The organism is Rhodoferax sp., from assembly GCF_034520025.1.
Classification (GTDB): Bacteria; Pseudomonadota; Gammaproteobacteria; order Burkholderiales; family Burkholderiaceae_C; genus Allorhodoferax.
Window position 1 is genome coordinate 115,075 of record NZ_JAXHNZ010000001.1, and the last position, 225,548, is coordinate 340,622.

A 225,548-nucleotide genomic window follows, 5' to 3' on the forward strand; every position below is an offset into this window, starting at 1 on the left:
GCATGAAAAGCCAATGCTTGAACCGCTCCACGCAAGTGAGGCGGGACAGCATCCATAGCAGCACTACCGGATTGACCGTTGGATACCTGCAGGAGGACATCTACAGTCGCCTTCAATTGGCGCCACAACTCGGGCGACCTTTGTATCTCACTCATTTGATCCCTATTAATGCACTAACCTTGAATCCGAAAAAATGTGCAACCCAACAGGCAGGCGGCTCACTGACGCCCTCGTTGTAGTCTTTCAATATCGCGTTCAAGGCATCTGAAATTACGATAGCTTTCGCTGTACTGGCCTCCCACTCGAGGCGAAATGAATCGGGAACACAAGGCCCGGCCAAATCAGGAGGGGCAGAAACCCAAGCGCTCCATGCTGTCATCAACTTCACCCAGCTCTCTGTTCGCTGCTGCTGGGCATCCATATCCAGACGATCTTTTCGGGGAGCAGCCCAGACGTCTTCCATAAGTCGCAGTCCTCGTAGCCATTCCACGCGATATTCGTCTGATGCGTTGTTAGGCGTATCCGCAGGACTTGCAACCAAGCGATGTTGTAAGGGCAGTATCCCTGACAAGACTTGCTTCTCGAGTGCGCTCAATATCGCGAGTGCTCGCGCACGGAGCCGCATCAAGCGATTGTGCACGCCCATTAGCCAAAACAGCAGGCAGGCACAAAACATCCACACATAAAGCGTCTGTCCCATTTCGAGCCTCGTTCTTCATTTACCACTCAGCAAAAAAACGCCCCAAGTTGCGTGCAACTAGGGGCGTTTTCATTCAAAGGCGCAGATTACTCAGCCGAGGTATCGTCCGCACCAGCCACGTCTTCTGTCAAGTCAGCGGTACCAGCCAGTTCAGCGGCCTCCGCTTCGGCAATAGCACGACGCTCGGCGTCATCCATGGACTCACGGACTTTACGTGCTTCGTGATAAGCCAAGCCAGTACCAGCAGGAATCAAGCGACCAACGATCACGTTTTCCTTCAGTCCGCGCAGCTCGTCGCGCTTGCCCATGATGGCAGCCTCGGTCAACACACGGGTAGTTTCCTGGAACGAAGCCGCAGAAATGAAACTGTCTGTCGACAACGATGCCTTGGTAATACCCAAAAGCAAGTTGGTGAAGGTCGCAGGGATTTTGCCCTCGCCACGCAAAGCGTCGTTGGTGTTGAGCATTTCAGAGCGCTCCACCTGCTCGCCATTGATGTAGCCGGAATCGCCAGCGTTTTCCACGACGACACGACGCAACATCTGACGAACAATCACTTCGATGTGCTTGTCGTTGATCTTCACGCCTTGCAAACGGTAAACGTCTTGCACTTCGTCCACAATGTAACGCGCCAACTCTTCTGAGCCCAACAAGCGCAGAATGTCTTGCGGATCGGCTGGGCCGTCCACCACCGACTCACCCTTGTTGACCACCTGGCCTTCGTGCACCAAGATGTTCTTTTCCTTGGGTACGAGCTCTTCCCAGACCTTGCCTTCTGGATCGGTGATTTGCAAGCGGACCTTGCCTTTGGTTTCTTTACCGAAGGACACGGTACCGGTCACTTCAGCCAAGACACCCTTGTCTTTGGGTGAACGTGCTTCAAACAGTTCGGCCACGCGTGGCAGACCACCGGTAATGTCGCGGGTCTTTTGACCTTCGATAGGAATACGGGCTAGCACTTCGCCGGGGCCCACGTCCTGACCGTCACGCACCTGAACCAACGATCCCACGGGGAAACCGATAGTCACGGAGTGGTCGGTTCCGGGAATCTTCACTTCGTGACCCGATGCATCGATCAGCTTCACTTGTGGACGCACTACCTTGGCAGCGCCGCGGCGCTTGGGGTCAATAACCACCAAAGTCGACAAGCCTGTTACCTCATCCACCTGCTTCGCAACGGTCAGGCCTTCTTCGACGTTTTCGAAATGAGCCTTACCCGCGAATTCGGTAATGATGGGACGTGTCAAAGGATCCCAGTTCGCCAAAATTGCGCCTGCCTTGATGGATTGATCCACCTTGACAGTCAACACGGCACCATATGGAACCTTGTGGCGTTCGCGCTCACGGCCATGCTCATCGTGAATGATGATTTCGCCGGAACGAGCAATCACCACCAACTCGCCCTTGCTGTTGGTCACATAGCGCATCGTGGCATTGAAGCCGATGTTGCCGTTGGATTTGGCTTCCACACTAGAAGCGATCGCCGCACGGGATGCAGCACCACCGATGTGGAAGGTACGCATGGTCAGCTGAGTACCGGGTTCACCGATAGACTGAGCAGCGATCACGCCGACCGCTTCGCCGCCGTTGATCAAACCACCGCGACCCAAGTCACGTCCATAGCACTTAGCACAGATACCAAAGCGGGTTTCACATGTCAGAGCGGTGCGGACCTTGACTTCGTCGACGCCAGCAGCCTCCAGCATTTCGATTTCGTCTTCGTCCAGCATGGAGCCCGCGGGCAACAGCACGCCACGTGTTTCAGGGTGCAAGACATCATCCGCTGCGGTACGACCGAGAATACGGTCCCGCAGGGATTCAATCACTTCACCGCCTTCAACAATAGCGCGCATCAGGTAACCACCATGTGTGCCGCAGTCTTGCTCGGTCACAACCAGATCCTGGGTCACATCGACCAAACGACGTGTCAGGTAACCGGAGTTCGCTGTCTTCAACGCGGTATCGGCCAGACCCTTACGGGCACCGTGGGTGGAGATGAAGTACTCCAACACGTTCAGACCTTCGCGGAAGTTCGCGGTAATAGGCGTTTCAATGATGGAGCCATCAGGCTTGGCCATCAGACCCCGCATACCGGCCACCTGACGGATCTGGGCAGCAGAGCCACGGGCACCGGAGTCGGCCATCATGTAGATGGAGTTGAAGGATTCCTGTTGTACCTGGTTGCCATGGCGATCGGTCACCATTTCCTTGGACAACTTGGCCATCATCACCTTGGACACTTCGTCACCCGACTTGCCCCAGATATCCACCACCTTGTTGTAGCGCTCACCGGAAGTCACCAGACCGGACACATACTGCTGTTCGATCTCTTTGACTTCCTTCTGGGCGCGGCCGATGATGTCGTGCTTTTCCTGTGGCACCAACATGTCGTCGATACAGATGGAAATACCTGCCCTCGTTGCCAAACGGAAACCGCTTTGCAGTAGCTTGTCGGCGAACACCACGGTTTCCTTCAGTCCGCACTTGCGGAAGGACACGTTGATAAGCTTGGAAATTTCCTTCTTCTTCAACGCTTTGTTGATGTTGGCGAAAGGCAGGCCCTTTGGCAGAATTTCAGACAACAAGGCGCGACCCGCGGTGGTTTCCCACAGCTTGGTTTCAGGCACGAATTCGCTAGTCTCCTTGTTCTTGGTCCACTCAGTCAAACGAACGTTGATACGTGCGTTCAGTTCCACTTGGCCCGCGTCGAAAGCACGCTGGACTTCACCGGTATCCGCAAACACCAGACCCTCACCCTTGCCGTTGATACGGTCACGGGTCGTGTAGTACAAGCCCAACACAACGTCTTGCGAAGGGACGATGGAAGGCTCGCCGTTGGCGGGGAACAGCACGTTGTTGGAGGCCAGCATCAAAGTGCGGGCTTCCATTTGCGCTTCCACCGACAGTGGTACGTGCACAGCCATTTGGTCACCGTCGAAGTCGGCGTTGAAGGCCGCGCAAACGAGAGGGTGTAACTGGATAGCCTTGCCTTCAATCAAGATGGGCTCAAACGCCTGGATACCTAGACGGTGCAGCGTTGGCGCACGGTTCAGCATCACGGGGTGCTCTTTGATAACCTCTTCCAGAATGTCCCACACCACGGGGGTGCCGGATTCAACTTCTTTCTTGGCAGCCTTGATGGTGGTCGCAATGCCCATGGCTTCCAGGCGTGCGAAGATGAATGGCTTGAACAATTCCAAGGCCATCAGCTTAGGCAGACCGCACTGGTGCAGTTTGAGCGTTGGGCCCACGGTAATCACGGAACGACCGGAGTAATCCACGCGCTTGCCCAGCAAGTTCTGGCGGAAACGGCCGCTCTTACCCTTGATCATGTCGGCCAAGGACTTCAAGGCGCGCTTGTTGGCGCCAGTCATGGCCTTGCCGCGACGGCCGTTGTCCAGCAAGCTGTCCACGGCTTCTTGCAGCATCCGCTTTTCGTTGCGGGCAATGATTTCAGGGGCCTTCAACTCCAGCAAACGGCGCAGACGGCTGTTGCGGTTGATCACGCGGCGATACAGATCGTTCAAGTCGGAGGTCGCAAAGCGGCCGCCGTCCAAGGGAACCAAGGGACGCAAGTCCGGTGGTAGCACTGGCAACACGTCCAACACCATCCACTCAGGCTTGATGCCGGACTTCTTAAAGGCTTCTAGCACTTTGAGGCGCTTGGCGTTTTTCTTGATCTTCAGCTCAGAGCCGGTCAGGTCGTTGCGCAGCTTCTCGATGGAACCATCGATGTCGATGCTTTCCAGCAAGTCTTTGATGCCCTCGGCGCCCATTTTGGCAATGAATTCATCGCCATATTCTTGGAATTTGGCGTCGAAATCGTCCTCAGACATGATGCTGTATTTCTTCAGCGGAGTCATGCCAGGGTCGGTCACCACGTATGCTTCGAAGTACAACACGCGCTCGATGTCACGCAAAGTCATGTCCAGCACCAAGCCCAAACGGCTCGGCAAAGACTTCAAGAACCAAATGTGTGCGCAAGGAGCGGCCAAGTCAATGTGACCCATGCGCTCACGACGCACTTTGGTCTGTGTGACTTCAACGCCGCACTTTTCGCAGATCACACCGCGATGCTTCAGGCGCTTGTACTTACCGCACAAGCACTCGTAGTCCTTGATGGGCCCGAAAATCTTGGCGCAAAACAGACCGTCACGCTCAGGCTTAAAAGTGCGGTAGTTGATAGTTTCAGGTTTTTTAACTTCGCCGAAAGACCAGGAACGGATCTTTTCAGGCGACGCCATGCCGATCTTGATGGCATCAAAATGCTCGTCGGGCGTGAACTGCTTGAACAGGTCGAGTAAAGATTTCATGTGACTCTTTCCCTTGTCTTTAAGAACGATCCAGCTCAATGTCGATGCCCAAGGAACGGATTTCCTTGACCAGCACATTGAACGATTCCGGCATGCCGGCTTCAATAGAGTGTTCGCCCTTGACGATGTTTTCGTACACCTTGGTACGACCTTGCACGTCATCGGACTTGACCGTCAGCATTTCCTGCAGCACGTAAGAAGCACCGTAGGCTTCCAGTGCCCACACTTCCATTTCACCGAAGCGCTGGCCACCGAACTGGGCCTTACCGCCCAGTGGCTGTTGGGTCACCAAGCTGTATGGGCCGGTAGAACGGGCGTGCATCTTGTCGTCCACCAAGTGGTGCAGCTTCAGGTAGTGCATGTAGCCTACGGTGGTGGTGCGCTCGAAGGCATCACCACTGCGTCCGTCATAGAGCTGGGCTTGTGTGCGGGTAGCGGTCAAGCCCTTGGCCTTGGCCACATCATCCGGATACGCCAACTGCAGCATGTCACCGATTTCTTTTTCGGTAGCGCCATCGAACACGGGTGACGCGAACGGCACACCGGTAATCAGCTCTTTGGCCATGTCTTGAACTTCGCTGTCCGTCAACTGAGCGAGGTCTTCCTTGCGGCCGGTGCTGTTGTAAACCTGCTCGAGGAAACCACGGATCTCGGTAGAGGCCGCTTCGCGTTGCAGCATGTCGCCAATGCGCTGACCCAAGCCCTTGCCGGCCCAACCCAAGTGCACTTCCAACACCTGACCAATGTTCATACGTGATGGAACGCCCAGAGGGTTCAGCACGATGTCCACCGGCGTACCGTCTGCGAGGTAAGGCATGTCTTCAACAGGAGTGATCTTGGAGACCACACCCTTGTTACCGTGACGGCCGGCCATCTTATCACCGGGCTGCAAGCGACGCTTGACCGCGATGTAGACCTTGACCATCTTCAATACGCCCGCAGGCAGCTCGTCGCCTTGCGTCAACTTCTTGCGCTTTTCTTCAAAAGCAAGGTCGAAACTGTGGCGAGTTTGCTCGAGGGAGTTTTTGATGCTTTCGAGCTGGCTTGCCACCTCTTCGTCCGCTGGGCGGATGTCAAACCAGTGGAACTTCTCCACAGAAGTCAGGTAAGCCTTGTCGAGCTTGGTGCCCTTGGCCAGCTTTTGCGGGCCGCCATTAGCGACTTTGCCGGTCAACAACTTCTCGATACGGTCAAACGCATCCGCTTCCACGATACGCAACTGATCGTTCAGGTCCAAACGGAACCGCTTGAGTTCGTCGTCAATGATCTGCTGCGCACGGCGGTCACGCTGAATGCCTTCGCGGGTGAATACTTGCACGTCGATGACGGTGCCGGAGCTGCCCTGGTCCACGCGCAGAGAAGTGTCCTTCACGTCGCTGGCCTTCTCACCGAAGATCGCACGCAAGAGCTTTTCTTCAGGGGTGAGCGTGGTTTCGCCCTTGGGCGTGACCTTGCCAACCAAGGTGTCGCCCGGAAGGACTTCAGCACCCACATAGATGATGCCGGATTCGTCCAGACGGTTGAGCTGTTGTTCGCTCAAGTTGGGAATATCACGCGTAATTTCTTCCGCACCCAACTTGGTGTCACGCGCCATCACCACGAGTTCTTCGATGTGGATAGAGGTGTAGCGGTCTTCGGCCACTACGCGCTCGCTGATCAAGATAGAGTCTTCGAAGTTGTAGCCGTTCCATGGCATGAACGCAACCAACATGTTCTGACCAATGGCGATTTCGCCCAGGTCAGTCGATGCACCGTCAGCAATCACGTCGCCCTTGGCAAGCTTGTCGCCCTTCTTCACGATGGGACGCTGATGAATGTTGGTGTTTTGGTTGGAACGCTGATATTTGATCAGATTGTAGATATCCACACCGACTTCACCGGCCTGCGCTTCTGCATCGTTGACACGGATCACGACTCGAGTCGCATCGATGTAATCGACGATACCGCCACGGGTCGCTGTCACTACAGTGCCGGAGTCGACCGCGGCAACGCGCTCGATACCGGTACCCACCATCGGTTTTTCAGGACGCAACACGGGCACGGCTTGACGTGACATGTTGGCACCCATCAGAGCACGGTTGGCGTCATCGTGTTCCAGGAATGGAACCAGAGAAGCAGCCACCGACACGATCTGGGCAGGCGACACATCCATGTACTGAACGCGGTCAGCGCTCACCAGAATGGATTCACCCTTTTCACGTGCAGACACCAAGTCGCCGGTCAGCGTGCCTTCCTTGTCCAGTGCCGCATTGGCCTGGGCAATAACGTACTTGCCTTCTTCAATCGCAGACAGGTAGTCGATGTCATTGGTGACCTTGCTGTCCACCACACGTCGATACGGGGTTTCGATGAAGCCATACTCGTTCAGACGTGCGTACAGCGCCAAAGAGTTGATCAGACCGATGTTTGGACCTTCGGGAGTTTCGATAGGGCACACACGACCGTAGTGGGTCACGTGCACGTCTCGCACTTCGAAGCCAGCGCGTTCCCGGGTCAAACCGCCGGGGCCGAGGGCCGAAACACGGCGCTTGTGGGTGATTTCTGCCAACGGGTTGGTCTGGTCCATGAACTGGGACAACTGCGAAGCACCGAAGAATTCCTTCAAGGCTGCCGAAATCGGCTTGCTGTTGATCAGGTCATGCGGCATCAGGGGCTCTTGCTCTGCTTGGCCCAAGCGCTCTTTCACTGCTTTTTCGATACGCGCCAACCCAGTACGGTATTGGTTTTCGGCCAATTCGCCCACGCAACGTACGCGGCGGTTACCCAAGTGGTCGATGTCGTCGACGTCACCACGGCCATTGCGCAGATCCACCAATATCTTGACGACAGCTAGGATATCTTCATTGGTCAGCACCATGGGACCGGTAGATTCCGAGCGGCCCATCTTGGCGTTGAACTTCATACGACCGACACGAGACAGATCGTAGGTATCTGGGTTGTAGAACAAGCGTTGGAACAACGCCTGAACTGCGTCCTCTGTAGGCGGCTCGCCGGGACGCATCATGCGGTAGATTGCCACCCGCGCTGCGAACTCGTCCACCGTTTCGTCGGTGCGCAGGGTTTGCGAAATGTAAGCGCCCTGGTCCAACTCGTTGGTGTAGATGCAAGCCAAGTCCTGGATACCTGCAGTACGCAGTTTCTTCAGGAGTGCTTCTGTCAGCTCTTCGTTGGCCTTGGCCACGATTTCGCCGGTATCGCCGTCGACCACATTGCGCGCGACGACGCGGCCAATCAAGAAGTCTTCAGGAACGCTGATGTGTGTAGTGCCGGACTGTTCCAGTTCACGGGTGTGACGTGCTGTAACGCGCTTGTCCTTGGCAACAACGACCTTGCCCGACTTGTCTGTGATGTCAAAGCGTGCGACTTCGCCACGCAAACGCTCAGCCACGAACTCCATTTGCGCGCCACTGTCCATCAAGCGGAAGTTGTCGTTCACAAAGAAGTTGGCGAGGATCGACTCATTATTCAGACCGATGGCCTTGAGCAAGATCGTGACCGGCATTTTGCGACGACGGTCCACACGGAAATACAGCAAGTCTTTGGGATCAAATTCAAAGTCGAGCCAAGAACCGCGGTAAGGAATGATGCGCGCAGAGAACAGCAATTTGCCCGAGCTGTGGGTCTTACCCTTGTCATGTTCGAAGAACACGCCAGGGGAGCGATGCAACTGGGACACGATCACGCGCTCAGTGCCGTTGATGATGAAAGAGCCCTTGCCAGTCATCAGGGGCACTTCGCCCATATAGACCTCTTGCTCTTTGACTTCCTTGACCACTTTGTTCTGGCCGGTCGAAGACTCACGGTCATAAATGATCAATTGGACTTTGGCACGAACCGCAGAAGCATAGGTCAAGCCACGGGTCTGGCATTCACGAACGTCAAAAGCTGGCTTGGCCAAGTTGTACTCGAGGTACTTCATTTCCACGAAACCGTTGTGCGAAACGATCGGGAAGGCAGCTTCGAAAGCAGCTTGCAAGCCCTCGGCGGTACGCTTCTTCGGTGTGATGTCTGCTTGCAAAAACGCTGTGTAGGCGTCTTTTTGCATTTGCAGCAGATAAGGGATCTCTAGCACGCTATCGCGACTACCGAAGTTTTTGCGAATTCGCTTGCGTTCTGTGTATGTGTAAGCCATTAGATCTCCGGGCAAAGGCTGAGGAATCCTGGGGGTCCTAGGCGACTGTCGCGTTGAGCATTCTCAACAGACTTGGCGATTGGCCACTACCAATCATTGGCGGACGGTCACGCGTTGCACGCGACCCGTACCAAGGCATCTTCTGCAGTCGGATCAGAAGACACAGGAAAGAAGTTGCCCACTACTTTCCTGTGCACACTAATGCGGAGCCTACAAGCGGCAAAGGCTGGAGGCCCTTTTGGAACCTCCAGCCCATGCGAATCGGTCGATTACTTGAGTTCGACCTTAGCGCCAGCTTCTTCCAGCTTCTTCTTAGCAGCATCAGCGTCAGCCTTGGAAACGCCTTCCTTGACTGCCTTAGGTGCGCCGTCAACCAGGTCCTTGGCTTCTTTCAAGCCCAGACCAGTGATTTCGCGCACTGCCTTGATGACGGACACTTTGTTTGCGCCAGCTTCAGTCAAGACAACGTTGAATTCAGTCTTCTCTTCTGCAGCGGCAGCGGCACCGCCACCAGCAGCAGCAGGAGCAGCCATAGCGGCAGCGCTCACACCAAATTTTTCTTCGATGGCTTTCACCAGGTCGTTGAGTTCCATGACCGTCATGCTGTCCAGCGCGGTCAAAAATGCGTCTTTATCGAATGCCATTTTGATTTCCTAACAATATTGGTTACTACAGACAGGCAGCGATTACGCTGCAGCTGCCTCTGCGGGGGCAGCTTCTGCTGCGCCAGCGCCACGCTGTTCCGCCAATGCCGACAACACACGTGCTGTACGGGAAATGGGGGACTGCATCAAGCCCAACAACTGAGCCAACAACACTTCCTTCGAAGGGATGCTTGCCAATTGCTTCACGCCGTTCACGTCCAGAGCCTTACCGCCGTACGCACCAGCACGGATCACCAACTTGTCGTTGGTTTTCGCGAACTCGGCAGCTACCTTAGCGGCAGCCACTGCGTCTTCGGAAAAGCCGTAGATCAGAGGACCGGTCATCTGGTCGGACACAACTTCAAACGCGCTACCAGCAACGGCGCGGCGGGCCAAGGTGTTTTTTAACACGCTCAGGCTCACACCAGCGCTGCGTGCTGTGTTACGCAGTTTGGTCATGTCAGCGACCGTGATGCCACGGTATTCCGCGATCACGAGCGTTTGAGCTTTAGCGGCGAGGCCGGTCACATCACTGATGACCGCTTCTTTCTCACTGCGATTCAGACTCAAGGTCTACTCCTTTAAATGCACTTTGCAACTTACGCTGCTCATGCTCCACATTGCAGCGACCAACTGTTAACAGAACTCTCATTCCATCCGCAGCGGGATCGCCATCTGCGTTGGCAAAAATTAAGTGTCTAGGACACACCAACGGTCTTGGATGGCCCAGTTGCACTTTGACAGCACCCCCGGCCCACCACATCGGATTGGCCCGAGAGCCAACCCAAATTCACGATTACGCCGCGATGGACTGGATGTCGACGCGAACGCCAACGCCCATCGTGGAAGACACCGCCACTTTACGCAGGTACAGACCCTTACTCGATGCGGGCTTAGCTTTGTTCAAAGCTTCGACCAAAGCGGCCAAGTTACCTTGCAACTGACCAGCTTCGAACGAACGACGGCCGATGGTGCTGTGCACGATACCGGCCTTGTCAACGCGAAACTGCACTTGACCAGCCTTGGCATTCTTCACTGCCGTAGCAACGTCTGGAGTGACTGTACCGACCTTGGGGTTAGGCATCAAGCCACGTGGTCCGAGGATCTGACCCAATGTACCCACGATACGCATTGCATCAGGAGCAGCAATCACGATGTCGAAAGGCATGTCACCAGCCTTCACCATGGCGGCGAGGTCGTCCATACCAACCACATCTGCACCGGCGGCTTTAGCTTCTTCAGCCTTAGCACCTTGAGCAAACACAGCAACGCGCTTTGTCTTGCCGGTGCCGTTAGGCAACACGACAGCACCGCGAACCACTTGGTCAGACTTCTTAGCATCAATGCCCAGTTGCACTGCAACGTCGATGGACTCATCGAACTTTGCGTTCGCAAATTCCTTGACCAACGCCAAAGCATCAGTCAGTGCATACAGCTTGAGGCTGTCGATTTTGCCCACTTGGGTCTTTTGTTTTTTAGTCAGCTTGGACATTTACACGCCCTCCACATTCACGCCCATGGAACGGGCAGAGCCAGCGATAGTACGAACAGCAGCGTCGAGGTCGGCGGCAGTCATGTCCTTCATCTTGGTCTTTGCGATTTCTTCCAGCTGAGCGCGGGTGATCTTGCCAACCTTATCTACGTGGGGACGGGCAGAACCCTTGTCCAGCTTGATAGCCTTTTTGATCAGGACTGTAGCAGGTGGAGTCTTGATAACAAAAGTGAAGCTTTTGTCAGCAAACGCGGTGATCACCACAGGCAGTGGCAGACCTGGCTCAACACCTTGGGTCTGGGCATTGAATGCCTTGCAGAATTCCATGATGTTCAGACCACGTTGACCCAATGCGGGACCGATGGGTGGGGATGGGTTGGCCTTACCGGCCGGTACTTGCAGCTTGATAAAGCCGACAATCTTCTTTGCCATGATTTCTCCTGACGGGTCAAACGCCTCAAACCAGCAGCTGGTCTCGGCTCCCCGGGGCTAGCGACTCAAAAATTACCCAAAGTGCCGAGTCGAAAAACACTTTAAGCCGCGGCGCAATGCGCCAAAAATTGTCAGGTCTTCTCGATTTGAGAAAACTCCAGTTCGACCGGAGTGGAGCGACCAAAGATAGTGACCGAAACACGCACCTTGCTCTTTTCGTAGTTCACATCTTCCACCGAGCCGTTGAAGTCGGTAAAAGGACCTTCCTTCACCCGAACAAACTCGCCCACCACAAACTCAATCTTGTGACGGGGCTTGTCAGTCCCCTCTTGCATCTGATTGACGATTTTCATCACCTCAGACTCAGAAATAGGCGCTGGACGGTTTTTAGCACCACCCACAAATCCTGTAACTTTGTTCGTGTGCTTGACCAAGTGCCATGTATCGTCATCCATGACCATCTCAACCAAGACATAGCCAGGAAAGAACTTGCGCTCAGTGGTTTTCTTTTGGCCGTTTTTGACTTCGACGACCTCTTCCATGGGAACCAGGATGCGACCGAACTTGGATTGCATGCCAGCGCGCTGGATACGCTCCAAAATGTTGCGCTCCACGGCCTTCTCCATGCCGGAGTACGCATGAACCACGTACCAACGCAAATCTGGATTGGCAGCAGACGCAGCCGCTTCCGCAGCGGGAACTAGCACATCGTCAGTCATCATTTCTTCCATCCCAGGATCAAGTCGTAAAAGAGCCACTCCAGCGTCTTGTCAGTCAGCCACAAGAACACTGCCATGATCAACACAAATCCAAAAACGTAAGCCGTGATCTGAATGGCTTCTTTGCGCTCAGGCCAGACCACTTTTTTCACTTCACGCCATGCATCGCGCCCAAATGCAATCAACTGGCGCCCGGATTCCGAAGAAAAGAAGGCAGCAGCAGACAACGCGAGTCCAACCAACAAAGCACCCCATTGCGCAACCTGACCTTGCTTGCCCAACAGATAAAAGGCAGCCAAAGCCGCCAACAGCAATACCACAGCCGCGGCAAGCTTGAACTTGTCTGCGCCCGTGTTGACGGTTTCAATTTGAGTCGATGCCATGTTATTTTTTCGCGTTTGCTTGCATTCGGTTTCAGCGACCTTAAGACGCTGAAGCCCGCTACACGGTAGCGGGCTCTTGGTTATCCACCGAATTCTGTTTCGGTGGCAGGGGCAGTAGGAATCGAACCTACAACCTTCGGTTTTGGAGACCGACGCTCTGCCAATTGAGCTATACCCCTACAGACTTTCCTTTACGCGATGATTTTGGCAACCACGCCGGCGCCCACGGTACGACCGCCCTCGCGAATAGCGAAACGCAGGCCTTCTTCCATGGCGATGGGGTTAATCAACTTCACAGTGATGGACACGTTGTCACCAGGCATCACCATTTCTTTGCCTTCTGGCAACTCGATCGCACCGGTCACGTCCGTTGTACGGAAGTAGAACTGGGGGCGGTAGTTGTTGAAGAAAGGAGTGTGACGTCCACCTTCGTCCTTGGACAAAACGTAGATTTCGCCAGTGAAGTGGGTGTGTGGCTTGATCGAGCCGGGCTTGCACAGCACTTGGCCGCGCTGCACGTCTTCGCGCTTGGTACCGCGCAACAAGATACCGACGTTGTCGCCTGCTTGACCTTGGTCGAGCAGCTTGCGGAACATTTCAACGCCTGTGCAGGTGGTCTTTTGTGTGTCGGCGATACCAACGATTTCGATTTCTTCGCCGACCTTGACGATACCGCGCTCAACGCGACCTGTCACCACGGTGCCGCGGCCGGAGATCGAGAACACGTCTTCCACGGGCATCAGGAACGCGCCGTCCACTGCGCGCTCTGGCAGGGGGATGTAGGAATCGAGTGCGTCAGCCAACTTCATGATCGCGCCTTCGCCCAGGTCACCCTTGTCGCCTTCCATGGCGAGCTTGGCAGAACCGTGGATGATGGGGGTGTCGTCGCCAGGGAAGTCGTACTTGGACAGGAGTTCGCGAACTTCCATTTCGACCAGTTCCAACAACTCAGCGTCGTCAACCATGTCGCACTTGTTCAGGAACACGATGATGTAAGGCACGCCCACTTGGCGAGCCAACAAGATGTGCTCGCGTGTCTGAGGCATTGGGCCGTCAGCTGCGGAGCAAACCAGAATAGCGCCGTCCATTTGAGCCGCGCCAGTGATCATGTTCTTCACATAGTCAGCGTGTCCGGGGCAATCCACGTGTGCGTAGTGGCGGTTGGCGGTTTCGTACTCAACGTGTGCAGTGTTGATGGTAATGCCGCGTGCTTTTTCTTCAGGCGCTGCGTCGATCTGGTCGTACGCTTTGGCGGATCCGCCAAACTTGGCCGCCAACACAGTGGTGATAGCCGCTGTCAGTGTGGTCTTGCCGTGGTCCACGTGACCAATGGTGCCAACGTTGACGTGTGGCTTGGTACGTGTGAATTTTTCTTTACCCATGCTTAGCTCCGAAAAGTAATAGGTTCAAACAAATAACTATCGCCGTACTACCGCCATCACAAGCATGCCAGCGGCAACGCCAAAATTGGTGCCCTTTGCGGGAATCGGACCCGCGACCTCTCCCTTACCAAGGGAGTGCTCTACCACTGAGCCAAAAGGGCAAAAGTTTGTTTACACAAATCTTGATATCTCAACACAACAAACACAGCAACTTGCGACTTTGGAGCGGGGTAGGAGAATCGAACTCCTCGCTTTAGCTTGGAAGGCTAAGGTATTACCACTATACGAACCCCGCACAGGCCCGCCAATCTAACAGTCTTTCAGGTCACTGGTGGAGAGGGCTGGATTCGAACCAGCGTACTCGTAAGAGGGCAGATTTACAGTCTGCTGCCATTAACCACTCGGCCACCTCTCCTTCGGTGAACCCCGGATTATGCCAGCTTTATTGCACTGCGTCACCTTCGCGCTGTTTTTTTTGCAAATTGCACTGAAATAGTTTTTGGACGCCCAGCCTCCGGAACGGATCACTCTGCAGTCAAGATCCGATTTGCCTCGGAGAAATGGCCACACCCAATGAAGGGAGTCGGTGGACGCAAGGCAGAAAGTGGCGAGGGATGGTTCGCGCACAACACGGTATGGCGGGCCTCGTCTATCAGCACGCGCTTGCTTTGGGCATGCGCCCCCCAAAGCATAAAAATCACGTGGCCCGGGGTAGACGACACCACGCTGATGACCGCATCCGTCAGGGTTTCCCAGCCGCGGCATGCATGGCTCGCGGGCTTCCCCTCTTCCACCGTCAAGCAGGTGTTGAGCAGCAAGACACCCCGACTTGCCCACGACAACAGGCTGCCCTGCGTGATGGGGAAGCAGCCATCGAGCGCGAGAGGCTCGCGCGCCAGTTCTTTGAAAATATTGCGCAAAGAAGGCGGCACAGCGACTCCGGGCGCCACCGAAAAAGCAAGGCCCTCCGCTTGGCCGCGGCCATGGTAGGGGTCTTGCCCGAGGATGACCACTCTGACGGAGTTCAACGGCGTGAGCTCCAAGGCACGCATCGGCTGCGGAGGAAAAATGACCGCGCACGCCGCCAAGCGCTGCTGCAAGAATCCGAGAAGCCCTTGGCCCACCGCGCCAGAGAAAAATGGATCGGTGACGGCCTGCCAACTCGGATGAACCGGCCACCGCCCAGGATCCGCAGACTGCAATTGCGAGCTCGCAAAGGCTGATCCACCGCCGTCATCCTGCAGCAGCGAAAACTGCATGCGGATCAGCCGAACAGAGCTTCCAGCGCCTCGCCGGGCTCTGGCGCTCGCATGAACGCCTCGCCCACCAGAAATGTGTTCACACCGGCGGCGCCCATGCGCAAAACATCGTCCCGGGTGTGAATGCCGCTCTCGGTTACCAAGAGCTTGTCCGCCGGCACCATGGCCCGCAAGGCGAGCGTGGTGTCCAGCGTCACTTCGAACGTTTTCAAATCGCGGTTGTTGATGCCCAGCAGCGGCGTTTTGAGCTTCAAGGCGCGCTCCAACTCAGTTTGGTCATGGATCTCCACCAGCACCGCCATATCGAGGCTTAGAGCGATTGCTTCCAGGTCTTTCATTTGCGCATCGTCCAGGCACGCAGCAATCAGCAGGATGGCGTCAGCGCCCATGGCGCGCGATTCATAAATTTGGTAAGGATCGACCATGAAATCTTTGCGCAATACCGGCAACTGGCAGCTGGCGCGCGCTTGCTTGAGGTAGTCCACCTCGCCCTGAAAAAACTGCACATCGGTCAGCACCGACAAACACGCCGCGCCATACTCGGCATAGCTCTGCGCAATGTCCGCAGGAATGAAGTCTTCCCGGATCACGCCCTTGGAGGGACTGGCCTTTTTCACCTCGGCAATCACCGCCGGTTTGCCTGCCGAAATCTTGCTGCGCAGCGCGCCCACGAAGTCGCGTGTCAGCACCCGCGATTCCGCGTCGGCTCGCACAATGTCCAATGATTTACGGCGGATAGCGGCCGCTACTTCTTGATGTTTTACGGCTACGATTTTGTCGAGAATGTCACTCATGATGTTTCCTGTTGTTTAGTTCGCCAGCCGGGCACTCAGGGCCACCAGTGCATCCAGCTTGGCCTTCGCCGCTCCTGATTCAATAGCAGCTTGCGCAAGCTTGATGCCGGCTTCCATTGATTCCGCCACATTGGCCGCATAAAGGGCGACACCGGCGTTCAAAACCACAATATCTTTGGCCGGCCCGCCTTGGTTGTTCAGCACGCCCATCAACATGGCTTTGGAGTCGTCTGCGGTTTCCACCTTCAGGGCCCGGTTGCTGGCCATGACCATGCCGAAGTCTTCGGGGTGGATCTCGTACTCGCGTATTTCGCCATCCTTGAGCTCGCCCACCAGTGTGCCGGCGCCCAGGCTCACCTCGTCCATGCCATCACGGCCGTAAACCACGATAGCGTGTTCCGCGCCCAAGCGCTGTAAAGCACGCACCTGAATACCCACCAAATCGGCGTGGAACACGCCCATGAGGATGTTGGGGGCGCCAGCCGGGTTGGTCAGCGGTCCCAGGATGTTGAAGATGGTGCGCACACCCATTTCCTTGCGCACTGGGGCCACATTTTTCATGGCGGGGTGGTGGTTGGGCGCGAACATGAAACCGATGCCCTGCTCTGCCACGCACTGGGCGATCTGCTCGGGTTTGAGATTGATGTTCAGGCCCAATGCCTCCAACACATCGGCACTGCCGCTCTTGCTGCTGACGCTGCGCCCGCCATGCTTGCTGACCTTGGCACCTGCCGCCGCGGCCACAAACATACTGCAGGTGGAAATGTTGAAGGTGTGGCTGCCGTCGCCACCCGTGCCCACGATGTCCACCAGATTGGTTTTGTCCGCGACCTCCACCTTGGTCGAAAACTCGCGCATCACCTGCGCGGCGGCGGTAATTTCGCCAATGGTTTCCTTTTTGACGCGCAGGCCGGTAATGATGGCGGCCATCATCACGGGAGACATCTCGCCGGACATGATCTGGCGCATCAGGTGCAGCATCTCGTCGTGAAAGATTTCACGGTGTTCGATGGTGCGCTGCAAGGCCTCTTGGGGGGTAATTTTGACGGTGTGCGGCATGACAGACTCCTTAGACTTTGGGCGCTGCACTCAGCGCCAATTTGATTCCGAAACCGACAAACAAGGCGCCGGCCAGCCGGTCCAGCCAATGCATGCCCCGCTGGATCGCAGCGGTTCGCTGCGCAGCCCAAGCCGCCAGGACGGCATAACCGATATTGATCGGGATGGCGTTGAGATTGAACAGCACCCCCAGCAACAGAAAAGCCACCGTGGGATGGGCTGCGCCCGGCGCAATGAACTGCGGCACAAAAGCCAGAAAGAACAGCGCCACTTTGGGGTTGAGTGCGTTCGTCCAAAAGCCTCTGAAAAACAAAGATTTTAGGCCTCCAGCTGTCACAGAATCTGCGCTGCCCGCTTCTATTTTGATAGCATCCGGCGCCTTGGACAGGAGCAGCCGCACACCCACGTATAGCAAGTAGGCTGCCCCCACCCACTTGAGCACACTGAACGCCATGGCCGAGGTCGCCATCAGCGCGCTCACGCCCAAGCCGGCCGCCACAATGTGCACAAAGCAACCGGCCGTGATCCCCAACGCGGCCACGATACCTGCCCGCACCCCGCTGCGCAGGGCGCTACTCACGATGTAGAGCACATCGGGCCCCGGGGTCAGGTTCAGCAACCAGCCCGACATCACAAACAGGCCGAGGTGCTCGATTCCCAGCTCTGCGAGCATCCCGCGCGCCTCCGCTTAGTAGACCGCGGCGCCGGGCAGCGCAGCAGCCGGTGCGGACGGCACGGCCTGGGCAAAGAAACTGCGCACCGCTTCGATGGCGCGGTCGATACCCGCAGCGTCCACGTCCAGGTGGGTCACAAAGCGCAAACCAATCAGCCCGGTGGCCAACACGCCGCGCTCCTTCAAGTGCGCCAGCAAGGCCGGGCCACGGCCCTGCTCCACGTCCACAAACACAATGTTGGTGTTGCCCGAGCGCACCTGCAAGCCGTCGATCCCGTGCAGACCGGCGGCTAGGCGCTGTGCCAGCGCATGATCGTCCGCCAAACGCTCCACATGGTGGTCCAGCGCAAAGCTGGCCGCCGCCGCCAGAAAACCCGCTTGGCGCATGCCGCCACCCGCCATCTTGCGGATGCGGTGGGCACGGGCGATCAGCTCGCGGCTGCCACACAAGGCCGAGCCTACCGGTGCGCCCAAGCCCTTGCTGAAGCACACCGACACGCTGTCAAAGTAACCCGCTATCCGGCGGGCAGACGCCAAGGCGGTTTCACCTTCCTGGCGGGTAGCTACCGCCGCATTGAAAAGGCGCGCGCCATCCAAGTGCACCGCGAGACCGCGCTCCCGGGCCAGTGCGGTCGCCTGCGCAACGTAAGTCGCAGGCATAGGGTTACCGTTCCAGGTATTTTCCAGGCACAGCAGGCGGGTACGTGCGAAGTGGCAGTCATCGGGTTTGATGGCGGCCGCAATGTCGGCTAACGCCATTTGCCCGCCCGTGTCTTGCGCGAGCGGCTGGGGTTGAATGCTGCCGAGCACCGCAGCACCACCGCCCTCGTAACGGTAGGTATGGGCCATTTGACCGACAATGTACTCGTCCCCCCGGCCGCAGTGCGCCATCAGGCCGCACAGGTTGCTTTGGGTGCCGGTGGGCATAAATAACGCCGCCTCGAAACCGAGCAAGGCCGCGACCTTGTCCTGCAGTGCATTGACACTGGGGTCATCGCCAAACACATCGTCGCCCACCGGCGCGGCCCGCATGGCATCGCGCATGGCGGCGGTCGGGCGGGTCACGGTGTCGCTACGCAAGTCAACAATAGGAGTCATTTGGGCCTTCAGCGCTTATGGAATGTGCGCAGATAGCTATCAAAACAATAGCTATCTGCCCACCGGTTTATTGCAAAAAGTTTTTCAGCATGGCGTGACCATGCTCGGTGAGGATGCTCTCGGGGTGGAACTGCACCCCCTCCATGCGCACCGCGTGCGGCAGGTTCTTGTGGCGCACGCCCATGATCTCGCCATCATCCGTCCACGCGGTAACCACCAGCTCTTGCGGGCAGCTCGCACGCTCAATCGCCAGCGAGTGGTAGCGGTTGACGGTGAACTTTTCCGGCAGACCTGCGAAAACGCCCTCTTGCGTGGTAGTGATCACACTGGTCTTGCCGTGCATCAACTCCTGCGCGCGGATGATCTTGCCACCCAGAGCTGCGCCAATGCTCTGGTGGCCAAGGCACACCCCCAGAATAGGCAGCTTACCCATGAAGTGGCGGATCGCGGGCACCGAAATCCCTGCCTCGTTGGGTGAGCAGGGGCCGGGCGAGATCACCAGGCGGTCGGCGCCGCGTGCGGCAATGCCTTCGAGGGTGATCTCGTCGTTGCGGAACACCTCGACCTCGGCACCGAGTTCACCGAAGTACTGCACGATGTTGAAAGTGAACGAGTCGTAGTTGTCGATCATCACGAGTTTCATACGGTTTCTCCTTGGCGCAAACGGGCAAACTCCCGGTGCTCAAATGCAATGGATGCGTCCATCAGGGCGCGGTAGGCGGCCTCCAACACATCAGGCTGTCCACCTAGCTCGGTAGCGATGCGGCGCACCCGGGCGGCAATGAATTCAATCCGCTCCTGGTCATGCACTTTGGTCACATCCTGCTTGATACGGGCCGCTTGGCTCATGTAGTGGGTCCTCTCGACCAGCAAGGCGGTGATCCGTTCATCGAGGGCGTCGATATGGCTGCGCACCTCGGTCATAGTCTCGCAGTGCAGGGCCTGGGGCAGGTCTTTATGGGAGGTGCTCATTGCAGTCCCTCCTCCACCAGTTCGGCTGCGCGTAGCAGTGCACGGGCCTTCGCCTCGGTTTCCTTCCACTCCAACTCGGGCACGCTGTCGGCCACCACGCCGGCTGCGGCCTGCACATACAGCATCTGGTCTTTGATGATGCCGGTGCGGATGGCAATCGCCACATCCATGTCGCCCGCGTAGCTCAGGTAACCGCAGGCGCCGCCATAAATGCCGCGCTTGATCGGCTCCAACTGGTCGATCAGCTCCATGGCGTGCACCTTGGGCGCGCCGGTGAGTGTGCCGGCCGGGAAAGTGGCCTTGAGCACGTCCATGCTGGTCATGCCGGCGTTCAGGGTGCCCTCGACGTTACTCACGATGTGCATCACATGGCTGTAGCGCTCGACGATGAAAGCATCGGTCACCTTCACAGAGCCGATTTCAGCAATGCGGCCGATGTCGTTGCGGGCCAAGTCGATCAGCATCACATGCTCGGCGCGCTCCTTGGGGTCGTTGATAAGCTCCACCTCGGCCGCCTTGTCCAGCTCAGGGGTCGCACCACGCGGGCGGGTGCCAGCCAGAGGGCGGATGGTGACTTTGGTACCGGGCTTATCGCCAAGGGTGATTTGCTCTTGGCGGACCAAAATCTCCGGCGAAGCGCCCACCACTTGAAAGTCCCCGAAGTTGTAGAAATACATGTACGGGCTGGGATTCAGGGTACGCAGTGCGCGGTATAGGCTCAGGGGCGATGCGGTGTAGCGCTTCTTGATACGCTGCCCCACCTGCACCTGCATGAAGTCGCCACCAGCGATCAGCTCTTTGGCGCGCTCCACCGCGGCAATGTAGTCCGCTTTGGCGAAGTCGCGCTGGGCTTCAAAGCTTTGTGAGGGCTTGATATCCGGCGCGCTCACGGCCTGCGCCAGCTTGGCACGTAGCTCGGCCAAGCGCGCTTGGCCCGCGGCATAGGCACCGGGCAACGCCGGGTCCACGTAGACCATCAGGTGCAACTTGCCCGACAGGTTGTCAATCACCGCCAGCTCTTCGCATTGCAAAAGCAGGATGTCGGGCGTGCCCAGTTCATCCGGCGGGCAACTGTCTTGCAGCTTTTTCTCGATGTAGCGGACGGCGTCGTACCCGAAGTAGCCGGCCAGGCCACCGCAAAAGCGCGGCATTCCGGGCTGCAGCGCCGCCTTGAACCGCTGCTGGTACTGCGCAATGAAGTCGAGCGGATTGAGCGCCGAGACTTCCACCACCACGCCATCGGTAACCACTTCGGTCCGGGCATCAGCGCCAAAGTGACTCGCTCGCACCAAGGTGCGCGCAGGCAGACCAATGAAGCTGTAGCGACCAAAGCGCTCACCACCCACCACCGACTCCAGCAAAAAGCTGTGGGCAGCAGGTTCGGCTTCGCCGGCGTTACGGGCGAGCTTGAGGTACACGGAGAGCGGGGTTTCCAAGTCCGCAAAGGCCTGGATGCTCAAAGGGATGCGGTTGTAGCCTTGCGCCTGCAGGGCCAGAAATTCGGATTCAGTCATCGGGGGCGGTGCCTCTCAAACAATCTATTCACGGGGAGCTGGCACGCAAAGCCACCAACTCGAAAAAGGTGCGCGCAATAGATCGGAGGGGAATCCGTGCCACTTGATCGCGCAAAGCCCAAAAACCGTGCGCAATGGCCGAAAGGATCGGCCGGCAGGTATCAGAGCCCAGGCACAACAGACGAGGTACGCCAGGGCCAGGCCCCCCGGTCGCTCAAACCTGTTCTGCTGATGTGGTGGATAAACATAGGCGCTCAGTGTAGCAAACACGCCGAGGGGCCGGACCACAAAGAAACGAGGCTACCCGCAAAAACCCTGATGCGCGTTCGGCTCCACAACTGCACAATCCAAAGCAGAAAAAAGAACGACCGTTCTATTTAAGGCCTCCATGACATTGAAACAGTTTTTTTCCTCCTGGCTGCTGGCGACTTGTGCCGCGACGAGTGCTATTGCAGCACCGGATATCCATGGCGTCAAAATTGAAGACAGCATCACACTGGCCGGCAGCAAACTGCAACTCAACGGCGCAGGCACCCGCTTTAAGGCCGTGTTCAAGGTCTATGTCGGCGAGCTTTTCACCAGCCAGAAGGTCAGCTCCCTCGATGAGCTGATTGCAGCGCCCGGGCCCAAGCGCCTGAGCATGACGTTTGTGCGCGAAATCGAAGCCGGCCCCTTCGGCAAGTTGCTGACGCGCGGGGTGGAAGACAACGTACCGAAGAACGAAATGTCCAAGCTAGTGCCGGGTTTGATCCGCATGGGCGACATCTTCACGGTGAACAAAGTGCTGGTCCCGGGCGATGTGATTCACCTCGACTGGATACCCGGCACCGGTATGGTCGTGACCGCCAAAGGCAAAGTCCAGGGCGAGCCCTTCAAGGAGCCCGAGTTCTACAAAGCCATCATGTCCATCTGGTTCGGCCCCTCACCAGCCGACTTCAAACTCAAAGAGGCCTTGCTCGGCCAGAAATAAGTTTCGTTTTACTCCAAGCCTCATAGGCCGGTATGGAAACGTACCGGCCTTTTTTCTTGTGCCGCCCATCAAACACAACGGATCAAGGTGACAAAGTCGCTGCGGCGCGTTAGATTGGGTGACGCCACCTCCATCACCTCTTGTAGCCCGGGGAGACACACGTGAAACTCAGTTTGAAACTGCCACTGGCATTTGCACTGGCTTTGGTATTGCTGTTCATGGGGGGCGTGTTTGGCATACGAACACTCAACCATGCGGTGGACACCTACCGGATCGACGTATTGCGCCACGTCGAGGCCAATAAAAAGGCGGCCGACATCGCAGGACAATTTTCCGTAGCCATCCAGGAATGGAAAAACGTGTTGCTGCGCGGAAAGAACCCGAAAGACCTCGACCTCTATTGGGCCGCACACCAAAAAGAAATGGCAAAGGTCATGGAAGGTGTGGACGCCCTGAGCCGCGAAATGGACGATAGCACCAGCCGCGACCTGACCACACGGCTATCGACCGCCATGGCCAGCACCGCCAAGGCCTATGAGAGTGCGTTCATCGCGTTCAAGGAAAGTGGTTTCGATGCCACCGTGGGTGACAAAGCCGCCCGGGGCAAAGACCGGGAGTCCGCCGGCCTGTTGATCACCCTGCGCAAACACCTGTCTGAAGAAGAGGCCCTGGCCTCTGAGAGCGCAAGCGCACTGGCCTCGCGCGGAAGCGCTTTGGCCTATGGGGTTATGACCCTGGTCACCCTGATCGGTTTTGCCGGCAGCATTTGGATGAGCCGGCAAATTGTGCGCCCCTTGAACGAGGCTGTGAGTGCCGCAGACAAGGTATCCCGCGGCGATTTGACGGCAACCCTTTACCCCGAGGGACAGGACGAAATCGCCCATTTGCTGCGCTCCCTGCAAACCATGCAGACCAACCTGTCCACACTGGTCACCAAAGTCCGGCAAGGCGCGGAAAACGTGTCCCATGCGAGCGCGGAGATCGCCCATGGCAATCACGACCTGTCGATCCGCACCGAACAGCAGGCCAGCGCCTTACAAGAAACCGCTGCGTCCATGGACGAATTGGGTGCGACTGTGAGCCGCAGCTCCGAGGGTGCAGCTCAAGCGAATGAGCGCGCAGTGAGTGCCTCGGAGGTCGCCTCGCGCGGTGGAGACGCGGTGGGCAAAGTGGTCGAGACAATGAAAGGCATTCACACCGCCTCGAGCCGGATTTCAGAAATCATCGGGGTCATCGACGGCATCGCGTTCCAGACCAATATTCTGGCCCTGAATGCGGCCGTTGAGGCAGCCCGGGCCGGCGAGCAAGGCCGTGGTTTTGCAGTGGTGGCCGCAGAGGTCCGCAGCCTGGCCGGCAGGAGCGCCGAGGCCGCCAAAGAAATTAAAAGCCTGATCAACGCCAGTGTGGAGCAAGTGGCCCTCGGGAGCAGCCAAGCCGCCCAAGCGGGCCACACCATGGCGGAGGTGGTGAACGCCATCCGGGAGGTCAGCACCATGGCGAGCGATATCAGCAATGCCAGCCACGAGCAACGCATTGGCGTCAGCCAAGCGGGGCACGCGGTCACCCTGATCGATGAGGCGACCCAACAAAACGCTGCCTTGGTCGAGCAAATGGCCGCCGCTGCGTCGGGGCTGAAAGAGCAGGCCAAGGAATTGGTGGGCGTTGTCACCGTCTTCAGGCTCGCTACCTGACCCAGGGCCCGGCTTGTTCCGGCCGGGCCTTTGCTAGATCCAGCGCAGCTGCGTCAGGCGGTCGACCACTGCATCCGCGTCGACCTGATCCACCGGTTCCCCGTGGTTGTAGCCGTAACTGACCAGCAACACGGGGCAGCCTGCGGCCCGTGCCGCTTGCGCATCGTTGCTCGAATCTCCCACCATAAGGGTGCGCCCCGGCACGGTGCCGAGTCGCTCGCAGGCGTGTAACAAAGGCATGGGGTCCGGCTTCTTCCGGGCTACCGTGTCGCCGCCAATCACGAGTGGGAAAAAAGGCGCAAGCTCTTTCTCTTGCAGCAAGTCGCGCGCAAACGCAGCCGGCTTGTTGGTCACGCACACCAAGGGCAGGCCCGCCTGCTGCCAGCCGGCCAGCGCATCGCGAACGCCGGGGTAAACCTCGGAATAGCGTCCATTAACCGCCCGGTAGTGGTGCTGGTAAAACGCCCATGCCTGCTCGAAAAGTGCTACGTTATCAGGAGCAGCAAACCCCGGATCAATGTGGGCTAGCAGGCCTTTTATCAAGTTTTCTGAGCCTTTGCCCACCAGCCGCTCGACCAAGGCTTGCTCCACTGCAAAATCGCGGTACGGCAGTGGCAGATCGGCCACCATGCGCTGCAGCGCCTGCACAAAATCACCCAGCGTGTCGACCATGGTTCCGTCCAGGTCCACGATCACGGCATCTACATTTGACCGGGGCCAATCCAACATCTCACTCACGAATTCCACTCCTGATGGCGCGCGCCTGAATCCAGGACACGAGTTCATTCACGGGCAAAGGCTTGGCAATCCAATACCCTTGGGCTTTCTGGCAACCCATAGCCGCCATTTGCAAGGCTTGCGCCTCGGTTTCAATGCCTTCGGCCACAGTGCCGAGTTTCAGCGTTGCAGCAACCCGCAAGGTCGCTTCGATCAGCACCCGGTGGTATTCGCTCTTGTCGAGCAAGTTCACAAATGACCGGTCAATCTTCACCGAGTGAACCGGCAGCTCGTGCAAGCACGCGAGGGACGAGTAGCCGGTCCCGAAATCGTCCAGCGACAGCGCAATACCCATCGCCCGCAGGTCTTGCAAGGTGCTTTGCACCAGCGCATCTTGCGCGGCCAAGCTCTCGGTGACTTCCAGCACCAGCTGGAAGGGCTCCATATGGGCCAGACGCAGGGCGTCCCGCACCGCCTCCGCCAGCCCCGGCTCCCGGAGTTGCGCCCGGGACAGGTTGACCGACACACTGGGGGGCGCATCCGGCCCCAGCACACGCTGCATTTTTTCAAAAGCCTGGCAGGCCTCTTGCAACACGAACTGGCCCAAAACCGCGATCAAGCCGCAGGACTCCGCCAGCGGAATAAAGTCCACCGGCGACACTGCGCCGCGCACCGGATGGTGCCAACGCACCAAGGCTTCCATTCCCGCCAGCCCGTATCCGGGCAGATCCACAAGCGGCTGGTACACCACCGACATTTCACGCTGGGCCAACGCATCGCGCAGGTCGTTTTCGAGCGCCACGGAATGGCTTACCTGCGAACGCATGGCAGGGTCGAACACCACATAGCGGGCGCGGCCCGTGCGTTTGGCCTCATACATGGCGATGTCAGCGTCGCGCAGTACGCTATCCGCATCGGGCTCGGCGTGGGCGCTGGTCACGATACCGATACTCACCGTCGAAATCACCCTGTGCCCTTCCACGGTGTAGGGCACGGCCAAAGTGTCCAACAAGCGGCTCGCGACATGGATTGCGTCGAGATCGCCCCGGATGTCATCCAGCAGCACTACGAACTCGTCTCCGCCGATACGGGCCGCCACTTTTTCGAAGTCGTCGCCCAAGGTGAAGGTATCACCCGGCCGGAGGCTGTCTTCAAGGCGGCGTGCGATCTGGCGCAACAGACCGTCCCCTACCGTATGCCCCAGGGTGTCGTTGACCTGCTTGAAACGGTCAAAATCCATGAACAAGACGGCAAAGTGATAGCCCGGCTCGGTGCGGTGCCGTTCAATCGCCGTGCGGATCAACTCCAGCATCACCGTCCGGTTGGGCAAGGCCGTCAAGTCGTCGGTGCGCGCTGCTGAGCGGAGCTGCTGCTCCAAGGCCTTTTGGGCATTGACGTCCATTGCCACGCCGGCAATCCGCAGGACCCGGCCTTGCACCGTGCGATCCGCCGCGCGGCCTGCAAACAAAATCCAGATCCAACGACCGGACTGATGCCGCAAGCGCACCGAGAGCCGGTGCTCGTGAGTCTCATCCAGCAGGTGTTGGCGAATCGACTCTTTCCAGGGCAACCAATCATCCGGGTGAATCAAAGTTTTCCAGCTCGCTGCGTGGGGGGACAAAACCCCGTCGGGATAGCTCAGAAACTGCTGCATGCGGCGGTTCCAGCCCACGCTGTTGTCCACGAGGTCCCAATGCCAAATTCCCAAGCCTGCCCCGGATACGGCCAGCGACAAAATCTCTTGCTGGGAGCGCACTTCACTCAAATCGGTCGCCACCAGCACCCAACCGGCGTCGCCACCCGCAGGGTCTGCAATCGGCTGCATGTCCACGAGGACCCAGCCCCGCAAGCCTTGCTTGGTCAGGATGCGGACCTCACGCTTGAGGCCACGGCCTTGGGCAAGGGCCTCGGTGAACTCTGAAAAATGCGTCGGGTCCGCACTGCGCCCCCGCAACAACGTGCCGATCCGGCGGCCTTGGGCCGCTTCGCTGGTGTAGCCGGTGAGCTCGGTAAATGCCTGATTGATCCAGGTCACCCGGTGGGAGGCATCGGTAACGGCAATCGCATTGGAGCTGATTTCGGCGACAGTCGCCATGCGCTTCAGCCGTTCGGCTTGGCGCGTTAACTCTTCGTATTGGCGGCGCACTGCCCGGGCAGTGGGCTCCACCAGAAACACCGCCAGCGCAAGGATCAGGAGCACGATCCCACCGACGATGACCCATATCGTGCTGATCACGCGGTGGCTGCGCTGCGAGGTGTCTGCGGCCAGTTGCTGCGCCAAGGTGTACAGCGTCATCTCCGCACGGGAGATGACCAGCATGGTGCTGCGGACCTCCGTATCCTGCAGCGTCCGGGGCGTCTCGCCGGACAGATTAGCCCGGTCGAGTGACGCCCACAGAGCCTCGCGGACTACCAGCCAATCCTTCAAGGCAGCAATGGTCTCCCGGGAAGAAAGCGGAGCACTCTCAGCCTGGCGGCGCTGCATTTGATCCAGCACATCCGCCTCTTTGCGTAGTCGCAGCGTGGTGGACGCCAGCGCCTGCCAACGATCCGGGTCCAGCGCTTGCGCCTTCGGGTCAGGTACCAACAGGCTGAGCCGCTGCAGCAACACCCGCTGCTCGGACACACTGTGCAAGATGCGCAGATCCAACTGCCGGTCTTCCTGCCATTGCAAAGACAAAACGGCACGGTATATCCCAAGCACCAACAGCAGCAGCAACACCCCGTACATGGCGCAGCGCACCAGTACATGGGTGTACAGCCAGCCCGAAGGGGGTACGCGGAGTCGCTGCATCAGCACGCGGGGGGTAGCCACAAATAGCGGAGTGTGATGCAACGCAAGGTCAGCGAGCGATGCGTCAAGCCGCCAGCGCCAGGCGCATGGCGTCGACGACCGACTTGTAGTCCGGCTTGCCGAAAATGGCACTGCCTGCCACAAAAGTGTCTGCACCGGCATCGGCTACGCGGCGGATGTTGTCGGTCTTGATACCACCGTCCACCTCAAGGCGTATATCTTTACCGCTTGCATCGATCCGCTTGCGCACGGCCCCGATCTTGCGCAAGGCCGAGTCAATAAAGCTCTGCCCGCCAAAGCCGGGGTTCACGCTCATGATGAGAATCAAGTCAATGTCGTCGATCACCCAGTCCAGCACATCCAAAGGCTCGGCGGGGTTGAACACCAAACCGGCTTTTACGCCCTTGCTCTTGATCGCCTGCACGCTGCGGTGCACATGACCGGAGGCATCGGGGTGAAAGCTGACGTAGTCCGCACCGGCCTCGGCAAAGCTTGCCGCCAACGCATCCACTGGGGAAATCATCAAATGCACATCAATCGGCACTGCCACGCCGGCCGCTGTTTTGGCATGGGGCTTGAGTGCACTGCAGATCATGGGGCCGAAGGTCAGGTTGGGCACATAGTGGTTGTCCATCACATCGAAGTGGATCCAATCCGCACCAGCAGCGATCACGTTGGTCACTTCCTCGCCCAATCGGGCAAAGTCAGCAGAAAGGATGGAAGGGGCAATGCGAAAGGTCATAACAACGACGTCCGGGTAGGGGTGAGCGGGTTTATAGGGGTATTTCGGATTGCTTATTTTCGCAGGTAGCATTGCCCGATGGCCAAATATGCATTCATGGTGGAAGTCCACCCCCAATACCTAGCGGACCAATCCGCAGCGAACGAAGACCTCTACGTCTTCGCCTATACCGTCACGATCACCAATGTCGGCGAGGTGACCGCCCAATTGATCTCGCGTACCTGGAACGTCAACGATGCTACCGGCCATACCGAGCGCGTGAAAGGGCTGGGGGTTGTGGGGCAGCAACCGCTGCTCAAGCCTGGCCAAGCCTTCGAATACACCAGCGGCACCCGTTTGCGCACCCCCACCGGCACCATGCACGGCAGTTTTTTCTGCGTGGCTGAAGACGGTGAAAAATTTGATACCGACATCCCGATGTTCGTTCTGGATGCCCTGAGCGACGCGGGTGGCCCGCGCACACTGCATTGAGTCCCGCTATGGCCCAAGACGACCTCTCGACCCTGCTGGAGCAACTGGAGCACCCCACCACCGGAGTGGAGCGCCACATTTGGCTGATCCGTCTGGTCACTTGGGTGCGCGGAGCCGAGGATGCGCCGGAAGCACCCGTTGCACGCGTGACGCTGCTGCTCGATGTGCTGGCTGCCCGACCCCACACCACCAGCTTACTGCGCAGCTGGTGGGCCGAATTGTTGGGCACCGTCGACGGCAGCACCTTGCTTTCGGATTACGGCTTCGGATCCCGGAACGCCTTCATGAGCGAGCTCGTGGAGCGCCTGAACCGCAAGCTCCTGCCGGCCACGCCGGAAACTCAAGATGCATCTGAACTGTTTGCACTGGTGCTCAACGACCCGCGGGATGCGCGCTGGATTGCAGCACTCCCCGCAGACGCACTGATACGCCTGGCAAACTTACTCTCTCTATCGGTTCCGGCACCAGGGCCTGTAGGCGCATTGCGCCCGGTCAGTGTTTGGCAGCACACCTTGCTCAATGCACTGACGTTTTGTGTCAGCCAGATCCGGGCCACAGGCTTCTCCCAAGAAATGCGGCTGCGCATGAGCAGCCCGGTGCGGGATGGCAGCCCGTTCCACTCACTTGCCGCCGACCTCGACAAGGTCATCGACACCTGGCTGGGCGGCGCCAACACCGGCGCTGCCGCGCAGCACTTCCGCACCCAGCTGGATGCCTGTCGCCAAGCCGCCGCCACGGTGTACTCCCACCTGGATGCGCATGGCATTTCGGTGGATCTGGTGTTCCGCCTTCGCCAGCTCCGCGAGCGGGTCTTGCGGGTGCGCGCCTTGCTGGACTGCCTGCTCGACGACACCGACCACACCAGCACCGCCAGGCTGCTCTCGCACCTGGCCAGCGTCGGACAGGAGCAACGCAGCGTGGGCGCCCTGATTACCTCCAACTCCTCGCTGCTGGCGGCCAAAGTAGCAGAGCGCAGCTCTGAGACCGGTGAACACTACATCACCCGCAACCGCGCAGAATACCGGGCCATGCTCGGCAACGCAGCGGGCGGTGGCGCCCTGACAGCCCTGACCACCGCCATGAAATTCGGCATCATGGCGCTCGGGCTGTCAGCGTTTTGGTACGGATTCTGGTCAGGCGTGATGTATGCCGCCAGCTTCGTGCTGATCCAGATGCTGCATTTCACCCTGGCCACCAAACAGCCTGCCATGACCGCACCAGCCATGGCTGCCAAGTTGAAAGACATTTCAGACTCCCAGGCGCTGCAGGCCTTTGTGGACGAGGTCACCCATCTGGTGCGCTCGCAGATGGCGGCCATATTGGGTAACGTGGTCTTGGTGTTTCCGGTCACGGTGCTTCTATCCGCGGCCATGGTGCTGACCACCGGCGCGCCAATGCTCACCCCCGAAAAGGCAGATTACGTGCTGCACTCGCTCACGCTGCTCGGGCCCTCGCTGCTGTTTGCAGCGTTCACCGGCGTGTTGCTTTTTTCGAGCAGCATTGTGGCGGGCTGGGTCGAAAACTGGTTTGTGCTGCACCGGCTGGATTCCGCCATCCGCTACAACCCCCGCATCACCGCTTGGCTGGGTGCGCTGCGGGCCGACCGCTGGGCCCAGTTCATGCGGCACAACATCTCGGGCCTGGCGGCCAACATCTCACTGGGCATGATGCTCGGCTTGGTCCCCGCCATCCTGGCATTCCTGGGCCCTGCCCTCGATGTGCGCCACGTCACGTTGTCCGCCGGTCAATTGGGCGCGGCCTGCGCGGCGCTGGGTTGGGAGGTGGTGCGCAGCCCGGCCCTGTGGTGGGCGGCAGCCAGCATCCCGCTGATCGGCCTGCTGAATGTGGGTGTGAGCTTTTACCTCGCATTCAGGGTGGCTCTGCAGGCTCACAACATCTCGGGGGTAGACCGCTCCCGTATCCGATCGGCCATCTGGCAACGTCTGCGCGCAGCCCCGATGAGCTTTTTGTGGCCCGCTAAAGAATGAGCTCCCTGGGTGAGTTTGAGCTGATCGCGCAGTACTTTGCGCGCGCTCACCGGCCGCTGCCTACCCAGGTGGTGCTGGGCATTGGCGACGACTGCGCCTTGCTGCAACCCACACCCGGTATGCAATGGGCCATCAGCAGCGACATGCTGGTCAGCGGGCGCCACTTTTTTGCCGATGTGGACCCGCGCACCTTGGGCCACAAGGCACTGGCCGTGAACCTAAGCGATCTAGCCGCCTGCGGCGCACAGCCCGTGGGCTTCACCCTAGCGCTCAGCCTGCCAGAGGCCAATGCCTCTTGGCTGCACGACTTTTCACAAGGACTGTTTGCATTGGCCGATGCCCATGGCTGCCCCTTGGTGGGTGGCGACACCACCCAAGGCCCGCTCAACATCTGTATCACCGTGTTTGGAGAAATCCCGTCCGGCCAAGCGCTGCTACGTAGCGGGGCGCAAGCGGGCGACGACATCTGGGTCAGCGGCACGCTGGGCGATGCGGCCCTGGCCTTGCATTGCCTCTGGGGCCGCGATGCACTGCCGGCGCCCGACTTGGCACTTGCCCGCCAGCGCCTGGAGCAACCCAGTCCGCGGGTCGCCTTGGGCCAAGCCTTGCGCGGTGTTGCCCACGCGGCGGCCGACATCAGCGACGGCTTGTTGGGCGACCTAGGCCACATTCTCAAAGCCAGCAAGGTCGGCGCTGACTTGATGGCCGCTGATGCTATGACTTTGATAGCTAGCCGCGCCTATTGCACGAGCGCTAGCGGCCTATTTGGCCCTCAGTCGGATCGTACTGCAGCAGTACTTGAATATGTGCTGAGCGGCGGGGATGACTACGAACTCGTATTCACCGCAGCCCCGGCTGAGCGCGAGGCGATTGCCGCTGCAGGCACGAAGAGCAACACCCGGGTCACCCGTGTTGGCACAGTGACCTCAGCGCCTGGCGTGCGGGTACTGTGGCCGGACGGCAGCCAGGCGCTTGGCAAGTGGGCCAGCTTTGACCATTTCAAAGCGGTAGCCACGCCGGGGCCCTGAAGGGTAATCAAGGAGCAGCGAAAGACCAGTGAGCGCTCCTGCGGCCCCGCCCCCTAATTCAGCAGCGAGTAGCGTTGCGCCAGCTCCGGGGGAATATCCTCCGCCGACGTCATCGGCATGGCAGAGGTAGTTGGCGGGCTGAGGTTTTCTCCGGAGCCGAGCGCGTCCCGCGCGCGCAGGTTCAAGCTGCGGGCAGGCTCGAGAGAAGGACTGCCCAAGAAAAAGCCCTGGGCAATATCCACCTCCAAGGCCTTCATGGTCAGCAGCTCCACCCCGGTTTCCACCGACTTGGCAACCAGCAAGGCGTTTTGCGTGCGGGCAATCCGCACCAGACTGCGCACCATCCGGCTGTGCTCTGATTCGGTGGCGATGTTGTGGGTCCAGCGGGGCGCCATCTTCACCATGTCCGGGAGCAAAACACTCCAGGCATTCATGCTCTTTTCAGAGGCACTGAAGTTATCGAGCGCCACCGTGACACCGGCTGCCCGCAAAGGGGACAAGGCGTCGAGCAAGGCATCCATTTTGTATACACGGGTGTAGCCGGACACATCCAAACCGACATGCTTGGGGTTGATACGGTGCTTGTGCATCAGCTGCAACAAATTCGCGGTGCCTTGCGACTGCTGGAGCTGCACCAATGACTGGGCACTGAAGTTCACAAACAGCTTGCCTTTGCCGATCTGTGAGGACCATTGCTCCATCACCGCCTCTAGGCAGGCAAGCTCCAATTCTTGGAGACAGTTCTCTTTCTCAGCCGTCTTCCAGAGGTCTTCCAAACTCGTATCAGCAAGGGTGCGGGGTGGGCGAACCAAAGCCTCTTGCCCGAGCACGATGCCGTTGCGCAAGTCCACCATGGACTGAAACACCGGTGCCAGGCCTTCGCTGCCCAGCAACTGCATCACATTGCGACCCCGGGCTCGCGGTGCCCGGCGCAACCAGTTTCCCATTTTCGATAACCACTCAGACATTCCTACCCTTTCAAAAATCCGCAAGGCTCCCCGCTACGGCGAGGTCATAGCCCCTCGCAGAAGAGACCGATTCTTTCAAGACCGGTTGCAGGTGACAGTCCGCTACCGATCTTGTGGATTCGCCGACAACACTGCCCGCGAACCCCGCATGCCCACCATGTCCGGCAATTACACGCCGCTTGCCGGTCGAACGCAAGCCGAAGCCTTAGACGTGCCCGAATTGCCCCGAAAATCAGGGCATGAGCCGCCTCTCTCTCACCCGGACCAAGATCTACAACACCGTCGCCCGGCAGCTGCATGGGCAAGTGCCCTGCTGGGTCTGCGGTCAACATGTCACGCCTGAAGACGCCACGCTGGAGCACATCCGCCCGCAAAGCGAGGGCGGCAGCAGCCATCTGGAGAACTTGGCCATCAGCCATGGCACCTGCAACCGGGGACGCCACATTCCACAACAGGTCGCCTGAGAGGTCTAGGCGCTGGAGGTAAAACTTTGTAAACCGCGCTGTCTTGCATCAGCCGGGCGGGCCCGCCTTGGTACCGAAAGACCACCGCGACTTTGGGTAAGCTGTATCCATGAAAAAACACCTCGCGGCCTATGCGGCCACCGCCCTTGTGCTCTTGACGCTCGATGTGTTGTGGATCGGCGGGCTGGCCCAGTCCCTTTACCAAGAGGGCATCGGCCACCTGATGGCGGAGCAACCCCGGCTTGGCGTAGCTGCAGTGTTTTACGCGCTGTACCCTATGGGCTTACTGGTGTTTGTCGTAGCTCCCCGGGGGGTGACTGACGACTGGCCCTCCACTTTGTTGCGCGGCGCGCTGTTTGGGCTCGTGGCCTATGCCACCTACGACCTCACCAACCTCGCCACACTCAAAGGCTGGCCGGCAGAGCTAGCGATGCTGGACATGGCATGGGGATGTGTGGCGAGCTGCGGTGCTTCTTCTGCGGGCAGACTGACGTTTCAGCGCTTTGCATAACCGGGGTCCTTGGCGCTCATGGGCCTTGTGCCTCCCAGGCTCCAGCGAAGTGAATGAAGGTGCTGCTGACATAGTAGTGTCAGCAGGCTGCAAAAGTTCCGTCATCAAAACGTCGTCATATTCCTGCAACGCGCCTGGCGCAGGATGCTTGCTGTTGCATTTTTAGAAGAGGTTTTGCCATGGCAGTGTCTGAACAACGCGTGCACACCCGCGCCACTTATTTCCGCCTCGGTACCGGGACCCAGACCGCGTCTTTCTTCGTGTTCCGCGACGCGGATAAGCCCGACGCGATTGCCGCGCTGATACTGGACATCAGCGAAGGCGGGGTGCAAATCCTGTCGCAAGCGGGCTCCTACCTCACTGGTAAATCATTCCGCCTCGACCTGCATGTGGCCAGTGCGGATGGGTTCGAAGTGGTGGACGGCGGCGAAGTCCAGTGGGTCTGGTCGCAGCCCGAAGGCATTTACACCCGCAGCGGCTTTGTGTCCCGCGCCGAGGGGCACAGCCTGGCCACCTTGCTGCAAGGCCTACCGGTGCAGAACGAGCAGGTGATCCGCTGCGCGCTCTATCCCGTAGGTCACATGGCGATGGCCTGAGTGGCAGACGTTTTCGCCGATGCGCGGGCGGCTTGTGTCTGCCCGCCGTACCCCCAATCGCCGGCCGGCACTTCCCTCACGATCACATAGCTGGCAGGTTCCAGCCCCTGCCCGTGGCCGAGTTGGGCCTCCAGATCGGCAAATGCGCGGGCGATGAATGCCGCCTTCTGCGCCGCCGTGTTGGTGCCTTGGGTGATGCTGATCTCCAGCATTGCGGTGGGCCGCTGCACATCGGCACCCCCCACGTGCCACCGCGCGGCGGGCACATCGTCGATAACCACCGCATTGACTTCCGCGCGTTTGCCTAATTCCTCTGCGGTGATGCGCGTCAAGGCGTCGGCCAGCGCGCGATAGCGGGACGGGTTTTGGAGAGGTGAGACTTTGAGTTGCAGAGTAGGCATGGTCAGGCTTTCTGGGTGGTGGTTGGGATGGAATGGGCAAGGCGGAGGACCAGGTGCGCCATCAGGCGGGCAGCGTTGCACCAGAACTCATTTACCGCTTCGCGGCGCAGGCGACGGGCTTCCCGACGGGCGTAGTCATGGAGTTGAGCAATTGCAGTGCTGTCAGGGGCGGCTGGGTACATGGTGGACTCCGGTAGGTTCAGGTCTTGCTGCGATGGTTTGAACTTTATGGAGAACACCAGCCGTCGGAAACCTCACCAAATCCATATTGGTTTTGCACTATTTGCAAAACCAAAGCTCCCGCCGGCACAATCGCGCCATGCAACTCCAACTCGATGACGTCGCCCTGTTCACCCGTATTGCCAAGCTGGGCACCCTGTCGGCTGCAGCCCGCGAGCGCAATGTGCCGGTCAGCCAGATCACCCGTGCGCTGACCCGGCTGGAGGCGGCCTGCGGCGTGCGCCTGCTGCATCGCACCACCCACGGCCTGAGCCTGACCGACGAAGGCGACACCCTGCTCTCGTATGGTCAGCGCCTGCTGGAGACCACCGCCGAGCTGGACAGTGAACTCAGCGGCAAGCTCAGCGGGCCCGGTGGCTGGGTGCGTGTCAGCGTGAGCCCCTTGCTGGCCGAATGTGTCATTGCACCGAGCCTGCAGGGCTTGTATGACCGTCACCCGGCCTTGCACCTCGACATCAATGCCGACGACCGCGTTGCCGACATGGCCCGCGACGGCATTGACATTGCCATCCGCACCGGCAGCCCGAACAGCGACACACTGGTGGCGCGAAAAATCGGAGAACACGGCCGCAGCCTCTATGCCGCCCCCGCTTATCTGGCGCGCTGTGGCACACCGCAGCACCCTGACGACCTCGCCTGCCATCACCTGATCGCCAATAGCGCCAGCCCTAACCTGAACCGTTGGAGTCGCGCTGGAGGCAGCACCACCGCAGCGCTGACCGTGCCCGGACACACCCGCACCGACAACACCGCTGTAGTGCTCAGCCTGGTGCGCCATGGGGTAGGTATCGCCCGCCTGAATGACTTGATGGCAGCACCCTTGGTGCGCTCTGGCGAACTGGTGCCCTTGCTGCAAACGCATTTCGACGGTGGCCGCGTCCCCATCTTCGCGGTGATGCTGCAGGAGCGGCACCGCTTGCCGAAAATCCGCGCCTGTATCGATTACTGGGCGGAGTGGATTGCCTGCGCCGTTGAATAATCGGGGCATGAGCGAACCTGTCACCCTGATTCCCCTGGATACCCAAACCGGCGAACCCCTGTACCCGCCCCGCCCGCGCAAGCCAGCCGGGCCCACTGCCCGATTCATGTTTTCCCATCCAGCGCATTTGATTGCGCTGGGTTTGGGCTCCGGCCTGTCGCGGATTGCGCCGGGCACCTCGGGCACCTTGTGGGCTTGGGTGGCGTTTATTGCGCTGTCGCAGTGGCTGGGCGAATTCGGCTGGGGCGTGTTGATTGCCCTCAGCATTCCGGTGGGCTGGTGGGCCAGCACCGTCACAGCGCGCAACATGGGCGTGCTGGACCCGGGCAATATCGTGATCGACGAGATCGTGGCGTTTTGGCTGGTGCTCTGGTTGGTCACGCCCACTTCGCTGGTGGGGCAGGCACTGGCCTTCGGCCTGTTCCGGTACTTTGACGCGGCCAAACCCGGCCCGGTGGGCTGGGCCGACCGGCTCTTTCACGGCCTGCAGGCCGACACCGACCGTCTTGCCTGGACCAAGGCGGGCTGGGGCATCATGCTCGACGACTTGGTGGCGGCCGGTTGCACATTACTGGTGATTGCTATCTGGAGATTTGCATGAACACCACCCCGGGTAAATTGCTATCAAATCAGGAGCTTCTCGCACATATTCCATGTGCGCTACTGGCCGATTTGATGCTCAAACGCCAATGGATGCTGGCCACCGCCGAGAGCTGCACCGGCGGCATGATTGCCGCCGCCTGCACCGACCTCGCGGGGTCGAGCGCCTGGTTTGAACGCGGCTTCGTAACCTATTCCAACGAAGCCAAGTCCGACATACTGGGAGTGCCGGCTGAACTGATCGCCACCCACGGCGCGGTGAGCGAGCCGGTGGCAAGGGCCATGGCCAGCGGTGCCTTGCAACACTCCAGGGCCCAAGTGGCCCTCTCAGTCACCGGCATTGCCGGCCCCAGCGGCGGCAGCCCGGACAAGCCGGTGGGCACGGTCTGGTTCGGCTGGGCCACGCCCGATGGTGTGTGGAGTGAGATGCAGCGCTTTGACGGCGACCGCGCCGCAGTCCGCGTTGCGACCCTGCACCACAGCCTCACGCGGCTGGTGGCACTGCTCACACCTGCGGCCTGAAGATCCGCGTCAACGCTTGGGCTTGGCTGGCGTGCGCTCAAGCGCTGGGGCCATGGCATTCAAGCGGCAGCCCGGCCAATTGAGCTTTTCTGTGTAAGCGGGCGTGCGCTTCAGCGCCCGCAAGCCGCGGTTGAAGGCCTGCAAGCGGGCCGCACTGTCGGGCAGCTTGTCGCTGAACATCACATGGGTAGTAAAGTTCGGGGCAAAGAGCCGGGGGTGCGCCCGCAGGTCTTGCACATCGCTGTCCATGAAATGGTGCTGCATCAGGTAGCACGCTACGTTGCGCTCCATGGGCACTACATCCAAACGCCCGCCAATCAGCAAGCGCAGGCTCGCCAGGTCGTCTGGCGCAGTGACCGTGGTCAAAGTGCCCGCTTTCAGCAGAGCCAAGAACCCCGGGGTGTAGGTGTAAGACTGCACCACTCCAATGCGCAGGCCCTTCAGGTCAGTGAGCCCCCTCCAGTCGAACGGAGCTTCTTTGAACGCGCTTTGGCGATACACCAGCACCCACTGCTCGGTCAGCACGTTGTCACTGATCAGGAAACCTTTGTCCCGCTCAGGGTTGCGGCCCCAATAGGCGGTGGCATCCCACAAACCGGCACGCGACTCTTCGAGCGTGCGGGTCCAGGGCTTGAAGGTGTACTCCACCTCAAACCCCTCGAGGGCGAAAGCGCGCCGGACAATGTCCAGTGCAATACCCTGGTCAGGCCGCTCCTGGGTGGCATAGGGCGCAAACTGGCCGGTCGCAAGCCGGAGCACCTCGGCGGCAGCCGGCGCGCACGCACACGCCAGCGACAGCAGCGCGGCCCCGATGCTGGAGCGAAAAGCTTGCAGTCGAAAACTGGTGAAGCCCATCGATGTCATGCCTGTGTGAATTCCTTGATCATCATAGTGCGGCCTGTGGCTATTGCACGCGGGACAAGCCCTGCTTTACAAATCACTTAGCCTTGGCCTTGATTTTGCACATGCATGGAGACACACATGTCCTGGTTTGATGGTTTCGAGCAACGCGATTTCGAGGTCCATGGAGTGCGCATCCACGCCCGGGTACCCCGGGACGCGCCGGGTGACAGGCCCGCGCTTTTGCTCTTACACGGTTTCCCACAAACCCATGTGCTGTGGCACCGGGTGGCACAGCAGTTGGCGCAGGACTTCTACCTGGTCATGCCGGATTTGCGCGGCTATGGCGACTCCAGCAAACCCGCCGGCCTGCCGGACCACAGCAACTACAGCAAACGCGCACTGGCAGCCGACATGGTGGCGGTCATGGACGCGCTGGGCATCGCCCGCTTCGGCGTCTGCGGGCATGACCGGGGCGGGCGCGTTGCCCACCGGCTCGCAGTGGACCACCCGGAACGGGTGCAAGGCCTGTGCGTGATCGACATCGCCCCCACCCTGGACATGTACGCCGCCACCGACTTTGGCTATGCCAGTGCGTATTACCACTGGTTCCACCTGATTCAGCCCACGCCTTTGCCAGAGACCATGATCCTGGGCGCGCCCTTGCCCTATCTGCACACCAAGCTGGGCGGCTGGGGCGGCACGGGCACTACCTTCATTGAACCGCAGGCTATGGCAGAGTACGAGCGCTGTTTTTTGCTGCCGGGCACGGTGCACAGCATGTGCGAAGACTACCGGGCCAGCGCAGGCAAAGACCTCGACCACGACCGCGCCAGCCGTGCATTGCCGAACGGGGCCGGGCGCATTGCCTGCAACACCCTGGTGTTGTGGGGCGAGCGGGGCGTGGTGAACCGCCTGTTTGATCCGCTGACACTGTGGCAGGCCCAATGTGCTGCGACGGTTTCCGGGGAAGTATTGCCCGCAGGCCACTTTATTCCCGAGGAGCTTCCTGAGCTCACTGCGCGCCATTTGAAGGAGTTTTTCCATGGATGAGGGCACCGGAATCACCCATTTGCCCCATGGCGGCAGCGCCATTGTCATTGGCGCCGGCGGCGGCATAGGCGCTGCGCTGGTGCGCAGCCTGGAGGCTTCTGGCCAGTTTGAAACAGTCTGGAGCTTGGGGCGCCACACAACGCCAGCGTTGGATCTGCTGGATGAGAACAGCATCAAAGCATCGGCACAGGCTATTCAAGCCGCCGGCCTGCCCGTCCGGCTGGTGCTGGATGCGACCGGTTTTCTGCACAACGACACCTGGAGCCCGGAGAAAAGCTGGCAACAGCTCGACCCCGCGCATATGGCGCACAGCTTCGCTATCAATGCCATCGGGCCCGCGCTGCTGATGAAGCACTTTTTGCCGCTATTGACCCGCGAAGGGAAAACAGCCTTCGTCACCTTATCAGCCAAGGTGGGCAGCATCGGCGATAACCGGCTGGGCGGGTGGTACAGCTACCGCGCCAGCAAAGCGGCACTCAACCAACTCGTGCACACCGCAGCCATTGAGTTAAAGCGCCGCCACCCGCATGCGGTGTGTGTCGCCCTGCACCCAGGCACCGTAGACACCGGCCTGTCCACCCCGTTTGCAAAAACCGGGTTGGATGTGCGAACACCAGATGCCGCTGCCGAACGCCTGCTGACCGTGATCCACCACCTGCAGCCGGAGCAGAGCGGCGGATTCATCAATCACGATGGCACGGAGTTGCCGTGGTGACCCGGCAGTTTTAAGCGCCGTGGCACTTCTTGTACTTCTTGCCGCTGCCGCAATGGCAAGGGTCGTTGCGGCCCGGTTCGGCTTCTTTACGCACGGTCTCGACACGGGGGCCGAAATTGCGCCAGAGTTCGCGCAGGTCGTACACCGCCCACACGGCATCTGAAAAGTCATTGATGCGGCGCTGGCTCACGCTGGCCGGGCCGTTGTCGTCAAACACCGAGATGGTGGGTTCGTCGGTGTCGTCTTCGGTCAGCGCGACGATGGCTTGCAAGGAGGCGTCCAGCCACTTTTCCGCCTCTTTGTCGCGCGGGGCGGCCCACTCTTCCGGCCAGGACTCCACGGCGAACATAAAGCCCAAGGCCCAGACCTGTCCAAACGAAGGCAAGTCTTCGCCTTCCATCTTCGCGCGGTCTTCCTCCGGCAAAGAGGCTACCGCACCGCGGACATCCATCACCTCCGGGTGGTAGGCGTTCTCGTCATCCAAGCCGTTGATTTCCACACCGAGACCGCGCACCACATCGTCCCAGCGGCGGGTCCAGAGGGCCATGAAACGCGCGGCTTGCGCGGCATCTGTAAATCCACCGGCCTCGCCGGGGGCCGGGACCTCCATATCGAGGAGCACCGGGAAATATTCTTCAGCCGCAATCGGGCGACGGCAAACCACGAGCGCGGCCATAAAGCCTTCACAGAATTCCCATTGGGGAATTTCGTCATGGCGGGTCCGCAGATCGTCCAGGATGGTGTCAATTTCATCAAATTCCTCGGGGCTCAGGCTGTAGCCCGGGGACATTTCCAGATCAGTTACGGATTCGGTCGGTGTATTGGTGGTCATAAGCTGTGCAAAGAGAGTGCAGGCTGGTATTGTCTCTCCGAAGGAGTTCCCTGCCATGCTCAATACCCTGAATGCCGTTTTCCCGATTCGCTATACCGTGCTGGGGCTCAGTGTTTTCGCATTGCTGCTGAGCGTCTTCAGCGTGTTGGTGTTCGGTGTGGGCTTCGGCTCATTGCTGATCACCGGCTTGCTGGTCGGCGTGGGGGTGTACGACCTGCGCCAGACCAAACGATCTATTCTGCGTAACTACCCCATCATCGGGCATCTGCGCTTCATTCTCGAGTTTGTGCGGCCCGAGATACGCCAGTATTTTATCGAGAGCGACAACGAAGCTACGCCGTTCTCAAGGTCTCAGCGTTCACTGGTGTACCAGCGGGCCAAGGGGGACCCGGACAAGCGGCCCTTTGGCACCCAGTTGGATGTCCATGCCGATGGCTACGAGTGGGTCAACCACTCGGTGTCGCCCACCAAAATTGCATCGCACGATTTCCGCATCACGATTGGCGAGCACAGCGCCCAGCCCTATTCAGCCAGTGTGTTCAACATCTCGGCGATGAGCTTCGGGTCGCTGAGTGCCAATGCCATCCTCGCGCTCAACAAAGGTGCCAAGCGGGGCAATTTTGCCCACGACACGGGCGAAGGCTCGATATCAACCCACCACCGGGTGCATGGTGGCGACTTGATCTGGGAGGTCGCATCGGGCTACTTCGGCTGCCGCAATGACGACGGCAGTTTCAACGCCGACAAATTCGCCGATAACGCCCGCGACCCGCAGGTCAAAATGATTGAGCTCAAACTCAGTCAGGGGGCCAAGCCGGGCCATGGCGGCATGTTGCCGGGTCCCAAAGTCACCCCTGAGATTGCACAGGCGCGCGGCGTACCGGTCGGGGTGGACTGTATTTCGTCGGCCTCGCACAGCGCGTTCTCGACACCGATCGAGATGATGCAATTCATTGCCCGCTTGCGCGACCTCTCGGGCGGTAAGCCGACAGGCATGAAGCTGTGTATCGGCCATCCGTGGGAGTGGTTTGCCATGGTCAAAGCCATGCTGGAAACCGGTATCACCCCGGACTTTATTGTGGTGGATGGTGCCGAGGGCGGCACCGGAGCCGCGCCGCTCGAATTCACTGACCACGTGGGCGCTCCGGTGCAAGAGGGTCTGCTCCTAGTACACAACACATTGCGGGGAGTGGGCCTGCGGGATCGCGTAAAAATTGGGGTGGCGGGCAAAGTGGTCAGCGCATTTGATGTGGCCCGCTACATGGCGCTGGGCGCCGACTGGTGCAACAGCGCGCGGGGCTTCATGTTTGCCTTGGGCTGCATCCAGGCCCAACACTGCCACACAGGCCACTGCCCTACAGGCGTGACCACCCAAGACCCGCTGCGGCAACAAAGCTTGGTCGTGCCCGACAAAGCAGATCGGGTCTACAACTTCCACCAGCAGACCTTGTTTGCACTCAAGGAAATGGTGCAAGCCGTGGGGGTGTACCACCCGAACGAAATCACCGCCCACCACATCGTGCGCCGGAGCGACAACAAGGTTCGCTCGCTGGCACAGTTCATCCTGACGCAGTTGCCCAACGGCGCCTTGCTGGGCGAATCGGTAGCCAGCTTGCCCTTGATCTACCGCCAAACCTGGCCCCGGGCACAGGCCCACAGCTTCGCGCTTCGCGCCGAATAATGCAGTTCAAGCAGACAGTGTTTTACAGGCGGCTTCTTTGGCTGATGGCGTGGCTCTGGTGCCTTGCGCCCCCGGCGCTGGCCGGAGACGGCACACGGGTGCTGACGTTGGTGTCGTACCACCCGGGCATGGCTTGGAGCGATGCGCAACTTGCCGGTGTACGAGCGGCCCTTGAAGGGGTCGCGCCACCGATTGACCTGCAAATCGAGTACCTCGACACGAAACGCGTCGCGCCGAGTGACAAGCATTTCCGCCTGGTAGAAGCGGTCCTGATGAGCAAGATCGGGGCCTCTGATCCTGCCTTGATTCTGGCCTCGGACGATGATGCCCTAGACCTCGCTTTGCAACTCCGCAAACGCCACTATCCGCAAGTGCCGGTGTTGTTCTCTGGCGTGGCGATCAGCCGCTCGGAAGCACTGGCTCGCGAGACCAACATAGGCGGAGTGTTTGACGACGTGAACGTAGGCAACAGCCTCACCGTAGTGCTCCGAATGCTCCCCGCCACTCGGCGCATCGTGGTGGTACACGACCAAAGCCGCACCAGCCTGGCTCAAGTCGAGACTCTGCGCGAAGGCTTGGCCGCCCAACCGCGGTTGGAGGTGGAATACCTGACCGACATGCCTGCCGCCGAGGTGCAAACGCGCTTGGCACAACTCGGGCCGCAGGACCTGGTGTTTGCGCTGCCATTCAACCGGGATGCCAACGGCGCCCTCTTCAGCCACGAGGAGGCCGCAGACCTCTGGGCCAGCGCCTCGCGAGCGCCGGTCGCGGTAACCCGCGATGTCGCGATGCGGCCCGGGATTCTGGGTGGTTTTCTGGTGTCGGGGCTCGCCCAAGGGCAGGCCATGGGGGAACTGGCAAAGCAGCTCATCAGCGGCAGCGCCCCCCACCCCCTGCCGCTGAAAGCAGCCCCGGTGCAGGCCACGTTTGACTACCCGCAACTCCAGCGCTGGGGCATAGACCCGGACCTGCTGCCGCCTGATGCGGTGGTGCTCAACCCACCGCCCAACCCACTCGAAGACTTGCGCCCTTACTTGGTGTGGCTGGCCGCATTGTTCGGGAGTCTGCTGATCATCATTGGCTTGCTGCTGTACGGCATTCGCAGCCGCCAGATCGCAGCGCGCGCACTGCAGCAAAGCGAGAAAAACTACCGCGACTTGTTTGACCACAGCCCGGACGGGATCCTGATCCAAGCGCTTCCCGGTGGGCACACGGTAGAGGTCAACCCGCGCTTTCTGGGCATGTTCGGCTACACCGCCATCGAGGCACGGCAACTGCAGTTCAAAGATTTGCGCGTGGAGGCGGGGGCCGCCCCTTTGACCACGACGCAAGCGACTGCGGCTCAGCTCCGCCGCAAAGACGGCAGCGTGTTCTGGGCCGAGGTCTCTGCGATCGAACTGCAGGTGGGTACCTCCAACCGTGCGGTCATCAACCTGCGTGATATCACCGACCGCAAGCGGGCCGAGTCGCTGGCGCAAGAGATGGAACACCGCATCCGGCAGATTTACGAGAACCTCCCGGTGGCGGTGTTTGCCATCGACGCCCAGCACCGCGTGACTTTCTGGAACCCGCAAATGACGCGCATGACCGGGGTCAAGGCGCAAGACGTAGTAGGAACTACCGACAGCTGGCGCGGCATCTACCCCTCCAAACGCCCTTGCCTGCTGGATGTGCTGTTCGATGGTACCAAGACCGATGACATCACCCATTTCTATGGCGACAACCTGCGAGCCAGCACGCATGTGTCCGGCGCGCTGGAAGGCGAAGGCTATTTCACGAATGCAGATCAAACACAAGGCATGTGGGGCCGCTTCTGCGCCTCACCGCTGCGAGACGCAGACGGCACTATCACCGGCGCAATTGAAACCCTGATCGACATCACACCGCTCAAGCGCATCCAGACCGATCTGGAGACTCTGAACCGCGAGCTTGAAGCCCGGGTAGAGACCCGCAACGCAGAGCTACAGCGCGCCATGGGTCAGCTGCTGCAAAGTGAAAAGCTCGCAGCACTCGGCAGCCTGGTGGCCGGCATGGCCCATGAGCTCAACACGCCCATCGGCAATGTCTTGGCGGTCGCAAGCACCTTGACCGAAGATGCGGCCTCGTTTTCCCAAAAGCTGCTCTCCGGCAGTGCACGACGGGGCGACGTTGAAAAAGGCGCACTCCGCCTGCAAGAAGCCAGCGTGTTGATCGAGCGCAACGCCACCCGTGCGGCCAAGCTGATCAGCGACTTCAAAGAGGTGGCCGTGGACCAGACCAGCTCACGCAGGCGCCATTTCTTGCTGCTGGAGGTCATGCAGGAAATTTTGCACACCACCCAACCGCTGCTCAAAGGAAAGGGCCACACCGTCACACTCGATATCCCCCCTGACTTGGAGCTCGACAGCTACCCCGGCCCGCTGGAGCAGATCATGACCAATCTGTTGGCCAACTCGGTCCACCACGCGTTTGCAGCCGATGTGACCGGAGAAATGGTGATTTGGGCTGAGTCGCAGGGTGAGCAGATCCTGCTGCACTACCGGGACAACGGCTGCGGCATTCCGGCCGCCAACTTGGCACACATATTTGAGCCGTTTTACACCACCAAACTTGGCAAGGGCGGCAGCGGGCTCGGGATGTACCTGGTCTACAACTTGGTGAGCAATGTTCTTGGAGGACGCATCCAAGTTCAAAGCCCGCCTGGCGAGGGCACCTGGGTAGACATCACGATCCCGCGTACCGTGCAGGATGTTGCCACCCACCCTTTGGCCGAAGGTGTCAGCCCGCCCAAATTTTGAGTTGCTATGCTTTAAATAGGAGAACGCGCATTCGCGCCGAGGGCTCGCAGCCTTTTTGCCATACAAAGCACTGCATGATCCTTGCTGAGTACCGTGCATTGGTGCGCGACCGCCAGGTCAATAAAACGCTGGTCATCCGGGTCCTTGCAAGTCACCGGGGCCTTGTCTGCCACCGCCACGGTGTGTACCAGCGCATCGCGCGCGGCCAGCACCGCCTCGGGCAGCAGGGCATAAAACGCCAGCCGTTTGGCGATTTGCGGGTACGCCAAAACCCGCTCAAGCTCATCCCGCATGGGCGGAGTGGCGATCCACCGCAGCGCGCCTGTGCTCAAAGCGGTTTGCAAGGGCTGGGTAAGCGGGTCTTTAAACACCAACAAATCGAGGACGATGTTGGTGTCGAGCACAATGCCCGGCGCCATCTCAGGCATCAGCAGGCGGAGTCGCAGGCTTGGCAAGCCGGCCCTTGACCATGTCGAACTTGAACAGACGGCACTCCAGCGGGCCGTTCCACATCGGCACCCGGCGCGACTCTTTAAGACGCATTTTGCTGGGCAGCTTGAGATCGGGGGTGAGCATCCAAGCGGTCCAGCCGCTGTAATTTTTCTTCCAGTGGCTAGCCAGCTGGTTGAAAAAGTCGACACCATCGTCAGCCTCAGCGAGTTCGCGAGCGCCGAAACGGGCACCTTCGCCTTCGCCGGCCACGCCGCCAATGCCGATACGTTCACCATAGGGCGGATTGATCAACATCACGCCGCCACCGGTGTCGCTTACCTCAATAGGGGGCATGCGCTGCAAGGCATCACCGCCACGGAACTCGATCACATCAGCCACGCCCGCGCGCTGCGCATTGCGCTCGGCAAAGTCGACCATGCGGAAGGACACATCGCTGCCATAAATCAGGGCTTTTTGGCCCGGCTCCGGCTTCATTACTGCCTCTGCCGCTTCTTTTTTCATAGCAGCCCACTCCTCCGAGCGGAAGGGCTTGTACTTCTCGAACGCAAAACGGCGCAGCGAGCCAGCTGCAATGTTGCAGGCAATCTGGGCCGCTTCAATGACCACCGTGCCGCTACCGCAGCAGGGGTCGTAGAGGGGTAACAAATCGGCGTCGCCCGAGGCCCAGCCGCTGGCCGCGATCATGGCGGCCGCGAGGGTTTCTTTGAGCGGCGCATCGCCCTTGTCTTCGCGCCAGCCGCGCTTGAACAGGGGCTCACCCGAGGTGTCGATATAGAGCGAACAGCTGTCGGTGGTCAGGTGGGCGAAGATCCGCACATCAGGCCACTGGGTGTTCACATCCGGGCGCACGCCGCCCGCCACTTCGCGGAAGCGGTCGCAGACTGCGTCTTTCACCTTCAAGGCAGCAAAGTTCAACGAGGTCAAGGGGCTGTGCTGCGCTGTAACCTCGACCTTGATGCTTTCGCGCGGCGTGAACCAGCGCTCCCAGGCCACTTGCATGGCGGCGCGGTACAAGTCCTGCTCGCTGCGGTACTCGGTGTACGACACCAAAACCAGCACCCGTTGGGCCAAGCGGCTATACAGGTTAAGCAGCATCGCATGCTCAAATCCGGTGCGCACGGCTACGCCGCCGCGCTGCTTGGTGATGCAGCCCGGGGGCAGACCGGTGATCTGCAAAATTTCGGGGGCAAGGTAGTCCTCCACGCCGGCAGCGCAGGGGAGAAAAAGAGTCAATTGGTTCATAGCGCTTTGCGGAGTGAGGCGGGAGCAATCTTCAGCCCCTCGCGGTATTTGGCCACGGTGCGCCGGGCGCATTCAATGCCCTGCTCTTTGAGCATGTCGGAAATCTGGTTATCGCTCAAGGGCTTTTTGGGGCTCTCGGAGGCAATAAATTGCTTGATCAGCGCCCGCACTGCGGTGCTGGACGCATTGCCACCGCTTTCGGTGCCCAGACCGGAGCCGAAAAAGTATTTCAGCTCAAAGGTGCCGAACGGCGTGGCCATGTACTTGGCGGTCGTGACACGGCTGATGGTGGACTCATGCAGGCCCAGCTCATCAGCGATTTCACGGAGCACCAGAGGGCGCATGGCCAGCTCACCGTGGGTGAAGAAATTCTTTTGTCGCTCGACGATGGCGGTGCTGACCCGCAAAATCGTGTCGAAACGCTGCTGGATGTTTTTGATGAACCAACGCGCCTCTTGGAGCCGCTGCTGCAGACCGGCGTGGCTGGAGCTGGCTTTATGGTTGCGCAGCACATTGGCGTAGATGTCGTGCACCTTGAGGCGCGGCATCACATCGGGGTTAAGCTGCACGCGGAACTTGGCAGCACCACCGACCCTGCCAATGGATACGACCAGTACATCGGGCACCACGATGTTGCGCTCAACATCTACAAAACGGCGACCGGGCTTGGGCTCCAGGCGGGCAATCAGGGCAATGGCTTCGCGCACCAGTGCGTCGCTCCCCACGCCGGCCTGCACAAGGCGCTTGATGTCCCGGCGGGCCAACAACTCCATGGGCTGTTGGCAAATCGCCAACGCCACCTGCAGCACCTCGATACGGGCCCATTCGCCATCGTCATCCGCGGTTTGCAACAGGGCTTGGATCTGCAAGCGCAAGCACTCACCTAGGTCACGCGCGCCCACCCCGACCGGCTCCAGGCTGTGCAACAAGCCCCGTGCGACGGTGAAGTGGTGCACCAGTTCGTGGAGCTGCTCTTCATCACCGGGGTGCAGGCTTTGGGCCAATTCAGCCAGCGACTCCTCCAGGTAACCGTCGTCGTTCAGGGACTCGATCAAAAACCGCAGGGCCGCTGCATCCTCAGGGCTCAGGCGCAAACCTGCCGCCTGCCGGTGCAAAAAATTTTGCAAAGACTCACCCGAACGCGCCAGTTCGGTGGCGTCTTTCTGCTCGTCGTCGTCGAGGTTGTTAGCTTTGGCCTTCGCGTCAACGCCCCATTCGCCATCGTCCGGGGTCATTTCGGTCGTGCCGTCGCCCTCCCAGCTAGGCTCGTCGCTGCCAGACAAGGGCGAAGATTCTTCCTCATTGGAGCTGCTAGCGCTCGTACTGCTTGCGTATTCAGCTACTGAATTGATAGCAAAATCAGGCTCTTGCTCGCTCAGGCGATCGCCCTCGCTCACGGTGGTATCGACCGTATCGAGCCCGAAGTCCTCGCGTTCGGCACGCTCTTCGGTCAGCTCCAGAAACGGGTTTTCATCCAGCATTTGCTCCACTTCCTGGCTGAGCTCCAGGGTGGAGAGCTGCAACAGGCGAATGGATTGTTGCAGCTGGGGCGTGAGTGCCAGGTGCTGCGAAACTCGGAGCGAGAGACCTTGTTTCATCTACATCTTGAAATGTTCACCGAGGTACACCCGGCGCACATCGGCGTTATTCACGATCTCTGAGGGCGTGCCCTCTGCCAGCACATGCCCGTCGCTGATGATGTACGCGTGGTCGCAAATACCGAGAGTCTCACGCACGTTGTGGTCGGTAATCAGCACACCGATACCGCGGGCCTTCAGAAAGTTGATGATGCGTTGGATCTCGATCACCGCAATGGGATCGATACCCGCAAAGGGCTCATCCAACAAAATGAAGCGGGGCCGGGTCGCCAACGCCCGAGCGATCTCCACACGGCGTCGCTCCCCTCCGGACAAAGCCAGCGAGGGCGATTCCCGCAAATGCTCCACCCGGAGCTCCTGCAGCAAATCAGTCAGCCGGCGTTCGATTTCATCGGACTTCAAAGGCGCTCCGGCATCGTCGCGTTGCAGCTCCAGTACAGCGCGCACGTTGTCTTCCACATTGAGCTTGCGGAAGATGGAGGCTTCTTGCGGCAAGTAACCCAAGCCGAGGCGGGCACGGCGGTGAATCGGCATGTGCTCAATGCTTTGGCCGTCGATGGTGATATCTCCGGCACTAGCCCGTAGCAAACCCACGATCATGTAAAACGAGGTGGTTTTACCCGCGCCATTGGGGCCCAGCAAACCCACGACCTCGCCCGTGCGAACCGCCAGCGACACATCTTTCACGACCTGGCGTTTGCCATAGTACTTTTGCAGATGGCGGGCTTCGAGCCGCCCGGCACCGCTGTCCGGGGTGTCTTTGACGAGGTCGTTCACTGGCCGACCTTCTCGATTTGGGGCGTTACTTTGAGTTCGGCACCACTGGCAGCCGGCGCCGCAGTGCCCCGCTCGGGCTTAGGTGTCAACATGGCACGCACTCGCCCTGCAGGGGCTGCGGCGGTCTTCGGCGCCCCATCAACCGTGAAACGATCCGTCAGGTTTTCATAGAGGATGACCGCACCGGTCACTTCGTCCGCCAAGGTGGTACCACGCAAGCGGCGCATCTGGGCTTTTTTGACAAAGCGCACAGTGTCGGCTTTGCCGTCGTATTCGATCGTATCGCCCTCGCCCTCGATGTACTCATCGATGCCGTCGCGCTTCTGGCGAAAAAAGGCCTGCTTGTCCGGTGAGCCTGTCACCAAGCCGAACTGGTAGCCCTCGGGGTCCTGGCGAACCTCGATCTGGCTCCCCCGGATCAGGATGCTCCCCTTGGTGAGAATCACATTGCCCGTGAAGATGCTGACTTGTTTAAGGTCGTCGTAGCGCAAAGCGTCGGACTCCACATTCATGGGCTTGTTGCGGTCCGCTTTTTCGGCGCGAACGCTGCCCACAAGGCCCGACAAGACCAGCAGAACCGACAGGGACAACACAGTTTTTTTCATAGGGGCACGAAACTTGCTCGAAAAGCGCTCGGCTCATTGTACCGAGCACTTCACACCCCCTGACCCCGCAGCACTCAGCCGTCTGCGTTAATTTTGTGGATCAGTGCTTGCAGCACGTCGGCGGCCTGGGCGTTATCCACTTGGCAGGTGCCGGCATTGGCATGGCCGCCGCCGCCGTAGCTCAGCATCAATTCGCCAACATGGGTTTTGGAGCTGCGGTTGGTGATCGATTTACCGGTCGCAAACACCGTGTTTTGCTTTTGCAGACCCCACAGCACGTGGATGGAAATATTGGTGTCCGGGAACAAGGCATACACCATGAACCGGTTGACTGCGTAAATGGTGTCCTCGTTGCGCAAGTCCAGCACCAGCAGATTGCCGTGCACGGTAGAGCAGCGCAAGAGCTGCTCCTTGGCTTTGGCCGCATGCTCAAAATAGAGCTCGACCCGCTCGACCACGTCCGGCAGCTGCAGGATCTGCTCGATACCGTGGTGACGGCAATACTGGATCAAATCCATCATCAGCTGGTAATTGCTGACCCGGAACTCGCGGAATCGGCCGAGGCCGGTACGCGAATCCATCAGGTAATTCAGCAGCACCCAGCCTGTGGGATTCATGATTTCATCGTGGCTGAAGCGGGCAGAGTCGCCTTTGTCCACCGCCTCCATCATGTCGTGGAAGCGTGCCGGGAAGCGGCTGGCACCACCATAGTGGTCATAGACCACGCGAGCCGCAGAATCGGCATGCGGCAGGATGATGTGATTGGGCCGCTCGCCGGTGTTGCGCAGCGTCTCGGACTCGTGGTGATCAAACGCCAAGTACACGCCCGGCACGTAGGGCAGGTTGGTCGTGATGTCGCGGTCGGAGACCTCGATCTTGCCGTCCTGCATGTCCTTGGGGTGGACGAACTTGATGTCGTCGATCAAGTCCAATTCGTTGAGGAGAACGGCGCACACCAAGCCATCGAAATCGCTACGGGTGACCAAACGGAACTTCTGGCTAGACATACGACAGACTCCTCGACGGTGAATAAAAAAGTCATTCTAGCCCCGCACCTGAGGCCAAGGGCCACAGGTTCGCCCAGTGCAGGGCTGGGGTATTAGCCGCGTCCTGCGCGCTGGTCGGCGATCAATGCATCGACCACTTGCAAGGCCCGCTGCATGTTGCCGGCCATGGAGCCGTCGGTATAAAAACGCCCCGCCACACCGAGGGCCGGCACGCCTTCCACCTTGTAGGCGTTTTGTAATTGCAGTGCCTTGCCGGCCTTGGTTGCGACGGTGAATGAGTTGTACTGCGCGACAAACTGCTCGCGGTTCACGCCCTGTTGGCTGATCCACTCCACGATGGCCTCAGGCCGCGCCAGGTTTTGCTTTTCCACATGGATGGCGGCAAACACTTTGGCGTGGAGTTTGGGCACCAGGCCCATGGCCTCGAGTGTGTAAAACAAGCGCTGCTGGGGAACAAAGCTTTCCTGGAAAGCAATCGGCGCACGACGGAACGACACGTCTTTGGGAAGATTTTTGGTCCAGGCCTGCAACGCCGGCTCAAACGCGTTGCAGTGCGGGCAGTTGTACCAAAAGAACTCCACAACCTCGATCTTTCCAGCGGGCGCTTCGACCGGCGCGCGGGGATCTACCACCTGATAGTCGGTACCGGCCTCTGGCTTTTTCGCCTGGGCTTGGGCCAAAGAAGACCAAGTGCCGGCGGCGCTCAAAGCGGCGCTAGCGGCGACATGGGTAAATGCACGACGTTTCATATCAAAAAGACTCCATAGAGGCGCTGTGTGAGCAAGCACTGCGCTCAAAGTTCCCGCTCGGGCTCAGCGCTGTACGCGCACCAGCGCTGTTTCCAAACCGGCTTTGTCCATCTTTTCCTTGGCCTTGTCCGCATCCTCTTTCTTCTCGAAAGGACCGACCCGGACCCGGAACACCGGTTTGCCCGATAGCTCGCGCTCAGAAATTTTGGTTTCAATGCCGCTCAAGGAAAGCTTGGCACGCTGGCTTTCTGCATCCTCGGCCGTACGAAACGAGCCCACCTGCACCCAGAAAGAAAACACCTCCGACTCCGAAGCCGCGACCTTGGCCTTTGCCAGATCACCCAAAGGATCGGCAGAGGCTTTGGGGTCTGCTTTGGCATCCGGCTTAGCGGCTGTTTTGGCGTCCGCTTTCGTGTCCGCCTTGGTATCCGTCTTCGCCTCTGACTTTGCATCGGATTTGGTATCCGTTTTAGCGTCGGCAGCCGGCGACTTCGCCTCCGTAACTTTGCTCGGTGCACTTGGGCTCGATGCAGACAGTCCGGGCACGCTGGTAGCAGGCACAGCCCCAGCCGGGTTTTTGCCATACATCGGCGCATTCGGGTCCCAGTTTTTGTTCTTCTGGGTCTCGGCAGCATCCTGGTCGGCGCTGCGGCTGTTGCTCTTGTTCATGAAAGGCACGGGCACCTTGGTGACGTAAACCGCCACCGCCAGCGCTGCGCCCAAGCCCACCACCACGCCTACGATGAACCCGACCAGGGTTCCGCCACGCTCGTTCTTCATGCCTTGCTTTCTCAGAGAAATTACATCTTCTGCGGAGCGCTCACGCCCAGCACCGCCAAGCCATTGTGCAGCACCTGCGCGGTCGCAGCGACCAACGCCAAGCGCGCGAGTTTGACCGTCTCGTCATCCACCAGAATGCGTTCGGCATCGTAGTAGCTGTGGTAGCTGGCTGCCAATTCGCGCAGGTAGAAAGTCACATCATGCGGCGCCTCACCCTCGGTAGCGGCGGTCAGCATTTCAGGGAATTTGGCCAACAGCAGCATCAGGGCCTGGGCTTGCGGGCTCTCTAGGGCTGACAGGTCAACCCCCTTGAGCAAGGCCACATCGCCGCCCCAGCTCGCCAGCACCGAGCAGATGCGCGCATGGGCGTACTGCACGTAGTAGACGGGGTTGTCGTTGTTTTTGGCCACTGCCAAATCCACATCGAAGGTGTATTCGGTGTCCGGCTTGCGGCTCAGCAGGAAGAAGCGCACTGCGTCTTTGCTGGTCCACTCAATCAGGTCGCGCAGCGTCACATAGCTGCCTGCGCGCTTGCTGATCTTGACCTCTTCACCGCCCTTGACCACGCGCACCATGGTGTGCAACACGTAGTCGGGGTAGCCTTGGGGAATGCCCACATCGGCCGCTTGCAGGCCGGCGCGCACCCGGGCAATCGTACCGTGATGGTCGGTACCCTGGATGTTCACTACTTTGCTGAAACCACGCTCCCACTTGGCAATGTGGTACGCCACATCGGGCACGAAGTAGGTGTAAGTGCCATCCTTCTTGCGCATGACGCGGTCTTTGTCGTCACCGTAGTCAGTGCTCCGGAGCCACAGCGCGCCGTCCTGCTCATAAGTTTTGCCGTTGGCCACCAGCTTGTTCACCGCCGCTTCGACACGGCCGCTGGTGTAGAGGCTGGACTCGAGGTAGTACTGGTCAAAGTGAAGGTTGAAGGCCTGCAAATCTTTATCTTGCTCATTGCGCAAGTAGGCCACTGCAAACTGGCGGATGTTGTCGTAATCGTCCACATCACCATTGGCGGTGAACTCGCGGTCATCCGCTTTCACGGTCGCACAGGCCAAGAAGTCGTTGGCAATCTCCTGGATGTAATCGCCGTTGTAGAAAGCCTTGCTCTCGGGGTTGTCGGGGTCGGTGGGCCAGCAGGCGTCGCCGGGCTTGAAGCCCTTGGCGCGCAATTGGGTGCTCTTGGTGAGCGTCTCGATCTGCACACCGGCGTCGTTGTAATAAAACTCGCGGTGCACCTTGTAGCCTTGGGTGGCAAACAGATTGCAAATGGCGTCGCCCAGCGCCGCCTGGCGACCGTGGCCCACGTGCAGCGGACCGGTCGGGTTCGCCGACACAAACTCGACCAGCACCGGCTTGCCGCTGTCCGCCTGGTAGCCAAAGCGCAAGCCTTGGCCCAGTACCTCGCGCACCGCTTCCTGCTTGGCAGCAGGCTTCAGGCGAATGTTGATAAAGCCGGGGCCGGCAATTTCAACGTCTTGCACCCACTGTTGGTACACCGGCGTGGCCAGCAGCTCGGTGCGGAGGATCTCGGCGAGCTGGCGTGGGTTCATCTTGAGCGGCTTGGCCAATTGCATCGCCGCCGTGGTGGCGAAATCGCCATGGGCCGCCACCTTGGGCGACTCGAAGGCGGCCTTGGGGCCGGCTCCGGGAGAGAGTTTTTCCAGGCAGGCGGCCAGCGCCTGCAGAAGTTCGTGTTTGACAGTAAGCATGCCCAGATTTTACGGGCCCCGAAAAACTGTGATTTCTGTGACTTTGTCCGCCCCTCTGGTCACGGGCAGGCTGTATGCTGGGGGCTCCCATTGAGGGATTTCTGCAACGGCAGCCGCGCTGCCTTTTTAAGGGACACCATATGAAGCAACTGATTTCTTATATCGCTTTGGGTTTGGCTCTGGCCGTAGGCGGCGCGCATGCTGCGGACGAAAAAGCTCCAACAGCCCAGCAAGGCAAGATGAAGACCTGCAATGCCGATGCCAAGACCAAAGACCTCAAGGGCGATGAGCGCAAAGCCTTCATGAAGGACTGCTTAAGCGCCAAACCAGCCATGGCTGAAGGTGGCAAATCCGCGCAGCAAAACAAAATGAAGACCTGCAATGCAGACGCCAAGACCAAAGACCTGAAGGGCGATGACCGCAAGAAGTTCATGAGCGAGTGCCTGAGCGCCAAGTAAGCCACCCCGCATCGCTGCACCCAAGGCCCGGCGGCATCACTGCCCGGGCCTTTTTTACAGCCCGACGCTGAGCAAAACGCCCACAAACACTGAAAAGCCTACCCAGTGGTTCAAACGGAAGGCTTTGAAACAGCCTTCCCGTGATCGGTCGCGGATCAGCGTGCCATGCCAAACCACTTGCACCGCGGCCCCGGCAACACCCAGCCACCACCCCCACTCAGCGCCCAGCTCAGGCAACACCAACCACGACCAGAGGGCCAGGTAGGCCACGTAAAACGCCATGACGGCGGGCACATCCCAGTGCCCCAGCGTGATGGCAGAGGTTTTCATACCAATATGCAGGTCATCGTCCCGGTCCACCATGGCGTATTCGGTGTCATAGGCCAGCACCCAAAACAGATTCCCCACCAACAGCGCCCAAGCCTGCCATGGAATGTCGCCCCTTACGGCCGCATACGCCATGGGTATGCCAAAGCTAAACGCCACGCCCAGCACCGCCTGCGGCATCGAGACATAACGCTTGGCATAGGGGTAGACCAAGGCCACCGCCAGCGCGGCGAAGGACCACGCAATCGTGACGGAATTGGTCGTCAGCACCAAGCCGAAAGCGGCGAGAGCCAGCACGCCACCGACGGCCAAAGCCTCGCGGCTCGAAATACGGCCACTGGTCACCGGGCGCTGGGCGGTGCGCTTGACGTGCTTGTCAAACTCCCGGTCTGCCACGTCGTTCACGCAGCAGCCGGCGCTGCGCATCAAGATCGTGCCCAAGGTGAACACCACCACTAAATGCCAGCCCGGAAACCCGCCTTGGGCCAACCACAGGGCAGACAAGGTGGGCCACAAGAGAAGCAGCCATCCGGCAGGCCGGTTCCAACGGATCAGGTCGAGATAAAGAGAGAGTTTTGCGCGCACTTATTTACTATTAAATTTATAGCTACTCGCGCACATCATGCGCGGGCTAGCGTTGATTTTTATTAAAAATTATGACAACCGAGTCACACCCGGCAGCTCACAACTGTAGATGGCATTGCGCAGAGCGGCGATAGCCTCGTACCGGGTAAAGCTGCGCCGCCAGGCCAACACCACGCGGCGCATGGGGGGCGGCAACGGGCTGCCATCGGGCTTGGCATCGAGGACCGGCAGGTATTTAACGAACCCGGGCTCTGCACCGCGCTTTTTGGGCTCCAGCGCCTCTTTGGGCACACTCAGGCGGGGCACCAGTGTCATCCCCATGCCGGCAGCCACCATGTGCTTGATGGTCTCCAGCGACGAGCCTTCAAAACTCTTGCGGATACCCTCCGCATCGCTCGAGAACCTGGCGAATTCAGGGCACACCTCCAGCACGTGGTCGCGAAAGCAATGGCCATTGCCCAGCAGCAGCATGGTTTCGCTTTTGAGTTGCTCCGCCGTGACCGAGCTTTGCTTCGCCAGTGCATGCCCAGCCGGTACCGCCGCATAGAAAGGCTCGTCATACAGCGGCGCCAACGCCAAGCCGGTGTCAGGAAAAGGCTCGGCCAGAATGGCGCAGTCGATCTCTCCGGTGCGTAGCATCTCGAGCAGCTTCACCGTGAAGTTCTCCTGTAGCACCAGCGGCATTTGGGGGCTCTTGGTGATGACTTGCCGCACCAAAGCCGGCAGCAGGTAAGGCGCAATCGTGTAAATCACCCCCAATTTGAGGGGGCCAGCCAAGGGGTCTTTGCCACGTTTGGCGATGTCTTTGATGTTGGCGGCCTGCTCCAGCACACTCTGGGCCTGCCGGACAATTTCTTCGCCCAGCGGGGTCACCGTCACCTCATTGGCACTGCGCTCAAACAGCTTGCAGTCCAGCTCCTCTTCGAGCTTTTTGACCGCTACGGAGAGCGTTGGCTGGGAGACAAAGCAGGCGTCCGCTGCCTTGCCGAAATGGCGCTCACGGGCCACCGCCACAATGTATTTCAGTTCTGTCAGCGTCATACCGTCGGCTCCTAATCGTCAACCATGATGCCACGGTCGATAGTCTGAATCAATGCCGCCCCTCAATGCGCATGGCCCTTGGGTTCGATGATGACCAACGCAATACCGCAGACCAAGAGACCCGCGCCGCTCCAAAACGCGGCGTCCGGCGTCTCTGCAAAAAACATCGCGCCCAGCGCCGGGCTGAACAACAGCAAAGAAAAACTACCCGCCTCCACCGCCGACGCATCGCCCGCCCGGTAGGCGAAAAAATAGCCGAGGTAAATCCCCGCCGCAGCCATGCCCACCACCGGCAACAAGGGCCACAAATTTGCAGGCACTATGGGGAGTGCAAAGCCGGTAAAGAGCCCAAAGGTGAGCCAACACGCCACCTGGCTCCAAGTCAGCACCGCGATCGGGTGCTCGGTGCCCGAGTATTTTTTCAAGACGATGCCCAGCATCGACTCCATCAGCGCCCCCAGCAAAGCCACCAATGCCGCCGGATGAAAGGCACCCCCACCCGGCTGCAAAATCACCAGCACCCCGCCGAAGCCCACCGCCACGCCAGTCCAGCGCAGCCAATGCGGCTTCTCCCCCAAAAAGAACACCCCCAAAGGCAACATAAAGAGAGAGCCGGTCATTAAAAAGGCACTCGCCTCCGCCAGCGGCAAATGCGAGACCGCGTAGGCCGCGCACCAAGCCGACGTGACGATGAAGCCCGCCCGCAGCACATGAATCAGGGGTTTGCTGGTGCGCACGACTCGCCCCTTTGTCGCCACCCACACCGGCATCAGCATGCACAAGACGATGGACGCTTGCAAAAACAACACCTGCTTGGGCACCAGCCCTTGGGCCATGAGTTGCTTGTTGCAGGCGTCCAGGACAGACCAGCACAACATCGCCATGATGACCAGCAACACCCCACGGGTATTGCCCTGCAGCGCTTGCCAGCGCCTAACCATTGTTTGAACCATAGTGTGCGATCAGCCCACCGACATCAGGTCGTGGCGGGCACCATTTTTTTGAGGCTGTCGCGCAGAATTTCCATCCGCTCTTTCCAGGCGCGGCGTACATCGGGCGGCGTGTTTTTGAGCACCCGGAAGGAATGGGGATCGGGATGCCCCTCGACGTCCAGCACATTGATTTCAAGCTCACCGCCCAAAGAGGTTACGGTGGCACCCCGCAGCGTCGTGTGCGCCGTCTGCTTACCCGAGTGCAAGGTGATGCGGCCTGTCGCGTCGAGGTCAATAAACCACTCGATCCCGCCCTTGCCGTCCAGACCCACTTCACTGGTGGTCCCGGTAAAGCCCGCCACACGCCGCCATTGGGCAATTTGCTCGTCGGGGGTCATGGCATTGACCTTGCCCTTGGCCTTGAGTGCTGCCTTGGCCGCAGCCGCCTCCTCGGCCTCGCGCTTGGCGGCCTCTTCCGCATCCAGTCGCGCTTGGCGCTGATGCTCGAGGCGCTCTACCCAGAGCTGGATTTGCTTGGCAAAGGTGACGAATTCGTCCGCAACCTTGCTCGGCAAGGGCGCCAGGCGCAGCTCAGCATCCTCTTCGGTTGCCAGAAATGCCAGGCTGTGCCAGCCGGAGGGCTCGGTCGCTTCCTGACCCGACTTGGGGTTGCTAAGGGTGCGCACCATACGGGAGAGTTCGATGCGCAGGCCCAGCGCATCAAAGGTCACATCCAGCGCGCCCTGTTTTTCCATCTCAGCCTGGCCTTCGCGTGCCTTCTGGTGGTAGGTGGCTTTGCGCGCCTTGACCCGTATCTTGCCCGCCCGACGCAGCATGTCGACGCTGAACTCATGGGCCTCGAAGCGCTGGCCTCCGGGGATTTTGGTGACCGCGGTGCGCATCCAAAAGGCCTGTAACTCGGCATAGAGGTAAGCCGCGATCGACAGCACGAAGATCGCCCCCACACTCCACAAGATCCAATCCATTTGTCCACTCATGCAGCGATGTTAACGGGCCACGATGACGCAAAGCCCGATCAGGCCTTGAGAAACTCAGCCTTGCCACCCAACCAGCGGGCCACGTGCTTGGCCGCAAGATGGGGATAGGTGTCGAGCAGCATGGGCGCCTCGGCCTTGGCCCACTCCAACAAATCCACATCGACCGAGAGATCAGCAAACCGCAGCATGGCCTCGCCGCTCTGCCGGGCGCCCAAAAACTCACCGGGGCCGCGGATCTCCAGGTCGCGGCGGGCGATCTCAAACCCGTCGTTGGTCTCGGCCATGGCCTTCAACCGCTCCCTGGCTGCCTCGCCCAGCCGCGGCGCATCGCCGGTGGAGTACAGCAGCACACAAGCCGATGCCGCAGCGCCCCGTCCGACGCGCCCGCGCAACTGGTGCAACTGGCTGAGGCCGAAACGCTCGGCATGTTCAATCACCATCAGCGAGGCATTGGGTACATCCACACCCACTTCAATGACCGTCGTGCTCACCAGCAGCGACATCAGCCCCGCGGTGAAGGCACCCATGACGGCCTTTTTGTCATCCACATGCATGCGCGAGTGCAGCAGCCCTATCAGCACCGGTTGGCCATCGGCACGGGTGGCACCCTGAAGAGCCTCGGCCAGATCGGCGTGGGTCTGGGTGGCATTGGTCAGGTCCAGCGCCTCGCTCTCCTCGATCAGCGGGCACACCCAGTAGACCTGCCGGCCCTGGCTGATCTGGGCGCGGATGCGCTCAATCACCTCGTCGCGCCGCGCATCGTTCACCACCTTGGTCACGATCGGGGTACGCCCCGGCGGCAGTTCGTCCAGGGTGGAGACATCGAGGTCCGCGTAGTAGCTCATCGCCAGCGTGCGCGGGATGGGCGTCGCCGTCATCATCAGCAAGTGAGGTTCAACCCCCGTTGCTTGCTCACTGCGTGTAGCCGCCTCCCCCCTCAAGGGGGCGGCACCCTGCGGCCCGGCAGAGCCGGTTCCGTGGTGCCCTTGGCTGGCATCCAATTCCGCCTCGCTCACCGTCATCTTTTTGCGCAGGGCCAGGCGTTGCGCCACGCCGAAGCGGTGCTGCTCATCGATGATGGCCAGGGCTAGGTTCTTGAACTTCACCTTGTCCTGGATGATGGCGTGGGTGCCCACCACCAGCTGGGCTTCACCACTTTCGATCAAGGCCAGCATGGCCCTGCGCTCTTTGGCCTTTTGGGTGCCGGTGAGCCAGGCGGTAGTGATGCCCAAGGGCTCCAGCCAGCCCAGCAGTTTGCGGAAGTGCTGCTCCGCCAAGATTTCTGTAGGAGCCATCAGTGCGCACTGCCAGCCCGCGTCCATACAAATAGCTGCGGCCAAGGCGGCGACCACCGTTTTGCCGGCACCCACATCGCCTTGCAGCAAACGGTGCATGGGGATGCGGCGTGCCATGTCCTTGGCAATTTCTTCGCCCACGCGTTGTTGCGCATTCGTCAGGCCAAAGGGCAATGCCGCCAGCAGGCGGGCGTGCAGCGTACCGCCCTCCACCGCCTGCAGCTGCGGGGCCTTGAGCGCCGCCCGCTCGCGCCGGCTTTGCAGCTGGCTGAGTTGCTGGGCCAACAGCTCCTCGGCCTTGAGGCGTTGCCAAGCGGGGTGGCTGTGGTCCATCAGGGTGTCAATGGACACATCCGGCGTGGGGTGATGCAAAAACTGTAGCGCGTCGCGCAGTGTCCACAAGGGCTGCTGGTGGTTTTGATGCTGGCGATGCTGCAGCCACTCCAAGTCCCCGGGGGCAAAGGTGTCGCTCAAATCCGCGCGCGCCAAGCCGGAGAGCACGGCTTTGCGCAGGTAGGCCTGGGGCAAACCCGCCACCGTGGGGTACACCGGTGTGAGCGCGGTCGGCAAATCCCCCCCGGCGGCCTTGAAGCTGGGGTGCAACATGGTGCGCCCCAGAAAGCCGCCCTTCACTTCGCCGCGCACCCGCACCTTGTTGCCCACCGCGAGCGCCTTTTGCTGCGAGCCGTAGAAACTGAAGAAACGCAGGGTGCAGGTGTCGGTGCCGTCATCCACCGTCACGATGAGCTGGCGGCGCGGCCGGTACGTCACCTCTTGGTGCGTGACCGTGGCCTCAATCTGGACCGGGTAGCTGTCGCGAACATCGCTGAGTTTGACGATGCGGGTTTCGTCCTCGTAACGCAGGGGCAGGTGCAAGGCGAGGTCGATATCCCGGCGCAAGCCCAGCTTTTCGAGGGCTTTTTGCGACTCGGTTTTGGGCTTGGCTTCAGGCATGGGCGCATTGTGCCGCACTACACTGGGGTGTTTGCCTGCCAGCGCAGGCTCATCGTCCGAGGAGTACACATGAAACAATGGATTGCACCACTGGCCGTCGTGGCCACCCTGCTGGGCAGCGCTGTCAGCGCCCCCACTTACGCCCAAACCGCGGCCTACCCGTCCAAGCCCATCCGCTTGGTTATTCCCTTCCCGCCTGGAGGCGGCACCGACATCCTGTCCCGCCTGGTCGCCAATAAACTGACCGAAAACTTCCAGTGGACCGTGGTGCCTGACAACAAGGCCGGCGCCGGCGGCACCATCGGCATTGCTGAGGCCATCAAGGCGGCACCCACAGGGTATGACATGGTTATGGGCCAGAAAGACAACCTGGTCGTGGCCCCCTGGCTCTACGGCAATCTGCCCTGGGACCCGACCAAAGACCTGGTGCCCGTGGCCCACGTGGCCTATACGCCGGTGGTGATTGCCACCGCCGCCAACTCCAAGTTCAAGACGTTGGCGGACGTGGTCGCCGCTGCCAAAGCAGCGCCCGACACCATTACCTACGGCTCGCCCGGTAACGGCACCACTATTCACCTCGCTGGCAACTTGTTCGAAAAGGCTGCCAAGGTCGATATCCGCCACATTCCCTACAAAGGCTCCAATCCCGCGCTAATGGACGCACTGGCCGGGAATGTGGACTTGTTGGTGTCATCCGTGCCCTCGGCCATTGCCCAGATCAAGGCCGGCAAACTGCGCGCACTGGCAGTCACCTCCGCCGCCCGCAGCACTTCATTGCCCGATGTGCCCACCCTGGCCAAGTCCGGCTACAAGGACTTTGATGTGAGCACTTGGTACGGCCTCTTCATGCCCGCCGGCACGCCCGCCAATGTGGTGACGCTGATGAACAGCAAAGTGAACGAGTTGCTCGCCAACCCGGACATCAAGGCGGCCATACACGCACAAGGCGCAGAGCCCCAAGCCATGAAGCAAGAGCAGTTCAGCAACCTGCTCAAATCCGACTACGCCAAATGGAAGGGCATCGTGCAAGCCTCCGGCGCCAAGATCGAATAGACCGGTAGCGACTGCCTGCGCTTTGGCTAGAGCTTGGCCTTTTCTTGCCAATATCAAGGCATGGAAATGGCCACTCCAGACTTTCAAGACGGCTCCACTGCGGGATCGAGTCCGATAAGGAGGGGCTGCTGTGAGGGCATCTCCATATGCACGCCGCTCGCTATTCTGCGGGCGAGGTTTGGCATGGTGGCTGTGGGAAAATAATGGGCTCTCAACCTTGGAACGGGCCTGTCCGGCCCTCAAGCACCATGTCTCTGCTAACTTCTGACGCACAACGCATCTTCGCCCTTAGCGACTTCGACTTTGAACTCCCCGAAGCGCTGATTGCCCAACACCCCGCTACAGAACGCAGTGGCTCCCGATTGCTGGACGGCACGGGTGACACCTCGGTAGACCGCATCTTCAAGGACCTGCCCGGCCTGCTGCGTGCAGGTGACTTGCTGGTGTTCAACGACACCAAGGTCATCAACGCCCGCCTCTTCGGCGAAAAAACGACCGGCGGCAAAGTGGAACTGCTGATTGAACGCGTGCTGGGCGGCAACCAGGTGGCAGCCCACATGCGGGTCAGCAAAAAGCCCGAGGTGGGCGCTACCATCAAGATGATCTGTGCCCCCGGCCAGGAAGACGGCCTCTGCGCCACCCTGCTGGGCCGCTGGCCGAATGTGGACGGGCCGATTTACCGCTTTGTGCTGAGCAACGACAAAGGTGATGACCCCTACACCCTGATGGAGCGACACGGCCATGTGCCCCTGCCGCCCTACATCACCCACAGCGACTCACCGGAGGATGTGCAGCGCTACCAGACGGTGTTTGCCAAAAACCCCGGCGCGGTCGCCGCACCGACAGCCGCCTTGCATTTTGACGAAGGTGTATTTGCACAGCTCGATGCCATGGGCGTACACCGCGCGCATGTAACGCTGCACGTAGGCGCAGGCACCTTCCAGCCAGTCAAAACCGAGAACATTGCCGAACACCAGATGCACAGCGAGTGGTACAACGTGCCCACTGAAACACAAGAAGCCATAGCCGCCGGCAAGGCACGTGGCGGGCGCATCGTGGCAGTGGGCACCACCAGCGTACGCACGCTGGAGAGCTGGGCCAAGACAGGCATCGCCAGTGGCGACACCAACATCTTCATCACCCCCGGCTTTGAGTTCAAGCTGGTCGATGTGCTGGTCACCAACTTCCACCTACCCAAGAGCAGCCTGATGATGCTGGTCAGCGCCTTCACCGGCTACGACCATGTGATGAGCCTGTACCGCGACGCGATTGCGCGCGGCTACCGCTTCTTCAGCTACGGCGACTCCATGCTGCTGAAGCGGAGGTAAGCACCCACGCGCCAATTGGGCGCGGGTGGCCGATCAGCGCAGGCTTGGTAATACACCGAGGCGCATAAACTGCGTCTCGCCGTTGGAGCCATCCACACCGTCGTTGTCGGTAATCGCAAAGGCTTGGCCCGCGCTGTCCACCGCAAAACTCTCCACCTTGTCCAAGACATAGCCGTGGGGCTTTTGCAGGTCGGGCACTAGGTTGCGCAGCAGGCGCTTGGTCACGACCGGCACTTTCGCATCTCCGGGAGCTGCTGCAGTCAGGCCAGCCACCGAGAAAGTGTGCAGTGTTTTTAGAGCGGAATCACCAAACTGGTTGTCTCGCTCGATCACGACAAAGGTGTCAGGGCCGACCGCCGTGATTTCTGACAGGCCGACCCAGCCGCCTTCGGCCTTGGTGGCTTCCAATGGGTAATGCAGTACGCCCCAGGTTTTGGTGGCAGGGGTGTAGCGCAAGATTTTGGTGAAGCCCTTGGGGTCGTCCTTCCACTCGCGCTGCACAGCCAGCCACACCACTTCCTGGTCGCCGGCGCCGGTAACCGTCACGCCTTCGAAACCAAAACGGGTGGCATGGCGGGCCAGTGCCTCGGGCAACTCGATTTCTTCTTGCACTTCGGCCTTGGCGTTCAGGCGCAATAGCAGGTTGCGCAAGGGCGCAGGCTTCTTGTCAGGGTCACCTTCCGAGGCTACCCAGAAGCCGCCATCCGCGCGCTGGGCAATACCCTCGCCGTCGTAGCCCACGGGCTTGCCGTCTTTGGTGATGGTCATCGCGTTCGTGATCAGTGCGGACGTGAAATTCGTGTCGATTTCCAGAATGCGGGTGGTGGCGTAGACGCTGTCGGTCACGGCGAACAGGCGCCCTGGTTGCTTGCGGTCTGCGGTGGTGCCGGAGATCGCACCCCAAGGAATGGGCGGGCCAGCGGGCGAGTCGCTGGACATGAGCGTAGGGTACGCAGGCACATCCACGCCTTGCTGGTAAATCATCACACTGGAACGGGCGGCACCATCGTTTTCACTGGCGACCACCAACAAGCCGCGCTGCGGGATCGCAGTCAGCCCTTCAGGGCCACTGCCGGCGGGCAAAGCCTGCAGGTATTCAGGCGCTTTGCCTGCACCCCGGTCCCGCCACACGGTGACCAGCGAAGAGCGTTCGGAGCCTACAAAGATCAAGGTGTCTTTGCCAAACACGCCGACCTCGACGCCCTCAGGCTCGTTGCCTTTGGCAGCGGAGCGGCTCTCGGGGTAATGGCCCAGGCGCATCGCCTCATGGTCCAGGAAGTTGCCGCTGTCCCACTCCACTTTGCCATCGGTGTTGAAGATAGAGATGCTGCGTGAGCCGCCTTTGTAGTCGCCCTCGTTGGCGGTCACAAAGCGTGTGTTGTCCAGCCAGGCTACGGCATCGGGCTCACGCAGCAAGCCCTTGGCGGACTCGCTGGGGTTGATGATGCCGTCGCGGGTGCGATCAATCTCTTTCAAGTCCACCGCACCGGCGGAGAAATGCTTGATGACCTGGCGTTTGGCCACGTCGACCAACACGATATGGTTGTTTTCTTGCAGGGTCACCACCGCGATGCCTTGGGCGTTGACCTTGACCAACTCGGGCTCAGCGTCGCCCGGGGCAATCTCGGCCAAGCCGTTCAAGGCCACGGGGTGCGCGCGGGTGCAATCGGGCATGCCTGTCGCGCTTAAAGGGATGATGGTGAGGTTGCCACCCGGTAGCTGGGGGATCGCGCCTTTGTTGAGCTTTTCGTCGCGCTCGTTTTCCATCACGATGACCGCGTGGCGCCCGCCCTTGTCCAGGGCAATCGAATCGGGCTGGCCAAACAAGGGGCAGGTCCCTTGAGCCTTGCGGCTGGCCAGGTCAAACACTGCCAGATGGCCGGTGGGTTGGGTGAAGTCTTTGGTGGAGTTGACGGCTACCAACACTTTGCCTTGGGCAATCACCACCGAGGTGGGCTCGCCCTCTACGGCCAAGAAACCTGCTGGCTTGGGCTGCGCCGGATTGCGAATGTCGATCAGGCCAATACCCATTTGCTCGCCATCGGTGTAGGCGAGCGTCATGCCATCTGCGCTGACTGCGACGATCTCCGCCACCGACTTTTTGCTGACGTTGCGCCCAACAGGCACATTGCGGTGCGCCTCAAAAGTAGCAACGCGGTTGAAGTAAGGGCCACTGGCCGTAGCCTTGGGTGGCTGCTGGGGTTGTGCAGCGTGCGCGGCAGCGACGCACAAGAAACTGAGCGCCAATGACGCATACAGGGAATGCAAACGCATGGATTTTCCTAACGGTGGCGAGGGAGCGCACAGCCACACCTTGCGGAGGCTTTCGCGCCAAGACCGCTGATTGGAAGCCGCGGATATGACGAAACGGTGACACATCCGTGTCCTATGGGTCACCCCCAAGTCACCGCTTGCGACGTCCGACCACTCCGCGCTTCGCGCCGCTGCGGGCGCTTCGCGGACAATAGAGGCATGCTGAAATTTGAACTTTTGAACAACGACCCCGCCACCGACGATGGCGCCTACTTGGGCAGCCACGCTCGCCGCGGGCGCCTCACACTGAACCATGGCGTGGTCGAAACCCCTATCTTTATGCCTGTGGGCACCTACGGCACTGTCAAAGGCGTGATGCCGCGCAGCCTGCACGACATGAACGCCCAGATCATCTTGGGCAACACCTTCCACCTGTGGATGCGCCCGGGCTTGGACGTGGTCGAAAAGTTCGGTGGCTTGCACCAGTTCGAAAAGTGGGACAAGCCCATCCTCACCGACTCGGGCGGCTTTCAGGTCTGGAGCCTGGGCGAAATGCGCAAGATTTCGGAAGAAGGCGTGAAATTCGCCAGCCCTGTCAACGGCGACAAGCTGTTCTTGACACCCGAAATCAGCATGCAGATCCAGACCACGCTGAACTCTGACATCGTGATGCAGTTCGACGAGTGCACCCCTTATCTGTCGGTAGAGACCAAGACTAAAGGCCAGATCACCACTGAGCGCGAAGCCCGTAGCTCTATGGAACTGAGCCTGCGCTGGGCCAAACGCTGCCGGGACGAGTTCGCCCGCCTGAACAACCCCAATGCACTCTTCGGCATCGTGCAAGGTGGCATGTTTGAGCACCTGCGTGACGAGTCGCTGGCCGGGCTTGAAGCCCTGGACTTCCCCGGCATCGCGGTCGGCGGTTTGTCGGTGGGCGAGCCCAAAGAGGACATGATGCGCATCCTGAAGCACATCGGCCCCAAGCTGCCCAAGCACAAGCCGCACTACCTGATGGGCGTGGGCACACCGGAAGACCTGATTGCCGGCGTGCAAAACGGCATTGACATGTTCGACTGCGTGATGCCCACCCGCAATGCGCGCAACGGCACGCTGTTCAGCCGCTACGGCGACTTAAAGATCCGCAATGCGCGCCACAAGAGCGACGAGCAGCCGCTCGACGTGACCTGCACCTGCTACGCCTGTGCCGGCTCGAGTGGTGTGAGCTCGGCGGACGGCGGACGCGAAGGCTTCAGCCGCGCCTACCTGCACCACCTCGACCGCTGCGGTGAGATGCTCGGCCCGATGCTGGCCAGCGTGCACAACCTGCATTACTACCTGAATCTGATGCAAGAAGTGCGCGACGCGCTAGACGCCGGCCGCTTTGGCGCTTATGTGCAGCAGTTCCATGCAGACCGCGCACGTGGGGTGTAGGCCTAAACCCCAGCCTACACAACAAAGGAGCCCTTTGGCCCCGTTTTATTTGCTATTGAATTTATAGCTAGTCGCACAATATCCAAAGGGGCCAGGTCCGCTTTTTGTTCACAGCTTGAACACAGCCACCGTTTGCACCAAGTCGCCTGCCTGGCTCTTGAGGCTGCTAGCCGCTGCTGCAATCTCTTCCACCAGTGCAGCGTTTTGCTGTGTCACTTGATCCATCTGCGTGATGGCTTCGCCCACTTGGTTGACGCCTGCACTTTGTTCGCCGCTGGCCGCGCTGATCTCGCCCATGATGTCGGTCGCCCGCCGGATGCTGCTGACTACTTCGGTCATGGTCTCCCCCGCTTTGTCTACCAGTGCGGTGCCTTGCTCTACCCGCTCTACGCTGGCGTTGATAAGGGTTTTGATTTCTTTGGCGGCTTCTGCACTGCGTCCGGCCAAGCTGCGTACTTCGCTAGCAACTACGGCAAAGCCCCGGCCTTGTTCGCCTGCGCGGGCGGCTTCCACTGCGGCGTTCAGCGCCAGGATGTTGGTCTGGAATGCGATGCCGTCGATGACGCTGATGATGTCGCTGATCTTGCGGGACGCCTCGTTGATACCCTTCATGGTTTCAACAACTTGGCCCACCACCTCACCACCATGCGCCGCAAAAGTAGAGGCGCTCATGGCCAGTTGGTTCGCCTGGCGCGCGTTCTCGGCGTTTTGCTGCACGGTCGAATTGAGTTCTTCCATGCTGGCGGCGGTTTGCTCTAGAGCGCTGGCTTGGCTCTCGGTACGGGCAGAGAGGTCGTGGTTGCCTTGCGCGATTTCGGCGCTGGCGTTGGAAACCGCTTCAGAGCCACTGCGAACGGAGCTCACCACCTGGGCTAAGCCCTCTTGCATGCTGCGTAGGGCGCGCAATAACTGCCCAATCTCGTCTTGGCTGCGAACTTCAATCCGCGAACTCAGGTCCCCCGAGGCCACAGACTGCGCAACGCGCACCGCACCGGCAATTGGCTTAATAATTTTACGAACCATCAAGACTGAAAGCCCCACCGCAAGCAGCACCGCTACCGCACTGACGACCAAAAGCTCCAATTGCTGGGCGTACCCGAGTGCGGTTGCAGCCTTCACCTCGTTGGCTCCCACGGCGCGAACTGTGGCAATGGCATTCTCAGATGCTGCAACGAGCGCGATCAGCAAAGGCCGGCAATCAACCACGATCTGGCGAGACGCGCTTTCGCGATCACCCGCCATAGCTTTGTTCACAATGTCAGTGGCTACCACCGCATACTTGGCTTCAATTTGCTTGATCTCGTCCACCTGTTTGCGCAGGGCCGGGGTTGCGTAGCCGTCGTTAGCCAGCAGCGCATCGAGGCCCGCAAAACCTCTTTTGATACGCTCAAAAGAAGTGTCTACCTTCTTTTTTTCTACCACCAAAGCATCAGGGGCGTCCAACAACACCATGTTGCGAGCCGCAACCGCTCGGGCGTTCACGGCATCAAGCACACTGACCAGTAACGAATCTTGTTCAGCGATCACCAACACCTGGCGCTCGAACTTTTGGCTGCCGGCTTGCAGTTCATAGGCGGCCAGGCCCGCCACAACCAGAACCGCGCTTGCAAGCACCGCATAGCTCAGAATCAATTTTGCCTTGATACTCTCAAATAGGCGGGGTGCTGTAGTTACTTCATGCATTGGCTGCTCCTGGTTTGAGATTGGTTTTTTACCTTCTATCCTTTTGGGGATCTGTACACCGCGAACGCTCGCACACACTAGCGCTCGCCCGCTGTTGCACTCTTTGTCCGCTGCAGGGTGCCCTGGCAGCGCTGGCCATGGTCGCTCCCACAAACATAGATAGCCGCGCATCCCGCATAGCAGCGTGCGAAACATTCTTCTTAGAAAGTCTCCCAATCGTCATCCCCACCGGCCGGCGTGACTTTGGTCCTGGTCTTGGGCGCTGCCACCGCTAACACAGTGGGCGCCGCTACTGGCTTGGGAGATGGTTTGCTTGATGCGATGGCGAGTTTAGCAGCAGGTCGTGCGGAGGCGGGTTTGTAGCCCAAGACGCTAGCGCTCTTAATTTCGGCGGCCTTTGGCTTGGGGGCATGGCTTGCACCCTGGTCGGCCGCCGGAAGCTTGAACACGGACACGACCTGCACCAAGTCACTAGCCTGGCTCTTGAGGCTGCTGGCCGCCGCCGCCATTTCCTCCACTAAAGCGGCATTTTGCTGGGTCGCTTGGTCCATCTGAATGACCGCTTCTCCGATCTGATTGACTCCTGCGCTTTGCTCGCGACTGGCTGCGCTAATTTCGCCCATGATGTCTGTCACTCGCCGGATGCTGCTCACCACTTCTGTCATGGTGCTTCCAGCTCTGTCCACCAGGGCGGTGCCTTGCTCCACCCGCTCTACGTTGGCATTGATGAGCATTTTGATTTCTTTGGCTGCTTCGGCCGAGCGGCCCGCGAGTGAGCGCACTTCGGAGGCCACCACGGCAAAGCCTCGGCCTTGCTCGCCGGCACGGGCGGCTTCCACCGCGGCGTTGAGGGCAAGAATGTTGGTCTGGAAGGCGATGCCGTCGATGACGCTGATGATGTCAGCGATCTTGCGGCTGGCCTCGTTGATGCCTTTCATGGTGTCCACCACCTGGCCCACCGCTTCACCGCCCTGCACTGCCACGCTGGAAGCGGTCATGGCCAACTGATTGGCTTGACGAGCGTTGTCAGCGTTTTGTTTGACGGTGGAACCCAACTCCTCCATGCTGGCTGCGGTTTCTTCGAGGGCGCTGGCTTGGCTTTCGGTGCGGGCGCTCAGGTCGTGGTTGCCCTGCGCGATCTCGGAACTCGCGGTGGACACCGCTTCGGAGCCTCGCCGCACATTCGTGACGACTTTCACCAAGCTGTCACGCATGTGCATTAGCTGCGCCATTATGCTGCTGGTGTCCCCCGGTTTAAGATCAATGTGCACACTCAGGTCGCCCTTGGCTACACTTTTTGCGAGTTGGGCAGCTACTGCAGGCTCAGTCCCCAATTGCGAAGTGATCGAGCGGGTAACGCGCCAACCCAAGAAAATTGCCAGCAGTACGCACGCGCCGTTCACGGCAATGAGCGTGTTGCGCGAGGACTCGTAGTAGGCCTGCGCGTTCTCAAACTGGCTTTGGTTATTGGCGTATTGCAAGGCTATATTCTCTTCCAGGGCAACTTGCCATTGCGTGGTCGCGGGATTGGCGGATCTGAACAGCAGATCGATGGCCTCAGCCGTTTTCCCTCGGTCGGCGAGTTCCAGAGTCTCGGTGTTCAGGCGCCTCGCCTTTTGCCTGGCATCGGCTATGGCGTCGCGCAGGCGTCGGCCCTCATCTGAGGTCGGCATTTTTTGCAGCGTGTCCCACGCTTTGTCGTATTTTTCGCGTGCAGCATTGATTTTTGCAAGCTCCGCTGTTTTGGCTGCCGGGTCGGTCAGCAAAATCACGCTGCGCATCAAACGCGACACCACATGCACGGACTCCGACATCTCCGTTGCCAGCCGGATCTTCACATTGTTGTCCAGCTGCATCTCCTCCAACTCGCCATGAATGTTGGACAGATTGTTGAGTGTGAACACCGTGGATAGCAGCATAGCCACCAAAACGATCCCGAACGCCCACGCAAGGCGCACTGCTACTGGCATTTGACTGAACTTCATAGGCCTCTTTCGAATTAAAACAAGCACGCGATTTGTCAGGATTCATGTTAGTACAACCACCGGGCTTCAGGGTGACTAAATACCGATCGTTTACCCACCTACAAACTCGATCACCAGGAGCCCATCGTGCGATGCTGGGGGCTGTCAGGGCAGGCGCGCTGCACTTTATGGCAGCTTGAACACGGCCACGACCTGCACCAAGTCGTTGGCCTGGCTCTTGAGGCTGCTGGCCGCCGCCGCCATTTGCTCCACCAAAGCAGCGTTTTGCTGCGTGGCCTGGTCCATCTGGGTGACCGCCTCACCGACCTGGTTCACCCCGGCGCTTTGCTCGTTACTGGCCGCGCTGATCTCGCCCATGATGTCCGTCACCCGGCGGATGCTGCTGACCACTTCGGTCATGGTCTCTCCAGCTTTGTCCACCAAGATGGTGCCTTGCTCTAACCGCTCCACGCTGGCGTTGATGAGCATCTTGATCTCTTTGGCCGCTTCGGCAGAGCGCCCCGCCAAAGACCGGACTTCCGACGCCACCACCGCAAAGCCCCGGCCTTGCTCACCCGCGCGGGCCGCTTCTACGGCCGCATTCAGGGCCAAGATGTTGGTCTGGAAGGCGATGCCGTCAATGACGCTGATGATGTCGCTGATCTTGCGGCTGGCCTCGTTGATGCCCTTCATGGTGTCCACCACTTGGCCCACCACTTCACCGCCTTGTACTGCCACGCTGGAGGCGGTCATGGCCAACTGATTGGCCTGACGGGCGTTGTCAGCGTTTTGTTTGACGGCCGAGTTCAGCTCCTCCATGCTGGCTGCGGTTTCTTCTAGGGCGCTGGCTTGGCTTTCGGTGCGGGCGCTCAGGTCGTGGTTACCCTGCGCGATCTCGGAGCTGGCGGTCGCCACCCCCTCTGACGCTTGGCGCACCTGCGCCACGACGTGAACCAGGCTGTCCTGCATGCGATGCATGGCGTGCAACAGCTGGCCCACTTCGTCGTGGCTGCGACTGTCGATACGTTCGCTCAAATTCCCACTCGCAACACTCTCAGCGGTCACGAGCGCCTGTCCCAGGGGAAGGGCAATGGAACGGGTAATGCCCGCTGCAATCAACAGCCCGAAAACCAAGGCGGCCAACAAAACGGCGCCCAAGGTGTTGCGCGCCGCGGTGTAGGTCGCCTCAGCGCCCCTGACTTGTGCGTTCGATGCCTCTCGGTTGAGGTCGATCATTTGTTGGAGTGTCGCTTTCGAGCGTTCAAACATGGTTCTCGACTCAGCTTCGAGCAGCATGGCTGCCCCGATGGCATCATTGCGGCGGGAGTACTCTTTGACGTCTTTGTGAAGTTCGAGATAATTCGCGCGAAATTTGACAAACTGCTCATACAAGCGCTTTTCCTCGTCGGAGACGATGAGCGGCTCGTAGCGCTCGCGACCTGCTTTGATATTGGCCTGTGTTGTCTCCAGGAGTTTTTCAATATCTTGCTTGGCACCGTCTTCAGTACTGAGCGCGTGCTGCATTTCAAGAACCCGGAAGTCCGAAATAAGGGTGTTGAGATGATTGGCCTCTTGCACGCTGGGCAAGGCGTTGTCGGCAATGACTTTGGCAGCCGCCTCCAAGGCAGCCAAGCGATTGAGCGCCAGGCCAACCACTAGCATCATCAAGAGCAGCAAAACGCCGAAGCCTGCATAGAGCTGGGCACCAATCTTCCAATTCCCCATCGCAACCTCCTGTTATCTCATTCTGGATTCGTAAATACCGTCAAAACCCCGGTATATCCGTACAGCTGATCAGACGCGATCTCGCCGCCCGCAAAAAAACCCACCAGAGGAACATCACCCAATGCACGCCGCACGATCTGCATCTCAGCGCTAGGGGCACCAAAATGGGGACCACCGCGGCCGGAGCAGCTGACATACACCGCGCCCGCAATGCGGCGTGCCGGGTGAGGAGCCGACAGCGCCTCTTCCGCGTGCAGTGCATTCGCCACAGCAACACTCCACTCATGCGGCTCCAGCTCCTCTCGGATTTCAGCGCCGACGCGCATCAGGTCTGCGCGGGCCGCCTCGCGGTTGCGGCGACAGAATGCCAACTGTGCTCCTGCGCTGATCTGCTCTGCCACCGCGAATCCACTGCGACCGGGATCCAGCCCGATGATGTGGCGCACCATGACCTCGCTTCCGAAGTTGCCGGTACTGCGCACCATGCCGGGCGCGTGGTCTGCAGCACTGTCAGCCAAGGCCACTAGGGTCGCCCGCAAGGTGGGCAGCGCCGCTTCAGGCTGCTCCAATGTGATCCCCAAATCCTCCAAAAGCACGTCCAGCGCCGGCTTGCCGTCCAAGGAAATCACCACATTGCGATCTGCCTCAGTGATCGTGCGCGTTTTGGACACTGGACTGCACCCTTGCGTAACCCGGGAAACCAGCGCAACTTCGCGGGAAAAAGCGACCCCACTCAGGCCCCCGGAGAAAACGCCACTCGCCGTCCCGTAACCCTTCAAATTGCCATCGGCTGCCACAGCAAACTGCACACTCCGCCCCCGACTGCTACTAAGGCCGCCAAACAGGTAGCCGGTGCTGGTACGGCGGGCCATTTCCTCCAGCAAATCCCCCAAATCAACGGTACTGCCATCAGCATGCACCAACGCCGTATGGGCCTCAAAGCCAAGCCCCAGGGGCGCAACCCCTGAGAACACCCGGTATTGGTCGCCAGGTATCTCCATCAGCATCACAGCCAGAGCGGGCTCATCAAAATACTCGACGTTGTTGCTAGCGATCCCGACCCCTACCGTCCCTGACCAATCACTGACCAACGGAAGCTCACCACTCAAGTGCTCCAGAATGTCTTGCGCATGGGGTGCGTAATGGTCGGTGATGTAGAGCAAGGCCAGCGTGGGCTGGGACGCGTAATCGGGCAGCGCCATTTGCCCACGCAACTGGGCCACCACCAGCGCGGCAGCCACAGGCCACTGCGGATGGGTGGCGTGGGCATAGGGAAACAATCGCATCACAGGTGTACCGACTCCATGAATGAACCGCAGGCCTAACGGCCGCTGGCTTTGCGGGCCGGCGCTTTGCGCGGCGCCGCTTTTTTGGCAACCGCCTTCTTAGTCGCTGCTTTGGCTGTTTTCAGCGCGTCTTTGGCTAAGCCGGCGGCCATGTTTTTGGTGATGTCGACCGCGGTTTTGCTCGTGGCTTCTTTGAGCGCGTTGGCAGCAATCTGCTGGAACTGCTGGGTCAATGCGCCCCACAGCTGCAGGGGGTCGCCCAGCGGGTTGGCGGCCGGCGTATCGGCAGACTTGCTCTCGAATTTTCTGTCGAGTTTGCCGGTGGCAGCCTCGGCAATGGATTTTGCGGTTTCGGTGGCTTTCTCGGTCGCTTTCTGGACACCGCTGTAGACCGAATCAGCCGCCTTGAGCTTGAGTGCATTGGCCATGTCGCCAATGTTGAAATTCATGCCCTTGAGCGTGGCCAGCGTCATCTTCTGAACCTCCAGCGCCTGGATGGTGGCGGCCAGAGCCCGCGAGTTTTGCTCCAGCCAGAAGTGCACATTTTTCAGCTCATCGATGCGCTTGTCGAGCTCCTCCACATTCAAGGTCGGGGCCACCCAGTTGCCCAAGTTGGGCATCTGGGGAATGTTGCTGCCGGCACCTTTGGCCAGGTTTTGCAGAAAATCAAAACCGGGCACGAATTTGCCGAAACCGGTGGTGTCTGAATCGCTCATGAATGCTCCTATTGGACATGCAGCCCTGCGTACAGCTTACTCCAAGCTGCACCGGGTGAGGTGCAAAAAAGCGGCGGTTTCAGGCCAACGCGACTGGGACCAACACCTTGCGCCCGGATTGGGTGGTCAGCACCTCCATCTGCACACCAAAAACACGACGCATGGTGTCCGGTGTCAGTACCTCCTCGGGCGTGCCGCAAGCCACCACCGCACCATCTGAGAGTAGGACCACATCGTCCGCATAGTGCGCAGTGGCCTGCAAATCATGCAGCACCATAACCGTGCAAAGTTGCCGCTCACGAGTCATCGTTGCGACGAGCTCCAAAACCTCCAATTGGTGGTTAATGTCCAGCGCGCTGATAGGCTCATCCAGAAGCAGCACCTCTGGGTCCGATACCAAGGCTTGCGCCAGGTAGACCAACTGACGCTGCCCCCCGCTGAGCTCGCCAACGTCACGCCCTGCCAAGTGCTCAATCCCAAGGCGCCGCAGCACACCACGGACCGCGTCGAGATCCTGCTCCATGACTCGCAAATGCAGACGATCCAGCCGCCCTAGCAGCACGACCTCCACCACCGAGAGCGCCATAGGTCCTTGCTGATCCTGCGGCATGTAGCCCAGTGCCTTTGGTCGGCCAGCAACGCCAGCAAACGCGATACGCCCGCTGTAAGGGACTAGCCCCGCGACCGCCTTAATAAGACTGGTTTTACCGCTACCGTTAGGACCTACCAGCGCTAGTATTCGGCCGGGCTGCGCGCATGTATCCACGCTCCGCACGACCATCCGGCGACCGTATTGCACACCTACACCATCAAGAGTCAAGCTCACCAGTACACCCGCCTGGTGCGTAGCACCAATCCGATAAAGAAAGGGACTCCAATCAGGGAGGTCACGATGCCGATAGGAAATATGGCACCGGGTGAGATGGTCTTGCTAGCCACTGATGCCAGTGACAGAAGAGCGGCCCCGCACAATGCAGACAACGGCAAAAAACCGCGCTGGTCCTCCCCCGCCAACATGCGTGCCACATGCGGTGCTACCAGTCCGACAAAGCCGATGGTGCCTACAAACGCCACCGCCACACTCGTCAATGCCGAAATCAAGACGAATGAACGCAATCGCAACGCGCGCACATTCACCCCCAGTGCACTGGCACGAGCATCCCCCAGCTTGAGCGCTGTGAGCCGCCAGACATCTGCCATCAGCCAGGGAATGCACGCTGCAAGCACGGTGAGCATGATCCACAACTTGGTCCAACCGGCCTTCTGCAAGCTCCCAAATAACCAAAACACGATCTGCTGCAGAGACTCAGGGGAGGCCACCATTTGCAGCAGCGAAGTCATGGCCTGGAACAAAAACAGCAGCGCAATGCCCGCCAACACCAAACCCTCGGCACTCGCCCGGCGTGCGCCTCCGATGAAGTAAACACCACCACATGCGAGCCCGGCAAAGAGCATGGCGTTCAGCGGTATGGCATACGCTTCGGGCACAGGCAGAGAGGCACCAAGCACAATAACCAACGCCGCACCGAAGCCCGCACCGGCCGAAATACCCAGGGTGTAGCTGGAGGCCAATGGGTTGTTCAAGATCGTTTGCATGATGGCACCCGACAACCCTAACGACGCACCGACCACCAATGCCGTCAGAGCCACCGGCAGACGGATAGACCACACAATGGCCTGCACAGAGTCATCCACCGGCGCCCCAAGCACCGCCTTCGCCACCAGCCCCACGGGAAGCATGGCCGGCCCCGTGGCCGTATCCAGCAGGACCCCGATCACCATAACAATTAGCGCGCAAAAGAGTGCCCACCAACGCCGCCGGGTCGCAGCCTGATAGGCCGTGACAACCGCATCGCCACGGGATGTCATCAGGGCTTGAGGGGCAGCATCCATACGCCGGCGTACTTCACGGGGAGGTACTTTTCGTGATAGCTACGAAACGAGGCGTCCGGATCAACATCCTTGAATGCCTCGGGATACAGACGCTTGGCGATGTACTGCATGGCTACGAAATCAAACAGGGTGCGGCACAGACCGTGCTCAATGGCATGAACCTCGCCAGATTTCACGGCCTTCATGCTGCTGTATCCCGGACGCTGAACATAGGCTTCCAAGCTCTTGCGGGTAATGTCCGCAGTGGCCTCGTAGCCAGTTCGGACTGCCTTGGGGCGATTCACCCAGGATGACCCGGCAAAGAAGACCAGATCTGGATCCGCAGCGATCACCGCCTCTTGGTTCAAAGGCCCCCAAGGTCCGGGCAACTTGCCATCGGCCAGATTCTCCGCACCCAGTGTGGTGATGATCTTGCCCCACATGGTGCCGCTGTAACTGTTACCCACAGTTTCAGCTCCAGCCTGACCCAGCTCAACGTAGACCTTTTTGCGTGTCGCGTTTTTAGGGATGCGCGCGATGATGTTGGTGTACTCCCGCTCGTACAGCTTGGCCAGCTCTTCGGCTCGGGCCTCTGTACCCATTACCTTGCCCAAGGCACGCGTAGAGGCGAGGTGTCGATCTAGCAGTTGGGCGTTGTAATCCACCACCACAATAGGAATGCCCGCCGCCTCAATCTGGCCACGCGCAGTCTCCAGGGCTTTGTAAGTCCACTCGGCAATGAGTAGCACATCCGGCTTCAGGGCGATGACCTTTTCAGCGCTGAAGGTACCGTCATCTGAGTGGCCGATATCAGGCATTGCCTGCAGGTTGGGGATGACCTCCGAATAGCGCTTAAATATGACTGGACGCCAGCCCTCCCAAGGTGTGCGCGAAATACCCACTACTTTGGACCATCCCTCTTTACCGGCAACCGCCGTAAATTCTTCAAAATTAAAGTTGAGCGCCACACGCTGTACCGGCGAGGTCAGTTTGACTTTGCGACCCAACGCGTCGGTCACCTCGATGGTTGCTGCAGAGGCCAGCCCCATCACAGACCAAGCGAGCCATGCCACGGAGAGTCGCGCCAGCAGCATCCAAATATTCTTTATCAACATACTCATTCCTTTTTAAATTGATTGCATGGCATGCGGTTGCAGACGAACCGCGCTGGAGGTCATACCCTCCCCGAACCGTGCATCCCTCAACAAATCCATGTCCAAAGCACCTCTGCCACGCCGGCGGTCTACCAGCAGCTGAAGCTGCTTCAGGTGACTGAGCACCCGGGACACAGTCTCTGGTGAAGAGCCCACCAGCTCGGCGGTCTCCTTGATACTTGGCAACGCTTTGTCCGGCAGATTGCTGATGGCATCGGCCAGCAGCAACAACAGGGAGCGAACTCGTTCCGCCACTGGGCCCGAACGCACCGCTACGATTTCCATGCTGCGCCGGCGCGCCGTGAGTAGCGCCTCACGCAGCACAAGCTCCAGTGACATTCGGCCCATGTCTACCGGCACCAGTCGGGTGGGTAGTACGGCACTTGCATGCAGGGCGATCTGCTCACCCGCCCAGTACTCCACCCCCACCAGGTCACCCGGAAGAGCCATGCAGACAAGCTCGACCTCACCATCGACTCGCAGATTGCCCACGCGCATGGCGCCGCTGTCCAAACGCCAGATGTTCTGCATTTGACAGACCGTCAAGGCTGCACCCACGCCAAGCTCTAGGGCAGCAAGCTCATCGCCGGATGTTTGTAATCGGGTTTCCATACTTTGGCTCCATCAGGACAAGGCGTTCTTGAGCGCCGAAATCCGGGAAATGAGCAGCCAGTCCAAAACGACGACTGCCAGCAAGACCCCGCCCGCCAATGGAAATGCCAGCCCGGTGATCACCATCACCAGTGCGCCAGTTTTCCACAAAGGCGCCTGCGCAGGCACCGCTGGCGCAACCAAGCGACCGCTCCCCTGCGGGCGGCGGACCCACCACATCACCGCACCGCTCACGCAGAGCAACACAATGGCCAGGCAAAACAGCACGTTGGCCCATGCACTCCATAGGCCCACATCGCCTGTGTGCAGCGCAATGCCGATGGCCATCGCTTTCGCAACCAACGAGTAGTCGGCAAACCCCACATCCGCCAAAACGCGACCGGTGTAGCGGTCTACATGGACCGTGCGGTCCTTGAACGGGTTGGCGAGATCACCGCTCATGGTGTCCGCAGAGATGGTGTAGACCCCTTTGGCGTCCTGCGGCACGTTGATATGGAACTGGCCCGCAAAACCGAGGCGATAGGCCAGCGCAGAAACACCGTCCAAATTGACAGGCTCGCCAGCAGCAACGCCCAGAGAACCAGCGTCAGAACCCGATACAGGCAGAGGCGTTTGCTCCAGCCCCCAAGGAACTTCATGCCCACCCGCCGTATTCAGGCTGGCATGGGTGAGATCCGACGTGGGCACCGCATCCCATTTGGCTGCCGGAAAGGTGGCCCACGGTTGCACCAGCTTGCCGCCCCAGATGCCGGTCCACGACATGCCGGTCAACAAGAAGGCCAACAAAACGGTGCTGACCCAAAAGCCGACGCTGGAGTGCACCGACTTCCACCACCGGCGTCCACTGGCTCGCCAGTCAGGCACCAACACCTGGGACCAACGACCTCCATTGCGAGGCCAAAATAGATAGAGCCCAGTCACGATCATCACGATACCGAGGCCAGCGGCCACCTCCAAAATCCGGTCACCAGCATCCCCAACCAACAAGGTGCCGTGGATTTTTTCAGCCCATGCATAAATGGTGCTCTCCTTGTCCACCGTCTTGAGCACTCGAGCGGTGTAAGGGTCCACGGCAACCGCCTCGGTCGCGCCGTTGCGCATCACCACAAACCATGCGCTCAGGCCTCTTTCTTTGGGAGCGATGTATTCCTTGAGGGTCGCGCCAGGGAGTCCGTCCAGGACCGCCTTAGCCTGAGCGGTAACGGCCTGCGTGCTGTTTTGCGGCTCGACGTACACCAGGTTACCGAGCCGGCTCTGGAAGCCGGTGAAATAGACCATCACCAGTCCGGTGATCGCCAACATGCTAAGGAAGGGAACGACAAACAAGCCCGAGTAGAAGTGCCATCGCCAAGCGGCGGCATAGAAACGGGACGACGAGGGCGCGCGCGCAGGCGCAGCAGAAGACGACATGTGGGAAACATCCAAAAAGCGGGAACATTAGGGAGCAGACATACAACGCATGCTGCCCTTGAAGAAGCGCGCCCCGGCAGGGCAATCATGTTCAGGCTTGCGCAGGTGGGCCGCGCGCGGGAGGTGTCCGCTGGATGTTGCTGAAGAGGAAAAACGCCTGCCGGTGCGGGCGCGCCGTCGTTCCGCCAAGCGCCAAGAAGAGGTAAGGCTGATGGGGCAGCGGGGCTGCGCTGCGCTCCGCGGCTTGCAGGCACAACAAGCAATGGTCTAGGGAGGGAAGTGGGGACTGCCCATCTGAGGCTCCGCCCTCAGTGGCATCCGGTAAGGCACTTACCCAGATCGCACCGCCACCCGCGGTGCAAATTTCCTGCAAAGGTTCCGATGTGCTCCAGACCAGCGCACGCGACACCGTGGGCGCGAGCGCCCCCAACACCAGCACGCACAGCACCAGCCACATCGCCCAGGGGCGACCGGCTTGATGAGGTCCTTTAGAACTCTGGTAGTGCATGAGGCATTGGGTCTCGGTGAACGACCATGGTCGTGCCGTGAATCGTTACTTAAAAGGTGTAGTTCACAGACACAGAGGCATTGCGGCCTTCCGCGGGTGTGACCCAACGCGCTACGTGCAAGTGGCTAGACACGAAGTAACTCGCATCTGTCACGTTGCGAATCGCCAGTTGCAGCTCTGCGGACTTGCCTTTCCCGGTGCGTTTGCGCCATGTTTGGGTAATATCCAAGCGGGCGTAACCCGGCAGCTCCGTCGTGTTGGCCCGGTCTGCATAGCGCTTGGTTTGGGCATAAACTCCCGCCCCGGTGAGTGACTGGATATCAGAGTCGAGTTGCCACATGTACTGGCCCCAGAGCGTCAGACTGTGAGCCGCTACATTCGGTGTCAATTTGCCCTTGTGCAATGGATGCTCTGACATTTGCGAATCGGTATAAGCGTAAGCCACTTTCACCGAGAATCTACGCGCGAGTTCGCCAGAGAGCGAGGCTTCGAAACCGCGTGATCGTGCACTACCGTCGACGGTAAAGTCGCCGTTGGCGACCGTTGTCTGGTCATCAGCAATCATGTTGGTTTGGTCGAGCTGATACACGGCAATGTCGGATGCCAAAGCACCACCATTCCACAGCGACTTCCAACCCACCTCCAGCTGCTTGCTATCTCGCGACGGTAGCGACTGATTGCTTGAGGATGACACCTGGTTGGGTGACATGCCCATAGCGGCGTTGGCATACACACTGTCGACCTCCGAGAGCTTGCGCAGTACACCCAACTTCGGCAGCCACCGGCTCTCCACCACTGACTTCGTACCCGTGGTTCCGAACATAAAGTCCTGTTGTACGAACCGCAACCCCGCGATGGCCGCCCAGTCACCCCAAACGACTTGATCTTGAACGGACAGCGCCACGCTTTCCAAATTTTGACGGGTGGTTGCGCCCGCCGCTAGCACGGTGCTTGGCGCCTTCACCAAACCGAACACGGGATCAAAAACGTTGATGTCCGGGCTGTTGGCGGCAGGGATCGTCAGTGAGGGCTGGTGCAGCGTTTCCCGGTAGTAATCGGCACCGAGCATGAACGTGTGCTGGAACTTGCCCCCGTTGTATTTGCCTTCCACGGTGGTGGCCACCGAATCAATAAGCCGGTCTGTTCCGGGCTCATAGGCGGCGAACCGCCCCCAAAGACCGCTGGCATTCTTCATGTTGCCGATGAGCCCGCTCTTGATTGAGGTTGAGCGCGCCTCCAAGTGCGTCAAATCCACCTTCAACCGGGTGTCAGCGATCCATGCGAAGTCCGCATGGATATCCACGATACGGTTTTGGGTCATGGAGTTGTCCCATGGTTCACCATACTGCCGGTCGCGCGGCACATCGATGGGGCTGCCATTGAGCGAGGGGATACCGTAATCAGGTTGGTAGGTCTGATTTGTGGCCTCCGCATTGACGCGCAGGCGGTAGCGGCTTCCATCCGATTGCGCAACGCCCAGTTTGACGCCATCGAGCTTGTCAGGGGTGTGGCGCCACTCGCTGGCCGCAGAACGGGTAAGGACCAATCGGGCAGCCAGCTCATGTTCTTCCGACAGCACCCGGTTGATATCTGCCGATAGCCCCATGGCCCCAGAGCCCCCCACCGAGGCACGGACCGAGCCAAAATTTGCCAGCTCTGGCTGTTTACTCATCAGGTTCACGGTGCCACCCGGCTCACTCCGCAATCCAAGCGCCGCTCCGGGGCCACGCAATACATCCACACTCACAACGAACGCACTCACAAACGGGTAATTGGACAAACGTACACCGTCTCGCAATACCCGGTTGGAGCCTGTCCCGCTATCGGCAATAGACCCCCGCATCACAAAAAACTGCGTGTGAACGCCGTTGAAGCCGGAATCCGCTTGCGCGCCCGGCACGTTGCGCAAGGCGTCTTGTAGTGTTCGACCGCCTTGGCTGTTCACGAGCTCCTGAGGCACGTTTGACACAGCAAATGGAACGTCGATGTTGGCAGCATCTGTTCCTGTGGCAACGTTTCTCGCAGGCAGGCGGACTGGAAACTCCACCGAGTCACGCACTTCCACCGTCGCCAACGACTTCACAGGGGCTGCCTCTTGGGCACTTACCCATGCCCCCCCCCGCTAGCAACGGCGACCAAGGCGCCCCATTTCTTCCAATTCTTCATTTAGTGAGCTCCGTGTTTGTGTCCGGCGGGCATGGGGTACTTGCTGTGGGCGCCCTGCTCATCAGCTCCAACTTTGACCATTCCCTCAAAACTTGCAAACAAAGCCAATTGGTCTTTGCTCAGTTTTGCTTCGGCAGCTTTCACGGCGGCGGCAAGCTTAATCGCCTGATCGGCGTTCATGCCAGAGGTTTGCAATACCTTGGCATCCTTCAGTCCATCACCAGCACAAACCGAAATAAACCAGCCCTTGGCACCCTTTTGCATCAATGCACGGCCACCTTTGCTGGCCTGGATCCACCCGGCTACGGCGTAGTTGCCCAACACAGTGACCGGAGCCACCGCCAAAGGCGCGTCCGGGCGGTCAAACTGCTTCTTCATGACCGCAGCAATTTGCTCGGCATCAGTGCCTTTGGGTGCCGAGGTCGCCCCGTGCCCCATGGCACCGTGGTCACCGTGCATACCTCCAGCTGCCGCTCCAGCGGGGGCAGTTTGCGAGACCGGCAGCTTGAGCTCTTTCTTGGTTTCCACGCCCTTCGCGTCTTTGAACACGAGGGTGATGGGAATGGTAGTGTCTTTTTGCAAAGGCAGTTTTAGATCCATCAGCATCAAGTGGTAACCGCCGGGCTTGAGCTCCACGGCTTTACCAGCTGGCAAATCCAAAACTGGGATGGCACGCATTTTCATGACATCGCCGTCCATCTTCATCTCATGCACCTCGGCGACACCAGCCACGGGGGAACTCACGCCCACCAGCTTGGATGCCGAGGGCGCGGTCAGGGTCATGAAGGCACCAGTGGCCTTCTGGCCTTGTACGATTGCACGCACCCACGCGTTTTGCACCTCCGCGCCTTGTGCCATGGCACCTGTGGCCATCAGGGTGAATCCGGCAGTCAACGCTGCAGTCAGGGTCCAACGGGAAAACGTCATAAACACTCCTGGTAAAAATTAGTGGGCGTGACCGCCACCGGCCTGTACATCCAGCACATCCAAACGGGCTGCGGGGGATTTCAATTGGTGTGCATCCTTACCGGCAGCAGGAATCTCGACCCAGGCGTTGCTGCCTTTGTCGCAGGCTTGCACAACCTTGAACCACAGAGTGCCCGGCTTTTTCGGGGTAGTGCCACGGAATACGAACTCATCGGCAAACGCATCGGGAAGCGCGTTTTCAGCGCCTTTAGCGGTCCAGGTGATTTCCTGCACGCCCTCGATGTAGGTTTTGCCATGGGCTTCATAAGACTGCTCGAGCTTGCCGATTTTGGTGCTCACCACCCAACCCGGCTTGACCAAGGGCTGCGCGCTGGTGAACCCGGAAGGGATTGTCACGGTGATCGCCGTGGTGGCCGCACCGGCGCAGCCATGCCCAACCCGCAAAACCGCCCGGTAGCCCGCGCCGGCCGCTGCAGCCTTGTCGGCCAAAGTTAAATGAGAAAAAACAGCACTAGCGCCCGTCATCATTGCGCAAGCAGCTACCAATTTAATAGCAAAACGAACCATACCACACCTCAACAAGATCGGCGTAGCCCGGTGCTAACACGCACGGCAAGGCACACCTGACTCACAAAAAACGAATGAAAAGCGAGAGCCGCCAGCCGGGCAGCCATAAGCTGCCGACGGACTTAGACCAAAGCGGGGGGCCGCGGGCCGACGCGGGGTCGGCATCTTGAGGGGTGAAGTGCCGGAAGGCGGCCATCGGCCGGACGGCAGGAGGGGTTTCGGGCGATACCGCCCCAGGGAAGACAGACGGCGGCGCACCTGCAGACAAGCACAGCACGCAGTCCAGCGCATGGACCATGGGCTGGGTGCCGGTGTCATCGCTGCCGGACACCAGCTTGACGGCGCCGGCCGTGGTGCACACCAAGGTGAGCGCCTGCGGGTTCACCACGGGTGAAGCGACCGCCAACCACACCAACATCCAACGGATGACGGAGCGTGCCTGGCGCAAGGATTGGAGGGAGGACATGGATGGCAATTATGTACGAGCCCACAAAAGTGGGTCGGCAGCATCGCCCCAAGCTTGATCAATATCTACGCTTTTCCAGGCAAATCGCGCCCCACCGAGCCGGCGGCGCTGGCTGTTATTCTCTGGCGCTATTTCGAACACGCGGGCACTCCCGACGGTACACGCCATGATGAACTACACCTTCGCCTCTGCGACCATTCTGCTGATCCTGATCACGGATCCGATTGGCAACATTCCCATCTTTGCCAACGCGCTCAAACACGTCGCGCCAGAGCGGCGGCACAAGGTGATCCTGCGGGAAATCCTGATCGCTTTCACCCTGCTACTGACCTTCATGTTTGTGGGCGAGAGCTTTTTGCGGGTGATGAATTTGAGCGAGCTGTCCTTGCAGATCGGCGGCGGCGTGATTCTTTTCCTGATTGCGCTGCGCATGGTGTTTCCTCCACCGAGCACAACGGAGAGCGAAATCAAGACCGAGCCCTTGATCGTGCCGCTAGCTATTCCCGCGGTGGCCGGCCCCTCGGCCCTGGCCACGGTGCTACTGCTCGTGTCCCAACAGCCCGACCGCCGCATGGAGTGGATCGGCGCGCTCTGCGTGACCATGCTGGTCAGCGCCGTTGTGCTGGTATCGGCCGAGCGGATTCAGCGCATCATCGGCGACCGACTGGTCGTGGCGGCAGAGCGCCTGATGGGTCTGGTGCTAGTGTCCGTGGCGATTGAAATGATGCTGCGCGGCATCAAAACCTTTGTGCAGCAGGTCGCCGCAGCCAGCTGATCCACGTTTTGCTTAGCCCGCCAGCCCCGCGGCGTGGTGCCGCACATGGTCTTCAATAAAGGTACTGATGAAGTAGTACCCGTGGTCGTAGCCCGCATGACGGCGCAAGGTAAGCGGCTGCCCGACGAGGGCACACGCGGCCTCGAGGGCCTGCGGGTACAGCTGCTCGTCCAAAAACTTGTCTGCCAGCCCCTGGTCCACCAGAATGCCGCCGGGGTACGGCGCAGCGGTTTGTGCGGCCATCAGGGCGCTGGCGTCGTGCGCGGCCCACAGGCTCTCGTCCGGCCCCAAATACCCGCTCAACGCCTTTTTGCCCCAGAGGCACTGGGTGGGGGCGCAAATCGGAGCCAGCGCCGACAGGGTTTTGAACATGCCGGGGTGGCGTTGCGCCAGAGTCAGGGCGCCATGGCCGCCCATGGAGTGCCCGCTCAAGCCGACACGGGCGGCATCGACCGGCAACTCCCGGGCAATCTGCGGCAACAGCTCGCCGATCAAATAGCTCTCCATGCGCCAGTGGCCACTCCAAGGGGCTTGGGTGGCATCGAGGTAAAAGCCTGCGCCCACGCCAAAGTCCCAATGCTCAGCCTCGCCCGCCAGCCCCGCACCACGCGGGCTGGTGTCCGGGGTGATCAGTGCGAGGCCCAACTCGGCAGCCACCCGCTGGGCACCGGCCTTGAAAGCAAAGGTTTCCTCAGAACAGGTCAGCCCCGCCAGAAACACCAGCGCAGGCACCGGCCCTGCCGATACCTGGGGCGGCAGAAACACGCCGAAGCGCATCGATAGCCCGATTTCTGCCGAGGCGTGCTTGTAAAAGCGCTGCACGCCGCCGAAGCACGCGTGCTCGCTCAGCAGTTCAAAGTGGAGGTTTTGCATTATTTGCTATCAAAGGAGTAGCTACCAGCGCAAGCATTACCTGCGCCAGCAGCACTTTTCATCAATAAATCACGACGCCGCGGATCGACTCGCCGCGCTTCATCAAATCGAAGCCCTTGTTGATGTCTTCCAGCGGCATGGTGTGGGTGATCAGGCTGTCGATGTTGATCTTGCCTTCCATGTACCAGTCCACGATCTTGGGCACATCGGTGCGGCCGCGCGCGCCACCAAAGGCAGAGCCCTTCCATTCGCGGCCGGTGACCAGCTGGAAAGGGCGTGTAGAGATTTCGGCACCGGCTTCCGCCACGCCGATGATGATGCTCTGGCCCCAGCCTTTATGGGTGCACTCCAGCGCCTGGCGCATAACCTTGGTGTTGCCGATGCACTCGAAGCTGTAGTCGGCCCCGCCATCGGTCAATTGAACGATAGCGTCCACGGTGTTGCCGCCTGCGGCTTCGATGTCTTTCGGGTTCAGGAAGTGGGTCATGCCGAAGCTGCGTGCCATGGCCTCGCGCTCAGGGTTTAGGTCTACACCGATGATCTTGTCCGCGCCCACCATCTTCAGGCCCTGGATGACGTTCAGGCCGATGCCGCCCAAGCCAAAGACCACGGCGTTGGCGCCGGCTTCCACCTTGGCGGTGAAGATCACTGCACCGATGCCAGTGGTCACGCCGCAGCCGATGTAGCAAACCTTGTCAAAGGGAGCGTCGTCACGGATTTTGGCGAGACTGATTTCAGGCGCCACGGTGTAGTTGCTGAAGGTGCTGGTGCCCATGTAGTGAAAAATGGGGTCGCCATTCAGGCTGAAGCGGCTGGTGGCGTCGGGCATCAGGCCCTTGCCCTGGGTGCCGCGAATCAGCTGGCACAAATTGGTTTTGCGGGACAGGCAGAACTTGCACTGGCGGCACTCGGGGGTGTAGAGCGGAATGACATGATCGCCCTTTTTGAGGCTGGTCACGCCCGGGCCCACGTCCACCACAATGCCCGCGCCTTCGTGGCCCAGGATGGCGGGGAAGATGCCTTCAGGGTCGGCACCGCTCAGTGTGTAATAGTCGGTGTGGCAGATGCCGGTAGCCTTGATTTCGACGAGCACTTCGCCGAACTTGGGGCCTTGCAGGTCCACGGTTTCGATGGTGAGGGGTTGGCCTGCTTTCCAGGCAACGGCGGCACGTGTTTTCATTCGGAGTTCTCTAGGGTGGTTTCTGGAGATGCATCTGGAGACGCATCGGTAATGGTGGATTCTGGGGTGACAGCGCTGGTCTGAGCCGCAGCCCGCGGCCGGCCTTCCGCCGGTACGAGTTCTTGCAGGATGGCGCCGAACACACTGGCGCCATCGCGGCCTTTGACCTCGATGCGGATGGTGTCGCCGAACTTCATGTACTCCGTGGTGGGCTTGCCGTCTTGCAGGATTTCCATGGCGCGCTTTTCGGCGATACAGCTGTAGCCATTGGGCCAGTCTGTGCGGTTCTTGCGCGCCACCCCTTTGTTGCTGATGGTGCCCGAGCCGATGATGCTGCCGGCCCGCAGGCGCCGGGTTTTGGCCGCGTGCGCAATGAGCTGACCGAAGTGGAAATGCATGTCGGACCCGGCCTCGCAGAGCCCGACTTTGCGGCCGTTCCATATGCACTGCACCGGCAGGTGCACCCGGCCGCGGGCCCAGGCATCGCCCAGTTCGTCCGGGGTGACCATGACAGGCGCAAATGCGGTCGCGGGTTTGCTCTGTACAAATCCGAAGCCCTTAGCCAGCTCATCGGGTACGAGGTTGCGCAGGGTCACATCGTTGACCAGCGCGATCAGGCGGACTGCATCCAAGGCACGGTCTGAGGCGCAGCCCATGGGCACATCGCCAGTCACCACGGCGAGCTCCGCCTCGAAGTCCGCGCCCCAGGCCTCGCTGGCGCAAACGATATCGGCATGCGGGCCCGCCAAGTCGTCGCTTCCGCCTTGGTACATCAAGGGGTCGGTCTGTGCGCTCTCGGGCATCTCCGCGCCCCGGGCTTTGCGCACCAACTCCACATGGTTCAGATAAGCAGAGCCATCAAGCCACTGATATGCCCGTGGCAAGGGCGCCATGCACTGGGCCGGGTCAAAGGTGAACGCGTGACGCGCCCGCCCCTGGTTGAGCTGGGTGTAGACCTCCTCCAAAGCCGGGGCAAGGTAATTCCAGTCATCCAGCACCTGCTGCAATCGGTTGGCAATATGGGTGGCGTAATGGGCCTGACTCAGGTCCCGCGAGACCACGACCAATTGGCCGTCACGGGTACCGTCCTGGTAGGTGGCGAGTTTCATGCGCGCATTTTCGCTGGGTTTGCAAAGCCCGCGCACACTTGTGTCTACCGTACACTGCCGCGCAACGTTCTACACACCATGATGGCCACCGATTACGCCACCTCAGCGCCTCTGCGCCGACGCCCTTGGCACCTCGTAGCCCTGGGGGTCTTGGTGCTGGTGTTGCACTGGAGTTTGCTAGGCGGCTTTGCGTCCACCATGCCGTGGCTGGCTGAAAGCAGCGCAGTGGATGCGCCCCCTATGCTCCTGCCATCATTGTCAACCCGGGTGATTGCAAGCCAGGTCGAACCGGACACCCCGCCGCCCGCGGCAGCCCCTGTCGTGGCACGCACGCGGCCTGCAGCCGCAGCCCCCCGTCACACCGACATTGGCGTGGCCGTCAATAGCGATACCGCCAGCGGTGCCGGCGCAACGCCTGCAAGCGACAGCGCGGCCACTGCGCCGCCCGAAGACTCGCCAGGTGAACAGGTCGACACCGCAGCCCCCTCCAGTGAGCCGGCAAGTCTGGACAAAGCCACAGACAGCGCCGCTGAGGCCCCTGATCCTGCGGCACTGCCCACCGCGCCCGCCAAGAGCACCGAGCGGCCTTTGCGCTTTGCATTTCCACCGCCAATGCAACTCCACTACGACGTGAGCGGACTGACTGACGGCCAACAAAACGTGGTGAGCGCAACGATTGCGTGGCGACACGACGGCGCCGCCTACCAAGCCAGCCTGAATGTCACCAAATTCATGCTGAGTTTGCGGCAATGGAACAGCAAAGGCGCGTTAACCGTGGCCGGCCTGGCACCTGCGCGATTCGGCGAAAAAGGCTTTCGTCGCGCAGAAGTCGCGTCGCACTTTGTGCGTGAAGAAGGCCGCGTGATTTTTAGCGCCAACTCAGCGCCCGCCCCGCTGCTACCAGGGGCGCAAGACCATATGAGTGTGTTCATGCAACTGGCGAGCATGTGGGCCGGTGAGCCCAACCGGTTCGGCGCTGGCGATTCGCTGTCGTTCCAGACTATCGGCCCGAGGCAAGCGGAAACCTGGACTTTTGTGGTGTCAGCAGAAGATCGCATCAGCGTTCCGGGCGGCAATATGCAAGCCATCAAACTCACTCGCGAACCCACGGGGGAATACAGCACCAAAGCAGAAATCTGGCTAGCACCCCAACTGGCCTACATGCCCGCCCACATCCGACTGTCCGAACCCAACGGCAACGTGCTCGACATGGTCTGGACCGGCAGCCAACCCCTTTAAGAAGCGACGCACCTGTGCCACTTACCCCATCTACTCCCCTTACCCGACGCGCCATTCTGGCGCTCGCAGCCGTGTGGACGAGCACTTCATGGTCCCAGACCAGCCCCACAGAGACCTCGCCGCCGGTCACCGTAGTCTACGAACCGCCACCCTCTGTGCGAATGTCCTATGACGTCATCGGGCGTTTGGGGACCACTGCTTACAGCGCCACTGCGGAGCTGGTCTGGACGCGCGATGGCAAGAATTACCAGACACAGTTGCTGGTTCGCAAGTTCGGACTGACGCTGCAGGCCTGGACCAGCACCGGCAAGCTCACCCCCAGCGGACTAGAGCCGGAAAAGTTTGGCAGCCAAAAAATAGGCCAGGCCGAGATATTTGCCTACCTCGAGCGGGATACCAGTCGCGTCCGCTTTAGCGCGGGCACTCCGAATGCCCCTTTGCAGCGCGGTGCCCAAGACCAACTCAGTGTGTTCATGCAACTCGCCAGTCTGTTGGGCGGAGCCGGTACAACTGCCACCTCGGGAAAAGCCATCAGCATGCAAGCGATCGGTGACCGGTATGCCGAGCAATGGAGCTTTCACCCTTCCGCACCGGAGACTGTCAAGCTGCCAAGCGGGATGCTTCAGGCCATCAAGCTCACCCATGAACCCACGGCAGAGCGCAAGCAGCGCCTGGAGCTCTGGTACGCGCCCACCCCGCACTACGTACCGGTGCGGATACGCATTACCGAGGCCAACGGGGATTACCTTGATTTAGTGGGGGCAAATACCCAATTCCGCTGAGGTTCCCACGCGGGCGCGTTTTTGCTGCTACTCTTGACACGGTGCAGATGGCATCCATTTACGGTTCATCTCTCAGGTAACACCTATGCAAACGCTCTACGACTCCGATTCTTTCTCCGTCACCCACATGCTCGCCAATGGCGAGGCCGAGGGTCAGGCACCGGAAAAAAACGAGCGCTACCCCTTGGGCGTACCGAGCCTGGCGCGCCACGGCTTCGAAATTGTGGACAAACGCTCCAACAAGGAGGTGTACCTGGACGGCTCTTGGGCCGAACTCTTCCAGCAGCACATCATGGCTTGGCAAGTCAACACGCCCACCCAAGAGGAAGTGGAAGACACCCTGGAGCAATATGCCGAGCTGGCGCAAACGCCGGTGCAGATTCACTGACTCGGGACATTGCCGGCGGCTCTGCCCCGGTTGCGCGGAACTGCGACAATCGGGAGATGAGCCAGACCTATATTCTTACGTTTTCCTGCCCCGACCGCCTGGGGCTTGTCCATGCTGTTTCGGGTTTTTTGCTGGAACGCGGTGGCAACATTGAAGAAGCAGCCCAGTACAACGACCACGACACTGGATTGTTTTTTATGCGGGTGCAGTTCAGTTGCGACTCGCTCAGTGCGGATGAGTTGAAAGCCCAGATCGGCACCTTGGGACAAACCTTGCAGCTGCAATGGAGCCTGCATACCCAGGCACAGCCGGTGCGCACCGTCATCATGGTCAGCAAGGAAGGGCATTGCCTGAACGACTTGCTGTTCCGCTGGAAAAGCGGTTTGCTGCCACTAGACATCCGGGCCATAGTGTCCAACCACCGCGAGTTTTACCAACTCGCTGCCAGCTACAACGTGCCCTTCCACCACATCCCGGTGACTGCCGCGACCAAAGAGCAGGCCGAGGCAAAGCAGCTCGAGATCGTTGAGGCAGAAGGCGCTGAACTGGTGGTGTTGGCCCGTTACATGCAGATCCTGAGCGACAACATGTGCCAACAACTCAATGGCCGTGCCATCAATATCCATCACAGCTTTTTGCCCAGCTTCAAGGGTGCCAAGCCGTACTACCAAGCCCATGACCGCGGCGTGAAACTGATCGGCGCAACCGCCCACTATGTCACCGCGGACCTGGACGAAGGCCCGATCATTGAGCAAGATGTGGCCCGTGTGGACCACAGCCGCACCGTAGAAGACCTGACCACGCTAGGCCGCGACACCGAAAGCCAAGTGTTGGCACGCGCGGTCAAGTGGCACAGCGAACACCGCGTGCTGCTCAACGGCCACAAGACGGTGATCTTCCGCTAACGACACCGGAAATAGAAAACGGCGGCCATGGCCGCCGTTTTTGTTGGTGCCAACCAGAGCTTAATTTCGTAAGTGGAAGCGCCCGACCAACTGATCCAACGACTGCGCTTGCTCATCCAGCGATTGCGCTGCAGCGGCGGCTTCTTCCACCAGCGCGGCGTTTTGCTGGGTGCTGTCATCCAACTGCGCAACCGCACGGTTGATCTCTTCAATACCGTGGTTCTGCTGAGCCGAAGCGCCTGAGATCTCGTCCATCACAGCACTGGTTTGCTGGACAGTTTCTGCCATTTCGCTGATGGTTTGGCCCGCCTTGCTGGCGAGTTCTGCACCTTCGGTGACTTGGCGGGTGGACTCCTCGATCAGCGCATTGATTTCGCGGGCTGCTTTGGCACTGCGTTCGGCCAGTGAGCGCACCTCCTGCGCAACCACAGCAAATCCACGCCCCTGCTCGCCGGCGTGCGCGGCCTCAACCGCCGCATTAAGCGCCAGGATGTTGGTCTGAAAGGCGATTCCCTCAATCACACTGATATTGCCGTGGATAGCCTGGGTGCTCTTGCTGATCTTCTCCATGGTACGAATCACATCGGCCACCACTTCTCCACCCAAGCGGGCGGAGCGGCTGGCATTGCCCGAGAGCTGTGCAGCTTCCGCAGCGCTCTCGGCATAACGCCGGGTCAGCGATGCCATCTGCTCCACGTTGGTGCTGGTTTTCTCCAAAGAGGCGCTTTGCTGCTCGGTGCGCTGGGACAAATCGAGGTTGCCCATGGAGATCTCGCGCGAGGCATTGGCCACTTGCTTGGAGCTGTCGGCGATGTCGCGCATGGTGTCGGAGAGCTTCGTCTGCATGTCGCGCAGCGAATACAGCAGACTGTCGTTGTCTTTGGGGGCCAGCCGGATTTGCATGGTCAGATCACCATCTGCGATACGGCTGGCGATGGACTTGGCATAGGCAGGCTCCCCACCCAACTGGCGGGACAAGCGTCCGGTAACCCAAGCGCTGATCACGAGCGACAACACGAGTAGCAGCAGCATGATGCCGACGACCCACATTTGCGAGGACTGGTAAATCTGGCCTGCCATTTCAATCGTGGCCTTGGCCGACTGTGCGCGTTGCTCTACCAAAGAGTCGACCAGCTTTTCCAACTTGCGGGTGTCGTTGAGTAAGCGGGCATCCTCGGTGGGCACATCGGTACTCATCTGCACGAGATCAAGGGGCTGCTCTTTCACCAGCGCAATGTAAGCACGTTGGCGTTTGGTCCAGCTGCCCATGGCATCCATCAGCTGTTGGCTGGTAGCCGTGGCTTCCTCAGAGTCAGACAGGCCTTTGATGATGTCCAAGCGCTTGGCAGTATCCGCCAGGCTGGTTTCAATCGCAGCGCCCAAGGTGCCCCGCTCGGCTGCCGTGGTAGCCGTCAGCAGCTGCGTCTGGGCGCGGCTGGCGCGGAGAATCAGGCTACGAGCCTCTTCGGCAGCCTGGCCAGCGGCGTATTCCTGCTCGTAAATCACCTTGGTGGAGGCGTTCAAGCGTCCCATCTGGAAAAGAGAGAACACCCCGATCACCACCGCGCCCAACAGCATGCTGGCAAACGCCATCCACAAGGTCGCGCGGACCGTCAAGCGGTCCAGCGCAGCGATGCGCGTGCGGCGGTAAGGAACCGACTCAGGGGGCTCACCGCTTCCAACGACAGAAGCAGAAGATTCGGGTACGACGTCAGCGTTACTCATGGCAAGCCCTCTGTGGGGTTTCAAAAAACTCAGGATACTGAATTTCAGCCCCGTCCGCTCGATTAAATACCCATGCTTTCACCCAGCTGTACGGGTTTGGCGGGCGACCATTCGGGGTTGAAGTTCAGCGCATCTTTGCGAAACAGCAAAACAACGGTAGAACCAAGCAAGAAACGGCCCATCTCATCGCCTTGCTTGAGAACTACGTTGCCCGGCTCGTAGTGCCACTCCGTCACCTGTGGCAAACGGGGGGGATTCACCACACCATGCCAGGTGGTCGCCATGCTGCCGACCACGGTGGCTCCCACCAAGGTCAACACAAACTCCCCATGGGGCGAATCGAACACGCAGACCACCCGCTCGTTGCGTGCAAACAGGCCAGGCACACCGCGGGCTGTCGTGGGGTTTACTGAAAACAGATCGCCCGGCACATAGATCATGCGGCGCAATTCACCGTCACAGGGCATGTGGATGCGGTGGTAGTCGCGCGGGCTGAGGTAGATGGTGGCGAAGGTGCCGTGGTCGAACTGAGCGGCCAACCCGGCATCACCACCCACCAGGGCCGTGCTGCTGTAGTGGTGACCCTTGGCCTGGAATATCTGGTCCTTGTCGATCGCACCGAACTGGCTGATCGCACCATCCACAGGGCACACAAAGGGTGCGTGTGCCAGAGGGCGGACACCGGGCTTCAAAGCGCGGGTAAAAAACTCGTTGAAGGTCGGGTACGCAGCGGGGTCCGGATTGGCGGCTTCCGCCATGTTGACTTTGTATTTGCCGATGAACCAGCGAATCAGCGCCGTTGTAGCCTTACCCCCGCGCGCGCCAGCCACCAGACCGGCAAACGCCGTAAGGGCTTTTTTGGGGAGTAGGTACTGCGGGAGTACGGCGAGGGCATCAGACACAGGACAACTCCCGAAAGAAAAAGAGGGCCATTCTACTGACGCCTCTTCTTCTCGATAGAGCGTTTCCCCCTACTTTCCCGGATCTCAGGAATCGGCGGTGAATCCAATTTTCTTGATCAAGGGCCCCCAGGTATCGAACTCTGATTTTTGCCAGCGGGCTTGCTCTTCAGGCGTGGAGCCGCGGGGAATCAAGCCGACCAGCGCCAAGCTATCGATGACCGATTTTTCTTTCAAGGCTGCGTTGATCGCCGTATTGGCAGCCATCACCACTGACTTCGGAGTATTTGCAGGCGCATAGAAACCGAACCACTCTTCGGTCGTCAGCTCCGGGAAGCCCTGCTCTGCAAAAGTGGGGACCTCGGGTGCGTAGGGCGAGCGGTTGGGACCGGAGGTCGCCAGAATGCGCAACTTGCCCGCCTTGTAATTGGCCAGGTAGTCGCCGTGCGGCGTCACCATGGCGGCCACTTGACCACCCACCAGATCGGTCACGCCGGGCACCGAGCCGCGATAGGGCACATGCCGGAGGTCCACGCCGCTGTTGATGCCCAGCAAAGCGCCAATGAAATGCGGTGTGGAGCCCGCACCGGGCGAACCGTAACTCGCGTCTTTGGGGTTGGCCTTGGCCCACGCCAGGAAATCCTTCACTGTCCGGACATTGGCAGGCACCATGGGGCCCACGGCCAGGCCGTGGTGCATGATGGCTGCGATGGAGACAGGGGCAAAGTCTTTGTCGGTATAGGGCATCTTGTTGAAGATGTGCGGATAGTTCGCAAGCGCTGACACCTGCGAGAGCGCCAGCACAGAGCCATCGGCCGGCGCGCTTTTGAGGGCCTCGAGGGCGATACGACCGCCAGCGCCGGGCTTGTTTTCAACAATGCCTGCGTTTTTACTGAAGGGCGTACCCGCCCACTTTTCCGCGACCCGCCGCGCGACGGTGTCGCCGGAACTGCCCGGCGGGAAACCGAAGTACACCTTGACTTGGTCTACCTGCGCTTGCGCAGTGAGTGGAACCAGCGCGCCCAAAGCAGCGCTGCTGCCCAAGACCTGAATGAGTTGCCTGCGAGTGAACATGGTTGTCTCCTATTTTTAATTGGCAGGTTGCACAGGGAAAGAAATGATGGGGAGTTAGCGCGGCGCCATGCGCAGCGCGCCATCGAGCCGGATCACCTCGCCATTGAGGTGTCCATTGGTCACGATGTGGCAGGCCAGTTCAGCGAACTCTTGCGGCTTACCCAAACGGGGCGGAAAGGGGATGCTGGCGGCCAGGGACTGCTGCACGGCCTCCGGCAACTCATTCATCAAAGGCGTAGCAAATAAGCCGGGGGCTACCGTGCACACCCGAATCGCATGCTGCGCAAGGTCTCGGGCCATGGGCAGCGTCATGCCGACCAGACCGCCTTTGGATGCGCTGTAGGCCTGCTGGCCCACTTGGCCATCAAACGCGGCGACCGATGCCGTGAACATCATCACGCCACGCTCGCCGTTCTCCAAAGGGGCCAACTTGCTGCACGCTGCTGCGAACAAACGGCTTATGTTGTACGCGCCTATGAGGTTGATAGACACCACACGCGCAAAGTCCTCCAAGGGCGCTGCTGTTCCATCCCGCTGCACCACGCGCTTGGCGCTGCCGATGCCGGCTACGTTCATCAGGATGCGCGCGGCACCCAAGGCGCGTTCGGATGCATCTAAAGCAGCTTGCACGCTGCCGGTCTGCGTGATGTCGCAACGCAGCGCGATGGCACGGTCCTCACCGAACTCTGCCCGGATCGCGGACGCCACGGTTTCTGCTTGTGCTTCATTGATGTCCAGCACAGCGACTTTCGCGCCCAGTTTGGCCAGCTCGCGGGCAGTCGCCTCACCTAAACCCGATGCTGCACCGGTCACCAGTGCGGTTTGTCCTTGAATATGCATGTCTTTTTCCTGGGCTGAGGCGCACTCAGGCTTTGGGTTTGATGATGAAAGGCAGGGCGTCGTCGTGCAGCCCCTCAACCAAGGTGTGGCGGTGTTTCAAGACAGCCCGTTGGTTCAGCGAGCCCTTGTCTGTGATCTCGCCTTTTTCGGCGGACGGTGGTTCCACCATCAGCAATGCGCGGGCAATGCGGCTGGCACTGCCTGTGGCTTCGCGGGCCAGCTGGTCGATAACGGCCTCTATGCGCTGGCGCACTGGCGCACTCTGGACCACATCCGCCCAAGGCGCATCCGCCGGAAGGCTCGCGACATCACGGCAAGCGGCAGACAAGAACAGCAGCGCCCCGACTTCGTGGCGGTTCAGTCCGGTAATCACCGCGTCTTGGATGTAGGGCGCGCCCGACACCACGATCTTGGCGCGCATGGGGCCCACGCTGACAAAGGTACCCGTAGAAAGCTTGAAGTCCTCCGCGATTCGGCCATCAAAGCGCAGACCACGGTGGATATCAGACTCGCTGATCCACTTCACCGCATCGCCAGTGCACAGATAGCCTTCCTCATCAAACGCATCCCGCGTGGCCGCTTCGGTGCGCCAATAGCCGGGGGTCACGTTGGGCCCGCGGTAGCGCACCTCGGTTTTGCCATCCACGTCGACCAACTTGAGCGTCATGCCCGGCACTGGGACGCCAATATCGCCAGAGGCCACATCCGGGCTGTTGACAAACATCGCGGAGGGCGATGACTCAGTCATGCCCAAGCCAGTGGCCATCACAATGCGCTCGCCGATGGCGGACTCCTGGATAGCGTGGAGCTTGTCCCAGACGGCCTGAGACAACCCTGCACCGGAATAGAAGAACACCTTCAAGCGCGACAGCAGGGTCGTGCGCAACTGCGCATCAGACTCCATGGCAGATGCAATCATCTCGAAGCCGGTGGGCACGTTGAAATACACCGTTGGTGCGATCTCGCGCAGGTTACGAAGTGTCTCCCCGATCAGGGCCGGCGTAGGCTTGCCGTCGTCGATGTAGAGCGTGCCGCCGTGTTGCAGCGTAAGCCCGAAGTTGTGGTTGCCACCAAACGTGTGATTCCAAGGCAGCCAGTCCACCAACACCGGCGGCGCTTCGGCAAACACGGGCAGCGACAGGGATATCTGCTGCAGGTTGGCACACCACATGCGCTGGGTATTAATGACCGGCTTGGGCAGCTTGGTGGAACCGCTGGTGAACAAGAACTTCACGATGGTGCCCGGGCCGGTGGCGTGCATGGCTGCGTCTACCGCAGGCGTAGCCGTCGTGGCCAACAGGGACGCATAAGAAGTTGCCACCCGGTCTTGCATCTGCCCAGATGCAGCCACCACCTCTACATCAGGCCCGACCGTGGCGGCAACGCCTGCGCCATAGCGGCTTGCATCTGCCACGAAGACCAGCCCCGGGGTCAGGGTATCCATCACATGGCGCAGCTTCTCGTAATCCTGGCTTACGGTGGCATAGGCAGGTGACACCGGACAATAGGGCACGCCGGCATACAGGCAACCCAGCGCCATCATGGCGTGCTCGAGGCTGTTCTCGCTCAGGATGACGACTGGCCGTTCCGAGCTCAAACCCCGCTCCAACAGCGCCTGCCCGATGCTGCGGGCGCTTTCCAGCGCTTGCGCATAAGTGATGTGCTGCCACTCTCCAGTCGAGCCATCCGGCATCTGCTGGCGCCGGGCCAGAAAGGTTTGCTCCGGCGTGATCTCCGCCCAATGCACGAGGTAGTCCGCAATCCGGCGGGCGTAGGCGCCCAATGCCAGATCGGCTTGCAAATAGCGAACGCCAGGCGCGCCGTCGGTGACGGTGATGCGGGTGACGCCGAATTTGGTTTCCCGGAAACGCGGGGTGGAGAGTTGCATGTCGCTCATGGCCTCAGTCCTGCTTGCGCACCTTGGCGGCACGGCCTTCCAAAAAGTCGTTCAGACGGGTCTTGGCTTCCGGTGCGCTCTGGGCGATGGCCGCCATCATGGCCTCGGTGAAGAAACCTTGGTCGGCCGGCTGCTCTGCAATCCGCGGCAAGGCGTGCATCAAGGCGTAGTTCGTCAGCGGTGCGTTCTGCGCAACCCGCACGGCCAGTTCCACCGCTTTGTCAAATGCAGTGCCCTCTGGCACCAGATACTGCGCAAGACCGATTCGCTCGCCATCCTGCGCGTTGTACACACGGCCGGTGAGCATCATGTCGGTCATGCGGGCTGCACCGATCAATTTGGGAATGCGCACCGCACCGCCGCCACCCACAAAAATCCCGCGGGAGCCCTCCGGCAAGGCATAGAACGCAGAAGCATCCGCCACACGAATGTGGCAAGCGCTTGCCAACTCCAAGCCGCCGCCGACCACAGCGCCTTGCAGAGCTGCAATCACCGGAACGGGGCCGTATTGCACACGCTCCAACGCGGCATGCCACATGCGGGAATGGTGCAAGCCCTGTCCGGCATCACGCTCTTTGAGCTCACTCAAGTCCAGACCGGCGCAGAAATGGGGCCCCTCACCGGCGATCACAGCGGATCGCACGCCATCGGGCATGTTTTCGAACAGATTGCGCAGCGCGAGGATGAGTCCGTCATTCAAGGCATTGCGCTTGGCGCCACGGGTCAGGCGGATCACCGCCACTTCCTGTTCCTCGCCGAGGCGTTCGAAATGGAGTTCGGGGTGTTGCGTAAAAGTTTTCATCATGACCTGATTTTGGTTATAGTTAATAACCAAATCAAGTCACTTGAACGTACTTTTTCTAAGTAGTTTCCCTTGGCTCTCTTCCCCGGAAGCCCGCAGTCAGGGAGGCTGCCACCGTGCGTCCAAAGACAACTAACAGGAGACAACCATGGACTACAAAAACCTGCGCGCTATCGATATCCACACCCACGCAGAAGTGAGTTGCTGGAACCCGTTTGACAACTACGGCGAGGAGTACGACCGCGCCGCCGACAAGTACTTCAAAAACGGGCGACGCCCCACAATTGCAGAAACCGTGGCGTATTACCGCGAACAGAAAATCGGCTTGGTCATGTTCACCGTGGACGCGGAGTCCAAAATGGGCCGTCGCCGCATTCCCAATGAAGAGATCGCCGAAGCCGCCAAAGCCAATAGCGACATGATGACGGCCTTTGCCAGCATCGACCCGCACAAAGGCAAGATGGGCGCGCGCGAGGCGCGCAAGCTGATCGAGGAGCACGGCATCAAGGGCTTCAAGTTCCACCCCACGGTGCAGGCTTACCACCCCTACGACAAGATGGCCTGGCCCATCTACGAGGTAATTGCCGAATACGGCATGCCCGCCATTTTTCATACCGGCCACAGTGGCATCGGCAGCGGTATGCGCTGCGGCGGCGGGCTACGGCTGGAGTACAGCAACCCGATGCACCTGGACGATGTGGCCATCGACTTCCCGGACATGCAAATCGTCATGGCCCACCCCAGCTTCCCCTGGCAAGACGAGGCCTTGAGCGTGGCCACCCACAAGCCCAATGTGTGGATCGACCTCTCCGGCTGGAGCCCCAAATACTTTCCCAAGCAACTGGTGCAATACGCCAACACCTTGCTCAAAGACCGTGTCTTGTTCGGCTCGGATTACCCGCTCATCACCCCGGAGCGCTGGATGAAAGACTTCCAAGAAGCAGGCTTCAAGCCCGAGGTAATGCCCGGCATCCTGAAAGACAACGCGGTGCGTCTGCTGCGCTTGGACCCCACGGCGGTAGCTGGCGAGTAAAGCAGCGCTCAGCCGGCCGGGGTGTAGACCTTTTGCAGCAGGCGGATCAGGGTTTTGCGCTCTGCGTCCGTCAGGCGGGAGGTGGCATCCATCTCCAGATCGAATGCCGTTTGCTCGGCCTGCATCATCAGCTCAACGCCTTGGGGCGTGAGGTGCACCCCCATGGCCCGGCCGTCACTCGGGTGGGGCAGGCGTTCGATCAGGCCACGCCGCTCCAGGGTGGCAATCAGGCCTACCAAGTTGGGCGGCAGCACGTTGAGCGCCGCGCACAACTGGCGGGACGTAATGCCCGGGTTGTGGGCCACCAGGGAGAGCACCGAGAAGTCCACCACCTTCAGGTCATAGGGCGCCATACGCACCATGAAAGACTCAATGATCGCAAGGGACGCGCGGCGGGCGTTGTAGCCCACCAAGGTGCGCAAGTAGCTGGTATCTACAGGCTCTACCGGTGTCAGCTCAGGCACAGGCAGCTTACGCAGGCGCGCAGCCGCTGGCTTGGATTTCACAGCAGGTGGCCGGGTCGATGAGTCGGTTTTCTTCAAAGTCTTTAATACCAAATCAAGCATTAGCGCCCGCGGAATATGCGCAAACAGCTACTAAAAATATAGCAAACAAGCCATCAAAGCGGGGACCGTGCATGGCAGGGGATACGGAATCCTAACGGGTGAACCTTGCCGCAAGCTGGCTGTGCGGGGGTGCGACTCTTTGAAGGGGTGGAATGGCGCAAGGGTTCAGTGGCATCATCCCCGCCATGAGCGCCTCCCGCATCCCCCCGATTCAGTGCCTGTTGACCTTTGAAGCCCTGGCGCGCCTGCGCTCGGTCACCCTGGCGGCAGAAGAGTTGTTTGTCACCCCCAGCGCCGTGAGCCACCGGGTGCGGCAGCTGGAGCAAATCATCGGCACCAAGCTGTTCGGCCGGGCAGACTTTTCGCTGACCACCGAGGGCAGCGAATACCTGGCCCATGTGCGCGAAGGCCTTGCCATCCTGCAAAAGTTCCCCAGCGCGGCTGCGGCACCGGGCAAGCGCAAACTCCGCTTGGCGGTCACACCCACGTTTTCGCGCTCCATCCTGATCCCGCGGCTGCGCCAGTTCACCGACGCCTACCCCGAAATCGACCTGACGCTGCAGGTGTCCATCCCCTTGCTGGATGTGGTGGCTGAAGATGCCGACCTGATGGTGCGCTTCGGCGCCGGCCGCTATGCCGACATGGAGCATGTGTGCCTCATGAAGGACGAGATCACGCCCTTGGCCTCACCCGCTTTTGTGCGGGAGCACGGCCCGTTTGAGACGCCGCAAGACCTGGCCAACCTGCCCCTGTTGCGCAGCCCGCTGGAGCCCTGGCGCACCTGGTTTGCCGCTAACGGGCTGGACTGGCCGGAGCCGGTGGAGGGCTCGCAGTTCAACGACATCGGCCTCATGTGCGATGGAGCCGCCGCCGGCATGGGCGTGGGCCTGATCCGCCTCAAGCTGGGTGCACCCTGGCTGGACAACGGCTCGCTGGTGCGGTTGTATGCCCACAATGCACCCAGCCCCCACGCGCACTACCTGTGCTGGCGCACCGGCGCCATGGACCGCTGGGAAGTGGCGGCCTTTGCCGAGTGGCTCAAAAAAGCGGTGGGTTAGTCGCCCCGGAGGTCCCTACGGGGACCTTTTTCACACAGCGCTGCAAGTTTCTTCACACCACGGGGCTCCGCTTTCTTTTAGAGTGAGGTTCCACGACACCGCCCTTTCAGCACCGGATAGCCCCCATGAACGCCCCACTAGATCCAACCGCCCGGAAAATGCTACAAAAAAGAGAGCTACTCACGCAGATATTGCCTGCGCTGGAGGCTCATTTACCCAAGCACGCCCTGCTCTACCAAACGGAAGACACCACGCCCTATGAGTGCGACGGCCTGACCGCCTACCGCCAGCGCCCCTTGCTGGTGGCCCTGCCGGAAACCGAAGACCAAGTGGCGGCAGTGCTGCGGGTGTGCCACGGCTTGAATGTGCCAGTGGTGGCGCGCGGCGCGGGCACCGGCTTGTCCGGTGGTGCCATGCCCCATGCCATGGGCGTGACGCTCTCGCTGGCCAAGTTCAACAAGATTCTGAAAGTGGACAAGCGCAGCCGCACGGCGGTGGTGCAGTGCGGCGTGCGCAACCTGGCCATCAGCGAAGCGGCCGCCCCTTACGGTTTGTATTACGCGCCGGACCCCAGCAGCCAGATTGCCTGCACGATTGGCGGCAACGTAGCCGAGAACTCCGGCGGCGTGCACTGCCTGAAATACGGCCTGACGCTGCACAACGTGCTCAAGGTGCGCGGCTTCACCATGGAAGGTGAACCCATCGAATTTGGTGGCGATGCGCTCGATGCGCCCGGCTACGACCTGATGAGCGTGGTGGTCGGCAGCGAGGGCATGCTGGCCGTGACCACCGAGGTCACCGTCAAGCTGGTGCCCAAGCCCCAACTGGCCCGCTGCATCATGGCCAGTTTTGACGACCTGCGCAAAGCGGGCGATGCGGTGGCTGCGGTGATTGCCGCCGGCATCATCCCCGCCGGGCTGGAAATGATGGACAAGCCCATGACCGCCGCGGTGGAAGACTTTGTGCACGCGGGCTATGACCTGAGCGCCGAAGCGATTCTGCTCTGTGAGAGCGACGGCACACCCGAAGAGGTGGAAGAAGAAATCGGCCGCATGAGCGAGGTGCTGCGCGCCGCCGGCGCCACCGGCATTGCAGTGAGCAACAGCGAGGCCGAACGCCTGCGCTTCTGGAGCGGGCGCAAAAACGCCTTCCCCGCCAGCGGCCGCATCAGCCCCGACTACATGTGCATGGACAGCACGATTCCTCGCGCGCGACTGGCCGACATCCTGCTGGCGATTGCCGAGATGGAGAAGAAATACCAACTGCGCTGCGCCAACGTGTTCCATGCCGGCGACGGCAACCTGCACCCGCTGATCTTGTTTGATGCGAACGACCCTGACCAGCTACGCCGTTGCGAGCTGTTTGGCGCCGAAATTCTGGAGGCCAGCGTGGCCATGGGCGGCACGGTAACTGGCGAGCATGGCGTGGGGATCGAGAAGCTCAACAGCATGTGCGTGCAGTTCAGCGCCGAAGAAAACGCCCAGATGTTTGCACTGAAGGCCGCCTTCGACCCGCAGGGGCTACTCAACCCGGGCAAGGTCATTCCCACGTTGCAGCGCTGCGCCGAATACGGCAAAGAGCTGGTGCGCGGCGGCAAGCTCAAACACCCCGACCTGCCACGTTTTTAGCGAGGGAATCAGAACTTCGAACTGACAACGAAGTTGATCGCCCCGGACTCGCCCACAAACGCTTGGTACTGAAAAGACTGACCGGCCGCCGTGGTGTAGACCGAGCGCCATTGGGCGATCAGGCTTTTGCCCGTGGGGTCGTAGGCCAGCTCCAAGGGGCTGTTGCTGAACGAGGTCAAGGCCACCCCTATCTTTTTGTGAGTACCGTCATACCGGGTATCAAAGGCCACCACGGTGTTGTGCAGTAGCAGGCCGATCGACTTGCGCTCCGCCACCGCCTCGTCGAGCAAACTGCGGTCCGATTGATTGAGCGAAGGGGCCGCACCCGAGGGCAGGCGAGTCAGGGAGATGGCCTCCTGGCCAAAGGCCTGGCTCGTCAAGCTGGCGCACAGGGCAACTGCAAAGACTGGGTGGTTCATCGGGCCCTCCTGACACACGCAAGAGCCAAATGTCGCACAGCCGCCGCGGCTTGAAAAGCGCTAATTGGCGGTGTTTTGCAACATGGTGTTGCGCTTACCGCCCGGCTCGCGGAGCGCTGCGGCTCTAAAAACAAGCCAAACAGGCAGCTAGCCCTTGTAAATAATGCGCCAGCAGCTATGAATTACATAGCATTCAAACCACAAAACCCCGCACCGGGTCCGCTGCGCTGCGCTGCAGCCAGTTACTCGCGGCATAGGTGGTGCTCGCGTCGGTCACATGCAGGGTGTAGGCATGGCGGGAGACAGCAGAGCGGTTCGGTGCACTGTAGTGCGGCAGCAAGCCATGGAACACCACCAAAGCGCCGGCCTGAACCTCGAGGGGCACCGCATTGACATTGCTGGCTGGCCACGGCGTGGCATCGAGCTTGTTCATAGTGACCACATCCCCGTGGCGCTCAAAGCGCTCCCGTAACACGCCCCGGGGGCCCCGGTGGCCTCCGGGCTCGGTCCACAGGCAACCGTTGCTCAAAGTGGCGTCTTCGAGGGCGAACCAGAAGGTGGTCACGCTGATCGGAGTGGTGTCAAAAAAGGTGGCGTCCTGGTGCCAGCCCACTTCGCCACCGATGCCGGGTTGCTTGAAGATGTACATCGACTGCCAGACTTGCGGCTGGGTCAGCCCGAGATCGGCCGCCAACTCTGCCAACGCAGGTCCGTGCGAAAAGGCTTCGAACACCGGGTCCTTGTCGTGCATGGCATGGCCGATTTTGTTGATCGAGAGCGCCTTGGCCTGCCGCAAAGCACCGGCTGCATCGAACGCCTCTTCTTCGAAAAAGCAGCTGATGCGATCGGCCGAGTTCAAAAAGTAATGGTCCACCTTGCGCGCCTGCTCATTGGTGGTGAAGATGGTGCGGCTCTCCGCCGGGTCAAAGGCGTCCACGATGGCTTCTGCCCGCGCGCGCAGGGCTGCAATCTCGGCCTTGGATTTGAAGTCGCGGAGGATCAGGTAGCCGTCTTCCGCGTAGCGGATTTTCTGTTCGGAGGTAAGCATGGGCTATGCAGAGGTTGGCAATGTAGATAGCGTTTCAGTATAGACAGCCCGAGCAAGGGAATGCGCAAATTCGGATACGCTCGTGTGCAGGAGAGACACGCACTTGAACCTCACACCCCTGATCCAACTTACCCGCGGCGGCACCCCCGAGTGCCTGCATTTCGGCGCGGTCGCTGTGACCAACCGCCTCGGCCAACTGACGGCCTTTGCCGGTGACCCGCACTTGGTGACCTTTACCCGGTCCACCCTGAAGGCGCTGCAAGCCCTGCCTTTTGTCGAAGCGGGTGGCCCCGCGACTTTCGGCTTCACCCAGTCTGAAAACGCCCTGCTCTGCGCCAGCCACAACGGCGAAACCATGCATGTGGATGCAGCCGTAAGCATGTTGGGCAAATCGGGCAACACCTACCAAACCCTACGCTGCGGCTGCCATGTGCCACTGCTGTTCACCTACTTTGACAAAGGCGCCCCCGAGGGCGCCACCTACACCGAGGCCCACAACAACTGCAGCGGCAAGCACGCCGGCTTTGTAGCCTATTGCGTGCAGCATGACTTGCCATTGGACGACTACACCGCCCCCGACCATCCGCTGCAGCAAGCCATTGCCCGCGATGTGGCCCGCGCCGTCGGCATGGACGTGCAAGACATGCCGCGCGGCATTGACGGATGCTCTGCGCCCAACTTTGCGATGCCCCTTTCTAAACTGGCGACCGGCTATGCGCGCTTGGCTAGTGGCGCGCAGGATGCCGAGTTTGGTGACAGCTTTGCACTCTTGAGCGAAGCCATGACCGCCTACCCCGAGATGGTGAGCGGCACAGGGCGTAACGACCTGGACTTCATGCGCGTGGGCAGAGGCGACTGGGTGAGCAAGGTCGGTGCAGATGGTGTGCAGGTGGTGGGCAGCAAAAGTCGGGGCGAGGCTTTTGCCCTCAAGATCATCGATGGCAACAAGCCCGCCCTGTTTGCGGCCAGTGTGGAGGTGCTCGACCAACTCGGCTGGCTCGACGACGCGCAGCGCGCCGCTTTGAAGCCGTGGCGTGCCGCCGAAATTCGCAACGCTCGCGGCCTGCTGGTCGGCGAGCGGCTCCCTGTTTTCCAACTGCAAACACCATGAACCGACTCATCAGCCTGATTGGCGCTCCAACCGACATCGGCGCCGGCAGCCGCGGCGCCAGCATGGGGCCTGAGGCCTTGCGGGTGGCGGGCATTCACCACGTTTTGCAGAGTCACGGACTCGAGGTCCGTGACACCGGCAACCTCAGCGGGCCCAACAACCCGTGGCAGCCCCCTGTCAACGGTTATCGCCATTTGCCTGAAGTGACTGCGTGGAACCGCAGCCTGCATGACGCGGTATACGCGGAGTTGCAAGACGGGCGCATGCCCATCGTGCTGGGCGGAGACCACTGCCTGGGTATCGGCTCGATCAGCGCCGTGGCTCGCCACTGCCGCGACACCGGCAAAAAGCTGCGGGTACTGTGGCTGGACGCCCATGCCGACTTCAATACCAACACGCTCACCCCGAGCGGCAACATCCATGGCATGCCGGTGGCCTGCCTGTGCGGTTTTGGCCCGCAAGAGCTGATCGAGATCGGCGGACAAGTGCCGGCCATCTCGCCCAAGTGGGTGCGGCAAATCGGTATCCGTCGCGTGGATGAAGGTGAAAAGCGCTTCGTGCACGAGCAGAACATTGAAGTGTTCGACATGCGCTACATCGACGAGATGGGCATGCGCTCCGCCATAGAGCTGGCCCTCGCGCTGATGGACAGCTACACCCATCTGCATGTGAGCTTTGATGTCGACTTTCTGGACCCCGACATCGCACCCGGCGTAGGCACCACCGTGCGGGGTGGCCCCACCTACCGCGAAGCGCAGCTCTGCATGGAAATGATTGCAGACACCGGGCGCATGGCAAGCTTGGACGTATTCGAACTGAACCCCGCGCTCGATGAGCGCAATCGCACCGCCGAAGTGGCGGTGGATTTGATCGAGTCTCTGTTCGGAAAAAGTACCTTAATGCGAAAGTAAGCGGGTGGACGCGTGACCGGCATCGTTGCCGGTCCGGAACACGGCCACGGTGTTGACCAACTCGCCAGCCTGATTGCGCAAGCTGCTTGCTGCAGCGGCCATTTGCTCGACCAGTGCGGCGTTCTGTTGGGTGGTCTGGTCCATCTGGTTCACCGCGTCGCTCACTTGGTGCACACCGGCGCTCTGCTCGGAGCTCGCCGCCGTAATCTCGCCCATGATGTCGTTCACCCGCCGGATGGACGCCACTACCTCGGTCATCGTCTCACCCGCCTGGTTCACGAGCTTGGTGCCCTGCTCCACACGTCCGACGCTGTCATCAATCAGGCCCTTGATCTCTTTGGCCGCCTCGGCGCTTCGGCCTGCCAGTGAGCGAACCTCGCTGGCCACCACCGCAAAGCCACGGCCCTGCTCACCAGCGCGCGCAGCTTCAACGGCAGCATTCAAAGCCAAGATGTTGGTTTGGAAGGCGATGCCATCGATCACACCGATGATGTCGGCAATCCGCGCCGAAGACTGGTTGATGCCCTTCATGGTCTCCACCACTTGGTCCATCACCTGGCCACCGCGCAAGGCCACGTCGGAGGCGTTTACTGCCAACTGGTTAGCGTGGCGGGCGTTGTCCACGTTGTGATTCACGGTACTGCTTAGGGTGGCCATGCTGCTGGCCGTCTGCTGCAGCGCGCTGGCTTGCTGCTCGGTGCGCATCGACAAATCGTGGTTCCCTTGAGCAATTTCGGAGCTGGCATTGGCCACACTCTCAGACCCCTCTCGCACCGATGACACGACGCCAGCCAAGCCTGAGCCGATTTGGTTGATTGCTTCGACTAGGCGCCCGATTTCATCCTGGCTCTGGGCCTTGATCTGCACTGTCAAGTCACCGCTGGCGATCTGGCTGGCGGCGAGCTGCACCTGCTGCAAGGGCGTCGTTACCAAACGCTTCACCATCACAAACAACACAACGGCCGTTAACAGCACCATGCCCACGCCCGCCGCACCAAAGATGTTTCGAATTTGACGCACCTCTGCAGTGAACTCATCCACATAGGCACCGCCAGCGATCACCCAGTTGAGAGACTTCAAGTGGCTGAAGGCCACTACCTTCTCGCGCGCTGAGGCGTCGCCGAGCTCCGCATTTCTCCAGGGGTAACGGATAGTCCCGTTCTTTTGCTCAAGGATTTCTTTGATGAACTCACGGCCACTGGAGTCTTTGGAATCCAGAATGTTTTTGCCCTCTTGGGCCGGGTGAACAATCAGGTTGCCCAAATTAGGGCCTGTGCGGGCGTCCAGCACATAAAAATAGCCGGTTTCACCGACTTTCATCGCACGGATGGTGTCTTTAAGTTGCTTCAGAAAGTTGCTGAAGTCCATACCCACAAAAGCCAAACCAACCACTTTGCCGGCAGCATCTTTGATCGGCTCATAGTGGGTCATGTACTGGCGTCCGAAAAGCGTCGCCGGGCCGGCATAGGTCCCGCCCTCAATGACCGCTTTGTAGCCAGGGTGCGCCCGGTCCAACAAGGTACCGACTACACGTTCACCCTTGTCGTTTTTGAGGGAGGTGCTCACCCGGACAAAGTCCGGGCCCGATGCCGCAAAGATGGTCGCGACCGCCCCGGTGGCCTCGGTGAACTGATCCACCACACTGAAATCCATGTTGACAACTTTGCCGCCCAAGGCCAGTGCTGGCGTCGGTTTGCCCGCAATGTCGATACTTTGTCCGGTCAGCTCAAAGCCGCCTCCCAGGCGGGCATCCAAGGTTTTGGCAAGCGCCACGGTGCGGCTCCGCAAATCGCTATCCGACGCCTCTACCAACGACACAATGAGTTTGGTTTTCTCAGACACCTCGTCGCTGGCACGGGACTCCACCACCCGGACCAAGGTCACACCGATGCTTATCACGAGCAGGGCAACAAACGCACTCACCATTGCCATCAAGCTCAGAGAGAGCTTGCTACCCACGCCTAAGCGAGAAAACCAGGAACTTTGCTGCATAGGGACTCCAATTCAGCGACCGACATCAGACGCAACTTAAATGTATTCAAATTTAATGGATTTAATGAAAAAAGCATAAAACCCGCGCATTCCCATGAGCGCATAAGGGTTTTTGGTTTCAAAATCCAGTCCTCCACCGAACCTGCCCTGTTCACACCGACAATCGCACCCTAACCATCTTTACCCCCTCTTGACCATGACCACACTCGGAACGCCTCTCTCCCCCCATGCGACCAAAGTAATGCTGCTCGGCAGCGGTGAATTGGGCAAAGAAGTGTTGATTGCACTGCAACGCTTGGGGGTCGAGACCATCGCCGTGGATCGCTATGACAACGCGCCGGGCCAGCAAGTGGCCCACCACGCGCGCACGATCACCATGAGCGATCCCGCGCAACTCAAGGCACTGATCGAAGCCGAGCGCCCCATGCTGGTTGTGCCGGAAATTGAAGCGATTGCCACCCCCATGCTCGAAGAGCTTGAGGCCGCAGGCACGGTGCGGGTCATACCCACCGCCCGGGCTGCCCGTTTGACGATGGACCGCGAAGGCATCCGCCGCTTGGCAGCAGAAACTTTGGGTCTGCCCACCAGCCCTTACCAGTTTTGTGACTCGCTGGCCGAATTGCAAGCGGCAATCGATGGTGAAAACGGGCAAGGCATCGGCTACCCCTGCATCGTCAAACCGGTCATGAGCAGCTCCGGCAAAGGCCAAAGCAAAATTGACGGCCCGGCAGATGTCCAAAAAGCTTGGGACTACGCCATGGCCGGCGGCCGCGTCAGCCATGGCCGGGTTATTGTGGAAGGGTTTATCGATTTCGATTACGAAATCACCCAGCTCACTGTGCGCTCGGTCGGCGCTGATGGCCAGATCGTCACCAGCTTTTGCGACCCCATCGGTCACGTGCAGGTCAGTGGTGACTATGTGGAGAGCTGGCAGCCCATGCAGATGCACGCGGCCGCCCTTGAGCGCGCCCGCGAGGTCTCTAAGGCCGTGACCGACAACCTGGGCGGGCAAGGCCTGTTTGGGGTGGAGTTGTTTGTCAAAGGCGAAGAGGTCTGGTTCAGCGAGGTCAGCCCCCGCCCCCACGACACCGGCTTGGTGACCTTGTGCACCCAGCACCAGAGCGAATTTGAGTTGCATGCCCGCGCCATTCTGGGCTTGCCGGCCGATACCTCGCTGCGCAATCCGGGCGCCAGTGCTGTGATTTATGGTGGTGCGGATGCACAGGGTATGGTGTTTGACGGCGTAGACGAGGCCTTGGCCATACCCGGCACCGACCTGCGCTTGTTCGGCAAACCCGAGAGCTTTACCAAGCGACGCATGGGGGTCGCGCTGGCGCGGGCCGAGGACACCGACACTGCACGCAGCAACGCCAAGCTGGCTGCCTCAAAAGTAAAACCGCGCGTGGTTTAAGCCGCGATCCCGTCGGCTGCTGGTAGCGGTATGGCGCGGGTCTCGCCATGCCGCATCAGCCACACGTGCCCGGGGGAGAGATTGCGCTCGGCCAGAGCCGCCGCAAGGTCCCGTGGGGGCTGGTCGAATGCCTCTTGGGTCAGCATAAAGGTGCCCCAATGCACGCCCATGGCGAGGGGTGCGTCCTGGTCCAGCAGCATCTGCACCGCATCGGCCGGATTCACGTGCATCGGTTTCATGAAGTCGCGCGGCAAGTAGGCCCCAATGGGGAGCGCCACAAAATCCATACGCCCGATCCGCTGGCGGATCGCTTGAAAGTCCTGGCTGTAGCCGGTGTCACCGGGGAACAAAAACCGCCAAGGCACCGCGGGCGCTGCATGCCACTCGAGGCAATAGCCTCCCCACAACGACGCATTGGTGTCCCACGGAGTGCGCCGGCTCCAGTGTTGGGCCGGCGTGAAATGCACCCGGATACCCTCTGCGACATCGAGCGATTCCCACCAATCCAGCTCATGCACCCGGGAAATGCCGCGTTGGTCAAACCAGGCTTTCAGCCCCTTAGGCACGATAAAGCGCGGCGTTTGACCGGCGGCTAACAACCCACGGATCGTGGCATCGCACAAATGGTCGTAATGGTTATGGGAGATCAACACCAGATCAATGCGAGGCAGCTGCGCAGGCGTCAGCGGTGCCTTCACGCGGCGGCGGGCACCGACCCTGCCCCCCGGGCCGGCGAACTCCGCCAGCGTAGGGTCCATCAAGACATTCAACCCCGCGACTTGCAGCAACACGGTCACATGGCCCAGCCAAGTCACCTGTGGTGACTCCGGCGCTTGCCGCAAGGCCTCATGGTTGACGGGTACGGTCCACGCGGCTTCAAAAGCGGCGTAGCCTTGATCTGGCGCGCGAAGCGGCTTGAAATCACCGCGCAATGTGCGCCACAACATCTCGTACCACGGAAAGTTACCCAGCTGGACCTGCGGGTCCGAGTTGGAGAAGCGGTGCGGTACAGAGCGGTTGCCGGGCATCAGTCAGACGGAGGAAGTAGAAAGGCTCCCATCATGCCCCAAGGTGCCCAAGCCGCCAGCCGCGCAGGGCGGCAGGCACTACGTCTGCTGGGGCTATCGGTGAAACACCGCGACGGTGCGCACCAAGTCCTGAGCCTGTTGGCGCAGACTACCGGCGGCAGCGGCCATTTCCTCGACCAAAGATGCATTTTGCTGAGTGGCCTGGTCCATCTGGGCAACGGCCTCGCCGACTTCGTTCACGCCTTCGGACTGGGCTGCGCTGGCGGCGCTGATCTCGCCCATGATGTCTGTCACCCGACGGATGCTGCTCACCACTTCAGTCATGGTTTCGCCGGCTTTATCCACGAGGGTAGTGCCTTGCTCCACACGGTCCACACTGGTGCTGATCAGGGTCTTGATTTCTTTGGCGGCCTCGGCGGATCTGCCGGCCAAGCTCCGGACTTCACTGGCAACCACCGCAAAACCACGCCCTTGCTCGCCAGCGCGGGCGGCCTCTACTGCGGCGTTCAGCGCCAGGATATTGGTCTGGAATGCAATGCCATCAATGACTCCGATGATGTCGCTGATCTTGCGGCTCGCTTCATTGATACCTTGCATGGTGAGCACCACTTCGCTCACCACCTCGCCACCGCGGGCCGCCGTGGTGCTTGCAGTCATGGCGAGTGCATTGGCCTGACGGGCACTTTCGGCCGACTGGGCCATGGCACCTGTGAGCTGAGACATGGTGCTGGCCGTGCGCTGCAGGTTGGCGGCGGTTTGCTCGGTCCGGTTGCTGAGATCTTCATTGCCCGTCGCAATTTCGTCACAGGCGATATCGATGCTGCCCGTGCTGCTGCGCACCGCCGCAACTGCGGCATCCATGCGCGCCAGCGTTTCACGGAGCATGGTGCCGCCACGGGTGCTGGTGGGAATGTCGTGCACATTGAGGTCGATGGTGTTCTCTCGATTCACCTGGGCCACCAGCACCCGCAACTCGTCGCCCTCCCGGCCGGCACGTGCCATGTTGATCGCCATGACGGTCTGCACGCTAGCCTGAATGACCACGTACACCGAATGGATCACCACCCGGCCAAAGTTGGCCTCGGCAATGCAATAAAAACCATAGCCGGCTGCCTGCAGTGCATCAAACACAAAGTGGTGCAGCGCGTACAGCACTGCACCGAAGACAATGACCCGCCAGTCGCGGTAGGTCAAAAAGAGGGCCAAGGAAACAAACACGCCGAAGTGCATTTCCTCCATGCCCCTCGCAAGCTGTATGTGCAGCGCCACAAAAGAGACCAGCACAAACGCGAGCACAAACCGGCTGAGTACGGTGTAGCGGGCGACCGCAAACACGCCGAACGCGATCCCCAAAAGCACTACCGTGGCGGTGATCGCCAGCCCACTGTCTACAAATGACAGGCCGAGCGCGACGGATACCACCGCCGATAACACGATGGCCGACAACAACACCTTGTCGCCCAGCTGGGCGAGGGCTTCCGTACTGGTCCGTTGGGTTTCGATCGCCATGACAACTCCTTGAATGCAGAAACCAACTATAACAAATAGAAAGTTTTTACCAATTACATGAAATCCCTGTCGCCTGATAAACGGGCCGGCATGGTCGGTCAGGGCCATGCGACACATTTTGTAACCGGTTGGCCTTTGGGTGGCATCTATCACTCCAAAAACATGAGACTACACTCTGCGGATGCAACTGCTCGTCATAGATGACCATCCGATCGTGCGCCAAGGCTTGGTCGCCGCGTTGCGGCAACTCCAACCCGGGGTGGAGGTGCTCGAAGCCACTGACGGGGCCCACGGACTGGAGCTCTTGGAGCGGTATCCGCGCATCAAAGCGGTACTGATCGATCTGGAAATGCAGCCATTGGGCGGTCTCCCGACCATCCGCCAGATTCGCCAGATGCAGAAGGCCTTGCCCGTGCTGGTGGTCGCAGGTTCTGAAGACCCGGCCGACTACCATGCAGCCTTTCAAGCGGGCGCCAACGGCTATTGCCCCAAATCCAGCGGACTGAGCGCCATCCGCGAGGCGGTGCGCCAGGTACTGGATGGCAAGCCCCATGTCCCAGACTTCATAGGTTCAGACCCCGCGTGAGCCAAACGCAAACCCCGATGCTAGACCCCGAGCGGGTCCAGCTGCTGAGCTATTTCGGCTCCGCAGTGGCACTGGCCTGTTGCCTCTATGCCGGGTTCAACTGGCTAATGGGGTTTTTCACGGGCGTGTGGATCATGTTGGGCAACGGCTTATTGCTAATGCTCAACCAGCTGCGGCTGGGCAGCATCGACAGTCACAGCACCTACAACCGCTTGGCCACCACCCAAACCACTATTTGTTTTCTAGCCGTCTGCGCCGTGATACAACAAACGGGCGGAGTGCAATCTCCGGTGATTGTGTGGGTGGCACTCGCCCCGATAGCGGCCACCCTGCTGTTCGGCTTCACTAGCAGGACGGTGTTCTGGCTCCTGATGACGCTCGGGGCGGTGTCCGTCTTCGGCTTGCTGCCGCTGATCGGCATCACGGTACCGCGCAACTACAACACCGAGCTCACCCACGTCTTTTTCAGCTGCAGCCTGTTTGGCTTTGTGCTGCTGCTGTTTTTGCTGACCCAGATTTTCGAGAGCACCAAAAACCGGGCGCTGCAACAGTCGGAAACCAACAACCGGGAACTGCGTCTGGCCAATGACCGGGTCGAGGCGGCCTATGTGGCCAAGTCCCGCTTTTTGGCAGCGGCAAGCCATGACTTGCGACAACCGGCACATGCGCTGGGGATATTTGTGGCCCGCTTGAGCCAAATGCACAACCGCCGTATGGATGGCACACAAACCGCCGAGCACTACCCTGATCTGGTGCAAGGTGTCGAAGCCTCTGCACAAGCCTTGCAAGAGTTGCTGGATGTGCTGTTTGACTATTCGCGCTTGGAGGCCAACTCCACCGACAGCCCCTTGTGCCCGGTCAATGTGAATGCGCTGTTCAACCAAATGCGGGTGCTGTTCTCAGAAACCGCCAACAGCAAAGGCCTGCGCCTGCGGATACGCCCCACGTCGACCTGGATCATCAGCGACCCGATACTCTTGCAGCGGGTGCTGCTGAATTTGATCGCCAATGCGATCGAATACACCCCCTGCGGAACCGTGCTGGTCAGCTGCCGGCCTGCAGGCGGCGGCCAGCAAGCCTGTATCCAGGTGTGGGACAGCGGCATCGGCATCGACCGGAACTTGCACACCACGGTGTTTGAAGAGTTTTTCCAGGTCGAGAACCCCGAGCGAGATCGCGCCAAAGGCCTGGGCCTGGGCCTGAGCATGGTGGACCGCACCTGCCGGCTGCTGGGCCACACGCTGATCTTGCGCTCCCATTTGGGTTGCGGCAGCCGTTTTTCTGTCACCGCGAACAGCACGACCTTGCGCCCGGCTTTGACCGAACAGCCCCCGGTCGCTCAGCAAACCGTGGCCCATGATGTCCATGGCACGGCCATCTGGCTGATTGAAGACAACCAAATGGGCGGGGAGGCGCTGCAAGGCCTGCTGCAATCGTGGGGCTGCGACGTCACCTGGTTTGAAAGCGGCCAAGAAGCGCTGGACGCCGCTGCAAACGGCAACTGGCCTGACTTCATCATCAGCGACTACCGGTTGCGCGACAACCTGACCGGCATCGAAGCGATTCTGGAGCTGCGGGACGCCGCGCAATCCGACATCCCGGCCTGCCTGATCACCGGCGATCTGGAGGAAGACGTGAAGTACCAGGCCCACCGCGCCGGCCTGACGCTCTTGAAGAAACCTATTCAGCCCGCCAAGCTGCGGAGCTTGCTGCGCCGGAGCGTGACGGCGCATACCGCTTGATAGGAGCGCGTCGGGGGCGGTGCTTCATGGCCCTCCGCTCTCCCACGCCTGCTTTAACTATCGACGCGGGAACGTACGGTACCGATCAGTGCATGCCTGCCAGCAAGGCGGCATTGCCACCCGCTGCGGTGGTGTTGACAGTGACGGTTTGCTCCGCACAAAAGCGGTACAGATAATGCGGCCCTCCGGCTTTGGGGCCAGTGCCACTCAACCCTTCACCACCAAAGGGCTGCACACCCACCACTGCGCCAATCATGTTGCGGTTGATGTAGATGTTGCCCACATGGGCCGCAGCGGCCAGCGCCTGGGCGCGGCTGTCGATGCGGGTCTGGATGCCGAGTGTCAAGCCGTAGCCCAGCGCGTTGATCTGAGCAATCACGTCCTCGGGGTTACCGTCCCAGCGCACCACTTGCAGTACGGGGCCGAAGATTTCGGCCTTCACTTGCGCAATGCTTTCCACCTCAAAGGCGTGCGGAGCAATCAGGTTTGCTATGGATTCAGTAGCTGCTTGCGCAGATTGTGCGGGCGCTAGAAGCACTTTTGATTCATTATTCAGACGTGCGATGTGGCGTTGGATGTTGTCAAAGGCCTCGCGGTCAATCACCGGGCCGAGGTCGGTGGCCAGGTCGGCCGGGTTACCCACCTGCAGCTCTTGCGCTGCACCCTGCAGCATCTCGATCACGCCATCGGCAATTGCGCTGTGCACCACCAGCAGGCGCAGCGCGGAGCAGCGCTGGCCGGCGGAGCGGAAGGCGCTCATCACCACCGCGTCCACCACCTGCTCGGGCAGCGCGCTGCTGTCGACCAGCATGGCGTTGATGCCACCGGTTTCGGCAATCAGCGGGACCATGGGCGCTGGCGGCCCATCCGGTCCGCGTGGGCCGTCTTTCGCAGCCAGCGCGCACTGAATGATCTTGGCCACCTGGGTGGAGCCGGTGAACACCACACCGGCCACGCCGGGCTGCGCCACCAAGGCGGCGCCCACGGTCTCTCCGGCGCCGTGTAAGAGCTGCAGCGCGTCAGCCGGCACACCAGAAGCCACCATCAAATCCACCGCGGCTTTGGCCACGCCCGGTGTTTGCTCGGCGGGCTTGGCCAACACGGTGTTGCCCGTGGCCAGTGCGGCTGCGACCTGGCCCATGAAGATGGCCAGCGGGAAGTTCCAAGGGCTGATGCACACCCACACGCCCCGCGCAGTCAAACGCAGGGTATTGGTCTCGCCGGTCACGCCGTACTGGTAACCCATTTGCGCATTGGCAACGACGGGGCAGTTGATCGGCTGCATGATGCGCTGCGCCTCGTCGGCGTAGTAGCGCAAAAAGTCCACCGCCTCACGCACTTCACTGACCGCGTCGCCCCAAGTCTTGAAGGCTTCTTTTACCAAGAGCGCGCAGAACTGCGGCATAGCGGTTTGCAGTGCATCAGCGGCACGGCGCAGGGTGGCAGCACGCTCTTCCACCGGAACCTTGCTCCACTTTTGATAGCTGCTCGCGCAGCTCGTATAAGCTCCAGGGATGTTTTTTACATCAAACTCAGCCACCACCGGCACAGGGGCGGCCTGCAACGCGGCCAAGAGTGGGTCGCGCATGGCGGCAACGGTCAGGTCCAGGCCGGTGCTGTTGGCGCGGCTGCCGGGGTGCTTGCCGAACAGGTCGGCCGGCAGGGGCAGGCTGGGGTGTAGCTCGAGGCGCAAAGGCGAAATCAACAGCTCGCCCATGCCCACCGATTCGTCGGCAAGCTGGTGCACAAAGCTAGAGTTGGCGCCGTTCTCGAGCAAGCGGCGCACCAGATAAGCCAGCAAGTCTTTGTGGGCGCCCACCGGGGCGTAGACGCGGCAAGCAACCAGCGGGTTTTTGAGCACCTCGCGGAAGATGCCCTCGCCCATGCCGTGCAGGCGCTGCAACTCAAAGGGCGCGCCGGTTTTGGCGCCCATTTGCAGGATGGCGGCAATGGTGCCGGCGTTGTGGCCGGCGAACTGGGGGTAAATCGCATCCGGCACCGCCAGCAGCGCGCGGGCGCAGGCTAGGTACGACACATCGGTGTGGTGCTTGTGGGTGAACACGGGGTAGTGCGGCAGGCCCAGCTCTTGGGCGCGTTTGACTTCTGCGTCCCAGTACGCGCCCTTGACCAAGCGGCACATCAGCTTGATTTGGTATTTGCGTGCCAGCGCGGTGACGTGCTCGATCAGCTCCAGCGCGCGGGTCTGGTAAGCCTGCATGGCCAGCCCCAGCCCCGCCCACTGCGGGCAGTGCGCCGACACTTTCACCAGCAGGGCTTCCAGCACTTCGAGCGACAGCTCTAGGCGGTCCACCTCTTCAGCGTCGATAGTGAGGTTGATGTTGGCGGCAGCGGCGGCCTCGCACAGCGTCCAGACGCGGGGCACCAGCTCGTCCAGCACCGCCTGGCGGTGTGCGTCTTCATAGCGCGGGTACAGGGCGCTGAGCTTGATGGAAATACCGTCGTTTTCGGCAAGAGCGCCCGTCTTGTTTGCGCGAGTAGCTATGAATTCAATAGCGTCTGCATAGCTCTTCAGGTAGCGCAGCGCATCCTTGTCGGTGCGGGCGCCCTCGCCCAGCATGTCGTAGCTGAACCTAAGCCCCCCCGCTCCACCGCTTTGCGGGTCGCTGCCCCCCACGGGGGCGTGTTCCGCCTTGGGGCGGCCCGGCGCCGGAACGCGCACATTGGCTTTTTTGCGGGTGGCGTCGGCCTCTTTCATCGCCTCCGGCATGGTCTGGCCGAGCACAAACTGGCGACCCAGCAACTGCACGGCACGCAAAGTGGCTGCCACCACGGTGCGGGCGCCGAGCTTGGCCATCATGCCGGGCTCGTTCTGTGCATCCGGCAAAAAGTGCTTGGACAGGGCAATGGCGGTGCTGGACAGGCGGGCCAGCACCTTGTCGCCGCTGGCCTCAAAGTCGGCACGGCCCAGTTGGTCGGTGGTCAGCGCAATAGCGGTTTCGGCATCGGGCACGCGCAACAGGGCTTCGGCCAGGCGCATCAGGGCCAGGCCCTCGGCGCTGGAGATGGGATATTCCTTGAGCAGGCTCTCCATCGCCCAGAAGGGGGGCGGGTTGTCGCGCACGGCTTGGACCCAAGGTTCGGCAGAGCGGGCGGCGTGGGCCCAGTCGAGCGCGCCTTCCAAGACCTGCAAATGGTGGGACACGATGGCGTCCTCCGCACGATAGGGCGTGGGCAAACGCGGGGGCACGGGGGTGAACGCGGTGGAACGGGCAGACTGGGACATAGCGACTCCTGCACAAGGCAACGAAATGATTAGCCGCTATTTTTCAGAAGTTTGGTTTGAGTTTTTCTCTTTATTTGTGCATTTAAATAGTGAATTTATCTACCGATCATGAAAAAAGCCGGCCCGCAGGCCGGCTTTTCACTAGAGGGCAGAAGAATCAGAGCCCGAACAGGCTCTTGAGCTTGCCGGCCGCTTCCATCGCCTTGTTGGCGTCGTCCATCAGGTTGCGGGTTTTAGGCGCCTCCTGCGCGGGGGCCGGTGTGGGTTGTTGCGCAGTCGTGTTGACGGTCTGGGCTGTTGCGGCAGGCGCCGGGCGGGTAGCAGGGGCCGCCGCAGCGGTAGCAGGCAACTGCGCAATGATCTCGACCCGGCGGTTCTGGGCGCGACCGGCCTCGGTGGTGTTGGCGGCCATCGGCACTGTTTGGCCCATGCCACGGGTTTTGAGGCGCGGCGCGGCAATGCCGTAACTGCGGCCGAGGGCATCGGCCACTGCCGCAGCGCGGGCCTCTGACAAGCGCTGGTTGTTTTCAGCACCACCCACATCGTCGGTGTGCCCCACCACCTCCACATTCAGACCCGGGTTGTCCTGCAGCACTTTGCCCAACTCTTGCAGGGTCGGTTTGGAGCCGTCACGCAACACTGCCTTGCCGGTGTCGAACTGAAAACCATGCAAATCCACCTTGCCATCAGTGCCCAGCGCTTTGGCAATCGGGCTCTCGCCGGTTACGGCCATCAGGCCGTCGTCCAGCTTCTGCTTTTCGACCACGAACAGAAACGCGCCGCCATCATTCACCCAGAGTGAGACATAGGTGTTGTTGCGCTGGGCAGCCAGGTATTGGTTATCGGTGCTGTAGTTCAGGTAGAGCTGGCGCGCCTTCATCAAGCCTTGAAAGTTGCTCAGGTTCTCGGTGGTGCAGGGCCGCTCGCAGGTGAACAGGTCGGTAAAGCCGCTGCGGCGCAGGGAAGACTGGTAGTTGCGAAATACCTGCAAGGCAGAGACCGTTTTGGGCATTTCGTAGTGGATATAGGTCACTTTGCCTTCCAATGGCATCAGCTTGGCCGCCGTATACGCACCACCGGGGGCGCGCTGGGGCTTGGCCAGGATGAGCTGGAATTCCTCGTATTCCTTGTAGTCGTAGTTGTTGATGCGGGCGCCGGGAAAGCGGGCAACTTCGGGGTGATCGGCCCCTTGTTCCGCAACTGCTATACCCGGCAGAGCTGCGAGACCGGTGAGCACGGCGAAAGCAAACGCGCCACAGCGCCATGACTTTGAATTGAAAAACACCACGGATTCCTCCCATTTGATTTTTGATGGGTAGCAAGTGTAGAGATGTGGTGTGAATGAGGGGATAGCGTCTTATCTCAATTGGTTTCAATTCGTATCACGGACCCAAGCCATGACCGCCGCCCACGGGACCGCGCAGCGGGCGGTGTTGCGCAGCAAGCTGAAGTAAGCTTGCCATGTGAACGAACACATCGAACTCGACCGCATAGACCTGCGCATCCTGAGCTGCCTGCAAACCGATGGGCGCATTGCCAATCTGAAGCTGGCGGAGACAGTGGGGCTGTCCCCCACCGCCGTGCTGGCACGCGTCCAAAAACTCAGCAAAGAGGGTTACATCCTCGGCTACGAGGCACGCCTGAACCCGCTCAAACTCGGGGCCGGCATGATGGTGTTTGTGGAGGTGCTGCTCGACCGCACCACGCCCAATGTGTTTGAGGCCTTCAAGGCCGCGGTGCAAGTGCACGGCGAAATCATGGAGTGCCACATGGTGGCCGGTGGGTTTGACTACCTGCTCAAGACTCGCATGGCCGATATGGCAGCCTACCGCCACTTTGCAGGCACCGTCTTGTGGCAGCTACCCGGCGTGCGCGAGACCCGGACCTACGCGGTCATGGAAGAGGTCAAAAACACAAATCAGCTCAAGCTGTAACAGGCGACACCCAAACCGGCTGCTTTCAAGGAAAATGGGGCGATGATCAATCGTCGCCAATTCTCATTAGCCGCCGGCGCCAGTGCGTTGGCAGGCTTCCCCGCTGTGCACGCACAGTCGGACAAAATCATCGTTGGACAATCTGCCGCTTTCAGTGGTCCTGCCGCGCAATTGGGGGTCCAGCTCCATGCGGGCGCCAAGCTGTTTTTTGACCAAGTCAATGCGCAGGGTGGCATAGGCGGGCGCAGCATCGAGATCCGCAAACTTGATGACGGCTACGAGCCCGGGCGCTGCGAGGAAAACACCCGCAAGCTGCTGGAAGACGACGTCACTGCGCTCTTTGCCTACGTGGGTACGCCCACCAGCGTAGTGGCGCTGCCGATGGCCACCAAAGCCAAAGTTCCGTTTTTTGCTCCCTTCACCGGTGCCATGGCTTTGCGTACGCCTTTCAACCGCTACGCCTTCCATGTGCGCGCGTCGTACAACGACGAAACCGCCCTCATCGTGAATCAGTTACGCAATGTGGGTCTTACCAAAATTGCGGTGCTGTACCAGAACGACGCCTACGGCAAAGCCGGGCTGGAAGGGGTGCAACTGGCCTTGGCCAAACATAACCTCAAGCCGGTCGCGATTGCGACGGTCGAGCGTAACTCGGTTGACGTGGCCAAAGCGGTGGAAACCATCAACGCTGCTGCCCCTGAGGCCGTAGTCCAGATTAGCGCTTACACCTCTTGCGCGGCCTTTGTCCGTGCCGCTCGCAAGGTGGGATACGGTGGCGGCTTTTACAACGTGTCGTTTGTGGGTACCCAAGCGCTGTCGGACGAACTGGGCAAGTTTGGAGCTGGCGTGGTGGTGTCTCAGGTGGTCCCCTCCCCCTACAGCCCTGCCAAGGCCATTTCCCGCGAGTTTGCTGATGCAGTGCGCCGCTCCAATGGCGCGGTGCAAAGCAACTACTCCAGCATGGAAGGCTATATCGCCGCCAAAGTGCTGACCGAAGGCCTTCGCCGCAGCGGCGGCAAAGGCGGCGCAGACGGTTTGATGTCGGCGCTGGAGAGCATCAACAACCTGTCTCTCGGAGGGTTCAATGTGAACTTCTCCCGGACCAACCACGTCGCCTCCAGCTTCGTGGAACTGTCCATGCTCACCGGAGACGGGCAGGTTCGGGTCTAAGTAGCTGCGGGGTAGTGGCGCGCGCCAAAAATGGCGCTGCCCACCCGCACCATGGTGCTGCCGCCGGCAATGGCGGCATCGAGATCACCACTCATGCCCATGGAAAGCGTGTCCAGCGGCACGCCCTGTTCCACTATGGCATCAAATATGGCTTTAGCGCTCATAAACACTGCGCGTGCAGCTACAAAATCAGGAGCAGGCTCCGGGATGCACATCACACCCCGCACCTGCAGGCGGGGCAGTTCACGGACGGCCAGCGCCAGGGCTACGGCCTCTTGCGGGAGCACGCCGGACTTGGTCGGGCCGCCATCCACATTCACCTGAATACAAACCTGCAAAGGCGGCAGGTGGTCGGGCCGCTGATCGCTGAGTCGCTGCGCAATCTTGAGCCGATCTACGGTGTGCACCCATTGAAAGTGCTCTGCCACCAACCGCGTCTTGTTGCTTTGGATGGGGCCGATGCAGTGCCATTCGATCGGCAGATCATCCAGCGTGATGATTTTTTCCACCGCCTCTTGGATGTAGTTTTCGCCAAATGCGCGCTGCCCGGCGTCGAATGCCTGCTGCACCGCGTCAGGCCCGAAGGTCTTGGACACGGCAAGCAATTGCACGCTGCCCGTGGCCCGTCCGGCACTTGCGCAAGCCTGTGCGATACGCTCTGTAACAGCGTGGAGATTGTCGGCAATCATCGTCATAATCTCTCGAGCGTAACAAACCTGCCATTCCCCTAGAGAGGACTCCGTGGACATTACCCAGCTGCTCGCATTTAGCGTCAAAAACAAAGCGTCTGACTTGCACCTCTCGGCAGGACTGCCGCCCATGATCCGGGTGCACGGCGATGTGCGCCGCATCAACGTCGAACCCCTGGACCACAAGCAGGTTCACGCCATGGTGTACGACATCATGAACGACACCCAGCGCAAGATGTATGAGGAGTTTCTGGAGATCGACTTCTCGTTCGAGATCGATGGTCTGGCGCGCTTCCGCGTCAACGCCTTCAACCACAACCGCGGCGCGGGTGCGGTATTCCGGACGATTCCGAGCAAGATCCTCTCGCTGGAGCAGCTAAACGCCCCCCGCATCTTTGCCGACCTGGCCTTGAAGCCCCGCGGCCTGGTGCTGGTGACTGGCCCCACCGGCTCCGGCAAGTCCACCACCCTGGCCGCCATGGTGAACTTCTTGAACGAAACCGAGTTCGGCCACATCCTGACGGTGGAAGACCCAATCGAATTCGTGCACGAATCCAAAAAGTGCCTGGTAAACCAGCGTGAAGTCGGCCCCCACACCCTGAGCTTTGCTGCCGCCCTGAAGTCCGCCCTGCGGGAAGACCCGGACGCGATTCTGGTGGGCGAAATGCGCGATCTGGAAACTATCCGCCTGGCGATGACCGCCGCAGAAACCGGCCACTTGGTATTCGGCACCCTGCACACCTCGAGTGCCGCCAAAACCATTGACCGGATCATTGACGTGTTCCCGGCGGAAGAAAAAGAAATGGTGCGGGCCATGTTGTCCGAGTCGCTGCAGGCGGTGATCTCGCAAACCCTGTGCAAAACCAAAGACGGCCAAGGCCGCGTCGCCGCCCACGAAATCATGCTGGGCACCAGCGCGATCCGCAACCTGATCCGCGAGGCCAAGATTGCCCAGATGTACTCCAGCATCCAGACCGGCAACAGCGTGGGCATGCAAACCCTGGACCAGAACCTCACCGAGCTGGTCAAGCGCAATGTGATCAGCCCGGCGGAAGCGCGCAGCAAAGCCAAGATTCCTGAGAACTTCCCAGGCTAGACAGAAAGGTAGGTGTTCTGATGGAACGCGATCAAGCCACGAAATTTATCAACGACCTGCTCAAGCTGATGGTCAGCCGCAATGGCAGCGACTTGTTCATCACCGCCGAGTTCCCGCCCGCCATCAAGGTGGACGGCAAGGTCACCAAGGTGTCGCCGCAGCCGCTGAACGCAGCGCACACCATGGCGCTGGCGCGTTCCATCATGAACGACAAGCAGGTCGCCGAGTTCGAGCGCACCAAGGAGAGCAATTTTGCGATTGCACCGGCTGCCATCGGCCGATTCCGGGTGAATGCGTTTATCCAGCAGGGCAAAGTGGGCATGGTGCTGCGCGTGATTCCGCAAGTGCTGCCCACGATTGACGGTCTGGGTGTGCCCCAAGTGCTCAAAGACATCGTGCAAGCCAAGCGCGGCTTGTGCATTCTGGTGGGCGCCACGGGCTCCGGCAAATCCACCACGCTGGCGGCCATGGTCGATTGGCGCAATGAAAACTCGTACGGCCACATCATCACCATCGAAGACCCGGTGGAGTTTGTGCACGCCCACAAAAACTGTGTGGTGACCCAGCGCGAAGTCGGGCTGGACACCGACAGCTGGGAAGCGGCTTTGAAGAACACCCTGCGCCAAGCGCCGGACGTGATTCTGATGGGGGAAATCCGTGACCGCGAGACCATGGAACACGCGATTGCGTTTTCCGAGACCGGTCATTTGTGCCTGGCCACCTTGCATGCCAACAGCGCCAACCAGGCGCTGGACCGGGTGATCAACTTCTTCCCCGAAGAGCGCCGTAGCCAGCTGCTGATGGATCTGTCGCTGAACCTGCGCTCGCTGGTATCGCAGCGCCTGATCCCCAAGCAGGATGGCAAAGGCCGCATTGCCGCGGTCGAGGTGCTGATCAATTCACCGCTGATCTCGGACCTGATTTTCAAGGGCGAGGTCTCCGAGATCAAAGAGATCATGAAGAAGAGCCGCCAAGCCGGCATGCAAACCTTCGACCAAGCGCTGTTCGACCTGTACGAGAGCAACGCCATCACCTACGAAGACGCGCTGCGCAATGCCGACTCGCTCAACGACCTGCGCCTGCAGATCAAACTCAACAGCCAACGCGGCAAGTCGACCGACCTCTCTGCGGGTACTGAAAACTTCGCCATCCTGTGAATGCGGCCCGGCGCAAAATTGCCTCTTCATTCCACTGAATCCTCACATCCATGCCCAATATCAACGACAAAACCTACGAACCCTCGCCCGCTTACTCTGTCGCCTTTCTGGGCTTGGGCGTCATGGGCTACCCCATGGCGGGCCACCTGGCGCGCGCGGGTCACCAGGTCACGGTCTACAACCGCACTGCTAGCAAATCAATAGCATGGTGCGAAGACTTTAAGAGCGCTAGCAGCCAATTGGGCACACATTCCCATGCACCGACGCCCCGTGAGGCAGTGCGGGCCGCAGACATCGTGTTTTGCTGCGTGGGTAACGACGCGGATTTGCGAAGCGTCACGCTGGGGTCCGACGGCGCCTTTGCCGGCATGAAGCCCGGGGCGATTTTTGTGGACCACACCACCGCCTCGGCGGACATCGCCCGAGAGCTGAGCGCTGCCGCAGTGGCGCGTGGACTGCAGTTCATCGATGCGCCCGTGTCCGGCGGCCAAGCCGGCGCACAAAATGGCCTGTTGACCGTGATGTGCGGGGGCGATGCCACTGCGTTTGAGGCGGTCAAGCCAGCGGCTATGGCGTTTTCGCGCGCATTCACTTTGCTGGGCGAGAGCGGCTCCGGGCAGCTGGCCAAAATGGTGAACCAGATTTGCATTGCAGGCTTGGTGCAGGGCCTGTCCGAAGCAGTGGCCTTTGGCCAGCGCGCCGGGCTGGATATGAGCCAGGTGCTGGACGTGATTGGCAAAGGAGCAGCCCAGAGCTGGCAACTCGACAACCGGGGCAAAACCATGGTTGCTGACCAATTTGAATTCGGTTTCGCCGTGGATTGGATGCGCAAAGACCTGGGCCTGGTGTTGGACGAAGCCAAGCGCAATGGCGCTCGCTTGCCGGTGACCGCACTGGTAGATCAGTTCTACGCCGATGTGCAAGTCATGGGTGGCAACCGCTGGGATACCAGCAGCCTGATCAAGCGCCTGAAGTGAATGATGGGGTGCATCACCCCCAATAAAAAAGGCCCCTCGGGGCCTTTTTTATTTTTTGGGCTCTGCAGCCGGCTGCTGCGGGAGCGTACGCGCCAGCTCTTCCTCAGAAATAATTTCCAAAATCCGCACCACACGCCCGACGCCGCTGACACCACTGATGATGTCGGTTGCGCGCTTGGCTTCACGCGCCGTCACCCTGCCCATCACGTAGACCGTGCCGCGCTCGGTGGTCAGTTTGAAGGCGCTGGCAAACAGATCTTTGGCGTCCACCAAAGCGGCCTTGGCGCGGCCGGTCACCAGGGCATCCGAGGAGCGCTGGGTCAGGGTGGTGTTGCCCATCACCTCAAGCTCGTTGACGATGTTGCGCACGTTGTCCACGCCGGCCACGATCTTTTCGATCAGCTGTTTGTCTTGCAGGTTTGGCACTTCACCGGTCAACAGCACCTGGCGGTTGTAGCTGGTCACGTTCACGTGCACCCGCTCGCCCAGGTTCTCGCGAATGCGGCTGGCGGAGCGGAGCTCAATGCCCTCGTCTTCCACCAAGCTGCCGGAGGTGCGGCGATCGGTCGCCACCAAACCGGTACCGACAAAGGCACCGCCCACCACGAGCGGGAAGCAGCCGCTCAGGCTCACTGCCACTAAGGTGCCCAAGGTTAAGCGTTGAAGAAGTTGTTTCATAGTTAGGTTTCCTGTTCACCGAGTAATTGGGCATCCACCGCATCACAGATGCAGTGCAGTGTGAGGATGTGGACCTCTTGGATACGGGCCGTCCGGTCGTGCGGCACGCAGATATGGACATCGGTATCGCGCAGCAGCTGGGCCATCTTGCCGCCGGATTTGCCGGTCAGCCCGACCACCACCATTTCACGCTCATGGGCGGCTTCGATCGCAGCCAGCACGTTGGCAGAGTTGCCGCTGGTCGAGATGGCCAACAACACATCGCCGGGGGCACCCAGCGCGCGCACCTGGCGCGAGAAAATGACATTGAAGTCGTAGTCGTTGGCGATCGCCGTCATGATGGAGCTGTCGGTAGTGAGCGCAATCGCGCCCAGCTCCGGCCGTTCGCGCTCAAACCGGCCGACAAACTCTGCGGCGAAATGCTGGGCGTCCGCCGCGGAGCCCCCGTTGCCGCAGGCCAGTACTTTGCCGCCACTGGTGACACAGGCCAGCATGGCTTGCACGGCATCGGCAATCGGCTTGCTCAGTGTCTGGGCAGCCTGGTACTTGAGATCCGCGCTGTCGATAAAGTGTTGTTGTATACGTTGTTCCAGCATGGGCGGCATGATACCGCGCAGCTTATAAACCCTGATGTCCGGGCCCTGTCAGGGTGATCAGGAGGCGTCGAAGGCGGCGCGCAACCACTCGACCTCGTCGCAGTCCATCACCACCACATCAAACCGGCACGGCGGCACCGTACGCAGCTGGAGCAAGTAATGCCTTGCCGCAAAAATGATGCGGCGCTGCTTGACGTGCCCCACGCTGGCAGCGGCCCCGCCGTGGTCGGCGCGGCTGCGTTTGCGCACCTCGACAAACACGAGGGTGCCGTCGTGGTCCCGCATGATCAGGTCGATCTCGCCACCGCCCCGCCCGGGGGTCCGATAATTGCGGCCAACGAATTGCAGCCCCTTGGCTTGCAAAAAACCCAACGCCCGCTCCTCCGCCGCATCGCCCACTTGTTTGGTCGTGCGGGAAGCGGGTCGTGATGGAAGTAAGCCCATATGAGTGCGTCTTTTTCTTCAGCCATCCAAGCCGCCAAAGATGCGGCTGGTGCGCAACATTATCCGCAAGGCTGCTTGTATGTCGTCGCCACGCCCATCGGCAACCTAGCCGACATCACCCTGCGTGCACTGCATGTGCTGGGGCTCGCCGATTGCATTGCCTGCGAAGACACGCGCCACACCCAGCAAATGCTGCGTGCCTACGGCATCGACAAAGCGGGCTCGGCCCTGCTGGCCGTGCACCAGCACAACGAGACCGAGGCGGCACAGACCGTGATCGCCCGCCTGCGGGAGGGCCAACGTGTCGCCTATGTGAGCGACGCTGGCACACCCGGTGTGAGCGACCCCGGGGCACGGCTGGTGGCGCAAGTGCGAGCGCAAGGTTTGCGCGCTGTTCCGCTGCCAGGCGCGAGCAGCGTGGTGTCTGCTATTTCTGTGGCCGGGCTGGTCGCCGCGGGCGAAGGCCATGGCGGTTTTGTATTCAGGGGCTTTCTGTCCTCCAAGGCCACCGAGCGCGCCAACGAGGTGGCGGCGATAGCTGCACAGCCCGACGCAGTGGTGCTGCTGGAGGCGCCACACCGGCTGGAGGCATTGGCCAAAGCGCTTGCGCCCTTGGGCTCGCGCAAAGTCACGGTAGGCCGTGAGCTGACCAAGCAGTTTGAAGAGGTGGCTACTGTCGATGCGAGCGAGTTCAGCGCTTGGCTGGCGGAAGATGCCAACCGCTTGCGCGGCGAGTTCGCGCTGGTCATCCACCCTGCGGCTGCAGCCGCCAGCACGGCGGATGACCGCGTCTTGAGTTTGCTGCTGGAGCAACTGCCACTCAAATCGGCGGTAAAGCTGGCCGCGGACATCACCGGCGAACCGCGCAACGCGCTCTATGAGCGGGCCCTGCTACTCAAGCAGGGCTCTGGCGGCGAAGACTAGGCGGTCGCAGCCTGCCAGGCCTGCACATAGGCACTGGCACGCTCGTGGACCTGCTCCGCTGAGACGCCCGGTGCAAACAACTGGCTGCCGATGCCGAAGCCGGTGGCGCCGGCTTTGACCCAAGGCCCGATGCTCTCAGGAGTAATGCCTCCTACCGGCCAGAGATCGGTACCGGCGGGCACCACCGACTTGAGTGCCTTCAAGCCGCCGTGGCCCAGCGACTCTGCCGGAAACAACTTGAGGGCGTGCGCGCCAGCTGCCAAGGCGGCAAACGCTTCGGTCGGTGTTGCCACACCGGGAGCCGCCAGCATGCCCAACTCCACCGCACGGCGGATCACTGCCGGATCGCAATTGGGCGAAACCATCAAGCGACCACCTGCGGCGTAGACCGCCTCCACATGTTCGACCGAGAGCATGGTTCCACCGCCAATAAGGGCGTCAGCCGGCAATGCATCTACGAGAGCTGCTATACATTCGATAGCACCAGGTCGATTCAAGGGCACTTCGAGGCTCCGGAAGCCGGCTTGGTACAAGGCTTGGCCGATATCCAAAGCCTCTTCGGGCTTGAGACCACGCAAAATGGCAATCAAAGGCATGTAGCGGGCTTGCGCCAACAGAGGGAATACAGAACTCATCAAGCGCTCCAATGGGAATGAATGTGTTGCACGGCGGCCAGAAAGGCTTTGCGGGCATCCAGAATGTCAAAACGGCAGTCAAGGCGCTGCGCCGCCTTTTGATAGAGCTCTGCGAGCTGCGGTGAGCCGATCAACTGAAAAGTGGGGACCTCACCGGCTTCCGCCCCGAGCACATCTTTGAGTTCCGCACCGATCAGGAGGCCACTTAAATACGAGGCGCTGGCCTGCGGCGCCATGTCTTTGCTGACCACACGGGCCCGGGTTCCAAACAGCACATGGCTCAGCGCATGGTGTCCGGCCGCATCCACCCCGGCCGCAAAAGCAGCATCGTCCCATGCAGCCTGTCCGCCCGCAGCGGCGGCCAGTGTGCCATGCTTGCGCAACAGGTCATAAAGCTCGCCGGTCATGTAGGTGCGCAGTTTGCGCACCACGCCATCTTGCAGCAACACCCATTTGCTGTGGGTGCCAGGCAGCACAAACCAACCAGACACATGGCCCAAAGCCCAAGCGCCCAAGAGTTGGGTCTCTTCGCCGCGCATCACATCCGGCACACCTGCAGAATTGCAAATGCAATAGCCGGGGACCAGCACCACGGGCGCTTCTCCGGGAGCATCCGGGACCCTGAACACATGGCGCCCCAAGTCCTGCAAGGGCACGGACGCATCCACATACGGCACTTCGTGCCACCCGAGCGCACTGCCCACCATTCCGGAGGCGACCACCAAAGACGGTGTCGCCTGCACGCTGGTCAGCGCGCCGGTGAGCGCCTCCGGGAAGCGCCCTTTGCAGGCCAGCGCGCCATCGCCATCGCTGGACTCCCGGATGCACTCCCCCGTCGGTCGGATCACATAGGTGCGGCGGTGGGTGGTTCCCCAGTCCACACCGACAATGCCGGATGTTGGGCTCATAGTCATAGTTAAGTTCACGAAGATGGGTTTCACCCGATTTAAACATATGATCATTAAATGCCAATTCGCATGACGCCTGTCGATCCCAAAACACCGCCCATTCCGGCCTCCCACGCGCGCTACAGCGGCCGTAAGCTGCATGGGCAAGTGGTGGATGAGCTCGGTCGCCGGGTCGCGGGGGGCATTTACCCCGCCGGGCAGGTGCTCCCGAATGAGGAGCTGTTGTGCCAGGAGCTGGCGGTGAGCCGGACTGCCCTGCGGGAGGCCGTCAAGGTACTGGCGGGCAAAGGCCTGCTGGAAGCCAGGCCCCGCATCGGCACCCGGGTGCGCAGCAAAGACCAGTGGAACCTGCTGGACCCGGACATCCTGGCCTGGCGCTGCGCCACCGGCGTGGATGCAGAGTTTTTGCGGCACCTCACCGAGCTGCGCGAAATCATTGAGCCCTCCGCTGCCGCACTGGCCGCAACCAGCCGTAGCGAGGAACAACTCCAGGCAATTGCACAGGCGCTACGCGCCATGGAGTCGGCAGCCTCGATCACCGACTGGGTGCAAGCAGATCTGGCCTTTCACACGGCCGTGCTCCAAGCCACCAACAACCCGCTGCTGATGCCACTGGCCGCCATCATCGGCAGCGCCCTGGAGTCTTTGCTGGGCGTTACCGCGCGCACCTCGGACAACTTCAAGCAAGCTTTGCCGGACCACCAGAAGGTGTTTGAGGCGATCCGCCTGCAAGAGCCTCAGAACGCCCTGCACCGCATGGCCAGCATGCTGTCTGACACCCGCAGCCTGATCCGCACCACGATCCAGACGAGCTAACCAGGTTCTTTTGGGGTTTATTTGTATGATGATTGCTTTTACAATCATCGTCTATTTACCTCTTGGAGACCTATGAAGCCGGACACCCTCTCCCACTTCGCGCAGTACCCGAGCTTGCAGGGGCGCAGTGTTTTTGTCACCGGCGGTAGCTCGGGCATCGGTGGCGACATCGTGATTGCCTTTGCGCGCCAAGGCGCCAAAGTAGCATTCACCGGCCGCAATGCAGAGGCCGCCCAGCAAGTCATCGAGGCGGCGCGGCAACTGGGCCCTGAACCACTGTTCTTGCAAAGCGATGCATCAGATGTGCAAGCCTTGCAAGCGGCCATCGGTACGGCGGCCGAGCGTTTTGGCGACATCACTGTGCTCGTCAACAACGTGGCCAATGACCAGCGGCATGAGCTTGCCGATGTGACGGCGGAGGACTTCGACTGGCGGGTATCGGTCAACTTGCGACCCCACTTTTTTGCCGCCCAGGCAGTTGCCGAGGGCATGAAGCGCTCCGGCGGTGGTGCCATCGTGAACCTGGGCTCGACCAGCTGGAAGATCAAAGGCAAGGGCTACCCGGTCTACGCGACCTGCAAGTCAGCAACCGTGGGCCTGACCCGCAGCCTGGCGCGGGAACTGGGGGAATTCAATATCCGGGTCAACACCTTGACTCCGGGCTGGATCATGACCGACAAGCAGTTGGCTTTGTGGGTCGACGAGGCGGGCGAAAAAGCCATGCAAGACAACCATTGCCTGCCCGGCCGGATTCTCGGAGCCGATGTGGCGAATATGGCTTTGTTTTTATCGGCCGCCGACAGCAGCATGGTGACAGCCCAAGACTTTGTGGTGGACGCCGGATGGACCTGAATCACACACTCCCCCAAGCCATCTGGCCTGCAGAACTGCTGCTAGGTGAGGGCCCCGTCTGGGAAGCCCGGACCGGGCGCTTTTTCTTTGTCGACATTCATGGTTGTGCTCTGCACGCATGGACCCCCGCGACGGATGCTCGCCAAACCTGGAAGATGCCTGAACGCATCGGCTGGTTGATTCCCCGCAAAAACGGGGACGGCTACATGGCAGGCTTCCAAAGCGGCATAGTGCATCTGACGCTGGAGCCAGAACTGCGCTGGGAGTCGGTAGCTCAGCCACATCTCGGCGAACCGTCTGTCCGGCTGAACGATGCCAAGGCAGATGCCTTCGGCCGTATCTGGGCCGGCTCCATGGACAACGACGACCCGGCCCGCTGCAAAGGACGGCTCGCCCGCCTGGACCCGGATCTGCAATGCACCGTGGTGGAAACCGGCATCTACATTGCCAACGGCCCCGCGATTGCACCGGACGCCCGGTGGATGCTGCACACCGACAGCTTTCTGAACACGGTCTATCGGTACAGCCTGGATGCCTCGGGCAACATCACCGACAAAACGGTGTGGCGGGTCTTCTCAGAGGATGAAGGCACGCCCGACGGAATGACGCTGAACAGCGAAGGCCGCGTATGGATAGCGTTCTGGGGCGGTGCTTGCATTCGGTGCTTTACCCCGGATGCGGAGTGCCTGCAAACCATCGCGATACCCGCGAGTCAGGTGACGAGCATCAGCTTTGGTGGTACTGACCTCCAAACCATGCTGGTGACCACCGCGCGCGTAGGACTGGGTGATGCGGAATTGGCGCAGTACCCTTTGTCGGGCAGTGTGTTCACCCTGCGCACCGGTGCGACAGGGGTGCTGCCCCTGGCGTTTGGCTGAAACGGGACGCTAGCTTTTCTCTGCGCGCAGGCGACGGCGGCTGTTCCGTGCATTGGGCAGCCAGCCGCGCCAGAGCCAACGGCTGAGCAACAGCAAGCCGCGGATCCACTCGTCCAGCGCATAGGCCAACCAGATACCGGGCAGGCCGAACAAGCGGCCCAACCAAAAAGAGCCGACGCCCAGCACCAACACCAGGGACGCGACGTTGGACACTGCCGGGTAAATGGCGTCGCCCGTCGCACGCAAGGCACCATTCAAAATCAGATTGAACACGCGGCCGGTCTCGAGCAGCAGCGAGAGCCACAGCAAGGTTTGCGCAGCTTCAATGACGGCCGCGTCTTTGGTAAAAGCGCGCATCAACCACGGGGCACCCAACGCGGCAAAAAGTGCCAGTGAGCCGGAGGCCAGCAGCCCATTGCGCACGGCCTTGCGGACCAAGCCATTGGCAGCCCTCAAATCGCCAGCTCCGACAAGGCGGCCCACCATGATTTCACAGGCCCAGCCAATGGCCATGCTGGTCAACAGCACATATTTAAGCAGTTGCAAGGTGTAGGAGTGGGTGGCGAGTGCGGTGACCCCTAAGCGGGCGGTAGCCGCCAGCGAGACCATAAAGGCGGCGCGGTAAGTGACCTCGACCCCGGCACCCGGAAGCCCCACCCGCAACACCGGTGCAAAGTCCACCCACGCAAATCGCCACCAGTCTTGCCTGGAGGGAGTCAATTGCATACGGACCCGCCAGAACCACAGGTGCAACACCAGCCCCAATGCACGGCTGATCAGCATGGCGATGGCATAGCCCTCGAGGCCCATGCCATCCCAGCTGCCCCAACCCCGCATGATCACGAAGGCCAGCGCGAGGTGCGTGCCGTGCATGGCGATCATGATCCGCAGGGAGTCTTTGGCAAACAGGTGGGCGCGCAGCACCGCCGCCATGCTGAGGTTGTAGGCATCCAGCAGCACGGCCGGTGCAAACCATTGCAAATACGGAGCGGCTAAAGACGCCACCATCGCAGGGGCATTTAACCAGTCGAGCATGACGTCGTTGCCTGCGACTACCACGAGCATGATCGCAGCACCCACCCAGCTGCTAGCCCCCAAGGCCAACAGGGCGACCCGTCTGGCAGCAGCGTGCTGCCCTCCCCCGACATATTGCGTCACCATCACGCCCAAGCCGATGGCGAGTACCCGGAAAGCGACGCTGAGGGTTTCCAGGATCTGGTTCACCAGCCCAAAGGCACCGGCTGCGGCATCTGACTCATGCGAAGCCAGCCACAGCCCGCCCATCGCAACCGTCATACCCAACAAAAACTCGCCGAGCAAAGGCCCGGCGATCGTATTCAGGCGCAAACGCTCGGGTGTACTCATTCGAAGAAGATACCCGAGCCGTTTACCTGCAGGAGGTCAGGCATTGCCCAGAAAAGCGCCGCCCCATGCAGGCAACTGCAGCACTGCCCCCTGGCGAACTGCATCCCCCAGACCACTGCCCGTCACCGTGTGCATCGCAGCGAAGGCTTCCGGGACTACCCACTGGGCAGGCTCAGGGCTGAAGTTGAATACGCAAACCATGCTTTGGCCCTCATGGCGACGCACATAGGCAAACACCTGGGGGTGCGCATCCAGCACCTCCAAGGTACCACTCACCAGGCAAGGTTGGGTTTTGCGCCAGCGCAGCAGGTTGCGATAGAAGTGCAACAGCGATGCGGAGTCTTGGATCTGCGCCTCGGCAGTTAGCGCCCGGTGGGTCGCTGCCACGGGCAGCCATGGCTTTGCCGGTACCGACGATGAGGAAAAGCCCAGATCGGCCGCATCCGCAAGCCACGGCATCGGGGTGCGGCAACCATCGCGCCCTTTGAATTCGGGCCACATCGTGATGCCGTAGGGGTCCTGCAGGTCTTCAAATGCGATATCTGCTTCTGGCAAGCCCAGCTCGTCACCTTGATAGATGCAAGGGGAACCGCGCAAGGACATTTGCAAGGCTGCGCCCAAGCGCAACAACTCAGGGGCCGCAATCGCCGCAGTGCTGGCCCAGCGTGTAGCGACCCGCACCACATCGTGGTTAGACAGGGCCCAGCAAGGCCATCCACCGGGAGCCACCTCTTCAAACCGCTTCACAAAACCGCGGAAGTGCGCGGCACTGTGCGCGGTACCCAGCAGGTCAAAACAATAGGCCATGTGCAGCTTGTCGCCGCCACTGGTGTATTCCGCCACACGGGCCAGACCGTCGTCGTCCCCAATTTCTCCCACCATAGTGGTATCAGGATACGCATCCAGCAAAGCCCGCAGCTCGCGCAAGAAGGCCAAGTTCTCAGGCTGGCTCTTGTCGTGTTGGTGCCATTGCCAGCCATAGGGGTTCACTGCGTTGACCGCAGGGTCCTCACCATCGGGGCGACCGCGTGCGGGGTTGTCGCGCAGCTGGGCGTCATGGAAGTAGAAGTTGGCGGTATCCAGGCGGTAGCCGTCCACCCCGAGGTCTAACCAGAACTTGACGGTCGAGAGCAGCGCTTTTTGTACTTCGGGATTGTGAAAATTCAAATCGGGCTGGCTGGTCAGGAAGTTGTGCATGTAGTACTGGCAACGGCGGGTATCCCACTGCCATGCACTACCGCCAAAAATAGACAACCAATTGTTGGGCGGGTTTCCATCGGGTTTGGCATCGGCCCAGATGTACCAATCGGCCTTGGGATTGTTCAGGCTGGAGCGGCTCTCTACAAACCAAGGGTGCTGGTCGGAGCTGTGGGAGAGTACTTGATCGATCATGACCTTGAGGCCCAGTGCATGTGCGCGATCGACCAGCTGCTTGAAATCATCGAGCGTTCCGAACATCGGGTCCACGTCGCAGTAGTCGCTGACGTCGTAGCCGAAATCCTTCATCGGACTCTTGAAGAAGGGCGACAGCCAAATGCCGTCTGCGCCCAGGTCGGCCACATAGTCCAGTTTGGCGGTAATGCCGGCCAGATCGCCCACACCGTCGCCATTGCTGTCCGCATAACTACGCGGGTAGATTTGATAAATGACGCCACCGCGCCACCAGTTGTTGTTCGTTGCTATAGCCATGATTGAAAGGTCCCTTGAATGAAAACGGCGAATCTGCTTACGCAAATTCGCCCAGGAAGTTTGGTCCTAAATTTACTTGACGGAGCCGCTCAGCAGCCCGCGCACAAAGAAGCGTTGCAGCGAGAAGAACACGGCAACCGGCACCGCAATAGAGACGAATGCGCTGGCGGTCAAAATTTCCCAGCTCTCACCGCGAGAGCCCAGCAAGTCGTTGAGCTTGATGGTGAGCACCACCTGATCCGGTGCTTTACCGAGGAAGACGAGTGCAATCAAAAAGTCGTTCCAGACCCACAGAAACTGGAAGATGGCAAAACTCGCCAACGCAGGGATCGACAAGGGCAGCACGATGCTGGTGAAGATCTGGAAATGCGAAGCACCGTCCATCCGTGCGCTCTCGATGATGTCGCGTGGCAGGGACGCAATGTAGTTACGCAGCAGGTAAATCGCCAGGGGCAGACCAAACGCGGAGTGGGCAAGCCACACCCCGAGGTAAGACTTGGACTCTGTGCCAAAAACCTCGCCCATCTGGTTATAAAGCCTCAGCAGCGGAATCAGCGACATTTGCAAGGGCACCACCAGCAAGCCCACCACCACAATGAACAAGAATTTGCGGCCCGGGAACTCCATCCAGCTGAAGGCATACGCGGCGAAGGCTGCAATCAAAATCGGAATGAAGGTGGCCGGAATCGTGACCTTGAAGGTGTTCAAGAATGCCTGCCCTACCCCTTCACCCGCAATCACTTTTTCGTAATTCTGGGTCATGAAAACGGGCGGAGACTCGGCCACATAAAACACCCGGACACCGCGATCCTTGTCATAGGGCTGATCCAGATCGAGGCGATAGCTTCCGTCGGCTTTCACTGTCAGCGTACCGTCGGGTTTGCCGTCTTCCTCGTCGAAAATCTGACCGTCCGACACGTCCACAGTGGTACCTACGGCGAACTCTTTGGGGTTGGCCGACTTGAGCGAAAACTGCTTGATTTGTATACCGCCCCCCTCAGGGAACAAGCGGCCGCTGATGACGTAGCGCTCGCCTTCTTTCACCAGACTTTGGGCACCTGCCGTGCGGCGCATGTCTGCACGGGTTTGGGTGGAGAGAGCGGTCCACCAGCCACTGCTGACCAGTTGCTGCTTTTCCCGGAAGCTGGAAACCAGGAGACCAAAGGTCGGGAGTACCCACATCAGCACGATGACCAGCAACAAGGCCTGCGCCATCAAGGATGGGAGAGAGAAATACTTTTTCATCGCTGTGCCTCCTCGGTGCGGAAACGGCGGATATTGAAGGCCATCACCGGCACCACTGCAAACATCAAAACCATGGCCAAGGTGGAGCTGCGGCCGTAGTCGCCACCGCCACGGAACATCCAGTCATACATCAGATTGCCAAGCACGCTGGTATCCCACTGCCCACCTGTCATGGCCATCACGATGTCAAACACCTTGAGCACCGTGATGGTGATGGTGGTCCAAACCACCAGAATCGTGGACATCACTTGGGGCACCATGATTTCGAAAAAGATCTGCAGCTCGCTAGCGCCATCGATGCGTGCAGCCTCGATGGTTTCGTGCGGCACACCCCGCAGGGCGGCAGAGAGAATCACCATGGCAAAGCCTGTCTGGATCCAGATCAAAATCGCCATGAGGAAAAAGTTATTCCAGAACGGAATCGTGACCCAGGCCTGGGGCTCAAAGCCCATGCCCATCACCATCGCATTCAAGATGCCGATTTGCTCTGCGTCGGGCCCGCGGAAGTCGTACACGAACTTCCATATCACACTGGCGCCCACAAAGCTGATGGCCATGGGCATGAACACCATGGACTTGGCAAATCCACCCCACCAGACGCGGTCTGCGAGTACGGCGACCACAAGGCCGAACGCAGTAGCCGCAGCGGGAACTACCAGCAACCAGAGAAAGTTGTTGCGGATCGTCAGCAAAAAATTCTGGTCTGCGAACACCCAACGAAAGTTGGCGAGTCCGACGAATTGCTCTCCCGTTGCGTCATAAAAACTCAAGCGGAAGGTTTCAAACAAGGGGTACACCAGGTAGGTACCCAGCAACAACAGGGCGGGCGCAATAAAGAGCCACGGCCGCACGTTGGAGCGGAAAATTTCGCGCCCGTTTTTACTGCCCATGGGCAGCTGGACGATTTTATCCAACACGAAGTTGGAGCCGGCGAAGTACAGCAAGCAGAACGCAATACTGACCAGTACAGCGGTGATGGTCTGGATAACTTGATCAGTCATGGGATCAATGCTTTTGCGTGTCGTAAGGAATGAGATTCAAAAGGGCCGGCAGCCGAAGCCGCCGGCCTGAAGACGTGCCGCGAGGCGACGTCAGAGGAGAGTCTTACTTGATCGCGTCCCAGCTCTTCTGGATCTCGTCAGCCACTTCCTTGGCAGAAGCGCCGCCGGAGTAGTTGACCATGCCCTTCCAGAAGCTACCTGCCCCCACTGCGCCGGGCATCAGGTCGGAGCCGTCAAAACGGAAGGTGGTGGCGTTTTGCAGAATCTCACCTTGCTTCTTGAGCGAGGCGGTCTTGTACTTGGCCAAGTCCACACCCTTGTGCGGTGTCAGGAAGCCGCCTTCAGCCATCCAGATTTCATGCGACTGGGGATGCTGCAGGTATTCCATGAATGCACGGGCGCCCTTGCTGTCTTTGGTGATGGTCAGAATCGTTCCGCCGCCCAGAACAGGGTTGCCGAGCTTCTTGCTGCTGTAAGACGGGAAGTAGAAAAAGTCTGCCTCATCCGCTTTGCCTTCTGGGAAGAAAGCGGGGATGAAAGACGCTTGACGGTGCATATAGCACTTGGGCGGGGAGCCGAACATGCCCTTGGGGCTGTCCTTGAAGCTCACGGTGGCCACGGCCTTGGCGCCGCCGTCCACGTAGGCGTCGTTCTTGGCAAACCAGCCGTAGGCTTCGATCGCTTCGATCACGCGCTTGTCGTTGAACTTCATCTTGTTGCTGACCCACTGGTCATAGACCTCAGGCGTTTGAGTGCGCAACATCATGTCTTCGACCCAGTCAGTCGCAGGCCAGCCGGTAGCGGCGTCAGAGCCCAGACCGATACACCATGGCTTGCCGCCATCGGCTGCAATTTTCTTGGTCAGGGTTTGCAGTTCTTCCATGGACTTGGGCACTTTGTAGCCCTTTTCCTTGAAGTTCTCAGGGATGTACCACACCAAGCTCTTCACGTTCACGTTGTAGAACATGCCGTAGAACTCTTTCTTACCGGCCTTGTTGGCGTAGGTACCCAGATCAGCCCATGAGCTGCCTGCGGCGTAGTTCTTTTTGACCCACTCCTGAGCTTTGGCGCCCAGTGGCTTCAAGCCGTCGATCGCTGCCATGTTGGCGGCCAGACCTGGCTGCGGGAACACCGAAATGTTGGAGGGCGAGCCTGCCTTGATGTCGATCACGATCTGCTGCTCGGAGCTCTGTGAGCAGGATTGCTTCACGGTAGCCCCAGTGGCTTTTTCAAAGTTCGCGATCACTTTTTTGAACATGCCTTCCTCAGCGCCTGTCCAAGGGCAAGTGATGGTGACCACTTCACCCTTTAAATCTGGCCCTTTGTAGTCCGCAGCCATCGCTGGTGCAGCGATAGCACCCAACATCAGAGCCGAAGCTCCTGCAATCACGGTTTTCTTCATCATCGTCTTCTCCTCTTGTGACGCCGAAGCCCATCCACGGCGCGTTAAAAACTGTCGCAGATCAGTCGACCCGCTTGCCTTCAGCATTGAATTTATACAGGTGCTCAGGCGCAAAACCAAGGGCAATCGGCTGCCCGGGCTCGAGGCCGAGGGTGCCGTCCATGCGGGCCGTGATATCGCCAAAGGCACCCGCACTGACATAGGCGAACGTTTCGTTGCCTAGCTGCTCTGAATGTTTGAGAGTGCCTTGAATCGGACCACCCTCTGTGACCCTCAGGTGCTCCGGACGCAACCCAATCGTGGCAACGTTGTGACGAGCTGCAATGTCGCCACCCAAAAAGTTCATCTGGGGAGATCCGATGAAACCAGCCACAAACATGCTTGCAGGCTTGTTGTAGAGATCCAAAGGTTTGCCCACCTGCTCAACCCGGCCTTTGTTCAGGACCACGATCTTGTCTGCGAGGGTCATAGCCTCCACCTGGTCGTGTGTGACGTAAATCATGGTCGCCCCGAGGCGGCGGTGCAGTGTGGCCAGCTCCACCCGCATTTTGGTTCGCAAGGCGGCATCGAGGTTGGAGAGGGGCTCATCAAACAAGAACACCTTGGGATCCCGCACGATCGCGCGGCCGATAGCGACCCGCTGGCGCTGGCCGCCCGACAGCGCTTTGGGCAAACGGTCGAGGTATTCGGTCAGTTGAAGGATGTCAGAGGCCTCGCGGACCCGCCGTTCAATTTCCGCTTTGGGCGTTTTGGCAATTTTGAGGGCGAAGGCCATGTTGTCGAACACGGTCTTGTGGGGGTACAGCGCGTAGCTCTGGAACACCATGGCCACGCCGCGCTCGGATGGTCCGAGGTCATTCACCCGGGCGCCACCGATGTTGAGGTCGCCACCCGATATTTCTTCCAAGCCGGCAATCATGCGCAGCAGAGTCGTTTTCCCGCAACCGGAGGGCCCCACAAACACGGCGAACTCGCCGGGCTCGATATCCAAGTCGATGCCGTGGATGACATCTGCCTTGCCGTAGTTTTTGATGATTCCGCGCAAGCGGACATCAGACTGACTCATAAACATGCTCCTGACGGGGGGCCCAGTCTTGGTGAGACTGCGGCGGGATGTGTTGGATGGTAATTAAATTACTTCTCAAACCACCTCGGGCAAACCCTTAGAAATCGATGCTTTTGCGCTTTTTTCTGCAAAATCAAAATCGGTTTTGTACGAAGAAGACACGCCGACGGCCAACCGGAGCTAGACCACGTGGTTTGGCAATTTGGTTACCGGATAGTTACGCTTTGACAACGTTTTCAAGATTTTGCCATGGCCACGACAGGATTTCAGCCATTCTTTGAACTACCCATGCAGATTGCGCTGCATTGAGCACGCAAGGTTCAGTGCGCAGGCCTAGGTAGCAGCGTTCGATCACGTCATGCTCAGTGACGCCGAGCTTGAATTGCATGTCTGCTGCGGTCGGCGCCAGCATCTGGGCCATGTCCTCGCAGAGCTCGTACTCGCTCAATACTTGGGACAGGGGCGCAGACGGTTTGCTGCGGCCCGGCACCACATAGAGCTGGAGAAATGAAGGGGGAATTTCAATGGAGGGGGTGTACTCTTTCATACCCCATTGTCAGCGCCTATTTCGTTCGGGCTTGCTGACGGGCGATGTGGGCCAGGAGCCCGTCGCAGGCGTCTTCCACCAGATCCAACACCTGCTGAAACCCCGCATCTCCGCCGCAATACGGATCAGGAACCACGCTTGCATCGTGGCGGGTACAGAACTCGGTCAGCCTGCGCACTTTGTGATGGTTGTAGTCGGGGCACTGCGCCTCTACGAGCGCGAGGTTGTCCCAGTCCATCACCAGGATGAGGTCGGCGCTTGCGAAATCGCTAGCCTCCAGCTGCCGGGCCCGCAGGTCCGCAAACGCGTATCCGCGGCGGACTGCGTGTTGCAAGCTGCGGGGATCGGGCGCCGCACCGGGGTGATAGTTGTGGGTGCCTGCGGAATCGATCCGCAAAACATCGGGACCCCAACCCTGTGCCAGCGCTTTGTGGCGCATGACGCCATGGGCCGTAGGACTCCGGCAGATATTGCCCATGCACACAAACAGCAAAGTCGTGGGCGCAGTGGACTTAGGCATGAAATTGACTGCTAGCGCTCATAAATATTGCGCGAATAGCTATTATTTAAATAGCGTTACTGCAATCGCGGCAGCAGGCCGGCTGCGCGCAATTTGTCTTTTTTACTGGGCCGGTGCCCCTTGATTCCGCCCGCTGCGCGATCAGCGCTGATGGCCGGCAACGCCTGCGCAGGCTCAAAGCCCAGCACCTCTTCTTGCGGCACGGCGAGGGCATTGCGCTTTTCGATCAAGGCGAAATGAGCGGCGGTTTCTGCACTCACAAAGCTAACCGCAGTGCCGGTTTTGCCCGCACGCGCGGTGCGACCGATGCGATGCACATAGTCTGCCGCGGCACGTGGCAGGTCGTAGTTCACTACAACCGGCAGGCCGGCAATATCCACACCACGGGCAGCTACATCAGTAGCCACCACCACTTGCACCACATTGGCCTTGAAATCAAACAGCACCTGACTGCGCTTGCCCTGGCTCAACTGGGCGTGAAACGGCTCCGCCTGCAATCCAGCGCGGCGCAGCTTGTCCGCCACCATTTCTGCGGCATATTTGGTCGCTACAAACACCAGCGCGCGCGGCCAGGATTCGGCCGTGACCAAGTGCCGCAAGAGCTGCGTGCGGCGATTGGCATCCACCCGGATGGCCCGCTGCAGGATATCGGGCGGCGCTTGTTCTTCGGTGTCGAGGGTGATGCTCTCGGGATCCCGCAGCCGCGCCTCGGCAAGGCTGCGCACCGCAGCGCCGAAGGTGGCAGAAAACAGCAGGCTTTGATGCCGCTCCGGAAGGAGTGCATCAATCCGTTCCAACTCCTCGGCAAAACCCAAGTCGAGCATGCGGTCGGCCTCATCCAGGACCAAGCAGCGAATCTGGTCCAGGCGCACAGCATTACGCTCGACCAGATCCAGCAAGCGGCCGGTGGTGGCAATCACGATGTCAGTGCCACCCCGCAAGGCCATCATTTGCGGATTGATGGACACACCACCGAAGACGACCGAGACCTTGACGCCAAGGCCAGCATCGCGCGCTAGGCTGAAGAGGACGCCGCCCACCTGAACGGCAAGTTCCCGCGTGGGCACCAACACCAAGGTTTGGGGGTTACGCCCAACGGACGGCGACTCCACCACCCAGCGCTGCAGCACAGCCAGCGCAAAGGCAGCTGTTTTGCCAGAGCCCGTCTGCGCGCAGACCAGCACATCACGGCCCGCAAGTGCGGCAGGAAGGGAGGCTGCTTGCACCGGCGTGGGCGCAGCGAACTGCCGCTCCATAGCAGAGGCCAGTGGGGCGCTAAGGCCTAAATTTGAAAATGACATATCGGGTTACTCAGTGGCAGCCACGGCGGCACGAGCCCCCGTGAGCGTTCAGGCCGCAGGGCCGCGCTTGGGCTGTGCAGGCGCTTGGATAAATTGGCCCGCGCGGTTCAAGCGGGTGGCGAGCGCGTCGAGGTAACCCAACAAGCGCTCTGCCTGCAAAGGTTTTTGGTACAGCGTCACCCAGTTAGGCAAGCGGCCGTCTTCCTCGACCTCCTTGCGGGTCAGCGCGGTAAGCACAATGACCTCGATCGGTTGGTAGGCGCTCTCTTGCGCCATGGCGTTGATCAGGTGGTAGCCATCAAAAGGCGTCATCATCAAATCGGTGACGACCAAGTCGGGACGTTGACGCTCCAATTGAATCAGTGCTTGCGATGCATCATTGGCAACCGTCAAGGCCACATCGTGGCCGCCACGCGCCAACAGGGCCTGGAAGTAAGCCACTTGGATCGGATCATCCTCGGCGAGTAGCACACGCAGGGGGCGCGCACCGGTTTCGGTGGGAGCGGCGGTACCGCGCGACTGCACCAGCTTATCGATAGCACTGCGAAAGATGCGGCGATGCCCCCCGGGAGTGACCCATGCTTCCAACTCGCCGCTGATGACCATTTTCTGCACCGATGTGGTGGACAACCCAAGGATACGGGCTGCTTGTTGTGTCGTCAGAACGTCGCTGCTGTTAGTCATGGCAAAGGGATTAAAAGGCTCTAGGAACCGCGACCGAATTTAAATCTTTCAGTTTTGGGGCTTCCATTGCATTTTATTCGACATACACCACTTTAGCGTAGCCGCACATCTGCAAAACGTCATTAATTTACCAATTTATTAACAGTTTATTTGTGAATAACCACAGCAATGCCCTATCGAGAAAAATTCGTATTTCGACCGTGCTTTTCAGACTCAGCGGCAAGCACTGCGGATTCAAGTGGTGCTTTGTTGAAAGGAATTTGCACTCCATCGCTTGTGCCCTCCTGCATTACAGAAGTAGATGCGCTTTCACTCCGCAGAAAAGGCACCACGTTTGGATTTAACCAAAAACTGAAAGGCAATACTTCCACTGTTTCAGAAGATTTTTGCATGGCTATAAATTTATGTAAATCAATTTAAATAAAATATAACATTTTAGGAAACTCGCCGAAATGAAGTGTAGTTGCGCTCTTCGGAGCTACTTCTCAGTTGACGAATTCAAACTGTCACAGTAGCGCTCTCAGTTCCTGAGCGGCATCTTGCAACACGGGCAACAACGCAAGTCTGAATTCCTCGGGCTGCCACCGGTGTGGAGCAGCCACGACATTCAACGCACCGACGACCTTGCCCTGGGGGTTGCGCAAAGGGACCGCCAAAGCCTGCACACCGAGTTCGTGCTCCTGAAAGGCCACGCTGTAGTCTGCCTTGCGCGCCGCCTCGACCTGTGCCTTGAGCACCGCGGGGTCTGTCACGGTGTGCGACGTCAAACGCCGCAAAGGGTGGGCGGACAACCACTGGGCCAAAGCCACATCAGACAGCCCGGCCAGAAGCACCCGCCCGGTCGAGGTGGCGTGCGCAGGCAGTCTCGCGCCCAGGTGCAAGCCATACGCGAGCACTTGGGTCTTGCCTGCGGGCGAGCTGCGCCAATCGTTCCCACTGCGGGCCACGATGACCACCTCGCTGCCATCCAACACCACCGCAGAAAACGACTCTTGCGTATGTGCCGCCAGGCGGTTAAGTGCGGGCTGCACCACCCGGGGAAACCGCGCCGAGGACAGGTAGGTGCCGGAGAAGCGTAAAACCTTGCTGGACAACCAAAAGTAGCTCCCGTCTGTCTCCAGGTAACCCAGTGCGGTCAGCGTCAGCAAATGCCTGCGCGCCGCAGCCCGAGTGATCCCGGCCCTCTGAGCGGCCAAGGTGGCGTTCAAACGCTGCCGCTCTGTATCAAAACTCTCTAGCACCGCCATGCCTTTGGCCATACCGGCAATCAGGTCTGCTTTGGCAACCACAAATGGGGCATCTGCATCCGGTGCGTCAGACATCACTCAACTCCTGTTTCTGCGCGATATTCGCACATTGATTCTATTGATCGCACAAAAGCCCGTCGCGCCAGACCCCCGAATAGCGCCGCACCGATAACCTTTCGCTCAATCCAAAGGAGCAGATATGCGGACACAAGTGGCAATCATTGGCGCAGGCCCATCGGGCTTGTTATTGGGACAACTCCTGCACAAAGCAGGCATCGACACCGTCATCATTGAGCGGCAGAGTGCGGACTATGTGCGCTCGCGCATTCGAGCCGGCGTGTTGGAACAAGTCACCACAGATCTACTCGACGAGGCCGGCGTGGGCACGCGCATGCACCAGGAAGGATTACCCCACACGGGTTTCGATTTGCTGTTTGGCGGAGAACGCCACCGGATCGACCTTCGGGCTTTGACGGGTGGGCAGCAGGTCATGGTCTATGGCCAAACCGAGGTCACCCGCGATTTGATGGCTGCTCGTGCTGCCGCGGGACTCAAGACAGTCTACGAGGCCAAAGATGTCTCGATTCACGACTACGACACTGCACACCCCCAGGTGCGCTACCAAGAAGACGGTCAATGGCAAACCTTGGACTGCGACTTCATCGCCGGATGTGATGGCTTCCATGGCGTTTGCCGTGCGAGCCTTCCTCCCGGTGCCGTGACCGAATACGAAAAGGTGTACCCCTTCGGCTGGCTGGGCCTGCTGGCTGACACCCCGCCGGTCCACCATGAACTGATTTACGCCAACAGCGAACGGGGATTTGCCTTGTGCTCTCAGCGCAGCATGACGCGGAGCCGTTACTACCTGCAGGTGCCCTTGACTGACAAGGTCGAAAATTGGTCGGATGACGCGTTTTGGAATGAGTTGCGCCTGCGACTCGACCCGCACGCGGCCGAGACACTGATCACCGGCCCCTCGCTGGAGAAGAGCATTGCTCCATTGCGCAGCTTTGTGGCGGAGCCCATGCGGTTCGGCCGACTTTTCCTCGCCGGCGATGCGGCGCACATCGTCCCCCCTACCGGCGCGAAGGGCCTGAACCTCGCCGCCACAGACGTCAAGTACCTGTCCACGGCGCTGATTGAGTACTTTACCGAGCGATCCTCAGCAGGTATTGACCACTACTCGCAACGCTGCTTGGCCAGAATCTGGAAGGGCGAGCGCTTCTCCTGGTGGTTCACCAGCTTGATGCACCGGTTCTCTGCCGATGGTGCCATCGGGCAGAAGCTGCAAAACGCAGAGTTGGATTATCTGGTGCAGTCCCAAGCCGCGTCTACAGCGCTTGCAGAAAACTATGTGGGGTTACCCTTGTAGCCCTACCGCACCGCTGGTTGCGCACGTACCTGACTTGTCAGTGCAAAGGGTCTACGTTAGCCTCGTGTGGTCACGCATCGACCACCCTTCGCATGAATGAGCAACCTACCCCGCTGCCGGAGTTGTTAGACAAAATGTCGATCGCCCGGCAGCCCATCGTCAGTCCTGAGCGATCGGTGCTGGCGTACCAACTGTTCAACCGCTCGACCCGGGCGAACGAGCACTCAGAGGCCAGCGATCTGGCGCTGGCTCTGCACGCAGTTGCCCAAAGCGGTGCACCATTTTCAACACAGAAGCACGACATCTTCATCCACTCGGTTCACAAAGGGCTGACCGGCCAGCAGTGGGATTTTTTACCCCCGACCCGCACGGTGGTGGAGGTCGGCCCTGCACCGCACCACAGCGCTGACTTTGTGCAGGCGCTGGTGCCGGCACTCCAAGCGCTCAAAGCGCGCGGCTTTCGCTTAGCCTTCAAACATAGCGTGGTGGCACCCGTGTACAAGCCATGGCAAGGCTTGGCGGACTTCGTGAAACTCGATGTCGGACGCATCGAGCCGGCGCAATACAAGCCACTGGTGCAAGCGACCAGAGTAAGAACTAACGCCGTGTTGATTGCCGAGAAGATAGAGCGTCAAACGCAGTTTGAAAGCATGCTGGCGTTGGGCGTGACTGAATTCCAAGGCTACTGGCTCTCCGTGCCCGAGACCACCCAATCCAAAGTGCTAACCCCTGCGCAGGCCAGCGCGATACACCTATTTCAATTACTCAGATCCGGCGCGGAGCTGGACGAGGTAGAAACTGCCCTCAAAAAGGATGCTGGTCTGGGCGTGAGCCTGCTGCGAATCATCAACGCCGCCAGTACCGGGTTGCCTCAAAAAGTCACGTCGTTGCGGCAGGCCGTGATGTTGATCGGCTACGAGCGGCTGGTTCGCTGGTCAGCCCTCGTGCTCACCAACACCAGCGCACATGCCAGCATTCCGGGTACTGCGGCTGTCGTTCGTGGCCGCATGATGGAGCTGCTCGCGCTCCAACAAAGTGGCGTAGAAACCGCCGATTCTGCTTTTTTGGTGGGCCTGCTGTCACAGCTCGACACGCTACTGGGTAGACCGATGCCGGAGCTGCTGGCGCAATTGGCATTGGATGAAAGCGTGGCAGAAACCCTGCTGACAGGTCAAGGCGCTTTTGGGAATCTGCTGGCCTTGGTCTGCGCGTGTGAGTCAGACGAGGACACAGAATTCAGTCACGCGTTTGCAAGACTTCCCTTCACCTTGAAGCAAGTCAACATTGCGCACATGGAGGCGTTGGTGTGGGCAGATAGCCTCACCGCTTGACTGATGTAACACCGTCTGTGGCTGCGCTTCGTGGAGCGCGGCGCTCAAAACAGTATGTTTTTGAAACGGAAAAATGGTGCGGCTGGCGGGGATCGAACCCACGACCCTTGGCTTCGGAGGCCAATACTCTATCCACTGAGCTACAGCCGCAAGAGTGCGTGGATTGTAGGTGGTTTCAGAAGGCCGACCGCTATAATTGCCAGCAGTTTGAAAGCCCCCGATTAATTTGAGGACACCCATGAGCGACAACAGCCAAGCAACTGCGCACGAAGAAGACCACACGGGCCCCGTCAAAACCCCCAAGCAATTGTTGTTGGCGGCTTTTTTCTCGTTTGTCATTCCGATCTTCGTGATCATTGGTTTGGTGTACTACGTGACCTCGGCCAACAAGCCTGCAGCAGGCTCTGTGAATGTAGAAAAGGCGACTGCCGAGCGCATTCAAAAAATCGGCATGGTAGAAATTCGCGATGCCAACCGCGAGATGAAGTCCGGTGAAGAAGTCTACAAAGCCCAATGCGCGGCTTGCCATGCAGTGGGCGCTGCCGGCGCGCCCAAGTTTGGCGATGCGGGTGCTTGGGGTGCACGGGTCAAGACAGGCTTCGATGCCCTGTACAACTCAGCCATCAAGGGCAAAGGCGCTATGGGAGCCCAAGCCGGCGGCGATTTTTCTGACTACGAAATTGGGCGTGCTGTCGTGTTCCTTGCGAACGCGGGTGGCGGCAAATTCGACGAGCCGAAGAAGCCAGAGCCAGAGGCGAAGTAATCTTTCGTCCCATAAAAAAAGCCGACGCAAGTCGGCTTTTTTGCTTCTAGCCCCCATAGGGATTGCGCACTCTGCTATTTATTTAATAGCAATATTCAAATCAAGCATGGGCAGCAAGCGGGCTGCGCACAAACCGGTAATGCGCAGCCAACCAGTCGCTGGTAATCTCGCTGGGCACCCACACACCCTGCTCCACATAGGCGGCTGCATGGGCCATATCCGCCGTGTGAACCAGTCCAACGCCCAATGTGGTTTGCAGGTACAGCAAGCCTTGCTCGTCGATATAGCTTTCCAGCACCGACACGGGCACTCCCGTATGGGCGCGAACCTGTCCGTCAGGTTGAATGCGCCAGATCCAGGGTGTGTGCATCAGCTCGACATACACCCGCTGCGGCCCATTCTGAAAGTACCAGCAACCCGCTGCATCGGCGGCATAGTTCCGTTGGATAAAGTCGATCAGTTTTTCATGCTGCAAGCGGCTTCCTCGTGCTTCCAAAACATGGGATACGAAGGCCCCACTGGCCTGCGCAGCGTCGTCCCGCAGGTACCAATCGCCACGTCCATCCAACCCTAGCCAGCCGTAGCAATCAGGCACGTTTGGCCACTTGGCCATGGCTTGTTTCACGATGTCATCCATGGGCGCACTCTCCGCCTGGCAATGCGGAAGCGAGCCAGTTGCCCACCGCCTCTGGCATGGTCCGTACATGACCCGGCACGTTTCCGTGTGGGAATCCGACATGGCCTCCATGCGCTGGTTGCCACAAGGTCACGAAGTCGCCTACATCCGCCTGAGAAGGAAGACTCCACGCAGGCACAAAAGGATCGTTGCGCGCATTGACAACGAGTGCAGGTATGCGGATGCGTGACAAGTGCGGCTTGGCGGAGCCACGGGCCCAATAGTCTTCGGTACTGCTGAAGCCGTGGAGGGGCGCAGTGAACAGATTGTCAAACTCGTAGAGGTCTTTGGCGGCGCGCAAGGCGTCGCCATCAAACAAGCCGGGGAATTGCGCCAGCTTTTGCAGCGCCTTGGGAACCATGGTGTTTAAGAACATGCGGGTGTACACCCACCGGTTGAAGCCGCGTCCGATGGCGTAGCCGCCTGCGGCAAGGTCGATGGGCGAACACACGGCCGCAACAGCTTGGGCCGTTTGGCCTGCTGTGTCACCGGCCTCTTCGGCCCATCGCAACAGGGCATTGCCGCCCAAGGACACGCCGGCTGCGATGATGGGGCCCTGATGGCGTTTGCGGAACTGGTCGAGGATCCAGCCTATTTCCTCATAGTCCCCGGAATGGTAGGCGCGGGGCGCCAGATTCAGTTCGCCGCTGCAGCCCCGGAAATGGGGCACAGCATAGGCATAGCCTTGCGCGCGCGCATAGTCCGCAAAGGCTTCTGCGTAATGGCTGCGCGAGCTTCCCTCGAGCCCGTGAAACAGCACCAGGAGCGGGCGCTCTGCCAGTGCTGGTGTGACCAGCCAATCCACATCCACAAAGTCTTGGTCGGGGGTACTCCAGCGCTCTCGGCGGTATTCCGGATGCGTGCCGAAGACGCGTCGCGAATACAGGGCTGGCCAGATGGTTTGGAGATTTCCACCCGGCAACCAGGCAGGCGCTACATAATTCATAGCGCTTGGCGCTTTATTCATGAGCGTGCTGCCGTTATTCAATGGAGAACCTGCGGAGGTTGATGGTGCTGGGCTGCATCTTCAGGGCTCCCCGGGCTCGCGTGGTGTACGACGAGCCGCCAGCCTTGCGGAGTCTTGTGGTACACGTTAGTAGCAACAAAATGCGCTTTGCTAGGGCCTTCGGGCGTAAGAATCTCCACGGTTTCCAGCACATGGTGAACCGCACTGGCCAGGGACTCCACCCGACGAATATGTTCCGGCTTCACATGGATAGCCCCTCCGTGCGCGAACATCGCCTCGAATGCGGCGCGAATCGCACCCACGCCGATCAATCGGGTACCACCGGGGTGGATACACGCGATGTCATCTTCGTCCGCCCAGCACGCCATCAGCTTGTCGATGTCGCCAAGCTGCATCGCTTCGTAAAAAGCGGCTTCTGTTTCATCGGGCGTTCCGCCAATAGCGGCGTGCATTTTTGCTGGGTTTTTAGGCATATTCACATTCTCGCGTATCTGTCATGGTCCCGAAGGGTCAGGGGACAGTAGGATGAGCACTTCAGTTCAGGAGTTTTTCATGGTGTATCGATACACGGCCCACAAAGGGAATTTGTTCGCACGGTTCACAGCATGTGCAGCCGCACTCGGCTTCGCGCTGGTTTTGGCAGGCTGTGGGTACAACGAGTTTCAGCGCTTGGATGAACAGTCCAAGGCTGCGTGGAGCGAAGTGCTCAACCAATACCAGCGGCGCGCTGATCTGGTTCCCAACATCGTGGCCACCGTGAAGGGGGAAGCCGCTTTCGAGCAGGACACCCTTACCAAAGTGGTAGAGGCTCGCGCAAAGGCAACCAGCATGCAGGTGACTCCCGAGACTTTGGATAACCCGGAGGCCTTTTCCAAGTTTCAGAAGGCCCAGGGCGAACTGGGTGGAGCTTTGAGCCGACTGCTGGTAGTGAGCGAGCAGTATCCCAACTTGAAGGCGAACCAAGGCTTCAGTGATCTGCGTGTCCAATTGGAGGGTACCGAAAACCGCATCACGGTGGCCCGTAATCGCTACATCCAAAGTGTGCAGGACTACAACATCCTGGCGCGTAGCTTTCCTAGCAACCTCACGGCGTCCGTCCTGGGTTATCAGCCAAAACCCACTTTAGGGGTGGCGAATGAAGCCGCCATCACCGTGCCGCCGACCGTGGACTTCGAGAAAAAATAGAATGGAACTGTGGAACCGATGGTCGCGTGGCCTCGTTGCCTTGCTATCCGGCATGGTGATGTGGGGCGCCGGGCTGGGGTCGCATGCCGCGGGTGTGATCGCCGTTCCTGCACTTCAGGCCCGGGTCACGGATACCAGTGGCACTTTACAAGCCGAGGAGATTCGGCAACTTGAAGCGGAGTTGGCTGCAATCGAGACCGATACAGGTAGCCAGTTAGTGATCTGGCTTCTGCCCAGCAGTGACGGCGAGGACATTGCGGCGTTGGCCAACAGGGTGGCTAATGAATGGAAGGTCGGCCGAAAGCTGGAGGGTGACGGCGTGCTGATCATCGTAGCCAAGAGCGACCGGCGAATTCGCATAGAGGTAGCCAAGGCTCTCGAAGGAGCCATTCCTGACGTGATGGCAGGGCGCGTGATCCAACAGCAAATGGCTCCACGTTTTGTGGAAGGGGACTACCTTGGCGGATTACGCAATGGCGTAGCGGCTTTGGCATCTTTGATCAAAGCGGAGGAGCTACCTGCCCCGCAACGGCCTTCTGGTTCCGGGGCACACGCGCAGAGCTTCAATTGGGTGGAACTTGGCGTATTTGTCTTCTTTGCCTCTGCAGTTGGAGGCACGATGGCACGGCGGGCCTTGGGTACTCGCCTCGGCTCTCTTGTGGTCGGTGTTTTATCAGCTGCATTGGTGTTTTATGTCACCCATTCGTGGCTGAGCTGCTTACTTGCAGGCTTGGGCGGCTTTATGCTTTCACTCTTGATGAGTCGCGCTAGCACCAGATCTATGGGTCACCATGCATCTGGCTTGTCTTTTGGCACCGGCACCACCTTCGGGCACGATGCGGGCGGCTCCTCTGCCGGCAACCACAGATCGGGCGGCGGCGGCAATTTTGGCGGTGGTGGCGCCTCAGGAGGTTGGTAATGGAAATCCGCCTGCTTCGATGGATTAGACATCGCTGGTTTGACGACGCAGCCCTTCGTCTTCCGCATGGGATTGTCGAGCGCTTGGCCGAAGGAATTCGGCATTGTGAGCAGGGTCACAGCGCACAGGTTAGCTTACATATCGAAAGTTCTTTGCCAACTTCCTACATGTGGCGCAAGCAAGAAATGTCGGCACTGGTAGAAATGCGTGCAAAGGATTTGTTTGCAGCCAAAGGTATTTGGGATACCGAAGAAAACAATGGCCTGCTCATCTATCTTTGTCTAGCCGAGCGCTCCGTGGAGTTTGTCTTTGATCGCGCAGTACAACGTGTTATTGCTGCCGCCGAGTGGGAGTCAATGCTGTCTCGAATGGCACAACATGTGCAATCAAGCGAAATTGAAGTGGGCATGCTCAAGTTGCTGGATGAGATGTCGACGTTGCTGGCCGAACACTTTCCCGTCACTCAAGGTAGAACATTGACGAACGAGATCAGCGACACACCTACCCTCCAGTAGTGATGTTCAGCCCATAAAAAAAGCCACCCTGGGGTGGCTTTTGATCGAGTAGCAGCGCTTATTTCTTCTTCAAGAATCTGCGAGCTGCAACCATTTCGGCTGCCATCACAGCGATTTCAGATTGGATACGCGCAATATCAATCTCGCTCTTTGCGTTCTTCAGGGCTTCTTCAGCGGCAGCCTTTGCTGCGTTGGCCTTCTCTTCGTCCAAGTCCTTGCCACGAATCGCTGTGTCAGACAACACAGTGACGCAGTTCGGCTGAACCTCCAAAATGCCACCGGCTACGAACACGAACTCTTCAGTTCCATCGGCCTTCTCGATACGCACCGAGCCGGGCTTGATGCGTGTGATCAGAGGCGTGTGGCGGGGCTTGATGCCCAGCTCGCCATTTTCACCAGGAAGCGCCACGAAGACGGCTTCACCGGAGAAGATGGACTCTTCTGCACTGACCACATCCACGTGGATGGTGTTCATGACTTAAACTTTCTTGGCTTTTTCGAACGCTTCGTCGATGGTTCCCACCATGTAGAAAGCTTGTTCGGGCAAATGATCGCATTCACCGCCGACAATCATCTTGAAGCCGCGGATGGTTTCAGACAAAGGAACATACTTACCGGGAGAACCGGTAAACACTTCGGCCACGTGGAAAGGCTGGCTCAAGAAACGCTGAATCTTACGGGCACGGGCAACCGCCAATTTGTCTTCGGGAGCCAAATCGTCCATACCCATGATCGCGATGATGTCGCGCAACTCACGATAACGCTGCAAAGTACCCTGTACCGCACGTGCAGTGTTGTAGTGGTCTTCGCCCACCACCAAAGGATCGAGCTGACGGCTGGTCGAATCCAAAGGATCCACCGCTGGGTAGATACCCAAAGAAGCGATGTCGCGGGACAACACCACAGTGGAGTCCAAGTGAGCAAACGTGGTCGCAGGCGATGGATCGGTCAAGTCATCGGCAGGCACGTAAACGGCTTGGATGGAAGTGATGGAACCCACTTTGGTGGAGGTAATACGCTCTTGCAGACGGCCCATTTCTTCGGCCAAGGTGGGCTGGTAACCCACAGCAGAAGGCATACGACCCAACAGCGCGGACACTTCGGTACCGGCCAAGGTGTAGCGGTAGATGTTGTCCACGAAGAACAAAACGTCTTTACCTTCATCACGGAAGGACTCAGCGATGGTCAGACCGGTCAAGGCCACGCGCAAACGGTTGCCCGGTGGCTCGTTCATCTGGCCGTACACCATCGCCACTTTGGACTCTGGCAGATCTTCCAAGTTCACAACGCCGGAATCGGCCATCTCGTGATAAAAGTCGTTCCCTTCACGGGTGCGCTCACCCACACCGGCAAACACGGACAAGCCGCTGTGCGCCTTAGCGATGTTGTTGATCAGTTCCATCATGTTCACCGTCTTGCCCACACCGGCTCCACCGAACAGACCGACCTTACCGCCCTTAGCGAACGGGCATACCAAGTCAATCACCTTGATGCCGGTTTCGAGCAATTCTTGCGAGGGGCTCAGCTCGTCATAAGACGGGGCCTTGCGGTGAATCGACGCTGTGTGATCTTGGCTCACAGGGCCACGTTCGTCGATGGGCGAACCCAGCACGTCCATGATGCGACCCAAAGTGGCCTTGCCCACTGGCACCGTGATTTGTGCGCCGGTGTTGTACACCACCAGACCGCGACGCAGGCCGTCCGAAGAGCCCAGCGCGATGGTGCGCACTACGCCGTCACCGAGCTGCTGCTGCACTTCGAGGGTCAGCGGCGAGCCTTCCATCTTGAGAGCGTCATACACACGGGGCATCTGGTCGCGTGGAAACTCCACATCCACCACCGCGCCGATACATTGAACAATTTTTCCTTGGGCTTGCATTTTTTCGCTCCAATAATTTCTGAATTCGCTTAGCCGCTGATGGCAGCTGCGCCTGACACGATTTCAGACAGCTCTTTGGTAATTGCGGCCTGACGGGTCTTGTTGTAAACGAGCTTGAGCTCGGCAATGACGTTACCGGCATTGTCAGTGGCTGCCTTCATGGCAACCATCCGTGCTGCGTGCTCCGATGCCATATTCTCTGCGAGTGCCTGGAATACCAGCGCTTCCACGTAGCGGACCAGCAAGTCGTCAATCACAGTAGGTGCATCGGGCTCATACAGATAATCCCAAGCGTGTTGGCTTCCGTCAGCCTTGGTATCTGCCGCCATTTGGGCTGTCGACAAAGGAAGCAACTGCTCCACTACCGGTTCCTGCCGCATGGTGCTGACAAACTTGTTGTAGCAGACATGGACAGCGCTGACTTCGCCCTTCACGTAAGCATCGATCAACACCTTGACAGGCCCGATCAGCTTGTCAAGGTGAGGACGATCACCCAAATGGGTCACGTGAGACACCACTTGAGCACCCACACGATTCAAAAAACCCAAGCCCTTGGTTCCAATCGCAACTGCTTTCGCGGTCTTGCCGGCAGCCTGCGCTTCGCGCAGCTGGCCGGTAACTTGGCGCAACAGGTTGGTATTGAGACCGCCACACAGTCCTTTGTCCGTGGTGACCACAATCAGACCCACGGCTTTCGCATCGTTGGTCTTCATGAAGTCGTGTACGTACTCAGGGTTGGCTTGTCCCAGATGGGTTGCAATGTCCCGGATCTTTGTGCTGTAAGGGCGGGCAGCGCGCATACGCTCCTGCGCCTTGCGCATTTTGGAGACCGAGATCATTTCCATGGCCTTGGTGATCTTCTTGGTGTTCTCCACCGATTTGATCTTTGTGCGTAGTTCCTTGCCTGCTGCCATCAATGGCTCCTTGTGATCAGGTGGAAATCAAGCAAAAGTCTTCTTGAACGCGGCCACAGCAGCAGTCAATTCAGCTTCAGCGTCCTTGTCCAGGGCCTTGGTGTCTTCCACCTTGGCCAACAGGGCTGCGTGCTTGTCCTTGAGGTAGGCATGAAGGCCGTGCTCGAAAGCGAGGATCTTCTTGACTTCCACATCATCCATGAATCCCTTGTTCACGGCGAACAGCGAGGCGCTCATGATGCTGATGGACTGGGGGCTGTATTGCTTTTGCTTCAGCAGCTCAGTCACGCGGGCACCGCGGTCCAACTGCTTGCGGGTAGCCTCGTCCAGATCAGAGGCGAACTGGGCAAACGCAGCCAATTCGCGATACTGAGCCAAATCGTTGCGGATACCGCCGGACTGCCCTTTGACAACCTTGGTCTGAGCGGCAGAACCCACGCGGGACACCGAGATACCAGCGTTGATCGCGGGGCGGACGCCTGCATTGAACAACGAAGTTTCCAAGAAGATCTGGCCGTCGGTGATCGAGATAACGTTGGTAGGCACGAAAGCGGACACGTCACCGGCTTGAGTTTCGATGATAGGCAGAGCGGTCAGAGAACCGGTCTTGCCCTTCACTGCGCCCTTGGTGAAAGCTTCCACGTACTCGGCGTTGACACGCGCTGCACGCTCCAGCAAACGGCTGTGGAGATAAAACACGTCGCCGGGGTAGGCTTCGCGTCCTGGTGGGCGGCGCAACAGCAAAGACACTTGACGGTAGGCGACGGCTTGCTTGGACAAATCGTCATACACGATCAGGGCGTCTTCGCCACGGTCGCGGAAGTATTCGCCCATGGTGCAACCGGAGTACGCAGACACGTACTGCATCGCAGCAGATTCAGAAGCCGACGCAGCCACCACGATGGTGTACTCCATCGCACCAGCTTGCTCCAAGGCGCGCACCACGTTTTTGATCGAAGAAGCCTTTTGGCCGATCGCAACGTAGACGCAGGTCATGTTCTGACCCTTCTGGTTGATGATGGCATCGATAGCCACGGCAGTCTTGCCGGTCTGGCGGTCGCCAATGATCAATTCGCGCTGGCCGCGGCCGACAGGAACCATAGAGTCGATGGACTTCAGGCCGGTCTGCATGGGCTGATCCACGGATTTACGGGCGATCACACCAGGTGCCACCTTTTCAATCACGTCAGTCATCTTGGCGTTGATGGGGCCTTTGCCGTCGATGGGCTGGCCCAAGGCGTTGACCACACGGCCTTTGAGCTCGGGGCCCACGGGCACTTCCAAAATGCGGCCGGTGCACTTGACCGTGTCGCCTTCGGAGATGTGCTCGTACTCGCCCAAAATCACGGAACCAACCGAGTCACGCTCAAGATTCAGAGCCAGACCGTAGGTAGGCAAGCCGTCAGAGCCAGCGGGGAACTCCAGCATTTCACCTTGCATCACGTCAGACAGACCGTGGATGCGGCAGATGCCGTCGGTCACAGAGACCACGGTGCCTTGGTTGCGGATGTCTGCGCTGGCAGACAAACCGTCAATACGGCTCTTGATCAATTCAGAAATTTCTGCGGGATTGAGTTGCATGACTCTTTCCTTCTTTCTTTGGTTGGGCTGTCAGCAAAAGGCAATGCCTTAGGCTGATAGAGCCACTTTCATTTGTTCGAGACGAGCTTTGACAGATGTATCAAGGACTTCGTCACCCACCACCACACGGACACCGCCGATCAGTTCAGCGTCCAACTTAACAGTGACGTTAAGTTTGCGGCCGAATCGCTTCTCGAGAGAAGCGGCGACTTCCGTCAATGCAGCTGCATCGATCGGGAAAGCGCTGAATACAACGGCATCAGAAAAGCCGCCTTGGGCGTTCTTCAGTGCACGGAACTGGGCTGCGATTTCAGGTAGCGCCGCAAGGCGTCCGTTATCGATCACAGTGCGCAGGAAGTTTTTTCCTTGCTCAGGCAAAGCAGCTTTGATCACACCAGCGACCAGATCAAAGACCTGTGCATTGGTGCTGTGGGGATTGCCGGCAAACTGCTGGAGTTGGCTGTTACACGCAACTTCAGCAAGCTCGTCCAGCCACACTGCTGCAGCGTTCAGATCCGCTTGAGCAGCCTTGTACAAAGCTTCGGCATAGGGCCTGGCGATGGTGGCAAGTTCAGCCATGTGATTCCCTTACAGCTCGGTCTTCAAGCGCGACAGCAAATCAGAGTGAACGCTTGCGTTGACTTCTTTGCGCAAAATCTGCTCAGCACCTTTGACGGCTAAAGCAGCGACTTGATCGCGCAAGGTGTCACGAGCCTTCACAGACTGCTGCTCAGCTTCGGCTTTCGCCGCAGCAATGATGCGAGCACCCTCTTCCGAGGCGCGAGCCTTGGCTTCGTCGACGATCGCTTGAGCGCGACGCTCAGCATCCGCCAAGCGGGAAGCAGTTTCGTTACGCGAAGTTGCCAATTCAGCTTCTACGCGCTTGTTGGCAGAAGCCAGTTCAGCTTTTGCCTTGTCGGCGGCAGCGAGGCCGTCGGCGATTTTCTGTGCCCGCTCGTCCAGCGCTTTTGTGATCGGGGGCCACACGAATTTCATCGTGAACCACACCAGGATCGCAAAAACGATAGCCTGCAGAAACAGGGTAGCGTTAATGTTCACTGTTTGATTCCTTCTCTAACGTGAAGGGGCCGTTGATTAGCCAACGAACGGGTTTGCGAATGCGAACAACAGAGCGATAGCAACACCGATCAGGAACGCAGCGTCGATCAGACCAGCCAAGATGAACATCTTGGTTTGCAGTTCGTTCATCAATTCAGGTTGACGAGCAGAAGATTCCAGGAACTTGCCACCCATCAAAGCGATACCGATGGAGGCACCAATCGCGCCCAAACCAACAATGAAAGCACAAGCCAACGCTACCAAACCGTTAATGTTTTCCATGAAATGCTCCTAAAAGAAAAAAAGAAAAAGTGAAAAAGAAAAAATCATCAATGTGCGTCGTGCGCTTGACCGGTGTAGATCAGCGTCAACATCATAAAGATGAAGGCTTGCAGGGTGATCACGAGGATGTGAAACAGTGTCCACACAGTTCCGGCGATGACATGACCAATGGCCAAACCAACTCCGGTTGCTGACAGCGCCCAGCCACCACCCATCAGAGCGATCAACATGAACACCAACTCACCTGCAAACATGTTGCCAAACAGTCGCATTCCGTGCGAAACCGTTTTGGCAATGTATTCAATTACCTGCATCAAGAAGTTGATCGGATACAGGATCCAGTGATCGCCGAACGGTGCGGCAACGAGTTCATGCGCCCAGCCGCCAAGACCCTTAATCTTGATGTTGTAAACCAAACACACAAACAACACCGACACCGACAGACCCAAGGTGGTAGACAAGTCCGCCGTCGGAACCACGCGCATGTAGTCCTTGAACCCCATCGCTGGGCCGGCTGTGTGCCAGATTTGAGGGATCAAATCGACAGGCAACATGTCCATTGCATTCATCAGGAAGATCCAGACAAACACGGTCAGAGCCAATGGAGAAATGACCTTGCGGCTTTTCGCGTTGTGGATCACGCCTTTGGCCTGCGTCTCTACCATTTCGGAGAGGATTTCAACAGCAGCTTGGAATCGCCCGGGAACGCCAGACGTGGCTTTGCGCGCGCCGTTCCACAGGAAGAAACAGCCCAACACACCCAAGATCAACGAAAAGACGACAGAGTCTAGGTTGAAGACGCTGAAATCAACAATGCTCGTTTGCTTGACGCTCTCGAAATCAAAGTTTTTCTGCAGATGCTGCAGGTGGTGCTGGATGTACTCACCGGCAGAGGGGGCATGGGTTTCAGCGTTGTCAGAAGCCATATGTCACCAAAGTCAAATAATTTCAGTGGAATGCTTGCGCTTGGATTGCAGCCAAGCGGCCACCCAATACACCTTCATCGCCACCACGAAGCCAGCCACAAGTGCCAACCAATTCAGCTCGGGAACCAGCTTGGGCGCAGCCAGCAGCATCGCTACCGTCAGCACAACCTTCACCACCTCCCAAACCACAAAACCTAAAAATGCCGCCCCGGAATCTTTGAGCATCACCTGCTTGCGGAGGCCTCGAGCCAAAACCGCGGCAGGAATCATTACCGCCAAAGACCCATACAACACAGACAAGCCAACGACCTGTCCAAAACCCAGCCAAGCAATCACCACTGCGACTACGGCAGCAACACATTGCATACCGATTACTCGCCACGGAGATACCGGAGGATTGCGTTGGCGCCACTGATGGGCCTCGGCTGCTGTCAAGGGCTTGAACTCATCCTCCAACACCCCATCTGGGTTGCCAGAGCTTGCGATAACAGAATTGTCGTGCGATGTTGTCATTGTCAAAAACGCCCGCGTCCTGTTACCCGGTTCGATGCACAGCCTCTGATTATACGTAGAAACCCGCTCAAGACTGCAATTGCGCAAAAACGGGAGGCTATCAGTGCCCCGTAAGCTTTAGCAGACAGCGCCTCAGGACTTATGCATCGACGGCGATAATCGTTTCAGTCCGACACACCAGCACCCCGCAGGAAAGTCCCCGCCGGATAACAGCTAACTTTTGAAAGGCGCGAGCATGGCCACCACCAAGTCCCCAGGCGACAACATGAGCAATCCACGCGCAGAGTCCTTAATCGAATACCCGTCTCTATTCCCCATCAAAGTCATGGGGCACAAGGTCGATGGTTTGGTGCAGGCGATTGGCATGATTGCGAAGCAATTCGACCCCGCGTTTGATCCCAAGACTATTGAGCTCCGCGAAAGCAAAGGCGGCAATTACCTTGGCGTCACCATTACAGTGACTGCCACCAGTCGCGAGCAACTCGACGAGCTGTACCGCACCTTGTCGACGCACCCCATGGTGAAAGTGGTGCTGTAAGTCCGTGACGATAGACCTGTTTCAGCGCGGCAAGTTGGACTATGTGCCGACCTATGAGGCCATGCAGCGCTTTACGACCAAAAGACCCGTAGGCCCCGCGTCAGAAGAGCGTGATCAGCTATGGATTTGTGAGCATCCACCGGTCTTCACACAAGGCTTAGCAGGCAAGCCGGAACATATTTTTATGCCCGGCGATATCCCGATTGTGCAGACCAACCGTGGCGGCCAGGTGACCTATCACGGCCCGGGGCAGGTGATGGGTTACCCGATGATCGACCTCAAACGGGCAGGGTACTTCGTCAAAGAATATGTCTATCGCATCGAAGAAGCAGTGATCAAAACTTTGTTCCATTTTGGCGTGACCGGCCACCGCGTGGCGGGTGCTCCGGGCATATACGTCCGGCTGAGTGACCCTTGCGGCCACACTCCCTTGGAGCAGCGCCCCCGCATGGGAGCGGTCCACCACCAAGACCCGGACTTCACAGGGCTGGGCAAAATTTCGGCACTCGGCATCAAGGTCAGCCGCAACTGCACGTACCACGGGGTCGCGTTGAATGTGGCCATGGACCTGGAACCCTTTTCGCGGATCAACCCTTGCGGGTATTCGCAGCTGCAAACGATAGACCTTTCTACAATCGGGGTTCAAGTCAGCTGGCAAGATGCCGCAGACGTACTGGGCCGAAAACTCGCCACTTATCTTGCACCTTAAGGTGCGCCCGGGGCCACGGCCCCGCAGCAGAGACGCCACACCATGAGCCAAAGCGACACCTCCCTCGACACGAAGCGCGAACACAGCACCGCGAACCCCACGGTGCGCGAGGCCCAATCGACCGCCGATTACAACCCCTTGGCCAAGCAGAAAGCCCAGGCCAAGTTGGCGCGCATCCCGGTCAAGGTGCAGCAAGGCGAAGTGCTCAAAAAACCGGACTGGATCCGCGTCAAGGCCGGCAGCCCGACCACCCGCTTCTACGAAATCAAAGAAACATTGCGCGCCAACAAGCTGGTCACGGTGTGCGAAGAAGCCAGCTGCCCCAACATTGGCGAATGTTTCGGCAAGGGCACGGCCACCTTCATGATCATGGGCGACAAGTGCACACGTCGCTGCCCCTTCTGCGATGTGGGCCACGGCCGCCCCGACCCGCTGGATGTGAACGAGCCCGACAACCTGGCCAAGACGATTGCCCAGCTCAAACTCAACTACGTGGTGATTACCAGCGTAGACCGTGACGACCTGCGCGACGGCGGTGCCGGCCACTTTGTCGAATGCATCCGCAAGACGCGTGAACTTTCACCCAAGACGCAAATTGAAGTGCTGGTACCCGACTTCCGCGGCCGCGATGACCGCGCGCTCGAAATTCTGAAGGCCGCGCCGCCCGATGTGATGAATCACAACCTGGAAACCATTGCCCGCCTCTACAAGGAAGCGCGCCCCGGCTCGGACTATCAGTTTTCACTGAACCTGCTCAAGAAATTTAAGGCACTTTTCCCTGATGTGCCCACCAAGAGCGGCCTGATGGTTGGCTTGGGTGAGACCGACGAGGAAATCCTGGAAGTGATGCGCGACATGCGCGCCCACAACATCGAGATGCTCACCATCGGCCAGTACCTCGCGCCCTCCACCAGCCACCTGCCGGTGCGCCGCTATGTGCACCCCGACACCTTCAAGATGTTTGAAGAAGAGGCCTACAAAATGGGCTTCAAACATGCGGCGGTCGGTGCCATGGTGCGCTCCAGTTACCACGCAGATGTGCAAGCCGGCCACGCGATGGGCACACCCGCCGCCTAAAACCCGAGTTGCTATACATTTAATAGCTGCCGGCGCCCATTCATTGGGGGCTAGCAGCTATTTTTACTTCAAGGCTTAGCGTATCCACGCTCGACCCAAGCCACCGCACTGGCGCGGCTGAGCTTGAAAGCCGGTGACACCTTGACCTGCGCAATCACGTCATCGCCCTCATCCCTCGCCGTCAGGGTGGCGGTAGGATTTTCTTCGTCGGGCTCAATGTCCAGGTAGACCGTCACGCGGCCCTCGCCTGCCGCCACTTCCATACTTTGGTGCAGGCTGGCGTGTAACTGCTGTTCGCTGCGGCGCACAAATTCGCGGGCGGTTTTCACCAGCGTCAAAAAGGCACTTTGGTCGAGTGGCTTGGGGTTCTTTTTGTCGCGGCCCATGGTCCAAGGACCGACCAGCGCGGGCTCTGAGGCTCCGTCGGCTGTCATCGCCACGGCCCAGCCATCGTCATCTTCGTTCTTCACCACGCGGGCAGTCCAGCCATCGCTGATCCACAGACGCGGCTCTTGGGTCTTCATGTCGGATTCGTTCAAATTCATGGCGTGGAGTATGCAGGGAGATAGGTACACAGCGCCCGTGAGATTTGCAGAAATCGGAGCAATTTTCTTTTGAATTTAAGCGCATAAAAAATGAACAACAATAGCGATCCCCAGTTGTCACTTTCATCCTCCAATCACACCATGTACCACGCAGCCTCTGACCGATACGACGGACGTGTTCCCTACCGCACCTGCGGCAAAAGTGGCCTCAAACTCCCAGCGGTGTCGCTGGGCCTGTGGCACAACTTTGGCGATGCCACGCCCTTCCAGACCCAGCGCGACATGCTGCGCACCGCCTTCGATTTGGGCATCACCCACTTTGATCTGGCCAACAACTATGGCCCTCCGTACGGCAGCGCCGAGACCAACTTTGGCGAACACCTGCGCCGCGACTTCAAGCCCTACCGCGATGAGCTGCTGATCTCCAGTAAGGCCGGCTACGACATGTGGCCCGGCCCCTATGGCCAGGGCGGAGGCTCGCGCAAATACGTGCTGGCCAGCCTGGACCAGAGCCTGAAGCGCATGGGCCTGGACTACGTGGATATCTTCTACAGCCACCGCTTTGACCCCGACACTCCGCTGGAAGAAACCATGGGCGCGCTGGCCACCGCCGTGCAGCAGGGCAAGGCCTTGTATGCCGGTATCAGCAGCTACTCGGGCACCAAAACGCGCGAAGCGGCAGCTATTTTGAAGAGCATGGGCGTGCCCATGCTGATTCACCAACCCTCCTACAGCGTGATGAACCGCTGGATCGAGGAAGACCTGCTGGACGCGCTGGAAGAAACCGGCATAGGCTGCATTGCCTTCAGCGCGCTGGCCCAGGGCCTGCTAACCAACAAGTACCTCAACGGTGTGCCCGCGGACGCGCGCATCAACCGCCCGGGCGGTGGCTCCTTCAAGCAGGACCACTTGAGCGAGCAAAACCTCAAACATGTGCGCGCCCTCAACGCGATTGCCCAAGCCCGCGGCCAGAGCCTGGCCCAAATGGCCACCGCATGGGTGCTGCGCGATGCACGCGTCACCTCAGCATTGATCGGCGCCAGCAAGCCCGAACAGATCGTGGACCTGGTGGGCGCCATGAGCAATCTCACCTTCAGTGCAGAAGAGCTGGCTACCATCGACGGCCACGCGGTGGATGGTGGCATCAACCTCTGGAAGCGCCCTTCCACCGACCAGCGCCTTGCCTGAGCCGGCTACGCCAGACAACAAGTACCGAGCGGCTAAGCTTGCAGGCATGAATGCATCCCTTCTTGCTCTAGCTGCTATCGCCCTGTGGGGTAGCCTGGCCCCTTTGGGCGTCTCCTTGGGCCATGTACCGCCGTTTCTGCTCACAGGCGTCGGCTTGGTCATTGGCAATGTGATTGGCTTCCTGCTGGCACGCGGCCGGGTGAGTGCGTGGAAGGTGCCCGCTGCCACGTTGGCGCTGGGGGTTTATGGGCTGTTCGGGTTTCACTTTTTGCTCTTTGTCGCCCTGCGCCATGCGCCACCGGTGCAAGCTAATTTGGTGAACTACTTGTGGCCGCTGGGCATTGTGTTGATGGCTCCGCTGTTTCTGCCCGGCATGCGGCTGGGTGCGCTGCACGTAGCGGCCGCCTTGCTCGGCTTTGCCGGTGCGGCTCTGGCAATTTTGGGTGGCCGCGACAACGGCAGCGGCATGGGCGGTTGGGCTTGGGGCTATTTGCCGGCCATGGCCTCTGCCTTTGTATGGGCTAGCTATTCGCTAATGACCCGGCGGGTGTCGCCGTTCCCGAATGCAGCGATCGGCTTGTTTGGGTTGGTGTCTGGAGTGCTTTCACTGCTGTGCCACGTACTCTTAGAGCCATCCGTCACGCTGAGTGCGCACGATTGGCAGCTGCTGGCGGTACTCGGTTTGGGGCCCTTGGGTGGTGCGTTTTACCTGTGGGATGCGGCGCTCAAACGCGGAGATGCACGCACCATCGGTGTGTTGTCATTTCTGACGCCATTGCTGTCCACCCTCGGCCTGCTCTGGATACGGGGCGAATGGCCTAGCGCCAGTGTGGCGTTGGCAGCCGCCATGATCGTGGGAGCAGCCGTGTTGGGCTCGCGCGCTAAGGCTTAAACATCTGAAGAAAACATGCTCTAGCCCTCACAGAAATTACGCCCTTAGCTATTAAAACAATAGCTAATCGACACTTGCATCAGACGTATCCGCCCGCCAGCTCCAAGGCCGGGTCTTCCGCGGTGCGCACCCGCTGGGCCCATACGGCCAGCTTGGTGGTGTCGGAGCGCAAGATCTCTTGCTTGACCGCCAGAATCTGCGCGGGGTGCATGGAGAAGCTGCGCAGTCCCAAGCCCAGCAGCAAGCGCGTCAGGGTCACATCACCCGCCATTTCACCGCACACACTCACGTCTTTGCCCTGTGCACGGCATTCGGCAATCGTGTCCGCGACCAGCCGCAGCACTGCGGGGTGCAGTGGGTCATAGAGGTGGGCCACCGATTCGTCAGCGCGGTCGATGGCCAAGGTGTACTGGATCAAGTCGTTGGTGCCAATCGACAAAAAGTCGAAGTACTTCAAAAACAAGGGCAGGCTCAAAGCTGCCGCGGGGATTTCGATCATTGCGCCCAACTGCACCGGGCCATACACATCCCCCCGGCGGTCAAGCTGGGCACGAGCCCGCTCAATATGCGCCAGTGTTTGGCGGATTTCGCTCGCATGGGCCAGCATCGGAATGAGCAAACGGACTTTGCCATGCGCGGCAGCCCGCAAAATCGCGCGTAGCTGCGTCAAAAACATGGCGGGCTCGGCCAGGCTCCAGCGGATCGCCCGCAAGCCCAGCGCAGGGTTGAGGTGGGCGTCGTCATGTACTGACGCATCCAGCGGCTTGTCAGCCCCCACATCCACGGTGCGGATGGTGACAGGCAAGCCCTCCATCCCTTCAACTGCCTTTTTGTAGGCCCGGTACTGCTCTTCTTCGTCCGGCAACTGGCCATGGCGCCCCATGAACAGAAACTCGCTGCGAAACAGCCCGACGCCCAATGCGCCTGCCTTGAGTGCGGCTTGAGCGTCTTCCGGCATTTCAATGTTGGCCAGCAATTGGATTTTCTCGTCATCCATGGTGACGGCAGGGGTGGGCAGCAGGCGCTGCAAGCGGCCCCGTTCGAGTTCACCTTGGCGCTGTTTGAAGCCGTATTCCGCGAGGATGATGGGCGATGGGTCCACGATGACCACACCGGCGTCACCATCGATGATCACCCAGTCATCCTGCCGCACCAATTGGCTGCAGGTGCGCGCTCCTACCACCGCGGGGATGTCCATGCTGCGCGCCACGATGGCGGTGTGCGAGGTTTTGCCGCCCACATCGGTGATGAAGCCCGCAAACACGCTTTGCTTGAACTGCAGCATATCGGCCGGCGACAGATCGTGGGCGATGAGCACCAGGGGCACATCCACGGTGTCGTCCAGCAACAAGTCCTGTTGCGCGCCTTTGCGGCTCGGCCGCTGAGCGGGCAGTACCGGCGACTGGCCACCCTTCATCGCACGCAGCACCCGTTCGCAAATCTGCTCCATATCGGCCTTGCGCTCGCGCAGATAGGCGTCTTCCATTTCATCGAAATGGCGAGCAATGATCTCGAGCTGGGTGGTCAAGGCCCACTCCGCGTTGTACAGGCGGTCTGTGATCCAGTGTTTTACGCCGCCGACCAGCTCTTCGTCTTGCAGCAGCATCAAATGCACATCCAGCAAGGCGGCCAGTTCGGTAGGCGCCTCTTTCGGGCCCATGCGGCTGATGCTGGTTTGGAGGCGGTAGATTTCTTCAACCACCGCATCGCGGCCTGCCCGCACCCGGGCGATTTCGGCATCCACCTCATCCGGTTGGATGAAGTAGTGCGCGACGTCCACCCGGCTCGACGCGACCAAGACCGCGCGCCCGATGGCAATGCCCCGGGAAACCGCGAGGCCGTGGACCGAAAAAGTCATGTCTGCAGGCTCCGCAGGGTCGGGGGCAGCGGGGTCATTCGCCTTCTCCGAACTTGTCGTTGATCAGGGCCAACAAGGCGTCCATGGCTTCTTGCTCACGGTCGCCACTGGTCTCGAGAGTGATCTCGGAGCCTATTCCGGCTGCCAGCATCATCACGCCCATGATGCTTTTGGCATTGACACGGCGCTCACCACGAGACATCCAGACCTCGCAAGGGAAGCTGCCTGCCAATTTGGTGAACTTGGCCGAGGCCCGTGCATGGAGGCCCAGTTTATTGACTATGGTTGTGTTGGTGCTGATCATGGGTTTTACGATGTTGGTTTTGCGGTGCGGTGACCGCGACTTGCATGATGCTCTGAGTGCCACCGGCGAGCGCTCGGGTGACCAAAACGTCCAGCGGCTCATGCCGGTAATTAACGGTGCGCAACAGCATGGGTAGGTTGACGCCTACCACCAGCTTGGACTGGTGACCATCCACCACCTTTTGGGCCACGTTGCAGGGGGTGGCGCCGAACACATCGGTCAGCACCAACGCTTGCGGCGCACCGAATTGGCGAAGCAGCGCAAGGGCTGCTGCGCGGGTCACGTCGGGGTTTTCGTTGGCGGGAACATCCAGTGCGCGGATTCCGTCTCCCGCGTCGGGGTACACATGCAGCACACAGGCTCGCAATGCACTGGCAAGGGGAGCGTGGGCGATGATAAGGATGCCGGTGTTCATACGAAGTCAGAGTTGGGCGTTGATTATGGCGTCTTTGCCCGGCACGCCACCAGATAAGCCAGCACACTGGCCCCACCAAAAGCCGCAAACGCCACTTGAAACGCCTGCACTTCAGGCAGCCCTTGGGCCTTCAGGACATCCAGCAACAGGCCGAGGCCCCACTGCACCGCAAACACACCCGCAAAAATCACCAGGTTATAGGCCGACAGAGCCCGTCCAGCCAGCCCGGCAGGAAACGCCATGCCCACCGCCGGCTGCGCAAGTGCGGCGACCGTAGAAGCCACACAATACAAGGCAAATACGACTGCAGCGCCCACCGATAGTGCGGGACCCGCTACGATTAATATAGCAAGCATCACAAAACTGACCGGCACCCAACGGCGGATCATCTTTTCAGCGGTATGCCCGTTGCGAGCCAGCCATGGGTTGGCCCATCCCCACAGCCAATACGCCAGCAACATGGCCACATTCAGCCAAAACAAACCACTGGCGGCTTGGGCCGGTGTGTAACCGGCAACCTTGGTCATCCATGGGCCCGCCCACAGGGTTTGCATCGCCACGAGGCCGCCATAGTTAACAAAGCCCAGCGGAGCCAATGCCCTGAAATACGGGTTGCGCCACACTTCGGCATAGCCCTGCACCGGTGCGCTACCGGTTGCAGCGGTTGCAGGGGCCTCCCACGCGGGTACTAGCCAAGCGATCAAGACCATGCCGATCAGCATCAGGGCCGCTAAGGCCAAAAAGATGCCGCGCCAACCGATGACCGGCAAAAGCCACTGGACCGGCAAGGTGGAAGCGACCATGCCAAACGCGCCGACCATCAACATCCACGAATTGGCGCGCATCAGTTGTTCCGGGGCGAACCAGCGACGGTATCCGGTGAGGGCCGCCATGAGGCAAGCGCAGACTCCAATACCGCAGAGAATCCGCGCGAACAAAAGCCCCACAAAACCGTCGGCCTGTGAAAACGCGAGGCATCCCGCCAAGGCTGCTGCCAAAAAAAGTAGCTCCACCTTGCGCGGGCCATGGCTGTCCAGCCATTTGCCCAAAGGGAGTTGCATGGCAGCGAAGCCCAGAAAATACCCGCCAGCAAGCAAGCCAAGATCAGCGGATTGCAGTTGAAACTCCGCAACCAGAGTAGGCGCTATCGTGGCCGTGATTGCGCGGATCAGAGCAGACAAAAAATAAGCGAAAGCGAACGCCAGGAACACGGCGATCGCCTTATTGCGTGACATGGAACTCATAACAGCGAGATGTCTTCTAGAAATGTCAGCGCCCACTCTGGCGAAACGTTCGACGCGTACACGGCGAGGTGATAGAGGCGTTGTTCATGCAAGAACCAGCTGAGGCGCGCCTGTATCGGCTTGCCCTGTGGATCGACGCCCATTGCCTGAATGGAAATGGCGCCTTTACTCCAGGAGGGCGACGTCCATGGAGCGGCCTCTGGCGTTCCAGCGCTCATGGAACGCAGGGTTTGTTGTTGCCACGCACTTTGAATATCGCGAGTCGCCGCCTCGTCTAGCACGGCGACCTGGCTGATCGCGAATAACGCGTCCCCAGCTTCGCAGCCCATGATGTCCAGTGACAGGGTTTTATCGCCAATCTGCTGATTGCGTGTGGCGCTGTCAGGCTTGCAGGGAAGATTGAAGGCCACCGCGCCCAGCGGAGCTTTGCGCCAATTCATCGTCGGGCTGCACGCAGTGACAGCTGCGATGACGGCGAAGGCCGCCATCGCGCGGACCCAGCGAACACGGCTCATCGGAGCGTGCCGAATACTTTGCTGAGAATGCTGCTGCCGTAAGCAACAGGGTTTTGCCGGATTTTTTTCTCTTCTTCGCCAATCATGAAGTACAGGCCGTCCAAGGACTTGCCGGTGACGTACTGCTGAATGTTGGCGTCCTCTTTCTTCAGGAGCCCCAACTCGGAGGCACGGCCTGCGACTTGGTTGTATTTGTCGGCGAGCCCCACATTGGAGGTGGCTTGGGTCACTATGGGCAGAAATTTGGTGCCCAGCGGTGCCCGGGTTTTTTCCGCAAAGAATTGGCTGACGGCAGTGTCGCCGCCTGCGAGTATGCCCTTGGCATCCTGCACTGACATGCCCTGCACTGCCTTCATCAACACATCTTTAGCCATCGGAACCGCGGCCTCTGCCGCGCGGTTCATGGAAGTCACCAGCTCGTCGACTTTGCCCCCCTGGCCAAATGTACGCATCAATTTGGCTGCGTCTTCGAGATATCCCGGCAATGCGATGCGAACTTTCTCGTTGCCAAGGAATCCATCTACCGCACCCAGTTGAAGAATAGCAGCCGAGGCGCCCTTCTCGAGTGCCACTTTCAGCCCTTTGCTTGCATCCGTGTTGCTGATGTCGGCCAAACTCAGGGCGTGGGCGCGCTGGGTGATGGTGCTGAAAAGGGTCGCTGTGAGCAGTGAGAGCGACGTAAACTGTCTACGGTCCATAGAGAGATTTCCTGCGTATGAAAAAACAAGTGGTATTGGGTGCCATCGTAGCGGCTTGCTTGGTCGCTGGTGGTGCTTTTTTGGTGTCCGATACAAAGGCCGCACCGGCGTCTACTTTCGTTTTGCTGGACGGCAGCAGCAAGCAGACCAGCGACCTTAAGGGGCGTGTGACCCTGGTGAATTTTTGGGCTACGAGCTGCACAACTTGCGTCGCAGAAATGCCCCAGATGGTGCAGACCTACGAGAAGTTCAAAGACAAAGGATTCGGTACCGTCGCAGTTGCGATGGCCTATGACCCGCCGAGTTACGTTGTGAACTTTGCACAGACACGCAAGCTGCCTTTCGATGTAGCGATCGACAACACTGGCGCTGTGGCCCGCTCTTGGGGTGAGGTGACCTTGACCCCCACCAGCTATCTGGTGAACAAGCGAGGCGATATTGTCAAACGCTACGTGGGCCAACCCGATTTTGATGAGCTGCACCAGCTGATCGAAAAGCTCTTACAAGAGTCTTAGGAGCTCAACACCTGCAATGGTGAGCGCGGTGTGTACGACGTCGATAAGCGTGTGTCACAGCTTGTGGTGATACATTGCCACTCCACAAGGAGCCACACTCAACATGGATTGCGTGGTGCTCACCGCCTAGACCCGCTTACTCTACGCCACCATGCAACCGCACGTTCTGATCGCTGACACTCATGAAAGCCTTGAGGGTATCCGCGGGCTGTTTGTGGAATACGCTGAGAGCCTTGGGGTGGATTTGTGCTTCCAGAACTTTGAGCAGGAACTTAGCACCTTGCCGGGAGAATATGCGGCCCCGCGTGGTTGCCTGCTGGCGGTTCAGATTGATGGCGCATGGGCCGGATGTTGCGCACTCCGTCCGCTGGATAACGTGGACTACCCCAACGCATCAGAAATGAAGCGCCTGTTTGTCCGACCCGCTTACCGGAGGCTGGGGCTAGGTCGCTTGTTAGCAGAAGCGATTTTGGACGTAGCCCGGACCATGGGTTATGACTGTGTTCTTCTAGACACCCTGAACGATTTGGAGAGCGCCCGCGCTTTGTACGAGGAGCTTGGCTTCGTTGAAGTGCCCCCGTATTGCTTCAACCCAATAGCAGGGGCCCATTATTTGCGGGCAGAACTCTAGTTCCACCCGCGTTCTCGCTTAGGCCTGGGCTTGAGCCAGCAAGGTGGCAGCGTCGCTCACCTCAAATTTGCCGGGGCCTTCAATGTTCAAAGTTGCGACTTTGCCGTCCTTGACCAACATCGAATAACGGTTGGAGCGTAGACCCAAACCTTTACCGGTGAGATCCAGAGTCAAGCCCGTCGCTTTGGCAAACGCTGCGTCACCGTCGGCAAGCATACGCACTTTGGTGCCGGTTTTTTGATCGCGCGCCCATGCGCCCATCACAAACGCGTCATTCACGCTCACACACCAGATTTCGTCGACACCGGCTGCCTTAAAAGCCTCTGCATGCTCCACATAGCCGGGCACATGTTTGGCAGAGCAGGTGGGGGTGAAGGCGCCAGGCAGAGCAAACACGGCGATGGTCTTGCCCGAGGTAGCTTTCGTGACCGGCACTGCGTTAGGACCGATGCTGCAACCTTCGCCTTCGATCTCTGAGTACTCCATGAGTGTGGTGTCTGGAAGTGCGTCGCCGACTTGAATCATATTTGCTCCATATGCAAAGTGTTAATACCAATGAAAACGGCCCACATTGTGGGCCGTTTCTTGCTCAACTGCAGGAATGAAGTCGTAAAGACTTAAACCGCAGCTGCCTTCTCTACCAAGCGGGTCGCAACCCAGTTCTTGGTCTTGGAGATAGGCTTGCTTTCGGTAATTTCGATCACGTCGCCCAACTTGTACTCGCCCTTTTCGTCATGGGCGTGGTACTTGCTGGTCTTCGCAACGATCTTGCCGTAGAGCTCGTGCTTCACACGACGCTCAATCAGCACTGTCACAGTCTTAGCACGCTTGTCGCTGACCACCTTGCCAACCAAGGCGCGCTTGAGGGATTTTTTAGCTTCCGTCATTTATCGCTCCTTATTTGGCGGATTTTTCAGCGCTTTGCTTTTGCACAAGAATAGTCTTGGCACGAGCAATATCGCGGCGCGCAGAGCGCAACGAAGCGGTGTTGTTGATTTGTTGCGTGGCCTTTTGCATACGCAGACCAAAGTGGGCTTTTTGCAAAGCTTTAACTTCGTCCTTCAGGCCGGCAACGTCTTTTTGGCGCAGTTCAGCAACTTTCGTCATTTCGATTTCTCCTGAATTACTGGCCGATCATGCGGCTGACAAATGTCGTACGCAATGGCAGCTTTGCAGCAGCCAAACGGAAAGCTTCGCGAGCGAGTTCTTCGGGCACGCCGACGATCTCAAACACGATCTTGCCGGGCTGAATCTCGGCCACGTAGTACTCAGGGTTACCTTTACCGTTACCCATACGCACTTCAGCAGGCTTCTGGGAGATCGGCTTGTCAGGGAACACGCGGATCCAGATACGGCCGCCACGCTTCACGTGACGGGAAATTGCACGACGTGCAGCTTCGATCTGGCGAGCCGTCAGACGGCCGCGGTCAGTACATTTCAGACCGAAGTCACCAAAGGCAACCGAGCTTCCGCGGGTTGCGACTCCAGTGTTACGGCCCTTTTGCTCTTTGCGGTATTTCCGGCGAGCGGGTTGCAACATGATTATTCTCCTTTACCGTCAGCTGCTGCAGCTGGCGCGGCGACTTTGCGAACGCGCTTAACGGCGGTTTTAGCGTCAGCACCAAGTGCTTCCGCGGGCTTGTCGCTGCCATCAGCGGGAGCGGCATTGCTGCCGACCGGACGACGGGCGCCACGAGGTGCAGCGCCTGGACGCGCACCACGATCATCACGGCGTGGGCCGCGAGGACGACGCTCTTCTTCAGCACGGGGCTCAACGGCTGCTGGCAGATCGTTACGGCCCAAGGTGTCACCCTTGTAAACCCAAACTTTCACGCCAATGATGCCGTAAGTTGTCTTAGCTTCAGAAGTTCCGTAATCGATGTCTGCGCGCAGAGTGTGCAAAGGCACGCGGCCTTCACGGTACCACTCAGTACGTGCAATTTCGATACCGTTCAAACGACCGGACGACATGATCTTGATGCCCAAAGCGCCCAAACGCATAGCGTTTTGCATGGCGCGCTTCATGGCGCGACGGAACATGATGCGCTTTTCGAGCTGCTGGGTGATGCTGTCAGCGATCAACTTCGCATCGATTTCGGGCTTGCGCACTTCTTCGATGTTCACTGCCACTGGCACGCCCAATTGCTTGCCCAGGTCACGCTTCAAGTTCTCGATGTCTTCGCCCTTCTTGCCGATCACCACACCCGGACGAGCCGAGAAAATGGTGATACGTGCGTTCTTGGCAGGACGCTCAATCAGAATGCGGGAAACCGAAGCGTTTTTCAGCTTGGCCTTCAGGTACTCGCGAACCTTGATGTCTTCCGACAACATGCCGGCGAAATCACGGTTGCTTGCGTACCAGCGAGAAGACCAGTTACGGCTGATCGCCAAACGAAAGCCGGTTGGGTGGATTTTTTGTCCCATATCTTCCTGGCCTCTTTCAGTTTCCAACCGTCACGTACACGTGGCACGTGGGTTTGCGGATTTGATTGCCACGGCCCTTAGCGCGCGCAGTGAAGCGACGCAACGAAGCACCTTGCTCGACGTAGATGGTTTTAACCTTCAATTCGTCGATGTCAGCGCCGTCATTGTGTTCGGCGTTGGCAATTGCGGACTCCAAAACCTTCTTGATGATCACAGCAGCTTTTTTCTGTGTGAATTGCAAGATGTTCAGAGCTTGATCAACTTTCTTGCCACGGATCAAGTCCGCGACCAGACGGCCTTTGTCCACAGACAAACGGACGCCACGAAGGGTTGCACGAGTTTCCATGGTCACCTCCTTATTTCTTCTGGACTTTTTTGTCCGCAGGGTGACCCTTGAAAGTACGTGTGAGCGCGAACTCACCCAACTTGTGGCCAACCATTTGATCGGTGATATAGACAGGCACGTGCTGTTTGCCGTTATGCACAGCGATGGTCAAGCCGATGAACTCGGGCAGGATCATGGAGCGACGGGACCAAGTCTTAATCGGCTTCTTGTCCTTGTTTGCCACGGCCTTTTCGGTCTTGGCAATCAGGTGATGGTCGACGAATGGACCTTTTTTCAGTGAACGAGTCATTTACCTACCCCTTACTTCTTGCGACGCGACACGATCATGACCTGCGTGCGCTTGTTGTTACGGGTACGGTAGCCCTTGGTCAGATTACCCCAAGGATCGACTGCATGACGGCCTTCACCGGTCTTGCCTTCACCACCACCGTGTGGGTGGTCAACAGGGTTCATCACAACACCACGAACGGTTGGGCGAATACCCATCCAACGCTTCACACCAGCCTTGCCCAACTGGCGCAAGCTGTGCTCTTCGTTTGCTACTTGACCAATGGTCGCGCGGCAGTCGATGTGGATCTTGCGGACTTCGCCAGAACGCACACGCACTTGAGCGTAGGTGCCTTCGCGAGCCAGCAAAGTAGCAGATGTACCAGCGGAACGGATGATTTGAGCACCCTTGCCAACTTGCAACTCTACGCAGTGGATGATGGAACCCACAGGAATGTTACGAATAGGCAATGTGTTGCCCACGCGGATAGGAGCTTCGGAACCGTTTTGAATGGTCGCGCCGACTTCCAAGCCACGAGGAGCAATGATGTACTTGCGCTCGCCGTCTGCGTAGCACACCAGAGCGATGTGCGCGGAACGGTTTGGATCGTACTCAATGCGCTCAACCTTGGCAGGGATGCCATCCTTGTTACGGACGAAATCCACCACGCGGTAGTGATGCTTGTGACCACCGCCCTTGTGACGGGTAGTGATGTGGCCGTTGTTATTACGACCGGCTTGTTGGAATTGTGGTTCCAACAAAGCAGCGTGGGGAGCACCCTTGTGCAGGTGGTCACGCGAAATCTTCACCATGCCACGACGGCCTGGGGAAGTTGGTTTCATTTTAATGACAGCCATGATTACGCAGCCTCCCCGCCGAGGTTCAGCTCTTGACCTGGCTTCAGTGTCACGTAGGCTTTGCGAACATTGTCGCGACGGCCAACAGACTTACCGAAACGCTTGGTCTTGCCCTTGGTGTTCACCACAGAAACGCCTTTTACCTCGACCTTGAACATCAATTCCACAGCGGCCTTGATTTCATACTTGGTAGCGTCTTGCAGCACCTTGAAAGTCACAGCATTGCTCTTTTCAGCAACCATAGTGGCCTTTTCGGACACGATGGGAGCGACGAGCACTTGCATCAAACGACCTTCGTCGAATTTGGTCAGATTGGGACCGTGGCTCATGCAAACATCTCCTTGAGTGTGTCCATGGCAGCCTTGGTCACCAGCACCTTTCGGTAGTGAACCAAAGACAGGGGGTCAGCATAACGGGGCTCAACCACCAGAACATTCACCAGGTTACGGGATGCCAGATACAGGTTTTCATCAACCTCATCAGCGATCACCAACACGGATTCCAGATTCATTGCCTTGAACTTAGCAGCCAAAGCCTTGGTCTTGGGAGACTCCACTTTCAGGGAATCCACCACGGCCAATCGGCCTTCGCGAACCAGCTGGGACAAGATAGATGCCATGCCTGCGCGGTACATCTTCTTGTTGATCTTCTGGCCGAAGTTTTCATCAGGCATGTTCGGGAAGATACGACCGCCGCCGCGCCACAGTGGCGAGGAGGTCATACCAGCGCGAGCGCGACCGGTTCCCTTTTGCTTGAAAGGCTTCTTGGTGCTGTGCTTGACCTGTTCCCGGTCTTTTTGTGCACGTGTACCTTGACGAGCGTTGGCCTGGAAGGCCACGACCACTTGGTGCACCAGATCTTCGTTGTAGTCACGACCAAAGACTGCTTCAGGAGCGTCGTATTTGGAAGTTGCCTGACCTTGTTCATTCAGGAGTTCGACTTGCATCAGTTCGCTCCTTTAGAGGCTTTGGCTTTGACTGCAGGACGCACGGTCACGAAACCGCCCTTGGATCCTGGGATAGCACCCTTGATCAACAACAGCTGGCGAGCTTCGTCAACACGAACCACGTCGAGGTTTTGAGTTGTCACGGTAGCATCACCCAGGTGACCAGTCATGCGCTTACCAGGAAACACGCGACCGGGATCTTGAGCCATACCGATAGAACCGGGCACATTGTGCGAACGGCTGTTACCGTGGGATGCGCGCTGCGAGGACATATTGTGACGCTTGATGGTACCGGCGTAGCCTTTACCAATCGAAGTGCCCTGCACGTCCACTTTTTGACCCGCAGCAAAAATGTCGGTCACTGGAACAGTGGCGCCAGTTACGTACTTTGCAGCAGATTCAGCAGTAACGCGGAACTCTTGAATGATTTCGCCGGCTTCAACGCCAGCTTTGGCCAAATGACCTGCGACAGGCTTGGTAATACGCGAAGCTTTGCGTGCACCAAATGTAACCTGCAAGGCTACATAGCCGTCGTTCTCTTGGGTTTTCACCTGTGTCACACGGTTGTTAGACACATCTACCACGGTCACAGGAACAGCGTCCCCGTCGTCCGTAAATAGACGCATCATGCCAACTTTGCGACCCAGCAACCCTAAGTGATTGCTAAGACTCATTGTTTTCTCCGTAACTCCCAACCATTGCAACTTCAATTGGCTGCAACGTTTTTTTACTTGGGAGACTGTTAATAAAACCCCGCGTGTCTCCACGTAGAGCCAGCGAGTATAGCCTGCACTTGCGGAGTGCGCAAGTGCTCAGCCGTTCGCCTAAAAAGGCCCCGCAGTAACGGGGCCTCAATCCGATTACTGCAGCTTGATTTCTACGTCCACGCCTGCGGGCAAGTCGAGTTTCATCAGTGCATCAACAGTTTTATCCGTTGGATCCACGATGTCCATCAAACGCTGGTGCGTGCGGATTTCGAACTGGTCACGACTAGCCTTGTTCACGTGAGGTGAACGCAGAATGTCGAAACGCTTCATGCGTGTTGGCAAAGGCACGGGGCCTTTGACAATCGCGCCGGTGCGCTTTGCAGTGTCAACAATTTCAGCTGCCGATTGATCGATCAGCTTGTAGTCAAACGCCTTCAGGCGGATGCGGATTTTTTGTTTGGCGGCCATCGTAATTCCTTAATGTGCGAATTACGCGATGATTTTGGCAACCACGCCGGCGCCCACGGTACGACCGCCCTCGCGAATAGCGAAACGCAGGCCTTCTTCCATGGCGATGGGGTTAATCAACTTCACAGTGATGGACACGTTGTCACCAGGCATCACCATTTCTTTGCCTTCTGGCAACTCGATCGCACCGGTCACGTCCGTTGTACGGAAGTAGAACTGGGGGCGGTAGTTGTTGAAGAAAGGAGTGTGACGTCCACCTTCGTCCTTGGACAAAACGTAGATTTCGCCAGTGAAGTGGGTGTGTGGCTTGATCGAGCCGGGCTTGCACAGCACTTGGCCGCGCTGCACGTCTTCGCGCTTGGTACCGCGCAACAAGATACCGACGTTGTCGCCTGCTTGACCTTGGTCGAGCAGCTTGCGGAACATTTCAACGCCTGTGCAGGTGGTCTTTTGTGTGTCGGCGATACCAACGATTTCGATTTCTTCGCCGACCTTGACGATACCGCGCTCAACGCGACCTGTCACCACGGTGCCGCGGCCGGAGATCGAGAACACGTCTTCCACGGGCATCAGGAACGCGCCGTCCACTGCGCGCTCTGGCAGGGGGATGTAGGAATCGAGTGCGTCAGCCAACTTCATGATCGCGCCTTCGCCCAGGTCACCCTTGTCGCCTTCCATGGCGAGCTTGGCAGAACCGTGGATGATGGGGGTGTCGTCGCCAGGGAAGTCGTACTTGGACAGGAGTTCGCGAACTTCCATTTCGACCAGTTCCAACAACTCAGCGTCGTCAACCATGTCGCACTTGTTCAGGAACACGATGATGTAAGGCACGCCCACTTGGCGAGCCAACAAGATGTGCTCGCGTGTCTGAGGCATTGGGCCGTCAGCTGCGGAGCAAACCAGAATAGCGCCGTCCATTTGAGCCGCGCCAGTGATCATGTTCTTCACATAGTCAGCGTGTCCGGGGCAATCCACGTGTGCGTAGTGGCGGTTGGCGGTTTCGTACTCAACGTGTGCAGTGTTGATGGTAATGCCGCGTGCTTTTTCTTCAGGCGCTGCGTCGATCTGGTCGTACGCTTTGGCGGATCCGCCAAACTTGGCCGCCAACACAGTGGTGATAGCCGCTGTCAGTGTGGTCTTGCCGTGGTCCACGTGACCAATGGTGCCAACGTTGACGTGTGGCTTGGTACGTGTGAATTTTTCTTTACCCATTTTTCAATTCTCCAAAGAGCTAATCCCGTGTGTTGGTTTTACGTCTGCACGCTGTTGCTATATCGCCCCGCACGGGAACAGGGCGGCACACCGTCGCAGACCACTACAAATTACTTGGCGCGCGCTGCCATGATGGCTTCAGACACGTTGCGCGGAGCTTCCGCGTAGTGCTTGAATTCCATCGTGTAGGTTGCACGGCCTTGCGACATCGAACGCAGTGTCGTCGAGTAGCCGAACATTTCAGACAAAGGTACCTCTGCCTTGATGGCCTTACCGCCGCCGACCATGTCGTCCATACCCTGTACCATGCCGCGACGTGACGACAAATCGCCCATCACGTTGCCAGCGTAGTCTTCAGGCGTTTCAACTTCCACAGCCATCATCGGCTCCAGAATCACGGGGTTGGCCTTACGGCAACCTTCCTTGAACCCGAAAATAGCGGCCATCTTGAACGCATTTTCGTTGGAGTCCACATCGTGGTACGAACCGAAGGTCAATGTAACCTTCACGTCCACCACGGGGTAGCCCGCCAAAACACCTTGGTTCAAAGCTTCGATCACGCCCTTTTCAACCGCAGGGATGTATTCGCGAGGAACCACACCGCCCTTGATCGCGTCGACGAATTCGAAGCCCTTGCCAGCTTCGTTAGGCTCAACTGTCAACACCACGTGACCGTATTGACCCTTACCACCGGACTGGCGAACAAACTTACCTTCCACGTCAGACACGCTCTTGCGGATAGTTTCGCGGTATGCCACTTGTGGCTTACCTACGTTAGCTTCCACGCCGAATTCGCGCTTCATACGGTCCACAATAATTTCGAGGTGCAGCTCACCCTGACCACCAATGATGGTCTGACCGGACTCTTCGTCGGTTTGCACGCGGAAAGACGGATCTTCAGCAGCCAAGCGGTTCAGGGCGATACCCATCTTTTCTTGGTCAGCTTTTGTCTTAGGCTCAACAGCTTGGCGAATCACGGAGTCAGGGAACACCATACGCTCAAGTGTGATGACTGCCGATGGATCACACAAGGTTTCACCGGTTGTCACGTCTTTCAGACCCACGCAAGCAGCGATGTCGCCCGCGCGGATTTCATCCACTTCTTCGCGGTTGTTGGCGTGCATTTGCACGATACGACCAATGCGCTCTTTCTTGCCACGCACTGCGTTGTACACAGTGTCGCCCTTCTTCAGAACGCCGGAGTACACGCGCACGAACGTCAACTGACCCACAAACGGATCTGTCATCAACTTGAATGCCAGCGCTGCGAACTTTTCGTTGTCATCAGCCTTGCGGGTGATTTCTTGCTCGTCTTCGTCGAAGCCCTTGATGGCCTTCACGTCCAGAGGAGAAGGCATCAATTCGATCACAGCATCCAACATGCGTTGAACACCCTTGTTCTTGAACGCGGTACCGCACAACATAGGCTGGATTTCGCCAGCGATAGTGCGGCTACGCAGGCCACCGGTGATCTCTTCTTCGGTCAAGTCACCTTCTTCAAGGTACTTGTTCATCAGCTCTTCAGAGGCTTCAGCAGCGGCTTCGACCATCTTTTCGCGCCACTCTTCAGCGACGCTCACGAGGTCGGCAGGGATCTCTTCGAAGGTGAACTTCATACCCTGGGAAGCTTCGTCCCAGATGATGGCCTTCATCTTGCGCAGGTCCACCACGCCGGTGAAGTTTTCTTCTGCACCGATTGGAATCACGATTGGCACAGGGTTGGCCTTCAGGCGCAACTTCATCTGATCCACAACCTTGAAGAAGTTGGCACCAGTGCGGTCCATCTTGTTCACAAAGGCCAAACGTGGAACCTTGTATTTGTTAGCCTGACGCCACACGGTTTCAGACTGAGGCTGCACGCCACCCACAGCGCAGTACACCATGCAGGCGCCGTCCAAAACGCGCATGGAACGCTCCACTTCAATCGTGAAGTCCACGTGTCCAGGCGTGTCAATGATGTTGATGCGGTGCTCAGGGAACGATGTGTCCATCCCCTTCCAGAAGCAAGTCGTAGCAGCAGAAGTAATGGTAATACCGCGCTCTTGCTCTTGCTCCATCCAGTCCATCGTGGCCGCGCCATCGTGCACTTCGCCGATTTTGTGGTTCACGCCGGTATAGAAAAGAATACGCTCGGTCGTGGTGGTTTTGCCGGCGTCAATGTGCGCTGAAATACCGATATTGCGGTAGCGCTCAATGGGGGTAGTGCGAGCCATGATGGATCCTTGGTTGATCAAATTCTTGAGAGGGTCCGCTGCACCATGCAGCAAGACAAACGACTTTCAGAGTGTGACCAGCCCACATGACAGCGCGATTGCGCTGCCCGGACCTGCCAGGCTCTGAAAGCCGCGATTTCCGTTGCTTAGAAACGGAAGTGAGAGAAGGCCTTGTTGGCTTCAGCCATACGGTGCACTTCGTCACGCTTCTTCATGGCGCCGCCACGGCCTTCAGTGGCTTCCAACATTTCGTTGGCAAGGCGCTGAGCCATAGACTTTTCACCACGCTTGCGAGCGGCTTCCTTGATCCAGCGCATGGACAAGGCCAAGCGACGAACAGGACGCACTTCCACTGGCACTTGGTAGTTAGCACCACCCACGCGGCGGGATTTCACTTCCACCATGGGCTTGACGTTGTTGATCGCAACGGTGAACGCTTCCAGGGCATCCTTATCGGGGTGCTTTTTAGCAATCAGTTCCAGTGCGCCGTAAATGATGCGCTCTGCAACCGCTTTTTTGCCGCCTTCCATGATCACGTTCATGAATTTGGACAGCTCTACGTTGCCGAACTTGGGATCCGGCAGGATTTCACGTTTAGGGACTTCGCGACGACGTGGCATATTTCACCTCATATTGCTTCAGTTGGTATCTTTTCAGACACCGCGAGAGTTAATCAAAACCCCCACTTACTCGACCCACTCGGACAATTCCGGGTTTCGGGTCACTTCGCCGTATCTCCGCGCCACGCGGGGAAACAGCACCGAAAATTCGAACCTACAGGGCTTATTTAGCCTTTGGCTTCTTAGCACCGTACTTGGAACGGGATTGCTTGCGATCTTTCACGCCTTGCAAGTCCAAAGAACCGCGAACGATGTGGTAACGCACACCTGGCAAGTCCTTGACACGACCGCCGCGAACCAGCACAACGCTGTGTTCTTGCAAGTTGTGGCCTTCACCGCCGATGTAAGAGATCACCTCAAAACCGTTGGTCAAGCGCACTTTGGCAACTTTACGCAGAGCGGAGTTAGGCTTTTTAGGAGTCGTTGTGTACACACGTGTGCATACACCGCGACGCTGCGGAGAGTTCTGCATAGCAGGGCTCTTCGACTTGATGGTCTCGACCTCACGGCCTTGACGCACGAGTTGGTTAATGGTTGGCATTGAAAAACGTCCCTAAACGTTTGAATATTACGAAAACGTGAATCCCTTCGGAAATTCCGAAAAGCCTTCTAATGTAGCAGAACAAGGGTTTACACGCAAACTGTGCCCTGATCCTCAGCGAATCCAGAGGCGCAAGGCATCCCACGTGCGGCCAATGACGCCCGCTTGCTCGACGGCATCCAGTGCCACCAAAGGCACCTCGGCAACAATTTGCTCACCGGAGCGGACCTTCAAAGTGCCCAGCACTTGCCCTTTGGCGACCGGCGCCACAATCGGCTCGTTGCGTACTACTTCGGTTTTTAGCTGCGCGCCGCTTCCGGTAGGCACCGCCACGATCACGCCTTGCGGACGACCGACTTTGACTGCCGACTCGGCACCCTTCCAGACCTTGGGCGTCACCACCGCAGCACCGGCGTCGTACAACTTGACCGCCTCATAGGCGGTGTAACCCCAATTGAGCAGTTTTTGTGACTCGTTCGCACGCGCGCTTTCGCTCTCCGTACCCAAAACAATCGACAGCAAGCGGCGGCTCCCTGCAGCGGCAGGCGAACCAGCGGGAGCACCGGCAGTCACTAAGGCCGGGAAATCACGTTTGGCAGTTGCCACAAGGCAATAACCCGCAGCAGCGGTATGGCCCGTCTTGAGCCCGTCGACCGTCGGATCACGGAACAACAGCAGGTTGCGGTTGCTGTCGTTCGCGGCAGGTGTGCCGGGGTAGCGGTACTTTTTGATCGCATAGAAGTGCACGAAATCAGGGAAGTCACTCATCAAGCGCATCGCCAAAATGCTCAAGTCCCGGGCCGTCGTCGTGTGCCCTGCCTCAGTAAGGCCTTCCGGGTTTTTGTAGCCCGTATTCTTCATACCAAGGACCGTGGCCTGCTCATTCATCATTTGGACAAAGCGCTCCAAAGAGCCGCCAACGCCCTCTGCCAACGCCATCGTGGCATCGTTCCCGCTCTGCACGATCATGCCTTTGATCAAATCCTCCACCGGCACTTGCATCTTGGGGTCGATGAACATCCGGGAGCCGGGCATCTTCCAGGCACGCTCACTCACGGGGAAGGTCTGCTTAAGATCAATCTTCTTGGATCGCAATGCGTCGAACACCAGATACGCCGTCATCAGCTTGGTGAGTGAGGCTGGCTCCACCGGCATGTCCAAATCTTTGGATGCCAAGATTTGATTCGCAGTGACGTCCATCAGCAAATAGGCGCGTGCAGCCACTTCCGGCGGGCGCGGGGCTTCAGCGGCCACCGCAAAGCTCAAAGCCGCCAAAACGGAGGCAATCAATAGTTTCATAGTTCAGTCAGGTTGGAGAAAAAATATCGAGAAAGCGCTGGGAGTAACCCGAGAGAGCTGGCGCAGCGTCAGCCACGCAGATGGCGCGCCACAATGTTGCGCAGTAATGGCAATTGTCCATGAAAGAAGTGTCCGCCCCCGGGCACGACCGTCACAGGCAAGCTCTGCGGCCGGGCCCAATTCATCACATCCGCTAGCGGAACGGTGTCGTCTTGCTCGCCGTGCAGCACCAACGTGCGGTCGTGAAAGTCGGGGGCAACGGGGGCAACGGCAAAGCGGCTCGCCGCAGTACCGACCAGCACCACCTGCTCAGGCTCACGCGCGGCCAATGCAAGCAGCGCATGGCTGGTCACAAACGCGCCAAATGAAAAACCGGCCAGCGAGAGCTTTCCTTCGGGGGCCATGTGCTGCACCACCGTCAGGAAATCTTGCAACTCTCCGTTGCCGCGGTCGTAGACGCCTTCACTAGCGCCGACACCCCGAAAATTGAAACGAACCGCACGCCATCCAGCCTGAACAAACGCCCGGGCCAGCGTCTGGACCACTTTGTTGTCCATGGTGCCGCCAAACAAGGGATGGGGGTGAGCGATCACCACCGTGCCGCGCGAGATATCAAACGGCGGATTCGAGGGCTCGTCAACCAGCCCCTCAAGCGAACCAGCCGGGCCCGCCATGTGGAACTTTTGGGTAGAAGAATTCATTTTGCTATTATTTTTATAGCGACGCCCGCAAGAGATGAGGGCGCCAACTATCGAATACGCTGTAATCAGCGGCCCAGGTGGGCGGGTGTCAGCAGTCGCTCAACGACTTTGCCGTTCTTAAGGTGTGACTCCACAATCTCTTCAATATCCTGCCCGTCCACAAACGAGTACCAAACAGCTTCGGGATACACCACCGCCACCGGGCCGCCGGCACAGCGGTCCAAGCAGCCCGCTTTGTTGACACGGACTTTGCCGGGGCCGGCCAGTCCGGCCTCTTTGACAAGTTGCTTGCACTTGTCAAAACCCTCTTGGGCGTTGTGGTGCGCACAGCAGTCTTCACCGTTCTTTCGCTCGTTCAGGCAAAAGAAAATATGGCGTTCGTAATAGGAGGGGGCGGGAGTGGTGGAATCAGTCATGCTCTGATTTTAGGTTTTAGTATCTCTGCGCGCGATTTGCCCCAAAAGATACAAGGACGCCACATAAGGCCAGAGCCACCCCACCCATTGCGCCAGGCCATTGAACCGGATAAACCGCCCCTGCTCCCACAACTGCAGGGTCTGTGCGAAGTATGGACTTTCAGGCGCTTGATTCAACAGACTCAAATAGACTCCCAGCGCCAACAGTGCCACGGCCGCACTGACGCGCCATGACACCAGTACCAGCAGCAGCGCCAAGCCAGCCCCTGCTAGCATGCCGATTTGCGTCGGCAAATCCAGCCAAGCCCAGGCATGGCCGGGCCCCCAACTCAAAGCGGCCGACAAAGCGGTGACCAACACCGCCGAGGTAGTCGTCACCACCACGACCACCACACGTCGCCACCGGGCCCGCACGATACAAAAACCCAATAGACAAGGAATTAGCAAACCCAACGCAACGCATAGCAACTCTGTACTCGGAGCCAAGGCAGGCCACTCCGTAGGCCCTTCGGGCAACCAACGTTCAAACTCAGAGTCAAGCAGCGCACTGCGTAGCATCTCCTCTACCCGGGTCACCACCTGACCCAAGCCCAAAGGCACCGAAGACGGGAACAACAAACCCAAGGGCCAGGTGGAAAGCAACACAATTCCGCCGCGGGAATGCGACACAAACCAGCGGCTTCGCACTTGATTCCACCGATCGATAGCACCGGCCCTTTGCAATACAAAAGCGATGGCTGCACCGCAGGCAGCACCCAGTGAATTCAACAGAAAGTCTTCCCGAGACGGCACCCGCAAAGGCAAGTAGCTCTGCAGGGCTTCCATCAGCAGCGACAGCAGCATGACCCCCAGCGGCGCCATCCACACGGAGATACGTGGCCACCCCGAGCGCAAAGCGCCAAGAACAACCAGCCCCCCCAAGGGAACATAACCTGCAATGTTGATCGCGACATCAAAACCGGTCCAATACCGGGGCAGTGGTGCCAGCAAAAACTCCCAGCTGGCAATCCCCTGGTCGCGCCACTCCACAAAGGGGAACAAACTCGCATACGCGACCAGTGTCGCGTACAGACCGGCAAGTGGCCATGCGGTGGATTTGTGCACGGTTCGATACCGTCAGAACGGCTTGACCACCACCAAAACAACGATTGCGGTCAGCAACAACACCGGGATCTCGTTGAACCACCGGAAAAACACGTGGCTACGCTGGCTCAGGCCAGCCTCCAACTTGCGCAACATCACCGCACATCCGTGGTGGTAGCCAATGGCCAGCAGCACCAAAGCCAGCTTGGCGTGCATCCAGCCATTGCCCGGCCCACGCCCGATGCCATAACCCAACCAAAGATACAGGCCCAGCCCCAAGGCTGGCACAGCCAACAGGGTAGTGAACCGCAACAATTTGCGTGCCATCAGCAACAGACGGGCTCGCTCGGCATCCGAGCCGGCGGGCACCATGGCCAAGTTCACAAAGATGCGGGGAAGATAAAACAGGCCGGCAAACCAGCTGGCGATGAAAACAATGTGAAAGGCTTTGATCCAGAGCATGACCAAAGTGTAGCGGGACGGTTGTGTTTGCTACGGGCAAAAAAAACCCCAGCACACGGCTGGGGTGGTAAGCCTTTTTTGCTGTCACACATCAAGGCCCCGCTCAGGGAGGAAAAGCGGGGGATAGCAAACTACCCGGAATTGAATTTAGCAATGTTGCGGTGGTGTGACAAGCAATTTCGGGCAATACCCCTCCAGTTCGCTGAGGTATTCAGCAAATTGACTGCTTGGTCAACCCCGGGAGCCGGCCGCTTTCGGGCACAATTTTGGGCATGATCCCCTACGCCCCCTTCCCCGCCGGACGCCCGCGCCGCTTGCGCCGCGACAGTTTCACCCGTAATCTGGTGCGCGAAAACAACTTGACCGCACATGACCTGATTTACCCGGTCTTTGTGGTGGATGGACAAGCACAGCGCGTGCCAATCGCATCCATGCCCGGCGTGGAGCGACTCAGCCTCGATTTGCTGCTGCCGGTAGCCGAGCAATGTGTGGCCTTGGGCATTCCCGTCATGGCCTTGTTCCCGGTCGTCGATGCGTCGCTCAAAACCTATGATGGTGCAGAGGCCCTGAATCCGGACGGTTTAGTCCCTCGCGTGGTGCGGGCCTTGAAAAAAGAGTTCCCCGACCTCGGCGTCATGACCGACGTGGCTCTGGACCCATTCACCACCCACGGTCAAGACGGCATCCCTGACACTCGGCCGGAAGAAAACGGCTATATCTTGAACGAGGAAACCACTGCCCAGCTGGTGCAACAAGCGCTGACCCAAGCACGCGCGGGAGTGGACATCGTGGCGCCGAGCGACATGATGGACGGTCGTATCGGTGCGATACGCACCGCACTGGAAACCGAAAAGTTGACCCACACCCGCATCATGGCCTACAGCGCCAAATACGCCAGCGCATTTTATGGCCCCTTCCGCGATGCGGTAGGCGCAGCAGGAAACCTGGGCAAGGGCAACAAAAAAGCTTACCAGATGGACCCGGCGAACAGCGACGAAGCCCTGCGCGAAGTGGCCATGGATATTGCCGAAGGGGCGGACATGGTGATGGTCAAGCCCGGGATGCCCTACCTGGACGTGGTGCGTCGTGTGAAAGACGAGTTCAGGGTTCCTACATTTGCCTACCAGGTCAGCGGTGAATATGCGATGCTCAAGGCCGCCAGCCTGAACGGCTGGCTCGACCACGACGCGGTCATGCTCGAAAGCTTGCTCGCATTCAAACGTGCGGGGGCCGACGGCATCCTGACCTATTTTGCGATCGACGCAGCACGGGCACTACGCGCCTGAAGCCATGCGCATCTTCCACATTGAGCCCGGCCATGTCCGTGAAAGCGCAGATTTAGAGCAGCTCTCTGCCGCTGACCTGAAAGGCTCTGGCTATGTGTGGATTGCCTGCAGCCGCCCCGAATTTGAAGCGGAGCAAGCGCGCGTCCAAGTCGCACTGCAGCAGCTGTGCGGCGAGCAACTGGTCGATCTGCACGTCTCCGACCTGATCAACAAGCAGCTGCCGTCGCACTACGACTACACCTCCCAATACGACTTGCTGGTCTTCAGGCGTCTGGTCGCCGGCAGCACCGGCACTCTGCCCCTGAATGCACCTAAGGCAGAGGGCACTCCACCGCGCCTGAGCGGCCCGCCCATCTTGCGGCACATCGACACCAGCCCGGTCGGGTTTGCGGTGTTTGATAACGTGCTGCTCTCTGTGCACCCCGACGACTGCACCGTGCGCGATGCCTATGCCGACAAACTGCTGCAGACAACACCCGCGGTAGAGCCGCGCGCCGCAGGGGCCCGCCAGCCCACCAGCCCCGCTGACTTGATGCTACGCATCGTGAACTCGATGGTGGATGGCTACCTCGCACTGCGCCGCGAACTCACACAACAGCTCGACCACTGGCAAAACGAGCTCTTGAGCCCCCGCACCCGCTTCACCAACTGGACCTCCCTGCTAGAGGCCCGCATGGCCTTGCACCAACTCGATGATGTGTGCGAAGAGCAGCGCTCCAGCATTCAGGATTGGATAGAGGCCATCAAGACCTGGCCGGAGACTACGGGCCCCGCCGATGCCCGCGAGCGCGAGCTGCTGGAAGTGCGCAGCCGCGATGTGCTGGAGCATATTGAGCGGGTAGTCCACCACGTGCGTCGCTTGGAGCAAAGCGTGGAGACCGCAGTGCAAATGCACTTCAGCGTGCAAGGCAGCCGCACCAACGACATCATGCGCACGCTCACGGTGCTGACCGCTATCTTTTTGCCGCTGAATCTGATGGCAGGTATTTTCGGGATGAACTTCGACTTCATTCCCCTGCTTCACCAGCAAGGCGGCTTCTGGTGGATTTTGGGAGCGATGGGCCTGACGGCGGCTGCATTGGCCCTCGTCTTCTGGCGCAAACGCTACCTCGCGCGCACCAACCGGTAGCCTGGTTTAGGGCACCGGCGCCCCACTCGTCAACCGACGTGGGTGCTCAAAAAAACCAGCGTGCGCTGCCGCGCGAGCGCTGCGGCCTCGGCCTGGTACCCGCCGCGCTGGTCGCAGTTAAAGCCGTGCTGGGCCGGATAGAGATGCACTTCCACACCCGGCTGTGCCAGCGTGAACGCCTGCACCGTGGCCAAGGGAATGGCGTGGTCCTGCTCGCCAAAATGCGCCAGCACCGGGCACGCGGGCGTGCGCGCGGCCTCGACCGGTGTTGTCATGCCGCCGCCGTAATAGGGCACCGCCCCGGCCAAGCCTGGCACCTGTTCGGCTGCACGCCAAGCCAGCCAGCCGCCCCAGCAGTAACCCATCACCGCCACCTTGCCGGCACTGTGCGCAGCGTCCACAGCGGCCTGCACCTCTTGCAGGGGGCCGGGGGGCGGCAACGCCTCGGTGCGCGCCTTGAGCGCAACACCTGCGGCCACATCATCCGGGCTGTAGCCCAACTCGACGCCGGCTTGCACCCGGTGAAACATGGCAGGCGCCACCACCAGGTAACCATCGGCGGCGTAGCTGTCTGCCACTGCCCGGATGTGGGTGTTCACGCCAAAGATTTCTTGCAACAAGACCAAGCCCCCACGCGGGGTAGCGGCAGGCGTGGCCACATAGGCGGGAATGGAAGTGCCGTCGGCACAGGTGAGACTGATGGTGGTGCCCATGGGATGTCCTGACATGGCGTGCGCTGTTTACTGCGCCTGAAAGCCGCTGGCTTTGATCAGCTTCGCCCAGACCTGGGTGTACGCCTGCTCACGATTGGCGAATTGCTGCGAGTTCATGAAGCCCACCGTCAGACCCATGGCGGTGAGGTGGTCTTTCACGTCGGGCTGTGCCAGCACTTTGGCCAGCGCGTCCGAGACCTTATCGATGGCCGCTTTGGGTGTGCCGGCCGGCGCAAACAGCCCGTAGTACGGCATGTCTTCCAAACCGCCTAACCCGAGCTCGCTGAATGTGGGCACATCCGGCAGGATCGCTTGGCGGCTGCCACCGAGCACCGCCACGATGCGAATTTTTCCGGCCTTGTGGTTTTCAATAAAGTCCGGCACCGAGCCCACGCCAGCCGCAATTTGGTTGCCCAGCATATCGGCCATCATCGGTGCGCTGCCACGGTACGGAGCGGCCACCAGGTCCAGTTTGTATTTCTCGCCCAGCACCTTGACCAGAAACTCCGGTGTGGAGGCCGGCGCCGGCACCCCCAGCGTGCCCTTGCCGCCCTGGGTGCGCACCCAGGCCACGTACTCCGCCGTCGATTTGACAGGGGTGCCGCCAGACACCGCCAAAGCATTCACAAAAGTGGCGAAACCAGCCACCGGAACAAAGTCTTTGGCCGGGTCAAAACCGGGGTTCTTGACCACCTGCGGCAAGATGGAAATCGTGTGATCGTGGGTCAAAAACAGCGTGTTGCCGTCAGGGGCTGCCGCTTTGAGGCTTTGGGCCGCAATCTGGCCGCCTGCACCGGCCTTGTTCTCCACCACCACCGGCACACCGAGCTGGTCTTTGAGTTTGTCCGCCAAGGTGCGGGCAATCGCGTCAGTTCCCCCGCCAGCAGGAAAGCCGACCAGAATCCGCACCGGCCCGGTCTGGGCCTGTGCTGCCGTGACCATGAAAGCCGATGCCACGGCCATACGCACACCCAATGCCGCTGCGCGGCGCATTCCTACGATCCAATTTGCCATAAAGTCCTCCGGATTGACCATTGAATGCCGTCGTTGCGGCAATAAGCCACAAGCGTAAGCCAAAAAACGGCGTGCGCTTTACCATGGGCACTATGCAATCTATTGTTCTCATCACCGGCGGCTCCCGTGGTATCGGTGCCGCTACGGCTTTGGCGGCAGCGAATGCCGGCTATACCGTCGCCGTTAACTACGCACGCAACTCACTGGCCGCCGACGAGGTGGTGCGCCAGATCCGCCAGCAGGGCGGGACCGCGATCACGGTACAGGCCGACGTGGCCGAAGAGGCCCAGGTACTCGCCATGTTTGACAAAGTCGATGCCAAACTCGGCCGCATCACCGGGCTGGTCAACAACGCCGGGGTAGTGGACCATGCCTGCCGCGTGGCCGACATGAGTGCAGAGCGCATGCGCCGCATGCTCAACACCAACGTGTTGGGCAGCATGCTGTGTGCCCGCGAAGCCGTGCGCCGCATGAGCACCCGCTGCGGGGGTGAAGGCGGCAGCATCGTCAACATCTCCAGCGTGGCCGCTACCCTGGGCTCGCCCGGGCAGTATGTGGACTATGCGGCCAGCAAAGGCGCGATCGACAGCTTCACCATCGGCCTGGCGCGCGAAGTGGCGACTGAAGGCATCCGGGTGAATGCGGTGCGCCCCGGCATCATTGACACCGACATCCACGCCTCGGGCGGACAACCAGACCGGGCCCAGCGCCTAGCGCCCCAGGTGCCCATGCAGCGCCCCGGCCGCGGCGAGGAAGTGGCCGCCAGCATCGTGTGGCTATTGAGCGCACAGTCCAGCTACACCACCGGCGCGCTGCTGGATGTAGCCGGCGGGCGCTGATGACGGTGCCCCAGCCTCACGGCCGTGCTGCGGGGTCAGGCGGCAAGCCGAAGAGCGCCGCCGCATTGCCCCATGCAATCTTGCGGGCCACCGCAGGCGGCAAGCCGCCCAGCCAGCCGCGGTACTCGGACATCAGCGCTTCGTAATACTGCCAGCGCTGGTTGACCCAGGTGTCGGAGCCGATCACAAACCGGTCCGGAAATTCCAGCAACAAGGCCCGCCACTCGGGGCACAGTGCCGCGGTCTCGCTGGTGGCGCAGGTAAGCCCCGGGCGGTAAGACAGCTCCCCCATCAAACCCGGGTACTTACGCAGCAAGGCGCGCACCCTCTCAACCGGTACACCGCCTACGCCGGTGTGCGCCCAGATGAGCCGGCTGCGCGCACCGCCGGAAGGAGTGGCATTCAACAGGCCATCGATAGCAATGTCGTCCACATGCGCCAGCACCACCAGCCCTTCGCGCTCCGCCCGCGCCATCAACTGCACCGCCACCGGGCCGCTGGCGTTGGCGCTGTCATAGAGGTGAAACTCGCCCAGCCCCCGGTAAGGGCCGGCGGCCGTGCCCCGCGCCAATTCCGTGTCCACCATGGTGGCAATCGTCGGGTCGCGAAACCAGTTGTCGTAATCGGCCCGGTCCCGGTAGAGGCGAACCAGCGGAACCACTGTCACACCGGCTGCCTGCGTCAAGGTGCCAGCTGACGCCAGGGTGCGGGTGCCGTCATTGGGGCGGGAGTTGGCCAGCACCGCCCGCACCCCACTGCGCTGCATGCGGCCCAGCACGTCGTCCAAGGGGTGGGCTTGCTGAGCCTCGACGTTGTAATGCAAATGGGCATCAAAAATGGGGCCCTCATAGTCGGCCGCGTGCACAGCGCCCACCCACGTCATAGTGGCCACAAACCAAGCCCAAAACATGTGTTGCATCGTGCGTACCTCACCAAGGAATTGCTCGCAGGTGTAGCAGGTTTTACCGATGCGCGCACCGCTCGGGTGCATTACCATGCGTGCCTCTGCCGCTCCCGGCAGCACCAACCGGACCGAGCTATGGACCTTAAACCTCTGGTGACCCTGCTGGCCATCGTGAACCCGCTGGCCATCGTGCCATTTTTCATCCACTACACCCAGGGATTCTCGGGCGCTCAGCGGCGTAACACCATCTGGGTGTCCTCTTTCAGCGCCTTTGTGGTGATTGCGGTCAGCGCATTGCTGGGCTTGCAGATTCTGGAGTTTTTCGGCATTTCGCTGGCCAGCTTCCAGGTGGGCGGCGGCATGTTGCTGCTGACGAGCGCGCTTAACATGCTGAACGCGCAACCCGCCGAAGCCAAACCCAGCAGCCACGAACTGCAGGATGGCGCCGAAAAAGCTGCCATGGGTGCCAGCATTGCGGTCGTGCCACTCACTATTCCGCTACTGACCGGCCCGGCCACCATGTCCACCGTGGTGATTTATGCCGACAAGGCCAAAACGTTTTTCCAACTCAGCACCCTGGTCGGGTACGGCGTGGTGATCGCGCTGGCCACGGCTCTGTGCTTCTCGCTGGCACAACCGATCGCCCGTTTTCTCGGCAAAACCGGCATCAATGTGATGACCCGGCTGATGGGACTGATTTTGGCGGCCCTGGCCGTCGAGGTGATGAGCGACGGGTTGACCAAGCTCTTCCCGGTACTCGGGGGCCCATAAGCGGCCTGCACCGGCTCAGGTGTCTGCTATACCGTGGCGGTTGAGAAAGTCGCCCACCAGCTCGAGGCGAAGCAAAGGGTTGTCGAGCTGCATCAGCCCTTGGCGCAACTCTGGCGGGAGTTGCAGTAACTCGCACCAGCGGTTGGCGACCCAGGCGCAGTCGTCAAACTGGTAAGGCGGCTGCACCGGCAACTGCGCCTCCTCACTGCGCAGGCTCAGATTCTCCAACAGCGACTCGAGCGCCTTGGCCACCACTTTCAAGTCGTCTGGCACCGGCATGGTGCGATCAGGCGGCAAGCCTTGCACATCGGCCACCCACAAACCGTGCTTGAGGCGCTCGCGCCGGGTAATGCGAAAGCGCTCGCCTGCTGTGCAGCGCACCAGCATCAAGCCCGCTTGCGGTGCCGAAAACTCGGTCACCGTCGCCAGGGTGCCGATGTCCACAAATGCTTCGTTCGCAAACCCGTCGCCAGAAGCCTCAGGGCGCCGCACCTCTTGGCCTTGGGTCAGCGAGACCACGCCAAAAGGGGCTCCCGTTTTGTGGCACCGGCCGATGAGGTCCAAGTAGCGCACCTCAAAAATCTGCAGCTGCAAACTGCCACCGGGGTACAGCACCGTGTGGAGCGGGAAGAGCGGCAGTGATTGCAGGGTCAAAAGGTCAGCCATGGCATCGCCCAGGAGGTCAGGGGGTGGTGGGCAAGGCGGCTTGGGTTTGCTGCACCCAGTCGCCGAGCTGTGTGATTGCGGACTGGGCCGCGACGGTCAAGGCGCGCACGCCACCGGCCGCATCGGGCGTGGGCGCGGGGCTGCTGGCCACTACAGTGCGCTGCGCCACCAGGCTCTCGCCATTCGGGCTGGCCCGCATCAGTGTTGCCCGCAAGCGCAACACCCCCCGGCTAGCCTGCGGGCTGTCAAACAGCTGGCTGAACTCTTCAAGCTCCATGCGCAACACCAGCGCACCGGCAGGGCTGGGGCCACCTTCGTTTGCATTGAGGATCGGGCGCTGTGCGCTCAGTGTGGCCCGCAGTTGCTGGCGCAGTAGCTGCGCCGGCGGCATGCTCCAGCGGGCTTGGGCATAGGGGCGCAGCAGCTGGCCATCGGTGTAGTTGAGGCGGTAGAGAACTGCCGAGCCCTCCAGCGCAAGCGGGGCCTGTACATCGGCCATCACCAGCAAGGGCAAGGGTGCCATGCGGTTCTGCGGCTGCTGCTCCACCACGCCCGGGCCGAAGTCATACACCGCCGTGGTCACCCCACGCGGCGCAGAGCAGGCGCCCAGCGCCACGACAAAAATCAAGCCAAAAGAGGCTCTAGCCCAAGCAGAATCTGCGCAACTAGCTATTTTTTTCATAGCAAACTCATTCTTATTATTCAGAATCCTCATGGTGCTGCCCCCGGCGCAGGCGCCACAAAGCCGGGCTCGCCGGGGCCGGGCAGACCGGTGGTGCGCCCGAACAGCACACTCTGGGGGTTGTCATTGAGACTTTCCACCGCGCGACCCACTTGGCGGGCTGTGCGGCCAGTGTCCTCGACGGTGCGCTGGAGGCGCGGCAGCAATTGGATCTGGATCTGGCGGCTGGTCGTCGCCAACGCATCGGTGCTCTGGCCGATTTTGTCGAGGGTGCCTCCCGAGTCACTCATGCGCTTGGAGGTCCGCTGAAACTCAGTGGCGGAGTTACGCACCGCATCGGCGCTGGCGCCCAAGCGCTCAGTGGTAATTTGAATCGTTTTCAGGGTCGCGTCTGCCTGGGCCACCATGTGGGGCAGGTTCATTGCCACCGGGTTGCCGTCAGCCCCCAGCACCTGGTCTGCCCGTTTGGTCAGGGCGCTGATGTTGGCAGCGGCATCGCTCAGGTTGCTGATCGCGCCCATCAATTGTTTTTGGTTGTCGTTCGCCAACAGCCCGTTCATGCGGATGCTCGCCTGCTCGAGTTGGGTGAGCAGGTTGCCGCCCTGCTCCGTCAGTCGTGACACCATGCTGGCCCGCATCGGGATGCGGGGGGCTGCGTCGCCCTCGGCCACCAGCGCGGGGCTGCCCTCTCCTTTGTCGTCGAGCTGCACATAGGCCAGCCCGGTCACCCCCTGAAAGCCCAAGGCGGCATAGGTGGTGCGGGTGATCGGGGCGGCCTCATTCACCGCTATACGCAGCAGCACATTGCCCCGCTGCAGGGGGTCTAGCGCAATGTCGGTCACGCGGCCGACCAGCACCCCTTTGTAGCGGACGGCGGCCTGGGGCTGCAGTCCGGTCACGCCTTCGGCGCTCGATATCTCGAACATGCGCTGCTCGGTAGTGTCTCGGGTCAGCCACACTGCCAGTGCGGTCAGCAGTGCCAACAGTGCCACCACAAAAGCCCCGGCAGCCAAGGCGTGAGATTTGTTTTCCATAACGTGTCGATCTAACCTGCATTGGAGGGCGAATGCAAGAGCGCTTGCGCACGGCGCCCTCGTCCACCCCTGAAAAAGTCTTGCACAAACGGATGCTCAAAAGCCACCACCGCCTCTGGTGCCGCATCCAGCACCACCCGCTTGTCCGCCACGACCGCAATCCGGGTGCTGAGTTCGAAAATGGTATCGAGGTCGTGGGTCACCATCACCACCGTCAGGTCCAGCTCTTGGTGCAGGCTTTGCAAGAGCGCACAAAAGGCATCGGCGCTGTCGGGGTCGAGGCCTGCGGTGGGTTCGTCGAGCAGGAGCAGGGGCGGGTCCATGGCGAGTGCGCGCGCTAGCGCCACCCGCTTGGTCATGCCGCCCGACAAGTCCGACGGCATTTTGTGGGCGTGCTTGGGGTCCAGCCCCACCATCTGCAACTTAACCATGGCGACATCACGCACCAAGGCAGGTGGCAGGGTACCGCGCTCGCGCAGCGGAAATGCAATGTTCTCCAGCACCGTGAATGCAGAAAACAAAGCCCCGTGCTGAAACAACATGCCGACCCGGCTGGACGCTCCGGCGCGTCCCAGCTCGGCAGCAGGCCGCCCTTGCACGGTCACAGTGCCGCGGGTCGGTGTTTCCAGCCCGAGCATTTGGCGCAGCAAGACGGTTTTGCCGCTGCCGGAGCCGCCCACGATCGAGAGCAGCTCGCCTTGTGCGACCGTGAGGTCGAGGTTTTGGTGGATGACGGTGGCGGCACCGGCGGTCTTGAACACGGACCACAGCTTGTCGATTTGCACCATGGCCTTAGCAGCGTCGCTCATAGGCCCACCGATTTAAAAACGACTGCGAAAAGCGCATCCACCAGAATCACCATGGTGATGGAGCTCACCACGGACGCAGTAGTGCACTCGCCCAGACTTTGGGTGTCCGGCTTGACCCGGAGGCCGTGGTGGCAGGCGATCAGCGCAATCAAAACGCCAAACACACAGGACTTGCCCAGGGCCAGCCAGAGGTTGGCAATCTCTACAGTTTTGGGCAAAGCAGACACAAAGTATGCGGGTGTCAGGCCCATGCTGAGGTCTGCGGCCAGCATGCCACCTAGCAGGGCCGCCAGCGTGGTCCACACGGCGACCAAGGGCATGGCCACCGCCATGGCCAAGGTGCGGGGCATGACGAGCCGGAATCCTTTAGGAATACCCATGACGCGCATGGCGTCGAGCTCTTCCGTCACCCGCATGACGCCGATTTGCGCCGTGATCGCCGAGCCCGAACGCCCGGCCACCAGAATCGCTGCCAGCACAGGTCCGAGCTCGCGGATCAGTGACATACCGAGAATATTGACGATGAAACTGTCCGCACCGTATTGGCGCAGTTGTTTGGACATCAGGTACGCCAACACCACACCGATCAAAAAGCCCACAAGCGCGGTAATCGGCAGCGCAGTGGCCCCGATGCGATACAGGTGCCCCGACACATCCCGCCAAGGGCCCTGCAGGGGGTGGCGAGCCAGTTGCACGCAGTCCAACAGCGACTGCCCCGTCATGCGCAGCAGCCCGACCAAGTGCGCCTGCACACCGGCGAGTTTGCGACCCAAGGCCGTTAACAACACATGCCAATCCAGAGGGTCGGCGGGAGGCGGTGGTACTGAGAAGCGCGCCACCCGTTCCAACAAGGCTTTATGGATAGGCTCGACCAGCAGTTGCTCCGGCCAGTGGCGGCTCCAGAAGTTCCAGAGGGCCTGGGCGCCGGTGTGGTCCATGCGCTGGATCGGCCGTGCATCCCACACCACGGCCGACGCGGTCTGGACCGCCGCCGCTACGGTGCGCCATTCGGCTTTGATACCAAGCCAGACGGCAGGCGCGGAGAGCGCATCGGCCGTCCATGTCCCGCGCAGAGTGACCCGCAGACCTTCGGGGTCCTGGGTGATGCTAAGTGCGGGCTGGGTGTCCTCCACGGGTCTGGTACTGTGAGTGGCTAAGGTGCGCATGGTAACTGCTCACAATTGCAAGCAAAATATCTGCAGGAGACAAACCAACCATGCAAGAAAACACAAGTCCCACCGAAGAACTGGGAATCGAACAACGCGGCGCTGTGCTGTGGCTCACCATCCAGCGCGAAGAGCGCCGCAATGCCATGAGCCACAGCGTGATTGCAGGCATGGCCGATGCGATTCGCGCCGCACAGCACCGACCGGACATCCGCGCGATCGCGATCACCGGCGCAGGCCCCAAGGCGTTTTGCTCGGGCGCTGATTTGCAGGCATCCAAAGTCTTTACCGGCGACTATTCGCAACCCCACGCGCACCTGGCCCAGCTTTTGCGCGCGGCACGCGCCAGCCATATCCCGCTGATCGCACGGGTCAACGGCTTTTGTCTGGCCGGCGGCATGGGCCTGCTGTCCATGTGCGACATGGCTGTGGCGGCAAGCCACGCCACCTTCGGCCTGCCGGAAGTCAAGGTCGGAGTGTTCCCCGCGCAGGTGCTCACAGTGCTGCAACACCTGGTGCCGCGCCGGGTGCTTGCTGAGATGTGTATCACCGGCGAGCCGATCACCAGCGCGCAGGCGCTGACCTACGGACTGGTCAATCATGTAGACGACGATGTAGATGCCAAGTTGCAATGGCTGCTGGACCGGATTCTGGACAAGTCTCCTGCAGCTATTCGCCGGGGGCTGTACACCATGAAATCGGTGGAGACGATGGCGTTTGAAGAGTCCATGGCATTCACCGAGAGCCAGATTGCGCTCTTCACCCTGACCGATGACGCCCGCGAGGGCCAGAAGGCCTTTCAAGAGAAACGCAAACCGCACTGGACCGGTACCTGAGTCCTCTGGCGCCGGGCCCGCATATGCGAGTAGCCCGCTGCACACTGACGCCCACCTCTCTGGATAGGTACTGACCCGTATGAACAACGACACCACTTTTGACTACATCATCATCGGCGCAGGCACTGCCGGCTGCCTGCTCGCTAACCGGCTGAGTGCCAATGCCTCCAAGCGGGTGCTGCTGATTGAGGCGGGCCGTAAGGACGATTACCACTGGATCCACATTCCCGTGGGCTACCTGTACTGCATTGGCAACCCGCGCACCGATTGGCTTTTTCACACAGCCCCTGAAGCCGGGCTCAACGGGCGCAGCCTGCGCTACCCGCGGGGTAAGACGCTGGGTGGCTGCAGCAGCATCAATGGCATGATTTACATGCGGGGCCAAGCCCGCGATTACGACCAATGGGCACAGCTCACCGCCGACGCCCATTGGAACTGGGACAACAGCCTGCCCTATTTCAAGCTGCACGAAGACCACCACCTCGGTGCAACCCCTCTCCATGGCGCGAAGGGCACGGCCTCGCCGATCATCAAGAACAACGCCACGGTGTACGGCCAGGTACTGCGGCACCACCGCGCGGGCGGGGAGTGGCGCGTAGAGAAACAACGCCTGCGGTGGGATGTGCTGGATGCATTTGCACAAGCGGCACAACAGGCGGGGGTCCCTGCCACCGAGGACTTCAACCGCGGTGATAACGAAGGCGTCGGCTATTTCGAGGTCAACCAGAAAGACGGCTGGCGCTGGAACACGGCCAAGGCGTTTTTGCGCCCCATGTGCTACGGGCGCCCGAATTTCGAGCTTTGGAACTCGGCCCAAGTAGCCCGCCTATTGATCGAACCGGCGGCAGAAGACACCTCAGGAGCCACCCCTCTGCGCTGCAAAGGGGTAGAGGTCTGGACTGGTAGCGAAATGGTGACAGCGACTGCGCGCGCGGAAGTTTTGCTATGCGCGGGTGCGGTGGGATCGCCGCAAATACTCCAGCACTCCGGCATCGGCCCTGCAGGGCTTTTGCAACAGTACGGCGTCAAGGTGCTGCAAGACACTCCCGGCGTGGGTGCCAACCTGCAGGACCACCTGCAGATCCGCGCGGTATTCAAAGTCAAAAATACGACCACGCTCAACACCCAAGCCAATAGCTTGTGGGGCAAAGCCAAAATCGGGCTCGAATATGCCCTCAAGCGCAGCGGCCCCATGAGCATGGCGCCCAGCCAGTTAGGTGCGTTCACCCGCAGCAGCCCCGATCAAAAGTACCCCAACATTCAGTACCACGTGCAGCCCCTGAGCCTGGAGGCATTCGGCGAACCCCTGCACACCTTCAACGCGTTCACTGCCAGTGTGTGCAACCTGAACCCCACCAGTCGGGGGACGGTGCGGATCCAGTCGCCGGACTTCCAAGCGGCGCCTCGTATTGCGCCCAATTACCTGAGCACCGACGAAGACCGCAAAGTCGCGGCGGACTCACTGCGGGTCACACGCCGCATCGTGGGGCAACCTGCGTTGCAAAAATTTGAGCCGGAGGAATACAAACCCGGCTTGCAATTCCAGAGCGATGCGGAATTGGCACAGCTTGCCGGTGACATTGCCACCACCATCTTCCACCCCGTGGGCACCACCAAAATGGGCTGCATCGACGGACCTGATCAAGACCCGATGGCCGTGGTCGATAGCCGTCTGAAGGTGCGGGGCGTGGCCGGCTTGCGCGTGGTGGATGCCGGTGTGATGCCGCTGATCACCAGTGGCAACACCAACTCGCCCACCTTGATGATTGCCGAGAAGGCAGCGCAGTGGATTGCGGAAGACGCCGCTGTGCGCGAATGAAGGGTTTGTCCTGATACAGCGGCCTCGCAGAGGCGGCTACATTTCATGCCAACGCTGAACCGAACAGCAACTGCGAGGCCCACAAGGCCGGGCATGAAACGACGCCGAGGAGACGGCTAAGAACACATCCAATAACTCTGCACATAGCGATGCAGCCTCACAAAAGCACCGGCAACCCCGGTGCTTTTTTATTTACACCTTCATGAGGCCGTGGCGCTCGTGTAATCTGCGTTATTCGCTATTATTTTTATAGCAAAAGCCGCCAGTCGGCGGATGCGACAATCCCCGCATGGAATTGCTTATTGCGTCGCTCGCCTCCGGTCTGGCCGGGTTTATTGATTCGATCGTGGGTGGCGGTGGACTGATCCTCACACCCGCCCTGTTTGCCCTGTTTCCGCACACGGCGCCGGCGACCTTGTTCGGCACCAACAAAGGCGCGGCAGTGGCCGGTACGGCATTTGCCGCCGTTCAATACAACCGCAAGGTGTCTTTGCCTTGGAAGGCTTTGTTGCCGGCCACCGCGGTTTGCTTTTCTGCCGCGCTGACGGGCGCATGGGTAGTGACCCAAGTCTCCCCCGAATACTTGCGCAAAGCGCTCCCTTTCATCTTGGTGCTGGTGCTCGGCTACACACTCGCCAAAAAAGAGCTGGGCCGGCACCATGCGCCGCGTTTCAGCGGCAGGCACGAGGTGCTGGTCGCCTGCAGCGTCGGAGGCATCATTGGCTTTTATGACGGATTCTTTGGTCCCGGGACCGGCAGCTTCTTTGTGTTTTTGCTGGTGCGGCTCTTGGGATACGATTTTTTGCACGCCTCGGCGGGCGCCAAATTACTGAACACCGCCTCGAACGGAGCTGCCTTGCTGCTGTTCACTTTTACCGGCCATGTCTGGTGGCACTATGTAGTGTTCATGGCTTTGGCCAACGTGGCAGGCAGCCTGGCCGGCACCCACCTTGCGCTCAAGCACGGTACTGGCTTTGTGCGCTCCGTGTTTATCGCGGTGGTTTCCGCACTGATCCTGAAAACCGCCTACGACGCCTTTTTACGAGGTCTCTAGCCCGCTTTAGCGGGTTGGTGGCCACGGCAAGTCGGCTACCACGCGCGGCTTGCCGAGCGGGGCGGTGGCCTTGCCTTGGCTGACCGCAGCCAAGTCTTCCTCGCTTGGGTACTGGCCAAAGAGCCAGTAGTCGAACGTACGCCGGGCGATAGGTGCTGCGGATGCCGCTCCAAAACCGGCATTCTCGACAATCACCGCCAATGCAATCTTGGGATCTTCAGCTGGCGCAAATGCCACATACAACGAGTGGTCGCGCTGATGCTCCTCCATGGTGGAGGCGTTGTATTTCTGGTTTTTCCCTAAGCTCACCGCCTGTGCCGTTCCGGTCTTGCCACCGCTGACGTAGCCGGCCCCGGCAAATACGCGCGTGCCCGTGCCGCCTTGGGTCACGCCAACCATGGCGTCACGGATCACTTTTAAGTTTTCAGGCTTGTAGCCCAAATTGATTGGCGGCTCAGGCGCCACCGGGGTGCGCACACGGGTGGTGGCATCTTGTGTCGCAATCACAAGTTGGGGTTTGTGCTTGACGCCGTTGTTGGCGATGACTGCCACGGCCTGCGCCACTTGCAGCATGGTGAAGCTGTTGTACCCCTGCCCAATGCCCAGAGAGATGGTTTCACCGGCATACCATTTTTGGTGCTCGGGCCGCTTGTAGTACTTTCGTTTCCACGCTTGGCTGGGCAACACGCCGCGAACCTCACCGTTCACATCGATGCCGGTCAGTTGCCCGAAACCCAAGGGCGCCATGAAGTCGTGCATGGTGTCCACACCGAGCTCATTGGCCAACGAGTAAAAGTACACGTTGCTCGACTCCACAATGGCACGACGCATGTCCATGATGCCGCCCTTTTCGTTCGCAGGGCTGCCGAACCGGTTACCGCCAAATATGTAGGTACCGGTGTCGTTGATCAGGGTTTGGGGCGTGCGCGTGCCCGTCTCTAGTGCAGCCAAGGCCATGAAAGGCTTGTATGTCGAACCCGGAGGATAGGTGCCACGCAATGCGCGGTTGAGCAGCGGTTTGTCGATGGACTCATTGAGCATTTGCCAGTTTTCTTGGTCAATGCCCTCGACAAACAAATTAGAGTCAAAGGTCGGCTTACTGACAAAGGCCAGCACCTCACCCGTTTTAGGATCCAGCGCCACCAAGGCACCGCGACGGCTGCCGAACATGTCTTCAATCAGTTTTTGAAGCTTGATGTCGATCGACAGCATCACCACGTTTCCCGGCGTAGAAGGGTTGCTGGCTAGCTTGCGCACTGCGCGGCCTCCTGCCGAGGTTTCGATGCGCTCCACGCCGGTGGTGCCGTGTAGCACCGACTCAAAGCTCTGCTCTACCCCGAGCTTGCCGATGTACTCGGTACCCCGGTAATTGGCCTGGTCTTCGCTGTCGTCGATCCGCTCTTTTTCCGCCCGGTTGATGCGACCAATGTAGCCAATGACATGGCTTGCCAACTCGCCGTAGGGGTAGTTGCGAAACAGGCGCGCCTTGATTTCAACACCGGGAAAGCGAAAGCGCTGAGCTGCAAACCGCGCAACTTCGGCATCGGTCAGCCGGGTGCGGATCGGCAAGGACTCAAAGCTCTTGGACTCCTCCATCAGCTTTTTGAAACGCCGCCGGTCCCGTGGCGTGATGTCCACCACTTGTGCAAGCTCGTCCAAGGTGGCTTCGACACCGCCGCTTTTAGAGGGCGTTATTTCGAGGGTGTAGGCCGAATAGTTGCTGGCCAGCACCACCCCGTTGCGGTCCATGATCAAGCCGCGATTGGGCACGATCGGAACGATGGAGGTGCGGTTGCTCTCCGCTTGGGCCCGCAAGTCGTCGTGGCGGAATATCTGGAGATAGACCAAGCGCGCAAAAAGCAAAACGAAACAAAAGAAGACCAGCACGCTGACCGCAAAGATGCGGGTGCGAAAGCGGGCCAGGTCAGCTTGTACATTGCGCAACTCAGTCATCAGAGCGCACCTTACAGAGGTCGGTTGGCATCAGGGTCCGGCGCACGCCGCTGCGGCGCAAGCAGCACGATACTCGCAACCGGCCACAGCGCAGCCTCCAAAAAAGGCGCCAGCATCAATAGCCAGCCGGGAAAGGCACCGCCACCGGCCATGCGTAAAAACAATTCCAAACCATGCGCAGCCGCGAACAAAGGGAACACCTGGGCAGCCTGCGAGGGAACCGAAAACCAGAGCAAGCGCCGGTGCACAGCAATCGCCAGAAAACTCAACACCGTGTACGACATGGCGTGTTGCCCCAACAGCGCACCTTGATGGACGTCCATCAACAAGCCCATGAAAAAGGCGGCACCAATACCCACGCGGAGGGGCTGATGCACCGTCCAAAACACCAGCACCAGCGCCAGCATGTCAGGCGTCCAGGCGGAGCGTCCCCACCAACCCATGTTGAACAGCATGTTCAGCAGCAAAGCGCTCAGCAGGCTTCCCCATATGAACAAGGGTTTGGCCGGCAACAGCAATTGCTGCCCGGGTCGCATGATCATGGTTTAGCCCCTTTGGCTTTCGGGGTGACGACTGAGGGCTCGGGCTGCGGGCGCGCCGGTATTTTGTCGCCCAGTGGATCCAAAACGATCACATGCCCGGCACCGGACACCAGCCCTAGCGGCACGCAGTAAATGCGCGCAAATACCGCATCCACTTTGCGCTCCACTTTTTCCACCCGGGCCACAGGCAGGCCAGGGGGGTAGATACCATCGACACCGCTGGTGGTCAACAAGTCGCCCACCGCCACATCCGCGTTGGCCGCCATGTAGCGCAACTCCAGGGCATCCGCATAAGACGAGGTATCGCCGAATGCCACACCCCGCGCTCCGGTCCGGGCGTTCAGCACCGGAATCGCGTGGTCCCGGTCAGTGATCAAGGTCACTTCACTCGTGAGCGGATACACACGGGTCACTTGCCCGATGACACCCGACTCATCCAGCACCGGAGAACCCAAGGCGACCCGGTGCAGCTGCCCCCGGTCGATGATCACTTTGCGGGTGTAGGGGTCAGCAGCGTCGTAGATGACCTGGGCAGCACGGAAATTGGTGTCCAAGCGTGCTGAAAGGTCCAGCAGTTTGCGCAAACGCTGATTTTCCAACTCGAGCTGATCGACCTGATTGGCGCGCAGTGACTGCGTACTCAACTTGCGCCGCGCTTCTTCTTGCACGGTTTCTGCGGTGGCGAGCGTCGAGAAATACGCCGACAGCTGCCCCGCAGCGGCCAAAGGCTGCAAAGCCAGCCACTGCACCGGATAGAGCCCGGCTGCGAGTGCCGTGCGCAATGGCTGCATCACTTTGAAGCGAGCATCTGACACCATCAACAGCAGGGCGAATGCGCTGCAGACAGCAAGCTTGGTCAAGGCCGAAGGGCCCTGACGGAAGAAGGGGGGAGGATCTCTGTCCAGCGTACCGAGTGGCATCGCTGTGTCCGGAATAAGTGAAGATTATTCGCTGGTGAAAATGGAACCCAAGCGCTCCATCTGTTCCAACGCGATGCCACAACCACGAACCACGCAGGTCAGCGGATCTTCGGCCACCAACACCGGCAAGCCGGTTTCCTCGGCCAACAAACGGTCCAAGTCGCGCAACAAGGCGCCACCACCGGTCAGCATCATGCCGCGGTCCGCAATGTCTGCACCCAACTCAGGCGGGGTTTGCTCCAAAGCATTTTTGACGGCCGACACGATATTGTTCAGCGGGTCGGTCAAGGCTTCCAGGATTTCATTGGAAGAAATCGTGAAGCTGCGGGGCACGCCCTCGGACAGGTTGCGACCACGGACTTCCATTTCCTTGACTTCAGAGCCGGGGAATGCAGAACCGATTTGCTTCTTGATGGCCTCAGCGGTAGGCTCACCAATCAACATGCCGTAGTTGCGGCGGATGTAGTTGATGATGGCTTCGTCAAACTTGTCGCCGCCTACGCGCACCGAGCCCTTGTAGACCATGCCGCCCAAGGAGATCACGCCGACTTCGGTAGTACCACCACCGATATCCACCACCATAGAGCCGCTGGCTTCAGCCACTGGCAAACCGGCACCGATGGCGGCTGCCATGGGTTCTTCGATCAGGTACACATCGCTGGCACCTGCGCCCAGCGCAGATTCGCGAATGGCACGCCGTTCCACTTGGGTGGAGCCGCAAGGCACGCAAATGATGATACGGGGGCTCGGCTTGAACACGCCGCGGGGGTGCACCATCTTGATAAACTGCTTGAGCATCTGCTCAGTGACGGTGAAGTCGGCAATCACGCCGTCCTTCATCGGGCGGATCGCCTCGATGTTGCCGGGCACTTTGCCCAACATGGCTTTGGCTTCGCGGCCTACAGCCTGGATCGTCTTCTTGCCTTGAGGACCGCCCTCGTGGCGAATCGCGACCACTGAGGGCTCGTCGAGCACGATGCCCTTATCTCGCACGTAAATCAGGGTGTTGGCAGTGCCAAGGTCAATCGCCAAGTCAGTAGAAAAATACTGACGGAAAGCTCCAAACATTACATTTCCTCTCAAGCGTGCCGCGCGCTTCGGCGCAACACCACCGGTTTTAACAATTTTAATTCGTAAGTTTGGCGTCAAAGACCGCGGGTTTCCGAGCCTCCGGCCAAAGGCAGGATAATAACCCATCCCCTGTTAATAACTCCGGACGGAAAGCGTGGTTTGACACGATTTACCGCCGGTTTCAACCCTTCTACACCCATGTCCTTGACATCTGCCGACATCGCTCGTATCGCCAATCTAGCGCGCCTCGAACTCCAACCGGAGGAAAGTGAGCGCATGCTGACCCAATTGAACGGTTTTTTTGGAATCGTGGAGACCATGCGCGCAGTCGACACGACGGGCATTCAGCCCTTGGCACACCCGGTGGCGACCATTCAAGACATCACCCTGCGCTTGCGGGACGACCTTGCCACTGAGACAAACCAACGCGAAGCCAACCAACGCAGCGCGCCCGCCGTGGAGCGCGGGCTCTTTTTGGTGCCCAAGGTTATTGAGTAAAGCTACGTAAATTTATGACGACCCCCCTCTCCACCCGCGCGCCGCACGACTTGAGTGTTCAGGAACTGGTGACCGCGCTTGCAGACAAACAAGTGTCTGCTACCGAACTCGCCCAGCATTTTCTGGACCGGGGCCAAGCCCACAGTGCGCTCGGCGTCTATGTCGACAGCAACCCCGACGCCACCCTGGCGCAGGCCCGCGCGTCAGACGACCGCATTGCGGCAGGCAACGCCCGCCCCCTAGATGGTTTGCCGCTGGCGCACAAAGACATTTTCGTAACTCGCGACTTCGCCACCACCGCCGGCTCCCGCATGCTCAGGGGCTATCGCTCGCCTTTTGATGCCACCGTGGTGAGCAAACTGGCCGATGCAGGCACGGTTACATTGGGCAAAGTGAACTGCGACGAGTTCGCCATGGGCTCCAGCAACGAAAACACAGCGGTTGCGCCCCTGGGCAGCGACACCGTAGAACCGGTGCGCAACCCGTGGGATACCACCCGCATCCCCGGTGGCTCCTCCGGCGGCAGTGCAGCCGTAGTAGCCGCCCGCTTGGCACCTGCTGCGACTGGCACTGATACCGGCGGCTCGATCCGCCAACCGGCCGCGTTTTGCGGCATCACCGGCATCAAGCCGACTTACGGCCGCGCTTCGCGCTACGGCATGGTGGCGTTTGCCTCTAGCCTGGACCAAGCCGGCCCCATGGCCCGCAGTGCAGAAGACTGCGCATTGTTGCTATCTGCCATGTGCGGCCCGGACCCGGACCGCGACTCCACATCGCTCGACGCACCTGCCGAGAACTACTTGCGCCAACTGAACGACAGCATTGAAGGCCTGCGCATCGGCGTGCCGAAAGAGTTTTTCGGCGAAGGTTTGTCTGACGATGTGCGCGCGTCGGTCGATGCAGCGCTCAAGCAATACGAACAACTCGGCGCCAAGCTGGTGCCCATTGCATTGCCACGCACCGAGCTCTCCATCCCGGTGTACTACATCATTGCGCCCGCTGAAGCGTCGAGCAACCTGAGCCGCTTCGACGGCGTGAAGTTCGGACACCGCGCCAAAGACTACGGCGACCTGGCCGACATGTACAAAAAGACGCGCGCCGAAGGCTTTGGCGACGAAGTCAAACGCCGCATCATGATCGGCACCTATGTGCTGAGCCATGGCTACTACGACGCCTATTACCTGCAGGCCCAAAAAATCCGTCGCATGATTGCGGACGATTTCCAGAATGCCTTCAAAGAGTGCGATGTCATTGCCGGCCCGGTTGCGCCGACGGTGGCATGGAAGATCGGTGAAAAATCGGATGACCCGGTTGCCAACTATCTGGCTGACATCTTCACCCTGTCCGGCTCTTTGGCCGGTTTGCCGGGCATGAGCATTCCTGTCGGCTTTGCCAAAGCTGAAGCGGACAAGGGCTTGCCCATCGGCATGCAGTTGCTGGGCAACTACCTGGACGAAGCTCGCCTGCTCAACGCTGCGCACCGCTTCCAACAAGCGACTGACTACCACTTGGCCAAGCCTGCAGGATTCTGACTATGAGTGAGACCGTGAACACATTCGAAGCACAACAACAGGGCCGCCCCACCGGCCCGCTGGTGCATGGCTACGAAGTCATCATTGGCTTTGAGACCCACGCCCAGCTTTCGACCCTGTCGAAAATTTTCTCCCGCGCCAGTACTGCCTTTGGGGCAGAGCCCAACACTCAAGCCTGCGCGGTGGACCTGGCCTTGCCGGGCACCCTGCCGGTAATGAACAAGGGCGCGGTAGAACGCGCCATCCAGTTCGGACTGGCTATTGGCTCGCACATTGCCCCGCGCAGTATTTTTGCTCGCAAAAATTACTTCTACCCGGATCTGCCCAAGGGTTACCAGATCAGCCAGTTTGAGATTCCGGTGGTGCAAGGCGGCGCGGTGGAATTCTTTCTCGAGACAGGCAAAGGCGCCGACTTGGTTCGGGAAAAGAAAACCGTGCGCCTGGTGCGCGCGCACCTCGAAGAAGATGCGGGTAAATCGCTGCACGAAGACTTCATCGGGCAAAGCGGCATTGACCTGAACCGCGCCGGCACACCCTTGCTAGAAATCGTGACCGAGCCCGACATGCGCTCCAGCGCCGAGGCGGTGGCCTACGCCAAAGAACTGCACAAGATCGTGACTTGGATCGGCATTTGCGACGGCAACATGCAGGAAGGCTCCTTCCGCTGCGACGCCAACGTATCGGTCTGCAAACCGGGCCAACCCCTCGGCACCCGCCGCGAGATCAAGAACCTGAACAGTTTCAAGTTCATGCAGCAGGCCATCGACTATGAGGTGCGCTGGCAGATCGAGCAGATCGAAGACGGGTTGGAAATCCAGCAAGCCACCGTGCTTTTCAACCCCGACACCGGCGAGACCCGCGCCATGCGCACCAAGGAAGACGCGGCCGACTACCGCTACTTCCCGGATCCCGATCTACCGTCGCTATGTATTTCAGAGCAGTGGATCGAGACAGTTCGAGGGCAAATGGCCGAATTACCTCGTAACATGGCAGCGCGCTTCCAAGCGGATTACGGTCTGAGTGAGTACGATGCGACACAGCTCACGCAAAGCTTGGCACTCGCCAACTACTTTGAGGCGGTCACCAAAATTTGCGGACAACCGAAGCTCGCGAGCAACTGGATCATGGGTGAAGTTTCAAAGTGGCTTAATGCGGTGGAGGACACTTCTTTTGAAGAGTTCACAGAATTTGTGCCTGCTCGAAACTTAGCCGCATTGATTACACGAATCTCTGACAGCACAATTTCCAACTCCGCCGGAAAGACTGTGTTTGTAGAACTCACCCATGCACCTGGAACGATGCACGAAAGTGGGCTTGCTTATGTGGACTCGATCATCGAAGCCAAGGGCCTCAAACAAATGAACGACACCGGCGCACTGGAAGCGATCGTCGTTCAAGTGGTTGAAGCCAACGCCAAAAACGTGGCTGAATTCAAGGCGGGTAACGAAAAAGCCCTGAACGGCTTGGTGGGTCAGATCATGAAAGCCAGCAAGGGCAAGGCGAACCCGCAACAGGTCAACGACTTGCTGCGCAGCAAACTCGCGGGGTAAGCCTTACCGGTTCACAGCGGCTGCGGCAGCCCAGAGTTGTCGCAGCCGAACCAGTTCATCGTCAAAGCGGGCATTGACGCGTTTGGCCTCCGCGTCCTGTTCGCTGATGAACCGCTCTTGCACCGCCTTGCTTTGCTCGTTTTCTTCGAGCTGCCGGCGCAGGTATGCAGGCGCTTTGGTGGGGTCCTTTTTGTAGAACTCCATCTCCGCATCAATGGCGAGGCGCTGCTTGGCGAGTTCATCTACGCGGTTGGTCGCAGCTTTCACGACGACTGCAATTTGGGCCAGTGCATCCGAGCGCTCCTGATCGTGCACCACTTTGCTCGGGTAGCGCACCAATAGGGCACGGTCCCGGCGCTTTTCCTCGGCGATCCGGTTGCGGTCTTCTTGCTCGCGCTTTTCGCGCGCCTCCAGCTCCGCCAGCTCTTTGGAAGTCAAACTGGGGCCGACCTTGGCGCGGGTAGTTCCGCTGGGGTTCAAGATCCTTTGCTCGCGATCGATACATTCCTGAATCGGTCGATCAGCGGTGAGCTTGCGGCCCTTGGCATCCACACAGGTGTAGATGCCCCCGGCAGCAGGCGCTGAACTCTGGGCACTCGCCGCGGGCACGACGCCCAGGCAAAGCCCTCCCGACACCATCATTGCCACCAAGGCGGACTGCTTCATTTATTCACTTTCATCGACACCGTAACGCTGACGGTAAGCCAGCACACGCTCGGCGTCTGCTGCGGACCCATCGGTCTCTTGCAAATACTGCATCAAATCGCCCAGCTTCGCAATTGCGCAGACGTTCAAGCCCAGCTGACCACGCACGTATTGCACGGCGCTGTAAGGCACATCTTTGCCGCTCTCCGTTGCCATTTCCTGCCGGTCCAATGCAATGCATACGGCATGCGGAATCGCACCGGCGGCTTGGATGATGGCGATCGACTCACGGGCTGCGGTACCAGCTGACATGACGTCATCCACAATCAATACGCGACCTTTCAGGGGAGCACCGACCAAGGTGCCGCCTTCACCATGGTCTTTGGCCTCTTTGCGGTTGTAGGCAAAAGGCACGTTGCGGCCACGGCGAGCCAGCTCAATCGCCACGGCAGCGCCCAGCGGAATGCCCTTGTAAGCAGGCCCGAACACCATGTCAAACTCGATGCCGCTTTCAATCAGGCGCTCCGCATAAAATCCCGCGAGCTGCCCCAGTTTGGCGCCATCGTCAAACAGGCCAGCATTGAAAAAGTAGGGGCTCATGCGACCGGCTTTGGTCTTGAATTCGCCGAATCGCAGCACGCCACATGCCACAGCAAACTGTACAAACTCTTGTGCCAACGGGTCTTTGTCCGACATGGGGAAATCCTTGTTTAAATTAACCAGCCTGAACCTGAACGGCATCCGTTCCGCCACCAGCAAAGGCCTTGAAGCCTGGCTCGCCCAAGCGCAGCCCGATTGTATTTGCGTCCAGGAAGTCAAAGCCCAAGCGGCGGACGTTGCGGGCAAGTTCGAGTCCTTTGGCGATCTGAAAGGGCACTTCCATTTTGCGGAGAAGAAGGGCTATTCCGGTGTGGGCATCTACACCCGGGCCATACCGAGCGACGTCCGGGTCGGATACGGCTCCCAAGAGTTCGATGCCGAAGGCCGCTATGTCGAGCTGCGTTTTGACACGCCCAGCCGCAAGTTCTCCATCATCAGCGCCTATTTCCCGAGCGGCTCGTCCGGTGAAGAACGGCAAGCCGCTAAATTTCGATTCTTGGAAGAGTTTTACCCCCATCTCCAAGACCTCCGGTCCGGGCGTGAGCTGGTGCTGTGTGGCGACCTCAATATTGCGCACCAAGAGATTGACCTGAAAAACTGGAAAGGCAACAAACAGAACTCCGGCTTTTTGCCCGAAGAGCGGGCGTGGATGACCAAGGCGCTCAGCGAAGGAGGGCTGGTCGATGTGCACCGCACGCTCCACCCGACGGCCACCGAAGAAAGCTACACATGGTGGAGCAACCGCGGGCAGGCCTACGCCAAGAACGTGGGCTGGCGGCTTGACTATCATTTGGCAACCCCAGCCTTCGCTGCGACAGCCAAGGAAGTCGCCATTTACAAGGCTGAGAAGTTTTCCGACCATGCACCCGTCACCGTCGCCTACGACTGGACTTTTTGACCAGTTGCCACGCAACGGTGCGACTCTAATCTCCCATCAAAAAGAGCCCTCTCGGGGCTCTTTTTTCATGGCTTTTGGGCTTTGCGACGTCGGGCCACTGCACCCAAAACGGCCAATCCGCCCAACATCAGGGCATAAGTCTCCGGCTCGGGTACCGGGGTCATGATGGAGACCTTGATCACCATGTCGTCGTAATCCTTGTCTTTGGCCTTGTCATTGAACATCAGCAATGCACTCTGTTTGTCGCTGCTCAAGACCATGCCCACACGGGAGTCGCCATTGCCAAAGGCGGTGCGCAAGTTACCCTGCGACAAGAAACTGAAGTTCAATTTGCCAGCGCTCACATCAGAGAAACCGAACGAGCTCACGCCCGGGACCGACATGGTGTTGGAGAAAGACTCGACATCGAAGGGATGGAAACTGATCGAACTGAAGACGTTATTAAAAGCCGCCTCTTTGCCCACGAAGGTAAAGGTCAGATCAGCCGCGCCACTCAATTTCAAAAAACTGCCATAACGTGCTTGCGACAGATCGAAGCCCGGAACAGCCACATCGAAAGCATTCGCGGGGTTGGTATTGAGGGTGAGGTGGCTACCACCCGCTAAGGAAAAGGTCGGAGATGTCACAACAGTCGCCATCGCGGCACCCGTCATCGACCAACCCAGCGCCAGACCTACCGCTAGTTTTTTCAGCAATGTTTTCACAGTTACTCCCTTGTATGTAAGTAGATGTAGTTGTGGTTTTATCGCGGGCTTCCAACAATAGTCCGCGTGGACTAGCGGGTGCGCAAACGTTGCCTTTCAGGCTCGCTTTAAGGCACTTTTTTGGATTTTTCGGGCTTTTTAGCTTTCGCATACAGGGGCACCACTTGCGCCATTGCCGCTTCCATGTCGGCAATCCGGGTATCGCCGGCAGGGTGGGTCGACAGCCATTGCGGCGGCGCATTCTTGTTGGCAGCCGACATCTTGCGCCACAAGGTGATGCCCGCGCGCGGGTCGTAACCCGCGCGGGCAGCAAGCTCCAAGCCCACCAGATCGGCCTCGGACTCATCTTCACGGCTGAACTTCAAGGTCAAGAGCTGGGCACCGTATTGGGTAACCGTTTGCCCGATCTGCCCCAGCCCGAGCACCTGCGACAGCAAGTTCGCACCCAGCCCGGTCGCTGCGGTTTTACCCATCCGCTCGCGGGTATGCTCCCGCAAAGCATGGGCGATTTCATGGCCCATGACCATGGCGACTTCGTCATCTGTGAGTTTGAGGGTGTCGAGAATGCCGGTGTAGAACGCAATCTTGCCCCCCGGCATGCAAAAAGCATTGATCTGCTTAGACCCGATCAAATTGATCTCCCAGCGCCAGTCTTGGGCGCGTGGATTCCACTCATTGGCATAAGGGATGATGCGGCGCGCGATTGTCCTCAAGCGCCGCACTTGGGGATGCTCATCGCCCGCCAAGGCTCTTTGCTGCTGCGCTTGGGCCAGCATCTGGGCGTATTGCTGCGCCGCAGACTCCTCGATGTCGCTGGCCGAGACCAATTTGCTAAATGCGGAGTTACCCCCTACCTCCACGCCCTCTCTCGCGAACGCGGTTGGGGTCAAAACGGTGCAACCCACCATCAACAAGCCGCCAACCCAGCGGATCAGGGACGGGCGGAGGCGACTCACAGGACAAAGATCACTCAACATAGCAGCGTTTGACTCCAAAGTGGACAGGTATTATTCCCCGATGAGTTCTCTAACGCCCGACACCCCCGCCACCGCCGACAAACCCCATTGGCGGGACATGCTCAAGGTCTATGCAGAACCGGCCTCGCTGCGGATGTTGGCGCTGGGCTTCTCGGCAGGACTGCCCCTCTTGTTGGTGTTCGGGACCCTGAGTTTCTGGTTGCGCGAGGCAGGTGTCGACCGCAGCACTATTGGCCATATGAGCTGGGTGGGCATCGCCTTCGGCTTCAAGTGGGCGTGGGCCCCCTTGGTGGACCGCTTGCCAATCCCTTTGCTCACTACCGCACTCGGCCGCCGCCGCAGCTGGCTGCTCGTGGCGCAAGTGGCCATCATGGCTGCACTCTGCACGATGGCCCTGACCGACCCGCGCAACGCCTTGACCCCGGTGGTGTGGTGCGCGATTGCGTTGGCTTTTGCCTCTGCGACCCAGGACATTGCGCTGGATGCGTTTCGTATCGAATCCGGCGACAGCCAGCACCAAGCCGCGCTGTCTGCCACCTACATGGCGGGCTACCGCCTGGCCATGATCTGGGCGGGCGCAGGTGCCCTCTGGATTGCAGCGGCCAACGAAACCCCCAGCGCCGACTTGTACCAATATGCGGCCTGGCGCACCGCTTATTTGGTCATGGCCATGAGCATGCTGCCGGGCATGTTGGTGGTGCTCTTGTCCAAAGAACCCGCACCCGCTCCTCTGCGCCCGGCCCGCAACGCCGGTGAATGGCTGCAAAGTGCATTGATTGAGCCCTTCGCCGAGTTTGTGCGGCGCCACCGCTGGCACGCGGTGCTGATCTTGTCCTTGATTGCCACCTACCGCATCAGCGACGTGGTGATGGGCATCATGGCCAACCCGTTTTACGTGGATATGGGTTACACCAAGGGCGAGGTCGCGGCGATTACCAAGGTCTACGGCGTCATCATGACGCTGGTGGGCGCGTTTGTCGGCGGTGCGCTGGCGCTGCGCCTGGGCGTGCTCAAAGTCTTGATGTTGGGCGCTGTGCTGAGTGCCGGCAGCAACTTGCTGTTTGCTTGGTTGGGCACCCGCGGGCACGACCTGCACGCCTTGATGGCAGTCATCTCTGCGGACAATTTTTCCAGCGGGATAGCAACTGCAGCGTTTGTGGCCTACCTGTCCTCACTCACCAACATCCAATACTCGGCCACCCAATATGCACTGTTCAGCTCCATGATGGTGTTGCTGCCCAAGTTTCTGGCTGGCTTCTCGGGCGATATGGTCAACGCGGTCGGGTACACCCCATTTTTCGTGGGTACTGCCTGCATCGGGCTGCCTGTGCTGGTGCTGATCGTTTTGGCGTCACGCATCAAATCGACCCCTAGCGCTCATTAATCAAGCGCCTATTGCTATATATTTAATAGCAAAATTTACCCAACTTTACGGAATCTTCAAGCCAGCCGCATCTGGGCAGGGATGGTCACCGCTAGACTGCGGGCATGCGCCAAAACCTGCTCATGATCGAAGACGATGCCCGGCTAGCCTCCATGGTGGCCGAGTACCTCGAACAATCCGGCTTCTCCGTAGCCCACGCGGGCGATGGGCATAGCGGTCTCGCCCGCCTCGCCGCAGACAGCGGAGCCCCGCCACCGGACTTGGTGATCCTGGACCTGATGCTCCCGGACATGGATGGCCTCGAAATTTGCCGCCGCATCCGCGCCCTGCCCGGCGCGATGGGGCAAGTCCCGGTGCTGATGCTGACCGCCAAAGGGGATGCGATGGACCGCATCATCGGGCTGGAAATCGGCGCTGACGACTACCTGCCCAAGCCCTTTGAACCCCGTGAATTACTGGCACGGGTACGCGCCATCCTGCGGCGCAAAGGTGAGACACCCGCCACCAACGCCAAAGCCTTGCGCTTCGGCACCCTCGAAATCGACCGCGATGCCCGCACTGTCACCGTGGCTGGCACCGCCTGTGAGCTCACCTCCTACCAATTTGACTTGTTGGTGGCACTGGCTGAACGGGCCGGCCGGGTGCTGACCCGCGACCAGATCATGGAAGCGGTGCGGGGCCGCGAGCTAGAGGCCTTTGACCGCTCTATCGATGTGCACATGGGCCGCATCCGCGCAGCCATCGAAGCAGACGCCAAGGAGCCCAAACGCATCCTGACGGTGCGTGGTGTGGGTTATGTGTTTGCCCGGCAGCAGGACTAACCGGTAATGCTGCACAAGCTCTATGTCCGCATCTGGCTGGCCGTGGTGCTCACGGTCGTGGTGCTGACCCTTCTGGTGGGCTGGGTCTGGCGCATGACCAGCGAGCCCCCCCTGCGGGAAGTGGTGGTGCGCAATGAATTTGGCGAGGTCATCGGCAGTGGCCGCGCCCGCCTGAGCCGGCCGCCCCCTGTTCCGGGCCTGAGCCTTGACGACCACACCTCCCCACCCGACAGCAAAGACGACGATAACGATGACCGCGACAGCGATAGACCCGGCCGTTTCGGTCGGGGGCCGGAGTTTCTGGTGCGCATGTCGGACGGGCAAACCATTCACCTGCACTTACCTCGCCCGCCCAGTAGCAGTTTCAAAGCCCCTTTCGGCTTTGCCTGGACGCTTGCGCTGGTAGCAGTTGCAGTAGCCTTGGGGACTTACCCCATCATTCGCCGCTTGACCCGCAGGCTGGAGACACTGCAAAACGGGGTTGAGCGCTGGGGCAGCGGTGACCTGAGTGCGCGGGTGTCCATGCACGGCGGCGACGAGGTTGGCTTTTTAGCCGCGCGCTTCAACCACGCCGCAGAACAAATTGAAACCCTGGTGCAAGCGCGCGACACCCTGCTAGCCTCCCAAAAATCACTTCTAGCCAATGCATCACACGAGCTACGCTCCCCGCTAGCTCGCATCCGCATGGGGCTAGAGTTGATGGGCAGCACGCCCAGCGCGGCGTTCAAGCGAGAGGTGGCCCGCAATATTGCCGAACTCGACCAACTGATTGAAGAGATCTTGCTGGCCAGCCGGCTGGATGCGAAAGAGGCCGACCTCGGCACGGTGGAGTCGGTAGATCTTGTCGGGCTGGCCGCCGAAGAGCGCGCGCGCAACCAGGCGCTGCTGGATGTCGAGCTACAGGCTTTGGAGGTTCCCGGTGTCGCCAAACTGCTGCGGCGCGCAGTACGCAACCTGCTGGAAAACGCGCGCCGTTATGGTGCGGGCGACGTGCGTTTGATGGTGCGTAAAGAGACCGAGTGGGCCCTGATTCAGGTCTGCGACAGCGGCCCCGGCGTGCCCCCGGAGCAACAACAGCGAATTTTTGAGCCGTTTTACCGGCTGCCGGGTGCTTCTGAGCGAGAGGGCGGAGTTGGGTTGGGCCTGGCTTTGGTGAAGTCCATCGCCGAGCGACACGGCGGCACCGTGCGGTGCACCAACCGCCCGGAAGGCGGCGCCTGCTTCGAGATCCGCTTGCCGCTCAAAAACGCTTAAAGCCTCAGGCGGTGACCTTGAGAAAAAGGTCACGATCGGGTGCAAAGTTTTCATGCAGGGGCAGCAAGGCACCCCCCAGGGCCCGCGCATCCGACCCGATACTGCCGGCAATCACTTTGGCTGGCCACAGGCCTTCCCAGTCGTAGTTGCGCAAAGCAGCGGTGGTCTGATCGATCAGGCGTTTGAGCATGGCGCGGGTGAATGAGCCGTCGATCACCACCGCGTCCAGATCCAGGAATGCCGTGCCACTCACCACACATTGCGCCAGGCCTTGGGCGGCACTGGCAATCCAGGCTTCGGTGAGGGGCGCATAAGCCCCCTCCAGCGCACGGTCGTCGTAGGCGGCGGGGTCGAGGCCACTGGCCTTGAAATGCTGCTCCAACTCCCACAAAGAAGCGTGGGCCAAGAGCTGCTCCGGCACCGCACCGCCGCTGGCCACCTGCAGGGGCAGCGAGGCAACAGCGCCCGCATTGCCATGAATGCCACCGTGCAGGTGCGAGTTCAGCACCAATCCACCGCCGACAAACGTGTCGACAAACAGGTACAAAAAACTCTTCAAATCGCGCCCGCGCCCGGCCACCAACTCTGCCACACACGCCGCTTGGGTGTCCTTGGCAAAGCTCACCGGTACATCGGTCATTGCCTGGACTTGCGCCGCCAGGTCAATATGGTTCCATTGGTCAGACACCGAGGCTGACAGGCCCAGCATCTTGTGCCAGCCCCCCAAATTAAAGGGCGCCGCTACCCCGACCCCCACGATGCGAGGGGCCAAGGCGCCCAAGCCATCCTGAAGGCTGCGCATGCGGCTTTGCACTTGGGGGAGCAACGTATCTGCATCGGGGAAGCTGTAGGACATGGTTTCACGCGCCCTGACCACGCCGGTGAAATCGACCAACAACCAGTCGGCACTGCGGCGGCCAATCTTGATGCCCATCGAGAAGGCGCCGTCGGGGTTCAAAGCCATCGGCACCGAGGGCTGTCCGATGCGACCGCGCACCCGGTCCTGGCGGAGCAGCAAACCATCGTCCTCTAGGCGGGTGGTGATCAGTCCGATGGTTTGGGCTGTGAGGCCGGTCAAGCGGGCCAAATCGGCCTTGGGCAGGCTGCCGTTCAGCCGGATCGCCTGCAGTACCACTCGCTCATTGAACTGGCGCATGCCCACATGATTTGAACCCCGTGGCCGCAATACCGAAGGAGCATGGGCTGCTGTCGAAGCCGGGGCTTCGGGCAAGGCATTGGGCAGGGTGGCTTCAAAATTCATGGTCTTCAGATTTTCACCGATGAAGCCCGTGCGAAGCAGATTAGTTTTAGGGGATTTCCCCGCCCCGTAGCCTTGCAGCACGCCCCTCAGCCTCACGCTAGCGCAGAGGCTGGAATGTCTTCAACCGCTTTAGCGCCGGTCATGACGGCGACGGTGTCGCTCATGCTGATCGCCTTCGGGTTCACCACGCAGGCCCGTTTCCCGAGTCGCTGAATATGAATCCGGTCTGCGATTTCAAACACATGGGGCATGTTGTGGCTGATCAAAATCACCGGGAGCCCCTTGTCGCGCACCCGGCGGATTAGCTCCAGCACCATGTTGCCCTCTTTGACACCCAAGGCTGCGGTCGGCTCATCCATGATGACCACATGCTGGGCAAATGCAGCCGCACGGGCCACCGCCACACACTGGCGTTGCCCGCCGGACAAGGTTTCCACTGCCTGGGTCATGGAGCGGATGCCGACCTTGAGGTCATTCATGCGCGAAACCGCTTCTTCGAGCATGCGTTTTTTGTCGAGTGACCTGAACACACTGCCCAACACGCCGGGGCGACGGAGTTCGCGGCCCAGAAACAGATTTTCAGCAATTGACATCGCTGGCGCCACAGCCAAGTCCTGGTACACGGTTTCGATGCCGTGGCGGCGTGCATCGATTGGCGAGCGGAAAAGCACCGGCTTGCCATCAAGCTCCATGCGGCCTTCGTCCGGCACCACGGCACCCGACAGGGCCTTGATCAGGCTGGATTTGCCGGCACCGTTGTCGCCGATCACCGCCAGAATTTCGCCGGCGCGCAGTTCAAAATCGACGCCATCGAGGGCGGTGACGCCGCCGTAGCGCTTGACCAGTCCACTGGCCTTCAAAACGATTTGCGGGCTGCTCATTAGCGTGCTCCCTTGCGTGAAAGTTGGTCGGCCGCAACCGCCAGAATGACCAGAATGCCGGTAATCAGGGTTTGGTACACCGACGCCACATCCATCAGCGTCAGTCCGTTGCGGAACACACCCACGATGACAGCACCCACCAGCGAGCCCAAGATCACACCGCGGCCGCCGAACAAAGAGGTACCGCCCAAGACCACTGCAGTAATCGCGTCCAGATTCTCAGTCTGCCCTGCTTGCGGGTCACCCACACCAGTGCGAGCCACCGACAAGAGCGCGGCCACGCCATACAAGACACCGGCCAACACATACACACCGAGCAATACCCGGTCCACTGAAATACCGGTCAAGCGCACGGCTTCGGGGTTGTTACCCACAGCATAGACGTGTCGGCCGGCGGCGGTATCCCGCAGCAGGTGCCAGGCCAGCAAATACATACCCAGCATGACAACAGTGCCCCAAGCCACCGAGGTTCCACCAAGGCTGAAGGTGTTGCCCAGCGCGGTCATTGAGTCCGGCAGGTTGCCCACCGTTTGGGCTTCAGAATAGATTTGGGTGATAGCGAAGGCGATATTCATGGTACCCAAGGTCACGATGAACGAGGGCAATTTGACACGGGTCACCAGCAAGCCGTTGAGCAAGCCGAACGACGCGGTAACCAAAATCCCGCATAGCACTGCCCAGAAAGGCGGAATGCCTAAGTCCATGGTGAACTTGGTCATCACGATGCCGCCCAGCGCCATGACCATGCCGCAGGACAGGTCGATACCGGCGGTCAAAATAATGAGTGTCTGCCCGATCGCGAGCAAACCCACCACCATGACCTGCTGCAATACGAGGGATAGGTTCTCACCCGTCAGAAAGCGGTCGGACTGGGTGGCGAAAAAGGTGCACGCAGCCAACAAGGCGAGCCACGGGCCGAGCATGGCCCACGGGATTTGTTTGGTATTGGTTGTAGCCATGGTGTGATCCGGAGTAGCGCCGGATTCGCTTGAAAACAGGAGGCGCGTGGCGCCGACTCAAGGAAACACGGGGCCCGGCATTTGCGTGTGCAAATCACCGGCCCCGGGATGGAGCTGGACGCAGTGTCAGCCCCGGTTCAACTTACTTCTTGCCCCAGCACAGGTCGGTGCCGGTTTTGACGTCTTTGCTGTCGACGCCTGCCACCGGCTTGCCGGCGATCAGGGTCACGCCGGTGTCGACGTAGCCAGAGGCCTTTTTGCCGCCTTTGGCGTATTCCACGCCGGCAGCCACACCCATAGCGGCCATCTTCAGGGGGTATTGCTGCGAGGTCGCTGCGATCACGCCCTTGCCCACATCGGCTACGCCGGCACAGCCGCCGTCCACCGAGACGATCAGCACGCCTTTTTCCTTGCCGGCTTTTTTCAGTGCGTTGTAGGCACCTGCAGCGGCTGGCTCATTGATGGTGTAAACCACGTTGATGGCCGGGTCCTTTTGCAAGCAGGTTTCCATGGCGGTCTGGCCCTTGGCCTGGTTGCCATCGGTGTCGGCAGCGCAGACGGTTTCAGCGGTTTTGGAGAGTTCGTTGGACTTGGCGTCATTCGCTTGCAAGCCGAAACCCTTCATGAAGCCGTTGTGGCGCTGTGCGCCCACGGGGTGGCCGGGAAACAGGTCCAACATGGCGATCTTGGCAGGCTTGCCACCGAGTGCGGCCTTGGCGTATTGGCCAATCAACTCGCCGGCTTTGTAGTTGTCGGTCGCAAACAGGGCGTCAGCGCCATCAAACGGGCTGTCCAAGGCGATGACTTGCACGCCTTTTTCCTGAGCCTTTTTCACCGCAGGCAGGATCGCATCGCCGGAGGAGGTGATCAGAATCGTTTTGGCGCCACGAGCGGTCATGTTCTCAATGGCGGCGATTTGGGATGCGGTGTCACCGTCTTTTTTGCCGGACGCGGTCAGCAATTTGGCGGCCATCTTTTTCGCTTCAGCGGTCGCGCCTTCCTTCATCTTGACGAAGAAGGGGTTGGTTTCGGTCTTGGTGATCAGGCCGATCACTGGCTCGTTGGCGGCAAAAGCGCCGGAGGCGGCCAAAGCCAATGCGGACAGGATCAGGGGGGCAGATTTCTTCATTCAGGTCTCCTCGGTCAATATGACACTTATGGTTAGGGCCCCCGAGAAGGACCCCGGGGAACTACGCACAGGTTTTGGCGTGGTGAGACTATAGACTCATCGATGTTAGTAAATCAAGTTACTTTAATTATGGAAAACCCTTATTTGACGCCAAATAGTGCGCCCCCGCCGAGCGCCCTGCCCCCAGAGGCAATCGCCCGTATCGAAGCGCTTTTGTCCAGCGGGCGCCGGATCATTCTGGGCATTGCCGCAGGCCCGGGGGCCGGCAAATCCACCCTGGCACAAGCACTCCATGTCCGGTTCAGTGCGCAGAGCCAGTACCTGCCGATGGACGGATTTCACCTCGCCAACCGGGAGCTTGCCCGCTTGCAACAAGGCCACTGCAAGGGTGCACCGCACACCTTTAACAGCGCAGGCTATGTGCACCTGTTAGAGCGTGTGCGCCGCCAGACTGAGGGCGAAACCATTTACGCCCCCGACTTTGACCGCCAGCTCGAAGAACCCATCGCAGGCGCCATTCCCCTTCATGCGGACAAGCCGCTGATCATCACGGAAGGGAACTACCTGCTGCTCGAGGATGGCGCCTGGTCCCGGGTGCGGGGTTTGCTCGACGAGGCGTGGTACCTGGACCTCGACCCGGCCCTACGCCACGCCCGCTTGCTGGCCCGACACATGCGGTTCGGACGCAGCGAACCAGAGGCCCGGGCATGGATCGACAGCACCGACGAACCCAACGCCGTCCGGATCGCAGCCACCCGCCACCGTGCGGACTGGGTGTTGCAGAGCTGGTAGCGACTGAGATCCCGGTCGCCCGCATGAGAAAACGCTGCACTGCACAAAAAAATGTGAAAAAAGTGTGCAAATTCACCCGAATGGGGGATACCGCTCTATCCACATGCGCGAGAAAATTCGCCCCAGCTGCTGTCACAGTTCACAAGGATAGAAGAGAAGGCCAAGCAATAGGCCTCCTTCAACAGGTTCCAACGACGTCCCTCCGGGGACTTTATAAAGCCACCCTCGGGTGGCTTTTTTTTATGCAAAATCAGGCGCTAGCGCTCGCGGAATATGCGCAACCAGCTACAAAATCGATAGCACTTTATCCGGAGTGATATCGTTCAAGCAGCGTGTGTGCCCCAGCGGACACTCCCGCTTGAAGCACGGCGCGCAATCCAAGGGCGGTTGGTAAGCGGCGTCGTTCTTCAGCCACAGGACCGTGGCCGCCGGATTCAGCGGCGGCGTATGCAGTGGACTCGAAGATCCGAAGATTGCCACCTGCGGCACCCCGAATGCAGCCGCCACATGCATAAGGCCTGAGTCGTTGCTCACCATGGCGTGCGCGCCGGCAATCAGCGCCACCGCTTCGTCCAGGCTGGTGCGCCCGGCCAGATTCGCACAACGACCCGGGCGCAAGGCATTTACTGCCTCTGCGATCTCGGTGCACACCGCATCATCTTTAGCCGAGCCCAGCAACAACACCGGCCGCTCCAACTGCGCGGCCATGGCAGCGAAATGGGTGGCCGGCCAGCGCTTGGCCGGGCCGTACTCGGCGCCGGGTGCTACGACATAAAAGCCCTGCGCTTGCAAGCCCCGCGGCGCCAGCACAGTGGCGATGTCATCGGCCGCCACATGCAATGCGGGACGGTCCCCTTCCACACCAGCATCGCCACTGAGGGCAGAGTAAAAAGCCACCATGGGCGGGCGGCTGTTTTTGGGGGGATTGGGCAGCCGGCGGTTCAGCAGCCCGAAGCGCAGCTCACCCGAGAAGCCCACGCGCACAGGGATGCCGGCCCAGAAAGGGATCAGCGCACTTTTGAGGGAGTTGGGGCACAAATAGGCCCGGTCGAATCGGCCCCGCAAACCGGCCGCATAGGCACGGCGCGCAGCCCACTCGACGCCGCCACGCCCAAAGGGCAAGACCAGCACCTCTGCCACCTGGGGCATGGCGCGGTACACCGGGGCCACCCACGGCACCGCAGCCACCGTGATGCGCTCGCCCCGCGCCGCCAACCGGCGTAAGAGTGGCTCGGTCATCACCGCATCCCCGATCCATTGGGGCGCGATGACCAATGACTCCCCACCGAAGCGGCCGGTGGCCGCCTGGCTTGGGGCCATCTGCACGCTCAGTGACCTGCTGCGAAGTGCTCGCCGTCTTTCAGCTTGTACACGGTGCCGCAATACGCGCACTTGGCTTCGCCGGAGCGGCCCACATCCAGGTACACCTTGGGGTGGGTGTTCCAGGTTTGCATGCCTGCCACCGAGCTGGGGCAAAACACACCGCCCTGGTGGTTCAGGTCTTTGGCTAGGAGTTCAACGACTGCTTGGGACATATTCAGACTTTCGTGAGCCAGTGGGCGTATTTCGGGTTGCGGCCGTTGACGATGTCAAAGAACGCAGATTGGATTTTTTCGGTGATCGGGCCACGGCTGCCCACGTAGTCACCCTTGCCCATGGCAATGCGGTCGAGTTCGCGGATCGGGGTCACCTCTGCGGCGGTGCCGGTGAAGAAAGCTTCGTCAGCGATATAGACCTCGTCGCGGGTGATGCGCTTCTGCACAATTTCCAGGCCCAGGTCCTTGGCGATGTGGAAAACCGTGTTGCGGGTGATGCCGTTCAGGGCGCCGGCAGACAAGTCGGGGGTGTAGATGACACCGTTCTTGATGACGAAAATGTTTTCGCCCGCGCCTTCGGACACGAAACCGGAGCTGTCCAGCAGCAGGGCTTCGTCGTAGCCATCATCCGTGGCTTCCATGTTGGCCAAGATCGAGTTCGTGTAGTTGCTCACCGCCTTGGCCTGCGTCATGGTGATGTTGACGTGGTGGCGGGTGTAGCTGCTGGTCTTCACGCGGATGCCGCGCTTCATGCCCTCTTCGCCCAGGTAGGCACCCCAGGGCCAAGCGGCCACCATCAGGTGGATGGTGTTGCCCCTGGGCGAGACGCCCAGCTTCTTGTCGCCGATCCAGGTCAGGGGGCGCAGGTAGCCAGACTCCAACTTGTTTTCGCGGATCACGGCGCACTGGGCTTCGTTCACCTGTTCCTGGGTGAAGGGAATGGCCATGCGCAGGATCTTGGCGCTGTTAAACAGGCGCTCGGTGTGCTCCTGCAGGCGGAAGATGGCCGGGCCGTTGACCGTGTTGTAGGCCCGCACGCCCTCAAAGGCGCCGCATCCGTAGTGCAGCGTGTGGCTCAGCACGTGGATCTTGGCATCGCGCCACTCGACCATCTGGCCATCCATCCAGATTTTGCCGTCGCGATCAGACATGGAAGGTGGGAGTACGCTCATCGGGTGTCCTTGAAGAGAGGGATTTGCAGGAATTTGCAAAAAGGGGGATTTTACGAGGCCGATTCCACCGCAGCGGCGTGCGCGGGCTCTGGCAGCGCTTCGTTTTGCGCGGGACGCTGCAAGTCCCAGCTTTGGAGCTTGCCGCCATCGAACACACACAGCACCGTGCTGCCCGAGGTATCGGACCAGCGGTAGCGCTCCGGCTGAGTGTCTTTGGGGGATTCGAGCTGGCCCAGCGAGCGGGTCATGGCCACCACGTGCAGCAAGGGCAAGCCGGCTCGCAAGCGGGCGTTGAGCATCACAGCACTGTCCACATGGCCGATAGGCCGGTTGGCCGCCCGCTTAAGCACCTGCAACATGCGGGTGAAGTGCAACAGCTGCCACATGATCAGGCCACCGCCCACCAAAGCCACGCCGGGCCAGCCATAGTGCCGGTAGCCGAGGATCAAGGCCGCCAAAGCGGCCAGCGGAATCACGATTCGTTGGATTTTTTGAAAAAACATAGTGGGATTTTCGCAGGCATTGAGCGGCCCCTGCAGACCCAGAACCCTCAAAGGTCTCTGGCCGGCTGATCACGGTGGCTGACCTCCAGCCCGTCCGCCACATAGGCGGGGCCCTTCATCACCATGACCACTACGCACCCGATGGCTGCGGTGATCACCAGCGTCCAGTGGAACACGATGACCCCGAACACGATGAATTCCGCCAGCTGCAGTGCCCGCGCCTCTGCAGGGTCACCGGCATCCGCACCTGCATGGTAGAGCGCCAGCCCCAGCAAAGGCAGCACGGTGCCCGCCAAAGCAATCAGGGGGAGCTTGCGCCACAAAGCCCACTCCAGCCCGGAGGCGGAGCGGATCGAATGGGGCAGTTTGGTCAACCAGCGCATGCCAACAGTGTAGGCATTTACAGGCTGGGGCGCCTTGCCTCAGGTCAAGCCGCGCACCACGTTCATGGCTTCTTCCACCCGCTCCACCGCGTGGATGGTCATGCCCTCGATCGGCTTTTTGGGCGCATTCGCCTTGGGCACCACCGCGATGGTGAAGCCCAGCTTGGCAGCTTCTTTCAGGCGCTCCTGACCGCGGGGTGCAGGGCGCACTTCGCCGGCCAGCCCGACTTCGCCAAAGGCAATAAAGCCTTTGGGCAGCGGCTTGCCGCGCAAAGACGAGGTAATAGACAGCATGACTGCCAGGTCGGCGGCCGGCTCGCCGATGCGCACACCGCCCACCGCGTTGATGAACACATCCTGGTCCATACACGCCACGCCCGCGTGGCGGTGCAACACTGCCAACAACATGGCCAGGCGGTCTTTGTCCAAGCCCACGCTCAAGCGCCGTGGCGACGGGCCACCCATGTCCACCAGCGCTTGAATTTCCACCAAAAGTGGACGGGTGCCTTCCAGCGTCACCATCACGCAGCTGCCGGGCACCGGCTCGGCGTGTTGGCTCAAAAAGATGGCGCTGGGGTTGCTCACGCCCTTCAGGCCTTTTTCGGTCATGGCGAACACGCCAATCTCATTGACCGCACCAAAGCGGTTTTTGATGGCGCGCACCAACCGGAACTGGCTGTGCGTGTCGCCCTCAAAGTACAGCACCGTGTCCACCATGTGCTCCAGCACGCGCGGCCCGGCCAAGGCGCCCTCTTTGGTCACATGACCCACCAACACGATGGCGGTGCCACTGGCCTTGGCCGCGCGGGTCAGGTGGGCTGCGCACTCGCGCACCTGGGCGACCGAACCCGGCGCGCTGGTGAGCTGCTCGGAGTAAACGGTCTGGATGGAATCAATCACCGCCACATCCGGGCGATTGGCTTCCAGGGTAGCGAGGATTTTTTCGAGCTGAATCTCGGCCAGCACTTTCACCTGCGAGTGGTCCAGCCCCAGTCGGCGCGAGCGCAACGCGACTTGCGCCCCGCTCTCTTCGCCGGTGACGTAGAGGGTGTTCTTGCCAGAGCGCTGCAGGGAGTCGAGCGCCTGCAACAAGAGTGTGGACTTGCCGATGCCGGGGTCGCCGCCGATCAGCACCACGCCACCTTCGACCATACCGCCGCCCAGCACACGATCCAGCTCCTCGTGGCCGGTGGGGGTGCGGTCCACGTCCTGCGCCTCGATATCGGAGAGCACAGTGACCTCGGCTGTCTTGGCCAGCGAGGCAAAGCGATTTTTGGCCGGTCCGTCGCTGCTGGCCACCGATTCGATCAGCGTGTTCCAGGCGTTGCAGTGCGGGCACTTGCCCAGCCACTTGGGACTGGTGCCGCCGCACTCGTTACAGGTGTAGATGGTTTTGTCTTTGGCCATGGCGCCCATAATACTGTACAAAACCACAGATTCAGGGCGATACGTTTGGGACTGCCGGCGCCGGCGACACGGACCCCGCCGTGCGAATTGCTCCCTCGTGGCGCTAGACCTTGGGCATGCGGGCGCGGGCCCGCTGCACCCGGTCCGCGCTGACCGAGACCTTGACCGACTGGAAGTTCAAGGGCGTCACCAGCGCCCAGGCCGGGTCATGGGTGTCCCGGCAGGCGTAGACCGTGACCGGCATGCTGTTTTTGTCCATCACCGGGATCACCCAGGGCGCATTGGCGCGCGCGCCCCGCTGGGCGACGACCGCGGTATCACCGTTGACCAACAACACATAGGTGCCCGGCGGGTAAAAGCCGGTGCTGGTCGCCATGGCGCCGCCCACGGCGGCAGCTTCCCCCTCGGCCGCAGCAAATATGGATTTTGCAGCGCTGATGGCAGGCATGGGGGTGCGGGACTTGCGGGCGGCCATTTTGGCCACAAACCCATCGGCCGTGGCCAGCACCCGGCGTGCCATGCGGTTGCGGGGCAGGGCCTCGGGGTGCAGCGGCTTGTGGTGCCAGCGCACCAGGTCCAGGGTGTCTTCGTCTTCCAGCCCGAGCTTGTGCAGGGTGTCGGCACTCCGGCCTGCATGGTCAGCAATGAGCTGGCGCTGCCACTCGGTGGGTGCTGCGTTTTGGCGGGAGAGGCTGTCCTGATCGCGGGCCATGCCGATGTTCTGGGTCAGGGCAGCGTCCAGCAGGCTGCGGCGCACACTGGGGTCCAGGCCCAACTTGTCAGCGGTGAGCAGGCTGATGGTGCCGGTCAGCAGCGCGTGGGTGGAGCAGTAACCCAGGCTGTTATCGCCCAGCATCTGAAACAGGCGAAAGAGCGCATCGTCCGGGTCCACGTCCAGCAACTTGAGCACGGTGCGGGCCATGCCGTCTAGGCGGGAAAGCGGGTTAATGGCCAGCCCCCCTTGGTAAAGAATGCCGCGCAACACATCCTGCAGGTCCGGCCAGCCGCCACTCAGTGCGGTGCCCGCCACATAGTCCACATCGCGGATGCGCGAGGGCATGGGCGCCTGGGCAATGGTTTGCACATCTACGCCATCGCGCAGCATTTCGTGCACCATGCGCTCGTAGGCGCGCTGCCAGGCCATCGCGTCGCCCGGGGTGGAGCTGGCGTTGAAGGCGTGGAGCTTGTCGCGGTGCTGCTCGGAAACGACCGGTTGCCCTTTCTTCAAGAGCAGCTGGCCGGTATCGCTCCAGATGTCAATCGGCAAAGGCCGGCCCACTTCCAGCATGGCAATCGGAATGGGCACATATTTCATGGAGGCTAGTCTGCCACGACGACCGGTACCCGCTGCGCGAGCGCGCACATCAATTCATAGCCCACGGTGCCGGCAGCGGCCGCAATTTCGTCAATCGGCAGCACTGCGCCGTTAGCCGCGCGCCCCCACAAGGTCACTTCAGAGCCCATGCCTGCTTGGGGCACCGGGTCGAGGTCGACGGTGATCATGTCCATGCTGACCCGGCCTACCACCCGGCTGCGCACGCCGTTGATCAACACCGGAGTGCCCGCAGGACAAATGCGGGGGTAGCCGTCGGCATAGCCGCAGGCCACCACGCCGATGCGCATGGGCTTCTCGGCCGTGAAATTGGAACCATATCCGACCGTATCGCCCGTCGATAGTGCGCGAGTAGCTATGATTTTTGCAGCAAGCGTCATCGTGGG

229 protein-coding genes, 5 tRNA genes and 1 pseudogene (2 of these 235 only partly in view) are annotated in these 225,548 nt (G+C 59.8%); 70 read left to right on the top strand and 165 right to left on the bottom strand.

Features of this window, described 5'->3' with window-relative positions; all coding sequences use genetic code 11:
- The 23 genes from rsmB to U5L73_RS00595 all read right to left on the bottom strand — a co-directional run.
- Positions 1–155, bottom strand: partial view of a 16S rRNA (cytosine(967)-C(5))-methyltransferase RsmB gene (rsmB, locus tag U5L73_RS00485; protein WP_322560532.1) — the beginning only. It extends 1,171 nt beyond the left edge of the window; the window shows 155 of its 1,326 coding nt (coding positions 1–155); it begins with the start codon at positions 153–155; its stop codon lies beyond the left edge, outside the window.
- Complete coding sequence (locus U5L73_RS00490) at positions 152–700, bottom strand: hypothetical protein (protein ID WP_322560533.1); 549 nt, start codon at positions 698–700, stop codon at positions 152–154. The genes rsmB and U5L73_RS00490 overlap by 4 nt, the downstream gene beginning before the upstream one ends.
- Before the next feature lie 86 nt (positions 701–786).
- A complete protein-coding gene (gene rpoC / locus U5L73_RS00495) occupies positions 787–5,013 on the bottom strand; it encodes a DNA-directed RNA polymerase subunit beta' (protein WP_322560534.1) in 4,227 nt (1,408 codons plus the stop codon).
- Positions 5,014–5,032: 19 nt separating this feature from the next.
- Positions 5,033–9,145: a DNA-directed RNA polymerase subunit beta gene (rpoB, locus tag U5L73_RS00500; RefSeq protein WP_322560535.1), complete on the bottom strand. Its 4,113-nt coding sequence runs from the start codon at positions 9,143–9,145 to the stop codon at positions 5,033–5,035.
- Between the two features lie 269 nt (positions 9,146–9,414).
- Positions 9,415–9,789 (bottom strand): 50S ribosomal protein L7/L12, encoded by a 375-nt coding sequence (rplL, locus tag U5L73_RS00505; RefSeq protein WP_296510512.1) that lies wholly within the window; start codon positions 9,787–9,789, stop codon positions 9,415–9,417.
- Between the two features lie 42 nt (positions 9,790–9,831).
- Positions 9,832–10,359: a 50S ribosomal protein L10 gene (gene rplJ / locus U5L73_RS00510; protein ID WP_322560536.1), complete on the bottom strand. Its 528-nt coding sequence runs from the start codon at positions 10,357–10,359 to the stop codon at positions 9,832–9,834.
- Between the two features lie 226 nt (positions 10,360–10,585).
- Complete coding sequence (gene rplA, locus U5L73_RS00515; protein WP_322560537.1) at positions 10,586–11,281, bottom strand: 50S ribosomal protein L1; 696 nt, start codon at positions 11,279–11,281, stop codon at positions 10,586–10,588.
- Positions 11,282–11,713, bottom strand: coding sequence for a 50S ribosomal protein L11 (gene rplK / locus U5L73_RS00520; protein ID WP_313874242.1), 432 nt, complete (start codon positions 11,711–11,713; stop codon positions 11,282–11,284).
- 131 nt (positions 11,714–11,844) lie between these two features.
- Positions 11,845–12,432 carry a transcription termination/antitermination protein NusG gene (gene nusG, locus U5L73_RS00525; protein WP_313874243.1) on the bottom strand — a complete coding sequence of 196 codons (588 nt, stop codon included), beginning with the start codon at positions 12,430–12,432 and terminating at the stop codon, positions 11,845–11,847.
- Complete coding sequence (gene secE / locus U5L73_RS00530) at positions 12,432–12,815, bottom strand: preprotein translocase subunit SecE (protein ID WP_313874244.1); 384 nt, start codon at positions 12,813–12,815, stop codon at positions 12,432–12,434. The genes nusG and secE overlap by 1 nt, the downstream gene beginning before the upstream one ends.
- Before the next feature lie 103 nt (positions 12,816–12,918).
- A tRNA-Trp gene (locus tag U5L73_RS00535) sits at positions 12,919–12,994 on the bottom strand.
- A 12-nt stretch (positions 12,995–13,006) separates the two neighbouring features.
- Positions 13,007–14,197, bottom strand: coding sequence for an elongation factor Tu (tuf, locus tag U5L73_RS00540; protein ID WP_296510516.1), 1,191 nt, complete (start codon positions 14,195–14,197; stop codon positions 13,007–13,009).
- An 86-nt stretch (positions 14,198–14,283) separates the two neighbouring features.
- Positions 14,284–14,358, bottom strand: a tRNA-Thr gene (locus tag U5L73_RS00545).
- Between the two features lie 60 nt (positions 14,359–14,418).
- A tRNA-Gly gene (locus tag U5L73_RS00550) sits at positions 14,419–14,492 on the bottom strand.
- A gap of 34 nt (positions 14,493–14,526) precedes the next feature.
- Positions 14,527–14,612 (bottom strand) — tRNA-Tyr (locus tag U5L73_RS00555).
- Between the two features lie 109 nt (positions 14,613–14,721).
- Positions 14,722–15,456 (bottom strand): uracil-DNA glycosylase, encoded by a 735-nt coding sequence (locus tag U5L73_RS00560; RefSeq protein WP_322560538.1) that lies wholly within the window; start codon positions 15,454–15,456, stop codon positions 14,722–14,724.
- 5 nt (positions 15,457–15,461) lie between these two features.
- A complete protein-coding gene (trpC, locus tag U5L73_RS00565) occupies positions 15,462–16,250 on the bottom strand; it encodes an indole-3-glycerol phosphate synthase TrpC (protein WP_322560539.1) in 789 nt (262 codons plus the stop codon).
- Positions 16,251–16,265: 15 nt separating this feature from the next.
- Entirely contained in the window at positions 16,266–17,309 is a 1,044-nt protein-coding gene (gene trpD / locus U5L73_RS00570) for an anthranilate phosphoribosyltransferase (RefSeq protein ID WP_322560540.1), read from the bottom strand.
- 10 nt (positions 17,310–17,319) lie between these two features.
- Complete coding sequence (locus tag U5L73_RS00575) at positions 17,320–17,982, bottom strand: LysE family translocator (RefSeq protein ID WP_322560541.1); 663 nt, start codon at positions 17,980–17,982, stop codon at positions 17,320–17,322.
- Between the two features lie 15 nt (positions 17,983–17,997).
- Complete coding sequence (gene ltaE, locus U5L73_RS00580; protein WP_322560542.1) at positions 17,998–19,080, bottom strand: low-specificity L-threonine aldolase; 1,083 nt, start codon at positions 19,078–19,080, stop codon at positions 17,998–18,000.
- Between the two features lie 67 nt (positions 19,081–19,147).
- Positions 19,148–19,723, bottom strand: coding sequence for an aminodeoxychorismate/anthranilate synthase component II (locus tag U5L73_RS00585; RefSeq protein ID WP_322560543.1), 576 nt, complete (start codon positions 19,721–19,723; stop codon positions 19,148–19,150).
- The gene (locus tag U5L73_RS00590; protein WP_322560544.1) at positions 19,720–20,052 is read right to left on the bottom strand and encodes a chorismate mutase; all 333 of its coding nucleotides are present in this window, start codon (positions 20,050–20,052) and stop codon (positions 19,720–19,722) included. The genes U5L73_RS00585 and U5L73_RS00590 overlap by 4 nt, the downstream gene beginning before the upstream one ends.
- The gene (locus U5L73_RS00595) at positions 20,049–21,566 is read right to left on the bottom strand and encodes an anthranilate synthase component I family protein (RefSeq protein ID WP_322560545.1); all 1,518 of its coding nucleotides are present in this window, start codon (positions 21,564–21,566) and stop codon (positions 20,049–20,051) included. The genes U5L73_RS00590 and U5L73_RS00595 overlap by 4 nt, the downstream gene beginning before the upstream one ends.
- A 388-nt stretch (positions 21,567–21,954) precedes the next feature.
- Here U5L73_RS00595 and U5L73_RS00600 point away from each other — a divergent pair, with 388 nt between their 5' ends.
- Both U5L73_RS00600 and U5L73_RS00605 read left to right on the top strand, forming a co-directional pair.
- On the top strand, positions 21,955–22,536 hold the full coding sequence (locus U5L73_RS00600; RefSeq protein WP_322560546.1) for a chalcone isomerase family protein: 582 nt from the start codon (positions 21,955–21,957) through the stop codon (positions 22,534–22,536).
- Positions 22,537–22,697: 161 nt separating this feature from the next.
- Positions 22,698–24,227, top strand: coding sequence for a methyl-accepting chemotaxis protein (locus U5L73_RS00605; protein WP_322560547.1), 1,530 nt, complete (start codon positions 22,698–22,700; stop codon positions 24,225–24,227).
- A 33-nt stretch (positions 24,228–24,260) separates the two neighbouring features.
- On the opposite strand, the gene gph is transcribed toward U5L73_RS00605, so the two are convergent.
- The 3 genes from gph to rpe are packed head-to-tail and all read right to left on the bottom strand — an operon-like array spanning position 24,261 to position 28,480.
- Positions 24,261–24,956 carry a phosphoglycolate phosphatase gene (gene gph / locus U5L73_RS00610; RefSeq protein WP_322561902.1) on the bottom strand — a complete coding sequence of 232 codons (696 nt, stop codon included), beginning with the start codon at positions 24,954–24,956 and terminating at the stop codon, positions 24,261–24,263.
- 1 nt (position 24,957) lies between these two features.
- Positions 24,958–27,759, bottom strand: coding sequence for a putative bifunctional diguanylate cyclase/phosphodiesterase (locus tag U5L73_RS00615; RefSeq protein ID WP_322560548.1), 2,802 nt, complete (start codon positions 27,757–27,759; stop codon positions 24,958–24,960).
- A 43-nt stretch (positions 27,760–27,802) separates the two neighbouring features.
- Positions 27,803–28,480: a ribulose-phosphate 3-epimerase gene (gene rpe / locus U5L73_RS00620; RefSeq protein WP_322560549.1), complete on the bottom strand. Its 678-nt coding sequence runs from the start codon at positions 28,478–28,480 to the stop codon at positions 27,803–27,805.
- Positions 28,481–28,558: 78 nt separating this feature from the next.
- Between rpe and apaG the strand changes: the two genes are divergently transcribed.
- From apaG to thiL, 3 genes are read left to right on the top strand one after another with little or no spacing between them, the layout of a single operon-like run.
- Complete coding sequence (gene apaG, locus U5L73_RS00625; RefSeq protein WP_322560550.1) at positions 28,559–28,951, top strand: Co2+/Mg2+ efflux protein ApaG; 393 nt, start codon at positions 28,559–28,561, stop codon at positions 28,949–28,951.
- Positions 28,952–28,959: 8 nt separating this feature from the next.
- Positions 28,960–30,939 carry a site-specific recombinase gene (locus U5L73_RS00630; protein ID WP_322560551.1) on the top strand — a complete coding sequence of 660 codons (1,980 nt, stop codon included), beginning with the start codon at positions 28,960–28,962 and terminating at the stop codon, positions 30,937–30,939.
- A 5-nt stretch (positions 30,940–30,944) separates the two neighbouring features.
- Complete coding sequence (thiL, locus tag U5L73_RS00635; protein WP_322561903.1) at positions 30,945–31,967, top strand: thiamine-phosphate kinase; 1,023 nt, start codon at positions 30,945–30,947, stop codon at positions 31,965–31,967.
- Positions 31,968–32,020: 53 nt separating this feature from the next.
- Here the strand turns inward: thiL and U5L73_RS00640 are convergent, their stop codons facing one another.
- Positions 32,021–32,935 (bottom strand): EAL domain-containing protein, encoded by a 915-nt coding sequence (locus U5L73_RS00640; protein ID WP_322560552.1) that lies wholly within the window; start codon positions 32,933–32,935, stop codon positions 32,021–32,023.
- Between the two features lie 239 nt (positions 32,936–33,174).
- Here U5L73_RS00640 and U5L73_RS00645 point away from each other — a divergent pair, with 239 nt between their 5' ends.
- The 3 genes from U5L73_RS00645 (at position 33,175) to U5L73_RS00655 (ending at position 34,506) form a co-directional block, all read left to right on the top strand.
- Entirely contained in the window at positions 33,175–33,399 is a 225-nt protein-coding gene (locus U5L73_RS00645; RefSeq protein ID WP_322560553.1) for an HNH endonuclease signature motif containing protein, read from the top strand.
- A gap of 109 nt (positions 33,400–33,508) precedes the next feature.
- Positions 33,509–33,910, top strand: coding sequence for a DUF2177 family protein (locus U5L73_RS00650; RefSeq protein WP_322560554.1), 402 nt, complete (start codon positions 33,509–33,511; stop codon positions 33,908–33,910).
- A gap of 179 nt (positions 33,911–34,089) precedes the next feature.
- A complete protein-coding gene (locus tag U5L73_RS00655; RefSeq protein ID WP_322560555.1) occupies positions 34,090–34,506 on the top strand; it encodes a PilZ domain-containing protein in 417 nt (138 codons plus the stop codon).
- Here U5L73_RS00655 and U5L73_RS00660 read toward each other — a convergent pair.
- Together U5L73_RS00660 and U5L73_RS00665 are read right to left on the bottom strand one after the other, a co-directional pair.
- Entirely contained in the window at positions 34,488–34,907 is a 420-nt protein-coding gene (locus U5L73_RS00660; protein WP_322560556.1) for a 4-oxalocrotonate tautomerase, read from the bottom strand. The two genes, U5L73_RS00655 and U5L73_RS00660, sit on opposite strands and share 19 nt — an antisense overlap.
- A 2-nt stretch (positions 34,908–34,909) precedes the next feature.
- Positions 34,910–35,089, bottom strand: coding sequence for a hypothetical protein (locus U5L73_RS00665; RefSeq protein ID WP_322560557.1), 180 nt, complete (start codon positions 35,087–35,089; stop codon positions 34,910–34,912).
- 137 nt (positions 35,090–35,226) lie between these two features.
- Between U5L73_RS00665 and U5L73_RS00670 the strand changes: the two genes are divergently transcribed.
- From U5L73_RS00670 to U5L73_RS00680, 3 genes are read left to right on the top strand one after another with little or no spacing between them, the layout of a single operon-like run.
- On the top strand, positions 35,227–36,126 hold the full coding sequence (locus tag U5L73_RS00670; protein ID WP_322560558.1) for a LysR family transcriptional regulator: 900 nt from the start codon (positions 35,227–35,229) through the stop codon (positions 36,124–36,126).
- A gap of 7 nt (positions 36,127–36,133) precedes the next feature.
- Positions 36,134–36,727: a phosphatidylglycerophosphatase A gene (locus tag U5L73_RS00675; protein WP_416221247.1), complete on the top strand. Its 594-nt coding sequence runs from the start codon at positions 36,134–36,136 to the stop codon at positions 36,725–36,727.
- A complete protein-coding gene (locus U5L73_RS00680; RefSeq protein ID WP_416221248.1) occupies positions 36,724–37,248 on the top strand; it encodes a CinA family protein in 525 nt (174 codons plus the stop codon). Before U5L73_RS00675 ends, U5L73_RS00680 begins: the two co-directional genes overlap by 4 nt.
- 9 nt (positions 37,249–37,257) lie before the next feature.
- On the opposite strand, the gene U5L73_RS00685 is transcribed toward U5L73_RS00680, so the two are convergent.
- Positions 37,258–38,112, bottom strand: coding sequence for a substrate-binding periplasmic protein (locus U5L73_RS00685; protein ID WP_322560559.1), 855 nt, complete (start codon positions 38,110–38,112; stop codon positions 37,258–37,260).
- A gap of 117 nt (positions 38,113–38,229) precedes the next feature.
- Here U5L73_RS00685 and U5L73_RS00690 point away from each other — a divergent pair, with 117 nt between their 5' ends.
- A complete protein-coding gene (locus tag U5L73_RS00690) occupies positions 38,230–39,141 on the top strand; it encodes an alpha/beta hydrolase (RefSeq protein ID WP_322560560.1) in 912 nt (303 codons plus the stop codon).
- Complete coding sequence (locus U5L73_RS00695; protein ID WP_322560561.1) at positions 39,134–39,856, top strand: SDR family NAD(P)-dependent oxidoreductase; 723 nt, start codon at positions 39,134–39,136, stop codon at positions 39,854–39,856. The genes U5L73_RS00690 and U5L73_RS00695 overlap by 8 nt, the downstream gene beginning before the upstream one ends.
- 10 nt (positions 39,857–39,866) lie before the next feature.
- Here the strand turns inward: U5L73_RS00695 and U5L73_RS00700 are convergent, their stop codons facing one another.
- Complete coding sequence (locus tag U5L73_RS00700; RefSeq protein ID WP_322560562.1) at positions 39,867–40,688, bottom strand: UPF0149 family protein; 822 nt, start codon at positions 40,686–40,688, stop codon at positions 39,867–39,869.
- Positions 40,689–40,743: 55 nt separating this feature from the next.
- Between U5L73_RS00700 and U5L73_RS00705 the strand changes: the two genes are divergently transcribed.
- A complete protein-coding gene (locus U5L73_RS00705; protein WP_322560563.1) occupies positions 40,744–42,369 on the top strand; it encodes an FMN-binding glutamate synthase family protein in 1,626 nt (541 codons plus the stop codon).
- Positions 42,370–42,413: 44 nt separating this feature from the next.
- The gene (locus U5L73_RS00710) at positions 42,414–45,146 is read left to right on the top strand and encodes a PAS domain S-box protein (RefSeq protein ID WP_322560564.1); all 2,733 of its coding nucleotides are present in this window, start codon (positions 42,414–42,416) and stop codon (positions 45,144–45,146) included.
- A gap of 11 nt (positions 45,147–45,157) precedes the next feature.
- Here the strand turns inward: U5L73_RS00710 and U5L73_RS00715 are convergent, their stop codons facing one another.
- From U5L73_RS00715 to argS, 9 genes are all read right to left on the bottom strand, one after another.
- Positions 45,158–45,574, bottom strand: coding sequence for a putative toxin-antitoxin system toxin component, PIN family (locus U5L73_RS00715; RefSeq protein WP_322560565.1), 417 nt, complete (start codon positions 45,572–45,574; stop codon positions 45,158–45,160).
- Positions 45,567–46,841 (bottom strand): THUMP domain-containing class I SAM-dependent RNA methyltransferase, encoded by a 1,275-nt coding sequence (locus U5L73_RS00720; RefSeq protein ID WP_322560566.1) that lies wholly within the window; start codon positions 46,839–46,841, stop codon positions 45,567–45,569. Before U5L73_RS00720 ends, U5L73_RS00715 begins: the two co-directional genes overlap by 8 nt.
- Complete coding sequence (locus U5L73_RS00725) at positions 46,838–48,439, bottom strand: RNA polymerase factor sigma-54 (RefSeq protein WP_322560567.1); 1,602 nt, start codon at positions 48,437–48,439, stop codon at positions 46,838–46,840. Before U5L73_RS00725 ends, U5L73_RS00720 begins: the two co-directional genes overlap by 4 nt.
- Complete coding sequence (gene lptB / locus U5L73_RS00730; RefSeq protein WP_322560568.1) at positions 48,440–49,216, bottom strand: LPS export ABC transporter ATP-binding protein; 777 nt, start codon at positions 49,214–49,216, stop codon at positions 48,440–48,442.
- The gene (gene lptA, locus U5L73_RS00735; RefSeq protein WP_322560569.1) at positions 49,213–49,821 is read right to left on the bottom strand and encodes a lipopolysaccharide transport periplasmic protein LptA; all 609 of its coding nucleotides are present in this window, start codon (positions 49,819–49,821) and stop codon (positions 49,213–49,215) included. Before lptA ends, lptB begins: the two co-directional genes overlap by 4 nt.
- 74 nt (positions 49,822–49,895) lie before the next feature.
- Positions 49,896–50,828: an exopolyphosphatase gene (locus tag U5L73_RS00740; RefSeq protein WP_322560570.1), complete on the bottom strand. Its 933-nt coding sequence runs from the start codon at positions 50,826–50,828 to the stop codon at positions 49,896–49,898.
- Positions 50,829–50,920: 92 nt separating this feature from the next.
- Entirely contained in the window at positions 50,921–51,577 is a 657-nt protein-coding gene (locus U5L73_RS00745) for a thiol:disulfide interchange protein DsbA/DsbL (RefSeq protein ID WP_322560571.1), read from the bottom strand.
- A gap of 63 nt (positions 51,578–51,640) precedes the next feature.
- Entirely contained in the window at positions 51,641–52,357 is a 717-nt protein-coding gene (locus U5L73_RS00750; protein ID WP_322560572.1) for an SPOR domain-containing protein, read from the bottom strand.
- Between the two features lie 20 nt (positions 52,358–52,377).
- Positions 52,378–54,075 (bottom strand): arginine--tRNA ligase, encoded by a 1,698-nt coding sequence (gene argS / locus U5L73_RS00755; RefSeq protein ID WP_322560573.1) that lies wholly within the window; start codon positions 54,073–54,075, stop codon positions 52,378–52,380.
- A 140-nt stretch (positions 54,076–54,215) separates the two neighbouring features.
- Between argS and U5L73_RS00760 the strand changes: the two genes are divergently transcribed.
- A complete protein-coding gene (locus U5L73_RS00760) occupies positions 54,216–54,533 on the top strand; it encodes a PsiF family protein (RefSeq protein ID WP_322560574.1) in 318 nt (105 codons plus the stop codon).
- Between the two features lie 54 nt (positions 54,534–54,587).
- Here U5L73_RS00760 and ubiA read toward each other — a convergent pair whose 3' ends face one another.
- From ubiA to recG, 5 genes are all read right to left on the bottom strand, one after another.
- A complete protein-coding gene (gene ubiA / locus U5L73_RS00765; protein ID WP_322560575.1) occupies positions 54,588–55,445 on the bottom strand; it encodes a 4-hydroxybenzoate octaprenyltransferase in 858 nt (285 codons plus the stop codon).
- A gap of 69 nt (positions 55,446–55,514) precedes the next feature.
- Positions 55,515–56,486, bottom strand: coding sequence for a LysR substrate-binding domain-containing protein (locus U5L73_RS00770; RefSeq protein ID WP_313881964.1), 972 nt, complete (start codon positions 56,484–56,486; stop codon positions 55,515–55,517).
- A gap of 62 nt (positions 56,487–56,548) precedes the next feature.
- Complete coding sequence (locus U5L73_RS00775) at positions 56,549–57,427, bottom strand: DMT family transporter (protein ID WP_322560576.1); 879 nt, start codon at positions 57,425–57,427, stop codon at positions 56,549–56,551.
- Between the two features lie 35 nt (positions 57,428–57,462).
- A complete protein-coding gene (locus U5L73_RS00780) occupies positions 57,463–58,404 on the bottom strand; it encodes a hypothetical protein (RefSeq protein WP_322560577.1) in 942 nt (313 codons plus the stop codon).
- 50 nt (positions 58,405–58,454) lie between these two features.
- On the bottom strand, positions 58,455–60,665 hold the full coding sequence (gene recG, locus U5L73_RS00785) for an ATP-dependent DNA helicase RecG (RefSeq protein WP_322560578.1): 2,211 nt from the start codon (positions 60,663–60,665) through the stop codon (positions 58,455–58,457).
- Between the two features lie 69 nt (positions 60,666–60,734).
- Between recG and U5L73_RS00790 the strand changes: the two genes are divergently transcribed.
- On the top strand, positions 60,735–61,718 hold the full coding sequence (locus tag U5L73_RS00790) for a tripartite tricarboxylate transporter substrate binding protein (RefSeq protein WP_322560579.1): 984 nt from the start codon (positions 60,735–60,737) through the stop codon (positions 61,716–61,718).
- A 248-nt stretch (positions 61,719–61,966) separates the two neighbouring features.
- Positions 61,967–63,046: a tRNA preQ1(34) S-adenosylmethionine ribosyltransferase-isomerase QueA gene (gene queA, locus U5L73_RS00795; protein WP_322560580.1), complete on the top strand. Its 1,080-nt coding sequence runs from the start codon at positions 61,967–61,969 to the stop codon at positions 63,044–63,046.
- 33 nt (positions 63,047–63,079) lie between these two features.
- Here queA and U5L73_RS00800 read toward each other — a convergent pair whose 3' ends face one another.
- Positions 63,080–65,320, bottom strand: a complete 2,241-nt coding sequence (locus U5L73_RS00800; protein ID WP_322560581.1) for an esterase-like activity of phytase family protein — start codon at positions 65,318–65,320, stop codon at positions 63,080–63,082.
- 198 nt (positions 65,321–65,518) lie between these two features.
- Between U5L73_RS00800 and tgt the strand changes: the two genes are divergently transcribed.
- Complete coding sequence (gene tgt, locus U5L73_RS00805; RefSeq protein WP_322560582.1) at positions 65,519–66,730, top strand: tRNA guanosine(34) transglycosylase Tgt; 1,212 nt, start codon at positions 65,519–65,521, stop codon at positions 66,728–66,730.
- A 108-nt stretch (positions 66,731–66,838) separates the two neighbouring features.
- On the opposite strand, the gene U5L73_RS00810 is transcribed toward tgt, so the two are convergent.
- From U5L73_RS00810 to U5L73_RS00885, 15 genes are all read right to left on the bottom strand, one after another.
- Complete coding sequence (locus U5L73_RS00810; protein WP_322560583.1) at positions 66,839–68,413, bottom strand: methyl-accepting chemotaxis protein; 1,575 nt, start codon at positions 68,411–68,413, stop codon at positions 66,839–66,841.
- A 200-nt stretch (positions 68,414–68,613) separates the two neighbouring features.
- On the bottom strand, positions 68,614–70,398 hold the full coding sequence (locus tag U5L73_RS00815) for a methyl-accepting chemotaxis protein (protein WP_322560584.1): 1,785 nt from the start codon (positions 70,396–70,398) through the stop codon (positions 68,614–68,616).
- Between the two features lie 165 nt (positions 70,399–70,563).
- Positions 70,564–72,102 carry a methyl-accepting chemotaxis protein gene (locus tag U5L73_RS00820; protein ID WP_322560585.1) on the bottom strand — a complete coding sequence of 513 codons (1,539 nt, stop codon included), beginning with the start codon at positions 72,100–72,102 and terminating at the stop codon, positions 70,564–70,566.
- A gap of 17 nt (positions 72,103–72,119) precedes the next feature.
- Positions 72,120–73,388 (bottom strand): FIST signal transduction protein, encoded by a 1,269-nt coding sequence (locus U5L73_RS00825; RefSeq protein ID WP_322560586.1) that lies wholly within the window; start codon positions 73,386–73,388, stop codon positions 72,120–72,122.
- Positions 73,389–73,423: 35 nt separating this feature from the next.
- Positions 73,424–74,104, bottom strand: coding sequence for a PhaM family polyhydroxyalkanoate granule multifunctional regulatory protein (locus tag U5L73_RS00830; RefSeq protein ID WP_322560587.1), 681 nt, complete (start codon positions 74,102–74,104; stop codon positions 73,424–73,426).
- A gap of 79 nt (positions 74,105–74,183) precedes the next feature.
- The gene (locus U5L73_RS00835) at positions 74,184–74,930 is read right to left on the bottom strand and encodes an ABC transporter ATP-binding protein (protein ID WP_322560588.1); all 747 of its coding nucleotides are present in this window, start codon (positions 74,928–74,930) and stop codon (positions 74,184–74,186) included.
- Positions 74,927–75,997, bottom strand: coding sequence for an iron ABC transporter permease (locus U5L73_RS00840; RefSeq protein ID WP_322560589.1), 1,071 nt, complete (start codon positions 75,995–75,997; stop codon positions 74,927–74,929). The genes U5L73_RS00835 and U5L73_RS00840 overlap by 4 nt, the downstream gene beginning before the upstream one ends.
- Entirely contained in the window at positions 75,973–77,091 is a 1,119-nt protein-coding gene (locus U5L73_RS00845) for an ABC transporter substrate-binding protein (protein ID WP_322560590.1), read from the bottom strand. Before U5L73_RS00845 ends, U5L73_RS00840 begins: the two co-directional genes overlap by 25 nt.
- Positions 77,092–77,103: 12 nt before the next feature.
- Positions 77,104–77,742 carry a Crp/Fnr family transcriptional regulator gene (locus tag U5L73_RS00850; protein WP_322560591.1) on the bottom strand — a complete coding sequence of 213 codons (639 nt, stop codon included), beginning with the start codon at positions 77,740–77,742 and terminating at the stop codon, positions 77,104–77,106.
- Positions 77,743–77,754: 12 nt separating this feature from the next.
- Entirely contained in the window at positions 77,755–79,152 is a 1,398-nt protein-coding gene (locus U5L73_RS00855; RefSeq protein WP_322560592.1) for a PepSY domain-containing protein, read from the bottom strand.
- 91 nt (positions 79,153–79,243) lie between these two features.
- Positions 79,244–79,660, bottom strand: coding sequence for a DUF2946 domain-containing protein (locus U5L73_RS00860; protein WP_322560593.1), 417 nt, complete (start codon positions 79,658–79,660; stop codon positions 79,244–79,246).
- Positions 79,661–79,709: 49 nt separating this feature from the next.
- Positions 79,710–81,743 (bottom strand): TonB-dependent siderophore receptor, encoded by a 2,034-nt coding sequence (locus tag U5L73_RS00865; protein ID WP_322560594.1) that lies wholly within the window; start codon positions 81,741–81,743, stop codon positions 79,710–79,712.
- Positions 81,744–81,826: 83 nt separating this feature from the next.
- The gene (locus U5L73_RS17265; protein ID WP_416221249.1) at positions 81,827–82,753 is read right to left on the bottom strand and encodes a copper uptake system-associated protein; all 927 of its coding nucleotides are present in this window, start codon (positions 82,751–82,753) and stop codon (positions 81,827–81,829) included.
- Between the two features lie 18 nt (positions 82,754–82,771).
- Positions 82,772–83,242, bottom strand: a complete 471-nt coding sequence (locus U5L73_RS00880) for a YcnI family protein (protein WP_322560595.1) — start codon at positions 83,240–83,242, stop codon at positions 82,772–82,774.
- 139 nt (positions 83,243–83,381) lie between these two features.
- Entirely contained in the window at positions 83,382–83,786 is a 405-nt protein-coding gene (locus U5L73_RS00885; protein ID WP_322560596.1) for a DUF2946 domain-containing protein, read from the bottom strand.
- Positions 83,787–83,955: 169 nt separating this feature from the next.
- On the opposite strand from U5L73_RS00885, the gene U5L73_RS00890 reads away from it, so the two are divergent.
- Positions 83,956–84,561: a MarC family protein gene (locus U5L73_RS00890; RefSeq protein ID WP_322561907.1), complete on the top strand. Its 606-nt coding sequence runs from the start codon at positions 83,956–83,958 to the stop codon at positions 84,559–84,561.
- A gap of 12 nt (positions 84,562–84,573) precedes the next feature.
- Here U5L73_RS00890 and fghA read toward each other — a convergent pair whose 3' ends face one another.
- The 3 genes from fghA to U5L73_RS00905 form a co-directional block, all read right to left on the bottom strand.
- Positions 84,574–85,434 (bottom strand): S-formylglutathione hydrolase, encoded by an 861-nt coding sequence (gene fghA, locus U5L73_RS00895; RefSeq protein ID WP_322560597.1) that lies wholly within the window; start codon positions 85,432–85,434, stop codon positions 84,574–84,576.
- A gap of 61 nt (positions 85,435–85,495) precedes the next feature.
- Entirely contained in the window at positions 85,496–86,614 is a 1,119-nt protein-coding gene (locus U5L73_RS00900) for an S-(hydroxymethyl)glutathione dehydrogenase/class III alcohol dehydrogenase (RefSeq protein WP_322560598.1), read from the bottom strand.
- Positions 86,611–87,723: a fumarylacetoacetate hydrolase family protein gene (locus tag U5L73_RS00905; protein ID WP_322560599.1), complete on the bottom strand. Its 1,113-nt coding sequence runs from the start codon at positions 87,721–87,723 to the stop codon at positions 86,611–86,613. Before U5L73_RS00905 ends, U5L73_RS00900 begins: the two co-directional genes overlap by 4 nt.
- Positions 87,724–87,801: 78 nt before the next feature.
- Between U5L73_RS00905 and U5L73_RS00910 the strand changes: the two genes are divergently transcribed.
- The 4 genes from U5L73_RS00910 to purU all read left to right on the top strand — a co-directional run bounded on the left by U5L73_RS00910 (position 87,802) and on the right by purU (position 91,037).
- Positions 87,802–88,962 (top strand): DUF3108 domain-containing protein, encoded by a 1,161-nt coding sequence (locus tag U5L73_RS00910; protein ID WP_322560600.1) that lies wholly within the window; start codon positions 87,802–87,804, stop codon positions 88,960–88,962.
- A gap of 71 nt (positions 88,963–89,033) precedes the next feature.
- Positions 89,034–89,744: a DUF3108 domain-containing protein gene (locus U5L73_RS00915; protein ID WP_322561908.1), complete on the top strand. Its 711-nt coding sequence runs from the start codon at positions 89,034–89,036 to the stop codon at positions 89,742–89,744.
- Between the two features lie 85 nt (positions 89,745–89,829).
- Positions 89,830–90,132, top strand: a complete 303-nt coding sequence (locus tag U5L73_RS00920) for a DUF3567 domain-containing protein (RefSeq protein WP_322560601.1) — start codon at positions 89,830–89,832, stop codon at positions 90,130–90,132.
- Between the two features lie 56 nt (positions 90,133–90,188).
- Positions 90,189–91,037 (top strand): formyltetrahydrofolate deformylase, encoded by an 849-nt coding sequence (purU, locus tag U5L73_RS00925; RefSeq protein ID WP_322560602.1) that lies wholly within the window; start codon positions 90,189–90,191, stop codon positions 91,035–91,037.
- Between the two features lie 60 nt (positions 91,038–91,097).
- Here purU and U5L73_RS00930 read toward each other — a convergent pair whose 3' ends face one another.
- The 3 genes from U5L73_RS00930 to U5L73_RS00940 form a co-directional block, all read right to left on the bottom strand.
- Positions 91,098–92,762, bottom strand: a complete 1,665-nt coding sequence (locus U5L73_RS00930; RefSeq protein ID WP_322560603.1) for a methyl-accepting chemotaxis protein — start codon at positions 92,760–92,762, stop codon at positions 91,098–91,100.
- Positions 92,763–92,824: 62 nt separating this feature from the next.
- Positions 92,825–93,664 carry an archaetidylserine decarboxylase gene (gene asd, locus U5L73_RS00935; RefSeq protein WP_313874308.1) on the bottom strand — a complete coding sequence of 280 codons (840 nt, stop codon included), beginning with the start codon at positions 93,662–93,664 and terminating at the stop codon, positions 92,825–92,827.
- 84 nt (positions 93,665–93,748) lie between these two features.
- A complete protein-coding gene (locus tag U5L73_RS00940; RefSeq protein WP_416221250.1) occupies positions 93,749–94,705 on the bottom strand; it encodes a Bug family tripartite tricarboxylate transporter substrate binding protein in 957 nt (318 codons plus the stop codon).
- Between U5L73_RS00940 and U5L73_RS17270 the strand changes: the two are divergent.
- A pseudogene (locus U5L73_RS17270) lies at positions 94,658–94,762 on the top strand (hypothetical protein); the annotation flags it as partial. The gene U5L73_RS00940 and the pseudogene U5L73_RS17270 sit on opposite strands and share 48 nt — an antisense overlap.
- Before the next feature lie 27 nt (positions 94,763–94,789).
- Here the strand turns inward: U5L73_RS17270 and U5L73_RS00945 are convergent.
- Genes U5L73_RS00945 through U5L73_RS00955 form a run of 3 tightly spaced genes read right to left on the bottom strand, consistent with a single transcriptional unit; the run spans position 94,790 to position 98,274 of the window.
- Positions 94,790–95,575 (bottom strand): SDR family NAD(P)-dependent oxidoreductase, encoded by a 786-nt coding sequence (locus tag U5L73_RS00945; protein WP_322560605.1) that lies wholly within the window; start codon positions 95,573–95,575, stop codon positions 94,790–94,792.
- Positions 95,576–95,600: 25 nt separating this feature from the next.
- Positions 95,601–97,472: a feruloyl-CoA synthase gene (locus U5L73_RS00950; protein ID WP_322560606.1), complete on the bottom strand. Its 1,872-nt coding sequence runs from the start codon at positions 97,470–97,472 to the stop codon at positions 95,601–95,603.
- A gap of 4 nt (positions 97,473–97,476) precedes the next feature.
- Positions 97,477–98,274 (bottom strand): crotonase/enoyl-CoA hydratase family protein, encoded by a 798-nt coding sequence (locus U5L73_RS00955; RefSeq protein WP_322560607.1) that lies wholly within the window; start codon positions 98,272–98,274, stop codon positions 97,477–97,479.
- 148 nt (positions 98,275–98,422) lie between these two features.
- On the opposite strand from U5L73_RS00955, the gene U5L73_RS00960 reads away from it, so the two are divergent.
- The gene (locus tag U5L73_RS00960; protein ID WP_087495380.1) at positions 98,423–99,307 is read left to right on the top strand and encodes an amidohydrolase family protein; all 885 of its coding nucleotides are present in this window, start codon (positions 98,423–98,425) and stop codon (positions 99,305–99,307) included.
- A gap of 8 nt (positions 99,308–99,315) precedes the next feature.
- Here the strand turns inward: U5L73_RS00960 and U5L73_RS00965 are convergent, their stop codons facing one another.
- Entirely contained in the window at positions 99,316–99,873 is a 558-nt protein-coding gene (locus U5L73_RS00965; protein ID WP_322560608.1) for a MarR family winged helix-turn-helix transcriptional regulator, read from the bottom strand.
- A 185-nt stretch (positions 99,874–100,058) separates the two neighbouring features.
- Here U5L73_RS00965 and U5L73_RS00970 point away from each other — a divergent pair, with 185 nt between their 5' ends.
- A complete protein-coding gene (locus tag U5L73_RS00970) occupies positions 100,059–100,931 on the top strand; it encodes a LysR substrate-binding domain-containing protein (RefSeq protein WP_322561909.1) in 873 nt (290 codons plus the stop codon).
- A gap of 125 nt (positions 100,932–101,056) precedes the next feature.
- Positions 101,057–102,559, top strand: coding sequence for an FAD-linked oxidase C-terminal domain-containing protein (locus U5L73_RS00975; RefSeq protein WP_322560609.1), 1,503 nt, complete (start codon positions 101,057–101,059; stop codon positions 102,557–102,559).
- 8 nt (positions 102,560–102,567) lie between these two features.
- Here the strand turns inward: U5L73_RS00975 and U5L73_RS00980 are convergent, their stop codons facing one another.
- Together U5L73_RS00980 and U5L73_RS00985 are read right to left on the bottom strand one after the other, a co-directional pair.
- Positions 102,568–102,978, bottom strand: a complete 411-nt coding sequence (locus U5L73_RS00980) for a hypothetical protein (protein WP_322560610.1) — start codon at positions 102,976–102,978, stop codon at positions 102,568–102,570.
- A 193-nt stretch (positions 102,979–103,171) separates the two neighbouring features.
- Positions 103,172–104,026 carry a phytanoyl-CoA dioxygenase family protein gene (locus U5L73_RS00985; protein ID WP_322560611.1) on the bottom strand — a complete coding sequence of 285 codons (855 nt, stop codon included), beginning with the start codon at positions 104,024–104,026 and terminating at the stop codon, positions 103,172–103,174.
- A 103-nt stretch (positions 104,027–104,129) separates the two neighbouring features.
- On the opposite strand from U5L73_RS00985, the gene U5L73_RS00990 reads away from it, so the two are divergent.
- Positions 104,130–105,137 carry an asparaginase gene (locus U5L73_RS00990; RefSeq protein WP_322560612.1) on the top strand — a complete coding sequence of 336 codons (1,008 nt, stop codon included), beginning with the start codon at positions 104,130–104,132 and terminating at the stop codon, positions 105,135–105,137.
- Positions 105,134–106,048, top strand: a complete 915-nt coding sequence (rocF, locus tag U5L73_RS00995; RefSeq protein WP_322560613.1) for an arginase — start codon at positions 105,134–105,136, stop codon at positions 106,046–106,048. Before U5L73_RS00990 ends, rocF begins: the two co-directional genes overlap by 4 nt.
- Here rocF and U5L73_RS01000 read toward each other — a convergent pair.
- A complete protein-coding gene (locus tag U5L73_RS01000) occupies positions 106,034–108,040 on the bottom strand; it encodes a Cache 3/Cache 2 fusion domain-containing protein (protein ID WP_322560614.1) in 2,007 nt (668 codons plus the stop codon). The two genes, rocF and U5L73_RS01000, sit on opposite strands and share 15 nt — an antisense overlap.
- A gap of 196 nt (positions 108,041–108,236) precedes the next feature.
- On the opposite strand from U5L73_RS01000, the gene purT reads away from it, so the two are divergent.
- Complete coding sequence (gene purT, locus U5L73_RS01005) at positions 108,237–109,451, top strand: formate-dependent phosphoribosylglycinamide formyltransferase (protein ID WP_322560615.1); 1,215 nt, start codon at positions 108,237–108,239, stop codon at positions 109,449–109,451.
- Here the strand turns inward: purT and U5L73_RS01010 are convergent.
- Together U5L73_RS01010 and U5L73_RS01015 are read right to left on the bottom strand one after the other, a co-directional pair.
- Positions 109,448–110,479 (bottom strand): MBL fold metallo-hydrolase, encoded by a 1,032-nt coding sequence (locus U5L73_RS01010; protein WP_322560616.1) that lies wholly within the window; start codon positions 110,477–110,479, stop codon positions 109,448–109,450. The genes purT and U5L73_RS01010 overlap by 4 nt on opposite strands.
- A 93-nt stretch (positions 110,480–110,572) precedes the next feature.
- Complete coding sequence (locus U5L73_RS01015; RefSeq protein ID WP_322560617.1) at positions 110,573–111,988, bottom strand: methyl-accepting chemotaxis protein; 1,416 nt, start codon at positions 111,986–111,988, stop codon at positions 110,573–110,575.
- A gap of 181 nt (positions 111,989–112,169) precedes the next feature.
- Here U5L73_RS01015 and U5L73_RS01020 point away from each other — a divergent pair, with 181 nt between their 5' ends.
- A complete protein-coding gene (locus U5L73_RS01020; RefSeq protein ID WP_322560618.1) occupies positions 112,170–112,574 on the top strand; it encodes a response regulator transcription factor in 405 nt (134 codons plus the stop codon).
- Entirely contained in the window at positions 112,571–114,316 is a 1,746-nt protein-coding gene (locus U5L73_RS01025; RefSeq protein WP_322560619.1) for a hybrid sensor histidine kinase/response regulator, read from the top strand. The genes U5L73_RS01020 and U5L73_RS01025 overlap by 4 nt, the downstream gene beginning before the upstream one ends.
- An 85-nt stretch (positions 114,317–114,401) precedes the next feature.
- On the opposite strand, the gene U5L73_RS01030 is transcribed toward U5L73_RS01025, so the two are convergent.
- Complete coding sequence (locus tag U5L73_RS01030) at positions 114,402–117,560, bottom strand: L-glutamate gamma-semialdehyde dehydrogenase (protein ID WP_322560620.1); 3,159 nt, start codon at positions 117,558–117,560, stop codon at positions 114,402–114,404.
- 157 nt (positions 117,561–117,717) lie between these two features.
- A complete protein-coding gene (locus U5L73_RS01035; RefSeq protein ID WP_322560621.1) occupies positions 117,718–118,845 on the bottom strand; it encodes an OmpA family protein in 1,128 nt (375 codons plus the stop codon).
- Positions 118,846–119,023: 178 nt separating this feature from the next.
- Here U5L73_RS01035 and U5L73_RS01040 point away from each other — a divergent pair, with 178 nt between their 5' ends.
- Both U5L73_RS01040 and U5L73_RS01045 read left to right on the top strand, forming a co-directional pair.
- A complete protein-coding gene (locus tag U5L73_RS01040; protein WP_322560622.1) occupies positions 119,024–119,494 on the top strand; it encodes an Lrp/AsnC ligand binding domain-containing protein in 471 nt (156 codons plus the stop codon).
- Between the two features lie 42 nt (positions 119,495–119,536).
- Positions 119,537–120,664 carry an ABC transporter substrate-binding protein gene (locus U5L73_RS01045; protein WP_322560623.1) on the top strand — a complete coding sequence of 376 codons (1,128 nt, stop codon included), beginning with the start codon at positions 119,537–119,539 and terminating at the stop codon, positions 120,662–120,664.
- Here U5L73_RS01045 and U5L73_RS01050 read toward each other — a convergent pair.
- Positions 120,661–121,359, bottom strand: a complete 699-nt coding sequence (locus U5L73_RS01050; protein WP_322560624.1) for a YggS family pyridoxal phosphate-dependent enzyme — start codon at positions 121,357–121,359, stop codon at positions 120,661–120,663. The two genes, U5L73_RS01045 and U5L73_RS01050, sit on opposite strands and share 4 nt — an antisense overlap.
- A gap of 46 nt (positions 121,360–121,405) precedes the next feature.
- Here U5L73_RS01050 and U5L73_RS01055 point away from each other — a divergent pair, with 46 nt between their 5' ends.
- Genes U5L73_RS01055 through U5L73_RS01065 form a run of 3 tightly spaced genes read left to right on the top strand, consistent with a single transcriptional unit; the run spans position 121,406 to position 124,583 of the window.
- Positions 121,406–122,449 carry a type IV pilus twitching motility protein PilT gene (locus U5L73_RS01055; protein WP_322560625.1) on the top strand — a complete coding sequence of 348 codons (1,044 nt, stop codon included), beginning with the start codon at positions 121,406–121,408 and terminating at the stop codon, positions 122,447–122,449.
- 20 nt (positions 122,450–122,469) lie between these two features.
- Complete coding sequence (locus U5L73_RS01060) at positions 122,470–123,606, top strand: PilT/PilU family type 4a pilus ATPase (RefSeq protein WP_322560626.1); 1,137 nt, start codon at positions 122,470–122,472, stop codon at positions 123,604–123,606.
- 50 nt (positions 123,607–123,656) lie between these two features.
- Entirely contained in the window at positions 123,657–124,583 is a 927-nt protein-coding gene (locus tag U5L73_RS01065) for an NAD(P)-dependent oxidoreductase (protein WP_322560627.1), read from the top strand.
- A gap of 48 nt (positions 124,584–124,631) precedes the next feature.
- Here the strand turns inward: U5L73_RS01065 and U5L73_RS01070 are convergent, their stop codons facing one another.
- Genes U5L73_RS01070 through U5L73_RS01080 form a run of 3 tightly spaced genes read right to left on the bottom strand, consistent with a single transcriptional unit; the run spans position 124,632 to position 126,301 of the window.
- Positions 124,632–125,261 (bottom strand): BON domain-containing protein, encoded by a 630-nt coding sequence (locus tag U5L73_RS01070; RefSeq protein ID WP_322560628.1) that lies wholly within the window; start codon positions 125,259–125,261, stop codon positions 124,632–124,634.
- Positions 125,262–125,263: 2 nt separating this feature from the next.
- Positions 125,264–125,857, bottom strand: a complete 594-nt coding sequence (locus U5L73_RS01075) for a phosphoheptose isomerase (RefSeq protein WP_322560629.1) — start codon at positions 125,855–125,857, stop codon at positions 125,264–125,266.
- A 57-nt stretch (positions 125,858–125,914) separates the two neighbouring features.
- Complete coding sequence (locus tag U5L73_RS01080; RefSeq protein ID WP_322560630.1) at positions 125,915–126,301, bottom strand: YraN family protein; 387 nt, start codon at positions 126,299–126,301, stop codon at positions 125,915–125,917.
- Between U5L73_RS01080 and rsmI the strand changes: the two genes are divergently transcribed.
- A complete protein-coding gene (gene rsmI, locus U5L73_RS01085; RefSeq protein ID WP_322560631.1) occupies positions 126,302–127,225 on the top strand; it encodes a 16S rRNA (cytidine(1402)-2'-O)-methyltransferase in 924 nt (307 codons plus the stop codon). It begins immediately after the preceding gene.
- On the opposite strand, the gene U5L73_RS01090 is transcribed toward rsmI, so the two are convergent.
- On the bottom strand, positions 127,222–127,860 hold the full coding sequence (locus tag U5L73_RS01090) for a 2-dehydro-3-deoxy-6-phosphogalactonate aldolase (RefSeq protein ID WP_322560632.1): 639 nt from the start codon (positions 127,858–127,860) through the stop codon (positions 127,222–127,224). The two genes, rsmI and U5L73_RS01090, sit on opposite strands and share 4 nt — an antisense overlap.
- Positions 127,860–128,768, bottom strand: a complete 909-nt coding sequence (locus U5L73_RS01095) for a 2-dehydro-3-deoxygalactonokinase (protein ID WP_322560633.1) — start codon at positions 128,766–128,768, stop codon at positions 127,860–127,862. Before U5L73_RS01095 ends, U5L73_RS01090 begins: the two co-directional genes overlap by 1 nt.
- A gap of 69 nt (positions 128,769–128,837) precedes the next feature.
- On the opposite strand from U5L73_RS01095, the gene U5L73_RS01100 reads away from it, so the two are divergent.
- The 3 genes from U5L73_RS01100 (at position 128,838) to U5L73_RS01110 (ending at position 131,314) form a co-directional block, all read left to right on the top strand.
- On the top strand, positions 128,838–129,584 hold the full coding sequence (locus U5L73_RS01100) for a FadR/GntR family transcriptional regulator (RefSeq protein WP_322560634.1): 747 nt from the start codon (positions 128,838–128,840) through the stop codon (positions 129,582–129,584).
- A gap of 72 nt (positions 129,585–129,656) precedes the next feature.
- The gene (locus U5L73_RS01105) at positions 129,657–130,436 is read left to right on the top strand and encodes an SDR family oxidoreductase (RefSeq protein ID WP_322560635.1); all 780 of its coding nucleotides are present in this window, start codon (positions 129,657–129,659) and stop codon (positions 130,434–130,436) included.
- Positions 130,427–131,314: an SMP-30/gluconolactonase/LRE family protein gene (locus U5L73_RS01110; RefSeq protein WP_322560636.1), complete on the top strand. Its 888-nt coding sequence runs from the start codon at positions 130,427–130,429 to the stop codon at positions 131,312–131,314. The genes U5L73_RS01105 and U5L73_RS01110 overlap by 10 nt, the downstream gene beginning before the upstream one ends.
- A 9-nt stretch (positions 131,315–131,323) precedes the next feature.
- On the opposite strand, the gene U5L73_RS01115 is transcribed toward U5L73_RS01110, so the two are convergent.
- The 12 genes from U5L73_RS01115 to U5L73_RS01170 form a co-directional block, all read right to left on the bottom strand.
- Positions 131,324–132,679 carry an MATE family efflux transporter gene (locus U5L73_RS01115; protein ID WP_322560637.1) on the bottom strand — a complete coding sequence of 452 codons (1,356 nt, stop codon included), beginning with the start codon at positions 132,677–132,679 and terminating at the stop codon, positions 131,324–131,326.
- Positions 132,680–132,715: 36 nt separating this feature from the next.
- Complete coding sequence (locus tag U5L73_RS01120) at positions 132,716–134,368, bottom strand: alpha-glucosidase family protein (protein ID WP_322560638.1); 1,653 nt, start codon at positions 134,366–134,368, stop codon at positions 132,716–132,718.
- A gap of 72 nt (positions 134,369–134,440) precedes the next feature.
- Complete coding sequence (locus tag U5L73_RS01125; RefSeq protein ID WP_322560639.1) at positions 134,441–135,613, bottom strand: carbohydrate ABC transporter permease; 1,173 nt, start codon at positions 135,611–135,613, stop codon at positions 134,441–134,443.
- Positions 135,610–136,614 carry a sugar ABC transporter permease gene (locus U5L73_RS01130; protein WP_322560640.1) on the bottom strand — a complete coding sequence of 335 codons (1,005 nt, stop codon included), beginning with the start codon at positions 136,612–136,614 and terminating at the stop codon, positions 135,610–135,612. The genes U5L73_RS01125 and U5L73_RS01130 overlap by 4 nt, the downstream gene beginning before the upstream one ends.
- A gap of 103 nt (positions 136,615–136,717) precedes the next feature.
- Positions 136,718–138,019, bottom strand: coding sequence for an ABC transporter substrate-binding protein (locus tag U5L73_RS01135; protein ID WP_322560641.1), 1,302 nt, complete (start codon positions 138,017–138,019; stop codon positions 136,718–136,720).
- A 58-nt stretch (positions 138,020–138,077) separates the two neighbouring features.
- Entirely contained in the window at positions 138,078–139,082 is a 1,005-nt protein-coding gene (locus U5L73_RS01140) for an ABC transporter ATP-binding protein (protein ID WP_322560642.1), read from the bottom strand.
- 217 nt (positions 139,083–139,299) lie between these two features.
- Positions 139,300–139,629, bottom strand: coding sequence for an ATPase with chaperone activity (locus U5L73_RS01145; RefSeq protein WP_322560643.1), 330 nt, complete (start codon positions 139,627–139,629; stop codon positions 139,300–139,302).
- Positions 139,630–139,645: 16 nt separating this feature from the next.
- A complete protein-coding gene (locus tag U5L73_RS01150) occupies positions 139,646–140,149 on the bottom strand; it encodes a low molecular weight protein-tyrosine-phosphatase (protein ID WP_322560644.1) in 504 nt (167 codons plus the stop codon).
- A gap of 56 nt (positions 140,150–140,205) precedes the next feature.
- Entirely contained in the window at positions 140,206–141,450 is a 1,245-nt protein-coding gene (locus tag U5L73_RS01155; RefSeq protein ID WP_322560645.1) for a DEAD/DEAH box helicase, read from the bottom strand.
- 48 nt (positions 141,451–141,498) lie between these two features.
- Positions 141,499–142,134, bottom strand: coding sequence for a response regulator (locus U5L73_RS01160; protein ID WP_313874357.1), 636 nt, complete (start codon positions 142,132–142,134; stop codon positions 141,499–141,501).
- 173 nt (positions 142,135–142,307) lie between these two features.
- On the bottom strand, positions 142,308–142,526 hold the full coding sequence (locus tag U5L73_RS01165) for a hypothetical protein (RefSeq protein ID WP_322560646.1): 219 nt from the start codon (positions 142,524–142,526) through the stop codon (positions 142,308–142,310).
- A 114-nt stretch (positions 142,527–142,640) separates the two neighbouring features.
- Positions 142,641–143,456 (bottom strand): IclR family transcriptional regulator domain-containing protein, encoded by an 816-nt coding sequence (locus U5L73_RS01170; protein WP_322560647.1) that lies wholly within the window; start codon positions 143,454–143,456, stop codon positions 142,641–142,643.
- A 124-nt stretch (positions 143,457–143,580) separates the two neighbouring features.
- Between U5L73_RS01170 and pobA the strand changes: the two genes are divergently transcribed.
- Both pobA and U5L73_RS01180 read left to right on the top strand, forming a co-directional pair.
- Positions 143,581–144,753 (top strand): 4-hydroxybenzoate 3-monooxygenase, encoded by a 1,173-nt coding sequence (gene pobA / locus U5L73_RS01175; protein ID WP_322560648.1) that lies wholly within the window; start codon positions 143,581–143,583, stop codon positions 144,751–144,753.
- A 92-nt stretch (positions 144,754–144,845) separates the two neighbouring features.
- Entirely contained in the window at positions 144,846–146,084 is a 1,239-nt protein-coding gene (locus U5L73_RS01180) for an EAL and HDOD domain-containing protein (RefSeq protein WP_322560649.1), read from the top strand.
- Positions 146,085–146,158: 74 nt separating this feature from the next.
- On the opposite strand, the gene U5L73_RS01185 is transcribed toward U5L73_RS01180, so the two are convergent.
- Positions 146,159–146,234, bottom strand: a tRNA-Arg gene (locus U5L73_RS01185).
- A gap of 88 nt (positions 146,235–146,322) precedes the next feature.
- Here U5L73_RS01185 and U5L73_RS01190 point away from each other — a divergent pair.
- Entirely contained in the window at positions 146,323–146,847 is a 525-nt protein-coding gene (locus tag U5L73_RS01190) for a c-type cytochrome (RefSeq protein ID WP_322560650.1), read from the top strand.
- A gap of 100 nt (positions 146,848–146,947) precedes the next feature.
- On the opposite strand, the gene U5L73_RS01195 is transcribed toward U5L73_RS01190, so the two are convergent.
- Genes U5L73_RS01195 through U5L73_RS01205 form a run of 3 tightly spaced genes read right to left on the bottom strand, consistent with a single transcriptional unit; the run spans position 146,948 to position 148,963 of the window.
- On the bottom strand, positions 146,948–147,484 hold the full coding sequence (locus tag U5L73_RS01195) for a DUF2946 family protein (protein ID WP_322560651.1): 537 nt from the start codon (positions 147,482–147,484) through the stop codon (positions 146,948–146,950).
- Complete coding sequence (locus U5L73_RS01200) at positions 147,477–148,469, bottom strand: YheT family hydrolase (RefSeq protein ID WP_322560652.1); 993 nt, start codon at positions 148,467–148,469, stop codon at positions 147,477–147,479. The genes U5L73_RS01195 and U5L73_RS01200 overlap by 8 nt, the downstream gene beginning before the upstream one ends.
- Before the next feature lie 38 nt (positions 148,470–148,507).
- On the bottom strand, positions 148,508–148,963 hold the full coding sequence (locus U5L73_RS01205) for a YybH family protein (protein WP_322560653.1): 456 nt from the start codon (positions 148,961–148,963) through the stop codon (positions 148,508–148,510).
- A gap of 79 nt (positions 148,964–149,042) precedes the next feature.
- Between U5L73_RS01205 and U5L73_RS01210 the strand changes: the two genes are divergently transcribed.
- From U5L73_RS01210 to U5L73_RS01220, 3 genes are read left to right on the top strand one after another with little or no spacing between them, the layout of a single operon-like run.
- Complete coding sequence (locus U5L73_RS01210) at positions 149,043–149,675, top strand: LemA family protein (RefSeq protein WP_322560654.1); 633 nt, start codon at positions 149,043–149,045, stop codon at positions 149,673–149,675.
- 1 nt (position 149,676) lies between these two features.
- Entirely contained in the window at positions 149,677–150,594 is a 918-nt protein-coding gene (locus tag U5L73_RS01215; RefSeq protein ID WP_322560655.1) for a TPM domain-containing protein, read from the top strand.
- The gene (locus tag U5L73_RS01220; protein ID WP_322560656.1) at positions 150,594–151,109 is read left to right on the top strand and encodes a TPM domain-containing protein; all 516 of its coding nucleotides are present in this window, start codon (positions 150,594–150,596) and stop codon (positions 151,107–151,109) included. The genes U5L73_RS01215 and U5L73_RS01220 overlap by 1 nt, the downstream gene beginning before the upstream one ends.
- 58 nt (positions 151,110–151,167) lie before the next feature.
- Here U5L73_RS01220 and U5L73_RS01225 read toward each other — a convergent pair whose 3' ends face one another.
- The 9 genes from U5L73_RS01225 to U5L73_RS01265 are packed head-to-tail and all read right to left on the bottom strand — an operon-like array spanning position 151,168 to position 158,263.
- Positions 151,168–151,584, bottom strand: coding sequence for a F0F1 ATP synthase subunit epsilon (locus U5L73_RS01225; RefSeq protein WP_322560657.1), 417 nt, complete (start codon positions 151,582–151,584; stop codon positions 151,168–151,170).
- Between the two features lie 3 nt (positions 151,585–151,587).
- A complete protein-coding gene (gene atpD / locus U5L73_RS01230) occupies positions 151,588–152,988 on the bottom strand; it encodes a F0F1 ATP synthase subunit beta (protein WP_296511072.1) in 1,401 nt (466 codons plus the stop codon).
- A gap of 29 nt (positions 152,989–153,017) precedes the next feature.
- Positions 153,018–153,902, bottom strand: coding sequence for a F0F1 ATP synthase subunit gamma (gene atpG / locus U5L73_RS01235; RefSeq protein WP_322560658.1), 885 nt, complete (start codon positions 153,900–153,902; stop codon positions 153,018–153,020).
- A gap of 27 nt (positions 153,903–153,929) precedes the next feature.
- Positions 153,930–155,483, bottom strand: coding sequence for a F0F1 ATP synthase subunit alpha (atpA, locus tag U5L73_RS01240; protein WP_310342381.1), 1,554 nt, complete (start codon positions 155,481–155,483; stop codon positions 153,930–153,932).
- 48 nt (positions 155,484–155,531) lie between these two features.
- Positions 155,532–156,062, bottom strand: coding sequence for a F0F1 ATP synthase subunit delta (locus U5L73_RS01245; RefSeq protein ID WP_322560659.1), 531 nt, complete (start codon positions 156,060–156,062; stop codon positions 155,532–155,534).
- A gap of 9 nt (positions 156,063–156,071) precedes the next feature.
- On the bottom strand, positions 156,072–156,542 hold the full coding sequence (locus tag U5L73_RS01250) for a F0F1 ATP synthase subunit B (RefSeq protein WP_322560660.1): 471 nt from the start codon (positions 156,540–156,542) through the stop codon (positions 156,072–156,074).
- Between the two features lie 36 nt (positions 156,543–156,578).
- Positions 156,579–156,824, bottom strand: a complete 246-nt coding sequence (gene atpE / locus U5L73_RS01255; protein WP_322560661.1) for a F0F1 ATP synthase subunit C — start codon at positions 156,822–156,824, stop codon at positions 156,579–156,581.
- Positions 156,825–156,871: 47 nt separating this feature from the next.
- Positions 156,872–157,750 carry a F0F1 ATP synthase subunit A gene (atpB, locus tag U5L73_RS01260; RefSeq protein WP_322560662.1) on the bottom strand — a complete coding sequence of 293 codons (879 nt, stop codon included), beginning with the start codon at positions 157,748–157,750 and terminating at the stop codon, positions 156,872–156,874.
- 12 nt (positions 157,751–157,762) lie between these two features.
- Positions 157,763–158,263 (bottom strand): ATP synthase subunit I, encoded by a 501-nt coding sequence (locus U5L73_RS01265; RefSeq protein ID WP_322560663.1) that lies wholly within the window; start codon positions 158,261–158,263, stop codon positions 157,763–157,765.
- 235 nt (positions 158,264–158,498) lie between these two features.
- Here U5L73_RS01265 and U5L73_RS01270 point away from each other — a divergent pair, with 235 nt between their 5' ends.
- From U5L73_RS01270 to lipA, 3 genes are all read left to right on the top strand, one after another.
- The gene (locus U5L73_RS01270) at positions 158,499–158,801 is read left to right on the top strand and encodes a YbeD family protein (protein ID WP_322560664.1); all 303 of its coding nucleotides are present in this window, start codon (positions 158,499–158,501) and stop codon (positions 158,799–158,801) included.
- A gap of 61 nt (positions 158,802–158,862) precedes the next feature.
- Positions 158,863–159,510 carry a lipoyl(octanoyl) transferase LipB gene (lipB, locus tag U5L73_RS01275; RefSeq protein ID WP_416221271.1) on the top strand — a complete coding sequence of 216 codons (648 nt, stop codon included), beginning with the start codon at positions 158,863–158,865 and terminating at the stop codon, positions 159,508–159,510.
- A 42-nt stretch (positions 159,511–159,552) separates the two neighbouring features.
- A complete protein-coding gene (gene lipA, locus U5L73_RS01280; RefSeq protein ID WP_322560666.1) occupies positions 159,553–160,587 on the top strand; it encodes a lipoyl synthase in 1,035 nt (344 codons plus the stop codon).
- Between the two features lie 68 nt (positions 160,588–160,655).
- Here lipA and U5L73_RS01285 read toward each other — a convergent pair whose 3' ends face one another.
- On the bottom strand, positions 160,656–161,132 hold the full coding sequence (locus U5L73_RS01285) for a hypothetical protein (RefSeq protein ID WP_313874391.1): 477 nt from the start codon (positions 161,130–161,132) through the stop codon (positions 160,656–160,658).
- Positions 161,133–161,273: 141 nt separating this feature from the next.
- Between U5L73_RS01285 and mgrA the strand changes: the two genes are divergently transcribed.
- Both mgrA and U5L73_RS01295 read left to right on the top strand, forming a co-directional pair.
- The gene (gene mgrA, locus U5L73_RS01290; protein WP_322560667.1) at positions 161,274–162,320 is read left to right on the top strand and encodes an L-glyceraldehyde 3-phosphate reductase; all 1,047 of its coding nucleotides are present in this window, start codon (positions 161,274–161,276) and stop codon (positions 162,318–162,320) included.
- 46 nt (positions 162,321–162,366) lie between these two features.
- The gene (locus U5L73_RS01295) at positions 162,367–163,212 is read left to right on the top strand and encodes a DMT family transporter (RefSeq protein ID WP_322560668.1); all 846 of its coding nucleotides are present in this window, start codon (positions 162,367–162,369) and stop codon (positions 163,210–163,212) included.
- A 79-nt stretch (positions 163,213–163,291) separates the two neighbouring features.
- Here the strand turns inward: U5L73_RS01295 and ptsP are convergent, their stop codons facing one another.
- The 6 genes from ptsP to U5L73_RS01325 are packed head-to-tail and all read right to left on the bottom strand — an operon-like array spanning position 163,292 to position 168,246.
- Complete coding sequence (gene ptsP / locus U5L73_RS01300; RefSeq protein ID WP_322560669.1) at positions 163,292–165,070, bottom strand: phosphoenolpyruvate--protein phosphotransferase; 1,779 nt, start codon at positions 165,068–165,070, stop codon at positions 163,292–163,294.
- Positions 165,071–165,104: 34 nt separating this feature from the next.
- Entirely contained in the window at positions 165,105–165,374 is a 270-nt protein-coding gene (locus tag U5L73_RS01305; RefSeq protein ID WP_313882055.1) for an HPr family phosphocarrier protein, read from the bottom strand.
- Positions 165,343–165,789, bottom strand: a complete 447-nt coding sequence (locus tag U5L73_RS01310) for a PTS fructose transporter subunit IIA (RefSeq protein ID WP_322560670.1) — start codon at positions 165,787–165,789, stop codon at positions 165,343–165,345. Before U5L73_RS01310 ends, U5L73_RS01305 begins: the two co-directional genes overlap by 32 nt.
- Before the next feature lie 23 nt (positions 165,790–165,812).
- Entirely contained in the window at positions 165,813–167,024 is a 1,212-nt protein-coding gene (locus U5L73_RS01315) for an MFS transporter (protein ID WP_416221251.1), read from the bottom strand.
- Positions 167,025–167,029: 5 nt separating this feature from the next.
- Positions 167,030–167,548: a hypothetical protein gene (locus tag U5L73_RS01320; protein ID WP_322560672.1), complete on the bottom strand. Its 519-nt coding sequence runs from the start codon at positions 167,546–167,548 to the stop codon at positions 167,030–167,032.
- Complete coding sequence (locus tag U5L73_RS01325; RefSeq protein ID WP_322560673.1) at positions 167,545–168,246, bottom strand: DUF4197 domain-containing protein; 702 nt, start codon at positions 168,244–168,246, stop codon at positions 167,545–167,547. Before U5L73_RS01325 ends, U5L73_RS01320 begins: the two co-directional genes overlap by 4 nt.
- Before the next feature lie 17 nt (positions 168,247–168,263).
- Between U5L73_RS01325 and U5L73_RS01330 the strand changes: the two genes are divergently transcribed.
- On the top strand, positions 168,264–168,761 hold the full coding sequence (locus tag U5L73_RS01330) for a TlpA disulfide reductase family protein (RefSeq protein ID WP_313874400.1): 498 nt from the start codon (positions 168,264–168,266) through the stop codon (positions 168,759–168,761).
- Positions 168,762–168,912: 151 nt separating this feature from the next.
- A complete protein-coding gene (locus U5L73_RS01335) occupies positions 168,913–169,392 on the top strand; it encodes a GNAT family N-acetyltransferase (protein ID WP_322560674.1) in 480 nt (159 codons plus the stop codon).
- An 18-nt stretch (positions 169,393–169,410) separates the two neighbouring features.
- On the opposite strand, the gene U5L73_RS01340 is transcribed toward U5L73_RS01335, so the two are convergent.
- From U5L73_RS01340 to U5L73_RS01440, 21 genes are all read right to left on the bottom strand, one after another.
- Entirely contained in the window at positions 169,411–169,917 is a 507-nt protein-coding gene (locus U5L73_RS01340) for a peroxiredoxin (protein ID WP_322560675.1), read from the bottom strand.
- Positions 169,918–170,009: 92 nt separating this feature from the next.
- Entirely contained in the window at positions 170,010–170,279 is a 270-nt protein-coding gene (rpsQ, locus tag U5L73_RS01345) for a 30S ribosomal protein S17 (protein ID WP_322560676.1), read from the bottom strand.
- Positions 170,280–170,289: 10 nt separating this feature from the next.
- Positions 170,290–170,499 carry a 50S ribosomal protein L29 gene (gene rpmC / locus U5L73_RS01350; RefSeq protein WP_322560677.1) on the bottom strand — a complete coding sequence of 70 codons (210 nt, stop codon included), beginning with the start codon at positions 170,497–170,499 and terminating at the stop codon, positions 170,290–170,292.
- A 16-nt stretch (positions 170,500–170,515) separates the two neighbouring features.
- Positions 170,516–170,932, bottom strand: a complete 417-nt coding sequence (rplP, locus tag U5L73_RS01355; protein ID WP_068836220.1) for a 50S ribosomal protein L16 — start codon at positions 170,930–170,932, stop codon at positions 170,516–170,518.
- Between the two features lie 2 nt (positions 170,933–170,934).
- Positions 170,935–171,816 (bottom strand): 30S ribosomal protein S3, encoded by an 882-nt coding sequence (rpsC, locus tag U5L73_RS01360; RefSeq protein ID WP_296511047.1) that lies wholly within the window; start codon positions 171,814–171,816, stop codon positions 170,935–170,937.
- Between the two features lie 16 nt (positions 171,817–171,832).
- Positions 171,833–172,162: a 50S ribosomal protein L22 gene (gene rplV / locus U5L73_RS01365; RefSeq protein WP_075585605.1), complete on the bottom strand. Its 330-nt coding sequence runs from the start codon at positions 172,160–172,162 to the stop codon at positions 171,833–171,835.
- Positions 172,163–172,172: 10 nt separating this feature from the next.
- Entirely contained in the window at positions 172,173–172,451 is a 279-nt protein-coding gene (gene rpsS, locus U5L73_RS01370) for a 30S ribosomal protein S19 (RefSeq protein WP_313874405.1), read from the bottom strand.
- An 11-nt stretch (positions 172,452–172,462) separates the two neighbouring features.
- Positions 172,463–173,287 (bottom strand): 50S ribosomal protein L2, encoded by an 825-nt coding sequence (gene rplB / locus U5L73_RS01375; protein WP_322560678.1) that lies wholly within the window; start codon positions 173,285–173,287, stop codon positions 172,463–172,465.
- A 2-nt stretch (positions 173,288–173,289) separates the two neighbouring features.
- Complete coding sequence (gene rplW, locus U5L73_RS01380) at positions 173,290–173,616, bottom strand: 50S ribosomal protein L23 (protein ID WP_087495491.1); 327 nt, start codon at positions 173,614–173,616, stop codon at positions 173,290–173,292.
- The gene (rplD, locus tag U5L73_RS01385) at positions 173,613–174,233 is read right to left on the bottom strand and encodes a 50S ribosomal protein L4 (protein ID WP_087495492.1); all 621 of its coding nucleotides are present in this window, start codon (positions 174,231–174,233) and stop codon (positions 173,613–173,615) included. The genes rplW and rplD overlap by 4 nt, the downstream gene beginning before the upstream one ends.
- On the bottom strand, positions 174,233–174,907 hold the full coding sequence (gene rplC, locus U5L73_RS01390) for a 50S ribosomal protein L3 (protein WP_322560679.1): 675 nt from the start codon (positions 174,905–174,907) through the stop codon (positions 174,233–174,235). The genes rplD and rplC overlap by 1 nt, the downstream gene beginning before the upstream one ends.
- 186 nt (positions 174,908–175,093) lie before the next feature.
- Entirely contained in the window at positions 175,094–175,408 is a 315-nt protein-coding gene (gene rpsJ, locus U5L73_RS01395; protein WP_068674876.1) for a 30S ribosomal protein S10, read from the bottom strand.
- 21 nt (positions 175,409–175,429) lie between these two features.
- Positions 175,430–176,620 (bottom strand): elongation factor Tu, encoded by a 1,191-nt coding sequence (tuf, locus tag U5L73_RS01400; protein WP_296510516.1) that lies wholly within the window; start codon positions 176,618–176,620, stop codon positions 175,430–175,432.
- A 110-nt stretch (positions 176,621–176,730) separates the two neighbouring features.
- A complete protein-coding gene (gene fusA, locus U5L73_RS01405; protein ID WP_322560680.1) occupies positions 176,731–178,833 on the bottom strand; it encodes an elongation factor G in 2,103 nt (700 codons plus the stop codon).
- Positions 178,834–178,979: 146 nt separating this feature from the next.
- Positions 178,980–179,453: a 30S ribosomal protein S7 gene (gene rpsG / locus U5L73_RS01410; RefSeq protein WP_087495494.1), complete on the bottom strand. Its 474-nt coding sequence runs from the start codon at positions 179,451–179,453 to the stop codon at positions 178,980–178,982.
- A 163-nt stretch (positions 179,454–179,616) separates the two neighbouring features.
- Positions 179,617–179,994 carry a 30S ribosomal protein S12 gene (gene rpsL / locus U5L73_RS01415; protein WP_011466063.1) on the bottom strand — a complete coding sequence of 126 codons (378 nt, stop codon included), beginning with the start codon at positions 179,992–179,994 and terminating at the stop codon, positions 179,617–179,619.
- A gap of 114 nt (positions 179,995–180,108) precedes the next feature.
- Positions 180,109–181,293, bottom strand: a complete 1,185-nt coding sequence (locus U5L73_RS01420) for a D-alanyl-D-alanine carboxypeptidase family protein (RefSeq protein WP_322560681.1) — start codon at positions 181,291–181,293, stop codon at positions 180,109–180,111.
- A 68-nt stretch (positions 181,294–181,361) separates the two neighbouring features.
- Positions 181,362–181,994: an alpha/beta hydrolase gene (locus U5L73_RS01425; RefSeq protein ID WP_322560682.1), complete on the bottom strand. Its 633-nt coding sequence runs from the start codon at positions 181,992–181,994 to the stop codon at positions 181,362–181,364.
- Between the two features lie 65 nt (positions 181,995–182,059).
- A complete protein-coding gene (locus U5L73_RS01430) occupies positions 182,060–182,410 on the bottom strand; it encodes a (2Fe-2S) ferredoxin domain-containing protein (protein ID WP_313882065.1) in 351 nt (116 codons plus the stop codon).
- Positions 182,411–182,419: 9 nt separating this feature from the next.
- Positions 182,420–183,514, bottom strand: coding sequence for a VanZ family protein (locus U5L73_RS01435; protein WP_322560683.1), 1,095 nt, complete (start codon positions 183,512–183,514; stop codon positions 182,420–182,422).
- Positions 183,515–183,526: 12 nt separating this feature from the next.
- Positions 183,527–183,955, bottom strand: coding sequence for a CopD family protein (locus U5L73_RS01440; protein ID WP_313882067.1), 429 nt, complete (start codon positions 183,953–183,955; stop codon positions 183,527–183,529).
- Positions 183,956–184,227: 272 nt separating this feature from the next.
- Here U5L73_RS01440 and hemB point away from each other — a divergent pair, with 272 nt between their 5' ends.
- The gene (gene hemB / locus U5L73_RS01445) at positions 184,228–185,241 is read left to right on the top strand and encodes a porphobilinogen synthase (RefSeq protein WP_322560684.1); all 1,014 of its coding nucleotides are present in this window, start codon (positions 184,228–184,230) and stop codon (positions 185,239–185,241) included.
- Between the two features lie 4 nt (positions 185,242–185,245).
- Positions 185,246–186,370, top strand: a complete 1,125-nt coding sequence (locus U5L73_RS01450; protein WP_322560685.1) for a magnesium transporter CorA family protein — start codon at positions 185,246–185,248, stop codon at positions 186,368–186,370.
- A gap of 29 nt (positions 186,371–186,399) precedes the next feature.
- On the opposite strand, the gene U5L73_RS01455 is transcribed toward U5L73_RS01450, so the two are convergent.
- Together U5L73_RS01455 and U5L73_RS01460 are read right to left on the bottom strand one after the other, a co-directional pair.
- Complete coding sequence (locus tag U5L73_RS01455) at positions 186,400–187,083, bottom strand: dienelactone hydrolase family protein (RefSeq protein WP_322561910.1); 684 nt, start codon at positions 187,081–187,083, stop codon at positions 186,400–186,402.
- A 27-nt stretch (positions 187,084–187,110) separates the two neighbouring features.
- A complete protein-coding gene (locus U5L73_RS01460; protein ID WP_416221252.1) occupies positions 187,111–188,097 on the bottom strand; it encodes a Bug family tripartite tricarboxylate transporter substrate binding protein in 987 nt (328 codons plus the stop codon).
- 92 nt (positions 188,098–188,189) lie between these two features.
- Here U5L73_RS01460 and U5L73_RS01465 point away from each other — a divergent pair, with 92 nt between their 5' ends.
- A complete protein-coding gene (locus tag U5L73_RS01465; RefSeq protein ID WP_322560686.1) occupies positions 188,190–188,936 on the top strand; it encodes an SDR family oxidoreductase in 747 nt (248 codons plus the stop codon).
- 16 nt (positions 188,937–188,952) lie between these two features.
- Here U5L73_RS01465 and U5L73_RS01470 read toward each other — a convergent pair whose 3' ends face one another.
- Entirely contained in the window at positions 188,953–189,846 is an 894-nt protein-coding gene (locus U5L73_RS01470) for an amidohydrolase family protein (protein WP_322561912.1), read from the bottom strand.
- A 129-nt stretch (positions 189,847–189,975) separates the two neighbouring features.
- Here U5L73_RS01470 and U5L73_RS01475 point away from each other — a divergent pair, with 129 nt between their 5' ends.
- Complete coding sequence (locus tag U5L73_RS01475) at positions 189,976–190,611, top strand: MarC family protein (RefSeq protein WP_322560687.1); 636 nt, start codon at positions 189,976–189,978, stop codon at positions 190,609–190,611.
- A gap of 15 nt (positions 190,612–190,626) precedes the next feature.
- Here U5L73_RS01475 and U5L73_RS01480 read toward each other — a convergent pair whose 3' ends face one another.
- Genes U5L73_RS01480 through U5L73_RS01500 form a run of 5 tightly spaced genes read right to left on the bottom strand, consistent with a single transcriptional unit; the run spans position 190,627 to position 194,935 of the window.
- A complete protein-coding gene (locus tag U5L73_RS01480) occupies positions 190,627–191,277 on the bottom strand; it encodes an LON peptidase substrate-binding domain-containing protein (protein WP_322560688.1) in 651 nt (216 codons plus the stop codon).
- A 16-nt stretch (positions 191,278–191,293) separates the two neighbouring features.
- A complete protein-coding gene (locus U5L73_RS01485; protein ID WP_322560689.1) occupies positions 191,294–191,959 on the bottom strand; it encodes an ABC-type transport auxiliary lipoprotein family protein in 666 nt (221 codons plus the stop codon).
- 29 nt (positions 191,960–191,988) lie between these two features.
- Positions 191,989–192,993 (bottom strand): MlaD family protein, encoded by a 1,005-nt coding sequence (locus tag U5L73_RS01490; protein WP_322560690.1) that lies wholly within the window; start codon positions 192,991–192,993, stop codon positions 191,989–191,991.
- A gap of 11 nt (positions 192,994–193,004) precedes the next feature.
- Positions 193,005–193,802, bottom strand: coding sequence for an ABC transporter ATP-binding protein (locus U5L73_RS01495; protein WP_322560691.1), 798 nt, complete (start codon positions 193,800–193,802; stop codon positions 193,005–193,007).
- Positions 193,799–194,935, bottom strand: a complete 1,137-nt coding sequence (locus U5L73_RS01500) for an ABC transporter permease (protein WP_322560692.1) — start codon at positions 194,933–194,935, stop codon at positions 193,799–193,801. Before U5L73_RS01500 ends, U5L73_RS01495 begins: the two co-directional genes overlap by 4 nt.
- Before the next feature lie 83 nt (positions 194,936–195,018).
- Between U5L73_RS01500 and U5L73_RS01505 the strand changes: the two genes are divergently transcribed.
- The 3 genes from U5L73_RS01505 (at position 195,019) to U5L73_RS01515 (ending at position 198,677) form a co-directional block, all read left to right on the top strand.
- Positions 195,019–195,804, top strand: a complete 786-nt coding sequence (locus U5L73_RS01505) for an enoyl-CoA hydratase/isomerase family protein (protein ID WP_322560693.1) — start codon at positions 195,019–195,021, stop codon at positions 195,802–195,804.
- Positions 195,805–195,883: 79 nt separating this feature from the next.
- Positions 195,884–197,623, top strand: a complete 1,740-nt coding sequence (locus U5L73_RS01510; protein WP_322560694.1) for a GMC family oxidoreductase — start codon at positions 195,884–195,886, stop codon at positions 197,621–197,623.
- Between the two features lie 289 nt (positions 197,624–197,912).
- Positions 197,913–198,677: a sulfite exporter TauE/SafE family protein gene (locus tag U5L73_RS01515; protein WP_322560695.1), complete on the top strand. Its 765-nt coding sequence runs from the start codon at positions 197,913–197,915 to the stop codon at positions 198,675–198,677.
- 6 nt (positions 198,678–198,683) lie between these two features.
- Here U5L73_RS01515 and mrdA read toward each other — a convergent pair whose 3' ends face one another.
- The 4 genes from mrdA to U5L73_RS01535 are packed head-to-tail and all read right to left on the bottom strand — an operon-like array spanning position 198,684 to position 203,160.
- On the bottom strand, positions 198,684–200,630 hold the full coding sequence (gene mrdA, locus U5L73_RS01520) for a penicillin-binding protein 2 (RefSeq protein ID WP_322560696.1): 1,947 nt from the start codon (positions 200,628–200,630) through the stop codon (positions 198,684–198,686).
- Positions 200,631–200,641: 11 nt separating this feature from the next.
- Positions 200,642–201,172, bottom strand: coding sequence for a rod shape-determining protein MreD (gene mreD / locus U5L73_RS01525; RefSeq protein WP_313874430.1), 531 nt, complete (start codon positions 201,170–201,172; stop codon positions 200,642–200,644).
- Positions 201,169–202,092 (bottom strand): rod shape-determining protein MreC, encoded by a 924-nt coding sequence (gene mreC, locus U5L73_RS01530; RefSeq protein WP_322560697.1) that lies wholly within the window; start codon positions 202,090–202,092, stop codon positions 201,169–201,171. The genes mreD and mreC overlap by 4 nt, the downstream gene beginning before the upstream one ends.
- Positions 202,093–202,116: 24 nt before the next feature.
- Positions 202,117–203,160: a rod shape-determining protein gene (locus tag U5L73_RS01535; protein WP_313874432.1), complete on the bottom strand. Its 1,044-nt coding sequence runs from the start codon at positions 203,158–203,160 to the stop codon at positions 202,117–202,119.
- Positions 203,161–203,361: 201 nt separating this feature from the next.
- Between U5L73_RS01535 and gatC the strand changes: the two genes are divergently transcribed.
- The 3 genes from gatC to gatB are packed head-to-tail and all read left to right on the top strand — an operon-like array spanning position 203,362 to position 206,743.
- Positions 203,362–203,661 (top strand): Asp-tRNA(Asn)/Glu-tRNA(Gln) amidotransferase subunit GatC, encoded by a 300-nt coding sequence (gene gatC / locus U5L73_RS01540; RefSeq protein ID WP_313874433.1) that lies wholly within the window; start codon positions 203,362–203,364, stop codon positions 203,659–203,661.
- Positions 203,662–203,675: 14 nt separating this feature from the next.
- Positions 203,676–205,193 carry an Asp-tRNA(Asn)/Glu-tRNA(Gln) amidotransferase subunit GatA gene (gatA, locus tag U5L73_RS01545; RefSeq protein ID WP_322560698.1) on the top strand — a complete coding sequence of 506 codons (1,518 nt, stop codon included), beginning with the start codon at positions 203,676–203,678 and terminating at the stop codon, positions 205,191–205,193.
- Positions 205,194–205,195: 2 nt separating this feature from the next.
- Positions 205,196–206,743, top strand: coding sequence for an Asp-tRNA(Asn)/Glu-tRNA(Gln) amidotransferase subunit GatB (gene gatB, locus U5L73_RS01550; protein WP_322560699.1), 1,548 nt, complete (start codon positions 205,196–205,198; stop codon positions 206,741–206,743).
- Between the two features lie 3 nt (positions 206,744–206,746).
- Here gatB and U5L73_RS01555 read toward each other — a convergent pair whose 3' ends face one another.
- Both U5L73_RS01555 and pyrE read right to left on the bottom strand, forming a co-directional pair.
- The gene (locus U5L73_RS01555) at positions 206,747–207,409 is read right to left on the bottom strand and encodes a DUF4124 domain-containing protein (protein ID WP_322560700.1); all 663 of its coding nucleotides are present in this window, start codon (positions 207,407–207,409) and stop codon (positions 206,747–206,749) included.
- On the bottom strand, positions 207,410–208,084 hold the full coding sequence (gene pyrE, locus U5L73_RS01560; RefSeq protein ID WP_322560701.1) for an orotate phosphoribosyltransferase: 675 nt from the start codon (positions 208,082–208,084) through the stop codon (positions 207,410–207,412).
- A gap of 10 nt (positions 208,085–208,094) precedes the next feature.
- On the opposite strand from pyrE, the gene U5L73_RS01565 reads away from it, so the two are divergent.
- Positions 208,095–208,886: an exodeoxyribonuclease III gene (locus U5L73_RS01565; RefSeq protein WP_322560702.1), complete on the top strand. Its 792-nt coding sequence runs from the start codon at positions 208,095–208,097 to the stop codon at positions 208,884–208,886.
- A 65-nt stretch (positions 208,887–208,951) separates the two neighbouring features.
- Here the strand turns inward: U5L73_RS01565 and U5L73_RS01570 are convergent, their stop codons facing one another.
- Together U5L73_RS01570 and U5L73_RS01575 are read right to left on the bottom strand one after the other, a co-directional pair.
- Positions 208,952–209,590, bottom strand: a complete 639-nt coding sequence (locus U5L73_RS01570; RefSeq protein ID WP_322560703.1) for a PEP-CTERM sorting domain-containing protein — start codon at positions 209,588–209,590, stop codon at positions 208,952–208,954.
- Between the two features lie 107 nt (positions 209,591–209,697).
- The gene (locus U5L73_RS01575; RefSeq protein WP_322561913.1) at positions 209,698–210,498 is read right to left on the bottom strand and encodes a M48 family metallopeptidase; all 801 of its coding nucleotides are present in this window, start codon (positions 210,496–210,498) and stop codon (positions 209,698–209,700) included.
- Between the two features lie 109 nt (positions 210,499–210,607).
- On the opposite strand from U5L73_RS01575, the gene U5L73_RS01580 reads away from it, so the two are divergent.
- From U5L73_RS01580 to U5L73_RS01590, 3 genes are all read left to right on the top strand, one after another.
- Positions 210,608–211,951, top strand: coding sequence for an AmpG family muropeptide MFS transporter (locus U5L73_RS01580; RefSeq protein WP_322560704.1), 1,344 nt, complete (start codon positions 210,608–210,610; stop codon positions 211,949–211,951).
- Between the two features lie 104 nt (positions 211,952–212,055).
- Positions 212,056–212,772, top strand: coding sequence for a response regulator transcription factor (locus U5L73_RS01585; protein ID WP_322560705.1), 717 nt, complete (start codon positions 212,056–212,058; stop codon positions 212,770–212,772).
- A 6-nt stretch (positions 212,773–212,778) separates the two neighbouring features.
- Entirely contained in the window at positions 212,779–214,026 is a 1,248-nt protein-coding gene (locus U5L73_RS01590; RefSeq protein ID WP_322560706.1) for a HAMP domain-containing sensor histidine kinase, read from the top strand.
- 4 nt (positions 214,027–214,030) lie between these two features.
- Here U5L73_RS01590 and U5L73_RS01595 read toward each other — a convergent pair whose 3' ends face one another.
- The 4 genes from U5L73_RS01595 to U5L73_RS01610 all read right to left on the bottom strand — a co-directional run bounded on the left by U5L73_RS01595 (position 214,031) and on the right by U5L73_RS01610 (position 218,256).
- Positions 214,031–215,287: an ROK family transcriptional regulator gene (locus U5L73_RS01595; RefSeq protein WP_322560707.1), complete on the bottom strand. Its 1,257-nt coding sequence runs from the start codon at positions 215,285–215,287 to the stop codon at positions 214,031–214,033.
- 92 nt (positions 215,288–215,379) lie between these two features.
- Positions 215,380–216,168, bottom strand: a complete 789-nt coding sequence (locus tag U5L73_RS01600) for an ATP-binding cassette domain-containing protein (protein WP_313882095.1) — start codon at positions 216,166–216,168, stop codon at positions 215,380–215,382.
- On the bottom strand, positions 216,168–217,127 hold the full coding sequence (locus U5L73_RS01605; protein WP_322560708.1) for an ABC transporter permease: 960 nt from the start codon (positions 217,125–217,127) through the stop codon (positions 216,168–216,170). Before U5L73_RS01605 ends, U5L73_RS01600 begins: the two co-directional genes overlap by 1 nt.
- A gap of 142 nt (positions 217,128–217,269) precedes the next feature.
- Positions 217,270–218,256 carry a sugar ABC transporter substrate-binding protein gene (locus tag U5L73_RS01610; RefSeq protein WP_322560709.1) on the bottom strand — a complete coding sequence of 329 codons (987 nt, stop codon included), beginning with the start codon at positions 218,254–218,256 and terminating at the stop codon, positions 217,270–217,272.
- A gap of 129 nt (positions 218,257–218,385) precedes the next feature.
- Here U5L73_RS01610 and U5L73_RS01615 point away from each other — a divergent pair, with 129 nt between their 5' ends.
- Positions 218,386–219,048: a nucleoside/nucleotide kinase family protein gene (locus tag U5L73_RS01615; protein WP_322560710.1), complete on the top strand. Its 663-nt coding sequence runs from the start codon at positions 218,386–218,388 to the stop codon at positions 219,046–219,048.
- Between the two features lie 285 nt (positions 219,049–219,333).
- On the opposite strand, the gene waaF is transcribed toward U5L73_RS01615, so the two are convergent.
- From waaF to alr, 8 genes are all read right to left on the bottom strand, one after another.
- Positions 219,334–220,368 (bottom strand): lipopolysaccharide heptosyltransferase II, encoded by a 1,035-nt coding sequence (waaF, locus tag U5L73_RS01620; RefSeq protein ID WP_322560711.1) that lies wholly within the window; start codon positions 220,366–220,368, stop codon positions 219,334–219,336.
- Positions 220,369–220,376: 8 nt separating this feature from the next.
- Positions 220,377–220,583: a zinc-finger domain-containing protein gene (locus U5L73_RS01625; protein WP_322560712.1), complete on the bottom strand. Its 207-nt coding sequence runs from the start codon at positions 220,581–220,583 to the stop codon at positions 220,377–220,379.
- A gap of 2 nt (positions 220,584–220,585) precedes the next feature.
- The gene (locus U5L73_RS01630; RefSeq protein WP_322560713.1) at positions 220,586–221,536 is read right to left on the bottom strand and encodes a branched-chain amino acid transaminase; all 951 of its coding nucleotides are present in this window, start codon (positions 221,534–221,536) and stop codon (positions 220,586–220,588) included.
- Positions 221,537–221,586: 50 nt separating this feature from the next.
- Entirely contained in the window at positions 221,587–222,039 is a 453-nt protein-coding gene (locus tag U5L73_RS01635) for a glycerate kinase (protein ID WP_322560714.1), read from the bottom strand.
- A gap of 47 nt (positions 222,040–222,086) precedes the next feature.
- Positions 222,087–222,422: a hypothetical protein gene (locus U5L73_RS01640; RefSeq protein ID WP_322560715.1), complete on the bottom strand. Its 336-nt coding sequence runs from the start codon at positions 222,420–222,422 to the stop codon at positions 222,087–222,089.
- 39 nt (positions 222,423–222,461) lie between these two features.
- Positions 222,462–223,829: a DNA repair protein RadA gene (radA, locus tag U5L73_RS01645; protein WP_322560716.1), complete on the bottom strand. Its 1,368-nt coding sequence runs from the start codon at positions 223,827–223,829 to the stop codon at positions 222,462–222,464.
- 103 nt (positions 223,830–223,932) lie between these two features.
- Positions 223,933–225,144 carry a hypothetical protein gene (locus U5L73_RS01650; protein ID WP_322560717.1) on the bottom strand — a complete coding sequence of 404 codons (1,212 nt, stop codon included), beginning with the start codon at positions 225,142–225,144 and terminating at the stop codon, positions 223,933–223,935.
- Positions 225,145–225,149: 5 nt separating this feature from the next.
- Positions 225,150–225,548, bottom strand: the 3' portion of a protein-coding gene (alr, locus tag U5L73_RS01655) for an alanine racemase (protein ID WP_322560718.1). Its footprint extends 696 nt past the window's final position; 399 of the gene's 1,095 nt are visible here — the last part of the coding sequence; its start codon lies beyond the right edge, outside the window — the gene reads right to left on this strand; the stop codon is at positions 225,150–225,152.

Coding starts and splice junctions, on each gene's coding strand:
- mgrA (WP_322560667.1), top strand. CDS start 161,274: ATGTACCACGCAGCCTCTGACCGATACGACGGACGTGTTCCCTACCGC.
- purU (WP_322560602.1), top strand. CDS start 90,189: ATGAGCCAGACCTATATTCTTACGTTTTCCTGCCCCGACCGCCTGGGG.
- trpC (WP_322560539.1), bottom strand. CDS start 16,250: ATGAGTGACATTCTCGACAAAATCGTAGCCGTAAAACATCAAGAAGTA.
- rpmC (WP_322560677.1), bottom strand. CDS start 170,499: ATGACGAAAGTTGCTGAACTGCGCCAAAAAGACGTTGCCGGCCTGAAG.
- U5L73_RS01455 (WP_322561910.1), bottom strand. CDS start 187,083: ATGGGCACCACCATCAGTCTCACCTGTGCCGACGGCACTTCCATTCCC.
- U5L73_RS00855 (WP_322560592.1), bottom strand. CDS start 79,152: ATGTCGTCTTCTGCTGCGCCTGCGCGCGCGCCCTCGTCGTCCCGTTTC.
- U5L73_RS01155 (WP_322560645.1), bottom strand. CDS start 141,450: ATGTCATTTTCAAATTTAGGCCTTAGCGCCCCACTGGCCTCTGCTATG.
- U5L73_RS00900 (WP_322560598.1), bottom strand. CDS start 86,614: ATGAAAACACGTGCCGCCGTTGCCTGGAAAGCAGGCCAACCCCTCACC.
- U5L73_RS00850 (WP_322560591.1), bottom strand. CDS start 77,742: ATGGAAACCCGATTACAAACATCCGGCGATGAGCTTGCTGCCCTAGAG.
- atpD (WP_296511072.1), bottom strand. CDS start 152,988: ATGCAAGCCCAAGGAAAAATTGTTCAATGTATCGGCGCGGTGGTGGAT.
- atpA (WP_310342381.1), bottom strand. CDS start 155,483: ATGCAACTCAATCCCGCAGAAATTTCTGAATTGATCAAGAGCCGTATT.
- U5L73_RS01425 (WP_322560682.1), bottom strand. CDS start 181,994: ATGAATTCTTCTACCCAAAAGTTCCACATGGCGGGCCCGGCTGGTTCG.
- U5L73_RS01630 (WP_322560713.1), bottom strand. CDS start 221,536: ATGAGCGTACTCCCACCTTCCATGTCTGATCGCGACGGCAAAATCTGG.
- U5L73_RS01325 (WP_322560673.1), bottom strand. CDS start 168,246: ATGGACCGTAGACAGTTTACGTCGCTCTCACTGCTCACAGCGACCCTT.
- U5L73_RS01010 (WP_322560616.1), bottom strand. CDS start 110,479: ATGCCCGGCAACCGCTCTGTACCGCACCGCTTCTCCAACTCGGACCCG.
- U5L73_RS00715 (WP_322560565.1), bottom strand. CDS start 45,574: ATGCCTGAGATGGCGCCGGGCATTGTGCTCGACACCAACATCGTCCTC.
- U5L73_RS01555 (WP_322560700.1), bottom strand. CDS start 207,409: ATGAAGCAGTCCGCCTTGGTGGCAATGATGGTGTCGGGAGGGCTTTGC.
- rplK (WP_313874242.1), bottom strand. CDS start 11,713: ATGGCAAAGAAGATTGTCGGCTTTATCAAGCTGCAAGTACCGGCCGGT.
- U5L73_RS01080 (WP_322560630.1), bottom strand. CDS start 126,301: ATGGGCTTACTTCCATCACGACCCGCTTCCCGCACGACCAAACAAGTG.
- rplW (WP_087495491.1), bottom strand. CDS start 173,616: ATGAGCCACGGTCCCAATCTGACCAAATTCGACGAAGGTCGTTTGATG.
- U5L73_RS17265 (WP_416221249.1), bottom strand. CDS start 82,753: ATGACGTTTTCCCGTTGGACCCTGACTGCAGCGTTGACTGCCGGATTC.
- U5L73_RS00810 (WP_322560583.1), bottom strand. CDS start 68,413: ATGCATGAAGTAACTACAGCACCCCGCCTATTTGAGAGTATCAAGGCA.
- U5L73_RS01060 (WP_322560626.1), top strand. CDS start 122,470: ATGGAACGCGATCAAGCCACGAAATTTATCAACGACCTGCTCAAGCTG.
- rpe (WP_322560549.1), bottom strand. CDS start 28,480: ATGACCTTTCGCATTGCCCCTTCCATCCTTTCTGCTGACTTTGCCCGA.
- U5L73_RS00490 (WP_322560533.1), bottom strand. CDS start 700: ATGGGACAGACGCTTTATGTGTGGATGTTTTGTGCCTGCCTGCTGTTT.
- U5L73_RS01585 (WP_322560705.1), top strand. CDS start 212,056: ATGCGCCAAAACCTGCTCATGATCGAAGACGATGCCCGGCTAGCCTCC.
- U5L73_RS01505 (WP_322560693.1), top strand. CDS start 195,019: ATGCAAGAAAACACAAGTCCCACCGAAGAACTGGGAATCGAACAACGC.
- U5L73_RS01110 (WP_322560636.1), top strand. CDS start 130,427: ATGGACCTGAATCACACACTCCCCCAAGCCATCTGGCCTGCAGAACTG.
- U5L73_RS00780 (WP_322560577.1), bottom strand. CDS start 58,404: ATGGATTGGATCTTGTGGAGTGTGGGGGCGATCTTCGTGCTGTCGATC.
- rplV (WP_075585605.1), bottom strand. CDS start 172,162: ATGGAAACTCGTGCAACCCTTCGTGGCGTCCGTTTGTCTGTGGACAAA.
- U5L73_RS00965 (WP_322560608.1), bottom strand. CDS start 99,873: ATGCTTGATTTGGTATTAAAGACTTTGAAGAAAACCGACTCATCGACC.
- rpsL (WP_011466063.1), bottom strand. CDS start 179,994: ATGCCAACCATTAACCAACTCGTGCGTCAAGGCCGTGAGGTCGAGACC.
- rpsS (WP_313874405.1), bottom strand. CDS start 172,451: ATGACTCGTTCACTGAAAAAAGGTCCATTCGTCGACCATCACCTGATT.
- U5L73_RS00845 (WP_322560590.1), bottom strand. CDS start 77,091: ATGTTGATAAAGAATATTTGGATGCTGCTGGCGCGACTCTCCGTGGCA.
- U5L73_RS01510 (WP_322560694.1), top strand. CDS start 195,884: ATGAACAACGACACCACTTTTGACTACATCATCATCGGCGCAGGCACT.
- U5L73_RS00890 (WP_322561907.1), top strand. CDS start 83,956: ATGAACTACACCTTCGCCTCTGCGACCATTCTGCTGATCCTGATCACG.
- U5L73_RS01315 (WP_416221251.1), bottom strand. CDS start 167,024: ATGTCACGCAATAAGGCGATCGCCGTGTTCCTGGCGTTCGCTTTCGCT.
- mreC (WP_322560697.1), bottom strand. CDS start 202,092: ATGCCACTCGGTACGCTGGACAGAGATCCTCCCCCCTTCTTCCGTCAG.
- U5L73_RS00585 (WP_322560543.1), bottom strand. CDS start 19,723: ATGAAACTCGTGATGATCGACAACTACGACTCGTTCACTTTCAACATC.
- U5L73_RS01310 (WP_322560670.1), bottom strand. CDS start 165,789: ATGAACACCGGCATCCTTATCATCGCCCACGCTCCCCTTGCCAGTGCA.
- secE (WP_313874244.1), bottom strand. CDS start 12,815: ATGGCATCGACTCAAATTGAAACCGTCAACACGGGCGCAGACAAGTTC.
- gatA (WP_322560698.1), top strand. CDS start 203,676: ATGACGACCCCCCTCTCCACCCGCGCGCCGCACGACTTGAGTGTTCAG.
- U5L73_RS00750 (WP_322560572.1), bottom strand. CDS start 52,357: ATGAAGAACGAGCGTGGCGGAACCCTGGTCGGGTTCATCGTAGGCGTG.
- U5L73_RS00970 (WP_322561909.1), top strand. CDS start 100,059: ATGAGCGCCTCCCGCATCCCCCCGATTCAGTGCCTGTTGACCTTTGAA.
- waaF (WP_322560711.1), bottom strand. CDS start 220,368: ATGGCCCCAAGCCAGGCGGCCACCGGCCGCTTCGGTGGGGAGTCATTG.
- U5L73_RS01165 (WP_322560646.1), bottom strand. CDS start 142,526: ATGCAAAAATCTTCTGAAACAGTGGAAGTATTGCCTTTCAGTTTTTGG.
- U5L73_RS00590 (WP_322560544.1), bottom strand. CDS start 20,052: ATGAGCACCTCCCATAAAGACCTGCCCCAGGCCCTGCACTGCGAGACT.
- U5L73_RS01605 (WP_322560708.1), bottom strand. CDS start 217,127: ATGGCTACAACCAATACCAAACAAATCCCGTGGGCCATGCTCGGCCCG.
- U5L73_RS01180 (WP_322560649.1), top strand. CDS start 144,846: ATGAATGAGCAACCTACCCCGCTGCCGGAGTTGTTAGACAAAATGTCG.
- U5L73_RS01625 (WP_322560712.1), bottom strand. CDS start 220,583: ATGTCCCAAGCAGTCGTTGAACTCCTAGCCAAAGACCTGAACCACCAG.
- rpsQ (WP_322560676.1), bottom strand. CDS start 170,279: ATGACGGAAGCTAAAAAATCCCTCAAGCGCGCCTTGGTTGGCAAGGTG.
- U5L73_RS00690 (WP_322560560.1), top strand. CDS start 38,230: ATGTCCTGGTTTGATGGTTTCGAGCAACGCGATTTCGAGGTCCATGGA.
- recG (WP_322560578.1), bottom strand. CDS start 60,665: ATGCCTGAAGCCAAGCCCAAAACCGAGTCGCAAAAAGCCCTCGAAAAG.
- U5L73_RS00950 (WP_322560606.1), bottom strand. CDS start 97,472: ATGAGCGACATGCAACTCTCCACCCCGCGTTTCCGGGAAACCAAATTC.
- U5L73_RS00860 (WP_322560593.1), bottom strand. CDS start 79,660: ATGCACTACCAGAGTTCTAAAGGACCTCATCAAGCCGGTCGCCCCTGG.
- U5L73_RS01030 (WP_322560620.1), bottom strand. CDS start 117,560: ATGTCCCAGTCTGCCCGTTCCACCGCGTTCACCCCCGTGCCCCCGCGT.
- gatC (WP_313874433.1), top strand. CDS start 203,362: ATGTCCTTGACATCTGCCGACATCGCTCGTATCGCCAATCTAGCGCGC.
- lptA (WP_322560569.1), bottom strand. CDS start 49,821: ATGAAAAAAACTGTGTTGTCCCTGTCGGTTCTGCTGGTCTTGTCGGGC.
- U5L73_RS01020 (WP_322560618.1), top strand. CDS start 112,170: ATGCAACTGCTCGTCATAGATGACCATCCGATCGTGCGCCAAGGCTTG.
- tuf (WP_296510516.1), bottom strand. CDS start 176,620: ATGGGTAAAGAAAAATTCACACGTACCAAGCCACACGTCAACGTTGGC.
- U5L73_RS01285 (WP_313874391.1), bottom strand. CDS start 161,132: ATGAATTTGAACGAATCCGACATGAAGACCCAAGAGCCGCGTCTGTGG.
- radA (WP_322560716.1), bottom strand. CDS start 223,829: ATGGCCAAAGACAAAACCATCTACACCTGTAACGAGTGCGGCGGCACC.
- U5L73_RS01440 (WP_313882067.1), bottom strand. CDS start 183,955: ATGCTCTGGATCAAAGCCTTTCACATTGTTTTCATCGCCAGCTGGTTT.
- U5L73_RS00595 (WP_322560545.1), bottom strand. CDS start 21,566: ATGACTGAATCCGAATTTCTGGCCCTGCAGGCGCAAGGCTACAACCGC.
- U5L73_RS01330 (WP_313874400.1), top strand. CDS start 168,264: ATGAAAAAACAAGTGGTATTGGGTGCCATCGTAGCGGCTTGCTTGGTC.
- U5L73_RS00975 (WP_322560609.1), top strand. CDS start 101,057: ATGAACGCCCCACTAGATCCAACCGCCCGGAAAATGCTACAAAAAAGA.
- U5L73_RS01635 (WP_322560714.1), bottom strand. CDS start 222,039: ATGTTTTTTCAAAAAATCCAACGAATCGTGATTCCGCTGGCCGCTTTG.
- U5L73_RS01140 (WP_322560642.1), bottom strand. CDS start 139,082: ATGAGTCAGTCTGATGTCCGCTTGCGCGGAATCATCAAAAACTACGGC.
- U5L73_RS00600 (WP_322560546.1), top strand. CDS start 21,955: ATGACATTGAAACAGTTTTTTTCCTCCTGGCTGCTGGCGACTTGTGCC.
- U5L73_RS01070 (WP_322560628.1), bottom strand. CDS start 125,261: ATGAAACAACTTCTTCAACGCTTAACCTTGGGCACCTTAGTGGCAGTG.
- U5L73_RS00745 (WP_322560571.1), bottom strand. CDS start 51,577: ATGAAACGTCGTGCATTTACCCATGTCGCCGCTAGCGCCGCTTTGAGC.
- U5L73_RS01160 (WP_313874357.1), bottom strand. CDS start 142,134: ATGACTAACAGCAGCGACGTTCTGACGACACAACAAGCAGCCCGTATC.
- pobA (WP_322560648.1), top strand. CDS start 143,581: ATGCGGACACAAGTGGCAATCATTGGCGCAGGCCCATCGGGCTTGTTA.
- U5L73_RS00790 (WP_322560579.1), top strand. CDS start 60,735: ATGAAACAATGGATTGCACCACTGGCCGTCGTGGCCACCCTGCTGGGC.
- apaG (WP_322560550.1), top strand. CDS start 28,559: ATGGCCAAATATGCATTCATGGTGGAAGTCCACCCCCAATACCTAGCG.
- U5L73_RS00700 (WP_322560562.1), bottom strand. CDS start 40,688: ATGACCACCAATACACCGACCGAATCCGTAACTGATCTGGAAATGTCC.
- queA (WP_322560580.1), top strand. CDS start 61,967: ATGTCTCTGCTAACTTCTGACGCACAACGCATCTTCGCCCTTAGCGAC.
- U5L73_RS00930 (WP_322560603.1), bottom strand. CDS start 92,762: ATGAGTAACGCTGACGTCGTACCCGAATCTTCTGCTTCTGTCGTTGGA.
- U5L73_RS00945 (WP_322560605.1), bottom strand. CDS start 95,575: ATGCATATTCAAGGACAAACCGCACTGGTGACCGGTGCAGCATCGGGT.
- U5L73_RS01075 (WP_322560629.1), bottom strand. CDS start 125,857: ATGCTGGAACAACGTATACAACAACACTTTATCGACAGCGCGGATCTC.
- U5L73_RS01135 (WP_322560641.1), bottom strand. CDS start 138,019: ATGATGAAGAAAACCGTGATTGCAGGAGCTTCGGCTCTGATGTTGGGT.
- trpD (WP_322560540.1), bottom strand. CDS start 17,309: ATGCCGCACACCGTCAAAATTACCCCCCAAGAGGCCTTGCAGCGCACC.
- U5L73_RS01610 (WP_322560709.1), bottom strand. CDS start 218,256: ATGAAGAAATCTGCCCCCCTGATCCTGTCCGCATTGGCTTTGGCCGCC.
- U5L73_RS01000 (WP_322560614.1), bottom strand. CDS start 108,040: ATGCAGCAAAGTTCCTGGTTTTCTCGCTTAGGCGTGGGTAGCAAGCTC.
- lipA (WP_322560666.1), top strand. CDS start 159,553: ATGAGCCAAAGCGACACCTCCCTCGACACGAAGCGCGAACACAGCACC.
- U5L73_RS00985 (WP_322560611.1), bottom strand. CDS start 104,026: ATGCTTACCTCCGAACAGAAAATCCGCTACGCGGAAGACGGCTACCTG.
- U5L73_RS01640 (WP_322560715.1), bottom strand. CDS start 222,422: ATGCGCTGGTTGACCAAACTGCCCCATTCGATCCGCTCCGCCTCCGGG.
- U5L73_RS00775 (WP_322560576.1), bottom strand. CDS start 57,427: ATGGTTAGGCGCTGGCAAGCGCTGCAGGGCAATACCCGTGGGGTGTTG.
- U5L73_RS01465 (WP_322560686.1), top strand. CDS start 188,190: ATGCAATCTATTGTTCTCATCACCGGCGGCTCCCGTGGTATCGGTGCC.
- U5L73_RS01485 (WP_322560689.1), bottom strand. CDS start 191,959: ATGAAAAAAATAGCTAGTTGCGCAGATTCTGCTTGGGCTAGAGCCTCT.
- rplD (WP_087495492.1), bottom strand. CDS start 174,233: ATGCAAGTCGAACTCCTGAATGAACAAGGTCAGGCAACTTCCAAATAC.
- U5L73_RS00725 (WP_322560567.1), bottom strand. CDS start 48,439: ATGAAACAAGGTCTCTCGCTCCGAGTTTCGCAGCACCTGGCACTCACG.
- U5L73_RS00640 (WP_322560552.1), bottom strand. CDS start 32,935: ATGTCTGAGTGGTTATCGAAAATGGGAAACTGGTTGCGCCGGGCACCG.
- U5L73_RS01105 (WP_322560635.1), top strand. CDS start 129,657: ATGAAGCCGGACACCCTCTCCCACTTCGCGCAGTACCCGAGCTTGCAG.
- U5L73_RS01245 (WP_322560659.1), bottom strand. CDS start 156,062: ATGGCTGAACTTGCCACCATCGCCAGGCCCTATGCCGAAGCTTTGTAC.
- purT (WP_322560615.1), top strand. CDS start 108,237: ATGACCACACTCGGAACGCCTCTCTCCCCCCATGCGACCAAAGTAATG.
- U5L73_RS01015 (WP_322560617.1), bottom strand. CDS start 111,988: ATGGCGATCGAAACCCAACGGACCAGTACGGAAGCCCTCGCCCAGCTG.
- U5L73_RS01270 (WP_322560664.1), top strand. CDS start 158,499: ATGGCCACCACCAAGTCCCCAGGCGACAACATGAGCAATCCACGCGCA.
- tuf (WP_296510516.1), bottom strand. CDS start 14,197: ATGGGTAAAGAAAAATTCACACGTACCAAGCCACACGTCAACGTTGGC.
- U5L73_RS00840 (WP_322560589.1), bottom strand. CDS start 75,997: ATGGATGCTGCCCCTCAAGCCCTGATGACATCCCGTGGCGATGCGGTT.
- U5L73_RS01265 (WP_322560663.1), bottom strand. CDS start 158,263: ATGACAACATCGCACGACAATTCTGTTATCGCAAGCTCTGGCAACCCA.
- U5L73_RS01460 (WP_416221252.1), bottom strand. CDS start 188,097: ATGGCAAATTGGATCGTAGGAATGCGCCGCGCAGCGGCATTGGGTGTG.
- U5L73_RS00705 (WP_322560563.1), top strand. CDS start 40,744: ATGCTCAATACCCTGAATGCCGTTTTCCCGATTCGCTATACCGTGCTG.
- U5L73_RS01120 (WP_322560638.1), bottom strand. CDS start 134,368: ATGGCTATAGCAACGAACAACAACTGGTGGCGCGGTGGCGTCATTTAT.
- U5L73_RS00920 (WP_322560601.1), top strand. CDS start 89,830: ATGCAAACGCTCTACGACTCCGATTCTTTCTCCGTCACCCACATGCTC.
- mreD (WP_313874430.1), bottom strand. CDS start 201,172: ATGATCATGCGACCCGGGCAGCAATTGCTGTTGCCGGCCAAACCCTTG.
- U5L73_RS01205 (WP_322560653.1), bottom strand. CDS start 148,963: ATGCCTAAAAACCCAGCAAAAATGCACGCCGCTATTGGCGGAACGCCC.
- U5L73_RS01430 (WP_313882065.1), bottom strand. CDS start 182,410: ATGACTGATTCCACCACTCCCGCCCCCTCCTATTACGAACGCCATATT.
- hemB (WP_322560684.1), top strand. CDS start 184,228: ATGATCCCCTACGCCCCCTTCCCCGCCGGACGCCCGCGCCGCTTGCGC.
- rocF (WP_322560613.1), top strand. CDS start 105,134: ATGAACCGACTCATCAGCCTGATTGGCGCTCCAACCGACATCGGCGCC.
- U5L73_RS01170 (WP_322560647.1), bottom strand. CDS start 143,456: ATGTCTGACGCACCGGATGCAGATGCCCCATTTGTGGTTGCCAAAGCA.
- rpoC (WP_322560534.1), bottom strand. CDS start 5,013: ATGAAATCTTTACTCGACCTGTTCAAGCAGTTCACGCCCGACGAGCAT.
- U5L73_RS01320 (WP_322560672.1), bottom strand. CDS start 167,548: ATGAGCCGTGTTCGCTGGGTCCGCGCGATGGCGGCCTTCGCCGTCATC.
- U5L73_RS00760 (WP_322560574.1), top strand. CDS start 54,216: ATGAAGCAACTGATTTCTTATATCGCTTTGGGTTTGGCTCTGGCCGTA.
- U5L73_RS01130 (WP_322560640.1), bottom strand. CDS start 136,614: ATGACTGATCAAGTTATCCAGACCATCACCGCTGTACTGGTCAGTATT.
- U5L73_RS01295 (WP_322560668.1), top strand. CDS start 162,367: ATGAATGCATCCCTTCTTGCTCTAGCTGCTATCGCCCTGTGGGGTAGC.
- U5L73_RS01095 (WP_322560633.1), bottom strand. CDS start 128,768: ATGAGCCCAACATCCGGCATTGTCGGTGTGGACTGGGGAACCACCCAC.
- U5L73_RS01450 (WP_322560685.1), top strand. CDS start 185,246: ATGCGCATCTTCCACATTGAGCCCGGCCATGTCCGTGAAAGCGCAGAT.
- rplC (WP_322560679.1), bottom strand. CDS start 174,907: ATGAGTCTTAGCAATCACTTAGGGTTGCTGGGTCGCAAAGTTGGCATG.
- U5L73_RS00820 (WP_322560585.1), bottom strand. CDS start 72,102: ATGGGGAATTGGAAGATTGGTGCCCAGCTCTATGCAGGCTTCGGCGTT.
- U5L73_RS00575 (WP_322560541.1), bottom strand. CDS start 17,982: ATGCTCGCAGAGCTGGGAATCGAGCACCTCGGCCTGTTTGTGATGTCG.
- U5L73_RS01600 (WP_313882095.1), bottom strand. CDS start 216,168: ATGAGCAGCCCGCAAATCGTTTTGAAGGCCAGTGGACTGGTCAAGCGC.
- U5L73_RS01480 (WP_322560688.1), bottom strand. CDS start 191,277: ATGGCTGACCTTTTGACCCTGCAATCACTGCCGCTCTTCCCGCTCCAC.
- U5L73_RS00675 (WP_416221247.1), top strand. CDS start 36,134: ATGAGCGAACCTGTCACCCTGATTCCCCTGGATACCCAAACCGGCGAA.
- U5L73_RS00645 (WP_322560553.1), top strand. CDS start 33,175: ATGAGCCGCCTCTCTCTCACCCGGACCAAGATCTACAACACCGTCGCC.
- gatB (WP_322560699.1), top strand. CDS start 205,196: ATGAGTGAGACCGTGAACACATTCGAAGCACAACAACAGGGCCGCCCC.
- U5L73_RS01220 (WP_322560656.1), top strand. CDS start 150,594: ATGGAAATCCGCCTGCTTCGATGGATTAGACATCGCTGGTTTGACGAC.
- U5L73_RS01210 (WP_322560654.1), top strand. CDS start 149,043: ATGGTGTATCGATACACGGCCCACAAAGGGAATTTGTTCGCACGGTTC.
- U5L73_RS00800 (WP_322560581.1), bottom strand. CDS start 65,320: ATGCGTTTGCATTCCCTGTATGCGTCATTGGCGCTCAGTTTCTTGTGC.
- pyrE (WP_322560701.1), bottom strand. CDS start 208,084: ATGTCGGACAAAGACCCGTTGGCACAAGAGTTTGTACAGTTTGCTGTG.
- U5L73_RS00905 (WP_322560599.1), bottom strand. CDS start 87,723: ATGAAACTCGCCACCTACCAGGACGGTACCCGTGACGGCCAATTGGTC.
- U5L73_RS01145 (WP_322560643.1), bottom strand. CDS start 139,629: ATGAAAGAGTACACCCCCTCCATTGAAATTCCCCCTTCATTTCTCCAG.
- U5L73_RS00825 (WP_322560586.1), bottom strand. CDS start 73,388: ATGCGATTGTTTCCCTATGCCCACGCCACCCATCCGCAGTGGCCTGTG.
- gph (WP_322561902.1), bottom strand. CDS start 24,956: ATGTTGGATTGGCCCCGGTCAAATGTAGATGCCGTGATCGTGGACCTG.
- U5L73_RS00830 (WP_322560587.1), bottom strand. CDS start 74,104: ATGAGCGATTCAGACACCACCGGTTTCGGCAAATTCGTGCCCGGTTTT.
- U5L73_RS00670 (WP_322560558.1), top strand. CDS start 35,227: ATGCAACTCCAACTCGATGACGTCGCCCTGTTCACCCGTATTGCCAAG.
- U5L73_RS00910 (WP_322560600.1), top strand. CDS start 87,802: ATGATGGCCACCGATTACGCCACCTCAGCGCCTCTGCGCCGACGCCCT.
- U5L73_RS00815 (WP_322560584.1), bottom strand. CDS start 70,398: ATGAAGTTCAGTCAAATGCCAGTAGCAGTGCGCCTTGCGTGGGCGTTC.
- tgt (WP_322560582.1), top strand. CDS start 65,519: ATGCTGAAATTTGAACTTTTGAACAACGACCCCGCCACCGACGATGGC.
- U5L73_RS01100 (WP_322560634.1), top strand. CDS start 128,838: ATGACGCCTGTCGATCCCAAAACACCGCCCATTCCGGCCTCCCACGCG.
- U5L73_RS00665 (WP_322560557.1), bottom strand. CDS start 35,089: ATGTACCCAGCCGCCCCTGACAGCACTGCAATTGCTCAACTCCATGAC.
- U5L73_RS00885 (WP_322560596.1), bottom strand. CDS start 83,786: ATGTCCTCCCTCCAATCCTTGCGCCAGGCACGCTCCGTCATCCGTTGG.
- U5L73_RS00770 (WP_313881964.1), bottom strand. CDS start 56,486: ATGACGCTGACAGAACTGAAATACATTGTGGCGGTGGCCCGTGAGCGC.
- U5L73_RS01340 (WP_322560675.1), bottom strand. CDS start 169,917: ATGATTCAAGTCGGCGACGCACTTCCAGACACCACACTCATGGAGTAC.
- rpsG (WP_087495494.1), bottom strand. CDS start 179,453: ATGCCACGTCGTCGCGAAGTCCCTAAACGTGAAATCCTGCCGGATCCC.
- U5L73_RS01115 (WP_322560637.1), bottom strand. CDS start 132,679: ATGAGTACACCCGAGCGTTTGCGCCTGAATACGATCGCCGGGCCTTTG.
- U5L73_RS00655 (WP_322560555.1), top strand. CDS start 34,090: ATGGCAGTGTCTGAACAACGCGTGCACACCCGCGCCACTTATTTCCGC.
- U5L73_RS01335 (WP_322560674.1), top strand. CDS start 168,913: ATGCAACCGCACGTTCTGATCGCTGACACTCATGAAAGCCTTGAGGGT.
- rplL (WP_296510512.1), bottom strand. CDS start 9,789: ATGGCATTCGATAAAGACGCATTTTTGACCGCGCTGGACAGCATGACG.
- U5L73_RS01590 (WP_322560706.1), top strand. CDS start 212,779: ATGCTGCACAAGCTCTATGTCCGCATCTGGCTGGCCGTGGTGCTCACG.
- U5L73_RS00720 (WP_322560566.1), bottom strand. CDS start 46,841: ATGAACCAATTGACTCTTTTTCTCCCCTGCGCTGCCGGCGTGGAGGAC.
- lipB (WP_416221271.1), top strand. CDS start 158,863: ATGCAGCGCTTTACGACCAAAAGACCCGTAGGCCCCGCGTCAGAAGAG.
- mrdA (WP_322560696.1), bottom strand. CDS start 200,630: ATGACTGAGTTGCGCAATGTACAAGCTGACCTGGCCCGCTTTCGCACC.
- U5L73_RS01150 (WP_322560644.1), bottom strand. CDS start 140,149: ATGCCTAAGTCCACTGCGCCCACGACTTTGCTGTTTGTGTGCATGGGC.
- atpB (WP_322560662.1), bottom strand. CDS start 157,750: ATGGCTTCTGACAACGCTGAAACCCATGCCCCCTCTGCCGGTGAGTAC.
- U5L73_RS01515 (WP_322560695.1), top strand. CDS start 197,913: ATGGAATTGCTTATTGCGTCGCTCGCCTCCGGTCTGGCCGGGTTTATT.
- rpoB (WP_322560535.1), bottom strand. CDS start 9,145: ATGGCTTACACATACACAGAACGCAAGCGAATTCGCAAAAACTTCGGT.
- argS (WP_322560573.1), bottom strand. CDS start 54,075: ATGCTTACTGTCAAACACGAACTTCTGCAGGCGCTGGCCGCCTGCCTG.
- U5L73_RS01595 (WP_322560707.1), bottom strand. CDS start 215,287: ATGAATTTTGAAGCCACCCTGCCCAATGCCTTGCCCGAAGCCCCGGCT.
- U5L73_RS00660 (WP_322560556.1), bottom strand. CDS start 34,907: ATGCCTACTCTGCAACTCAAAGTCTCACCTCTCCAAAACCCGTCCCGC.
- U5L73_RS00560 (WP_322560538.1), bottom strand. CDS start 15,456: ATGCAGTTTTCGCTGCTGCAGGATGACGGCGGTGGATCAGCCTTTGCG.
- ptsP (WP_322560669.1), bottom strand. CDS start 165,070: ATGACTTTTTCGGTCCACGGCCTCGCGGTTTCCCGGGGCATTGCCATC.
- ltaE (WP_322560542.1), bottom strand. CDS start 19,080: ATGACTCCTATTGTTGACTTGCGTAGCGACACCGTGACCCGCCCGACC.
- U5L73_RS01580 (WP_322560704.1), top strand. CDS start 210,608: ATGAGTTCTCTAACGCCCGACACCCCCGCCACCGCCGACAAACCCCAT.
- U5L73_RS01535 (WP_313874432.1), bottom strand. CDS start 203,160: ATGTTTGGAGCTTTCCGTCAGTATTTTTCTACTGACTTGGCGATTGAC.
- rplP (WP_068836220.1), bottom strand. CDS start 170,932: ATGTTGCAACCCGCTCGCCGGAAATACCGCAAAGAGCAAAAGGGCCGT.
- U5L73_RS01475 (WP_322560687.1), top strand. CDS start 189,976: ATGGACCTTAAACCTCTGGTGACCCTGCTGGCCATCGTGAACCCGCTG.
- U5L73_RS01200 (WP_322560652.1), bottom strand. CDS start 148,469: ATGAATTATGTAGCGCCTGCCTGGTTGCCGGGTGGAAATCTCCAAACC.
- rplB (WP_322560678.1), bottom strand. CDS start 173,287: ATGGCTGTCATTAAAATGAAACCAACTTCCCCAGGCCGTCGTGGCATG.
- rpsJ (WP_068674876.1), bottom strand. CDS start 175,408: ATGGCCGCCAAACAAAAAATCCGCATCCGCCTGAAGGCGTTTGACTAC.
- U5L73_RS01195 (WP_322560651.1), bottom strand. CDS start 147,484: ATGGATGACATCGTGAAACAAGCCATGGCCAAGTGGCCAAACGTGCCT.
- rsmI (WP_322560631.1), top strand. CDS start 126,302: ATGAGTGCGTCTTTTTCTTCAGCCATCCAAGCCGCCAAAGATGCGGCT.
- U5L73_RS00630 (WP_322560551.1), top strand. CDS start 28,960: ATGGCCCAAGACGACCTCTCGACCCTGCTGGAGCAACTGGAGCACCCC.
- rpsC (WP_296511047.1), bottom strand. CDS start 171,816: ATGGGACAAAAAATCCACCCAACCGGCTTTCGTTTGGCGATCAGCCGT.
- atpG (WP_322560658.1), bottom strand. CDS start 153,902: ATGGCAGCAGGCAAGGAACTACGCACAAAGATCAAATCGGTGGAGAAC.
- U5L73_RS01215 (WP_322560655.1), top strand. CDS start 149,677: ATGGAACTGTGGAACCGATGGTCGCGTGGCCTCGTTGCCTTGCTATCC.
- U5L73_RS00955 (WP_322560607.1), bottom strand. CDS start 98,274: ATGAAAACTTTTACGCAACACCCCGAACTCCATTTCGAACGCCTCGGC.
- U5L73_RS01190 (WP_322560650.1), top strand. CDS start 146,323: ATGAGCGACAACAGCCAAGCAACTGCGCACGAAGAAGACCACACGGGC.
- U5L73_RS00710 (WP_322560564.1), top strand. CDS start 42,414: ATGGCGTGGCTCTGGTGCCTTGCGCCCCCGGCGCTGGCCGGAGACGGC.
- U5L73_RS00650 (WP_322560554.1), top strand. CDS start 33,509: ATGAAAAAACACCTCGCGGCCTATGCGGCCACCGCCCTTGTGCTCTTG.
- U5L73_RS00695 (WP_322560561.1), top strand. CDS start 39,134: ATGGATGAGGGCACCGGAATCACCCATTTGCCCCATGGCGGCAGCGCC.
- U5L73_RS00685 (WP_322560559.1), bottom strand. CDS start 38,112: ATGACATCGATGGGCTTCACCAGTTTTCGACTGCAAGCTTTTCGCTCC.
- U5L73_RS01045 (WP_322560623.1), top strand. CDS start 119,537: ATGATCAATCGTCGCCAATTCTCATTAGCCGCCGGCGCCAGTGCGTTG.
- U5L73_RS01420 (WP_322560681.1), bottom strand. CDS start 181,293: ATGAAACTATTGATTGCCTCCGTTTTGGCGGCTTTGAGCTTTGCGGTG.
- U5L73_RS01225 (WP_322560657.1), bottom strand. CDS start 151,584: ATGAACACCATCCACGTGGATGTGGTCAGTGCAGAAGAGTCCATCTTC.
- U5L73_RS01305 (WP_313882055.1), bottom strand. CDS start 165,374: ATGATCAGCACCAACACAACCATAGTCAATAAACTGGGCCTCCATGCA.
- atpE (WP_322560661.1), bottom strand. CDS start 156,824: ATGGAAAACATTAACGGTTTGGTAGCGTTGGCTTGTGCTTTCATTGTT.
- U5L73_RS01495 (WP_322560691.1), bottom strand. CDS start 193,802: ATGAGCGACGCTGCTAAGGCCATGGTGCAAATCGACAAGCTGTGGTCC.
- U5L73_RS00680 (WP_416221248.1), top strand. CDS start 36,724: ATGAACACCACCCCGGGTAAATTGCTATCAAATCAGGAGCTTCTCGCA.
- U5L73_RS01090 (WP_322560632.1), bottom strand. CDS start 127,860: ATGAGTTCTGTATTCCCTCTGTTGGCGCAAGCCCGCTACATGCCTTTG.
- U5L73_RS01615 (WP_322560710.1), top strand. CDS start 218,386: ATGGAAAACCCTTATTTGACGCCAAATAGTGCGCCCCCGCCGAGCGCC.
- U5L73_RS00740 (WP_322560570.1), bottom strand. CDS start 50,828: ATGTCTAGCCAGAAGTTCCGTTTGGTCACCCGTAGCGATTTCGATGGC.
- U5L73_RS01065 (WP_322560627.1), top strand. CDS start 123,657: ATGCCCAATATCAACGACAAAACCTACGAACCCTCGCCCGCTTACTCT.
- U5L73_RS00980 (WP_322560610.1), bottom strand. CDS start 102,978: ATGAACCACCCAGTCTTTGCAGTTGCCCTGTGCGCCAGCTTGACGAGC.
- rplA (WP_322560537.1), bottom strand. CDS start 11,281: ATGTCCAAGCTGACTAAAAAACAAAAGACCCAAGTGGGCAAAATCGAC.
- U5L73_RS01575 (WP_322561913.1), bottom strand. CDS start 210,498: ATGGTGGGTTGCACCGTTTTGACCCCAACCGCGTTCGCGAGAGAGGGC.
- U5L73_RS01125 (WP_322560639.1), bottom strand. CDS start 135,613: ATGAAAAAGTATTTCTCTCTCCCATCCTTGATGGCGCAGGCCTTGTTG.
- U5L73_RS01470 (WP_322561912.1), bottom strand. CDS start 189,846: ATGTTTTGGGCTTGGTTTGTGGCCACTATGACGTGGGTGGGCGCTGTG.
- U5L73_RS01490 (WP_322560690.1), bottom strand. CDS start 192,993: ATGGAAAACAAATCTCACGCCTTGGCTGCCGGGGCTTTTGTGGTGGCA.
- U5L73_RS01050 (WP_322560624.1), bottom strand. CDS start 121,359: ATGACGATGATTGCCGACAATCTCCACGCTGTTACAGAGCGTATCGCA.
- U5L73_RS00960 (WP_087495380.1), top strand. CDS start 98,423: ATGGACTACAAAAACCTGCGCGCTATCGATATCCACACCCACGCAGAA.
- fghA (WP_322560597.1), bottom strand. CDS start 85,434: ATGCAAAACCTCCACTTTGAACTGCTGAGCGAGCACGCGTGCTTCGGC.
- U5L73_RS01650 (WP_322560717.1), bottom strand. CDS start 225,144: ATGAAATATGTGCCCATTCCGATTGCCATGCTGGAAGTGGGCCGGCCT.
- fusA (WP_322560680.1), bottom strand. CDS start 178,833: ATGGCTCGCACTACCCCCATTGAGCGCTACCGCAATATCGGTATTTCA.
- nusG (WP_313874243.1), bottom strand. CDS start 12,432: ATGACTGACGATGTGCTAGTTCCCGCTGCGGAAGCGGCTGCGTCTGCT.